This window comes from Agrobacterium sp. 719_389 (assembly GCF_900188475.1).
GTDB lineage: Bacteria > Pseudomonadota > Alphaproteobacteria > Rhizobiales > Rhizobiaceae > Agrobacterium > Agrobacterium radiobacter.
This window is the reverse complement of record NZ_FYEM01000007.1, coordinates 115,344-309,348: the sequence shown is the minus strand read 5'-3', so window position 1 is coordinate 309,348 and position 194,005 is coordinate 115,344. Positions and strand designations below refer to the sequence as shown.

The 194,005-nt window shown below is 59.9% G+C and carries 176 protein-coding genes (1 of these 176 running past the window's edge); 66 read left to right on the top strand and 110 right to left on the bottom strand.

All coding sequences use genetic code 11. The features are described from left to right. Positions 1-57: 57 nt before the first annotated feature. From CFB10_RS15200 to CFB10_RS15175, 6 genes are all read right to left on the bottom strand, one after another. The gene (locus CFB10_RS15200; protein ID WP_026372533.1) at positions 58-882 is read right to left on the bottom strand and encodes a carbohydrate ABC transporter permease; all 825 of its coding nucleotides are present in this window, start codon (positions 880-882) and stop codon (positions 58-60) included. A gap of 12 nt (positions 883-894) precedes the next feature. Next, complete coding sequence (locus tag CFB10_RS15195; protein WP_026372532.1) at positions 895-1,767, bottom strand: carbohydrate ABC transporter permease; 873 nt, start codon at positions 1,765-1,767, stop codon at positions 895-897. Positions 1,768-1,933: 166 nt separating this feature from the next. After that, a complete protein-coding gene (locus CFB10_RS15190) occupies positions 1,934-3,247 on the bottom strand; it encodes a sugar ABC transporter substrate-binding protein (RefSeq protein ID WP_026372531.1) in 1,314 nt (437 codons plus the stop codon). 144 nt (positions 3,248-3,391) lie between these two features. Further along, positions 3,392-4,345, bottom strand: coding sequence for a sugar-binding transcriptional regulator (locus CFB10_RS15185; RefSeq protein ID WP_020010385.1), 954 nt, complete (start codon positions 4,343-4,345; stop codon positions 3,392-3,394). 298 nt (positions 4,346-4,643) lie between these two features. Beyond that, positions 4,644-6,494, bottom strand: a complete 1,851-nt coding sequence (locus tag CFB10_RS15180; protein ID WP_020010384.1) for an ABC transporter ATP-binding protein — start codon at positions 6,492-6,494, stop codon at positions 4,644-4,646. Between the two features lie 48 nt (positions 6,495-6,542). Next, on the bottom strand, positions 6,543-7,706 hold the full coding sequence (locus CFB10_RS15175) for a M20 aminoacylase family protein (RefSeq protein ID WP_026363649.1): 1,164 nt from the start codon (positions 7,704-7,706) through the stop codon (positions 6,543-6,545). A gap of 305 nt (positions 7,707-8,011) precedes the next feature. Here CFB10_RS15175 and CFB10_RS15170 point away from each other — a divergent pair, with 305 nt between their 5' ends. The 3 genes from CFB10_RS15170 to CFB10_RS15160 all read left to right on the top strand — a co-directional run bounded on the left by CFB10_RS15170 (position 8,012) and on the right by CFB10_RS15160 (position 11,721). After that, a complete protein-coding gene (locus CFB10_RS15170) occupies positions 8,012-9,721 on the top strand; it encodes a peptide ABC transporter substrate-binding protein (RefSeq protein WP_020010382.1) in 1,710 nt (569 codons plus the stop codon). 76 nt (positions 9,722-9,797) lie between these two features. After that, the gene (locus CFB10_RS15165; RefSeq protein ID WP_020010381.1) at positions 9,798-10,808 is read left to right on the top strand and encodes an ABC transporter permease; all 1,011 of its coding nucleotides are present in this window, start codon (positions 9,798-9,800) and stop codon (positions 10,806-10,808) included. After that, positions 10,801-11,721, top strand: a complete 921-nt coding sequence (locus CFB10_RS15160; RefSeq protein WP_020010380.1) for an ABC transporter permease — start codon at positions 10,801-10,803, stop codon at positions 11,719-11,721. Before CFB10_RS15165 ends, CFB10_RS15160 begins: the two co-directional genes overlap by 8 nt. Before the next feature lie 145 nt (positions 11,722-11,866). On the opposite strand, the gene CFB10_RS15155 is transcribed toward CFB10_RS15160, so the two are convergent. From CFB10_RS15155 to CFB10_RS15090, 14 genes are all read right to left on the bottom strand, one after another. Next, the gene (locus CFB10_RS15155) at positions 11,867-12,217 is read right to left on the bottom strand and encodes a ribbon-helix-helix domain-containing protein (RefSeq protein WP_020010379.1); all 351 of its coding nucleotides are present in this window, start codon (positions 12,215-12,217) and stop codon (positions 11,867-11,869) included. 71 nt (positions 12,218-12,288) lie between these two features. Continuing rightward, positions 12,289-12,855, bottom strand: a complete 567-nt coding sequence (locus tag CFB10_RS15150) for a DJ-1/PfpI family protein (RefSeq protein ID WP_020010378.1) — start codon at positions 12,853-12,855, stop codon at positions 12,289-12,291. Between the two features lie 97 nt (positions 12,856-12,952). Next, on the bottom strand, positions 12,953-14,350 hold the full coding sequence (locus tag CFB10_RS15145) for an amidase (protein WP_020010377.1): 1,398 nt from the start codon (positions 14,348-14,350) through the stop codon (positions 12,953-12,955). Positions 14,351-14,404: 54 nt separating this feature from the next. Then, positions 14,405-15,226: an ABC transporter permease gene (locus tag CFB10_RS15140; RefSeq protein ID WP_020010376.1), complete on the bottom strand. Its 822-nt coding sequence runs from the start codon at positions 15,224-15,226 to the stop codon at positions 14,405-14,407. Then, on the bottom strand, positions 15,223-16,173 hold the full coding sequence (locus tag CFB10_RS15135) for an ABC transporter permease (protein WP_020010375.1): 951 nt from the start codon (positions 16,171-16,173) through the stop codon (positions 15,223-15,225). Before CFB10_RS15135 ends, CFB10_RS15140 begins: the two co-directional genes overlap by 4 nt. A 228-nt stretch (positions 16,174-16,401) precedes the next feature. Continuing rightward, positions 16,402-17,937: an ABC transporter substrate-binding protein gene (locus CFB10_RS15130; RefSeq protein ID WP_026363648.1), complete on the bottom strand. Its 1,536-nt coding sequence runs from the start codon at positions 17,935-17,937 to the stop codon at positions 16,402-16,404. Positions 17,938-18,118: 181 nt separating this feature from the next. Beyond that, positions 18,119-19,021 (bottom strand): LysR family transcriptional regulator, encoded by a 903-nt coding sequence (locus CFB10_RS15125; protein WP_026363647.1) that lies wholly within the window; start codon positions 19,019-19,021, stop codon positions 18,119-18,121. A gap of 267 nt (positions 19,022-19,288) precedes the next feature. After that, entirely contained in the window at positions 19,289-20,038 is a 750-nt protein-coding gene (locus CFB10_RS15120) for an ABC transporter ATP-binding protein (protein WP_003504761.1), read from the bottom strand. Then, positions 20,035-20,871: an ABC transporter ATP-binding protein gene (locus CFB10_RS15115; protein ID WP_003504759.1), complete on the bottom strand. Its 837-nt coding sequence runs from the start codon at positions 20,869-20,871 to the stop codon at positions 20,035-20,037. Before CFB10_RS15115 ends, CFB10_RS15120 begins: the two co-directional genes overlap by 4 nt. Beyond that, complete coding sequence (locus CFB10_RS15110; protein WP_020010371.1) at positions 20,868-21,800, bottom strand: ABC transporter permease; 933 nt, start codon at positions 21,798-21,800, stop codon at positions 20,868-20,870. The genes CFB10_RS15115 and CFB10_RS15110 overlap by 4 nt, the downstream gene beginning before the upstream one ends. Beyond that, the gene (locus tag CFB10_RS15105; RefSeq protein WP_003499026.1) at positions 21,797-22,864 is read right to left on the bottom strand and encodes an ABC transporter permease; all 1,068 of its coding nucleotides are present in this window, start codon (positions 22,862-22,864) and stop codon (positions 21,797-21,799) included. The genes CFB10_RS15110 and CFB10_RS15105 overlap by 4 nt, the downstream gene beginning before the upstream one ends. 18 nt (positions 22,865-22,882) lie before the next feature. Next, positions 22,883-24,523: an ABC transporter substrate-binding protein gene (locus CFB10_RS15100; protein WP_020010370.1), complete on the bottom strand. Its 1,641-nt coding sequence runs from the start codon at positions 24,521-24,523 to the stop codon at positions 22,883-22,885. A gap of 50 nt (positions 24,524-24,573) precedes the next feature. Continuing rightward, positions 24,574-25,629 (bottom strand): dipeptidase, encoded by a 1,056-nt coding sequence (locus CFB10_RS15095; protein WP_020010369.1) that lies wholly within the window; start codon positions 25,627-25,629, stop codon positions 24,574-24,576. Positions 25,630-25,836: 207 nt separating this feature from the next. Continuing rightward, positions 25,837-26,544 carry a phosphoribosyltransferase gene (locus CFB10_RS15090; RefSeq protein ID WP_020010368.1) on the bottom strand — a complete coding sequence of 236 codons (708 nt, stop codon included), beginning with the start codon at positions 26,542-26,544 and terminating at the stop codon, positions 25,837-25,839. A 210-nt stretch (positions 26,545-26,754) separates the two neighbouring features. Here CFB10_RS15090 and CFB10_RS15085 point away from each other — a divergent pair, with 210 nt between their 5' ends. After that, positions 26,755-27,927 (top strand): M20 aminoacylase family protein, encoded by a 1,173-nt coding sequence (locus tag CFB10_RS15085; RefSeq protein WP_026363646.1) that lies wholly within the window; start codon positions 26,755-26,757, stop codon positions 27,925-27,927. An 18-nt stretch (positions 27,928-27,945) separates the two neighbouring features. Here the strand turns inward: CFB10_RS15085 and CFB10_RS15080 are convergent, their stop codons facing one another. Beyond that, positions 27,946-29,193, bottom strand: coding sequence for an MFS transporter (locus CFB10_RS15080; RefSeq protein ID WP_020010366.1), 1,248 nt, complete (start codon positions 29,191-29,193; stop codon positions 27,946-27,948). 92 nt (positions 29,194-29,285) lie between these two features. Between CFB10_RS15080 and CFB10_RS15075 the strand changes: the two genes are divergently transcribed. After that, a complete protein-coding gene (locus tag CFB10_RS15075) occupies positions 29,286-30,209 on the top strand; it encodes a LysR family transcriptional regulator (protein WP_020010365.1) in 924 nt (307 codons plus the stop codon). A 27-nt stretch (positions 30,210-30,236) separates the two neighbouring features. Here CFB10_RS15075 and CFB10_RS15070 read toward each other — a convergent pair whose 3' ends face one another. From CFB10_RS15070 to CFB10_RS15035, 8 genes are all read right to left on the bottom strand, one after another. Continuing rightward, positions 30,237-32,030: an adenine deaminase gene (locus CFB10_RS15070; RefSeq protein ID WP_020010364.1), complete on the bottom strand. Its 1,794-nt coding sequence runs from the start codon at positions 32,028-32,030 to the stop codon at positions 30,237-30,239. Then, the gene (locus CFB10_RS15065; protein ID WP_020010363.1) at positions 32,027-32,947 is read right to left on the bottom strand and encodes a nucleoside hydrolase; all 921 of its coding nucleotides are present in this window, start codon (positions 32,945-32,947) and stop codon (positions 32,027-32,029) included. The genes CFB10_RS15070 and CFB10_RS15065 overlap by 4 nt, the downstream gene beginning before the upstream one ends. Positions 32,948-32,949: 2 nt before the next feature. Next, positions 32,950-33,975, bottom strand: a complete 1,026-nt coding sequence (locus CFB10_RS15060; protein ID WP_020010362.1) for an ABC transporter ATP-binding protein — start codon at positions 33,973-33,975, stop codon at positions 32,950-32,952. Further along, positions 33,968-34,747 (bottom strand): ABC transporter permease, encoded by a 780-nt coding sequence (locus tag CFB10_RS15055; protein WP_020010361.1) that lies wholly within the window; start codon positions 34,745-34,747, stop codon positions 33,968-33,970. The genes CFB10_RS15060 and CFB10_RS15055 overlap by 8 nt, the downstream gene beginning before the upstream one ends. Beyond that, positions 34,744-35,571, bottom strand: a complete 828-nt coding sequence (locus CFB10_RS15050) for an ABC transporter permease (RefSeq protein WP_020010360.1) — start codon at positions 35,569-35,571, stop codon at positions 34,744-34,746. Before CFB10_RS15050 ends, CFB10_RS15055 begins: the two co-directional genes overlap by 4 nt. A gap of 167 nt (positions 35,572-35,738) precedes the next feature. Next, positions 35,739-36,761 (bottom strand): ABC transporter substrate-binding protein, encoded by a 1,023-nt coding sequence (locus CFB10_RS15045; protein ID WP_020010359.1) that lies wholly within the window; start codon positions 36,759-36,761, stop codon positions 35,739-35,741. Then, positions 36,758-37,819, bottom strand: a complete 1,062-nt coding sequence (locus CFB10_RS15040) for a LacI family DNA-binding transcriptional regulator (protein ID WP_020010358.1) — start codon at positions 37,817-37,819, stop codon at positions 36,758-36,760. Before CFB10_RS15040 ends, CFB10_RS15045 begins: the two co-directional genes overlap by 4 nt. 134 nt (positions 37,820-37,953) lie before the next feature. Beyond that, positions 37,954-38,874 carry a LysR family transcriptional regulator gene (locus CFB10_RS15035; RefSeq protein WP_020010357.1) on the bottom strand — a complete coding sequence of 307 codons (921 nt, stop codon included), beginning with the start codon at positions 38,872-38,874 and terminating at the stop codon, positions 37,954-37,956. 96 nt (positions 38,875-38,970) lie between these two features. Here CFB10_RS15035 and CFB10_RS15030 point away from each other — a divergent pair, with 96 nt between their 5' ends. Continuing rightward, positions 38,971-40,158, top strand: coding sequence for an acyl-CoA dehydrogenase (locus CFB10_RS15030; protein WP_020010356.1), 1,188 nt, complete (start codon positions 38,971-38,973; stop codon positions 40,156-40,158). A gap of 85 nt (positions 40,159-40,243) precedes the next feature. On the opposite strand, the gene CFB10_RS15025 is transcribed toward CFB10_RS15030, so the two are convergent. After that, a complete protein-coding gene (locus CFB10_RS15025; protein WP_020010355.1) occupies positions 40,244-42,310 on the bottom strand; it encodes a TonB-dependent receptor in 2,067 nt (688 codons plus the stop codon). A gap of 295 nt (positions 42,311-42,605) precedes the next feature. Between CFB10_RS15025 and CFB10_RS15020 the strand changes: the two genes are divergently transcribed. Continuing rightward, positions 42,606-43,382 (top strand): IclR family transcriptional regulator, encoded by a 777-nt coding sequence (locus tag CFB10_RS15020; protein ID WP_020010354.1) that lies wholly within the window; start codon positions 42,606-42,608, stop codon positions 43,380-43,382. A gap of 2 nt (positions 43,383-43,384) precedes the next feature. On the opposite strand, the gene CFB10_RS15015 is transcribed toward CFB10_RS15020, so the two are convergent. After that, complete coding sequence (locus CFB10_RS15015) at positions 43,385-44,686, bottom strand: NtaA/DmoA family FMN-dependent monooxygenase (protein WP_020010353.1); 1,302 nt, start codon at positions 44,684-44,686, stop codon at positions 43,385-43,387. Positions 44,687-44,900: 214 nt separating this feature from the next. Between CFB10_RS15015 and CFB10_RS15010 the strand changes: the two genes are divergently transcribed. The 7 genes from CFB10_RS15010 (at position 44,901) to CFB10_RS14980 (ending at position 52,971) form a co-directional block, all read left to right on the top strand. Further along, complete coding sequence (locus tag CFB10_RS15010; RefSeq protein ID WP_020010352.1) at positions 44,901-45,701, top strand: ABC transporter ATP-binding protein; 801 nt, start codon at positions 44,901-44,903, stop codon at positions 45,699-45,701. Then, on the top strand, positions 45,698-46,711 hold the full coding sequence (locus tag CFB10_RS15005) for an iron ABC transporter permease (RefSeq protein ID WP_020010351.1): 1,014 nt from the start codon (positions 45,698-45,700) through the stop codon (positions 46,709-46,711). Before CFB10_RS15010 ends, CFB10_RS15005 begins: the two co-directional genes overlap by 4 nt. Then, complete coding sequence (locus CFB10_RS15000) at positions 46,708-47,772, top strand: iron ABC transporter permease (protein ID WP_020010350.1); 1,065 nt, start codon at positions 46,708-46,710, stop codon at positions 47,770-47,772. Before CFB10_RS15005 ends, CFB10_RS15000 begins: the two co-directional genes overlap by 4 nt. Before the next feature lie 22 nt (positions 47,773-47,794). After that, the gene (locus tag CFB10_RS14995; RefSeq protein WP_020010349.1) at positions 47,795-48,748 is read left to right on the top strand and encodes an ABC transporter substrate-binding protein; all 954 of its coding nucleotides are present in this window, start codon (positions 47,795-47,797) and stop codon (positions 48,746-48,748) included. A 221-nt stretch (positions 48,749-48,969) separates the two neighbouring features. Beyond that, positions 48,970-49,809 carry a siderophore-interacting protein gene (locus tag CFB10_RS14990; protein ID WP_020010348.1) on the top strand — a complete coding sequence of 280 codons (840 nt, stop codon included), beginning with the start codon at positions 48,970-48,972 and terminating at the stop codon, positions 49,807-49,809. After that, on the top strand, positions 49,802-50,080 hold the full coding sequence (locus tag CFB10_RS14985) for a phosphopantetheine-binding protein (RefSeq protein ID WP_020010347.1): 279 nt from the start codon (positions 49,802-49,804) through the stop codon (positions 50,078-50,080). The genes CFB10_RS14990 and CFB10_RS14985 overlap by 8 nt, the downstream gene beginning before the upstream one ends. Before the next feature lie 62 nt (positions 50,081-50,142). Continuing rightward, positions 50,143-52,971, top strand: coding sequence for a condensation domain-containing protein (locus tag CFB10_RS14980; RefSeq protein ID WP_020010346.1), 2,829 nt, complete (start codon positions 50,143-50,145; stop codon positions 52,969-52,971). Positions 52,972-53,052: 81 nt separating this feature from the next. Here CFB10_RS14980 and CFB10_RS14975 read toward each other — a convergent pair whose 3' ends face one another. After that, positions 53,053-54,399, bottom strand: a complete 1,347-nt coding sequence (locus CFB10_RS14975) for a condensation domain-containing protein (protein WP_026363644.1) — start codon at positions 54,397-54,399, stop codon at positions 53,053-53,055. A gap of 61 nt (positions 54,400-54,460) precedes the next feature. Beyond that, positions 54,461-58,909 (bottom strand): amino acid adenylation domain-containing protein, encoded by a 4,449-nt coding sequence (locus tag CFB10_RS14970; protein WP_081629512.1) that lies wholly within the window; start codon positions 58,907-58,909, stop codon positions 54,461-54,463. 81 nt (positions 58,910-58,990) lie between these two features. On the opposite strand from CFB10_RS14970, the gene CFB10_RS14965 reads away from it, so the two are divergent. The 6 genes from CFB10_RS14965 (at position 58,991) to CFB10_RS14940 (ending at position 66,326) form a co-directional block, all read left to right on the top strand. Beyond that, positions 58,991-60,166: an isochorismate synthase MenF gene (locus CFB10_RS14965; protein ID WP_026363643.1), complete on the top strand. Its 1,176-nt coding sequence runs from the start codon at positions 58,991-58,993 to the stop codon at positions 60,164-60,166. An 18-nt stretch (positions 60,167-60,184) separates the two neighbouring features. After that, positions 60,185-61,810 (top strand): (2,3-dihydroxybenzoyl)adenylate synthase, encoded by a 1,626-nt coding sequence (locus tag CFB10_RS14960; RefSeq protein ID WP_020010342.1) that lies wholly within the window; start codon positions 60,185-60,187, stop codon positions 61,808-61,810. Positions 61,811-61,900: 90 nt separating this feature from the next. Continuing rightward, positions 61,901-62,770 carry an isochorismatase gene (locus tag CFB10_RS14955; RefSeq protein ID WP_020010341.1) on the top strand — a complete coding sequence of 290 codons (870 nt, stop codon included), beginning with the start codon at positions 61,901-61,903 and terminating at the stop codon, positions 62,768-62,770. A 13-nt stretch (positions 62,771-62,783) separates the two neighbouring features. Next, entirely contained in the window at positions 62,784-63,539 is a 756-nt protein-coding gene (dhbA, locus tag CFB10_RS14950; protein WP_026363642.1) for a 2,3-dihydro-2,3-dihydroxybenzoate dehydrogenase, read from the top strand. A 30-nt stretch (positions 63,540-63,569) separates the two neighbouring features. Further along, positions 63,570-64,283 carry a 4'-phosphopantetheinyl transferase gene (locus tag CFB10_RS14945; RefSeq protein WP_020010339.1) on the top strand — a complete coding sequence of 238 codons (714 nt, stop codon included), beginning with the start codon at positions 63,570-63,572 and terminating at the stop codon, positions 64,281-64,283. Between the two features lie 129 nt (positions 64,284-64,412). Continuing rightward, positions 64,413-66,326, top strand: coding sequence for a PhoX family phosphatase (locus tag CFB10_RS14940; RefSeq protein WP_020010338.1), 1,914 nt, complete (start codon positions 64,413-64,415; stop codon positions 66,324-66,326). A gap of 388 nt (positions 66,327-66,714) precedes the next feature. Here CFB10_RS14940 and CFB10_RS14935 read toward each other — a convergent pair whose 3' ends face one another. From CFB10_RS14935 to CFB10_RS14925, 3 genes are all read right to left on the bottom strand, one after another. Continuing rightward, complete coding sequence (locus tag CFB10_RS14935; protein WP_020010337.1) at positions 66,715-68,019, bottom strand: HlyD family type I secretion periplasmic adaptor subunit; 1,305 nt, start codon at positions 68,017-68,019, stop codon at positions 66,715-66,717. Positions 68,020-68,021: 2 nt separating this feature from the next. Next, a complete protein-coding gene (locus CFB10_RS14930) occupies positions 68,022-69,773 on the bottom strand; it encodes a type I secretion system permease/ATPase (protein ID WP_020010336.1) in 1,752 nt (583 codons plus the stop codon). Between the two features lie 106 nt (positions 69,774-69,879). After that, positions 69,880-75,813: an Ig-like domain-containing protein gene (locus CFB10_RS14925; protein WP_020010335.1), complete on the bottom strand. Its 5,934-nt coding sequence runs from the start codon at positions 75,811-75,813 to the stop codon at positions 69,880-69,882. Positions 75,814-76,060: 247 nt separating this feature from the next. On the opposite strand from CFB10_RS14925, the gene CFB10_RS14920 reads away from it, so the two are divergent. Then, positions 76,061-76,921, top strand: coding sequence for a LysR substrate-binding domain-containing protein (locus tag CFB10_RS14920; RefSeq protein ID WP_020010334.1), 861 nt, complete (start codon positions 76,061-76,063; stop codon positions 76,919-76,921). Between the two features lie 42 nt (positions 76,922-76,963). Here the strand turns inward: CFB10_RS14920 and CFB10_RS14915 are convergent, their stop codons facing one another. The 14 genes from CFB10_RS14915 to CFB10_RS14850 all read right to left on the bottom strand — a co-directional run bounded on the left by CFB10_RS14915 (position 76,964) and on the right by CFB10_RS14850 (position 88,461). Beyond that, positions 76,964-77,659 carry a cytochrome c3 family protein gene (locus CFB10_RS14915; RefSeq protein ID WP_026363641.1) on the bottom strand — a complete coding sequence of 232 codons (696 nt, stop codon included), beginning with the start codon at positions 77,657-77,659 and terminating at the stop codon, positions 76,964-76,966. Between the two features lie 2 nt (positions 77,660-77,661). Then, positions 77,662-78,153, bottom strand: a complete 492-nt coding sequence (locus CFB10_RS14910) for a nitrate reductase cytochrome c-type subunit (protein WP_080814697.1) — start codon at positions 78,151-78,153, stop codon at positions 77,662-77,664. Continuing rightward, positions 78,123-80,627 (bottom strand): periplasmic nitrate reductase subunit alpha, encoded by a 2,505-nt coding sequence (gene napA, locus CFB10_RS14905; RefSeq protein WP_020010331.1) that lies wholly within the window; start codon positions 80,625-80,627, stop codon positions 78,123-78,125. The genes CFB10_RS14910 and napA overlap by 31 nt, the downstream gene beginning before the upstream one ends. Beyond that, a complete protein-coding gene (locus tag CFB10_RS14900) occupies positions 80,602-80,889 on the bottom strand; it encodes a chaperone NapD (RefSeq protein ID WP_020010330.1) in 288 nt (95 codons plus the stop codon). The genes napA and CFB10_RS14900 overlap by 26 nt, the downstream gene beginning before the upstream one ends. Next, entirely contained in the window at positions 80,882-81,382 is a 501-nt protein-coding gene (locus tag CFB10_RS14895; protein WP_026363640.1) for a ferredoxin-type protein NapF, read from the bottom strand. Before CFB10_RS14895 ends, CFB10_RS14900 begins: the two co-directional genes overlap by 8 nt. Positions 81,383-81,389: 7 nt before the next feature. Beyond that, positions 81,390-81,575 (bottom strand): periplasmic nitrate reductase, NapE protein, encoded by a 186-nt coding sequence (napE, locus tag CFB10_RS14890; RefSeq protein WP_003504689.1) that lies wholly within the window; start codon positions 81,573-81,575, stop codon positions 81,390-81,392. Positions 81,576-81,779: 204 nt separating this feature from the next. Next, positions 81,780-82,967 (bottom strand): NnrS family protein, encoded by a 1,188-nt coding sequence (locus CFB10_RS14885; protein ID WP_020010327.1) that lies wholly within the window; start codon positions 82,965-82,967, stop codon positions 81,780-81,782. After that, positions 82,964-83,716, bottom strand: a complete 753-nt coding sequence (locus CFB10_RS14880; RefSeq protein ID WP_020010326.1) for an ATP-binding cassette domain-containing protein — start codon at positions 83,714-83,716, stop codon at positions 82,964-82,966. The genes CFB10_RS14885 and CFB10_RS14880 overlap by 4 nt, the downstream gene beginning before the upstream one ends. Next, positions 83,713-84,522 carry an ABC transporter permease gene (locus CFB10_RS14875; RefSeq protein WP_020010325.1) on the bottom strand — a complete coding sequence of 270 codons (810 nt, stop codon included), beginning with the start codon at positions 84,520-84,522 and terminating at the stop codon, positions 83,713-83,715. Before CFB10_RS14875 ends, CFB10_RS14880 begins: the two co-directional genes overlap by 4 nt. Positions 84,523-84,527: 5 nt before the next feature. After that, complete coding sequence (locus CFB10_RS14870) at positions 84,528-85,514, bottom strand: ABC transporter substrate-binding protein (RefSeq protein WP_020010324.1); 987 nt, start codon at positions 85,512-85,514, stop codon at positions 84,528-84,530. 139 nt (positions 85,515-85,653) lie between these two features. Then, positions 85,654-86,037 carry a hypothetical protein gene (locus CFB10_RS14865; RefSeq protein WP_020010323.1) on the bottom strand — a complete coding sequence of 128 codons (384 nt, stop codon included), beginning with the start codon at positions 86,035-86,037 and terminating at the stop codon, positions 85,654-85,656. After that, positions 86,034-86,972 (bottom strand): U32 family peptidase, encoded by a 939-nt coding sequence (locus CFB10_RS14860; RefSeq protein ID WP_026363639.1) that lies wholly within the window; start codon positions 86,970-86,972, stop codon positions 86,034-86,036. The genes CFB10_RS14865 and CFB10_RS14860 overlap by 4 nt, the downstream gene beginning before the upstream one ends. A 5-nt stretch (positions 86,973-86,977) precedes the next feature. Next, positions 86,978-87,955, bottom strand: a complete 978-nt coding sequence (locus CFB10_RS14855) for a peptidase U32 family protein (protein ID WP_020010321.1) — start codon at positions 87,953-87,955, stop codon at positions 86,978-86,980. Continuing rightward, positions 87,946-88,461: an SCP2 domain-containing protein gene (locus CFB10_RS14850; RefSeq protein ID WP_020010320.1), complete on the bottom strand. Its 516-nt coding sequence runs from the start codon at positions 88,459-88,461 to the stop codon at positions 87,946-87,948. Before CFB10_RS14850 ends, CFB10_RS14855 begins: the two co-directional genes overlap by 10 nt. Before the next feature lie 149 nt (positions 88,462-88,610). On the opposite strand from CFB10_RS14850, the gene CFB10_RS14845 reads away from it, so the two are divergent. From CFB10_RS14845 to CFB10_RS14835, 3 genes are read left to right on the top strand one after another with little or no spacing between them, the layout of a single operon-like run. Beyond that, a complete protein-coding gene (locus tag CFB10_RS14845) occupies positions 88,611-88,961 on the top strand; it encodes a DUF488 domain-containing protein (protein WP_020010319.1) in 351 nt (116 codons plus the stop codon). Between the two features lie 56 nt (positions 88,962-89,017). Continuing rightward, on the top strand, positions 89,018-90,544 hold the full coding sequence (locus CFB10_RS14840; protein WP_020010318.1) for a UbiD family decarboxylase: 1,527 nt from the start codon (positions 89,018-89,020) through the stop codon (positions 90,542-90,544). Next, entirely contained in the window at positions 90,541-91,131 is a 591-nt protein-coding gene (locus tag CFB10_RS14835) for a UbiX family flavin prenyltransferase (protein WP_020010317.1), read from the top strand. The genes CFB10_RS14840 and CFB10_RS14835 overlap by 4 nt, the downstream gene beginning before the upstream one ends. Before the next feature lie 4 nt (positions 91,132-91,135). Here CFB10_RS14835 and CFB10_RS14830 read toward each other — a convergent pair whose 3' ends face one another. Both CFB10_RS14830 and CFB10_RS14825 read right to left on the bottom strand, forming a co-directional pair. Further along, positions 91,136-91,813 carry an NnrU family protein gene (locus CFB10_RS14830; protein ID WP_020010316.1) on the bottom strand — a complete coding sequence of 226 codons (678 nt, stop codon included), beginning with the start codon at positions 91,811-91,813 and terminating at the stop codon, positions 91,136-91,138. Between the two features lie 12 nt (positions 91,814-91,825). Continuing rightward, entirely contained in the window at positions 91,826-91,981 is a 156-nt protein-coding gene (locus tag CFB10_RS14825) for a hypothetical protein (protein ID WP_003504656.1), read from the bottom strand. A gap of 137 nt (positions 91,982-92,118) precedes the next feature. Between CFB10_RS14825 and CFB10_RS14820 the strand changes: the two genes are divergently transcribed. From CFB10_RS14820 to CFB10_RS14785, 8 genes are all read left to right on the top strand, one after another. After that, positions 92,119-92,652 (top strand): cytochrome c oxidase subunit 3, encoded by a 534-nt coding sequence (locus tag CFB10_RS14820; protein WP_020010314.1) that lies wholly within the window; start codon positions 92,119-92,121, stop codon positions 92,650-92,652. Between the two features lie 4 nt (positions 92,653-92,656). Next, positions 92,657-92,947, top strand: a complete 291-nt coding sequence (locus CFB10_RS14815; protein WP_020010313.1) for a hypothetical protein — start codon at positions 92,657-92,659, stop codon at positions 92,945-92,947. A gap of 178 nt (positions 92,948-93,125) precedes the next feature. Next, positions 93,126-93,578, top strand: a complete 453-nt coding sequence (locus CFB10_RS14810) for a cytochrome c (RefSeq protein WP_003504650.1) — start codon at positions 93,126-93,128, stop codon at positions 93,576-93,578. 24 nt (positions 93,579-93,602) lie between these two features. Further along, on the top strand, positions 93,603-94,949 hold the full coding sequence (locus CFB10_RS14805; RefSeq protein ID WP_020010311.1) for a nitric-oxide reductase large subunit: 1,347 nt from the start codon (positions 93,603-93,605) through the stop codon (positions 94,947-94,949). A 66-nt stretch (positions 94,950-95,015) separates the two neighbouring features. Beyond that, the gene (locus CFB10_RS14800) at positions 95,016-95,828 is read left to right on the top strand and encodes a CbbQ/NirQ/NorQ/GpvN family protein (RefSeq protein ID WP_026363638.1); all 813 of its coding nucleotides are present in this window, start codon (positions 95,016-95,018) and stop codon (positions 95,826-95,828) included. 72 nt (positions 95,829-95,900) lie between these two features. Next, a complete protein-coding gene (locus tag CFB10_RS14795; protein WP_020010309.1) occupies positions 95,901-97,799 on the top strand; it encodes a nitric oxide reductase activation protein NorD in 1,899 nt (632 codons plus the stop codon). 146 nt (positions 97,800-97,945) lie between these two features. Beyond that, positions 97,946-98,251 (top strand): DUF2249 domain-containing protein, encoded by a 306-nt coding sequence (locus tag CFB10_RS14790; RefSeq protein WP_003504642.1) that lies wholly within the window; start codon positions 97,946-97,948, stop codon positions 98,249-98,251. A gap of 78 nt (positions 98,252-98,329) precedes the next feature. After that, positions 98,330-98,863, top strand: a complete 534-nt coding sequence (locus tag CFB10_RS14785) for a DUF2249 domain-containing protein (protein ID WP_020010308.1) — start codon at positions 98,330-98,332, stop codon at positions 98,861-98,863. Between the two features lie 82 nt (positions 98,864-98,945). On the opposite strand, the gene CFB10_RS14780 is transcribed toward CFB10_RS14785, so the two are convergent. Then, on the bottom strand, positions 98,946-100,178 hold the full coding sequence (locus tag CFB10_RS14780; RefSeq protein WP_020010307.1) for an NnrS family protein: 1,233 nt from the start codon (positions 100,176-100,178) through the stop codon (positions 98,946-98,948). A 236-nt stretch (positions 100,179-100,414) separates the two neighbouring features. Between CFB10_RS14780 and nirK the strand changes: the two genes are divergently transcribed. The 3 genes from nirK (at position 100,415) to CFB10_RS14765 (ending at position 103,435) form a co-directional block, all read left to right on the top strand. Beyond that, positions 100,415-101,557, top strand: a complete 1,143-nt coding sequence (nirK, locus tag CFB10_RS14775) for a copper-containing nitrite reductase (RefSeq protein WP_026363637.1) — start codon at positions 100,415-100,417, stop codon at positions 101,555-101,557. A gap of 109 nt (positions 101,558-101,666) precedes the next feature. Further along, the gene (locus CFB10_RS14770; RefSeq protein ID WP_020010305.1) at positions 101,667-102,584 is read left to right on the top strand and encodes an SUMF1/EgtB/PvdO family nonheme iron enzyme; all 918 of its coding nucleotides are present in this window, start codon (positions 101,667-101,669) and stop codon (positions 102,582-102,584) included. Positions 102,585-102,733: 149 nt separating this feature from the next. Further along, entirely contained in the window at positions 102,734-103,435 is a 702-nt protein-coding gene (locus tag CFB10_RS14765) for a Crp/Fnr family transcriptional regulator (protein ID WP_020010304.1), read from the top strand. Positions 103,436-103,493: 58 nt separating this feature from the next. Here CFB10_RS14765 and CFB10_RS14760 read toward each other — a convergent pair whose 3' ends face one another. The 11 genes from CFB10_RS14760 to CFB10_RS14710 form a co-directional block, all read right to left on the bottom strand. After that, positions 103,494-103,889: a cytochrome c family protein gene (locus CFB10_RS14760; protein ID WP_026363635.1), complete on the bottom strand. Its 396-nt coding sequence runs from the start codon at positions 103,887-103,889 to the stop codon at positions 103,494-103,496. A 69-nt stretch (positions 103,890-103,958) separates the two neighbouring features. Further along, on the bottom strand, positions 103,959-104,519 hold the full coding sequence (locus CFB10_RS14755) for a gluconate 2-dehydrogenase subunit 3 family protein (protein WP_020010302.1): 561 nt from the start codon (positions 104,517-104,519) through the stop codon (positions 103,959-103,961). After that, positions 104,519-106,204 carry a GMC oxidoreductase gene (locus CFB10_RS14750; RefSeq protein ID WP_020010301.1) on the bottom strand — a complete coding sequence of 562 codons (1,686 nt, stop codon included), beginning with the start codon at positions 106,202-106,204 and terminating at the stop codon, positions 104,519-104,521. Before CFB10_RS14750 ends, CFB10_RS14755 begins: the two co-directional genes overlap by 1 nt. Before the next feature lie 148 nt (positions 106,205-106,352). Beyond that, entirely contained in the window at positions 106,353-107,207 is an 855-nt protein-coding gene (locus CFB10_RS14745) for a sugar phosphate isomerase/epimerase (protein WP_020010300.1), read from the bottom strand. Positions 107,208-107,320: 113 nt separating this feature from the next. Beyond that, entirely contained in the window at positions 107,321-108,490 is a 1,170-nt protein-coding gene (locus CFB10_RS14740; RefSeq protein WP_020010299.1) for a Gfo/Idh/MocA family protein, read from the bottom strand. Positions 108,491-108,501: 11 nt separating this feature from the next. Further along, on the bottom strand, positions 108,502-109,551 hold the full coding sequence (locus CFB10_RS14735) for a sugar phosphate isomerase/epimerase (RefSeq protein ID WP_020010298.1): 1,050 nt from the start codon (positions 109,549-109,551) through the stop codon (positions 108,502-108,504). A 38-nt stretch (positions 109,552-109,589) separates the two neighbouring features. Beyond that, positions 109,590-110,612, bottom strand: coding sequence for a LacI family DNA-binding transcriptional regulator (locus CFB10_RS14730; protein WP_020010297.1), 1,023 nt, complete (start codon positions 110,610-110,612; stop codon positions 109,590-109,592). Between the two features lie 3 nt (positions 110,613-110,615). After that, positions 110,616-111,584 (bottom strand): ABC transporter permease, encoded by a 969-nt coding sequence (locus tag CFB10_RS14725; RefSeq protein WP_020010296.1) that lies wholly within the window; start codon positions 111,582-111,584, stop codon positions 110,616-110,618. A 1-nt stretch (position 111,585) separates the two neighbouring features. Then, a complete protein-coding gene (locus CFB10_RS14720; RefSeq protein WP_020010295.1) occupies positions 111,586-112,530 on the bottom strand; it encodes an ABC transporter permease in 945 nt (314 codons plus the stop codon). Next, positions 112,527-114,020: a sugar ABC transporter ATP-binding protein gene (locus CFB10_RS14715; RefSeq protein WP_020010294.1), complete on the bottom strand. Its 1,494-nt coding sequence runs from the start codon at positions 114,018-114,020 to the stop codon at positions 112,527-112,529. Before CFB10_RS14715 ends, CFB10_RS14720 begins: the two co-directional genes overlap by 4 nt. Before the next feature lie 103 nt (positions 114,021-114,123). Next, a complete protein-coding gene (locus CFB10_RS14710) occupies positions 114,124-115,146 on the bottom strand; it encodes a substrate-binding domain-containing protein (protein ID WP_026363634.1) in 1,023 nt (340 codons plus the stop codon). A gap of 306 nt (positions 115,147-115,452) precedes the next feature. On the opposite strand from CFB10_RS14710, the gene CFB10_RS14705 reads away from it, so the two are divergent. Next, entirely contained in the window at positions 115,453-115,848 is a 396-nt protein-coding gene (locus CFB10_RS14705; RefSeq protein WP_020010292.1) for a cupin domain-containing protein, read from the top strand. A 202-nt stretch (positions 115,849-116,050) separates the two neighbouring features. On the opposite strand, the gene CFB10_RS14700 is transcribed toward CFB10_RS14705, so the two are convergent. The 12 genes from CFB10_RS14700 to CFB10_RS14645 all read right to left on the bottom strand — a co-directional run bounded on the left by CFB10_RS14700 (position 116,051) and on the right by CFB10_RS14645 (position 129,760). Next, positions 116,051-118,360: a GAF domain-containing protein gene (locus CFB10_RS14700; protein ID WP_026363633.1), complete on the bottom strand. Its 2,310-nt coding sequence runs from the start codon at positions 118,358-118,360 to the stop codon at positions 116,051-116,053. Between the two features lie 32 nt (positions 118,361-118,392). Next, complete coding sequence (locus CFB10_RS14695) at positions 118,393-118,818, bottom strand: response regulator (protein WP_026363632.1); 426 nt, start codon at positions 118,816-118,818, stop codon at positions 118,393-118,395. 11 nt (positions 118,819-118,829) lie between these two features. Continuing rightward, a complete protein-coding gene (locus tag CFB10_RS14690; RefSeq protein ID WP_020010289.1) occupies positions 118,830-119,939 on the bottom strand; it encodes a PAS domain-containing protein in 1,110 nt (369 codons plus the stop codon). Between the two features lie 93 nt (positions 119,940-120,032). Beyond that, entirely contained in the window at positions 120,033-120,794 is a 762-nt protein-coding gene (locus tag CFB10_RS14685; protein WP_020010288.1) for an SDR family NAD(P)-dependent oxidoreductase, read from the bottom strand. 3 nt (positions 120,795-120,797) lie between these two features. Then, positions 120,798-122,552 carry an SMP-30/gluconolactonase/LRE family protein gene (locus CFB10_RS14680; protein ID WP_020010287.1) on the bottom strand — a complete coding sequence of 585 codons (1,755 nt, stop codon included), beginning with the start codon at positions 122,550-122,552 and terminating at the stop codon, positions 120,798-120,800. Beyond that, positions 122,477-123,460 (bottom strand): NAD(P)-dependent oxidoreductase, encoded by a 984-nt coding sequence (locus CFB10_RS14675; RefSeq protein ID WP_020010286.1) that lies wholly within the window; start codon positions 123,458-123,460, stop codon positions 122,477-122,479. Before CFB10_RS14675 ends, CFB10_RS14680 begins: the two co-directional genes overlap by 76 nt. Next, complete coding sequence (locus tag CFB10_RS14670) at positions 123,457-124,539, bottom strand: ABC transporter ATP-binding protein (protein WP_020010285.1); 1,083 nt, start codon at positions 124,537-124,539, stop codon at positions 123,457-123,459. Before CFB10_RS14670 ends, CFB10_RS14675 begins: the two co-directional genes overlap by 4 nt. A 2-nt stretch (positions 124,540-124,541) precedes the next feature. Beyond that, positions 124,542-125,372 carry a carbohydrate ABC transporter permease gene (locus CFB10_RS14665; protein ID WP_020010284.1) on the bottom strand — a complete coding sequence of 277 codons (831 nt, stop codon included), beginning with the start codon at positions 125,370-125,372 and terminating at the stop codon, positions 124,542-124,544. A 10-nt stretch (positions 125,373-125,382) separates the two neighbouring features. Further along, the gene (locus tag CFB10_RS14660) at positions 125,383-126,309 is read right to left on the bottom strand and encodes a carbohydrate ABC transporter permease (RefSeq protein WP_020010283.1); all 927 of its coding nucleotides are present in this window, start codon (positions 126,307-126,309) and stop codon (positions 125,383-125,385) included. Between the two features lie 83 nt (positions 126,310-126,392). Next, complete coding sequence (locus CFB10_RS14655; RefSeq protein ID WP_026363630.1) at positions 126,393-127,664, bottom strand: sugar ABC transporter substrate-binding protein; 1,272 nt, start codon at positions 127,662-127,664, stop codon at positions 126,393-126,395. A gap of 24 nt (positions 127,665-127,688) precedes the next feature. Then, complete coding sequence (locus tag CFB10_RS14650) at positions 127,689-128,855, bottom strand: mandelate racemase/muconate lactonizing enzyme family protein (RefSeq protein WP_020010281.1); 1,167 nt, start codon at positions 128,853-128,855, stop codon at positions 127,689-127,691. Further along, entirely contained in the window at positions 128,852-129,760 is a 909-nt protein-coding gene (locus CFB10_RS14645) for a dihydrodipicolinate synthase family protein (RefSeq protein WP_026363629.1), read from the bottom strand. Before CFB10_RS14645 ends, CFB10_RS14650 begins: the two co-directional genes overlap by 4 nt. 114 nt (positions 129,761-129,874) lie before the next feature. Between CFB10_RS14645 and CFB10_RS14640 the strand changes: the two genes are divergently transcribed. The 3 genes from CFB10_RS14640 to CFB10_RS14630 all read left to right on the top strand — a co-directional run bounded on the left by CFB10_RS14640 (position 129,875) and on the right by CFB10_RS14630 (position 132,992). Further along, positions 129,875-130,786, top strand: coding sequence for a 2-dehydro-3-deoxygalactonokinase (locus tag CFB10_RS14640; protein ID WP_026363628.1), 912 nt, complete (start codon positions 129,875-129,877; stop codon positions 130,784-130,786). Between the two features lie 44 nt (positions 130,787-130,830). Continuing rightward, positions 130,831-131,469, top strand: coding sequence for an SGNH/GDSL hydrolase family protein (locus CFB10_RS14635; protein ID WP_020010278.1), 639 nt, complete (start codon positions 130,831-130,833; stop codon positions 131,467-131,469). 371 nt (positions 131,470-131,840) lie between these two features. Continuing rightward, positions 131,841-132,992: a glucoamylase family protein gene (locus CFB10_RS14630; protein ID WP_034501142.1), complete on the top strand. Its 1,152-nt coding sequence runs from the start codon at positions 131,841-131,843 to the stop codon at positions 132,990-132,992. A gap of 233 nt (positions 132,993-133,225) precedes the next feature. Here CFB10_RS14630 and CFB10_RS14625 read toward each other — a convergent pair whose 3' ends face one another. Beyond that, positions 133,226-133,930 carry an anti-sigma factor domain-containing protein gene (locus CFB10_RS14625; protein ID WP_026363627.1) on the bottom strand — a complete coding sequence of 235 codons (705 nt, stop codon included), beginning with the start codon at positions 133,928-133,930 and terminating at the stop codon, positions 133,226-133,228. Then, on the bottom strand, positions 133,927-134,472 hold the full coding sequence (locus tag CFB10_RS14620; protein WP_020010274.1) for a sigma-70 family RNA polymerase sigma factor: 546 nt from the start codon (positions 134,470-134,472) through the stop codon (positions 133,927-133,929). Before CFB10_RS14620 ends, CFB10_RS14625 begins: the two co-directional genes overlap by 4 nt. Before the next feature lie 184 nt (positions 134,473-134,656). Here CFB10_RS14620 and CFB10_RS14615 point away from each other — a divergent pair, with 184 nt between their 5' ends. From CFB10_RS14615 to CFB10_RS14600, 4 genes are all read left to right on the top strand, one after another. Next, a complete protein-coding gene (locus tag CFB10_RS14615; protein ID WP_026363626.1) occupies positions 134,657-135,445 on the top strand; it encodes a DUF4394 domain-containing protein in 789 nt (262 codons plus the stop codon). A gap of 299 nt (positions 135,446-135,744) precedes the next feature. Continuing rightward, positions 135,745-136,293 carry a TRAP transporter small permease subunit gene (locus CFB10_RS14610; RefSeq protein ID WP_020010272.1) on the top strand — a complete coding sequence of 183 codons (549 nt, stop codon included), beginning with the start codon at positions 135,745-135,747 and terminating at the stop codon, positions 136,291-136,293. A gap of 15 nt (positions 136,294-136,308) precedes the next feature. Further along, positions 136,309-137,817, top strand: coding sequence for a TRAP transporter large permease subunit (locus CFB10_RS14605; protein WP_051091639.1), 1,509 nt, complete (start codon positions 136,309-136,311; stop codon positions 137,815-137,817). A gap of 68 nt (positions 137,818-137,885) precedes the next feature. Next, on the top strand, positions 137,886-138,998 hold the full coding sequence (locus CFB10_RS14600) for a TRAP transporter substrate-binding protein (protein WP_026363625.1): 1,113 nt from the start codon (positions 137,886-137,888) through the stop codon (positions 138,996-138,998). Positions 138,999-139,061: 63 nt separating this feature from the next. On the opposite strand, the gene CFB10_RS14595 is transcribed toward CFB10_RS14600, so the two are convergent. The 6 genes from CFB10_RS14595 to CFB10_RS14570 all read right to left on the bottom strand — a co-directional run bounded on the left by CFB10_RS14595 (position 139,062) and on the right by CFB10_RS14570 (position 144,803). After that, the gene (locus tag CFB10_RS14595) at positions 139,062-139,694 is read right to left on the bottom strand and encodes a response regulator transcription factor (RefSeq protein WP_026363624.1); all 633 of its coding nucleotides are present in this window, start codon (positions 139,692-139,694) and stop codon (positions 139,062-139,064) included. Continuing rightward, positions 139,691-141,088: a cache domain-containing protein gene (locus CFB10_RS14590; protein ID WP_026363623.1), complete on the bottom strand. Its 1,398-nt coding sequence runs from the start codon at positions 141,086-141,088 to the stop codon at positions 139,691-139,693. The genes CFB10_RS14595 and CFB10_RS14590 overlap by 4 nt, the downstream gene beginning before the upstream one ends. A gap of 253 nt (positions 141,089-141,341) precedes the next feature. Continuing rightward, the gene (locus CFB10_RS14585; protein WP_026363622.1) at positions 141,342-142,220 is read right to left on the bottom strand and encodes an HlyD family secretion protein; all 879 of its coding nucleotides are present in this window, start codon (positions 142,218-142,220) and stop codon (positions 141,342-141,344) included. 5 nt (positions 142,221-142,225) lie between these two features. Further along, positions 142,226-142,429, bottom strand: coding sequence for a DUF1656 domain-containing protein (locus tag CFB10_RS14580; RefSeq protein WP_026363621.1), 204 nt, complete (start codon positions 142,427-142,429; stop codon positions 142,226-142,228). Continuing rightward, positions 142,426-144,435: an FUSC family protein gene (locus CFB10_RS14575; RefSeq protein WP_026363620.1), complete on the bottom strand. Its 2,010-nt coding sequence runs from the start codon at positions 144,433-144,435 to the stop codon at positions 142,426-142,428. The genes CFB10_RS14580 and CFB10_RS14575 overlap by 4 nt, the downstream gene beginning before the upstream one ends. Continuing rightward, positions 144,432-144,803 (bottom strand): hypothetical protein, encoded by a 372-nt coding sequence (locus CFB10_RS14570; RefSeq protein ID WP_026363619.1) that lies wholly within the window; start codon positions 144,801-144,803, stop codon positions 144,432-144,434. The genes CFB10_RS14575 and CFB10_RS14570 overlap by 4 nt, the downstream gene beginning before the upstream one ends. A gap of 74 nt (positions 144,804-144,877) precedes the next feature. Between CFB10_RS14570 and CFB10_RS14565 the strand changes: the two genes are divergently transcribed. Together CFB10_RS14565 and CFB10_RS14560 are read left to right on the top strand one after the other, a co-directional pair. Further along, positions 144,878-145,684 (top strand): helix-turn-helix domain-containing protein, encoded by an 807-nt coding sequence (locus CFB10_RS14565; protein ID WP_020010264.1) that lies wholly within the window; start codon positions 144,878-144,880, stop codon positions 145,682-145,684. Positions 145,685-145,724: 40 nt separating this feature from the next. Continuing rightward, a complete protein-coding gene (locus CFB10_RS14560) occupies positions 145,725-146,099 on the top strand; it encodes a VOC family protein (RefSeq protein WP_026363618.1) in 375 nt (124 codons plus the stop codon). Between the two features lie 68 nt (positions 146,100-146,167). Here CFB10_RS14560 and CFB10_RS14555 read toward each other — a convergent pair whose 3' ends face one another. After that, positions 146,168-147,064: a LysR family transcriptional regulator gene (locus CFB10_RS14555; RefSeq protein WP_026363617.1), complete on the bottom strand. Its 897-nt coding sequence runs from the start codon at positions 147,062-147,064 to the stop codon at positions 146,168-146,170. Positions 147,065-147,189: 125 nt separating this feature from the next. On the opposite strand from CFB10_RS14555, the gene CFB10_RS14550 reads away from it, so the two are divergent. The 4 genes from CFB10_RS14550 (at position 147,190) to CFB10_RS14535 (ending at position 151,618) form a co-directional block, all read left to right on the top strand. Continuing rightward, the gene (locus CFB10_RS14550; protein ID WP_020010261.1) at positions 147,190-148,161 is read left to right on the top strand and encodes an MBL fold metallo-hydrolase; all 972 of its coding nucleotides are present in this window, start codon (positions 147,190-147,192) and stop codon (positions 148,159-148,161) included. A 35-nt stretch (positions 148,162-148,196) separates the two neighbouring features. Beyond that, complete coding sequence (locus CFB10_RS14545; protein WP_020010260.1) at positions 148,197-148,766, top strand: pyridoxamine 5'-phosphate oxidase family protein; 570 nt, start codon at positions 148,197-148,199, stop codon at positions 148,764-148,766. Between the two features lie 345 nt (positions 148,767-149,111). After that, entirely contained in the window at positions 149,112-150,356 is a 1,245-nt protein-coding gene (locus CFB10_RS14540) for an MFS transporter (protein WP_020010259.1), read from the top strand. Positions 150,357-150,709: 353 nt separating this feature from the next. Continuing rightward, positions 150,710-151,618 carry a helix-turn-helix domain-containing protein gene (locus tag CFB10_RS14535; protein WP_034501120.1) on the top strand — a complete coding sequence of 303 codons (909 nt, stop codon included), beginning with the start codon at positions 150,710-150,712 and terminating at the stop codon, positions 151,616-151,618. A 180-nt stretch (positions 151,619-151,798) separates the two neighbouring features. Here the strand turns inward: CFB10_RS14535 and pyrF (CFB10_RS14530) are convergent, their stop codons facing one another. From pyrF (CFB10_RS14530) to pyrF (CFB10_RS14505), 7 genes are read right to left on the bottom strand one after another with little or no spacing between them, the layout of a single operon-like run. Continuing rightward, entirely contained in the window at positions 151,799-152,452 is a 654-nt protein-coding gene (gene pyrF / locus CFB10_RS14530; protein WP_020010257.1) for an orotidine-5'-phosphate decarboxylase, read from the bottom strand. Further along, positions 152,452-152,757 carry a hypothetical protein gene (locus CFB10_RS23770; RefSeq protein ID WP_020010256.1) on the bottom strand — a complete coding sequence of 102 codons (306 nt, stop codon included), beginning with the start codon at positions 152,755-152,757 and terminating at the stop codon, positions 152,452-152,454. Before CFB10_RS23770 ends, pyrF (CFB10_RS14530) begins: the two co-directional genes overlap by 1 nt. Further along, complete coding sequence (locus CFB10_RS14525) at positions 152,754-153,878, bottom strand: aminotransferase class V-fold PLP-dependent enzyme (protein WP_020010255.1); 1,125 nt, start codon at positions 153,876-153,878, stop codon at positions 152,754-152,756. The genes CFB10_RS23770 and CFB10_RS14525 overlap by 4 nt, the downstream gene beginning before the upstream one ends. Next, positions 153,862-154,797, bottom strand: coding sequence for a hypothetical protein (locus CFB10_RS14520; RefSeq protein WP_020010254.1), 936 nt, complete (start codon positions 154,795-154,797; stop codon positions 153,862-153,864). The genes CFB10_RS14525 and CFB10_RS14520 overlap by 17 nt, the downstream gene beginning before the upstream one ends. 54 nt (positions 154,798-154,851) lie before the next feature. Further along, the gene (locus CFB10_RS14515; protein ID WP_020010253.1) at positions 154,852-156,078 is read right to left on the bottom strand and encodes an aminotransferase class III-fold pyridoxal phosphate-dependent enzyme; all 1,227 of its coding nucleotides are present in this window, start codon (positions 156,076-156,078) and stop codon (positions 154,852-154,854) included. A 1-nt stretch (position 156,079) separates the two neighbouring features. Further along, the gene (locus CFB10_RS14510) at positions 156,080-156,640 is read right to left on the bottom strand and encodes an NUDIX hydrolase (protein WP_020010252.1); all 561 of its coding nucleotides are present in this window, start codon (positions 156,638-156,640) and stop codon (positions 156,080-156,082) included. Then, a complete protein-coding gene (pyrF, locus tag CFB10_RS14505) occupies positions 156,640-157,497 on the bottom strand; it encodes an orotidine-5'-phosphate decarboxylase (RefSeq protein ID WP_081629509.1) in 858 nt (285 codons plus the stop codon). The genes CFB10_RS14510 and pyrF (CFB10_RS14505) overlap by 1 nt, the downstream gene beginning before the upstream one ends. Positions 157,498-157,891: 394 nt before the next feature. Between pyrF (CFB10_RS14505) and CFB10_RS14500 the strand changes: the two genes are divergently transcribed. Together CFB10_RS14500 and CFB10_RS14495 are read left to right on the top strand one after the other, a co-directional pair. Beyond that, on the top strand, positions 157,892-159,058 hold the full coding sequence (locus CFB10_RS14500) for an acetyl-CoA carboxylase biotin carboxylase subunit family protein (RefSeq protein ID WP_141097730.1): 1,167 nt from the start codon (positions 157,892-157,894) through the stop codon (positions 159,056-159,058). Between the two features lie 14 nt (positions 159,059-159,072). After that, positions 159,073-160,359 carry a PLP-dependent aminotransferase family protein gene (locus CFB10_RS14495; protein WP_020010248.1) on the top strand — a complete coding sequence of 429 codons (1,287 nt, stop codon included), beginning with the start codon at positions 159,073-159,075 and terminating at the stop codon, positions 160,357-160,359. Between the two features lie 299 nt (positions 160,360-160,658). Here the strand turns inward: CFB10_RS14495 and tmk are convergent, their stop codons facing one another. Beyond that, on the bottom strand, positions 160,659-161,345 hold the full coding sequence (gene tmk, locus CFB10_RS14490; protein ID WP_020010247.1) for a dTMP kinase: 687 nt from the start codon (positions 161,343-161,345) through the stop codon (positions 160,659-160,661). After that, the gene (locus tag CFB10_RS14485; protein WP_081629508.1) at positions 161,338-162,561 is read right to left on the bottom strand and encodes an MFS transporter; all 1,224 of its coding nucleotides are present in this window, start codon (positions 162,559-162,561) and stop codon (positions 161,338-161,340) included. The genes tmk and CFB10_RS14485 overlap by 8 nt, the downstream gene beginning before the upstream one ends. 272 nt (positions 162,562-162,833) lie before the next feature. Between CFB10_RS14485 and CFB10_RS14480 the strand changes: the two genes are divergently transcribed. Further along, a complete protein-coding gene (locus CFB10_RS14480) occupies positions 162,834-163,844 on the top strand; it encodes a hypothetical protein (RefSeq protein WP_020010245.1) in 1,011 nt (336 codons plus the stop codon). A gap of 393 nt (positions 163,845-164,237) precedes the next feature. Here the strand turns inward: CFB10_RS14480 and CFB10_RS14475 are convergent, their stop codons facing one another. The 5 genes from CFB10_RS14475 to CFB10_RS14455 are packed head-to-tail and all read right to left on the bottom strand — an operon-like array spanning position 164,238 to position 168,327. After that, on the bottom strand, positions 164,238-164,981 hold the full coding sequence (locus tag CFB10_RS14475) for an ABC transporter permease (RefSeq protein ID WP_020010244.1): 744 nt from the start codon (positions 164,979-164,981) through the stop codon (positions 164,238-164,240). A gap of 2 nt (positions 164,982-164,983) precedes the next feature. Next, on the bottom strand, positions 164,984-165,988 hold the full coding sequence (locus CFB10_RS14470; protein ID WP_020010243.1) for an ABC transporter substrate-binding protein: 1,005 nt from the start codon (positions 165,986-165,988) through the stop codon (positions 164,984-164,986). 19 nt (positions 165,989-166,007) lie between these two features. Then, a complete protein-coding gene (locus CFB10_RS14465; protein WP_020010242.1) occupies positions 166,008-166,775 on the bottom strand; it encodes a nucleoside phosphorylase in 768 nt (255 codons plus the stop codon). Beyond that, a complete protein-coding gene (locus CFB10_RS14460) occupies positions 166,772-167,536 on the bottom strand; it encodes an ABC transporter permease (protein WP_034501118.1) in 765 nt (254 codons plus the stop codon). Before CFB10_RS14460 ends, CFB10_RS14465 begins: the two co-directional genes overlap by 4 nt. Further along, a complete protein-coding gene (locus CFB10_RS14455; protein WP_020010240.1) occupies positions 167,536-168,327 on the bottom strand; it encodes an ABC transporter ATP-binding protein in 792 nt (263 codons plus the stop codon). Before CFB10_RS14455 ends, CFB10_RS14460 begins: the two co-directional genes overlap by 1 nt. Positions 168,328-168,807: 480 nt before the next feature. On the opposite strand from CFB10_RS14455, the gene CFB10_RS14450 reads away from it, so the two are divergent. From CFB10_RS14450 to CFB10_RS24050, 4 genes are read left to right on the top strand one after another with little or no spacing between them, the layout of a single operon-like run. Continuing rightward, complete coding sequence (locus CFB10_RS14450; protein ID WP_077998783.1) at positions 168,808-169,650, top strand: dihydroorotate dehydrogenase electron transfer subunit; 843 nt, start codon at positions 168,808-168,810, stop codon at positions 169,648-169,650. Next, the gene (locus CFB10_RS14445) at positions 169,650-170,585 is read left to right on the top strand and encodes a dihydroorotate dehydrogenase (RefSeq protein ID WP_020010238.1); all 936 of its coding nucleotides are present in this window, start codon (positions 169,650-169,652) and stop codon (positions 170,583-170,585) included. Before CFB10_RS14450 ends, CFB10_RS14445 begins: the two co-directional genes overlap by 1 nt. Then, positions 170,585-172,249, top strand: coding sequence for a Zn-dependent hydrolase (locus CFB10_RS14440; RefSeq protein WP_020010237.1), 1,665 nt, complete (start codon positions 170,585-170,587; stop codon positions 172,247-172,249). The genes CFB10_RS14445 and CFB10_RS14440 overlap by 1 nt, the downstream gene beginning before the upstream one ends. 42 nt (positions 172,250-172,291) lie before the next feature. Continuing rightward, positions 172,292-172,444, top strand: a complete 153-nt coding sequence (locus CFB10_RS24050; RefSeq protein ID WP_020010236.1) for a hypothetical protein — start codon at positions 172,292-172,294, stop codon at positions 172,442-172,444. Between the two features lie 16 nt (positions 172,445-172,460). Here CFB10_RS24050 and CFB10_RS14430 read toward each other — a convergent pair whose 3' ends face one another. Continuing rightward, a complete protein-coding gene (locus CFB10_RS14430) occupies positions 172,461-173,495 on the bottom strand; it encodes a LacI family DNA-binding transcriptional regulator (protein ID WP_020010235.1) in 1,035 nt (344 codons plus the stop codon). A gap of 138 nt (positions 173,496-173,633) precedes the next feature. Here CFB10_RS14430 and CFB10_RS14425 point away from each other — a divergent pair, with 138 nt between their 5' ends. The 6 genes from CFB10_RS14425 to CFB10_RS14400 all read left to right on the top strand — a co-directional run bounded on the left by CFB10_RS14425 (position 173,634) and on the right by CFB10_RS14400 (position 179,801). After that, entirely contained in the window at positions 173,634-174,668 is a 1,035-nt protein-coding gene (locus tag CFB10_RS14425) for a Gfo/Idh/MocA family protein (RefSeq protein WP_026363612.1), read from the top strand. 12 nt (positions 174,669-174,680) lie between these two features. Beyond that, positions 174,681-175,583, top strand: a complete 903-nt coding sequence (locus tag CFB10_RS14420) for a sugar phosphate isomerase/epimerase (protein WP_020010233.1) — start codon at positions 174,681-174,683, stop codon at positions 175,581-175,583. A 62-nt stretch (positions 175,584-175,645) separates the two neighbouring features. After that, on the top strand, positions 175,646-176,878 hold the full coding sequence (locus CFB10_RS14415) for a sugar ABC transporter substrate-binding protein (protein WP_020010232.1): 1,233 nt from the start codon (positions 175,646-175,648) through the stop codon (positions 176,876-176,878). A gap of 114 nt (positions 176,879-176,992) precedes the next feature. Next, on the top strand, positions 176,993-177,895 hold the full coding sequence (locus tag CFB10_RS14410; RefSeq protein ID WP_020010231.1) for a carbohydrate ABC transporter permease: 903 nt from the start codon (positions 176,993-176,995) through the stop codon (positions 177,893-177,895). Further along, complete coding sequence (locus CFB10_RS14405) at positions 177,892-178,719, top strand: carbohydrate ABC transporter permease (RefSeq protein ID WP_020010230.1); 828 nt, start codon at positions 177,892-177,894, stop codon at positions 178,717-178,719. Before CFB10_RS14410 ends, CFB10_RS14405 begins: the two co-directional genes overlap by 4 nt. Then, positions 178,716-179,801, top strand: a complete 1,086-nt coding sequence (locus CFB10_RS14400; RefSeq protein ID WP_020010229.1) for an ABC transporter ATP-binding protein — start codon at positions 178,716-178,718, stop codon at positions 179,799-179,801. The genes CFB10_RS14405 and CFB10_RS14400 overlap by 4 nt, the downstream gene beginning before the upstream one ends. A gap of 107 nt (positions 179,802-179,908) precedes the next feature. On the opposite strand, the gene CFB10_RS14395 is transcribed toward CFB10_RS14400, so the two are convergent. Beyond that, entirely contained in the window at positions 179,909-180,574 is a 666-nt protein-coding gene (locus tag CFB10_RS14395; RefSeq protein ID WP_020010228.1) for a transglutaminase-like cysteine peptidase, read from the bottom strand. A 248-nt stretch (positions 180,575-180,822) separates the two neighbouring features. Between CFB10_RS14395 and CFB10_RS14390 the strand changes: the two genes are divergently transcribed. From CFB10_RS14390 to CFB10_RS14380, 3 genes are all read left to right on the top strand, one after another. Next, the gene (locus CFB10_RS14390) at positions 180,823-181,839 is read left to right on the top strand and encodes a DUF1402 family protein (RefSeq protein WP_020010227.1); all 1,017 of its coding nucleotides are present in this window, start codon (positions 180,823-180,825) and stop codon (positions 181,837-181,839) included. Between the two features lie 377 nt (positions 181,840-182,216). Further along, positions 182,217-183,776 carry a TerC family protein gene (locus CFB10_RS14385; protein WP_020010226.1) on the top strand — a complete coding sequence of 520 codons (1,560 nt, stop codon included), beginning with the start codon at positions 182,217-182,219 and terminating at the stop codon, positions 183,774-183,776. A 113-nt stretch (positions 183,777-183,889) separates the two neighbouring features. Next, the gene (locus CFB10_RS14380) at positions 183,890-184,876 is read left to right on the top strand and encodes a LacI family DNA-binding transcriptional regulator (RefSeq protein WP_020010225.1); all 987 of its coding nucleotides are present in this window, start codon (positions 183,890-183,892) and stop codon (positions 184,874-184,876) included. 32 nt (positions 184,877-184,908) lie between these two features. Here the strand turns inward: CFB10_RS14380 and CFB10_RS14375 are convergent, their stop codons facing one another. The 3 genes from CFB10_RS14375 to CFB10_RS14365 form a co-directional block, all read right to left on the bottom strand. Next, a complete protein-coding gene (locus CFB10_RS14375) occupies positions 184,909-186,594 on the bottom strand; it encodes a metallophosphoesterase (RefSeq protein WP_020010224.1) in 1,686 nt (561 codons plus the stop codon). Beyond that, the gene (locus CFB10_RS14370; RefSeq protein WP_020010223.1) at positions 186,588-187,196 is read right to left on the bottom strand and encodes a dual specificity protein phosphatase; all 609 of its coding nucleotides are present in this window, start codon (positions 187,194-187,196) and stop codon (positions 186,588-186,590) included. Before CFB10_RS14370 ends, CFB10_RS14375 begins: the two co-directional genes overlap by 7 nt. A 62-nt stretch (positions 187,197-187,258) precedes the next feature. Beyond that, positions 187,259-188,065 carry an inositol monophosphatase family protein gene (locus CFB10_RS14365; RefSeq protein ID WP_020010222.1) on the bottom strand — a complete coding sequence of 269 codons (807 nt, stop codon included), beginning with the start codon at positions 188,063-188,065 and terminating at the stop codon, positions 187,259-187,261. Positions 188,066-188,407: 342 nt separating this feature from the next. On the opposite strand from CFB10_RS14365, the gene CFB10_RS14360 reads away from it, so the two are divergent. Beyond that, positions 188,408-190,384 (top strand): bifunctional diguanylate cyclase/phosphodiesterase, encoded by a 1,977-nt coding sequence (locus tag CFB10_RS14360; protein WP_026363611.1) that lies wholly within the window; start codon positions 188,408-188,410, stop codon positions 190,382-190,384. Positions 190,385-190,427: 43 nt separating this feature from the next. On the opposite strand, the gene CFB10_RS14355 is transcribed toward CFB10_RS14360, so the two are convergent. The 6 genes in view from CFB10_RS14355 to CFB10_RS14330 are tightly spaced (at most 23 nt apart) and all read right to left on the bottom strand, a layout consistent with a single transcriptional unit that may run on beyond the window. Next, positions 190,428-190,730, bottom strand: coding sequence for a PAAR domain-containing protein (locus CFB10_RS14355; RefSeq protein ID WP_003504574.1), 303 nt, complete (start codon positions 190,728-190,730; stop codon positions 190,428-190,430). A 23-nt stretch (positions 190,731-190,753) separates the two neighbouring features. Continuing rightward, entirely contained in the window at positions 190,754-191,542 is a 789-nt protein-coding gene (locus tag CFB10_RS14350) for a hypothetical protein (protein WP_020010220.1), read from the bottom strand. Beyond that, positions 191,543-192,073, bottom strand: a complete 531-nt coding sequence (locus tag CFB10_RS14345) for a hypothetical protein (RefSeq protein WP_003504569.1) — start codon at positions 192,071-192,073, stop codon at positions 191,543-191,545. 10 nt (positions 192,074-192,083) lie between these two features. Continuing rightward, complete coding sequence (locus CFB10_RS14340; protein ID WP_003504568.1) at positions 192,084-193,007, bottom strand: HNH endonuclease; 924 nt, start codon at positions 193,005-193,007, stop codon at positions 192,084-192,086. Further along, entirely contained in the window at positions 193,004-193,483 is a 480-nt protein-coding gene (locus CFB10_RS14335) for a hypothetical protein (protein ID WP_020010218.1), read from the bottom strand. Before CFB10_RS14335 ends, CFB10_RS14340 begins: the two co-directional genes overlap by 4 nt. Then, positions 193,480-194,005, bottom strand: the 3' portion of a protein-coding gene (locus CFB10_RS14330; RefSeq protein ID WP_020010217.1) for a DUF4123 domain-containing protein. It continues 71 nt past the right edge of the window; the window shows 526 of its 597 coding nt (coding positions 72-597); its start codon lies off the right edge, out of view; it ends in the stop codon at positions 193,480-193,482. The genes CFB10_RS14335 and CFB10_RS14330 overlap by 4 nt, the downstream gene beginning before the upstream one ends.

Below are 194,005 nucleotides of genomic sequence, written 5' to 3'. Positions count from 1 at the left end.
CTCGCCGAAGAGCTTGGACACGTTCTGAAGGGAAATGCTGCCCATTATTGTCGTTCCTTATTTCACGGCGCCAAAGGTGAGGCCACGCACGAGTTGTTTCTGCGAGAACCAGCCGATGACGAGAATGGGGGCGATCGCCATCATCGAGGCGGCCGAGAGTTTTGCCCAGAACAGCCCCTGCGGTGAGGAGAAGGAGGCGATGAAGGCCGTCAGCGGGGCTGCATTGGTGGTCGTCAGCCTGATAGTCCAGAAGGATTCGTTCCAGGCGAGGATGACGTTCAGAAGCAGTGTCGAGGCAATGCCCGGAACCGCCATTGGGGTCAGTACATGCACGATCTCGTTCCAGAGCGATGCGCCATCCATGCGGGCGGCCTCAAGGATCTCGCCGGGGATTTCCCGGAAGTAGGTGTAGAGCATCCACACCACGATCGGCAGGTTGATGAAGGTGAGCATGACGGTCAGCCCAATGCGGGTATCGAGCAGGCCGGCATTGCGGAAGATCAGATAGATCGGCACCAGCACGGCCACCGCCGGCATCATCTTGGTGGAAAGCATCCACATCAAGATGTCCTTGGTGCGTTTGGTCGGCGAGAATGCCATGGCCCAGGCGGCGGGAATGGCGATCATGAGCGCGATGATCGTCGAGCCGAGCGACAGCACGACCGAGTTCATGAACGGCTTGAAGTAATCGCGCTGGGTCTGCACGGTGATGTAGTTTTCGAGCGTGCCCGAGGGAATGAGGCTGAAGCCAGCGATCGCTTCCGGCTCGGTCTTGATCGAGGTGAGGAAGGCGTAAAGGATCGGGAAGAACAGCAAAAGCGCCACGGCCCATGCCGCGATGGAAAAGCCGATCTTCGCACGTGTGGTTGTCTTGCGGGCCATGATCGCTTCTCCTTAACGGTCGAGGTTCTTGCCGACGGCGCGCATCAGGAAGATGGCGACGATATTGGCGAGCACGACGGCGATGATGCCGCCGGCCGATGCGCCGCCAACGTCGTAACCCAGAAGCGCCGTGCGATAGATGAGGAAGGCAAGGTTGGTCGAGGCATAACCGGGGCCGCCATTGGTGGTGACGAGGATTTCCGCGTAGACGCCGAGCAGGAAGATCGTCTGGATCAAAATGACGACGGTGATGGCGCGCGACAGGTGCGGCAGCGTCAGGTAGATGAAGCGGTTGATGAAGTTGGCGCCATCCATCTCGGCCGCTTCCTTCTGCTCGCCATCGAGCGACTGCAGGGCGGTCAAGAGGATCAACGTCGCAAATGGCAGCCATTGCCAGGCGACGATGATGATGATGGAGAGCAGCGGAAACTGCGCGAACCAGTCGACCGGCTGCAGGCCGAAGAAGCGCGAGAGATCGGCAAGCACGCCGTAACCGGGATGCATGATCATGTTCTTCCACACCAGCGCGGCCACTGGCGGCATGACGAAGAAGGGTGAGATGATCATGATGCGTACGATGCCCTGACCGAAGATGTCCTGGTCAAGCAGAAGCGCAATCGCAATACCGCCGATGACGGTGATCAACAGCACGCCGCCGACGATCAGCAGCGTGTTCCAGATCGACTGGAAGAAGGCCGGGTCGGTGTAGAAATACTGGTAATTGAACAGGCCGGCGAAGCTGACATTGGCGGGGTTGAGGAGATTGTAGTTCTGGAACGAGAACCACAGGGTCATCGCCAGAGGCACGATCATCCACACCAGAAGCAGCAGCACCGATGGCGCAAGCATCACCCGCGCCAAGCCGCTCGTGTTTCGGGTTGCCATTACACTCACCTCCCCTTGGGCCCGGGCATCATGAGATGCGCCCGGCATATCCGGAAGAACCGGCTCATTCTTGTTTTGATTTGAAAGTCATAAAGGCCGCATCGCGGCTTCCGGCCCGGAGAGTTCGCTGCCCGGCATTGGCGCCGGGCAGCGATCTTCGGGAGGATTACTTGATGTAACCGGCGCGGGTCATTTCACGCGTTGCTGTCGACTGGGCGCCCGCAAGCGCATCATCGACGCTGGACTGACCGGCAACGACCGCCGAGAACAGCTGACCAACCGTGGTGCCGAGCGCCTGGAATTCAGGGATCGCCACGAACTGGCCACCGGTGTAAGGCACGGGCTTTACAGTCGGCTTGGTGATATCGGCGGCATCCATCGCGGCAAGCGTCGGCTTGGCGAAGGCGGCTGCCTTTTCATAATCGGCGTTCTTGTAAAGCGAGGTGCGGGTGCCCGGAGGCACGTTTGCCCAGCCTTCCTTGGAAGCGACGAGCGTGGTGTAGTCCTTGCTGGTTGCCCAGGCGATGAACTTCTCGGCGGCTTCCGCCTTCTGCGAGCTCTTCGGGATGGCGAGGTTCCACGACCACAGCCAGTTGCCGTGGTTCTTCAGCTCACCATGCGTCGGGAACAGCGCGTAACCGACCTTGTCGGCAACCGTCGAGTCCTTCGGGTTGGACACGAAGGAAGCGGCCACCGTGGCGTCGATCCACATGCCGCATTTGCCCTGCTGGAACAGCGTCAGGTTTTCGTTGAAGCCGTTGGAGGACGCGCCCGACGGGCCGGCATCCTTCATCAGATCGACGTAGAATTGCAGCGCGCTCTTCCATTCCGGCTGATCGAACTGCGGCTTCCAGTTCTCGTCGAACCAGCGGCCGCCGAAGGAGTTGGTGAGCGCGCTGATGAAGGCCATGTTTTCGCCCCAGCCGGCCTTGCCGCGCAGGCACATGCCGTTGATATCGGCCTTGCGGTCGGTAATCTTGCGGGCGGCGTCACCGATGAATTCCCAGGTCGGGTCTTCGGGCATCTTCAGACCGGCTTTTTCGAACAGGTCCTTGCGATACATGATCATGGCGGATTCGCCGTAGAAGGGCGCTGCATAAAGCTTGCCTTCGGCGGAGAGACCACCACGGATCGCCGGCAGAATGTCATCCACGTCGTATTTGTCGCCGAGCTTTTCGAGCGGCAGCAGCCAGCCCTGCTTGGCCCAGATCGGCACTTCATAGTTGCCGATCGTCATGATGTCGTACTGACCGCCATTGGTGGCGATATCGGTCGTCACGCGCTCGCGCAGGACGTTTTCCTCAAGCGTGACCCATTCGACCTTGATGTCGGGGTTCTTTGCCGTGAAGTCGGAAGTCAGCCCCTGCATGCGGATCATGTCGCCATTGTTGACGGTGGCGATGGTCAGCGTCTCGGCGGAAGCAAGGGTCGTAAAGGCGAGTGCCGAGCATGCGCCCAGCAAAATGGTCTTCAATGTCATATCTTCCTCCCAGAAGAAAAATGATGAGCATTCGCTTTGCTCTGGGGCATTTACTCACCCGCAGAGCAAAAATGTCAAGCAACATCCTGTGCTGCGACGCACATGGAAAAACCAAGCCATTGATTTTATGTGATTAATTTTTGCTCAATGCGTGAGCAAATATTCACTTGTCGCTTCGTCGGTGATGAGACCGTTCAACAGACCGCCTCTCAGCGCTGCCAGAATCGAGGCGTTCTTGCGCGCGCCCTGCGCCATGCCGATGACCGTGCAGGTCTCTCTGGACGGGATGGGAACGGAGGCGACACGCTCGTTGACGGAATGCTCGAGAATGCGGCCATTGGCATCATACATCCAGCCGCAGATCTCACCAACGGCACCGCTTGCCATCAAGGCCTTCATCTCATCGACACCGAGGAAACCATCAACGCAGAGCGGCGCGTTTTCACCGAGTTCACCGACGCCAACGAAGGTGACGTTGGCGGCAGCGCCGAGCGCCAGCGTGGAGCGGACCATGGATTGATCGTGCAGCAGTTCCCGCTCTTCCGCCGAAGAGCAAAGAACCGGCAGAGGCATAGGGAAATGCCGCGCCTTGATGGCGTCGGCCATGCTGAAGATGACGTTGTAATAGGCGGCCGATCCATCCGGGCCGATATTGCCTGTCAGTGACACGATACGGTGCTGCGGGCACTCCATCGGCGGCAACTGGTCCACCGCCGCCTTCAGCGTGCGGCCGGTGCCGATGGCGAGCACGATGGGATCGGCGTTTTTCAGCCAGCGCTCGATCTCGGACGCGCCGGCCTCGGCGATGCCGACCGTGGAGGAAACGCCGGCGGGATCGCTCGGCACCACCTCGATATATTTTAGGTGGAATTTTTCCTTAAGGCGCTCGGCCTTTTCGAGGCAGGCGGCGATGGGATGGTCGAGCCGGACCTTGATCAGTCGCTCGGCGACGGCCAGCGACACCAGCCGCTGCGCCGACTGCCTTGAAATGCCCATGGCGGCGGCGATCTCATCCTGTGTGCGGCCGGCGACATAATAAAGCCAGCCGGCGCGTGCCGCATCGTCCAGCCGTCCATGTGCGTCGTTTCGTCTGGCCATGCCGCCGCCCTTTTCGAATTATGCTCGCGCATTTGCTGGCATTTTTTCTGGCTGCCTGTCAAACGGGAGGATGCGAAAGGAAGCGCTCGACGAGCGTAAAATCATCTGGCGCGGCGGTGCGGCATGTTTCTTCTCCCCGCCGGGGAGAAGGTGGCCCGAAGGGTCGGATGAGGGGGCGACGTCAGCGATAGACCGCAAGCTTGCCCCCTCATCCCGCTGCCGCGACCTTCTCCCCGGCGGGGAGAAGAAACAAGCGGTAACCGCCCGATCTCTTACCAGCGCCCAACCCAGCGCCGGATCACGCCGCTTCCTGCACCAGATGCCCTGCCGAGACCTCGCAGTAATGGCGCTGAGGCGGCACATAATCCACCGGCCGGATCGGGCTCTTGATCTCGTCCGTCGCCATGTTGCGCCTGATCTGCCGCCGCGCCGGATCCGGCACCGGAACGGCCGACATCAGTTTTTTCGTATAGGGGTGCTGCGGATTGTCGAAGACCGCCGCGCGCGGGCCGATTTCGACGATCTCGCCGAGATACATCACCGCCACCCGGTGGCTGACGCGTTCCACCACCGCCATATCGTGAGAGATGAACAGAAAAGCGAGATTGAGGCTCTGCTGAAGGTCGAGCAGCAGGTTGCAGACCTGCGCCTTGATCGAGACATCAAGCGCCGAGACGGCCTCGTCGGCGACGATGACCCTGGGATCGAGCATCAGCGAGCGGGCAATCGCGATGCGCTGGCGCTGGCCGCCGGAAAATTCATGCGGGAAGCGCCGCATCATATCGGGGCTGAGACCCACTTTTTCCAGAAGATCGGCCGCCTTTTCCCGCGCCTGCTGTTTGGCGCCGAGACGATGTTCAACGAAGGGCTCCATGATCGCCGTGCCGATGCTCATGCGCGGATCGAGACTGGCGAAGGGGTCCTGAAAGATCATCTGCACGCTGCGGCGCATGGTGCGCAGCGTTGTCTTGTCGAGTTTCAGCACCTCGTAACCGTCAAGCGTGACATTGCCGGAGGTCGGCTCGATCAGCCGGGTGATCGAGCGCCCGGTGGTGGACTTGCCGCAGCCGCTCTCGCCAACCAGCGACAGCGTTTCGCCTTCAGCGAGATCAAACGAGACCTTCTCCACCGCATGCACGGCGCCGGATTTACGGCCAAGAAGACCGGAGCGGATATCGAAGCGGGTCGTCAGATCCCTGACCGAGAGGATCGGCGTGCGCGAGCCGGAGACCGTATCCTTCACCTCCGCCACCGGCTGGCTCTCTCCGGTCTTGATATCGATGATCGGGAAACGGGCGGGCAGCACCCGCTCTTTCATCGACCCCAGCTTCGGCACCGCCGACAGCAGGGCGCGTGTATAGGGGTGGCGGCCGCGGTGGAAGATATCGTCGGTGGTGCCGGTTTCCACCACATCGCCGCGGAACATGACGATGGTGCGGTCAGCCACTTCCGCCACCACGCCCATATCATGGGTGATGAACAGGACCGACATGCCCTCCTCTTCCTGCAATTGCTTGATGAGGTCGAGAATCTGGCCCTGAATGGTCACATCGAGCGCCGTCGTCGGTTCGTCGGCGATCAGGAGCTTCGGTTTGGAGGCCAGCGCCATGGCGATCATAACGCGCTGGCGCATGCCGCCGGAAAACTGGTGCGGATAATCATCGAAACGGTTCTTCGCATTGGGAATGCGGACCTTTTCCAGAAGGCGTATGACCTCGGCCTTGGCGGCGGAGGAGGAAATGTCCTGATGCACGGTGAGCGCCTCGGCGATCTGCTTGCCGATTGGGAAGATCGGGTTGAGGCTGGTCATCGGCTCCTGGAAAATCATCGAGATATCCTTGCCGCGAACCTTGCGCATCTCCTCTTCCGGAAGGGCCAGCAGGTCGCGCCCGCCAAGCATGACCTTGCCCTCGATGCGGCTCGTTTTTTTATCAAGAAGCCGCATGATGGAGAGCGAGGTCACGCTCTTGCCCGAACCGCTCTCGCCGACGATCGCCACCGTCTCGCGAGGGGCGATTTCGAAACTCATGTTGCGCACCACGGATTTCCAGCCGTCATCGACGCGGAAGGAGGTGGTGAGATTCTGAACCGAGAGAACCGGGCTTACCGAACCGCCGGTCTGTTCCATGGATGTTGCCGCCAAAAGCATGCCGATCTCCTGAAAAGCAGAAGGCGGCCATGAAGGCCGCCGGGTGTCTTATGCAGCAAGTGCGGTTTCGGCCATCGAAACCCAGTAGCTGATGCCGTAAGGCAGGGCTTCGTCGTTGAAATCATAGGCCGCATTGTGCAGCCCGGCCGTGTCGCCGTTGCCGATGAAGATGAAGGCGCCGGGGCGGGCTTCCAGCATGTAGGAGAAATCTTCCGCACCCATATGCGGGTTGGGATTGGTGTTGACGGCGTTCGCGCCGGCAATGCCCATGGCCACACCGGTCGCGAATTCGGTTTCGTCACTGTGGTTGAAGGTGACGGGATATCCGCGATGATATTTCACCTCCACGCTGGCGCCATGCGCCATTGCCGTGGCGGTGGCCACTTCCTTCAGCCGCTTTTCGGCAAAGTCGCGGGTTTCCGGCAGCAGGGTCCTCACCGTGCCGGTCAGCGTCACCGAACCCGGAATGACATTGACCGCCGTGCCGCCATGGGTGGTGGCGACGGTGACGACCAGCGATTTCAACGGGTCCGTCTCGCGCGAGACGATGGATTGCAGCGCGATGATGATATGCGCCGAGGTCAGCACCGGATCGATGGAAAGATGCGGCGCGGCCGCATGGCTGCCCTTGCCGGTGATGACAATCTCGAAACTATCAGCCGCCGCCATGGTGGAACCCTTGCGGATGGCGAATTGGCCGACCGGAATGCCCGGCTCGTTATGCATGCCATAGACCTGCGAAATGCCGAATTTCTCCATCATGCCGTCGTTCAGCATGGCGAGCGCGCCTGCCCCGCCCTCTTCCGCCGGCTGGAAGATGACCGCGACGGAGCCTTTGAAATTGCGGGTCTCGGCCAGATATTGCGCCGCACCCAGAAGCATGGCGGTATGCCCGTCATGGCCGCAGGAATGGGCCTTGCCGGGCGTCTTCGAGGCCCAGGGTTTGCCGCTGGTCTCAAGGATCGGCAGCGCGTCCATGTCGGAGCGGAAACCGATGGTCGGGCCATCCCCATGCCGCCCCTTGATGATGCCGACCACGCCGGTCTTGCCGATGCCGGTCTCGACCACATCGCAGCCGAAGGACTTCAGTTTTTCGGCAACGAATTTCGATGTTTCGAAGACATCATAAAGCAGTTCCGGGTGCTCATGCAGATGGCGTCTCCAGCCGGCAACGTCTTCCTGCATTTCAGCCACACGGTTCAATATCGGCATTCTCTTTATTCCCTTTTTTGTTCCCCGCCGGGTTGTCGGAAAACATATTGCGTTTGGAATTTCTCCTTTTGCAAGTGTGAAATTTGCTGAATGAACGAAAAATAGGCCAGAAGGCGAATGGCTCAAATTTTGTTCATCAATAAGACTTTGGGGCTTGCTTTTCAAAAAAACTGACAATAGCATCATCTGGATCGCATGGATATTACTTAGCAAAGTCAAATACTTACAATAAAATACCTTGCGCATGACGACAGGAAAAGCGTCAAACATTCAAATAGATAAAATCCAAAAAAGGGGAAAACATAATGAAGAAGCGCAGCATTCTCTTTGCCAGCACGGTGGCGGCGATGGCCTTGGCGGGCTCTGCCGCCCATGCCGAACGCGGCAGTGACGGCGAATTGAAAATCCTGTTCTGGCAGGCTGTATCGACACTGAACCCTTATCTTTCCGGCGGCACCAAAGAGATCTACAGCTCGTCCATGGTGATTGAGCCTCTGGCGCGCTACGACGAAAAGGGCGAGCTGGTGCCGATGCTGGTGAGCGAAATTCCGACGGTCGACAATGGCGGCGTCGCGAAGGACCTGCTCAGCATGACGTGGAAGCTGAAAAGCGACATCAAATGGTCCGACGGCACGCCGCTGACCGCTGACGACGTCATCTTCACCTGGAAATATTGCACCGCACCCGACGGCGGCTGCGCGCAGGCGGCGCAATATGAAGGCGTGAAAAACGTCGAGGCCATCGACGCCCATACCGTCAAGATCAGCTTCACTGAACCCAAGCCCTACCCCTACTCGGCATTTGTCGGCGCGCAATCGCCCGTCATCCAGAAGAAGCAGTTCGAAAAATGCGTCGGCGCCGCCGCTCCCGGCTGCACATCCGCCAATTTCGGCCCCATCGGCACCGGCCCCTTTGTGGTCAAGGAGTTCAAGCCGAACGACGTCATCAGCTATGTCGCCAACCCCAATTATCGCGATCCCGCCAAGCCCGCTTTCGCCACGGCGACCCTGAAGGGCGGCGGTGACGCGGCATCCGCTGCGCGTGCCGTTCTTGAAACCGGCGAATTCGACTACGCCTGGAACATGCAGGTGGAGCCGGAAATTCTGGCGACCATGGTGGCCGCCGGCAAGGGCAAGCTGGAAACAGCCTTCGGCACGCAGGTCGAGCGTATCAATCTCAACTGGTACAATGCCGACCCTGCGCTGGGTGACAAGCGCTCCACCAAGGAGGGCGGTCCGCATCCGGCCCTTTCCGACCCGGCCGTGCGCCGTGCGCTCTCGCTCGCCATCGATCGCGACATCATCGATGAGACGGGTTATGGCGAGGCGGGCAAGCCGACCTGCAACATCGTGCCGGCCCCGGCGGCTGTCGCTTCGACCAAAAACGACAGCTGGTGCCTGAAGCAGGATTTGGAAGGTGCAAACAAGCTGCTCGACGATGCAGGCTGGGTGAAGGGCGCCGATGGCATCCGCGCCAAGAACGGCGTGAAGCTGTCCTTCCTCTACCAGACCTCCACCAACTCCGTTCGCCAGGCAGCGCAGGAACTGGTGAAGGACATGTGGTCGCAGATCGGTGTTGCGTCCGAACTGCGCAATGTCAGCGCCTCCGTCTTCTTCGGCGGCGATCCGGCAAGCCCGGATACCTTCCAGAAATTTTATGCCGACGTTGAAATGTACACCAACAATTTCGACGGCACCGACCCGGAAAAATATCTGGCGGAATGGCTCTGCGACAAGATCCCCGCCCCCGCAAACGGCTGGCAGGGTCAGAATATTCCGCGTTATTGCAACCCGGAATTCGACAAGCTGGTGGGCGTACTTTCCAAGACGACGGATTTCGCCAAGCGTGGGGAAATCGCCAAACAGCTGAACGACATGCTGACGGAAGAAGGCGCGCATATTCCGCTGATCCACCGCGGCAACGTCTCCTCGCACTCACTGACACTCGAAGGCGTTCGCATGAATGCCTGGGATTCGGAACTCTGGAACGTCGCGGACTGGTCCCGCAAAAAGTAACACGCAAATGCGCGGTCGCCCCAAAAAGGGCGGCCGCGCTCGTTTTGCGAGACCCTGACGGTCTGGAGACTTTCCGATGTTTACCTTTACGCTCCGGCGGCTTGCCTTTGCCGTACCGACGTTGCTCGTCATCAGCTTCGTCATCTTCGCCCTGCTCGATCTCGCGCCGAATGATCCGACCGGCGACCTGCCGCTGACCATTCCGCCCGAAGTGCGCGAGCAGATCCGCGCCTCGCTCGGCCTCGACCAGCCGTTCTTCATCCGCTACCTGCTCTGGCTGCAGCAATTCTTCATCAATGAGCCGCTGAACCTGTTCGAAAAGCTGACCGGCTGGCAGATCGGCGATGGCAGCCGCATGCGTGTGCTGTCCTGGGCGACGCGCAGCCCGGTTGTCGATCTCGTCATCCAGCGCATGCCGCAGACACTTTGGGTAGTAGGCCTTGCCTATCTTTTCGGCGCGCTGCTGGCGATCCCGATCGGCGTCATTTCCGCCTACAAGCAATATTCGATCTTCGACCAGATCGGCACCTTCGTCTCGATGGTCGGTTATTCGGTGCCGACCTTCTTCACCGGCGTGCTGCTGGTGGTGATCTTCAGCTCTTACCTGCAATGGTTCCCTTCGGTCTATGACACCAATCTGCAGGTGACGGACTGGGGAAGCTTTGTGGCGCAGATCAAACAGATGTTCCTGCCGGTGCTGGTATTGACCCTCTATAATGTCTCGCAGATCAGCCGCTTCGTGCGCGCCTCCATGCTCGACAATCTGCATCAGGACTATGTGCGCACCGCCCGCGCCAAGGGCGTGAAGGAAAAATCCGTTCTGCTCGTCCACGTGCTGCGCAACAGCCTGATCCCGGTCGTGACGGTGATTGCACTCGGCGTGCCGACGATCTTTTCCGGCGCCATCATCACCGAGCAGATATTCCGCGTGAACGGGCTTGGCCAATTGCTGATAACCGCCGTTCAGGGCGCGGATATTCCGCTGGTGCAGACGCTGACCTTCATTTTTGCGGTGCTTATCGTGCTCTTCAACCTGATTGCCGACGTGCTTTACGGCATTCTCGACCCGAGGATCCGCTATGACTGACGCCACCATTACAGCGCCGACGGTTGCGGCCACCCCAACACAATCCGCCCTTGCCGATATCTGGAAACAGTTTCGCGTCCACAAGGGCGGCGTGGCCGGGCTTTTTGTCTTCATCTTCATCCTGCTTGCGGTCTATGTCGGCCCATATATCCACACCGTTGCGCCCAACGTCATCAACGTGAAGGAACGCAACCAGTGGCCGTCGCTGGCGCATCCCTTCGGCACCGACAATCTGGGCAAGGACATGCTGGCGCAGGTTCTGGCCGGCGGGCGCATCTCGCTTGCCGTCGGCATCACCGCCATGTTGCTGGCGCTGTTTCTCGGCACGCTGGTGGGGGTATTGTCAGGCTATTTCCGCAGGCTTGACGGGCCGCTGATGCGGCTCACCGACCTCTTCCTCGCCCTGCCGCTGCTGCCGCTGCTGCTCGTCATCCTCATGCTGTTTCGCGACACGCTGCGTGCCGCCTTCGGGCCGGAAACCGGCATCTTCATCCTCATCGTTTTCGTGATCGGGATAACCAGCTGGATGCATACCGCGCGCATCGTGCGCGGCGATGTGCTGACGATCAAAAGCCAGGAATTCATCATGGCGGCGAAATCGAGCGGCATGCGCGAATACCGCATCATCCTTAGGCATATTCTGCCGAATGTGCTGAGTTCGATCATGGTTTCGGCCACGCTCGGCATCGCCTCGGCCATCATCACGGAATCGGCGCTGTCCTTCCTCGGCCTCGGTTTTCCGTCCGACTTCCCGACCTGGGGACGGCTGCTGTTCGACGGCGCCAACTTCCTGCAGCTGACGCCCTCGCGTGTGCTGTGGCCGGGACTGGCGATTTCGCTGACGGTTCTGAGCGTCAATTACATCGGCGACGCCGTGCGTGATGCGCTCGACCCGAGGGCGCTGAAGAGCTGAGAAGATATGCGAGAGAGGGGAATCGTGGAACCATTCCCACGTCATCCTCGGGCTTGTCCCGAGGATCTGATCACGTCGAAAAAAACGATATGTCGGCAGATCCTCGGGACAAGCCCGAGGATGACGTCGAGTGTACTGTGACCGCCTAGTGGTAATTCACCTGCTCCGCCTCAAGGATGCTGTCCGCATCCAGTGCCGCAATCGGGATATCGCCGCGCGCCGGAATATCGCCGGAAAGCTGAAGCGCAAGATAACGCCCGCAGCAGACCCGCAAAAACGAGGTGAAATTGCCGAGATCATGCCCGGCGTCGATCGATTCATTATAAAGCTTGGCGATGAGCTGCACGCTGTTCATGCCGTCACGCCGCGCGATCTCGTCCAGGGTCGTCCAGAAGAAATTCTCGAGCCGGACGCTGGTGACCATGCCATCGATCCTCAGCGACCGCGTATGGCTTTCCCAAAGCGCCGGGTCTGCCTTGATGAAAAGCTTGCACATGGTTTCCTCCCTCACCACGCTTCAAAAGATAGGCGGAAAACGGGGCCGGAAAAAGCCCCGTTTCGCAGGTCTTATTTGCCGAGCACCGCCATGAATTGCGAAAGCCATGCCGGATGCGCCGGCCATGCAGGGGCGGTCACCAGCTTGCCGTCAGTAACGGCCGCATCGATGGCGATATCGGCATAGGTGCCGCCGGCAAGCTCGACCTCGGGACGGCAGGCGGGATAAGCCGAGCAGGTGCGGCCCTTGAGCACGCCCGCAGCAGCCAGCAATTGCGCGCCGTGACAGACGGCGGCCACCGGCTTGTCAGCCTCGAAGAAATGTTTCACCACCGCAAGCACATCCGCATTGAGCCGCAGATACTCCGGCGCGCGGCCGCCCGGAATGACCAGCGCATCATAATCCGCAACCTTGATATCGGCGAAGGTGGCGTTGAGCGCGAAATTATGGCCGCGTTTTTCCGAATAGGTCTGGTCGCCTTCGAAATCATGGATGGCCGTCGCGATCGTCTGGCCCGCCTTCTTGCCGGGGCAGACGGCATGGACCGTGTGGCCGACCGCAAGCAGCGTCTGGAACGGCACCATGGTCTCATAATCCTCGGCGAAATCGCCGGCGATCATCAAAATCTTCTTCGGCATGTTTGCTCCTCCCGTTTTCGAATGCCTTTGGGCAACGTAACAGGCCGGGCGCGGATGCGGGTATTATGGCAATACTACATGGTCGATAAAGGCGCGGTCAGCCACCCCGCGGCGGCTCCGGCCAGCGACGCACACCGCCGCCCCAGGTCTCAAAGGCTCTGGAAAGCTTCAGCACGAACAGATCTTCGTAACGCGGGCCGACGATCTGCAGGCCGATCGGCATGCCCGATTTCGAGAAACCGCAATTGATCGAGGATGCCGGCTGTTCGGACATGTTCCACGGCACGGTGAAGGCGATATGTTCAAAGGGCCGTGCGGGATCATTGGTGGGCGAGGCCCAGTCGGCCGGATAGGAGACGATGGGATTGACGGGTGAAATCACCGCATCAACCAACTGCATCAACCGCCCGCAGAGCTTACGCATTTCCATGGTCTGGTTGAAACCGAAAACGGCGCGTGCGCCGGAAATATCCGCCCCCTTCTGTGCCCATTCGTGAATATAGGGAAGGATCGCGGCGCGGCGGTCTGCGCTCAGCGCCGCCATATCGCCCCAGAACTTCGCCCGCCAGAAATCATCCAGCCCATCCAGCATCTCCCGCGTCAGCACCGGCTCGACCGGAATGACAGTGGCGCCTGCCTCTTCGAACAGTTTGGCGGCGGAGAGCACGGCGTCGCGCACCTCTTCCTCCAGCGGCAGGCCGCAGCCGGCATCCAGCATCAGGCCGATTTTCAGGCCCTTCACGTCGATATCGAGGTCCATCCAGTTGATATCGTTGGGCGGCAGCGCGGTGCCGTCGCGCCAGTCGGGGCGCGAAAGCGTGGCCATGGCATAGGCGGCATCGATGACGGTCCGGGTCATCGGCCCGGCGCAGCGGCCGGTATAATAGGGATCGACGGGAATGCGGCCCTGGCTTGGCTTGAAACCGAACAATCCCGTCCACCCCGCCGGCAGCCGCACCGAGCCGCCAATATCCGTGCCGATATGCAGCGTGCCGTAACCCGCAGCACCGGCAGAGGCCGCACCGGCGCTGGAGCCGCCGGGGTTCTGTGTCGGGTCCCACGGGTTGCGGCTGAGCTTGTGAAAACTGGAAAGGCCTGATGATAACATGCCGTAATCCGGGCAGGTCGTCTTGGCGTAAAGGATCGCGCCATCCTCGCGGCAGCGGGCGGCCACCGGCGCGTCTTCAACCGCAGGCACCAGTTCCACCGCTTTGGTGCCAAGCGGAACGGGATGGCCTTTCGTGGCGATCAATTCCTTGAGCGATACCGGAATTCCATCAAGGGCCCCACGCGTTTCACCCTTTTGCCAGCGCTCCGTCGCGGCCAGCGCCTGCCTTCGTGCGTCCTCCGGATCATAGGCGTAAAGCGCGTTCACGACCGGTTCGAACGCCTCGATACGAGCCTCCACCGCCTGCCAATATTCGGATGGCGAAAGCCTCTTATCCCGGTAAAGCGCCAGGATTTCGAGCGTGTTGAGGTCTATGAGATCGGTCATCAGCTTCGTCTCGTCAGAAAAACAGGAAATAGGGGCGACAGCTTTCTTGGGCGGTCAGCTAGTATCGCGCGGGTCCAGCAGGTCGCGCAGCCCATCGCCGAGAAGGTTGAGGCCGAAGACGGCAAGCGCAATCGCCAGGCCGGGCATGATGGCGAGCCAGGGCGCCACGCCAAGATAGGTCTGAGCGTCCGCGAGCATCCGCCCCCAGGTGGCGGCGGGCGGCGGCATGCCGAGACCGAGGAAGGAAAGCCCTGCCTCCGTCAATATCGCAAGACCGAGCTGGATCGTCACCTGCACGATGATCTGGTTGGAAATATTCGGCACGATATGGAAAAGCGTGATTCTCGCGCGGTTCTGGCCGATGCTGGTGGCGGCGGTGACATATTCCCGCGACCATATCTGCAGCGCCGCCCCCAGCGTCAGCCGGGCGAAAACCGGCACCATGAAGGTGGCGATGGCGATGATGGCGGTGAAGCGCCCCGTGCCGATGAAGGCGCCGAGCATCATCGCCGACAGGATCGGCGGCACGGCGAAAATGATATCGCAGACGCGCATGACCACGGTTTCGGTGAAACCGCGCAGCGCCGCGACCGCAACGCCGATGGCCGTGCCGATAGATGCGCCGATGGCAACGGCGGCGATGGAGGTGGACAGCGAGTTCCAAGCACCCGCCATCAGCATGGACAACACGTCGCGGCCGAAATGATCCGTGCCGAGGCCGCCATAGACGAACGGTGATTTCAGCTTCTGGACGATCTGCATCTTCGTGGGGGACACCGGCGTCCAGACCAGCGACAGCAGTGCGATGGCGACCAGAAAGATCGTGACGGCGATGCCGACGGCAAAGGCGGGGCGGCGGCGGATCAATCGCATCATCGCGCACCTGCCCGCAGTCTGGGATCGATGAGGAGATAGGCGATATCGACCACGAAATTCATGATGATCACCAGCGCCGAAAAAAACAGCACGACGGATTGCATGACGACGATATCGCGCTGGGTCAGCGCCTGATAAGCAAGCCGCCCGAGGCCCGGCAGGTTGAAGACATTCTCGACAAGCACCGCGCCGGCGATGAGAAAGGTGAATTGCAGGCCGATCATGGTGACAACGGGGATCATGGCGTTCGGCACCGCGTGCCGCCACAGCGCCACCCGCTCGCTCAGGCCCTTGGCGCGGGCAGTGCGCACGAAATCTTCGTTCATCACCTCAAGCACGGCGGAGCGGCAGACGCGGGTGAGAACGCCCGCCTGCGACAGCGCCAGGGCAACCGCCGGAAGAATGAGCGCCGTAAGACCCGCTGAAAAACTCGGTGTCCAGCCGGGAAAGCCGCCTGATGGCATCCAGCCGAGCGTCGTGGAAAAGACGATGATGAGCAGCAGCCCGACCCAGAAACCGGGCACGGCAATGCCGACATGGGAAAACAGCCCGGCTGCGAAATCCACCGGCCCGTTGCGGCTTCTCGCCGCCGCAACGCCGAGCGGAATGGCGATGGCGACCGAAAGGCAGACGGCCAGCAGCGCAAGCGGCAGGGTGACGGCAAGCCGCTCGACAATCAACCCCGCCACCGGCACGCCATAGGTATAGGATTGTCCGAGATCGCCATGAAACACGCCAGCGAGCCAGTGGAGATAACGCAGCGGCAGCGGCTGATCGAGGCCCATCTGCTTTTGCAGCGCGGCGAGCGTATCCGGACTGGCGGACGTGCCGAGCATGATTGCCGCCGGATCGCCCGGCAGCAGACCCATGACGAGATAGATGATGAGGGAAACGGCAAACAGCGTGATAACGAGGCTGACGAGACGCCGGATGAGGACGGCTAACATCTGGCATCTGCTCCTTGCATGGTTTCGTAGCCGAATATCGTGGTAAGATTTGTTGTCATCCCGCGCATTCCTCCCTCATCCCTGTGCCTGTCACAGGGATCCAGTCGACGCGCGTCTGCGCGGCGGAAAGACTCCCCTCAACCCAAGAACTTGGGCTGGCTGGATTCCTGTGACGAGCACAGGAACGAGGTGGAGGAGAGGAGTGCGCCCCGCCATTCACGACAAACGTCACTCTTCCCAATGCACATCCGTCAGCACATTCGAGGGAATGGGTTCGTTTTCCCAGAGCCCCTTCACCTTCTTGTCCCACACGCCGAGCTTCGGCATGACAAAAAGGTAAAGTGCCGGCACATCTTCTGCGAGGATTTTCTGGGCGTCGCCGTAAAGCGCTTCCTGCTGGGCCGCATCCGCCGTCTTTTCGACGTTGCCGACGACCTCGTTGAAGGCCGGGTTCCTGTAATTGAAATAATAGGGATCGCGCGCATAGATATCGATATCCATCGGCTCCGCATGGGCAACGATGGTCATGTCGTAATCCGCACCCTTCAAGACATCCGCCACCCATTTCGCTGGGAATTCGGTCGTCTCGATGGTCATCGTCACGCCGATTTCGGCAAACATCGCCTGCAGGATTTGCGAGGTGCGCTGGGCATAGGCCATCTGCGGCGCCTTGATGGTGAAGCTGAAACCGTCAGGATAACCCGCTTCGGCAAGCAGCGCCCTCGCCTTGTCGACATCGTAGGGGTGCACCCCTGTCGTATCGATGTAGCCGCGATCATTCGGGGTGTAGTGGCTGCCGATGGCCGTGCCGAAACCGGACCATGCGCCTTCGATGACGGTGCCGCGATCCACCGCCATCATCAGCGCCTGGCGCACGCGCTTGTCATCAAAGGGCTTGCGGGCATTGTTCATGCCGGCCACGACCTTCAGTTCGGTATTGCCGACGAAGGTGCCAAGGCGTTTGTCGCCCTCAAAGGAGGTCATCAGCTCCGGCGCGCCGAATTCCGGAAAGGCATCGATATCGCCTGACTTCAGCGCCGCCGCCTGCGCCTGCGGGTCGGAGACAAAACGGAAGGTCGCCTTGTCCAGCTTCACCGCCACGGCCTTGTCCCAATAGCCGTCGTTCTTCTGCAGCTCGACCTTGTCGCCCTTGGCCCAGTTCGCGAATTTGAACGGGCCCGTACCGATGGGCGTGGTCCGGTTATTGTCAGCGCTTTTCGGCGCCACCATCACGGATGCCGGCCAGCCGAGCCAGTAGAGAAGGCTGCCGGCCGGCTGCTTCAGCTTCAGCACCAGCGTTGCGGCATCCGGCGTCTCGATACTGTCGATGGCGGCGAAGAAGCGCTTCTGCGGATTGACCGAGCTTTCGCCACGCGCCCGATCCAGCGAAAATTTGGCGACAGAGGAATCGAAAGCTTCGCCATCATGGAAGGTGACGCCCTTGCGCAGCTTGAAGGTGTAGGTCTTGCCATCAGGGGAAATTTCCCAGCTTTCGGCAAGCTGCGGCTTCACCTTGCCTTCGCGGTCAATCGTCACCAGACCTTCGAAGACATTCTGCCAGGTGACCTGGCCGATGGCGACGGGGGCGGCGATGGTCGGATCGAGACCGGCGGGCTCGACGGCCATACCAAGCGTCAGCGCGGTTTTCGGAGCGGCGTCTGCGGTCGTTACCGAAAGCGGCAGCCAGAGCGCCGTGCCCAGTGCAAGGCCCAGCGCGGCGCGGCGCGAAAGCGTTGCCGCCTGCGAAAGATAAATGCGTGGCATCATTGTCCCCTGTCTGGCGGCCGGGGCATTTTTGCCCTTCCAAAGACCACCCGTTGCAAAAAGAGTGTCATGTTGCAGGCGCACACACAATCTCGATTTTTGTGTGCTCCGTGTAGCTGAAATGGCTACACGGAAATGCGGATGGAAATCAACCTTCCGCGCGGATAGTCATCCGCCTTGCTTACCCCGCCGTCGCTTCACGCATGAAGCGCTCGATGAAATCGGCAAGCTTGGAGGCGGCGAAGGACAATTGCCGGTCGGGAGCAACACAGAGATCGATCTGGGTGTGGATACCCTTCTTGCCGGAGAGCGGAACCGCGACCATCTGGCCGCTGCGGATTTCACGCGCCACCGAAAGCGCCGGTAGGAGCGTGGCGGCGGCGTGGCCCATCACCAGCTCCTTCAGCATTTCCAGCGAACTGGTGATGAAGACGGGATCAAGCTCGATGCCCGCATCGGCAAACAGGGTATCGAATGCCTGGCGTGCGGCAAAACTCTTGTCCGGCAGGGCAAGCGGCAGGCCCGCCAGTTCCTTCAGCGAGACTTCCGCCTGCGCGGCGAGCGCATGGCCGGCGGGGAAGATGGCATCATAACTGATGCGGGTGCGCGAGCGCACTTTCACGCCCGATAGTTTTGGCGCAAACAGGCTGACGACCAGATCGGCTTCCGCCGCACCCAGCGCCTCCATCGCCTGACGAGCGCTGGTAATATGCACCTCGAAGCGCAGCTTCGGATATTTGAGGCTGAACTGCGCCAAGACCGGCGCCAGAAGGTTCGCCACCGTCGCGCCATTGGCATAGACCGTGACCCGGCCGCGCTGCAGGCCTTTGAGATCGTCTATCAGCTGGTGCACATGGTCGAGTTCGCGCAGCGTCTTGCCGGCGCGGGCGGCGAGCAGCTCCCCCGCTGCCGTCAGCTTCACACCCCGGCTGGAGCGCTCCACCAAGGGAGAACCGAAATAATATTCGAGGTTTTCGATCTGCCGGCTCACCGCCGTCGGCGCGACATTCAGGTTTTCCGCCGCGGCGCGCATGGAATTGGTGCGAACGAGTTCATCGAAATACATCAAGGCGCGCAATTGCATGGGGTGGGTACCTTGTTCGGGTGGGCCGGTGTGGCGGGCCAGCATATCATCGAGGCGGGGCGAGAGAATACTTCACGCGGAAAGATCGCTCGTGAAAGCAAAAAACGCGCCGCTTGTTTCTTCTCCCCGCCGGGGAGAAGGTGGCGCGCAGCGCCGGATGAGGGGGCTAGGGTGGAGATATTCGGAGAGCTTGCCCCCTCATATGCCCCGTTCGGGGCATCTTCTCCCCGGCGGGGAGAAGAATGGGAGGCAAACCTCACGCCAAAATCAAACGCGCTTGAAACCCTCACTCGCCACCAGCAGCTGGCGGGTATAATCAGCGCTGAACTCGCGGCTTTCCAGCGCCTCAGCCTCCAGCATTTCCACCACCTTGCCGCTTTTCATCACCGCAAGGCGATCACACATGTGGCTGATGACGCCGAGATCGTGACTGACCATGACGAAGGTGAGGTTGCGATCCTTGCGGGCCTGTTCGAGCAGGTTGAGGATTTCCGCCTGAATGGAGGCGTCAAGCGCCGAAGTCGGCTCATCCAGCAGCAGGATTTTCGGCTCGACGATCAGCGCGCGGGCAATGGCGATACGCTGCCGCTGGCCGCCGGAAAGCTGGTGCGAATAGCGGAAGCGGAAGCCTGAACCGAGGCCGACTTCATCCAGTGCCCGGGCAATGCGCTGCTCGCGATTGTCGAGACCGTGGATGACCAGCGGCTCCAGCAGCAGCGCATCCACCGTCTGGCGCGGGTGCAGCGAACCATAGGGGTCCTGGAACACCATCTGCACATCGCTATAAAAGCTCTTGTCGCGATGCTTGCTGGAATAGGAGCGCCCGGCCACCATCAAGGAGCCTTCGTCGAAATGGTTGAGGCCGGCAATAGCGCGCAGCAGGGTCGACTTGCCGGAACCGGACTCACCGACGATGCCGAAGGATTCACCCTCGGCCACATCGATGCTGACGCTGTCGAGCGCGATGTAACCGTCGAAATCGACCACCATGTCTCTGATAGAAAGAACTGTGCTCATGCGCGCCACTCCGGCTTGCGTTCCAGAACCGGCAGAGGATGCCGGTGGCCGCCAATTTCCGGCAGGCAGTTCAAAAGCCCCTGCGTATAGGGGTGTTTCGCTTCCTTCAGATTGGCGGAAGAAAGCTCTTCCACCACCTTGCCCGCATACATGACGAGAACGCGGTCACAGAAGGAGGAGACGAGCCTCAGATCATGACTGACGAAGATCAGCCCCATGCCGCGGTCGCGCACCAGCTTGTCGAGAATGTCGAGCACTTCGAGCTGCACCGTGACGTCGAGCGCCGAGGTGGGTTCGTCGGCGATCAACAGTTCCGGGCCGCAGACCAGCATCATGGCAATCATGACGCGCTGGCCCATACCGCCGGAGACCTCATGCGGATAGAGATCGAAGACGCGCTCGGGATCGCGGATCTGCACCGCTTCGAGCATGGCAAGCGTGCGCTGACGCGCCTCGCTGCCGCCGATCTTTTCATGGGTACGCAATGTTTCCATGATCTGGCGGCCAATGGTCATGACCGGGTTCAGCGAATATTTCGGGTCCTGCAGGATCATGGCCATGCGCTTGCCGCGCATGATCCGCCGCTCCTTTGCGGACGCCTTGAGCAGGTCGATATCGCCGAAACGCAGGGCATCGGCCTCGATGCGCGCGCTTTTCGGCGTCAGCCCCATGATGGCGCGGCCCGTCTGCGACTTGCCGGAGCCGGATTCGCCGACGATGCCGAGGCGTTCGCGCCCGAGCGTGAAGGACACGCCGCGCACGGCTTCCACCAGCCCGGTGCGGGTGGGGAAGGAAACGCGGAGATTCTGAACGGTCAGAAGCGGCGCACTCATTGGCCCGCCTCCTTGGGATCAAGCGCATCGCGCAACCCGTCGCCCAGCAGGTTAAACCCGAGGCTGACGATGAGGATCGCCACGCCGGGCATGGCCGCGACCCACCATTGGTCGAGAATGAAACGACGCCCCGAAGCGATCATCGCGCCCCATTCCGGTAGCGGCGGCTGCGCGCCAAGTCCTAGGAAGCCGAGACCTGCGGCGGTGAGGATGATGCCCGCCATATCGAGCGTGACACGCACGATGAGCGACGACATGCAAAGCGGCATGACGTGTTTCAGGACGATGCGGAAGGGCGATGCCCCCATGAGCTTCACCGCCGCGATGAAATCGGAATTGCGGAAGGTCATGGTTTCAGCGCGCGCGATACGCGCATAGGGCGGCCACGACGTCACCGCGATGGCGAGCACCGCGTTTTCAATGCCCGGCCCAAGGGCGGCTACCAGCGCCAGCGCCAGAACCAGTTTCGGAAAGGCCAGAAAGATATCGGTGATGCGCATCAGAACGGCATCCACCCAGCCGCCGGCATAACCCGAGACGGTGCCGACGATGAGCCCGATGGGCGCCGCGATGATGGCCACCAGCAGCACGACGAAGAGGGTCAGCCGCGAGCCGTGGATGAGGCGCGAGAGAATATCGCGCCCCTGATCGTCGGTGCCGAGCAGGTAACCGGCAGTACCGGGCGGCAGAAGCCGGGCATTGCGCAGATCGCCCTGCACCGGGTTGTGCGGCGCCAGCACATTGGCAAACAGCGCAACGAAAAGCAGCGCAACGATGATACCGAGGCCGAGCAGCGCCAGCCGGTTTTCCGAAAACCGCCGCCAGATGACATAGGCCCGGCCAAGACGAGCCTGCCTGCGCGAGGCCGGCCGGTCGGAGAGCAGCCATTCGCGGCTATAGGGTTTGAGTGTGTCGGTCGAAATCGTCATCGGCTGCGCGTCCTTGGGTCGAGCGTCCGGTAAAGCAGATCGGAAAAGAGATTGATGCCGACGAAGATGGCGCCGATCACGATCGTGCCGCCGAGAACGGCGTTCATATCCGCATTCTGCAGGGAATTGGTGATGTAGAGGCCGAGCCCCGGCCAGGCAAAGATGGTTTCGGTCAGCACCGAACCTTCGAGCAGACCGGCATAGGACAGCGCAATCACGGTCACCAGCGGCACGGCGGCGTTGCGCAGCGCGTGGAACCAGATGATGCGGGTTTCCGAAAGCCCCTTGGCGCGCGCCGCAACTATATATTCCTGGGCGAGCTCGTTCAGCATGAAGGAACGCGTCATGCGGCTGATATAGGCCAGCGAAAAATAGCCGAGCAGCGAGGCGGGCAGGATGATGTGGCGGAACAGATCCCACAACACGTCCCATTGCCGCTGCCAGATCGCGTCGATCAGGAAAAAGCCCGTGACCGGCGTGAAGGTGAATTCGTAGACGATGTCCATGCGGCCGGGATAAGCGACCCATTGCAGCCGGGCGTAAAAGACGAGGAGCGCCAACAGCCCGAGCCAGAAGATCGGCACGGAATAACCGATGAGGCCGATGACGCGCACCACCTGGTCGGCAAAGCTGCCGCGCTTGACGGCGGCAAGCACACCGAGCGGTATGCCGAAAACGGCGCCGATGATGGTGCCGATCGTGGCAAGCTCTATGGTTGCCGGGAAAACCCGCTTGATATCCTCCATCACCGGATTGGTGGTGAGGACGGAGATGCCGAAATCGCCCGAAAGCGCCTGCTTCAGATAAAGAAAGAACTGCTGCCAGAGCGGCAGGTTGAGGCCCAGCTGCTCACGCACGCGCTCGACCACATGGGCAGGCGCGCGGTCGCCGACGATCGCCAGTGCGGGATCGATCGGCACTACACGGCCAATGAAAAATGTGACCGCCATCAGCCCCAGAAAGGTGGTGATGACGGTGACGGCGAAGCCGAGAACGGCCTTCACACGGGCGTTGGCACGGCGTTTGCCCTGCCTCGCCCGGCTGTTCGTTTCAACGATGCTCAAGAGACCGATCCTTCCGGATCATTCCTTGGAGATCGTATAGACGTAGTTGGTGTCGAAGCTCGGCCCGAGCTTCAGGCCCTTTAGCTTGGCGGAATAACCGGCCACTTCCGTCTGCTGGAAGATGATGACGAAGGGACCCTTCGCCAGAACTTCCTTCTGCAGGTTTTCATAGATGGCGGCGCGCTTGGCGCTGTCCTTCTCCAGCAGAGCCGACTGGGTTTCCTTGGTCAGATCAGGAACGTCCCAGGCATTGCGCCATGCGAGCGTCTTGTTCTTGCCCTCATCGGAATTGTCGTAGTTGATGGTGAAGGTTTCCGCATTCGAGTTCGGATCGAAATAGTCCGAACCCCACTGGCCGATATAGATATCATGGGTGCGGGCGCGGTACTTGGTCAGCGTCTGCTTGCCGTCGCCGGGAATGATTTCGAGCTTGATGCCAGCCTGCGCCAGCGTCTGCTGCACGCTTTCGGCAATGCCGGTCACCGGCTGCGTGTTGCGCACATCCATGGACACGGTAAAGCCGTCCTTCAGGCCGGCCTTGGCCAGAAGTTCCTTCGCCTTGGCGACGTCGAGCTTGTAGGGGTTCTCGTTGAGCGCACCCAGCTGGCCCTTCGGCAGGAAGGTCTGGTGGACTTCGCCGATGCCCTTGATGATCGTCTCACCGATCGCGTCATAATCGACGAGATATTTGAACGCCTCGATGACCTCGGGCTTCTTCAGGTTCTCGTTCTTCTGGTTGAGGCTGAAATAATAGACGGTGCCCTTTGGCGCAGAGGTGACGGCAAGGCCTTCCTTCTTGGAAACGGCTTCCATATCGCCGGGCTCAAGGTTGCGGGCCACATCGATATCGCCGTTTTCAAGCGCCAGGCGCTGGCCGGAGCTTTCCTTCATGTGGCGATAGACCACGCGCTTCAGCTTCGGCTTCTCGCCGTAATAATTCGGGTTGGCCTCCAGAATGACCGCCTCATTGGCCTTCCAGCCGAGGATCTTGTAGGGGCCGGAACCGGCATAACCCGTCTTCAGGAACTCGTTGCCGAAATCGGTGTCGTATTTGTAATCGGCGCTCGGCGTGACCGACTTCGCCTTCTCGGTGATGAGCTTCTTGTCGACCACCGAAGCAACGGTTGCGGTGAGAACGTTCAGCACGAAGCTCGGCGCATAGGGCTTGTCGACCGTCAGAACGAAGGTGTTTGCATCCGCAGCCTTCGCCTTTTCGGTGACATTGTCGCCCTTGAGGCCGAACTGCGTCAGCAGGAATGCGGGCGACTTGTCGAGCTTGACGGCGCGTTCGAAGGAGAAGGCGACGTCGTCAGCGGTGACCGGATTGCCGGAGGCGAATTTCAGGCCGGATTTCAGCTTGAACGTATAGGTCAGGCCATCCTCGGAGGTCGTCCAGCTTCCGGCGAGATCGCCAATAACCTTGGACGTGTCGTTGAGATCGATGGAAACCAGCTTGCTATAGGTGTTGCCGGTGACTTCGGCAGCGGAGAGTTCGAAAGCCTCACCCGGATCGAGCGTGATGATGTCGTCGATGGCGAAACCTTCGACCAGCGTATCGGCCGGCGTGGCGGCAAAAGCATGCGGTGCAGACAGCATCATCAGCGACAAAGCGGCGCTGGTGCTCAGAATACGCATGGAGTTGTTGAGCGATTTGATCATAGGATCTCCCCTTTTGTTATGAGATTGATTTCGTTCGCTTAAAACTTTTCTCAGGCCGCCTCGTGCCAGGCCTGGGATAAAACGCGCAGCCAGTTTTCCCGGCATATTTTAGCAAGTTCTCCATCACCGTAGCCCGCCGATTTCAGCGCCGCAACCAGATTGTGATTGCCGCTCGCATCGGCAACGCCGACGGGTATCGTCGCGCCGTCGAAATCCGATCCCAGCGCCACGCAATCGATGCCCATGCGCTCCACCATGTAGTCGATATGGCGCAACATGTCGGAAAGCGGCGTATCGGCAATGTCGCGCGCATCTGCCCTGAGCATGGTCACGGCATAGTTGAGACCCACCAGACCTCGGCTTTCCTTGATGGCATCCATCTGCCTGTCTGTGAGATTGCGGGCGACCGGGGTGAGCGCATGCGCATTGGAATGGCTGGCAATCAGCGGCTGGTTGGTGGTCTTGGCCACATCCCAGAAGCCTTTTTCGGTAATATGCGCGAGATCGATGAGAATGCCGAGCCGGTTGCACTCCTTCACCAGCGCAAAACCGGCATCGGTGAGGCCGGGCGCCGTATCTGGCGACATGGGGTAAGAGAAAGGAACGCCGTGGCCGAAAATATTGTGCCGGCTCCAGACCGGGCCGAGCGACCGCAGGCCGGCGGCGTAAAACACCTCCAGCGCGTCGAGATCGGCGCCGATCGCCTCACAGCCTTCCATATGCAGCACCGCGGCGAAAATATCCTCGGCAAAGGCCTTGCGAATATCGGCCGTGGAGCGGCACAGCCGCCAGGCGCCGGCGCGATCGAGCCTCAGCGCAATCGCCGCCTTCTCCATGGCGATATCCAGCGAAGGCAGGCGCTCCAGCGGAGCGGCGAGCGGCGTGTTGTAATGGCCGCTTTCATCCGGTTCCTGCAGAATGAGGTCGCCGGAAGGAATATAAATGGCGCAGATGCCGCCGCCGAGACCGCCTGCCCTTGCACGGGGGCCATCGATATGGCCTTCGCGCGTACCATTCTTGAATTCGGCCACCGGATCGGCACCGGCCTTGCTGTTGCGCCACAACCGAAGCAGCACATCATTATGACCGTCGAACACTGCATGCATGGGAAGAAATTCCAGTCATCGGAAAGAACAAAACGGGGGCGGGCAGACGCCGGGATGACACCGCGCGAAAGCAAACCGGCGCATTATTCGCCGACCGCTATTGTCTGTCGGAGCCGATCTTAGGACGATCTCTTCGAGCTTCGCAAGACACAAATTAGGCAGCGGTGAAATTATCACCACTTGCCTTTTGCCGGAATTTGCGCTTCGTCAGGCGCGCCAGCCGTCTTCCGCTTTGGTGAGCAGCGGCGTGGCGAAAACGCCCCTCACCCGCTCCGGCCATTCCGGCCCGAAAGCGGCGATTTTTTCCCGCCAGCGATCCGATTGCAGCATGGCCGCACCGATGACAGCGGGCCGGATGCCGGAGGCGGCGAGAAGCGCAAGACCTGATACGATGGAGCTGCCGCTGGAGATCACATCATCCACCAGCGCCACCCGCCTGTTCTCGATGAGCGGCAGCATGCGGGGATCGATATAGAGCCGTTTTTCCTGCCGGGTGGTGATGGAGGACATCGGCACCGACAGTTCCTCCAGATACCAGAATTTGCGTGAGGTGCCGAGAGGCACGTAACGGGAATGGCCGAGATGCCGGGCAACGGCGGCGGCGAGCGTCAAGCCCAGCGTCGGCAGGCCGATAACGACATCCGGATTGAAGGGCGCGAGCTTGGCGGCGAGATCGGCGGCCAGCGCCTCCAGCACCGCGAACGACACCTGATTGACGATGAGCGATGCCAGCGCGTGCTCCCCATCCGCAAGCGGCCGGACGGGCAGGCAGATCTGCCTTCCATCATCCAGTTCCGCCGGAAAAAAGCTGGAATGCGGACCCGCCGTACCGAAGGTGGCCGGCGGAAGAATATCCTGCCAGAACTCATGCGGCGCGGCGGGAGAATGGGCGGCGGGCGATGAGGATGGCGGCATCGGTTTTCCTTTCAGGATCGGGATCGCGCAAGGCGGACGCGGTTTTCGGCCGCGCCGATCCCGTTCAGCGCATCAGGCATTTCAACAACCGCGAATATGCGGCGGGTTCATTTCATTGGCTTTTTCCGCTAGAACGGAAACAAAGCAACAGGCATTCGGACAAACCCACCTATGACGCGGGTTTTTCCCATATTCAAGGACAAGCTTCCCATGAGACTGCTGGATCGCATCGGCGAGGATCTGCCATTCCTGACGGAGCTTCGTCATGATCTGCACGCGCATCCGGAACTGGGTTTCGAAGAGGAGAGAACCAGCGCCATCGTCGCCGATCTTCTCGAGCGCGCCGGGCTGAAGGTGCATCGCGGTCTTGGCGGCACCGGTGTGGTCGGCACGCTGCAGGTGGGTAATGGCGCCCGCAGCATTGGCCTGCGCGCCGATATGGATGCGCTTGCCATGCCTGAGGTGCCCGACCGGCCCTATAAATCGAAATTTCCCGGCAAGATGCATGCCTGCGGACATGACGGCCACACCGCCATGCTGCTTGGCGCCGCGCGTTACCTCGCAAAGACCCGCGATTTTTCCGGCACCGTGCATTTCATCTTCCAGCCGGCCGAAGAAGGCCGTGGCGGCGCGAAGAAAATGGTGGAGGACGGGCTTTTCACGCTGTTCCCCTGCGATGCGGTCTATGGCCTGCACAATATGCCGGGGCTTGGTATCGACGAGATGGCCGTGGTGGAAGGCCCGCAGCTTGCCTCTTCCGATAGCTGGCGCGTCACCTTCAGGGGCATCGGCACCCATGGCGCCAAGCCGCATCTTGGCCGTGACCCGGTAACGGCGGCCGGCACCTTCCTCGCCTCGCTGCAAACCATCGTCGGCCGCGTGGTCGATCCGCTGCAGCCCGCCGTGGTCAGCGCCTGTTCGGTGCAGGCGGGTGACCCGAAGGCGCTCAACGTCATTCCCGATCTCGTCGCAATCGGCGGCACGGCGCGCGCCTATGCGCCTGAGGTGCGAGACCAGCTGGAAGCGGAAATCGACAGGCTGGCAAAGGGCACGGCGTCGATGTTCGGCATCGAGGCGCATTACGAATTCATCCGCCGCATTCCGCCCGTCATCAACGAGGCGGATGCAACAAAACGGGCGCTGCGAGCCGCCAAAACCGTCTTCGGCAATAAGGCCCGCACCGCCTTCCCGCCCTCGACCGCCGGCGACGATTTCGCCTTCTTCGCGGGCGAAGCCCCCGGCTGCTACGTCTGGCTCGGCAATGGTCCGGCGGTGGATGGCGCGCTGCACCACAACACCTCCTACGACTTCAACGATGCGGTCATCGTGCCGGGCGTCGCTTTCTGGGCGACGCTGGTGGAGCAGGAACTGGCGGCGGAGTAAAACCTCGGCGATGGCCGCTCAGGCGCGCCGCGCGCCCGGACTGGCAAGGCTGGCTAAAATTCCGGCAAGCGCGCAGCCGGCGGTGATGGCCATGATGCCGGGCCAGCCGGCATGGATCCAGAACCAGCCGCCGATCCAGCCGGTGATGCTCGCGCCGCAATAATAAAACAGCAGATAGAGCGCGGAAGCATGGCTTTTGGCGCTTCCCGCATTGGCGCCCACACCACTGCTGGCAGCCGCATGCCCAATGAAAAATCCGACGGTTATCGCCGCAATCCCCGCCACGATGAGGATGATGCTTGAGGCGAAGGTCAGCAGGATACCGGCAAGGATGGTGGAAAAGGCAACCACCAGCATGATCCGCCGGCTGAACCGGTCAACCAGAGCACCGCCATAGGAGGAAGCCACGATACCCAGGGCAAAGGTCAGGAAGATCATGCTGACGGCGGTGCGGCCCAATTCGTAAGGCGGCGCGACGAGGCGAAAGGCGCAATAGTTGAAAACAGTGGTGAACACGCTCGTCAGCATCGCGCCGAGGAAATAGAACCGCCGAAGTTCAGGATTTCCAAGATGTTGCGCCCATATTCTCAGATGATTTTTCAGCGGCATATGCTGCGGCCGGAAATTCCGCGAAGGCGGAAGCAGCAGCAGGAAGCCGATGGCCGCGAGGATGCAGACCGCCCCCAGCGCATACATCGCCACCTGCCATGAGGTATAGGCGGATACCAGCCCCATGCCAACACGTCCCGCCATGGAGCCGAACGCCGTGCCGCCGACATAAAGCCCCATCGCCTTGCCGAGACTGGAAGGTTCAATCTCCTCGGCAAGATAGGCCATGGCGACGGCGGGAACACCGCCGAGCACGAAGCCTTCCAGCGCGCGGGCGGCAAGCAGCCATGCCCAACCTTCCGTGCTTGCTGCAATGATATTGGCGATAGCGGCCAGCATCATCGAAACGAACATCAGATTTCGGCGGGTGAAGAGCTGGGCAAAAGCACCGCTGAGAAGAATGGCGAATGCAAGCGTTCCCGTCGTCAGCGACAAAGCGAGCGATGCGGTTGCGGGGTTGATGCCGAATTCCGCCGGAAATTCCGGCAGCAGCGGCTGCACGCAATAAATCAGCGAAAAGCTGGCAAAGCCGGCCAGAAAGAGCGCCCAACTCGCCCGGCGAAACTGGCGGCTTCCCTGCCGGATCCAGAGCACATCCGGCGGCTCCTCCGTCATGACGATCGGCGGGGTGAAATCCTGTTTTTTGAGCTGGCGCATCGGGTTTGTCCTTTTCGCTCCCAGCTATAGCGCAGCTCTGTCTTTCATTCTAATATATGGAAGGCGTTCATGCCATATCTGGATCTAATATCATGGAACTCAGGCACATCCGCTATTTTCTGGCCATCGCCCATGAAGGCAGTTTTACGCGGGCGGCAGAACATCTGGGAATCGCGCAGCCGCCGCTCAGCCAGCAGATAAAGGTTCTGGAACAGGAAATCGGCGTGCGGCTGTTCCGGCGTCTCGCGCATGGCGCGGAACTAACGCCGGCAGGTCATGCGTTTCGCATCGCGGTGACCCATATTCCGCATCAGGTGAGCGAAGGTATCCGGCTTGCACGCAGGGCGGCGGCCGGTGAAACCGGTATCCTGAGAATAGGCGTTACCGGCACCGCGGCGCTCAACCCTCTGGTTCCGGCCTGCATCCGCACTTACAGACGCAAATACCCTGACGTAGAACTTCAGGTGATGGAGGCAGCTGCTCTCGCACTGACGCCAGCCCTGCTTGAAGATCGGCTGGACGTGGCGTTGCTGCGCCCCTCACAATCCGACCCTGATACGTTGCTAGAGGAAGTGCTCACTGACGAACCGCTTCTGGTCGCCCTGCCGGCATCCCATCCACTCGCGCGGCGCGGAACCGCCATAGACCTGATAGAACTGCGCGAAGACCCTTTCATTCTGACGCCACGCAGCATCGGCACCAGCCTTCACGATGCATCGATAAAAGCCTGCGAGGAGGCTGGATTCACGCCGCGTCTCGGGCCGGCTGCACCACAAATCGTCTCGATATTGTCGCTGGTCGCGGCCGAACTCGGGGTTTCCCTCGTTCCGGAATCCGTCGCGCAGGTCAAAATGCACAACATCGTCCTGCTGCCCTCCAGCGGCCCGCCGCCACAGCTTTCAATATCGCTCGCCTATCGGCGCGGAACGACATCGCCCGTGGTGAAGAATTTCGTGATGGCAGCGCGCATTGCCGCGCGTGAAACACAGACGCCTGACGGGCCCAAGGTGGAATAAATCGCAGCGCGCAGATGCGAACCGCCGCTATTCGAGAACAGCAATCACCGGGCTTTCCATCACCTTGCCCGTAAGCACATCGGCAATGCCCATATCCGTCTGGTGCGGGCCGATATTGCAGGCGAGCGTGGCGCCGAAGCAGGCTTTGAAGACGAGATAGGGCGGCTGCCATTCCACCACCCTACCGACGGCGGCGCGTAATTCCTCGAAAGCCATTGCCACGTCTTCAAGCGGCGCATCGGAAACGAGGCCGGAAAGCGGCAGCGGGAGAAGTGCCGTGACCTTGCCCTTGGAGGCGACAGCCATGCCGCCGCCTGCCGTTATCACCGCATTGGCGGCGAGCGCCATGTCCTCGGCATTGCCGCCGAAGACGGTGAGGTTGTGGCTGTCATGCGAGACGGTGGTGGCGAAAGCGCCGTCCCAGTTTCCCCAGCCGGTGAGGAAGCCGGTTCTGGTGACCGGTTCGGCCTTGCCGTGACGGTGGGTGACGGAAATCATCGTTACGCCTTCGGGCGGAACGATGAAACCGTCCTTCACATCGGCTTCCGCTTCGCCCCATTGTGTGAAGCGCGGGCGGTCGATGGTGGCGAGACGCACCTTTACACCTTCGGAAGCAACCCGAAAATCATTGACTGCGCGCAGCGGCAGCTTCATCGAACCTTCAAGCGCCGTCGCATCACAGGCGGGAACCTCGGCGAGCATATGCCCGCCTTCCGCAACCGCCCTGCCCTCGGCCAGGACGTGGCGGGCGGCAAAGCCGCTCAGATCCTCGAAGACGACGATATCGGCGCGACGGCCGGCGGCGATAAGGCCGAGATCGGAACGGCCGAGCCTTTGGGCGGCATTGAGCGTTGCGGCGCGCAGCGCCCATTCCGGCTTCAGGCCATAACGCACAAGGCGGCGCACCACATCATCCAGCCCACCGCCCTGCAACAGGTCATCGGGGAAGACATCGTCGGTGCACAGCGTCACCGTCTGCGGCAGATGGCCGAGCGTATTCAGCGCCTCGACGAATTCCGGCAGCAGATGATCGTGGGAGCCGCGCAGCTCGATGGTCATCCCGGCCCGCAGTTTCGCCATCAGGTCTTCACCCGAGACCAGTTCATGATCGGAAGAGACGCCCGCCGCCATGAAGGCATTGAGATCGACGCCCTTCAGGCCGCGTGCATGGCCGCAGACCAGCTTTTCCGAGACAAGCCCAGCCTGCACGATGCCGCTCATGCGCGGATCACGCTCGATGACGCCGCGCATATTCATGATTTCCGCAACACCGCCGACCTGCGGCCATGACAGGATATCGGCGAGAATGGCGGCGTCGAAATCCGCACCGCCGCGCTCCAGTCCCGGTGCCGAGGGTACGCAGGAGGGCGCGAGCAGAATAGCGCGCAGCGGCAGGTTTTCTATGGATTTCGCCGCCCATCGAACGCCATCGACACCATGCACATTGCCGAATTCATGCGGGTCCCAGACGATGGTGGTGACGCCGCGTGCGACCACAGCCGCCGCATAGGCGGCCGGCGTGACCATCGAGCTTTCGATATGCATATGCGTGTCGATGAGGCCGGGTGAGATATAGCCTCCCGTCGCATCGATGATCTGCTCAGCATCGGTGCGGCTTGCCGGTTCGTGAACGCTGGCGATCAGCGCGCCGACGACGCCGATATCGGCGGCGCGAAGCTCCCCCGTCACCACATCCACCAATGTTCCGCCGGTGACGAGAACATCAAAAGGCGCATCGCCGCGTGCGGCGGCAACGGCGCGGGCGCGCAGCGCATCCTCGGTAAGATCGGCCGGCTCGCGTATCCGTGAATTGGCGCTCATCGGGCGGCCTCCCGGCGCAGCGCCTCGAGAACCGCAGCCTTTGCGGCTTCGGCATCCACCGTTTCGGCGAAATGCGCATTGAAGTCTTGCGCTTTATGAGCGCGCGTCTCGACCACGGTTCGCCCGCGTGTCAGCGTCGCGTGAAGTTCAACGTCGATCCTCGCATGACGCCAGCCGAGAAGGCCGGAAGAAAAGCCGACAGCGGCGACGGGATCGTAAAGCGCCATGGCGGGTCTGCCACGGCTGGTGGCGATGCCGATGAAGCCTTCCAGCAGATCGGCAATCAGCCCGGCGTTTTTGCCACCGGCATTGCGGATCGGCAGCACATCGGCCGGCGAGGCGGTGACCTTGCGGCAGGCGTCCAGGTCGACCATGCGCAGCGGCAGGCCGTGGGAGAGCACGATGGCCAGCGCTTCCGGATCGGCAAAGGCGTTGAATTCGGCCGAGGCCGTGTGGTTGCCGCTCGTCACGCCGCCTCCCATCCAGGTGAGGTCGGAAATCCTGCCAGCAAGATCGGGCCGGGCAAGGCAGAGCGCGGCAATATTGGTGAGCGGTCCAAGCGCGAGAATGCGCTTCTCGCCTTCCCCCTCCAGCCAGCGGCAGAGGGCGGTAAAGGCATCGCTTTTCGGCAAGGCCGGCGCATCCGGCAGGCTTTGGCCGATGGTCGGGATGCCACAATCACCGAGGATCGACTGGGCGGTTTCAAGCGCGCCGAGAACCGGCATGGCGCGGCCCTGATGGATCGGCATCGACCAGCCGAAGGCGGCAACGGCGCCCGCGGCATTGCCGCAGACCGCTTCCAGCGTTGCATTGCCGAAGACCAGCGAAATGCCGTCGATTGCAAGGCCTGCCGATTGCACCACCATGATGGCGGCAATATCGTCAAAGCCCATATCGGTATCGATCCATACACCCATGATCAGCCAAACACCTTGAGGCTTGCCGCTTTTTCGACCGGCAGGTCAAAGGCGAGCGTATCACCGATCGTATGGGCGATGAGCGCAGCGTCGGTTTCCGCCTTGATGGCGCCAAGCGGCGTATCGAGCAGATATTCGCGGGTATTTCCGGCAAAGGATGTGCCGCGCACGGTTCCCTGGAAAGGACCTGAACCAAGGGTTACCATGCGCGGCCGCCAGGCCAGTCCAGATGCTGAAGGGACTGGTCCGGGAAGCGGTGTTGTGCCGTTCGCGATTTTCAGCGCGCCGCCTTCCAGCGCGAAGATGTTTTCGAAGCCGACGAAGTCTGCCACGAAGGATGAAACCGGTGCGTTATAAATCTCTTCCGGCGTGCCGATCTGCTCAATCTTACCGCCCTTCATGACGACAATGCGGTCGGCCAATGCGAGCGCCTCGATCTGGTCATGGGTGACGAAGATCATCGTCACGCCGGTTTCCTTCTGCACGCGCTGCAATTCGGTGCGCATTTCGAGGCGCAGGCGGGCATCGAGGTTGGAGAGCGGCTCATCGAGCAAAAGCACTTTCGGCTCCATGACCATGGAGCGCGCCAACGCCACGCGCTGCTGCTGGCCGCCTGATAGTTCCGCCGGTTTGCGCGAGGCGAAGTTGGACAGGCCCACAGACTTCAGGCCGGAGGCGACCTTGTCGTCCAGCGCCTTGCCGCTCAAGCCCTTGAGTTTCAGGCCGAAGGCGACGTTTTCGTAGACCGTCAGATGCGGGAAGAGCGCATAGGACTGGAACACCAGACCCACGGCGCGCTTGTTGGCGGCCACCCGGGTAATGTCTGCGCCATCGAGATCGATGCGTCCGCCGGCCACCGGCATCAGCCCGGCAATGGCGCGCATCGTCGTGGTCTTGCCGCAGCCTGATGGTCCGAGAAGCGCGAGCAGCTCGCCCTTGCGGATATCGAGATCAAGGTCCTTGACGGCGACATTGCCGCCGTAGGCGAGCGAGACTTTTTGGAGCGAAAGGTAATTTGCGTCAGACATAACGGGAGAACCCCAGAAAACGTTCGGCCATGAAAACGATGCCGATGGAAAGGAAGGCGAGCAGCGAGGAGAGTGCGGCGACGGACGGATCGAAGACGATTTCCATGTAGCCCAGCATATCGATGGGCAACGTGCGCACGCCCGGACCCGACAGGAACAGCGACACCGGCACCTGGTTGAAACTCGTCACGAAACCGAGAATGAAGGCTGAGAGAATGCCGCCGCGAATATTCGGCAGCACCACGCGAAAAAACGCGCCGAGCCGCGAGGAACCGAGCAGCACCGCCGCCTCCTCGATATCCGAGCGCAGATTATTGAGGCTGGCCGAAACCACCCGCACCGTATAGGGCAGGATGAGCGCCGTGTGGGCGAGAAACAGGGCAAGCGTGATGCCGATGCCGAAGGGCACGACAAAATAACGCAGCAGCGCCAGACCGACGATAATGCCAGGCACGATGATCGGCGCGGAAACGATGGTGCGCACCGTCTCGCTGAACGGCAGCTTGTAGCGCGACATGGCGTAGGCGGCGGGAATACCGAGGATCAGCGCCGTGAATGTGCCGCCGATGGCAAGGAACATCGACATCGCAAAGCTCTCGCGGAAGCTTTCGACCGTAAAGACCTTGGCGATCCATTTCAGCGAAAAACCCTGCGGCGGAAAGGCGAGCGTATCGCCAGCCGAAAACGAGGCCGCGACGATGATGAGGAACGGCCCGATCAGGAAACCGACGACAAGAAGGAGCGTGAGCGGAATGAAGAGCTGCCGGGTCATTTCTTGCTCCTTGCGGTGGCGATGCGCTTCAGCAGGATATTGGCGGCAAAGCTCATGACGATCAGGATGAAGGCGATGACGCTGGCGGCGACGAAATTGTTGGACACCGTCACCTGCTGGTAAAGCAGGGTTTCCAGCATCAGCACCTTGGAGCCGCCGAGAATGGCGGGCGTGATATAGGCCGTCAGCGAACCGGTGAAGACCAGCGTGCCGCCGACAACCAGCCCTTCCTTGGTGAGCGGCAGGATGACCTTCCAGAACACCTGAAACCAGTTTGCGCCGAGAACCCGGGCAGCCGCGATCGTATCCTTCGGCATGTTCTCCAGCGCGCTGATGAGGGAGATGATCATCAACGGCAGGAACAATTGCAGAAGGCCGATGAAGACGGCCGTTTCGGAAAACAGGATGCGGATCGGCGCGTCACTCAGGCCCACCGCCTGCAGCGCCTGGTTGACAATGCCGGTTCTGCCGAGAATGACGATCCAGGCATAGGTGCGGGCAACCGGCGAAATCATCAGCGGCAGCACGACGAGATTAACGACGTGTCCCTTCGATCCCGGCGACAGGTTGACGATGGCGAAGGCCGCCGCATAACCCACCACGGCCGAAACGGCGGTGACAAGTGCGCCAAGCTTCAGTGTGCGCAGGAAAACGGTCTGGTTCAGCGGATCGGAGAAGAAATCGGCATAGGCCGACAACGTCCAGCCGTCGGCGGTGCGGAAGCCCTCCGATAAAAGCATGAAGACCGGCACGAGAAAAACCGCCGCCGCGAAAATTGCGGCGGGCAAGGCAAGCGCCAGCGCTTCGGCCCGGTTCTGAAACATGGGTTTATTCCCTGAACGGCCTGCAGGCCGGTTGTTTTTTTGGCCAGACGCACCAGCCTGCGAGATTGCGGGGTGGAAAAGCGGTCAGGGGACGACCGAACCGCTTTTCCCGGAATGGAGCCATCCTCACGGACGTTTCGATGCCCCATTCCAAACGGTGAAAGGACTTATTGGCCGACCTTGGAATTCCACTCCGACAGCCACTTGTCGCGGTTATCAAGCGTCACGTCGGAGGGGATGAGCTGCAGGCTTTTTGCGGTTTCGTCGCCATAGGTGATGTTATTCGCCACCTCGTCGGAAACCTTGACCTCCCTGTTGGTCGGGCTGTCCACCAGCTTTTCGGCGAGAGCCTTCTGAACATCGGTCGAAAGCCAGAAATCCATGAACTGCAGCGCGAGATCTTCGTTCTTCGTACCCTTGGGCACCACGAGCACGTTCATGCCGCCGGTCTGGCCTTCCTTGGGTGTCGCCCAGGCGAGCGGCAAGTCAAGCTTGGTGAACGGCGCCCAGGAGAAGCGGCCGATCGGGGCTGCCCAGATTTCTTCCTGCTGCATGAGCTGCACCAGCTGCGAGGACTTGACGTAGAAGGTGACGATATCGTCCTTCTTTTCGCCCACAGCCTCGATTGCGCCGGAAAGATCAGGCGTGTCCTTGCCGATGGCCTTGCCGAGCATATAAAGCGCCGGCGGGCCCTGATTGGTGGTGACATTCGGGAAGGCGACGTGATCGACGATACCGTCCTTCAGGAGATCGGCCCAGCTATCGATCTTCATCTTGTCGGTACGGTAAACGATTGATGTGGCGTAGAAATTGACGCCGACGCTCATGCCGTCGCCATTCGGATCCTTGGCGATGTCATAGAGCTTTCCGATATTCGGCACCTTGGCGGCGTCGATCTTCTGGATCAGGTCCTTGCGGGTGGCGGAGAGCGCATCCGCCATGGAAACGATGGCGAGATCGACCACCGGATTGGCCTTGTTGGCCTCCATCTTGGCCAGACGCTCGACGCTGTTGCCGGTCTCGACCACCAGCTTGCAGCCGCATTGCTTTTCGAACGGCGTATAGACCAGTTCCTTGAATTCGTCCTGCGCGAAGGCGTAGACAGAGATCGTCAGCGTCTTGTCCTGCGCCTGCGCTCCGCCCATCGTCAGCATCAGGGCGGCGCCCGATGCAAGAATGATCTTTTTCATGGTGTGAGTTCTCCTGCTGTCGTTTTTTTGGCTTCAATCGCGTCATGCTTTGCCTTGCCGGTGGAACCGCGCATGATCAGCGCCATCGGTACTTTCGAGATGTCCGCCGTCACATCGACAGCGACGCCGTTTTCACCCGCACCGTCGATTGCGCGCAGCAGCGCGCCGACGGCTAAATCGGCTATGCGGCCCATATCCATGCGCATGGTCGTCAAGGGCGGGGTGACCACGGCGGAAAAGATGAGATCGTCGAAACCGGTGACGCTCGCCTCTTCCGGCACCTCGATGCCCTCACGCTGCAATTCGGTGAGCGCGCGCAGCGCATGCAGATCGGATACGGCGGCAAAGGCGGTGAAACCTTCGGCAACCCTGTCGGCAAGACCAAGCCGGCAACCCGCGCCGTCCGCCTGTTCAATGGCGTCCACCCAGAGCGTCTGCGTCACGCATGCCTTGCCAAGACCATCGCGAATACCGCCAAGACGGTCGTTCTGCACATTGGAATCCCGGTTTTTGCCCACCAGCACCACCTTGCGATGGCCAAGCCCCGCCAGATATTCGCCAACCTGCCGGCCGCCATCCCAATGGTCGGCGGCAACCGTGTTTCCGGGTGTCGAGGGACTGTCGATAACCGCAACAGGGCAATCGACATCGGCAATGCGCGTACCGCGGCGGGGGACAACCACCATGCCATCCACACCGCGCTCGATCAGCCGGTTGATGGCATCCGTCTGCATGGCGATCTCGCCACGCGCATCGGCAATCAGCACACCGTAACCGGCGGAGACCGCCGCCTTTTCGATGGCCTGCGCGATCTGCGGGAAAAGCGGATTGGCGATATCGGGCAGAACCAGCCCCAGAACACCTGATCTGCCGGTGCGCAGCGCCCTGCCCGCCGAACTCGGCACATAACCAAGTTCGCTTGCGGTCTTGCGGATGCGCTCCACCAGTTCAGGCGAAACACGACCCTTGCCGGAGAGCGCATTGGACACGGTTGCCACCGACACGCCGAGTGCCGCTGCTATCGCGCTCAGATTGGTGGCAGGCCGTGAAGACGCCATGATGGTCCGAAGGGGCTGATTAAACGTTTAATCACGATAATCCAGCTAAGCTCTCCTGTCGAGTCCGCAATACGGCAAAACACGGCGAAAACCTGGGCATAAAGTCTAAATGCCCGAAAAAAGTGCGATTATTTTTATGAGGCTGTCATGCTCGCCGCACGATAGGCCTCAACCTGCCGCACCAGCCAGTCGCGAAACAGCACGACCGGAACGTGATTGGCGCGCGAGAGCGGCGCTACCGCATAATAGGAGCTTGGACTTTTGGCCTGATGATCGAAGGCTTTCACCAGCTGCCGCGATTTCAGCTCGTTATCGATCAGGAAAAGCGGCATCAGCGCCACGCCGAGGCCGGCTATACAGGCCTGCGCCACGCTGGAAAACTGCTCGAAGCGCATGCCTTGCGGCAAGGCAAGCGACAGGCCGAGGCTTTCGAACCAATGGCCCCACGCTCCCGGCCGCGAGGCCATGTGCAGCAAAGGCAGGGCGGCGATGTCCTCTCCCTTTTCGACGGGATGAGCGCTGAGGAATTGCGGGCTGCACACCGGCGCAACCATTTCATGCATCAGAAAGGTGCTTTCCGCCCCCGGCCAGTCCGCCTGGCCGATATGGATCGCCATATCCAGCTGCTCGCGCTCAAAGTCGAATTGCCCGATGCGGGTGGCGAAATTGATGGTGATTTCGGGGTGGTTTGCGACGAAATCCGGTATACGCGGCAAAAGCCAGCGGGTGCCGAAGGTGGGCAGCATAGCAAGGTTCAGCGTATTGCCATGCGTTTTGGTCATGATCTGCAGCGATGCAGATCGTATCTCGCCGAGGGCGGAGGCAATCGATTTTGCATAAGCGCGCCCCTCCGTCGTCAACGCCACGCCGCGCGCGCCGCGTTCGAACAGGCGCACGCCAAGCTGTTCTTCCAGTGACATAACCTGCCGGCTGATCGCCCCTTGCGTCAGCGCCAACTCTTCCGCAGCAGCGGAAAAGCTGCCGAGCCTTGCAACGGAATCGAAGGCGGCGAGAGCGCTGGTGGAGGGCAGAAGTTTACGGCTGAGAGACGTCATGAGCCATTACTATATGTAATGCAAAAATGAGTAAACATGGCTTGTGCGTGCGCGCTCCAATACGAATAATCCGGCCAGCAAATCCGGAGGCATAAAGTGAGCGAACACGCAGCATTCAATTGGCAGGACCCTTTTCTGCTCGAAGACCAACTGACCGACGACGAGCGGATGATCCGTGACGCCGCCGCCGCCTTCGGCAAATCGGAACTTTTGCCGCGTGTCTCCGAGGCCTATCTTTCCGAGACCACCGAACCGGAACTGTTCCGCCTGATGGGCCGGCAAGGCCTGCTCGGCGTGACCCTGCCGGAAGAATATGGCGCGGCCAATGCGAGCTACGTCGCCTATGGCCTCGTCGCCCGCGAGGTGGAGCGCATCGACAGCGGTTACCGCTCGATGATGAGCGTGCAGTCCTCGCTCGTTATCCACCCGATCTTCGCTTATGGCTCGGACGAGCAGAAGAAGAAATATCTGCCCGGCCTCGTCTCGGGTGAGCTGATCGGCTGTTTCGGCCTGACCGAGCCGGATGCCGGTTCCGATCCCGGCGGCATGAAGACCCGTGCCGAAAAGATCGCCGGCGGCTATCGCCTGCGCGGTTCGAAGATGTGGATTTCCAACGCGCCGATCGCCGATGTCTTCGTCGTCTGGGCGAAATCGGAAGCCCATGACAACCAGATCCGGGGTTTCGTGCTGGAAAAGGGCATGAAGGGCCTCTCCGCGCCCAAGATCGGCGGCAAGCTTTCGCTGCGCGCCTCCATTACGGGCGAAATCGTCATGGATGGCGTGGAAGTCGGCGAAGACGCGCTGCTGCCCAATGTTTCCGGCCTGAAAGGCCCGTTCGGCTGCCTCAACCGCGCCCGTTACGGCATTTCCTGGGGTGTGATGGGTGCTGCCGAAGATTGCTGGTTCCGCGCCCTGCAATATGGTCTCGACCGCAAGCAGTTCGGCAAGCCGCTCGCCGGCATGCAGCTTTACCAGAAGAAGCTCGCCGACATGCAGACCGAGATCGCGCTTGGCCTTCAGGCATCGCTGCGTGTCGGCCGGCTGATGGACGAACATAAAATGGCGCCGGAAATGATCTCCATCATCAAGCGCAACAATTGCGGCAAGGCGCTGGATATCGCCCGCCAGGCCCGTGACATGCATGGCGGCAACGGCATCCAGATCGAATATCACGTCATGCGCCATGCGCAGAACCTCGAGACGGTCAACACCTATGAGGGCACGCATGACGTTCACGCGCTGATCCTCGGCCGGGCACAGACGGGCATTCAGGCGTTTTTCTGAGGCTTTCCCCGCATCGTTTTCATCAAGAAAAAGGCCTTCGAAGATCGCTTCGAAGGCCTTTTGTTTTTCGAGTTCGCTGTTTGGCTCAGAACGTGCCGCGCACGCCGATGCCGAACATACGCGGTTCGGTCATGCTGGCCTCGATGCCGCCGATGCCGCGGTTTTCCTTCATCAGCGTCGGCGCGCGCTCATCGAAGACGTTCTTGACGTAGGCGTAGAATTCAAGCTCGTCCTGGAACTTGTAGCTCGCCCGCACATCCGCGATCGTATAGGGATCGATCGCATAAACGGCCTTGTTATCCGTGTCGGAATAATAACCGTCGAGATGGCGCACCTGCCCCGAAACGGTGAACTTGTCCGTCACGTCCCAGCTTGCGCCAATGGTGAAGCTGTAACCCGGCGACTTGGCGAATTCCTTGCCGACATAGGCGGCGTTGCTGGAAATCTCGTCGATTTTCGTCTTCAGCAGACCTGCGCTCGCCTTCAGCGTCAGATTGTCGAGAACCCGGTAATCCGCACCGATTTCCAGACCGTAGGCATGGGCCTCTTCGGCATTGACGGTGTAGGATTCGCTGATGCCAGTGGAGACGACGACCGGCACGTTAAACTGGGCATTCTTCATGTCCATGTAGAACAGGTTGCCGTTCACCGTCAGCGTGTCGTCGAGCAGGCTGGCGCGGGTGAAGAGCTCGTAGTTCCAGATGGTTTCCTTGTCGAAGCTCCGCCATTTGCTGGTGGTCAGGTCGAATGCGACGCCGCCAGGGTTATAACCACGGCTGACGAGGCCGCCCACCGTCCAGTCGTCATTGATGGCATAGGCCAGCGACGCCTTGGGCAGGATTTCCGAGAAGGTTTCGTCGTAATTGACGGAGCTTCTGCTGGTGGCGCTCAACGTCCGGTAACCGGCGCGCTGGATCTGGTCCTGCTGGTAGCGTAGGCCGCCCGTCAGGGTCCACTGGTCGGTCAGGCGATAGCTCAGCTCGCTGAAGAGGCCGAGATTGTCCTTGGTATCGTTGAAGCGTGACGTTCCGCGCAGATAAAGCACCTCGTCGGCGTTGGTATGCGCGTAATAAATGCCCGCGACACCGCTCAGCACATCTTCCTGATCGCCGAAGGTGACGCGTGTTTCGTGCGAGGTGTTCTTGAGATCGACATCCGCGTCGCCGTTATTCGCAATGCCAACCCGGCGTTTGGCGGTGGAGGCGGAAAACTGCGTCTGGTTGAACAGTTTCACGCCGTTCTCGAAATCGTAATTGATATCGAGAATGCCGGTATTGGTGTACTGCCTGAAATTCGGCATCGTGGTGGTGATGTGGTTGAGATCCTCGAAGGGACGCGACGCCGCCTCCTGGCTCGGCCGGTTCGAAGCATTATAGGAATAGGTCAGCTTCGTCGAAAGGCCGGGGATTTCCGACGGCTCCCACAGCAGCTTGAAGCGGCCGTTGAATTCCTTGAAATCCTGATCGGTGCCGTCATGGGCAAATGCGGAATTGATATAGTCGATGAAGGTATCGCGGCCGGAATAATCGATCGCCATGCGCGCCGCCAGCTCGTCCTCGATCAACGGTCCGGAAAAGGCAAATGACGCCCGCTTCTGGTGATAATTGCCGATTTCGGCCTGATAGGAAGCCTCAGGCGTAAAGGTCGGGTCCTTGGTGTTGACGAGGATCGCGCCGGCGATGGCGTTGGCGCCCTGCGAGGTGGTCTGCGGGCCGCGGAAGACCTCGATGCTGTCGACATCCCAGATGGAGCTCGCGCCATAGATGAACTCGTTATAACCGAGATAATGGCCGTCGACATTGATCGTGGCGCGCGGCACCGTGCCTGTGAAGAAGGCGATGGAGCCGGTATTCGGTCCCTGTGTATCCTGTCCGCGGATGATGGGAGCGCTGACATTATCGGTATAAACGATGTTCGGGATATCCTTGATCGCTTCCGACACGGTCGGGTCGCCGGTCTTTTCCTTCCTGATTTCCTCGGCGGTTTTGACCGAAACGGACGAAGCCGTGTTCTTCATGTCGCGCGCCACTTTTTCACCGGTCACGACGATCGGTTTCAACACGGTCGTGCCCGCCGCCTCAGCCTGCTGATCCTGACCGAGAACCGGCGTCACAAACATCGTCGCCAGCGTCAGAGCGCTGACCCCGCTCATCAAACGACCGCTAGAGCTAAACCCCATCACACACCCCTAAAAAACATGAGTATTAAAGTCATATTCAAGTAACGGAAGCGTTATCCGTTTCGCAATAGAGAATGCGTTCTGTATTGCGAACAAAAAGGCTTCCGTAACGGGATGTGCCATATTTACAACAAAGTTTAATCAGCGCCTCGTCGGCAATCACGGCGTTGCGAATGAAAGCCACTGAAAAGTCCGCAGAAATCGATTCCGATTTTCACCCGGATGCGTTAGGCATTTCTCGATACACGGGGGAACAAGCTTGAACGCCATGGATGACGAAGCGGACGAAGCGCCTGAAAACGAGGGAGAAAAGCGCTCGGCGCTTATTCAATCCGTATCGATCGCGGCGCGTTTTCTCAACCTTCTCGCCAGATCGGATACGGCGCTTGCGCTTGGCGAACTGGCCAAACGCGCCGGCACCGGCCGTTCCACCGCCCATCGTTATATGCAGAGCCTGGTGCGGGAGGGACTGGTGACGCAGGACCCCGCAAGCGGCAGTTACGATCTTGGACCGGCGGCGCTGGGGATCGGCATCAGTGCGCTCCGGCGAATCAATCCGGTCGAAACCGCCGGTCGCCAGATGAAGGCGCTCGCCGCCCAAATCGGCGCCAGTTGCGGCGTGGCGATCTGGACCGAACGCGGCCCGACCGTGGTGCGATGGGCAAGAAGCGCCAGTTTTTCCATCAGCACCGTGGCGCTCGGCGATGTTCTGCCGCTGGATAACAGCGCCTGCGGGCTGGTCTTCCAGTCTTACCTGCCGCCGGAGAGGATAGCCGCGGTGCGCAAGCTGCAACCGGCCGCCTTTCGTGGCTCCCGCCCGGATGCCAGAGTTCTTGAAACCATTCGCGAGGTGGGTGGCGCGGAACTCAATGAACATCTGTTCTCCGCCCTGACGGGCAAGGCCGCGCCGGTCTTTAACGCCCAGGGCGGACTCTGTTGCGTCGTCACCACCGTATCCTTCGTGGCCAACGCCGAGGCCGAACAGCATTTTTCCCGACTGATCGAGGCGGCCAGACAGGCGACGGCCGAATCCGGCGGCGCATAAGCCTATTCGGCCAGATGTTCCGCGAAGGTGCGGCCGGAATAGGCCGTGCGGAACAGCCCGGCATCGGCGAGTTTCGGCAGCAACCGCTCCAGCACCAGCCGCATGGATGCCACCGAACCGCCGGGCACCGCGACAAAACCGTCACAGGCGCCGGCCGCCGCCCATTCACGGATGGTCTCGAAAGCATCGTCAACCGTGCCGATGATCTGCCAATGGCCGGAACCCATCACCTCTGGCCGTCGCAGCAAATCGGCGACGCTCAGCGTCTCCCGTTCGATCAGCCGGCGCAGCAGATTTGCGTGGGTACGGCTTCTCGGTGTCTCCGGTGGCGGCGGCAGGTCAGATGCAGTCACGACCCGCTGCAATGGCCAGTCCGAAAGATCGAGGCCGGTCATATCGCGGATGGAGGCAAAGGCGCGGCCGCGGTTGGCGCGGGCATGGGTTTCCGCAAAGAGCTCCAGCGCCTCCTTGCCGCTATCCGCCAGATAAAGGCTGAGGCCCGGCATCAGCTTCACACCGTCGGGGTTGCGGCCATGGCCCTCAGCACGCCGCCGCAAATCCGCCCGGAGCTCGATGGCAGCCTGCATATCCGGCGTTGAGGCAAAGACGGCGTCCGCCACCGACGAGGCGAAATCACGGCCCTCGGGCGAAGCGCCCGCCTGCACCAGCGGAATACGGCTGGCATGGGCCGGCAGGTTGAGCGGGCCTTTCACACTGAAATGCCTGCCCTCATGCGCGACCGGATGCACCAGCGAGGAATCGGCGAACCGCCCGCTTTCCCTGTCGAGTTTAAGAGCTTCGTTTGGAAAACTCGCCCAGAGCTGCTGTACGACCTGCGTGAACTCGGCGGCGCGCTCATAGCGCTCCTGCGGTGAAGGCATCTCTCTCAGGCCGAAATTTTCGTGCCCGTCCAGCGCCGTAACGATGTTCCACCCCGCCCTGCCGCTGCTCAGCCAGTTCAGCGACTGGATCTGGCGGGCGACCACATAGGGCGGCAGAAACGTGGTCGACACGGTGGATAACAGGCCGACATGGCTGGTTTCCCGGGCGATGGCGGCGAGAAGCATGGTCGGGTCCATGCTGGCAAATCCGCCGCCGGTTTCCAGCCCCTCGGTGCGCAGGAAAAGTGTATCCGGCCTGAACACGAAATCCACATGCGCGGCTTCCGCGCGCTGCGCCAGATCGACAAAATAATCGCTGGAAAACACCCCGTTTATGCCGCTGTCGGCACGCCGCCACGCCTCGCCGCTGAGCCAGGTTGGGGCCAGCGACATGCCGACATGAAGCTTGGTCGCGACTGACATGATGCACCTCGACTGAAATAACCGGTAAGAAATTCACGCCCTGAATCGGCAAGTTTCGATTTGTGGAGAGTTTTACTATAGTTTAGTGTCGCTTCAAGACCACACCGTCACCCTTGCCGGAAAGAAACACGTTTTCTGCAAGTAAGGTGTTTAAATTCAAATAGTTATAACGGCCTTGCGGCGTCTCGACGCATGGTCGCATGAATAACAGGAGTTGTATCCGGTGCTTGACGCCACGGACCTTCACGCCAGTTATGGCCATGTTCCCGTCTTGAGAGGACTGTCCGCCCGCTTCCGAGCCGGCCGCGTTACCGCGCTGGTCGGCCCCAATGGCTGCGGCAAGTCGACGCTGCTGAAGACCATCATGGGTTTCCTGCCTTTGTCATCAGGCAGGATAAGCCTGGGCGAGCGTTTGATCGGCGAGATCGGACGCCGGGACCTCGCCCGCCGCATCGCCTATCTGCCTCAGGAATGCCATTGCCCTGACTATATGACGCTTGGCGAGCTGATCGAGCTTGCCGGTTACGCCCGTTACGGTCTTGCAGGCGGTCCGACCGAACGCGACCGGGCGCTTTTTGCCGAGGCGCTGAAGACCGTCGGGCTGGAAGACAAGGCGAAAGCACAGGTCAACACGCTGTCCGGCGGCCAGCGCCAGCGCGCCTTCATCGCCATGGTTCTGGCGCAGGACACCGACGTGATCCTGATGGACGAGCCGGTCAACCATCTCGATATGAAATATCAATATGCCGTTCTCGGCCTCGTGCGCGAACTGAGCGACAGGCACGGTAAGACCGTTATCGTCGTGCTGCACGATCTCAACCTCGCCTCCACTTTCGCCGATGATGTCATCATGCTGAAGGCCGGGCGGGTTCTGGCGTCCGGGCCGGTGACGAGTACGGTCACATCAGCCAATGTCGCCGAGGTCTTCGATCTCGAAGCCGATATCTTCTCCCGTCAGGGACGGCTCATCTGCGTGCCCCGGCTGGAGCGGCAGGAACAGGCCATTCCGGCATGACCTCTAAAATAACGCTGATTTTCGCCGCCGCGCTGCTGCTGGCCGCCATCCTCATCTTCGATCTGGTGGTGATGGCTGCCGAAATGCCGCTTGCCGAAATCACGGCGACGCTCTGGCGTGGCGAGGCCGACACCTATCAGCAGTCGGTGCTTCTCTATCAGCAAATCCCACGCTCGCTGATTGCCATCTATGTGGGCGCCACCACGGCCGTCAGCGGCTGCGTGCTGCAGGGGCTTGTCCGCAATCCCCTCGCCTCGCCCGCAACGCTGGGGCTGAATGCCGGGGCGACGCTTTTTGTGATCGCGGGCGCGCTGGTGTTCGATTTCTCTCCCGAGGTGCAGGGGCTTGCGGCGCTCGCGGGCGCCGGTTTCGGCTTTGCCGCCTGCTTTTTCGTCGCGCGCCTCGCCGGACGATCAAACGATCCGCGCGGCCTGTCGCTCATCCTTTCCGGCGCGCTGGTTTCCATGCTGCTGATCGGCGTGACCAATGCGCTCATGCTTTCCAACCCCACGCGCCGCGCCGAATTCCTGAGCTGGGTGGGCGGCAATATCAACCATGTCTATGCTGAGCGCCTGTTCGATTTCTGGTGGATCGGCGCGATTGCGCTGGTGATATTGTGGGCGGTCGCCCGGCCGCTGACGCTTGTTCTGCTGGGCGCGGAAAAGGCCGCTTCCGCCGGTGTGAATGTCACGCGTATTTCCCGGGTTGCGCTTTTCGCCACCATGCTGGCCTCGGGTTCGGCCGTGGCGATCTGCGGCCCGATCGGTTTCGTCGGCCTCATCGTGCCGCATATGATCCGGCCGCTGGTGGGTGTGAACTTCACGCTCGCCTTGCCGGCTTCCGCGCTTGTCGGCGCGGGCCTCTGCGTGCTGGCCGATCTTGGCGCGCAAACCCTGTTTGCGCCCTATGTGGTCAATACCGGGCTGTTCATGGACCTGCTTGGCGGCCTCGTTTTCATCGTCATCGTCAAACGCTTCTATCTTTCGCCCTCGGCAAGGGGGCTTTCATGAAGCGGCATTTCGCCACCGATGGCAAAGCAGTGCTGCGGCTGCCAAGCGGCCTGCAGATCGGCATCGGCAATCTGAAAGCCGGCCTTGTCTTGATTGCGCTGGTGCTGGTGCTCGCCGCCCTGTCCGCCAGCCTTGGCAATACCGAAACCGGCCTTATCGAGCTGCTGCGCGGCCTCGCCGGCGGGCATCTCAGCGACGATCAGGCCTATGCGCTGTGGACGGTGCGGCTGCCGCGCATCCTGCTCGGTTTCATGGCCGGCTGGAGCGTGGCGCTGGCAGGCGCGATGCTGCAATCCGTCGCCCGCAATCCGCTGGCAGATCCCGGGCTCTTCGGACTGAGCCAGGGGTCAATGACCACCATCATGCTGCTTCTGGTGCTGGTGCCGGCCGCCCCCAAGACCCTGGTGGCGCTTGCGGCTATCGGCGGCGGTCTTGCCGTGGCCTTTCTTCTCATCGCACTCGTCGGGCGCGAACGCTCGAGCGGTCTAGCCATATTGCTGATGGGGATCGCAATCGAATCAGCGCTTTCCTCCGTCTCATCGGTGCTTCTGCTCTATACGCCGGCCGAAACCTCGCTGGCCCTGGCGGACTGGATGGCGGGTTCGCTGTTTCAGGCAAGCTGGCCGACCATCCTCGTTTTCGCACCCCTCTTCGGTGCAAGTCTTCTGGGTATTTTTCTCATCGGACGGGCGCTCGCCGTTTTCGATCTCGGCAATGAAATGGCCATGGCGCTTGGCGAAACGGTCAGGCATTCGCGCCCGCTCGTCATTGTTTTTGCAGTCATCCTCAGCGCCGCTTCCGTTACCGCCGTCGGCCCGCTGACCTTTCTCGGTGTCATCGCCCCGCATCTCGCCACCTTCGTTTCGCCGGCAGTCGGCCGCGCCAGGCTTTTCCTCTCGGGGCTTACCGGCGGCATATTGGTGGTAACCGCCGATACGCTGTCGCGCGGGCTGGTGGCCGATACGCCGATGCCGATCGGCCTTGCGCTGACTCTGATCGGCGTGCCGCTTTTCATCCTCACGCTGCGCCTGCAGGCGCTTCGCAGAAACAACAGCCACTGAAAAAATCAATAAAGGGAATGCCATGCGAATTGCCATCCTCATCGCCGCCCTTCTGGCCGCCGGAACCAGCCTCGCCGCCGAGCGAACCGTGACCGATGCCGCCGGCCGCACCGTCTCCGTTCCGGAAAAGCCGCAGCGCATCGTCGTCATGCACGAGCCGCTCTTGGGAGTGCCGCTGATGGATCTCGACGCCAATGTGGTTGGAGCCTATGGCCGCAACAGCGACGGCAAATTCGCAACCGCCGTCGATTTCATCGATACGGTTCTCGGCGAGGGCCGCACGAAACCCAAGGGGTTTGGCGCTGTCGGCCAGATCGATCTCGAGAAGCTGCGGGCGCTGCAACCGGACCTGATCGTTGCCACCGAAATGGATAGCGGCAAGGCCGCGCAGCTTTCCACCGTCGCACCCGTCTATCTGCAAAAGGCAAGCGCCGGCAAAGCCTATGGCTTCAGCGTGGAGGAGGACCTTGCCGGTCTGGTCGGGCGAAGCGATGTCTTCGCCGAGCGCCGGAAGACCTATGACACGAAGCTTGCCATGGTCAAAAAGGCGCTGGGCGAAGAGGCAGAAGGCAAGACCTATCTGGCGATCCTGCTGACCGACCAGATCAACGCGGTGGGTGACATGTCCGGCGCGGTGCAGGCGCTGGAGGATCTGGGATATGCCCGCCTGAAGATCGACAATGCCGCCTCTTCCGGCGGAATGGGCTCGACCCTGGTGATACCGCTCAGCGCCGATGCCTTCGGCAAGCTCAATCCCGATCTGCTTGTCGTGATGAACAGCTATACCAGCCCCGCCCGCGGCGAGGCGGGAACGCGCGCCGCACTTGAAAAGATCATTCCCGGCTGGGAACGCTTCGTGAAGCCGGCCCGCGAGGGCAGGATCGTTTTCCTCGATTCCACCAGGGTGACGACGCCTTCCATTCCGAGCGCACTGCACACATTGGATGAGGTGGAAAGCTGGGCCAGCCGCCGCTGATCGGCCAGCGGCAATTCAGCACAAACCGGCGGCGATATAAACTTGAGTTTTTGAAGAAAGTTATATTGCAGCAGCGAAAACTGCCTGTTATGGTTCGCGCATCTTAACGCAACAAGGCCGGATCGCTCGCCGGAAAATTCCGACGCGCGATCGTCCGGCCCGCCGATCCGGGACTGCGACACCGCCGACCCCATCGGCAATATCCCAGGAAAGACAACAGTATGAGCATGCCAGAAACGATAGGTTCCGCAGCACCGGACCGCACGCCCAAACGCCATCGCCACGCCGTCGCGCTGCGCGCACTCAATGTCACGCGTGTCGAAAAGCTCAGCCGGTCCATGGTGCGCATCGTCCTGACGGGGCCGGAACTGGAGGGTTTTGTGAGCCTCGGTTTTGACGACCACGTCAAGATGTTCTTTGCCCAGCCCGGCGAAACCGAACCGAGCCTGCCGGTGATCGGCCCGAACGGCATTGAACTCCCGGAAGGCGCGCCGCGCCCGCTGGCGCGTGACTACACGCCGCGCAGCTTCGATGCCGAAAAAGGCGAACTCGCCATCGATTTCGCCACCCATCACGACGGCCCCGCCAGCAACTGGGCGAAAGCCGCAAAGGTGGGTGACAAGGCGTGGATCGCCGGTCCGCGCGGCTCCTTCACCGTTCCCTTTACCTACGACTGGCACCTGCTGATTGCCGACGATACCGGCCTTCCCGCGCTGGCGCGGCGACTGGAGGAAATGCCCGAGGGCACCCGTGTCGTGGCGCTGATCGAGGTCGAGACGGATGCGGATCGGCTGGAACTTACGACGAAGGCGGACGCCTCGATTGTCTGGGTAACGCAGAAAACAGAAAGCGGAACCGATCCCGACGCATTGGCGGGCGCGCTGCGCAAGCTGGAGCTGCCGAAGGGCGATTTCTCCAGCTGGGTCGCCTGCGAATCGAAGACCGCCAAGGAGGTTCGCGCCCTTCTGGTCGAGGAGCTCGGCGCCAATCCCAAATGGACGCGCGCTTCCGGCTACTGGCGTCGCGGCGCCAGCGGCGTTCACGATCATTTCGATGAATGAACCGGTAATCGCGGCGGGTGCCATGCTGGAAGCGAAAACGATGATGATGGAACTCAAGGCCCTTCTCGCCAGGGTTCTCGATGATGAGGTGCGCGATATCGAACCGGGGGACAACCTGTTCGGTCGCGGCCTTCATTCGCTTGCACTCATGCGCCTCATCCCGCCGCTTTCGCAGCTTGCGGGAGTGCGGCTGGAATACGACAATCTGGCCCGGCAGCCCACGCTTGCCGCCTGGCAGGCGCTCATCGAACGGTCGCGCGCGGGGCATTGATCCCGCCAAACAGATCAGCCGCTTCCCCAGGGCGGCAGCCGAATATTTCCAAGGAGAGGACCATGGCAGCAGACAATATAGGTGTGCTCGCACGTCGCATCGAAGAAACCTTCGACAAGGCGGATGCAGCCCCGCCGAGCCAATACGAAGAAAGGGTCTGGTTCGAGCAGTTTCAGGATCCCGATCAGGTCTTCCGGCAGCTTCTGGCCTATCGCATCGGTGAAGAATGCGATCTGCTGCGCCTGACCTCGGCGCTGAAGACGGTTTGCGAGGGCTGGCCCGAGCTTCGTGCACGCTTCGCCTTCGGCGAGGACGGCACGCTTGCCAAGAGCATCGAAGCCCCGTCCGCATCCATCGTGCAATTGCTGCATGTTCCCTCTGCAGGCGAGGCCCTCACCTTGCTGCACGACCTTCAGGCAAGACCCTTCGATGCCGAAATCGACCCGCCGTTTCAGGCCGTCGTGCTCTTAAGCGAAGGAGAAATCCTGCTGGCGTTTCTGGTCCACGGCCTGCTCGGCGAAGTCCTCTCGCCGCAGATCCTGCTGGAAGGCATCGCGGCGGCCTATGCCGGTGAGACGCCAAAACCGCTTTCGCCGCGTGCGATCGAAAGTGGCAGCATCGACCCGCTTCCGCTCGGCTGGCTGCAACGTCCGGCGTCCGGCTCGACCGTCGTGGTGCTGCGGCAAAACGGGATCGACAGGCCGGCAAGCCACAGCCACGGCGTCGATCTTCCCGCAACCCTGCTCGGCCTCAACAGTTCCACGGCGGCGAATGCGCTTCTGGCCCGCGCCGGATCGCGTTTTGCCCTTTTCCTCGCAAAAAACGGTGGTCGGGAGACAGTAACCCTGCGCCTGCAGCCGAGCGTAGCCATGCCAATTTCAGCCGAGGCGGCAGCACAGGTGGCGATCTCCCGCGACCAATCGCCCGAACAGGCTGAAAATGCAGTGCTGACAGGGCTGGAACAGCGAAATGACAATGAAGGTGGAACCGCCGCCTTCACGCTGCACGCGCTTGCGACACCCGCTCAGGCCGTATCCGAGCATGGCCTCCAGTTTGAGCATCTGCCCCTGCCCTCCCTGCAGTCCGGTCTCGGCCTGACCCTTGCTGCCGGTCCGACATCGACTGGCGATATCCGCCTCGAACTGACGGGCGGCAAGGAGACATCGCCGCACGCGACGGCCTTCCTCTTGGAGCGTTTCGTCAGCCATCTTGAAGGCGGCGCGGATTTTTCCGGCATCGTCCATCAAAACGCCTCGCCAGCTTCGGAGCATGCAGCCCTTTCGCCTGCCGCGTCCGGTCAGAACAACGACACCGCCGCGACGATCCTTGCCGAATTCCGCGAAGCACTTGCTTCGCCGGACATGGGACCGGATGATGATTTCTTCGATTTCGGCGGCCATTCGCTGATCGCCACCCGCATCATCGGGCGTCTTCTCGCCAATCACGGCATCGAGTTGCGCTTCAACGATCTCTTCAGCTACCCGACCGCCGCCTCGCTCGCAAAACAGGCGACCCGGCTTGAAACCGCAGCACCCGCGCAGGCCGAGGCTACGGCGAACGGCTCGCTGACTGCGGCGCTTTCGCTGGCGCAGATGTCGCTCTGGAAGGCCTATGCCGCCTTCGGTTTCGGCGAAATCTTCAACATTCCCTTCGCGCTCGATTTCCTTAATCCCGTGGATGAGAATGCCTTCGAATGCGCCTTCCTCGATATCATCGAGCGCCATCCCGGCCTGCGGACCCATTTCTACGTCGAAAACGATACGGTTCTGCAAAAGATCGTGCCGATGCATGATCTGCCCGGTTACAAATGGTTCTGGACCAGTGAAGAAAGCCAAGGTGTTGATCGGAATGCGGAGGCCGGCTGGCGCTTCGATCTTGCGCGTGAACTGCCGATGCGGCTGCGCTTCCTTAAGGATGCGCAGACCGGCCGCCAGGTGCTTTCCTTCCTCTTCCATCACATCGTGCTGGACGAATGGTCGGTGAACCTGATGATGGACGAGCTGACCGAGGCCTACCGGGCAAGGGCTGCGGGCAAGGCCCCGGTCTTTGCGACCAGGCCGGCGCCCTTCCATGAGTTTGCGAGAAAACAGGTCGCGTCAGGTGTGAATGCCGGCCACCTTGCCTATTGGACCGATATGCTGCGGGATGCGCCGAAAGGCCTTACCCTCCACGGGCGGAATGGCACACGGCACGAGGCATCGCAGGACGAAGCACCGGCAGGCGGCTGGATCGAGTTCAAGCTGGGAAAACATGTCAGCGATGGGCTTTACGCCATTGCCAGGCAGAACAGCGCCTCGCTGTTCAACGTGGTTTACGCCGCCATTGCCGCGTCGCTGCGCCATCTCGGCGGGTTGAGCGACCTTGTGGTCGGCACTTCTGCTTCGGGCCGCACGGACAGCGGTTATTTCGATACGATCGGTTATTTCACCACTGTCGTCGCCCATCGCGTGCGTTTCGGCGAGACCATGACCATTGGCGAACTGATTTCTTCGGTGAAGAACACCATCAACGGCTCGCTGGAACACAGCGAGATTCCGATTGATCTCGTTGAGGAGGCGCTGGGCATGACGCCCGGCCGCGATCATCTGTTCGAGGTCTTCATCCAGATCCACGCCAAGAACAAGCTGAACGGCACCCTTGCCGGGCCGGATGGCAAGCCGGTGGAATTCCGCCAGATCGACCCCGACAAGCATGAATCCATGCTGGGGCTGCAATTCGAGGTGATGGAGGAGACGATCGGCGGCGAGCGTTCCATTCGCGTCTTGATGAGCTACCGTTCGGACCGCTACGGCCCTGACGATGTCGAGCGGCTGCGCCACACCACCAGCCGCATCTTCGCCCGTTTCGCAGAAAACGGCGCTTCGAACCGTGTGCTGACGACACTCGCCTGAGCCGGACACAGGCAAGGAAAACCCGGCTTTGCGTCGCAGAGCCGGGTTTAGTTTGTTGACAAGTCCCTTGTCTGCCTTCGCTTAAACCGCCAGACGGAACGTCGTGGACGCCTGCGCCGCCGCAAGCGTCAGCGCCTCCTCGCGCAGCATGGCGTCGAGGAACAATGGCAGCTCCTCGCGGTAGCGGGCAAAATCCTCCGCTGGCGTCAGCGCCGAATCCGCATCGATATGCAGGTTCAGTTCGCTACCGTCGTCCTCGCCGCGGAAGGTAAGGTTAAACCCGTCACCGGGACCATTGGCAAGAATGTGCCTGATAACGGTAAGCCCCGCAAAAACCGGTGCGCTGAAGGGCAGGACATTAATGAGCGGCGAGAAGAAGAAACGCCGGCCCTTCGGGATTTCCCGATCGGCGGCGATCTGCTCGATGCGGTAGCGGCCATGCAGGCGCTGCTTGCGCAGATTGGCGGCGTTGCGCGCCAGAAATTCACCGAGGCTCTCACCCGGCTCGACGGTGAGATGGAAGGGCAGGATATTGACGAGCATCGCCGGCATATGCGCACCGACGCTGCCCCAGCGGCTCATGAAAGGCAGCCACAAGGTCAGCACATCGCGATCCGGACGCGGCAGAACACGGTGGAGATAAAGGCCTGAGAGCAGTACCAGAAGATCCGGCCAGCCGATCTCCAGCGCACCCGCCACCTGCTGCAACCGCGTGCTGAACCCCTGCGGCAACGCCGCGTCCGTATGCAGGCCGCCGCCGCCATAGTCCTCGCAATCCTTGTCCAGCACCGGCAGATCGGCGGGTGCGGCGAGATAGGCCGCCCAGAAATCACGGTCCTTCTCGAAACGCCGGCTTTGCCTGTAGGCATCTTCTTCGGCAAGGAAATCACCGAAGGGGTGGAAATCCGGACCCGCTTCGCCGTTGCCGCAATAGTGCCCGTAAAGCTGTCCGCAACGCTGCTCGACCAGCGTCAGCCCATAGCCATCCACGACGATGTGGTGGGCGCGGATGTACCAGAGATAACGGTCATCGGCGATGCGGTAGAGCAGCTGGGCCGAAAGCCTGTCGGTTCTGAGATCGAGCCTTGCTTCCACATCTGCGTTCATGCGCCGCAGCGCCTCTTCCAGGGGAGCGGGACTGGTGCGCAGATCGACCAGTTCCACCACCGGGGCATGGCTTGGATCGCAGCATTGCTGCGGTGTCTCGCCATCGCCGCCAATCCGGAAACGGATCGACAGGACTTCGGATTCGCGCACGGTGCGTTTGATCGCCTGAAGGAGCGCGCTTTCATTCACCGCACCGGAAAGATCGATGTAATGGGCGACGGTGGAAACCGGCTCGTCGGGATGGAAGGAAAACTCCTCCCAGAAATCGAGTTGCGGCTGCGTCAGTGGAAGCCAGTCGCCGGCAGGATCGATATGCGCCATCTGTTTTTCCTTGAACAATTCCTGTTATCGGGCGCGAAATCCCGCCCGAAATGATTTGGGTTCACGCCGCCCGGGCGGCCAAAAGTGAGGTCACCTGTCTGGCGCTGCGGCACCGCAGAAGCTGCTGCGGCGTCAGTTCCACGCCGAAGGCAGTGCGGATTTCAGCCGAAACGATCTTCAGATGCGAAGGCAAAAGACCGAGCGCCAGCAGGTCGCTGTTCGCATCCACATTCGCCGGTTTTTTACCCAGCACGCCAAGATAGATATCCAGCACCCGGCGGTCGCCCTGATCGGCGGCGGGGGCCGCAGGGGCGGAGATTCTTGCCGGTTCCGCAGAACTGGTCAGCAATTCACGGGCGCGACGGCGATCCGGCTTGCCATTGGCCGAGAGCGGCAGATCGTCGACCTTGAGAAACCGGCCGGGCACATGCGATTCCGGCAGATGGCCCCGGGCAAAATTGCGCAGATCGGCGGTGGAGAGTTCGAGGTCGGGCGAAACGACGTAGAGCACACCGATGGCCGCCTCGCCCTTTTGCTCGATACCGTAATCCACCACCAGAACGCGCTGGATGGAAGGATGGCGGATAAGCTCGTTTTCCACATCCGGCAGCGAAACGCGCACGCCGCGCACCTTGACGTAGCCATTGACGCGGCTCGCAAACATGATCCTGCCATCCGGCCGGTAGCGGCCACGGTCTCCGGTGCGGAAGGCGCGCACGGGCTTTCCCTCGGGATCGACAACCGTCACGAAATCCGTCTGGGTAATCGCGCCATCCTCGAGATAGCCGATCGCCACATTCACGCCGGCCGTGTGGATGCGGCCAACGACGCCAGCCGGGCAATGGTCGCCCCGATCGTTAAGGACGAAATATCGATTGGCGGGCAGCGGGTGGCCATAGGGCACGGCTGCGACATCTTCCGCAACGATCTCGTGCCAGATACTCCAGATCGTCGTTTCCGTCGGCCCGCCGAGCGATATCAGCCTCAGATCGGCCTTCAGCCCGCGAAGCTCTTCGACAATCATCGGCTTGATGTAGTCGCCACCCTGCGCGACAAGCCGCAGCGACGAGAGCTGGTCACCACGGCGGCAGGAGAGAAGCATTTCGAGGATGGCCGGCACCGAGCACCAGAGCGTGACGCCATGTTCGGCCACCAGCTCGTTCCAGCGCACCGCGTCCTTTTCCTCGCCCGGTTCCGGCAGCACCAGCGTCGCCCCTGCGACAAGCGCGCCGAAGACATCGAAGACGGACATGTCGTGATGCAGCGGCGTGACTGACATGAACACGTCACTGCCTGTCACCGCCCATTCCGCAAGCGTGCTGCCGATGACATTGGCGGTGGCGCGGTTGGAAAGCACGACGCATTTCGGTTTGCCTGTCGTACCCGACGTATAGAGATAATAGGCAGGCTCCTCGTTTAGGGAAAGCGCCGCCATCTCCGCTACGGTAACGGGCGCACCAGCCGGCGCGGGCGCGGACAGAAGCGCCGCCGGATCGACAGCCTCAAAACCCTGCGGGACGCTGCGGGCGACGATGACGGCCGGGCGGCAGTTGGTCAGCAGGTAGCGCAGGCGATCTTCCGGCGAGCCGGCATCGACCGGCACCCAGACCGCTCCCATAAATGCTGCGGCGAGCGTGATGGCCGTATGTTCCGGGCTGCGCGGCAGGCATACGGCCACGGCATCGCCCCGGCCGATGCTGCGCGCCTTGAGGCCCGCCATCGCCCCGGCCACCATCTCTCCGAGCTCCCCATAGCCGATGCGCCGTTTGCCGCTGACGAGCGCCGTGCGTGACGGGTCACCCTCGAAAAGATGGCCGGCGATCCGCTCCAGAAATGGCGGGCAGACGAAGCTGCGCTCGTCACCATTCAGCCTGTAGTGGGACAGGTCGACAATATCGCGTCTATTGAAGGAGAAAGCGCCTCTATCTGCGATCCCGGCAATCGCACGCTCGATGGCTGCGAGAATATCCGCCACCATCGCCGCATCGATCGCCTGCTCCGCATAGTCTATGTCGAGGACAAGATCGCCCTGCGGATTCTGCGAAAAGCGGAAATCCAACGCCACCTGCGGCGTCTGCGTAAGCCCGCCCACCCATCGCATCTCCGATTCGGGTGAGAGCGTCGGCCAGGTCAGACCGTTGGTAATCACGACGGGCAGGGCGAGCCCGCCCGGATTGGCATTGAGAAGCACGCGATTGAGATCGATGCCCGAAAAAGCCAGATGGTTCAGGCCATCAAGCACATCCGTCTGGAGGCCTGCCGCCCGCTCCGCAAAGCTGCCTTTGGCTGCATCCCATTGGACGGCGATGAAGCTCGAGCGGTTGGCGAAGGCCCCTTCCACCTGCGGCGCAACAGGAATGCCGACGACAAGTGCGCCTTCATTGAGCCAGAGTGAGAGCACATCGAGGATCACTGCCGTCAGCGCCGAATTCTTGAACAGCCGCTCTTTTGCACCGATCCGCGAAAAGGCGGTAAAGCGCTGCTTTTCGACGAGCAGGCTCTGGCGGCCGTAGCGCGACGTGGCAATGGTTTCGAGCGGCGCTTTCCAGGGTAGTTGCGAGGGGACCTCGGCATCTTTCAGCTTGTCCGCCCAATAGGCAGCGTCCAAGGCGCGGGCCGCCGCGATATCCTCCTTCGGCGTTCCGGTCACAGCGGCGGTTTGCGGCGGCAGGAGGCCGTCGAAGAGTTCCGCCGCAAGGCTGGCAATGGCCCGCCCATCAAGGATAAGCGCATCGAAACGCAGGAAAACGACGACTTTATGCCCTGCCGTCCCGGTATCCGGCATATGGAAGATCGTGACCTGCCATGGCGATGCCGCGAGATCGAAATGTGCATGGGAAAAATCCCGTCGCGCCGCCGCGATCCTTGCCTCGGCTTCCGGAACAGACAGGGCCGAAAGATCGACACTATCGAGATTGATCTTCGGCTCGTCGGAGACCATCTGCGCCAGACGCCGCTCATCGATGCGGGTACGCAGGCTTTCATGTCTCCCGACCATTGCGGCAAGGCGCGACTGCAACAGCTCAAGGTCAATATTGCCGCGATATTCGCGGAACTCCTGCATCGCCACGCCGCTGAGCGGCAGATGGGTGCCGCGCCCGAGCAGATAGGCCTGTTGCAGCGGTGAGAGTGGACGTTCCATGGGTTTTGCTTTTGCCTCGGCTGCCGCTTCCGGCTGCCGTGCGGCCAATCGCTTCACGCTTGCAGAAATAAGATCGGGGTTTTCCGCGAGCCGGCGGAGAAGAGCGACGTAGGTCTCGAACAAAGCGCGCAGCCAGTTTTCCGGCAGCGCATCAAGCCGCACATCCCAGTTGATCAGCAGGCCGCCATCCAGAGCCGCCACCTGCGCATCCAGCGCGACGCCCGGCCCCTGCGAGACGGTGTGGACCATCGGGCCGAACAACCGCCCGACGCGTTCCGAAAACAGCTCTCCGCCCGGAAGATCGACTCCGGCGGTAAAGACTACCGGCGAGGTCTGCAAATCACCGCGCTGGCGGGAAAGATCGCGCATGACGCTGACGCCCGGATAGGACTGGTGCGCGAGAAGGCCGTTCATTTCATCGAACAGCCGGCCGAGCAGCGCCTCGACGCTTTCTTCAGGCCTGATTTCCACGCCGAGCACGAGCACGTTGGAAAATTCGCCGACGATTTCATCGACCCCTTCCACCAACGGCGCGCGCCAGAAACCCGGCACGGAAAGCCGGAATTTCTCCGCCCCCGCCGCCTGCGACAGAGCCACCGCGAAAACGCCGAGCAGAAGGGTCGATGGCGTCACGGAGCAGCGCCGCGCCGTCCGCTCCAGACTGCCGCGCTCAGCCGCTGAAAGCAGCGTGGCGAGCCGGTCCGTGCGAACGGCGCGCGAGAGGTCATCGGGCAGAAACGGCAGCGGCGGAGCGTCCGGAACATCGGCAAGCCGTTGCCGCCACCATAAGCGATCCCTTTCGCGCCGGCCCCTCAAGTCAGGATCGGACGCAAGACGTTCCGCCCAGTCGAAAAACGACGGGGGCACTGATTCGAACGTCGGGGTTTCGCCTACGCCTGCCGCCGTCTCGTAGAAGCGGGCAAGATCTTCCATCACGATCCGCACGCTGGCCGGATCGACGGCCAGCATATCGGTGTCCACATGCAGACGGCAACGCCCTTCCGGCAACAGGCTGAGCGAAATCGCCGCTGGTGCGGCAACACGAAGATCGGCCCGGCGATGGCTCCACTCCTCGCGTTTCGTCTCAAGACGGCGAGCAAGCGCCTCCGAATCAAGCGCGGTCATGTCTTCCACATCGAGGCGGAGCCGCCGACCGACGGGATCGACGGACTGACGCCCTTCGGCGTCGATCCGGAGGCTCAGCATCGGGTGACGCCGGCAGAGACTTTCGACGGCAACGGCCAGTTTTTCCGCATCCACGGCTTGGCCGTCGAATTCGAGGTAGAGATGCGGCGTAACTTTCCCGAGTATTCCATCCGCCTCACGGCCGACCCAATAGGCCACCTGCATCGGGGTTAAATTTAGCATGTGAATTTGTACCGGTTGACAAAACATGATTAGCATACTCAAGTATAAGCCATCGTCAACCACTCGCACAGGAGGCATCCCATGAAAACGGGAGCACTCAGGACGAATGACGTCGAATCCGACGAAATTACTGAATTTAATAGAGAATTTCTGTTTACTTCCGGCAGCGGGCAATTGCGCGCTAAGGGCATTCGCGAAAGGATCGCGATTCCCGCCCGGGGCGGCGAAGACATATCGAGCCCGCTGCAGCAGGCACTGGCCGGCGCCTTCGAGCGTGCGCAGCGGGAGGGACAGGAGAACCCCATCGCCATCGGCGCTATCCCCTTCGATGTCAGCGAACCTTCATGCCTGTATATCCCATACAACTATGAATGGAATTCCAAAGATGCGGAACCGATCGTCGTCGATTCGGCCATGCCCGCACTTGTCGGCCAGAACAGCCTGCCGGACGAGAGCGGTTTCAAGCACGCCGTCGAACATGCCATCGTCAATTTCCGCCATTCCGAAGTCCGCAAGGCGGTGCTTTCCGTCATGCGTGAACTGACTTTCGCCTCCGAGGTCAATGTCGAAAGATTGCTGGCGAGCCTCGCCAAGCAGAACCGCGAAGGTTACCAGTTCCGCATTCCGCTTCCCGACGGCGGCGACCTGATCGGCGTCAGCCCGGAACTCCTGATCCGCAAGCAGGGCGGGAAAATCATCTCGAACCCGCTGGCGGGATCGGCAAAACGCATGGTCGATCCGGCAGCGGACAAGGCCAATGCGGATCGGCTCTCGGCTTCCGAAAAGGACCATTACGAGCACAGCCTGGTGATCGAGGATATCCGCTCGCTGCTTTCGCCGGTCTGCGCCGAACTCGATGTTCCCGACAAACCCTCCCTCATCAACACCGCCGCACTCTGGCATCTTTCAACGCGTATCGAAGGCCGCCTTGCCGATCCCGAGACCAATGCGCTGCAGCTTGCTTGCCTGCTGCACCCCACACCGGCCGTCTGCGGCTTCCCCACCGAGCGCGCCCATCGCCTCATCCGCTTTGTCGAGCCTTTCGAGCGCGGCCTCTTCACCGGCATGGTCGGCTGGACGGATTCTGAAGGCAATGGCGAATGGGTTGTGACCATCCGTTGCGGCACCGTGCAGCGGGAAACCGTGCGGCTCTTCGCCGGCGCCGGCATCGTGGAGGCCTCGGAGCCCGAATCCGAGTGGGCCGAGGTGCAGACCAAACTCAAGACCATGCTGAACGCCTGCGGTCTTTCTGCCTAATTTTCCCAGGAACGAACCATGACAATCGAATTTGAACGCTGGCCCGACGATCTCGTTCGCCGATACCGCGAACGCGGTTACTGGATCGATCGGCCGCTGAGCGGCATCCTTACTGAGCAGGTGGAGCGTCGGCCGGACGCGACGGCGCTGGTCTGCGGCGACCGCCGCTTCAGCTATGCCGATCTCGACCGGCAATCCTCCAATCTTGCCGGCCATCTCTCCGCCGCCGGCATTGGCAAGGGTGACACCGCGCTGGTGCAATTGCCTAACATCGCCGAGTTTTATCTCGTCTTTTTCGCGCTGATGAAAATCGGCGCAGCCCCCGTCAACGCACTTTTCAGCCATCGCCGGCTGGAAATGACCTCCTATGCGGAGCAGATTGCACCGAAGCTGGTGATTGCCTCGCGCAGCCACGAGCTTTTCGCCGATGACGCATTTGTGGAGACGCTGAAAGCGGTCTCCCCGAAGCTTGCGGTGACCCTGCTGCTTGGCGAAGCGGATCCGCAGCGCAGCCTTGAGCGGATGCTTGCCAATCCCGCCGAAAACCCGCCCGCCTACGCCCCTTCGGCGGCGGACGAGGTGGCATTGTTTCAACTTTCCGGCGGCAGCACCGGAACCCCGAAACTGATCCCGAGGACGCACAACGACTATGATTACAGCGCCCGGGCCAGCGCAGAGATTTGCGAACTCTCGCCAAAGACCCGTTTCCTCTGCGCCATTCCGGTGGCGCATAATTACCCGATGAGTTCGCCCGGCGCGCTCGGCGTTTTCCACGCCGGCGGCGCCGTGGTCATGGCCGCCAATCCGGAGCCGCTTGCCTGCTTCGATCTCATCGAAAAACACGAGATCGACATGGCGCCGCTGGTGCCGCCGGCCGTGGCGCTGTGGCTGCAGGCTGCACCCGCCCATCGCGAACGGTTGAAATCCCTCAAGCTGCTGCAGGTCGGCGGCGCAAGCTTTGCCGAAGCCCTGGCCCGCCAGGTGCCGGAAGTGCTGGGCTGCGACCTGCAGCAGGTGTTCGGCATGGCGGAAGGGCTGGTGAACTACACCCGCTCCGGTGATCCCGACCACATCGTCTTCACCACGCAAGGGAGGCCGATCAGTCCGGACGACGAGATCCGCATCGTCGATGAGGATGGCAACGACGTGCCCGAGGGCGAAGCAGGCATGCTGGCGACCCGTGGCCCCTATACGTTCCGGGGATATTACCGCGCGCCCGAACACAGCGCCCGGGTCTTCGACAGGGATGGGTTTTATTATTCCGGCGATGTCGTGCAGCGCACGCCCGAAGGTTATCTCCGGGTCGTCGGCCGGGTGAAGGACCAGATCAATCGCGGCGGCGAAAAGGTCGCTTCGGAGGAGGTCGAAAACCTTATCCTGCGACATCCGGACGTCACCCATGCCGCGCTGGTGGCGATGCAGGACGAACTACTCGGCGAAAAGAGCTGCGTCTTCGTCGTTTCCCGCAATCCCGCGCTCAAGGCGTCGGCCATCCGCCAGCATCTCGCCGGTCTCGGCGTCGCCGATTACAAGTTGCCGGATCGCGTCCGTTTCATCGAGGCCATGCCGCTCACCGCCGTCGGCAAGATCGACAAGAAACGTCTGCGCGACCTGCTTGTGACACCCGCCGCCATCAGCGCCTGACACGCGGCACAAACAAAGGGGGGCGCTCAAAAAGAGCGTCCCGAAACCCGAGATTAAGCGCCCCTGGCGCAGCAAACCACCGAGGTCATCATGACGATCCCCAGCATTTCCGACTATCCGATGCCGGTCGCCGCAAGCTTTCCGGCCAATAAGACAAAATGGCAGCCCGATGCGAAACGCGCCGTACTCCTCATCCACGACATGCAGCGTTATTTCCTGCGGTTCTATGAGGCCGAAGGCAAGCTGATGACCACCCTCATCGACAATCTCGCAAAGGTGAAGGCATGGGCGGTTGAGAACGGCGTACCTGTTATCTACACCGCCCAGCCGCATGACCAGCCGCCTGGCGACCGCGCGCTCCTCAATGATATGTGGGGACCGGGCCTCACCGTCGTCGATCCCGAACTGCAGAAGGTCGTGGATAAGCTCGCCCCGACGCCTGACGACGTGGTGCTGACCAAATGGCGCTACAGCGCCTTCCAGCGCTCCAACCTTACTGAGCGCATGAAGGGCTGGGGCCGCGACCAGATCATCGTCGGCGGCGTCTACGCCCATATCGGCTGCATGATGACGGCGGTGGAAGCCTTCATGAAGGATATTCAGCCCTTCATGATCGGTGACGGCGTTGCTGATTTTTCCGAGGCCGAACACCGCATGGCCCTGCAATATGTGGCGACGCGCTGCGGCGTGGTGATCGACACTGCAAGCCTCGTCGGCGCGGGAGAAGCCACCGGTATCAGCGAATGGCTGAAAGCCCGCGTCCTGCAGATGGTGGAGGATGAAAGCGACATCGACCCCGACGAGAACCTGATCTTCTACGGCCTTGATTCCCTGCAGGTGATGAAGCTTGCCGGCGAACTGAAGGAGCGTGGTGTCACCGTCGGTTTCGATGAACTTGCGCGTGTGCCCACACTTTCCGCCTGGTGGGCGCTGATCGAAGAAAAGCGGCTCGCAGCCTGAGCGGACGGACAAGATGACGCAACAGAGATTTACCGGACGGCGTGTGCTGGTGACGGGCACAGCCCAGGGCATCGGCCGCCGCATCGCCGAACGTTTCATCGAGGAAGGGGCCGAGGTCATCGGCCTCGACCTTCTGGCCGGGACGGCGCAAGCGCCCTTCCGCCAGATCGCGCTCGACATTACCGATGCGACGGCGGTGGAGACGGCCTGCAAGGCAATCGAAAGCGAATGGGGCGGGCTCGATATTTTGGTCAACGCCGCCGGCGTCCTGCGGCTCGGCGACAGCGAAAGCCTGACGCCGGAAGACTGGAAAGCCTGCATGGATGTCAATGCGGCGGGACCGTTTTATATGCTGCGGCAATGGAGCGGCATCTTCAAACGGCAGCGGCGCGGTGCGATCGTCAATGTCGGCTCCAACGCCGCCGTCGTGCCACGCATCGGCATGATGGCCTATTGCGCCTCCAAGGCGGCGCTGGTCAGCCTCAGCCATTGCGCCGCCCTTGAGCTTGCACCCTATGGGGTGCGCTGCAACGTCGTTTCACCCGGCTCCACCGATACGCCGATGCTTTCAGGCATGTTGAGCGACCCGGCCGGCAAGGAGCGGCTGGTCGCCGGCCTGCCGGAGCAGTTCAAGCTTGGCATTCCGCTCGGCAAGATCGCAAGGCCTGATGATATCGCCGATACGGTGCTGTTTCTCGCCTCCGATCAGGCCGGCCATGTGACGATGCAGCAGATCGTGGTCGATGGCGGCGCCACGCTTGCGGCTTAAATTCGAGCCGTTGGATTGAGGGTGAAGACTATGGCCGTCGCAACGGCGTTTCATCGCAAAGCCGTCTCCGGCGATCCACCGGAGGCCATCTGGCCTTGGCCGGACGACAGCGGCGATTGCCATTGCCTCACCCTTCGTTACAGCGTCGAAGAAGGCGGCGGCGGCGAGGTCCCTCCCTTGCCGCCGCAGCTTTTAAACGCCGTGCAGAAACGCAGGGCGGAATTCATCGCCGGACGAAGATGCGCGGCGGAAGCCACGCGCCGCCTTACAGGCCGCGCCGTCTTTCCCGGCATGGGGGTGGATCGCGCCCCGATCTGGTCCGAAGGCGTCATGGGCGCGATTTCCCACAGCCATGGGCGGGCGATTGCGCTCGCCGGCTCTTCCCTGCGATTTCGCGGCATCGGCATCGATATCGAAAAGCCGCTGACCGAAGAGGAGGCCCGCGATATCGCCCCGCAGGCCTTGACCGCGAGCGAGCGCCGCAACCTCGGCAACGATATTGATCCCTTCATGACCGGGCTGATTTTTTCGGCGAAGGAAAGCCTGTTCAAGGCGCTTTATCCAACGGTGAAACGGCTGTTCTTTTTCGACGCGGCCGAATTATCCGGCTTCGACGCAAACGGCTCCGCATCATTGCGCCTGACGGCCGATCTCGGCGAAGAATGGCGCCGCGGAACGGAGGTTCCCTTCCGCTTCTGCCGTTTCGAAGGCCTGCTGCTCACTCGCATCCTTCTCCCGCATTGAGGGAAAAATGGTAGATTCATAACCGAGAAGATCATATTTTAAACCCGTCTTCCCGTCATCCGAGTGAAACACTCGGGAGGTACGCAGCCTGTTGGAATGATTCCAAACATTGAACGGTGGAGACACGATATGACCGACATCGATACGAGCAAATTGTCCTGGGACGAGTGGGACGAACTGCAGAATCCGCCACCGGCCGAAACCGATTTCGACCGCGTGGTTGAAACCGCGATTTCCCGCCGCGGCTTTCTCGGCGGCGTGCTGGCCTTCGGTTCGGCCGCGGCCGCCATGGGCACGCTCGGCAACCTGTTGAGCAGCACCTCCGCCGAGGCGCAGGAAGCCGCCGCCGGCCGTTTCCCGTTCAAGCCGGTTGCCGCCGCAACCGACCACACCATCCATGTCCCGGAAGGCTATAACTGGAAGCCGCTGGCGAAATGGGGCCAGCCGCTGTTCTCCAACGTTCCCGATCTCGACCCCGCCAAGGGCGTCAGCGTTGAAAACTCCGACAAGGTCTTCGGCGAAAACACCGACGGTATGGAACTCTTCGTGGTCGGCAGCCATCAACTGATCGCCGTCAACCACGAATATGTGAACCCTGAAACCAACCTGCCGCACGCTGAAAAAGGCAACCCGAAGACGGCCAACGATGTGAAGATCCTGCAGAACATGCAGGGCGTCACCGTCATGGAAGTCGCGGAAGACAAGGACGGCTGGAAGATCGTTCTCGACAGCCCCTTTAACCGCCGTATCCACCACAATACGCCGATGAAGCTTTCCGGCCCGGCCGCAGGCTCCGATCTCGTCAAGACCGCCGCCGACCCTCATGGTATCGACTGTCTCGGGACCTTCAACAATTGCGGCGCCGGCCGCACACCGTGGGGCACCTACCTTACCTGCGAAGAAAACTTCAACGGCTATTTCGGCACCACCGACGCCGCCTTCAAGCTGCCTGACGACTACAAGCGCTACGGCATCGTGGCCGAAACCCGCTACGCCTATGAGAAGTTCGACGAGCGTTTCGACGTCGCCAAGAACCCCAACGAACCGCGCCGCGCCGGTTATGTGGTCGAGATCGATCCTTCGGACGCCAAGTCCACCCCGATCAAGCGCACCGCGCTTGGCCGCATCAAGCATGAAAACGCCGCCGTGGTGATTGCCCGTGACGGCCGTGTCGTTGTTTACATGGGTGACGACGAGCGTGGCGAATTCCTCTATAAATTCGTCTCCAACGGCATCTACGTGCCGGGCGGCGACACCTCCAGGCTGCTTGACGAAGGCACGCTTTACGTCGCCAAGTTCTCCGATGACGGCGCCGGCGAGTGGCTGGCCCTGACCCCTGAAACCACGGGCATGAAGATCGACGAAATCTGCGTCTTCACCCGACAGGCCGCTTCCAAGGTCGGTGCAACGACGATGGACCGCCCGGAATGGGTCGCCATCAACCCGGTCGCCATCGAAGCCTATTGCGCGCTGACCAATAACAGCCGCCGCGGCGAAATGAAGGACGGCAAGCTGCGCGCCAATGCCGGCGGCGACGCCATGGCGATCAATGCCGCCAACCCGCGCGAGAAGAACGAATACGGCCAGATCGTGCGCTGGTATCCGGAAAATGACGACCATGCGGACGGCAAGTTCAAGTGGGACCTGTTCTGCATGGCCGGCAATCCCACCGTCCACAAGGACGCCTATGCGGGTTCTTCGAACATCAACGAAGGCAACATGTTCAACTCGCCTGATGGCATGATGTTCGATAGCACCGGTCTGCTCTGGATCCAGACCGACGGCGAAGACACCAATGAAGGCAACTTCGCCGGCCAGGGCAACAACCAGATGCTGGCGGGCGACCCGGCCACGGGCCGCATCGAGCGCTTCCTGACCGCGCCGAAGGGTTCCGAAGTCACCGGCCAGACCTGGTCCGGCGACAAGCGCACCCACTTCGTCGGCATCCAGCACCCCGACGCCCCCTTCCCGGATGGCGAAGGCAAGCTGCCACGCTCGACCGTCATCGCCATCAAGCGCGACGACAACGTGAAGATCGGCTGACGCATCGGCATGAACGGAACCGGATCGCGATGGAGATCACGATCCGGGTTAAGATAAAAACGCCGCGTGCCCGAAAGGACACGCGGCGTTTTGCCAGGCTACGAAAAGCATGACTTTGCGAAGCCGCACAATCACACGTCGTCATCGGGTAGTCCCCATCCATTGATCACACAAGGTTGCTTGATCAAGGCCGGTATGGCCGAGCCACGGATCGCAAGAGACTGTTTTATGACGCAGATGCCCGCCATCGGATGCCGGCATAGCAACTCGGCGGAAGAAAATTTGACGCGTTTTTATAAGCAATGCAACGCCGTGCGCCCTTGGAGGCGCACGGCGTTGCTGAGTTGATCGCGCTATGTCGTCCAGCGACACGCCGGGCCCATCGTCCTCAAGCCTCCCGAAAAGTGCGGTTCGCCTGATCGAGAAGGGGTTTGAGGAAATAGGACAAGACGCTTCGTTCGCCTGTTGTGATGAAGGCTTCCACCGGCATTCCGGGCATCAGGCTGAATTCACCCAGCCGCTTTATCTGCTCCTGCGAGGTGGCGACGCGCACGATATAATAGCTGGCGCCCGTTCGCTGATCCACCGTCACGTCAGCCGAAATGCGCTCCACCGTTCCGGTGATTTCCGGCGTCGTTTTCTGATTGAAGGCGGAAAAGCGCAGATTCGTGGCCTGGCCGTAAAAGATCTGATCGATATCCTGCGGCGCAACCTTGGCTTCCACCACAAGCTTGTCGACTTCAGGCACGATCATCATGATCTGTTCGCCCGGCGCGACGACACCACCGACGGTGTGCACTGAAAGTTGATGCACCACCCCGTCCTGCGGCACGACAATATCAACACGTTTCAGCTGGTCCTCTGCCGCCACCCGGCGCTCGACATATTCGCCGATGCGGGCATCCATTTCGCGCAAATCAGAACCCACCTCTTCCGACCATTGCTCGTCGATCTGGAGGATTTGCAGCGCGGTTTCGCTGATCTTCGCCTCAATCCCGGCAATGCCGGCCATCAGCCGGCCGATATCACCATCGATATCGGTAGCCTGACGCTCCAGCGTGCTAAGCCGGCTTTTTTCCATCAGGCCCCTTTCATGCAGCGAGCGAAAGCGGGTGAGTTCCTCATCGACCATGCCCTGCTCGCGGAAATTCGCTGCGCGCTCGGCCTCCATGCCGCTAATCTCATCGCGAAGCTGCCGCACGCGCTGTTCGAGCTGGCGTTTTTTGCTTTCGCGAACAGCTTTGCGGTTTTCATAAAGACGCTGTTCGGCATCCATCATCGCCAGAACTTCTGCGTCGTCGGCACGGCCCGACAGCACTTGCGGGAAAACCACGCGGGCGGCCCGATCACGCTCGCTCTCCAGCCGAGCCTTGCGGGCAGTGAACTGATCGAGGCTTTTGACGATTATGGCGAGATTGGCTCGCGTCATCGTCGCATCGATACGCATGACCACGTCGCCCGCTTTCACACGGTCTCCGTCCCGCACCATCAATTCGCTGACGACGCCCCCCACCGGATGCTGGACCTTTTTCAGGCTCGTTTCCACCACCAGAGAACCTTGCGCGATCACCGCACCGACGATCTCGGTGCCGACGGCCCAGCCGCCGAAGACGCCAGTCAGAGTTAGGAAGCCCAAACCGCCCACAAAAAGGTGGTTGCGGATCGAGCGTCGCAGTGTCTGCCATTCATCCATTTTCATACCTTTCCTGCTTCCGCGGCCTGCACGACCTTGAGGGCGCCGACCGCCCCACCGACCGGGCGCAGCACCTTGGCGAGCACTTCTTCCTTGGGGCCGAAAGCCTGCTGGCGTCCATTAGCGATCATCAGCACCTTGTCCACGGCCAGAAGCGCGCTTGGGCGATGGGCGATAATGACGGCCACGCCGCCGCGCTCACGAATGCCGAGAATGGCTGCCGTCAGCGCATCCTCACCTTCGGAATCGAGATTGGAATTCGGCTCATCGAGCACGACGAGAAAGGGGTCGCCATAAAGCGCCCGCGCAAGGGCGATCCGCTGTTTCTGCCCCGCCGATAATTGCCGGCCGGTTTCGCCGACTTCGGTGGAATAGCCATCCGGCAGGCTGACAACGAGATCGTGAATGCGCGCCGCACGCGCCGCTGCGATGATCTGTTCAGAACTCGCCCGCCGATCAAAGGAAGCGATATTTTCGGCGATGGTTCCATCCAGCAGCTCGATCATCTGCGGCATGTAACCGATGTGGCGCGCCAATGCTTCCGCCGGCCATTGGTCCAGCGTCGCACCGTCCAGCCGGACGGAGCCCTTGAGCGGCCGCCAGAGACCCACTAGCAGTCGTGCTAGAGAACTCTTGCCCGATCCGCTTGCGCCGATCACGCCGAGACCGCTGCCGGCCTGGAGCGTGAAGGCGATGTCCTGCAGGACCGGCTCCGTCGTTTCCGGCGGAAGGGCGCTGACACGCTCGACGGACAGAAGGGCTTGTGGCGCAGGCAGATCGAGGCGCATGGCGGCATCTGGCAGCAGCGCCAGCGTTTTTTCAAGGCGATGACGGCTTTGCCTGGCGGCGATGAAGCCCTTCCAGTTGGCAATGGCCAGATCAACCGGCGCAAGCGCCCGCGCCGACAGGATGGAACCGGCGATGATGATGCCGGGTGTCGCCTGCTCATTGATGACCAGCCAGGCCCCGACGGCCAGAATGCCGGATTGCAGCAGCATACGCAGCACCTTGCTCGCCACGCCGAAACCGGAGGCGATATCGCTTGCGGAGCGCTGCTCGCGGACATAGGCGCGATTATCCATCTGCCAGCGATCCCTGAGCGGCGTGGCCATGCCCATGACCGAAATGATATCGGCGTTGCGGCGGGTGGCTTCGATCAGCCGGTTGCGTCTGGACGCATGTTGCGCGGCTTCTTCGACCGGCCGCCTGGAGACCAGCTCCGTCATCAGCGTGAACATCGTGAGGATGGCCGCACCGGCAAGCGCTGTCACGCCGAGCCAGAAGTGAAAGGCGAAGCAGATGGCAATGTAAAAAGGCAGCCATGGCAGATCGAACAGCGCGGTCGGTCCGCTTCCGGAAAGGAAGGAGCGGATCGTATCGAGATCGCGAAGCGGCTGCGCCTGCCGGCCGCTGACGGGCAGGCGCAATTGCAGGCCGATGACGGCGTCATACACCCTGGAGGAAAGCACCTGATCGAGACGATCGGAGATGCGCACCAGCAGACGGCCACGTACGGCATCAAACAGCCCCTGAAACGCATATAGAACCGCGGCTATGGCGAAGAGGGCCAGCAGCGTCGGCAGACTGCGGCTCGGCAGCACCCGGTCATAGACCTCCATCATGAATAGCGAGCCGGTGAGATAAAGAATATTGACCAGGGCGCTCATCATGGCAATGCCGACAAAGGCAGTGACGCAGCCTGAGAAGACGCCCTTGATTGGCCGGTTATTGTTGTTGGCAGAATGATGACGCATTTTTACGATCCGTTGAGATCGCGGCGGTAGCAACCGGCAATAACACGCCGATGACAACGGGCCGCGAACGAAAAAAAGCGCATCCCGGAGGATGCGCCTTCATGGTTCAGGCGAAACGGAAGTCGTCGATGACGAACTGCTCGGTCTTCACACCGTCGAAGGTAATGGTCGATCCATCCTTGAAGGCGATCTCGGCACCGTTTGCACCGTCGGTGAAGGCACCGGAGGCGATCAGCGCCTGATAATCCGCAAAGACCTCCTTCGAGAGCTGGACGATATCCTTGGCATCAGCACCAGCCTGGAAGTCCGTCACCACATCCCGGCCGCTGCCGGCGGCGAAGACGAAGGTATCCGCACCGCTGCCGCCGGTCAGCACATCGTTGCCCGCGCCGCCAATCAGCATGTCGTCACCGGAACCGCCGTTCAGCTGGTCGGTGCCAGCACCGCCGTGAAGAACATCATTGCCGGCGCCGCCCATCAGCACGTCGTTACCGGCGCCGCCCTCGACGATGTCATTGCCGTCACCGGCGACCACACGGTCGTTGCCAGCACCCGCATCCACCATATCGTTGCCGGCACCGGCCAGAAGCGTGTCGTTACCGTCGCCGCCTTCAAGCATGTCCTTGCTGTCGCCGGCCACCAACACGTCGTTACCGTCCGTACCGCTGACAACGGTATATTCGGTGTAGCCATCCACCCTCACGGTCGTGGTGCCAAGGGCTTCACCGCCATTGGCGTCGCGAACGGTATAGGTGAGCGTCACGAGCGCCTGCTGATCATCCTCCAGAGCCGCAAAGGCCGAAGAAGGATCGACAACCAGCTTGCCATCCACCACGGAGAAGGCCGCAGCAGCGTGTTCATTGGTCAAGGCGAGGCCGGCCACGGCTGCCACCGCGACGCTGACGAGCGTCAGGCGGTCGCCTTCCACATCGGTGTCATTGGCAACCAGATCGAAACCGGCGTTATCCTTTTCCGACACGGTGATCCTGTCCTCGACAGCAACGGGCGCATCGTTGACGGGATCGATCCTCACGGTAACGACGCTCTCGACGCTGCCGCCCTTGTCATCGGAAACGACGACCGTGAAGCCGTCGGTTCCGTTCACATCCGCGTTCGGCGCATAGACCCATTCGCCGGTCGCCGCGTCGATCTTGACATTGCCTTTCGCCGCACCGGCATCGGCCTTGATGGCGTAGGACAGCGTATCGCCATCGATATCGGACGCGACGACCTTGCCTTTCAGGACAACATCCTCATCGGTCGTTACGGCGATGGAAGCAGCAACCGGTGCGTCATTGACCGGCTTGACGGTGAAGTTTGCCGTCGCCTCGCTGGAGCCGCCGCGGCCGTCGGCGATCTTGTAACTGAAAGATGCCGCGCCGTTGAAATCGGCTGCCGTGGTAAAGCGGATCCCGTTTTCCTCCAGAACCGCCGTTCCGCCGACCGCCAGGGAGACCCCGGTCACCGTCAGCTGATCGAGATCGGCGTCCTTGTCATTCGCCAGCAGCGTGGCGAAGGAGATAAGGAAGGATGCCACATCTTCATCAACTGCGGCCAGCGTATCGGCGGCAGCGGCCGGGCCACGGTTGACAAGACCTTTGACGATCGCATCCCGGTTGAGAAGCGTTCCGTCTGCGAAGGTCACCAGTTCCACGCCGCCGCCAGCAAGCTGGTTGCGCAGCGAGATTTTTTCACCGCTGACGAATTCGATTTCGACGGCCTCGCCGAACTTGTGCAGGACGGCCTCGCTTCTGGCGATATCATGCAGAACGAGAACGTCCTTGTCGCCTGCGGCACCCGCAGTCTCAATGATGTCATCGGAGCCGTCGCCGCGTCCGTAGACATAGGTGTCGGAGCCGTCGCCACCGAGCAGCAGATCGTTGCCGGTGCCGCCTTCGATGATGTCGTCACCGAGGCCGCCGGAGACGACATCGTTGCCTTCATCCCCAAACAGGACGTCGTCACCATTGCCGCCGGACAGCGCATCGCGCCCTGCCCCGCCCATCAGCATATCGTTGCCATCGTCGCCACGCAGACGATCATTGCCGCCATTGCCGATCAACCGGTCATTGCCGCCATAACCGACGATCGTCTCGTCGCCATCGGTGCCGACGAGTGTATCGCGCGCTTCCGTGCCGTTGAGGGTCATGCCAGCATCGAGACCGGATTTGAGATCGACCACCGTCAGATTGTCGAAAGTCAGACCCGCATTGCCCCAGGAGTAAAGACCGAAAGTACCGGCGTCGAGTTCCCGGTCGCCGATCGGATAGGCAAACAGCGCTTCGTCGTTGACAAATGCGGTGATCTTGTCACCGACGACCTCGACACGGAGCTTCGTTTCCTGGCCCGACTCATATTTGCCCGGCACCTGCGTAAGGATTTCCTCGATGCCATTTCTCATCCGGACGAGGTTGAAGATGCTGCCGGCGCCATTGCTCGGGCTACGATCCAGAGTGCCATCGGCGTCGAGTTCAAGCTTGTAGTAGTTCTTACTGTCCTTGTAGCGGAACAGGAAGCCGAGACCGTCCTTGTCCGGTGTCTGGAAAGTCGTCTCGATGGCGTAATCCGTCCATGCGAGCGCCGCCGGGTCGTTGAACAGCGCATAAGTGCCAAGGCGCAGCACGTTGACGCCGTCACCCATCGGGCTCCAGCCGCGCTTCCAGTAGTCGGAGCTGGTTGCGCCGGTCCAGGTCAGTTCACGGCTCGCAAGTTCGGTCGTCTGCAGCAGCTTGCCGTTGGAAATCAACCATTCGGACGCTTTTCCATCCGCTCCGATACCGCCGGATTCACCCTCGTCGACGATATTGAAGCGCGCCATCGCTTCGGCGGAGGAGAAGTCCTCTGCGACGAGGATTTTCGTCTTGTCCACGACCGTGACGTCGACGCGGTCCGTCGAAACGTAACCATTGGCTGAGGTTACCTTCAGGATCAGCCTGTTGATGCCCGTATCAAGGGCGACGTCGACCTTCTTGCCGGTGGCGACGACGTTGCCGTCAAGGTCTGTCCAGACGAAGCCTGTCAGTTGCTCAGGTCCAAACGAAGACGATGCATCAAGTGTAACGGATGCCTTGCCGTCGCCATCCAGGTCATAGACCCGCTGGTCGATGCCGGCCTTCGCTGTCGTGACGGCCCGGGTGACGACGATGTCATCGAAAACCGAGGCGCGCTGGCCGCTGGAATAGACACCCACCGTGCCGCCGGAGAGCGGTGACGTTGCATCCACAACGGGACCGCCAAAGACGTTCTTGTCACCCAGGAAGACGTTGATGACGCCTCCGACGACCGAGACGGTCAGCGGAAGCTCCATATTGTACTGGACGCCCTCATTGATGGAGGCAAGGACGACGGCGTTACCTTCCGAAACCTTGACCAGCTGACGACGGTTCGCTTCGCCATCCATGGTAAAGCGGTAATAGTTGTTTGCATCCTTGTAATAGAAGTAGACACCAATCGCATCATTATCGAGCTGCGTCAGCGTCGCCTCGAAAACGTAGTTGCTCCAGCCGGCCGATTGAGCGCCGATGTAGACGAGCTTGTTGCCGGTCGCATCGCTCTGGTCGAAAAGTGCCGCCTCCGGGGCGTCGAGACCTTCAGTTGTGGTCGAGCGCGAAAATACTGTGCCCTTGAGCAGGAACTTGCCGGTAATGCCGTCAGTTGCGCCAAAATTCGTAGCCCAGCCGTCAGCCTTGCCGTCATTGAAGTTTTCAATGAGCAGGGTGCGGTCACCGCGAACGAGAACGTCAACCGTATCGATGGTCTTGACACCGTTTGCATCGGTTGCACTCAACGTCAGCTTGTGCTTGCCAAGCGAAAGATCGGCGACGGCTTCCTTGCCCTCGGCAACCACATCGCCGTTCTTGTCCGTCCAGACGAACTTCTGGATGTCTCCCGACAACAGCGACCTGGCCGCGGAGAGGTTGACGCTCGCCTTCGACGCACCGGTTGCTGCATCGGCCACGATATCGTCGCCGGCATCGGCCATGGCGCGCGCCTGACCTGCGCCGACATAAACATTTTCGAATACTTCTTGGTGGCCGCGATAATAACCGGTCAGGCCGTTGCGATCGAGTTCCGGCTTGGTGCGGAAGCCATCGAGATAGTCGTCGAAAGCGGTGAAATAGGTTTCGGTGGTGATGCGGTTGTTGTCCGGATCGATGGTGATCAGGCGGATGGCGCCATTGCCGCCGTTGGAGCCGCGCGACTCGACGCCGTTGCCGGTGATTTCGCGGGAAACGCCGTTCTGGTAGTTGACCAGGAACTGGAAGACCGGCTCGCCATACTGGTTATAGGTGATATCGGTTTCCGCACCATCGCCGAAGATGTGACCCGAGAAGGTCATGACGATGTTGGGATAACGCGCAAGCAGGGCCCGGGCGACATATTCGCCGTCATTTGCGCCGCGCTGGTCCGTGCGCATGCCGTAATCGTAGCCAGCGCCTTCATCGTAAAGCGGCGCGGCCAGATTATCCTGACGTCCCGCGTAGCTCGTGAGTGAGTGTGTCGCAAGCATGACGCGGTGGTCGGGGAATTTTTCGATGACGTCGCCCGCCCAGCGGATCACGTCGTCTCGCGGGCCGAATTCAAGCGAGATGGACAACCATTTCGTGCCGTCGGGTGCAGTGAAGTTGCTGTAGGTATTACGGGCGGCCGCCTGTTCCTGATCGTACGCGCCCCCGAAGGTGCCGGCATTGGTTGCGGCCTGTTTTGCAGCCGAGAAACGGCTGTCCAGCTGGTCGGAGGAATGGTTTGCGGCGTTGCCGTATGCGCCCTGGTCGTGATTGCCGGGAAGCAATGCATAGGGAAGCTTACCATCGAGCTTGCGCAGCGCAGCTTCGGCAATATCCCATTCGGAAGGCTGGTTGTTCTGGGTGATGTCGCCCACATGGCTCATGAAGATGATGTTGTGGCTCTGGCGGTTATCGACCAGCCACTGTGTCATTTCGCCGAAGAGGTGCTTGATGCCGTCGTTAGAGGTGTAGTCCTGCGTATCGGGGAAAACGGCGATCGTATAGGCGTTCGGGCCTGCCACGCGCACGCGGAAGTCATCGGTCACGCTTTTGCCTGCGGCATCCGTCGCGGTCACGCGGATATCGGAATGGCCGAGTTCGGAAAAGTCGAGCGTCAACTTGTTATCGGCAAGCACCGCGTTGACGACCTTGTTTTCGCTGTTCTGCACGGTGAAAGTCAGTTTCTCGCCGGAAAAGTACTTCGACAGATCGATCGTCATATTCGCCGCGTCGGGCGTAACCATCATGTCCTTGATCGGGGTGGTTTTCGCCACTGCCGACGGATCGACGGGAGCCGTCTCGCCAATTCCCAGAATACCGGAGTTCGCGGGCGTCGTGAATTCGAGCGTGGTGCCTTTTCCGGAGACCGTTCCCGTGCCGATTGCGGGGGTGGCCGAACCTTCCGAGAAACGGACTTCAAGAGCACCAACCTGCTCTGCCGCCTGCTTCATCGCGTCAGGCAGGATGCCTGAGGTTTTCGGACCGCTGAGGTAAGACATCTCGTCTTTCGTCAGCGCTGTCTGAAGGAAGAGGAAGTTGCTGAGATAACCGGGGGAGGTTTCACCGTCCTCATCGGAGAAAATCAGGAAGCCCTTGGACAGGTCGATGGCGAAACGGCTGGCACCGGAAGAAGCGATCTGCTGGGTCGCGACAAATTCGCCGTTGACGTATTTGTTCATCGAAACCGTGCCGTTCGAATTTTTCTCGATCGTGAGGCCTATACGGTTCCAGGCATCCAGTTTCGCCGTGCCGCGATAACTCCCGCCAATACCGACGCCGTAGCTGCTACCACTCGCCTTGCCGAAAATATCGGCATCGTTGCTGTTGCTGATATCCGTCTGAAGGAAAGGCATCCAGCCGGTGGAACCGTTCGTCGGAAAATAGACGTCATAAACGAGGCTGTAGGATGTCACCGTCCCGGCGCCACCGGGCGAGACAAGAATGCTCTGCTGCTGCGAAAGGCTCGGAATCTTCAGCAACCAGTCGGAAGAAGTTTCGATGGGATTGGCAATCGAGTTTTGTGAGGTCGTCATCTCTTTGGCCTTTCTGCGTGAAACGGATTGGCCCTTTGGCCATGCCGGCACGATTAGAGCCGATGACTAACGCCCGGATGACGAATTCTTAACAATCCGTAAACGCGCCATAGCGATTTCCCATGCCCCCTATCGGTTACGCCACAGGGTAAACGAAGCCTTCCGGCGGGCGTCATGGTGCTGTCAGCCTTTTCGCCGATACTCACACGACATAAGGACGGCCCATACGGCGGCAGAAAAGGATCCCATGTCGACCACGCAGCTGAAGGCCTTTCACATCGTCGCGCAATCGGGCGGCTTTTCGCAGGCCGCGCGGGACATGGCGATCAGCCAGTCCACCCTTTCGGCCCATGTGCGGGAGCTGGAGGCTACCAGCGGCGTCAACCTTCTGGAAAGAAAACCGCGGGGGGTGAGCCTCAGCCCGCAGGGCGAACGTCTGTTCGAGATAACCGCGCGCCTGTTTCAGGCCGAAAACGAGGCGAAGGCTTTCCTGCGCGGCGATACGGGTTCCGCGGGCGGGCATCTGCGTGTTGCAGCGGATGGTCCCGTGCTGCCGCTGCCGATCCTTTCGCGGCTGAAGGCCGAGCGGCCGCAGCTTACCTTTTCCCTTTCAGTCGACAATTCGGCGCGGGTGATGGAACAGATCATCGATTATCGCGCCGATGTCGCCATTACCGCCCGCGCACCGGATGATCCGCGCCTCTATGGCGTCAAATTTCTCAGCATGCGGCTTGGCTTGTGCGTGCCCGTCTCTCACCCGCTGGCTGAGCGGGAGAGCGTCTTCATGGCCGAGTTGGAAGGCCTATCCTTCGTCATGCGCGAGCGGGGATCGCGCACCCGTGAAATCTTCGAAAACAACCTTGCCGATCACGGCATTTCCATCCAGCGGGTGATCGAAATCTCCTCCCGCGAGGGCGTGCGGGAGGCCATCGCCAACGGGGTGGGATGCGGCGTGGTGGCCGATCTGGAATTTGGCCACGATGCACGCCTTTCCTTTGTGCCGCTTTGCGACGCCAACGAACTCATCGACGAATATGCAATCTGCCTTGCCGAGAGACGCCATCTGCCGTTGGTGCGTAGCTTCATCGAAGAAGCCGGCCGGGCCTGATTGCGGCCCGATCACGGCTTCCTCAACCGGCCACCCCAATATTCAAAAAACGTTCCGATGCACATCCGACATCGCACGCCTCAGGTCGTCCACCGCAGAGGCTGTCGGGCCTGGTTGGTCGTTCAGTGCCGGCGGCATTTTCCAGCCGGGGTCGATGCCTTCCATATTGGGCAATTCATGGGCGATGCCCTTGTGGCAATCGATACAGGTGGCCTTGCCCGTCAGCAGATATCTGGAATGGATATCGGCGGCGCGCTGCGTCTGTTTGGTAAAATCCATGGCGGCGGAAGAATGGCAGTTGCGGCATTCCAGGCTGTCATTGGCCTTCAGGCGCGACCATTCGTGCTGGGCAAGCTCCAGCCGCTTGTCGAGGAACTTCTTGCGCGTATCGATGGTGCCGAAAATCTTGCCCCAGACCTCCTTGGAGGCCTGCATCTTGCGGGCGATCTTGTCCGTCCATTCATGCGGCACATGGCAATCCGGACAGGAGGCGCGCACGCCGGAACGGTTGGAGAAATGCACCGTCCGGGTCAGTTCCTCATAAACATTCGCCCGCATCTCGTGGCAGGAAATGCAGAAGGCTTCCTTGTTGGTCATTTCAAGCGCGGTATTGAAGGCGCCCCAGAACATGACCCCGCCGACAAAACCGCCAAGCGTCAGGAAAGCGAGGCTAAGCGTGCCCGCCGGTGTCGTAAGGACCGCCCAGAGCCAGACGAGAAGTTTTTTCACTCGGGCGATCATCATTCGCTACCCGCCGGTTTGACGCCCATTTCACTCATGTCCTGAAACGTGTTGGGCACGAGCGGCCGCGTATCGGCCTGCGGCACATGGCAGGCTGTGCAGAAATAACGGCGCGGCGAAACATCCGCCAGCATCTGGCCTTCGCGCGTCATGTAATGCGTCACGCTGATCATCGGCGCGCCGGAATCCTGCGTGAATTCGCGCTTGTGACAGGAGAGACAGCGGTTGGCATTGACCGAAAGCTGGTAGCCGTCGATCGAATGCGGAATGACCGGCGGCTGTTCCGGATAGGCGCGCATGCGCCTGAAGTCGTCGATCACCCATTTCGGCAGGGGTTTGGCGGGCTCGGTGCGCATGGCGTCGCCGCGCGGGCCGGACAATTCCGGCACCATCTGCGCAACGGCGCCCGTCGCCACCGCGACCACCAGAAGCGTGGCGACCATCCATCCGTGTTTCCTGATCATGCGACTGGCTCTATCTTGACTGCGCATTTCTTGAAATCCGTCTGCTTGGAGATGGGATCGGTTGCGTCGAGCGTCACCTTGTTGATGAGCTGGCTCGCATCGAACCAGGGAACGAAGATGACACCAGGCGGCATGCGGTTGCGGCCGCGCGTTTCCACGCGGGAGCGGATTTCCCCGCGGCGCGAGACGATGCGGATTTCCGCGCCCTGATTGAGCCCGCGCTTGCGCGCATCATCGGCATTCATGAAACAGCGGGCGCCGGGGAAAGCCTTGTAGAGTTCCGGCACGCGCATGGTCATGGAACCGGAATGCCAGTGCTCCAGCACGCGGCCCGTCACCAGCCAGGTATCGAATTCGTCGTCGGGGGATTCGGCCGGCGGCTCATAGGGCACGGCGATGATGACCGCCTTGCCGTCCTTGTTGCCGTAGAATTTCACGCCCTCGCCGGGTTTGACATAGGGGTCGTAGCCCTCGCGGTAACGCCACAGCGTTTCCTTGCCGTCCACCACAGGCCAGCGCATGCCGCGCACCTCGTGATAGGCATCGTAGGGCGCCAGATCATGGCCGTGGCCGCGCCCGAAGGCGGCATATTCCTCGAAGAGGCCCTTCTGCAGATAGAAACCGAAATCCCTGGATTCCTGGTTCTGGTAATCCGCGTTGATCTCGCTCAGCGGGAATTTGCCGACATCGCTGTCCTTGAAGAGAACCTCATAAAGCGTCTTGCCGCGATAGGCGGGATTGGCGTCGAGTATCTCCGCCGGCCACACTTCATCGGTGGTGAAGCGCTTGGAAAATTCCACCAGCTGCCAGAGATCGGAACGCGCCTCACCCGAGGCCTCGACCAGCTGGTGCCAGACATGGGTGCGCCGCTCGGCATTGCCATAGGCGCCTTCCTTCTCCACCCACATGGCGGCGGGCAGAATGAGGTCGGCGCTCATGGCGGTGATGGTCGGATAGGCATCCGAGACCACGATGAAGTTTTCGGGATTGCGATAGCCCTGATACGTCTCGTTCTTGGTATTCGGACCGGCCTGAACGTTGTTATTGACCTGCACCCAGTAGAAATTCAGCTTGCCGTCATGCAGCATGCGGTCCTGCTGCACGGCGTGATAACCCGGCTTTTCCGGGATAATGCCGTGCGGGATGCGCCAGATTTCCTCGGCATGTTTGCGGTGTTCGGGGTTGGTCACCGTCATGTCGGCCGGCAGGCGATGGGCGAAGGTTCCGACCTCACGCGCCGTGCCGCAGGCCGAGGGCTGGCCGGTGAGCGAAAACGGGCTGTTGCCCGGCTCGGAAATCTTTCCCGTCAGCAAATGAATGTTATAGACCATCTGGTTGGCCCAGACACCGCGGACATGCTGGTTGAACCCCATGGTCCAGAGCGACATGACCTTGCGTTTCGGGTCGGCATAAAGCTCGGCCAGTTCTTCCAGAAAACCGGCTTCCACGCCGGTCATGGCCGCGGTTTTTTCCAGCGTGTATTCGGACACGAAAGCCTTGAAGGTCTCGAAATCGATCGCTTCTGTCTTGGTCGGATCAGCGGAATTGGCGGCATTCACCTCAACCGGATTATCGGGGCGCAGGCCGTAACCGATATCGGTGACGCCGCGCACGAATTTCGTGTGGTTCTTCACGAAATCCTCGTTGACGCGCCCGGTCTTGATGATGTGGTTGGCGATGTAATTGAGGATGACGAGATCCGTACCCGGCTTGAAGACCATCGGGATATCGGCCAGATCCATGCTGCGATGGGTGAAGGTCGAAAGCACCGCCACCTTCACATGGTTGAAACCCAGCCGCCGATCGGCGATGCGGGTCCACAGGATGGGATGCATCTCCGCCATGTTCGAGCCCCAGAGCACGAAGGCATCGGCATGTTCGAAATCATCGTAACAGCCCATCGGCTCATCCATGCCGAAGGTGCGCATGAAGGCATAGGCAGCAGACGCCATGCAATGGCGGGCATTGGGATCGAGATTGTTGGAGCGGAAGCCGGCGCGCATCAGCTTGGTCGCGGCATAACCCTCGAAGATCGTCCATTGGCCGGAACCGAACATGCCCACAGCCGTCGGTCCCTTTTCCTTCAGCACCCGCTTGCACTGCGCGGCCATCACGTCGAAGGCCTCGTCCCAGCTTACCGGCTCGAACTCGCCATCCTTGACGTAGACGCCGTTCTTCTTGCGCAGCAACGGGGTCTGCAGGCGGTCCTTGCCATACATGATCTTGGACAGGAAATAGCCCTTGATGCAGTTGAGGCCACGATTGACCTCCGCCTGCATGTCGCCATGGGTGGCGACGACCTTGCCTTCCTTGACGCCGACCATGACGCCACAACCCGTGCCGCAGAAACGACAGGGCGCCTTCGACCATTTGATCTGCAAGGCGGAAACGCCGCCCGGCACCGGCTGCGCGGCCGCCGGAAGCGCAATGCCCGCCGTTGCCGCCGCAATGCCGGCGGCATGCGCCTTCAATAGATCACGCCGCGTCAGTTCGCTGCTCATCGCCGCCTGTCTCCTCTGTATCGACGTGTTCGAAAACCATGTTGGCGGCAATCACACCGTCGAGTGTCGAAATATAAGTGAGCGTATCGCCCAGCATGCTGGTGCTCGTGCCATCGATGACGATGACGATCTTGCCGTTGCCCTCGCCATGAACCTCGACATTGTCGAGCGTTAAAAGCGTTGCGAGCACGGCGTCGCGCATCTGCGGCATCACCGCCACCACGGCGCTTGAAACATGATACCGCCCTGTATTTTCAGGCATATTGCATCTCCGTGGCTGTTTCCTTGATCTCGATCACACCGGCCGGGCAGACGGAAACGCAGGCCCCGCAGCCGGTGCAGGCTTGTTCGATAAGTTCAGGCACGAAGGGACCGCCGCGGCGCGGGCGAAACCGGATGGCCTCGGTCGGGCAGGCATCGCGGCAGGCCTGGCAATCAATATTGCCGAAGGCGAGACAGCCTTTACCGATCGCCATGACATGATAGAAGCGTTGGGCAGCAGGGGCGGAAAACACCGGCTCCGGACAGGCTTCGGCGCATTTGCCGCAAAAGGTGCATTCCCCGACGGAGAAATCCACCGAAGGCAAACCGCCCACCATGGTAATGATGCCGGGAGGACAGGCTTCGACACATTTTGCGCAACCGCTACAAGCGGTGAGGTCGCTCAACGCGACCCCGGGGGGACAGATGCGTGGCCTATGTTTTTGCCCGCCGCGCAGCAAATCGCGCCGGCTGAGGGAGGCTTCCATCATCATGGCGCCCTCAATGACCGGGCGGCCCCGGAGGGCCGTAAATGATCTGGAACATCCAGACGATAAAGCCATAAGCCCCGACAAATCCGACCGCCAGAACGGGCCAAATTCCAAAGGCCAGAACGGCGAAGGTCACAAGTTCCCTCGTCCGGCCAGGCTTTTCATCTGTGTGTTGAGGCGCGACTATTTTAGGCATATTCGCGTTTCCTATTCGTTTCGAGTCATCATCGGCTAAAAGACGGAAATATTCAACTATTTGATTTTATTGATTATCTATTAGAACTAACATTCATCAAGACCGCTCGCCTAAGTCACTGATTTCGCATTGTGCTTTTGCTGAAAAAATAAACAGTCGACGTAAATGGGTTGAACGCCCGACCGTCGGAGCTGCCGGAAGCTCTCATCCGCAGGCTCCCTTATCGTCCATGCCCGGCGCGCGCATGAAAGGGAGAAAACTCTGCAGCCAGGCGCCGAAACTCGCCGCCCAGAGCATTGCACTGAGGCCGTGGTGATAGGGTGACAGGATCGCGGCGAAATCGAACTCAGGCAGGATGCGGATCAGTCCGGCCGCCGCCATCAGGGCAGCCGACGCATGGGCCTGCCATGGCAGAGACGCCAGATTGCGGCCCGTGTGCCGGAGCCCGGCGATGATGAAAACCGCCATGACAGCGCATCCAAGCGCCCCGACCGACAGGAGATGCAGCCCTGCGGCGGGCGTAACGGAAAAACCGAGCCGTGTCGCCCCGAGCGCCAGAAATCCCGCGCCGGCAAAGGCATTGCCAAGCCCGAGCAGCAGCACCTCGGTCCTGAAGACCGCACGCCCGATAAACCATTCGGCCAGCCGGTCGAAAAACGCCGCACCGGCCGCAAGCGCTAGCCAGGCGCAGACATCGCTTTGCGGAAAGGCGAGCCTCGCCGCCATATAAATCGTCACCATGGCGCCCGCCATGTGCTGGCGGCCGGGATGCGGCCGGTAAGGCGTGGTCTCCCCGCTTGGATCGAGCGCCAGATTGATGACGACCACATTGATGCGGGCTGCCGAGAGCGAAAACAGCACGATGAAGATGCACAGTGCCACTTCCAGACAGCGGGATGCGAATGCGAGATCGCTGGCCCACCAGCCATAACGCACACCCGCTTCCGTCGCCGCGAAAAGAAGAAGCCAGATGAGAAATGTCAGGTGCTTCACCGTGCGCCGCGCCAGCATTGCCCTGCCGATGAGGGCGGAGAGCGCCAGCAGAAAAGCCATATCGAAAAAGCCGGCCAGCAGGCTCCACGCATCAGCCCCCAAGACACCGATGATGCGGCCCGGCAGCCAGAGGCAGGCAAGATGGACCAGCGTTCTTCCCTGCGCCGGTTTCGTATCCGTCCATTCCGGCACCGCCGACCCGAGGAAACCCGCAAGCGCCATGCCATAGGTGCCAAAAATCATCTCATGGGCGTGCCATTGCGAGGCAGGCACGGCATCGGCCAAAGACAGGCCATAACCACCGATAACCACCCACGACAACGGCCAGACCGCGCCGTGCAGGGCGGCCAGTGGAAAAAACAGCCGCAGGGCTTCGGAAAGGATCGGCGGCGGCCTCATCTGACCCGCTCCCTCGCCGAAAACAGTTCGGCAAAGGCCGGGCTCTCGGCCAGGCGTTCCGCTTCATCGAACACCGCCCGCGCCATGCGCCCGCCCGGCGAGCCGGAAGGCTTGTGAGCGGCAACCACGCGGCCATCCATGCCTGAAAGCACGATCAGCCTGTCGGCCACCATCAGCGCTTCATGAAGATCATGGGTGACAAGAAGGGTGGAGAAACCGCGCCTGCGGGCGGTACCCACCAGAAGCTCCTGCAAATGGCGTCGCAGGCCGACATCGACGGCGCTGAAAGGTTCGTCCAGAAACAGCATGTCCGGCTCCACCGCCAGCGCCCGCGCCACACCGGCGCGCTGGCGCATGCCGCCGGAAAGCTCGACCGGATATTTGTCGAAATCCGCTTCTTCCAGCCCAACTTCGAGCGCAAAACACCCAGCCCTTTCACGGCGTTCCCGTTTCGGCATGCCGGTGGCCGCAAGGCCGTAGGCGATATTGTCGATCAGCGTCATCCATGGCAGCAGCCGCGGTTCCTGAAAGACCAGACCCTGCCGGCGATATCGACGATGCACGCGGCCGCGAACGGGATCGATGATGCCAGCCGCGATCTGCAGGATCGTCGTCTTGCCGCTGCCGGAAGGGCCAAGCAGCGCCACGGTTTCCCCCGGCGCTATGCTCAGGTCGAAATTCTCGAACAGGCTGCGACCTAAAAAGGCGTGGCCGACATGTTCGAAACGCAGGTTGGAATGATCGCTCATCGTTTGACACCCCATGGCAGCCCGGCGGCGCGCCAGCGTTCCAGCGCTTCGCGCAGCAGATGCAGCAGGCCGTAATCGGTGAGCAGCGCCAGCGCGACGGTGATGGTGAGCCAGGCGCTGACCTGCGCAACGTCGAACAGCGCGCGTGCGGTGGCCAGTTCGCCGCCAATGCCGCCGGAATTCGACAGAAGCTCGGCCATGACAGTGACTTTCCACGCACTGCCGGCCGTCGTGGTCCAGGCGGGAAAGAGATAGGAAAGCAAATGCGGCATGGTGACGGTGCGCAACCGGTAAAACCATGGAGCACCGAAGGCCTGCGCCATCACCTCCAGCTGACGATCCCGCTTGGCGACACCTTCCAATGCACCGGCAAAGGAAACGGGAGCCGATGCGATGACAACGGTCATGACGGCAGTGCCGCCGGAGGAACCGAACCAGATCAGCGCCAGCACGATCCAGCCTATGGGCGGAACGCCGAGCAGGACGGTGACAACAGGCTTCATCAGCCGCATGGCCGCGAAGGAATAGCCTGCCAGCACGCCGGCGACGGTGCCCATTCCCGCCGCAATGGCGAAACCGGTCAGGGCCCTGACGGCGCTCTGCGAGAGAATCGCGAGGAAATCCGGCCTCGCCGCAAGCACTCCGATAGCCGCGAAGGTCTCACCCGGCGAAGGCAGGATGAAGGAGCCATAAATTTCATGCCCGGCCTGCCAGGCGGCGAGAAAGCAGAAAATACCCGAAAGCCCTGCCCAGCCCGCCCAGAGATAGCGGCCCATCCAGCCAAGACTTTCGAGAATGCGGTTCATGCCTGCTACACCAGATAAAACCCGTCATCCGGCCGCCGACCGCCGATGATCGCGGGGTCGGCCTTGGCGAGTTCATCGTAAAACGCCTCAAGATCGGTACGCGCAGCACTCGCCTTCAGCGCACATAGATGGCTAGTCGGGAAGGAGGCAGCGATGATGTCAGGCGGAAAGCCCAGGGCTTCGGCGACGGCATCGGCCGCCGTCTTCGGATCGGCGATGGCGCTGGCGAGCGCCGCCTCCATGCCCGCCTGCAGCGCCTCTATGCCGGACTTGCCGAGCTTTTGCTGAACCTGCGACGTCAAGGCGAGGCCGGCCTGCGGGATTTCAGCCTTGCCGGCCACCTTCGCCCATTCCTGCTGGATATCGATGGTGCGGTGGACGGTCATGAAAAACGACTTCGCCTTGATCAGCACAGCGGTTGCGGCCGGTTCGCTGAGCAGCGCCGCATCCACCCTGCCCGTCAGCAGCAATTGCACGGCTTCCGGCGGCGAGGCGGCATATTCCAGCTTGATGTCGCCGGGCTTCAAGCCGTTTTCGGCAACAAGCCGGCGCAGCACGAAATCGGGCATATCGTTCTTGAACGGCAGGGCAAGCGTCTTGCCGGATAGGCTTTTAAGCGAGGTCAGCGTCTCGTCTTTCGAAACGATATAGAGCAGACCCGTGGTCAGCACGTTGAGCAGCCCGAGGCCGAGGCCGCGATTATGGAGATTGGCGGCGCCATAACTCGGCATCACCACCGCCCCCATGGAGCCGGAGGCAACGGCCGCGCGCATTTCATCCGGCGTTTTCCAGGCCTTGAAGACGGCCTCACGCGCAACGTCCTTCAGGAACCCGCCCTTTATCGCATGGGCCAGCACGGCGGACGGCGCAGCGGGAGGCCCGTAAAAGGTGAGCGGTGTCTCCGCTTTCAGAATATGCGGTGCGGCAAGCGTCGCCACCGTGAAACCGGAAAGGGCCGAAAGAGCCTGACGACGGGTGAGATGATGGGCCATGGTCCTGATCCTTGTTCGCGCCGGAAGCGCCCCGATGCCGCACAACCGGCCTTGCGGCCCGGAGCGTCACCAACCCGGAAATGACATTTTGCAAGCGGGTGCTCTTTGCGCAGGATCAAACAGCACCGGAAGCAAGGGGCTATTTGCATGTTTTAAGAGACCGGGCCTCTCGCAGAATGCGCGATCCCTCCTGCGCGGCGGCGGCGATATCGAGAAACATCAATCTCGCCGTTTCGACGACGCCTTCATCGACCGTGTCGTCCTCGGCAAAATCTGACAGCATATCGGTCAGAAGCCCGATCTTGCGCCGCTCCTCGCGGGCGGCGGCAAGGAGCTTGACGACATTGCGCTGGCGCTCGAAATCCTCAAGCTCGCGCAGCGCGTCGTGCACCCTGTCGCGGCAGCCGCAATCGAGCGCGCTTTGCAAAACCACGTTACGCACGAGATGGATCGCCGCCGCGATATCCGCCCCGCCCGGCGCTGCTGCGGACAACGTTTGTTCACTTTGCCCGTTCGTCGTCATGCATTCACCCCATGCGCCGTGTTGCGGGCGCGGGCGATCCAGGCCGCCCCTTCCTGCCCGTGGTGAAAACCATTGGAAAAAGGCACGTCCGGATAGATTTGGCTGAGACGGGCAAGACCATCTTCCGCACCCCGCCTGCCGGTCAGAACATCGTCATGGATCTGCGCCACCGCCACCATGTCGCAATCCTGCGGCGAGAGGCGGAAGCGGGCGATGCCGGCAGCGGCCAGATCCTGAAGTTCGCCAAGCAGCGACTGGCAGGTGTGCGACACCGTCTGCACCCCGTTCAGCGCCAGAAATGATTGCCGGTCAAGCGTGCGGACCGGCAATCCATCCGGATCGTCGCCACAGACGAACTGGCAATTATCCTTGATATTGCCCTTGGCGCGGGCATGGGCGCAACGCGCCGAAATGGCGAGCGGCAGGCGGCCGAAGGCGAAGATTTCGAAGTCCACATCAGGCGTCTCCGCCACGATGCGCTCCACCGAGATCATCGGCAGTTCCGGCGGCAGGCAGATGGCGCTTGCCCCGCGCGAGGACAGCAGCCGCGCGGTGGCTGCATTATAAACATTCACCATCGGCCCGACGACGTGCGGCGCGCCATGCAGCATGCCAAGGGCGGAAAGGTCATTCGCCTCGACGGAATAGGGACTATCGGCGATCAAGCCGCGCAGCTGGCGGCTTTCCCGTTCCAGCGTCACCAGTGAAAGCGTCGAAAGGATCACCTGTTTTCCGGCGCACTCCAGCCGCTCGATCACCTCTGCCAGATGCGGCTCGGTGAAATGAAACCGTTTGGAACAGACGGTCTCGCCGAGATAGACATGGCTGACGGGCGCTTCATCGGCGATGCGGAAATAGAAATCTCGCCATTTCTCGCCCTGCCAGAGATAAAGGACCGGGCCGAGCGCCAGAGTGGTCGTTACAGGTTTTGCCATCGCCTTCATCTCCAGCGTTTCTCGTAAGCGCCAACGGTGGTGCGCTGGCCTTCGCTTAAGAGCCGCAGGCGTGAGAGCAGCCTGCCGCGTTCTTCGGCACCGGCGGAAAGCGCCCGGTGCAGGGTGGAAACCACTTCCGCCACATAGGCCTTGCCGCGCTGGCGACCCTCGATCTTCAGCGCGCTAACCCCTGCGTCGCGCAGGGAATCGATCTGGTCCATCACGTCAAGCGACACCGGATCCTCGAAGGCATAGGACTTGTCGTCAGCGATCTCGAAACGGCCCTTGCACAGCGTGGGGTAACCCGCCGCCTCCCCCGCCGGAAAGCGGTTGATAGTGTAATCACCGAGTTCTGACACCAGCTCCTGCCCATCCTGCCGGTAATGCACATGGCTTGCCGGCGAGCAGACGCCGTTCATGTTGGGTGATTTGCCTGTGGCGTAGGACGAAAGCGAACACCGTCCCTCCGCCATGACGCAGAGACCACCGAACACGAAGATTTCGATTTCGCAGCGGATTTGCCGCGCCAGCCGGGCGATGTCAGGAATCGTCAGGGTGCGCGGCAGCACCACCCGTTTTGCGCCGAAAGCATCGACGAGAAAATTGACCGCATCGGCATTGGAGGCGGAGGCCTGTACCGAGACGTGGATGCGCTGCTGCGGATGGTTTTCCGCCACATGCGCCATCAGGCCGAAATCGGCGAGGATAAGCGCGTCAGCCCCCGCCTTCACGGCGTCGGTCGCGCCGCGATACCAGATATCCTCATTACCTGCGCGCATGAAGGTGTTGAGCGCCACAAAGGTCTGGACACCGCGTTTCTTCGCGTAAGTGATGGCGTCGGCCAGCTCTTCGCGGGAAAAATTGAGGCCGGGGAAATTGCGAGCATTGGTTTCATCACGAAAGCCGCAATAGACGGCGTCCGCCCCGGCATCCACGGCCTCACGAAAGGCGGCGGGCGTTCCCGCAGGACAGATCAGTTCCATGCCTGCTCTCCCCGCGTTTCGGACAGAACGTGGCCGCGCAGACGGTTCGCGACACGCGTTACCACCGGCGCGAAAGGCCCGGCAAATGCACCGAGGTCGCGCGGCAGATCGATGCCGCTGTCATCAAGCGCATTGCGCAGCGCCAGCATCGCCTCCATGTCGCCGGTGACGCTGAGATCACGCGAAAAGAACAGCGCATCGGCATCCTGCCGCCCCTCCATCAGCGCAAGCAGCATGAAAAGCGGTCCCTCGACCGCCGCGTCCGTCTTGGGCAGGCGGCCCTTTCGGCTGACGGTGATGGCAGGACTTGCGGGTTCGACCATGAAGGCGAAGGGGAGATCGACAGGCAGAAAAGCGTAGCGCTTGTTGCGATGTTCGCCGAGCCGGACGAACATATCCGGGTGCCGCTTCATGATCTGCGCCAGCATCGCCGCCGTCGCTCGCTGCACCACGGCAATCGGCAGAAATTTCAAGGGGGTGGCGATGGCGGCGGGAAAAGGTCTCATGAAGGTTCCTGTCGGCTCTGTTGCGGGCGGCAACCTAACCGCGGCGCACGGATGGCGGTTTGAGCGAACGCAAAGACAGGGTGATTTTCCGGCGTGAAACGATGAAAAGCGCTATAGATCACGGACTTGTCAAGCGAAGGAGGCCGCCCATGTCCGATATAAGGGTCAAACGGATTTACGAACCCGCCAGCGAGGATGACGGCACGCGCGTTCTGGTGGACCGGCTCTGGCCGCGCGGCATGCGCAAGGAAGATGCAAAACTGTCGCTATGGCTGAAGGCGATCGCGCCCAGCAACGAATTGCGAAAGAACTTCTCCCATATGCCATCGCGCTTTGCCGAATTTACCCGGCATTATCATGAGGAACTGGCGGCCAGTCCCGATGCCGTGGCCCAGATGAAGGAGCTGATGGCGAAAGGCCGGGTCACACTGCTTTATGCCGCCCACGATACCGAACACAACCACGCCCTCGTTCTCGCCGACTATCTTCGTTCGCGCTGAACCCGCATTTGCGGCAGCGCAAGGACATGCCCCACTGCCACCGGCAAACAGGCGGCATGAAAGACGAGCGCACAGACAAAGAGACAGAAACGAAACCCTTCCGCGCCGCCGATCTGCGCGGTTTCGTCCGGTTGCTGGAAGAGCGTGGGCAGCTGCGGCGAATCCGCCAACCGGTCTCGCTGGTGCACGAGATCACCGAAATCCACCGCCGCGTACTCGCCGAGGGCGGGCCGGCGCTGCTGTTCGAGCAACCCGTCGACCACGAGGGCAAGGTGCGGGAGATGCCGCTGCTTGCCAATCTGTTCGGCACGCGTCAACGCATCGAATGGGGACTCGGGCTGGAAACGGGCGGCCTGCCCACGCTTGGACAGAAGCTGGCAGAATTACGAGAACCGCGGCCGCCGAAAACCATGGCAGAGGCCTGGAGCAAGCTGCCTTTGCTCCGGGCGGCGCTTTCCATGCGGCCACGCAACGTCTCCCGCGCGCCGGTGCAGGAAAGGGTGCTGACGGGTGATGCAATCGATCTTGCCCGCCTGCCGGTGCAATGGTGCTGGCCGGGCGAACCGGCCCCGCTCATCACCTGGCCGCTGGTCATCACCCGTTCGCCTGATGATCCCGACGATATCAATGTCGGCATCTACCGCATGCAGGTGTTGGGACCCGAAAGGGTGATCATGCGCTGGCTGGCTCATCGTGGCGGGGCACATCACCACCGGCTGTGGCAGGCGCGCGGGCTGGATATGCCCGTTACCGTCGCCATCGGCACTGATCCCGCCACCATTCTCGCCGCCGTCATGCCGCTTCCCGACCATATCAGCGAGCTTGGCTTCTCCGGCCTGCTGCGCGGCTCGAAAAGCCGCATCGCAAAAGCTTTAACCGTGCCGATGCCGGTGCCGGCCAATGCCGAAATCGTGCTGGAGGGCACCGTTTCGGCAAAGGAAACGGCACTCGAAGGCCCCTATGGCGACCATACCGGCTATTATAATTCGGTCGAATCCTTCCCGGTCATGACGCTGTCGGCAATCACCATGCGCCGCGATCCGATCTATCTTTCCACCTATACCGGCCGGCCGCCGGACGAACCCTCGGTTCTCGGTGAAGCCATGCTCGAGATTTTCCTGCCACTCGTGAAAAAGCAGTTTGCGGAAATCGTCGATCTGTGGTTGCCGCCGGAGGCCTGTTCCTACCGCGTCATGGTCGCCTCCATCGACAAGCGTTATCCCGGCCAGGCAAAGCGGGTGATGATGGGCCTCTGGTCGATGCTGCCGCAGTTCAGTTATGTGAAGCTCATCATTCTGGTCGATCCCGATATTGATGTGCGTAACTGGGCGGACGTCGTCTGGGCGCTCTCAACCCGTTTCGACGCCTCGCGCGATACAACGATCATCGATGACACGCCGATTGATTATCTCGACTTCGCCTCGCCGAAAGCCGGGCTCGGCGGCAAGATGGGGCTGGATGCCACCCGCAAGCTACCGCCGGAGACGGAGCGCGAATGGGGCCGCGTGCTATCCATGACGCCTGACGTGATCGCGAAAGTCGATCTGATGTGGCGCGATCTCGGCCTTGGAGAACGGCCATGACCCCGTGCCGCGTCGTGGTCGGCGTCACCGGCGCCTCGGGTGCCGGCATAGCCCTGCGCATCGTTGAACGCCTCGCCGGGATGAAAAGCGTCGAAATCCATCTCGTCCTTTCGCAATCGGCCAGACGCACCCTGCTGCATGAGGAAGGTGCACAAGCCATAGGGCGGATGTCGTCGCTCGCCAGTGTCAATCACACCGTCGATGACATCGGCGCGGCAATTGCCAGCGGCTCTTTCCCGACAGCCGGCATGATCGTTGCGCCCTGCTCCATGCGCACACTTGCGGCCATTGCAACCGGCCTTTCGGACAATCTTCTCACCCGCGCCGCCGATGTGCATCTGAAGGAGCGCCGGAAGCTGATCCTGATGACACGCGAGACGCCGCTGCATCTCATCCATCTGCGCAACATGTGCGCGGTAACGGAAGCGGGCGCCATCGTCATGCCGCCGGTGCCTGCCTTTTACAACAGACCGCAAAGCGTCGCCGATATTGTCGACCAGATGGCCGCTCGCGCCATTGATCAGCTCGGTATCGCTTCCGCGCCGCAGGCTACTATATGGCAGCCACATGTTGTGAAAGCGCCCTGAGCGATCAGAGATAGGCCATAGGGTCCGCGCCGAAGAGCGCAGCATGGCCACCGGCCAGCAGCCACCAGATCGTCAACGCCGTCAGCGCCGCAGCAAGCAGCATCGGCCCGTCCACGGCGAGGCGCGTTTTGCCGGAGAGGATTGCTGCGAAGGGAACCGTTGCGCTGCCGGCAGCCGTCGCGCTCCACGCATCGCCCAGTCTTTTCCGGGCGCGTTTTTCGGTCATGGCCATTCCGCCGAGAGAAAACAGCGCAAAGCCGCCGAAGAGAATAACGGAGCGCAGGTCGCCATTCGGCACGACATGCCCCAGCGACCAGAACAGAAAACCGATAAGCACCGGATGGCGCGTGATGCGCACGATTGCGCCCGGTCTCTGCCCCTGCCGTACGGAAATGGAGAGAGGATTGACGCTGAAGAGGCCTGCCAGTACGAAAAACAGACCAAGCGGTGCTGCCAGAAACGTGACATGCGCCTGCCAGGGCGCGACATCCCAGAGCGGAATGTAATCGACGGACAACGCGGCATAAAAAACCCAGGCCAGCGTCAGAAGCGAGACCACGGAATAGGCGCCGAAATAAGCGGGCCTGCCGATGGCCGCAATCAGCCGGCCGCGCACGGCCGGCACGGCGGGAATGGAATGCAGCGCCACGAAAAGCGAAAGAGCGGCGACAAGTTCAAGCATGCGACTGTCTTCTCATTGGTTCAGGAACAGCACCGACGCAATCGCCACGGAGGCAAGCACGGCGGAAACCGCGCCCATGCGCTGTAATACTCCCATACGGTACAACAGTACCGCAAAGCCAATGATAACAGGGGTTGCGACAATCAGCCCGACCTGCGCGTCGTTCATGGGAAGCTCCATTTTCCAGAGTTGCGCTTTGTCAGGACAATAGGACTTTGCGCGCTCCCTTCTTTGACCGACCGCAAAGAAGCGGGGTTTGAGGACGCCTAAGCGTGGCTTGCTGTTTTACAATTACGGACAAGGCCATGGCGATCAATACGGAAGAGGAAAGCGGAAATCTGCTCCTGTGGATTCTGGTCTGGAGCGAACTTGCTGCCTTCGGCGCGCTGATCGGGGCGTTCATCATCGCCTTCGCACTCAATCCCGAGGGATTTGCCGCCGCACGCCAGCATCTGCAGCCGCAGCTTGCCGGTCTCAATACGCTGATATTGCTGGCAAGCGGCTGGCAGGCGGCCGTTGCGGCCAGCCGCTACACCGCGCTGCCGGGCAAAAGGCGGGCGCTTGTCCTTGCCGGCCTTCTGGGCTTCGCTTTCGTTGGTGTGAAGCTCTATGAATATTCCACCGAAATCGCCTTCGCCTCCGATCCCGCCTATGGCGCATTCTTTGAGCTTTATTTCCTGCTCACCGGCTTCCACCTGCTGCATGTCGTCTTCGTGGCGATCCTGCTGTTCATCGTGGCCTGCTGGCCGAAAAACGAGAACATCACGCTGGTGACGACGCTGTGGCATGTCATCGATCTGGTCTGGATCGTCATCTTTCCCGTCGTTTATCTGGTTTGACATCATGATCCATCGCACCTCCCGCCAGCTTGCAAGAAGCTTCGCAGCACTCGCCATTCTCGTTCTTGCCGGCACGGCCGTCGTCATATCGTGGAAGGCGGCGTTTCTGCCGCCGGTCGCAGCCGCCTGCCTGATGCTGCTTTTCGCGCTCATGAAATCCAGACGCGTCATCGACGACTTTCTGGGCTTTCGGAAAGAGCGCGGCCTGCTGCGCGCCGCCCTTCTGGCATGGCCCGCCATCTTCGCCGCCGCAGCCCTTTTGCGGGCATTCGTCCAGGGCATTTTGTCACTCTGAAAAGGCCGGTGGCACCACCTCTCCCGTTGTTTGCCAAAAGGCAAAGAACACCCGCGGCCAACGGCTAGAAAGGGTTCAGGCCCCACCGCATTCCGCCAGCCAGCTGGCAAATCCCGGCATGAGGGTTCGATCAAGCCAGTCCGCATAAGCGGTCTTCCGGATGGAAAGGACCATTGGCATGGCAGAACGCCTGACCAAAACAGGAGCGCGAAACGTCTTTTATGGCGGCTCCATCTTCTTCTTTGTCATATTCGTCGGGCTGACCGCCCATAGCCATTATTACATGCGCACCACCTCGACGGATGAAAGCACGCTGACGGAAAGCGTCGCGCGCGGCAAGCACGTGTGGGAGAAAAATTCCTGCATCAACTGTCACACGCTGCTCGGTGAAGGCGCCTATTTCGCGCCTGAACTCGGCAATGTCTGGAAGCGCTATGGCGGCGTGGAAGACAAGCAAGCGGCGCGCGATTCCATCAAGGGCTGGATGGCCGCCCAGCCAACCGGCATCGAGGGCCGACGCCAGATGCCGCAGTTCAATCTCACCGAACAGGAACTCGATGATCTCGTCGACTTCCTCGAATGGACGAGCCGGATCAAGACGCAGAACTGGCCGCCGAACGAGGCGGGTTGAGGTGGACGGCAAGGAGATGACGAGATGAAATACCAGACACAAAAAGTCGCCATGCTGTATTTTTACGGCGCAATCGGGCTGTTCGTGGCGCAGATCCTGTTCGGCGTCGTCGCCGCGACGATCTACGTGCTGCCCAACACGCTTTCAGAGCTTCTGCCCTTCAATATCGTGCGCATGATCCACACCAACGCCCTTGTGGTGTGGCTGCTGATGGGCTTCATGGGCTCGACCTTCTACCTGCTGCCGGAAGAGACGGAAACGGAGCTTTACAGCCCGAAACTCGCCGTCGCGCAGTTCTGGATCTTTCTGGTGGCCGCAGCCGTTGCGGTGGTCGGATATATGTTCCGCATCCATGAAGGCCGCGAATTCCTCGAGCAGCCCTTCGCCATCAAGGTCGGCATCGTCCTCGTCGTCCTGATGTTCCTGTTCAACATCACCATGACGGCGCTGAAGGGCCGCAAGACCACTGTTATCAACATCCTGCTCTTCGGTCTCTGGGGTCTGGCTATCTTCTTCCTCTTCGCCTTCTACAATCCCATGAACCTGGCGCTCGACAAGATGTACTGGTGGTACGTCATCCATCTTTGGGTGGAAGGCGTGTGGGAACTGATCATGGCCTCGATCCTCGCCTTCCTGATGATCAAGCTCAACGGCATCGACCGCGAAGTGGTGGAAAAATGGCTCTATGTCATCGTCGGCCTTGCCCTCTTCTCGGGCATTCTCGGCACCGGACACCACTATTACTGGATCGGCGCGCCGGGTTACTGGCAGTGGATCGGCTCGCTCTTCTCGACGCTCGAAGTGGCCCCCTTCTTCACCATGGTCATCTTCACCTTCGTCATGACCTGGAAGGCCGGCCGCAGACATGAAAACCGCGCGGCACTGCTCTGGTCGATCGGCTGCTCGGTCATGGCCTTCTTCGGTGCCGGCGTCTGGGGCTTCCTGCATACGCTGTCGTCGGTGAATTACTATAGCCACGGCACGCAGCTCACCGCAGCCCACGGACACCTCGCCTTCTTCGGCGCCTATGTGATGCTGAACCTCGCCATGATGGCCTATGCCGTGCCGGAAATGCGAAAGCGCGCGCCTTATAATCAGTGGCTTTCAATGACGAGCTTCTGGGTGATGTGCACGGCCATGTCGGTGATGACCTTCGCGCTGACCTTTGCCGGCGTGGTGCAGATCCAGCTACAGCGCGTCATGGGCGAAAGCTTCATGGATGTGCAGGACCATCTGGCGATCTTCTACTGGATCCGCCTCGCCTCGGGTTTCGCGGTTCTCATTTCGGCGGCCATGTTCATCTGGGCAATCCTGGTCCCGGGCAAAGAAAAACAGGGTGACGTTGCCCGCCTCGTGCAGCCCGCCGAATGAGAAAACGGACCGGCTCTCCTTTTCCCCCGGAGAGCCGGTTCCTTACCATCAAACATGGAGATGACCATGAACACCCTCTTCCGCCCGACGCCGCCGCCCTTACCAGATGCCCCCTTCTACACGCCGCTCGGCAATGAATGCGTGCTGTTCGAAAGCGCCTGGGTGCGGCAATTGCCGCTTCTGCTGAAAGGCCCGACAGGCTGCGGCAAGACCCGTTTCGTCAGCCATATGGCGGCGAAACTCGGCCTGCCGCTTTCGACAGTTTCATGCCACGACGACCTTGCCGCCGCCGACCTGACCGGCCGTTACCTGCTGAAAGGCGGTGAAACCGTGTGGATTGACGGCCCGCTGACACGCTCGGTGCGCCAGGGCGGCATATGTTACCTCGACGAGATCGTCGAGGCGCGCAAGGATGTGGCCGTCGTGCTGCATCCGCTTACCGACGACCGCCGCATCCTGCCGCTGGAGCGTACCGGCGAGGTTCTGCAAGCGCCCTCCGGCTTCATGCTCGTCGTGTCCTACAATCCCGGCTACCAGAACCTGCTGAAAAGCCTGAAACCCAGCACCCGCCAGCGTTTCGTCGCCATTGAATTCGACTTTCTGCCCAAGGAACAGGAAATCGCCGTCGTTTCGCATGAAAGCGGGCTCGATGCGCGCGATGTCGAGCCGCTCGTCGATCTCGCCCACCGGCTGCGCGGCTTGAAAGGCCACGATCTGGAAGAGGGCGTCTCCACCCGCCTGCTCGTCTATTGCGCCAGCCTCATCGATACCGGCCTTCCCGCCCGACAGGCCGTGCGCGCGGCGATGATCGAGCCGCTGACCGACGAGCCTGACGTGAAGGCCGCGCTGCATGAAGTCGCGGATGCGATCATCCGATAGGGCGCATTTATACCCATCTCGGAATGCGCGGCGAGGCCCGCGCATTCCGGCTCGATGCCATGAGGATAAACCATGCTGGACTTTCTGGAACTGGAAGAAACCGTCGGCCGCGCCTGGCACAGGCTGATCGGCGAAACCGGCACATGGCTGCGCTTTCCGGATCATGCCGTGAAGCTGGAGGATATGCAGGCCGTGCTGGCCATCTGTTTCCGCGGTTTTGGCGGTGAACATGCGGTGCAGATCGCCCCGGCCCGCGCCCGCACCTCCACGCACCGGCTGAGGCTTCGCCAACGCATGGGCCTTGGCGAAGAAAAGTTGGCCCAGCCCGGCCGTGATCATGCCACGCTGATGCTGCCGCCGGTGCTCGATCTGTTTCCCGACCGCCGCCTCAACCGCGATCTTTATCTCTGGCTCGCTGCCGCCATGGCGCTGATGCCGCTTCAACCGGTCGTGGCCGCCGACCCGCTGCGCAACGATCTTGTCCGGCTCGACCGCGCCGCAGAACTGGCGGAAGCCGTCATCCATGCCTTCCCCGGAATGAAGACCCGTTATCGCCGGCTTTGCGCCGCCCTGTTCGCGGTGCGCCAGAAGCGGCCGCTGCCGCAGGCGGAGCAGCAGGTGGAACAACGGGTGCTCTCCATGCTGGCGGAAGCGGCGGGGATCGAGGGCCACAGACCGCCCGCCGGCTTCCCGGCCAAGGCGCCGCCGCGCTACCTGCCCATGCTACCGGTTCCGCTCTGGCCGGACACGCTGCTGCGCGAAACCTCCGAGGCGCGGCAGGGCGAAGACCAGCCGGCGGCGAGCGCCGCGCCGCAGGGGGCGGAAGCGGCCCGCCATATCGCCGTGCGTGAAAAAGCGGAGAACCGTCAGACCGAACGAAGCCCCTTCATCCTCAACCGTTTCGAAAAAATCCTTTCCATGGCCGAGATGGTCAATGTCGACCGTCCCGGTGACGACAGCGACGATGCCGACGGCAGTGCGGCCGACGAGCTGGACGACATGACGCTGGGAGAAAGAAAGGGACGGCCTTCCGCCCGCTTCCGCTTCGATCTCGACCTGCCGCCCGAAGCGCTGGATCATACGCCGCTGACGGCGGAACTGACCTATCCGGAATGGGATTATCGCAGTGGCACATACCTCGCCGACCATTGCCGGGTCATCGCCTCCCCTGCGAAGGGTGCCGAGACGGCACCGGAACCCGACCCGGACACCAAGAGCCTTATCCGCCGGGTCAGGCGGCAGTTCGAGGTGCTGAGGCCACGTCACGAAATGCTGCGAGCCCAGCTTGACGGCAACGATCTCGATCTTGACGCGGTGGTGCGCGCCAGAAGCGACATCGCCGCCGGCGGACAGGGCAGCGACCGCATTCATATTGCAAGCCGCCCGCAGGCGCATGATCTCGCTGTGACGATCCTCGTCGACGTATCGCTGTCGACCGACGCCTGGTTCGACAATCGCCGAGTGCTTGATGTGGAGAAGGAAGCGCTGCTGGTGCTTGCCCACGGGCTTTCCGCCTGCGGCGACAACCACTCGATCCTGACCTTCACCTCACGCCGCCGCTCCTGGGTGCGAGTGGAGACGGTGAAGGATTTCGATGAACCGATGGGCCACGCTGTCGAGCGTCGCATTGCGGCGCTGAAGCCCGGCTTCTACACCCGCATCGGTCCCGCCATCCGCCATGCCAGCGCCAAGCTGCATGAAAGACCGGAGCGCCGCAAGCTGCTTCTGTTGCTGACGGATGGCAAGCCGAATGATGTCGATCATTATGAAGGTCGCTTCGCCATCGAGGACAGCCGCCGCGCCGTTTCCGAGGCAAGGCGCTCGGGCCTCAGTGTCTTCGGGGTGACTGTCGACAGCAAGGCGCAATCCTATATTCCGGCCATGTTCGGCCAGAACGGCTATGCCATCGTCAGCAGGATAGCGAAGCTGCCATCGGCGCTGCCGGCAATCTATCGCAGCCTTGCGGGCTGAAGCGTGTCGCGCAAACAGACCTGACGAATCTCAGGATTATTTGCGCGGCGACAATGTCTCCCAACGGCACGGCGGATAGGTTTTTCCAGTCCGCCGGCCGGCCGCGCCGCCGGACATAGTTTCATCCGCGGCCGTGGAGCCAACCTATGTCCGAAGCCCAAACTGCAACCAATATCGATGTGCGCATCATTCCGCACCGCGAACGCCATCCGCGCATTTTCGGCGCGCTCGGCGCATTGGCTCAAGGGCAATCGCTGCAAATCACCAGCGATCACGATCCCCGTCCGCTGCTTTACCAGCTGGCCACCAATTTCCCCGGTGAATTCGGCTGGGAATATCTCGAACAGGGTCCGGAAGTCTGGCGTCTCGATATCGGCCGGCTGGAAGAACAGGCCGAAGGCTCCGAGGACGATATGTCCGGTTGCGAATGCTGCTGCGGATCCGAGCATTGACCCCAGCGCCTGCGGCATGGTGAAAAGCCCTCTGGCGGACGGCTCATGTCGCCGCCAGCCGACTAACGAGGTGAAGCAATGACGGAAATGATCAGGGAACTCGATGTCCGGCCGCTTTTGCAGAGCGGCGGCGAGCCCTTTCCGGCAATCATGGAAGCCGTGGCCGGGCTTGCGCCGGGTGAGGCGCTGCGATTACTGGCCACCTTCCGGCCCGTTCCGCTGTTCAAGGTGATGGCCGAGCGCGGTTTCGACCATCAGGTCCGGGAAATCGGCGGCGGCGACTGGGAAGTGCTGTTTACGCCGCAATCCAGTGAAGCCGAGCAGATTTCCGTTTCGCCGGCGCTTGCGGGCAATGCCGAGGAGCCGCAGATATGGCCCGACCCCATCACCTATCTCGATCTCAGCGACGAGGCGACCGGGGGTCAGACGAGCCGTACGCTTGCCGCACTTGACCGTCTTCCCCCGGGCGCCGTGATCTTCGTGCTGATGCCGCAGGAACCGACCTTCCTCTACCCGGAGCTTCTGGCCCGCGGCCATCAATGGGCCGGCAATTTCGACGAGGCGCGCACGGCGTTTCGCATCTTCATCCGCGCCGGGGCCGGTGCACATTAAACCATCGGGTATCCTCGATAACGAAACGCCCCGGAAATTGCTTCCGGGGCGTTTCGTTTTGGCGGTTTAGCAACGAACCCGACTACGCTTTCAGCGGTTTGCGCTCACGCATCAGGATCGGCCCGTATTCGACGCAGAAGAGACCGAAACCGACGATCCAGAGAAGCGCCGAGCAGGCGTAAAGATGCATCATCGCGCTGGGGAAGAACTCGGCCGCAGGTCTCAAGAGCGCGCAGGCGATCAGAGATACATAAGCTGCGATGGTGACCCTGCTGGCCGCAAGCTTGCGTCCGGTGTGGCCAAGGCTTGCTCTCGTCATGACCGCAAGCATCATGCAGCCGATGACGCCGACGGTGAAGACATGCAGGACGGAGCGCGTATCCATGGCATCGAGAGCCGCCAGCGCAATGGCGATGAAACCGGCAGGGATGAAGGCATAGGCCACATGCAGCACCACCAGCACCTGCTCAGGCCAGGTCGTCCAGCCGCGCCAGCGAATGAGACGCACGGCGTGCATGAAAGCTGCCAGAAGTGCCGTGGGCACGGCCACCATGCTCTCGGGCTCTATCGTCCAGACGGCCAGCGCCGCGATGCCGGTGAGGATGGCAGCAGTGTCGAAGCCGTTATAGGGCACGGGGAAATCCGTGCGGCCGAAACGGTTCAGCCAGTTGCGGGTGAAACTCGGCACGATGCGGCCGCCGACGATGATGACGAGGACGGTATAGGCCGAGACCGCAAGGCGGGTCGCTATCTGGCTGTGATCGCCGCCAATCGCCGCCACATGGAAAATGATATTGGCGGCGGAGAGCGCCAGCAGCCCGCCCAGCACTTTGAGGTCTTTCCATTTGCGCCCGGCAATGACTTCGCGCGCGCAGATCGTGAGAAGCGCCGGCAGGAACAGCCCGTCCACGGCTGCAGCGGTGACCACGCCCACCTGATCCGGCACAAGCAGCAAAAGCCGGCCCGCGCACCAGAGCGCAAACAGCCAGACCAGCGGTTTGCCCGATACCGGCAGCCGCCCCGTCCAGTTCGGCACAGCCGTGAGAAGAAAGCCGGCCAGCACCGCCGAAGCGAAACCGAACAGCATCTCATGGGCATGCCAGTTCGGCGCACCGTAATCTCCGCCGATGCCGACAAGGCCGGAAAGAGCTGCGATCCACAACACCATCGCCACGATGGCCCAGAGGGCGCCGCCGAGGAAAAATGGCCGGAAGCCATAAGAAAAGATAACCGGGCCGGTGCGTGCCAGCCCCCTTGGAATGCCGCCCTTTGGCCGGCTGCGCCCTTCGGTGAGAACGGTTTCGCTGCCACTCATTGTAATGCTCCTCGTTTGGTCTTGACATATGTCTAGACGCAAGCCCGTCCGGCTTCTTTGCGAACAGGCAAAGAGGAGGTGCGACGCCTCCGCATGAAGCCGTAACCGCCTGCCAAAATGTCGCAGGTGGCCCGACGCGCAGTTTGCTCCATCTCAAATTGTATTTCCGCCCCTCCGCTACAAATGCTGTGACAGAGCGAAACATGCTCTGCCCCAAGAGGGACAGGAGAAATATGATGACGGAAACCTTCCACATCACACGGCGTAATATTCTCGCAGGCGCAGCATTTGCAGGGGCTATAGCTCCCGTCATCATGCCATCGGCAGCGAGCGCGGCAGAGGAAACGAAGGCCGCAGCCAAGCCATTGACGAGCGCGGAGATTGCAGCGCTACCTCGCGTAAAGGTTGATCTCGTCAAGCCGCCCTTCGTGCACGCCCACACGCAGAAAGCCGAAGGCGGACCGAAGATCGTCGAGTTCACCTTGACGATCAAGGAACAGAAAATGGTCCTCGACGACAAGGGCACCGAGGTCCATGCCATGACCTTCAACGGTTCGGTTCCCGGGCCTCTGATGGTGGTGCATCAGGACGACTATGTCGAACTGACCCTCATCAACCCCGACACCAACGAGCTGCAGCACAATATCGATTTCCACTCGGCCACCGGCGCGCTCGGCGGCGGCGGGCTCACCATCGTCAACCCCGGTGAAAAGGCGATCCTGCGCTTCAAGGCCACCAAGGCCGGCGTCTTCGTCTATCACTGCGCACCTCCCGGCATGGTGCCGTGGCACGTCACCTCGGGCATGAACGGCGCGATCATGGTGCTACCGCGTGAGGGCCTGACGGATGGCCACGGCAAGGAGCTTGTTTATGACAAGGTCTATTATGTCGGCGAGCAGGACTTCTACATTCCCCGCGACGAGGACGGCAATTTCAAGAAATATGAAAGCGCCGGTGACGCCATGGCCGATACGCTGGAGGTGATGCGCAAGCTGACGCCGAGCCACATCGTCTTCAACGGTGCAGTCGGCGCCCTGACGGGGGAACACGCCCTTCAGGCCGCCGTTGGCGAGAAGGTGCTGATCGTCCATTCGCAGGCAAACCGCGACACCCGCCCGCACCTCATCGGCGGCCACGGCGATTATGTCTGGGCGACGGGCAAATTCCGCAACCCACCGGATCTCGACCAGGAAACCTGGTTCATTCCCGGCGGCACGGCGGGCGCGGCCTTTTATACCTTCGAGCAGCCCGGCATCTACGCCTATGTCAACCACAACCTCATTGAAGCCTTCGAACTGGGTGCAGCCGCCCATTTCAAGGTGACTGGTGAGTGGAACAACAGCCTGATGCAGGCCGTGCTCGCTCCGTCGAGCATATAACGCCCGGAAGCGCGCCGCCGCCAACAGAGTGCGGCGCGCTTTCTTTCTGCTCTCTGCGGCCTGAAGGCAGGCCCGAACTTTGGCGTTCCCGCAACGCAGGCAGGTTCCCATGGGCATTCCCGGCAACAGCCATTTCCCAAATGCCGTCTCGCTTCTTTTGCCGCTCTCGCTTGCCACACTGCTGGCGACGGTGATCGGTTTCCAGTCTGGGATCATCCACGGTAGCTCCGATCCGCGCACGGCCATGACCCAGCCGCAGGTCGTTACCGTACCTGCTGGCAGTTTCACCTACCGGGCGGAGGGCGAATATTTCCGCAATGGTTATGCCGTCGATGGACCGATGATCGACGTAACGATGCGGCAAAACCTCACGATCACGAAATATCAGGTGTCGAGCGCGGATTATGCGCGCTGCGTCGCCGAAGGCGGCTGCCAGCAGCCGGAACCCGGCTTTGCCGCTGCGGTCGGCGGCGAGATACCGGCAACCGGCATCAGCCAGGATGACGCCCATGCCTATGCCGCATGGCTGAGCGAGCGGACAGGCACTGTCTGGCGCTTGCCGAGCGATACTGAACTCGCCTTTGCCGCTGGCTCGCTTTTTCCGGACGAGACGCTTGGCGTAGCTGCCGATAGTGAAAACCCCGCTTTGCGCTGGCTGGCGGATTACGAGCGGCAGACCAGCCGCAAGGCCTCGGGCAATCCCGTTCCGCAATCCTATGGCAGCTTCGGCGAAAACGAATATGGCCTTGCCGATTTCGGCGGCAATGTCTGGGAATGGACCTCGAGCTGCAGCCGGCGTGTGACGCTTGGTAATGATGGCGAAATGCTGGATACCGTCGCCTCATGCGGTATTCCCGTCGCTTCGGGAAAACACCGTGCGGCGATGAGCGCCTTCGTCAAAAACCCGAAAAGCGGCGGCTGCGCCGTCGGCGTGCCGCCTGATAATCTCGGTTTCCGGCTCGTGAAGGATACGCGCTGGTATGCGCCGCTTCTCGAAAAGCTTCGCGCAGCCGCTCTGATTTCTTGATAATCATCAATTAAAACAATTAGTTGATTCATATCATTTGATCTTCTTCCACCGGTGATAGTGCTGTATTGTGAAGATACAGAAGAGGCCGACACCCGGGTGCCCATGGCGGGAACCGTGGCGGCGGCCCACCACCGGAGAGGGTTCAAGTGAAGATTGACCGAAGCGTCATCCGGTCGCTGGCCTTGTTTGCCAAGATGGCCGACGATGAGCTGGACGGACTGCTGACCCACGCCACATCCCGGCTCGTGTCGGCGGGCGAAGCCATTTTCGAGCAGGGCCGGCCGGCCACGCATTTCTTCCTGCTCATCCACGGCCGCCTGAAGGTAACGCAAGTGACCCATGACGGTCAGCAGATCATCGTGCGCGTGGTGCACCCCGGCGATCTCTTCGGTTTCGCAAGGGCGCTGCAGCGGGCCGATTATCCCGGTACCGCAACGACGGCTGCCGAAAGCGTGATCCTGTCCTGGCAAACCGATCTCTGGCCGCAATTCGTCGAGCAGAACCCGCATCTTGCCGTCTCAGCCATGCAGACAATCGGCCAGCGTCTCGAGGAAGCCCATACGCGCATCCGCGAAATGTCGACGCAGGAAGTGGAGCGCCGGGTGGCCCATGCCGTGCTGCGCCTTTCGCAGCAGGCGGGACGCAAGGAGCTGGACGGCATCCGCATCGACTTTCCGATTTCGCGTCAGGATATCGCCGAAATGACCGGCACGACGCTGCACACCGTTTCCCGCATCCTCAGCAGTTGGGAGAGCAAGGGGCTGGTGCAGGGCGGGCGGCAGAAGCTTCTGGTCTGCAATCTGCCGGGCCTCGCCCAGCTGGCGGAAGGCGAAGTGAGCCAAGTGTAACGCGCAGGCGCCTGACCTTCGCCAGAAGCTTTACTTCTACCGCGTAGCTGCACTGCTCTCACTCAGCCGGTTTCGAAGCCGCGCTTTCGATATAGGCGATGAGATTGTCCAGATCTTCCGGCTTGCTGATGCCGGCCAGCGCCATCTTGTTGCCGGGTATTTTCTTCTTGGGCGCGCTCAGGAAATCCCGCAATTCCTCCGGTGTCCAGACAAGGCCGTCCTCGCCCGCTTTTTTCATCGCAGCCGAATAAGTATAGTCAGGCACGCCGCCTGCCGCACGGCCGATGATGCCGTTAAGCTGTGGGCCGACCCTGTTTTTCGCGCCCTCGCCTATGGCGTGACAGGCGGAACAGCGCTTGAAAACCGCCTCCCCCTTGGCAACATCGCCCTCCGAAAGAGCGGGAACGGTGCTTGCGGTCAGCATAGCCGCCGCGATGATGAGTGTCTTGCGCATCATGTCATCCTTGTCTTGCCGTATGAATGCGGCCCGCCCGCAAATGCGGACGGGCCAACAGTTCTCTCTTCAGGTCGTGCCCCAGGCAGGCGTTCCCTTCTTGTAGGGAACGCGGTCTTCGAAACCACCGGGGATTTCGTCGTAGACGAGAACTTCCGTGGCGCCGATCTTCGAGGTGAAGAAGCCGAGCAGCGTCAGCTGCTTGACCAGCGTGAAGGCGTGCGGCTTTGCCGGCGTCTGTTCAGCCTTGGCCCGCTTGTCCAGCGCGGAAAGCAGCGCCTGCCGCTCTCCTGCCGTCAGGTCCAGAAAGGCCTTTTTGTGTTCGGCCTGACTGCGCTTCTCAATGTCGGAAATTGCCGAAAGGAACAGCGTCCGCTGCTCCTCGGTGTAGCAATCGGCCGCATAGACGGCCATGAAGGCACCCACTTCAGCATCCTTCGCCCCCGGCGTGGAGGTGCGCGGAATGATGGTTTCCGCCACCTCGTCCAGAAAGCGGATTTCCTCCGGGGTGAAGACATGGGCGCTGCCGGCGGGTTTGGCGGCATTTTCCGCGGCCGTCAGGACATCCGCGCCGATCAGCGGAAGGCCGGTGGCAATGGCTATCAGTTTCAGCAGTTCGCGTCTGTTCATCACAGGTTCCCCTTCTTGCGTTCGGAAACGGCAAATTCGGCGGCACGCGCCGTCAGCGCCATGTAGGTCAAAGACGGATTGACGCAGGAGGCCGAAGTCATGCAGGCGCCGTCAGTGACAAAGACGTTCTGCGCATCCCAGACCTGGTTATTGCCGTTGAGGACGGAGGTTTTCGGGTCGCGCCCCATGCGGGCCGTTCCCATTTCGTGGATGCCCATGCCCGGCGCATAGCTGCCCCTGGAGGGTTTGACGTTCTTGATGCCGACCGCCTCGAACATCTCGACGGCGTCATTGACCATGTCTTCGCGCATGTCGAGTTCGTTCTGCTTCATCTCGACATTCATGGAGAGGACCGGAAGGCCCCATTTGTCCTTCTTGTCATGATCGAGCTTCACGCGGTTCTCGTGATAGGGCAACATCTCGCCGAAGGCGGTCATGCCGATGGTCCAGCCGCCCGGCTCCGTCAGCGCCTCCTTGTAATCGGCGCCGATATTGAGCTCGGCGATTTCCCGTTCCCAGCGCGAACGGCTGGCCGAGCCCTGATAGCCGAAACCGCGCAGATATTTACGCTTGTCGTCGCCGGTATTGCGGAAACGCGGAATGTAGAAACCTGCCGGACGGCGGCCCTTGAAGTAGAAGTCCTCGAAGCCTTCCACCTGGCCGGTCGCGCCCATGCGGAAATGGTGGTCCATCACGTTGTGGCCGAGTTCGCCGGAGCTGCTGCCGAGGCCGCCTTCCCAGACATCGGTGGCCGAATTCATCAACACCCATGTCGAGTTCAGCGTCGAGGCGTTGAGGAAGATGATGTCGGCGGTGTATTCATAGGTCAGGTTGGTTTCTGCATCGATGATCTCGACGCCGCGAGCCTTCTTCTTGTCCTTGTCGTAGAGGATTTCCTTGACGATGGAAAAAGGCCGCAAAGTGAGATTGCCGGTGGCGACCGCCGCAGGCAGGGTCGATGCCTGCGTGCTGAAATAGCCGCCGAAGGGACAGCCCAGCCGACACTTGTTGCGGAACTGGCAGCGTGTGCGCTCCTGATCGGGAAGTTCCTGGGTGATGTTGGCGCAGCGCGAATTGATGAGGTGGCGCGTGCCCTTGAACTCTTTCTTCAGCCGGCTGGCCACATCCTGCTCGACGAAATTGAGCGGAATAGGTGGCAGGAATTCGCCATCAGGGAGAATATCCAGCCCTTCGCGACTGCCGGAAATACCGGCGAAGCGCTCGACATAGTCATACCAGGGGGAAACATCCTCATAACGGATCGGCCAGTCGACGGCGATGCCTTCTTTCGCATTGGCCTCGAAATCGGTCTGCGACCAGCGATAGGTCTGGCGTCCCCAGAGCAGCGAGCGGCCGCCGACGTGATAACCGCGGAACCAGTCGAAGCGCTTTTCCTCGACATAGGGCGTTTCCTGCTCGTCGGCCCACATGCCGAGCGTCGCCTCTTCCAGCAGGTAATCGCGGCTGAGAACGGGATATTTCGCCTTCATTTCCTGCGTGGCGCGGTTGCGATGGGGGTAATCCCAGGCTTCCTTGTCGGCATTCTGATAGTCGGTGATGTGCTCGATGTTGCGGCCGCGCTCCAGCATCAGGACCTTCAGGCCCTTTTGCGTGAGTTCCTTTGCGGCCCAGCCTCCACTGATGCCTGAACCGACAACAATCGCATCATAATGATTGTTTGCCATGATAACTCCTCCGATGTGAGCTTGGAAAAAACGACAGGGCAAAGCGCTTCCCGTCGCAACGCGGCGGAAACTGGTCATGCGTCTGTCGAACCTCATGCGCCCCGGCGAACCGGCCGCCGGGGAGCGGTTCTGGTTTTACTGGCAGTGTTTACTGAATGGTCGGAAGGCGTTCATTGAGGAACGCGTTGCCCTTGGTCACGACCGCTTCGGCATCGAGCGGAAGGTCGTGCTCAAGGATGAACCACTTTGCGCCGGCATGTTTGGCCGCCGGCAGGATCGTTTTCCAGTCGAGAGTGCCGGTGCCGAGCGTCGCAAAGCCGCGCTCATTTTCCGCCGTGCCCGCAGGCGCGTTGTCCTTGGCGTGGATGGCAAAAACCTTGCCCTTCAAGGTGCCGAGGAACTCTGCCGGATCATTGCCGCTGCGCGCCACCCAGGCGACATCAACTTCGGCCTGCAGTTTCGGGCCTGCCGCATCGAGCAGCAGTTCAAGCGCCGTCTTGCCGTCGAACTTGACCATTTCAAAATCGTGGTTGTGATAGGCCATGGAGAGGCCTGCCGCAGACAGTTTGTCCGCATATCCGCCGAGCTCCTTGCCGAAGGCGGTCCAGCCTGCAGCATCCTTCGGGCGGTCTTCCGGCTTCAGGAACGGCACGGTCACGACAGGATTGCCGACGGCCTTCTGCTCCGTGATGACCTCATCGAGATTACCGCGCAGCTTGTCGATCGGCACATGCGAGGAAATGACCTTGATCTTGTGCTTTTCGAGAAGCGTGTTCAGCTCGCCGGGGCTGACCTTCTGCATATCCACCGTTTCCACGGCGGAAACGCCAGCGCGGTTGAGGATGGCAAGCTGTTCTTCCAGCGTTCCGGAATTGCGCAGGGTGTACATCTGCGCCGCAATCGGCAGCGTCTTGCTGTCATCGGCAAAAACCGGATTTGTGATGCCGGCCGCCAATGCGACAACGACTGCCATGCCTGCGAATTTTGACTTGAACGTTTTCAAACGCGTAACTCCCTTTCCGTTTGATCAATGTGACGACACGCCCACCCTTGACCGGGAAGGTGCCGGGCACAGCCTCCGTTGCCCCCGCGTCGTCTCCTCCGATAGGCTGCGACCTAGATGTCGATTTTGACCCAGGTCGAGGTCTGGCTGGAGCGAACGGCGGCATCGATGAATGCGAGACCCGCAAGGCCGTCCTCCATGCCGGGGTAAATCACCTCCCCGGCGGCTGTTTTTCCCTCCCTCTTGGCGATGATTGCGTCTGCGGCTTCGCGGTAGATCGTCGCAAAACCCTCGAGATATCCTTCCGGGTGCCCTGACGGCACGCGGCTGACGCGGTTGGCGGCGGCTCCAGCGCCCGCACCGTTGCGGGTGATCAGCCGCTTGGGCTCCCCGTAAGGTGTGAACCACAGCTCATCCGGCACCCGGTGGTGCCATTCCAGCCCGCCCTTGTCGCCATAGACCCGCAGCGACAGCGCGTTTTCATTACCGACCGCGATCTGGCTTGCCCAGAGCATGCCCTTGGCGCCGCTTTCGTAACGCAAGAGAATATTGGCGCTGTCATCCAGCTGCCGGCCCGGCACGAAGGAGGTCAGATCCGCGTAAAGGCTGCTGGGGATTTCGCCCGTGACGAAGGCGGCGGCGTTAAAGGCGTGCGTGCCGATATCGCCGATTGCCCCGCCCGCGCCGGAGCGGCTGGGGTCCGTGCGCCATTCCGCGCCCTTCGCCCCGGTCTTTTCAACCGCTTGCGTCAGCCAGTCCTGCGCATATTCGGCCTGGACGTGACGCAGCTTGCCGATGTCGCCACTGGCAATCATCTCCCGCATCTGCCGCAGCATGGCATAGCCGGTGTAATTATGCGTCAGAATGAACAGCCTGTCGGATGCCCCGACGATTTTGGCCAGTTCCTTCGCCTCCTCCAGTGTCGCGGTCACCGGCTTGTCGCAGATGACGTGAATCCCGGCCTCGAGAAAGGCCTTGGACGGGGCGAAATGAAGGTGGTTGGGGGTCACGATGGCGACCGCCTCGATTCCGTCTTCACGACCGGCCTCAACCGCCGCCATCTCCTCGAACGAGGCATAGGAGCGCTCCGGCGCGATGCCGAGCAGCGTTGCCGACGCGCTAGCACGCGCCGCATCGGAAGAAAGCGCGCCTGCCACCAGTTCGTAACGGTCATCGAGCCGGGCGGCGATGCGGTGCACTGCGCCGATAAAGGCGCCCTGACCACCGCCGACCATGCCGAGACGGATACGGCGGCTATCGAATTTTTTTGTAGCGGAGGACATGGCTATCCCTTTCAAAGTCCGAGAAGGCGACGGTTGGCGGCATCATCGACGCCGCTTTTGGCGAAATCGTCGAAAGCCCGCTCGGTCACGCGGATGATATGGTTTTCAATGAAGGCTACGCCCTCACGCGCGCCATCTTCCGGGTGTTTCAGCGCGCATTCCCATTCCAGCACCGCCCAGCCGTCGAAGTCATATTGGGTGAGCTTGGAAAACACCGCGCCGAAATCGACATGCCCGTCACCCAGCGAGCGGAAACGCCCCGGCCGGTCGACCCAGCTCTGATAACCGCCATAGACGCCCGAGCGGCCCGTCGGATTGAACTCGGCATCCTTGACGTGAAAGGCGCGGATACGCTCGTGGTAAATGTCGATGAAATCGAGATAATCCATCGCCTGCAGCACGAAATGCGAGGGATCGTAGAGGATGTTGGCGCGCGCATGATTGCCGGTGGCGTCAAGAAAACGCTCGAAGGTGACGCCGTCATGCAGATCCTCACCCGGATGCAGTTCATAGCAGAGATCGACGCCATTCTCCTCGAATGTATCGAGAATGGGTGTCCAGCGCTTGCCGAGTTCGGCAAAGGCCATTTCGACAAGACCAGCCGGACGCTGCGGCCACGGATAAACGAACGGCCATGCGAGCGCACCGGAGAAAGTCGCATGGCTTTTGAGGCCAAGATGCTGCGACGCCTTCGCCGCACACTTCAGCTGGTTGACCGCCCATTCCTGCCGCGCCACAGGGTTGCCGCGCAGTTCGGACGGTGCAAAACCGTCGAACATTTCATCATAGGCGGGGTGAACGGCCACAAGCTGGCCCTGAATATGGGTCGAAAGCTCGGTGATCTCGACACCGATCTCGGCCAGACGGCCCTTGATATCGTCGCAATAACCCTTGGAGGCGGCGGCTTTCTCGAGATCGAAGAGCTTGGGATCGGTCGGCACCTGAATACCCTTGTACCCCAGCGAAGCCGCCCATTGGCCGAGATTGTCGAGCGTGTCGAAGGGGGCTTTGTCCCCGACAAATTGCGCGAGGAAAATCGCCGGGCCTTTGATCGTCTTCATGTCCTTACACTCCTTGCATTCACAATTCCGGCTGGCCGCTACCGGTGCGGCGGGCGGCAGGGCGCGACCGAGCCGCGCACCACCAGTTCCGTATCCAGCACGATGGTTTCGGCCGTGCGTTTGCCGTTCAGCCGGTCCACCATCAGCGCCATGGCCCTGCGGCCCATTTCCTGCCGGGGCTGGCGCACCGTCGTCAGCGGCGGTTCGAAGGCATTGGCGAAGATGATGTCGTCGAAGCCGATGACCGAGACATCGGACGGAACCGACAGGCCCCTGCCCCGCAGCTCGCTGATCGCACCGATCGCCATCTGGTCGCTCGATGCGAAGATCGCGGTGAAGGCAATGCCATTTTCAAGAAGACCTGCAATCGCCTGACGGCCGGCCTCGATGCTGTAATCGCCCGTCACAACAAGTTCGTCGGCATAAGCGACGCCGGCCTCGGCAAGTGCATCGCGGTAACCGTCGAAACGCTCCTGCGCGAGACTTTCCGGGACCGGACCGGCCAGATGCACGATCCGTTCATGACCCGCCTCTATGAGATGGCGCATGGCGTTGATGGAGGCGGCGCGGTTATCGACCTTGACGGTCGGCAGCGCGAGGCCGGGCACCGTTTCCGACGCGATGACGATGGGCGGCAGCGCATCGCCCTGATCGAGAAGCTCGGACGGGAACTGGCCGGTCATCAGGATCAGGCCGTCGGCATGTTTCTGCCGCACCATGTCGATATGGGTCGCGACGCGGTGTTCATCGTTGCGGGCGTCACCCATCAGCACCTTGAAACCCGCTTCGCCTGCCGCTTCTTCCACGCCCTTGTAGATTTCAAGATAGAACGGGTTGCCTATATCGCGAACGAGAAGGATGACGGTGTTGTTGGATTGACGCCGGAAGCTCGCCGCCTGCGCATTGGGAACAAAGTTGGCCTGCCGGACGGCGTCGAAAACCTTCTTTCGGGTTTCCGGGCGAACCTTGTCGGGTTGCTGCAGCGCGCGCGATACTGTCGCGATCGAAACGCCCGCGAGAGCTGCAACTTCCCTGATATTCGAACCTTGGTCTTTGCTCATCTGTCACACACGCAACTGCTTTTGGCGGCCATAAAGCAGCATCAGCGCTAGCAACGTGACACCGAATATGATCTGCCGTGCCCATACATCGAGGTTGAGCGTTATCAGTACGCTTTGCAGAATGGTGAGCGCAACCGCCCCGGCCATGGTTCCGACATATCCGCCCGCGCCGCCGGCAAGCGAGGTGCCGCCGATGACGACGGCGATGATCGACGGAAGCACATATTGATCGCCGACGGAGATGAAGGAGGTGCCGGTATAACCGATCACGCACACGCCGGTCAGCCCGGCAAACAGGCCGGAAAGGCCATAAAGCAGCGTGCGGATCAGGGACACGGGCAATCCGGTGAGCGTCGCCGCTCTCTCATTCGAACCGATGGCATAGATGGCGAAACCGAAGGCCGTGCGGCGGAGTACGAACAGCATGATCGCGGCGATGCCCAGCCAGACGAAGAGCACGCCGGGAATGCCGAAGATGAGCGGACGGTTGATGAAGCCCGCCAGCAGCGGCGCCGCCGCGCCTGATGGAACGCCCTGCGAATAGACCACCAGACCGCCCTGAATGACCGCCGTCATGCCGAGCGTCATGACCAGCGGCGGAATGCGCACGAAGGTGATGCCGAGGCCGTTGATGAGGCCGATCAGGAAGGGAATGCCGCCCGCAACGAGAATGGCAAGCGGAATGCCGGCATTCTGGCCGTTCATCATGTTGCCGGCAAGCACCGCGCCAAGCGAGATCATCGCGCCGACGGAAAGATCGATGCCTTCACGACCGCCGAGGATGACGAGGTTCTGCCCCGCCGCGACGATGCCGAGAATGGCGGCGATCGTCAGCAGCCGCACGATCTGCGAGCCCTGTGCGAAGCCGGGTGAGAGCAATTCCCCGACCAGCAGCAGGAAGGCCGATGCGCCAATGGCAATGGTCAGGGGATCGGTGAGGAGGGTTTTGAGTTGCAAGCCGGGATTGGTCATATCAACGCCTCGTCACCAGAACGCCGCCGGCCAGCGCCGTCAGCACGATCAAACCCTGCACCAGTGTCTGGTACTCGAAAGGTAGCCCCGCAAAGAAAATCACATTACCGATCATGCCGAGCACGAGTGCGCCCGCTATCGACCCGGTCGAGCTGCCGAAGCCGCCGGAAAGCGCCGTGCCGCCCAGCACCACCGCCGAGATGGAGGAAAGCGCCAGACTTGCGCCGAGAAGCGGATCGCCCGAGGCCGTCTCGCCGGTAAGGCAGAGCGCCGCCAGCGCCGAAAACAGGCCGGAGATCATGTAGGCGCCAATGCGGATGCCGGAGAGGCGCAGGCCCGTCTGGAAGGCGCCGGTGCGATTGCCGCCGACAGCCAGAAGATGGGCGTGAAACGGAATGCGCGATACGATCAGCGTGAAGGCGATGCCGGCGAGCAGCACCCACAGTACGAAGGGCAAGCCGATAAAGCTGCCGGAATAGGTCTGCCAATAGGCTTCGGGCACCGGAAGACCCGCCTGCGGCAGCACCCAGATCGCCAGCCCGGCGAAGATGATGCCCGTTGCGAAGGTGGTAACAATCGGCTGGAAACGCAGGCCGGAGATAAAGAGGCCATTGACCAGTCCACAGAGCAGCCCGACAGCCGCACCCGCCGCCATGCCGGCAAAGACCGCGCCCGTCGTACCACCCAGCGCCGCGATGACACTGACGGTGACGACATTGGCGAGCGCCACGATGCTGCCGACCGACAGATCGATATCTCCCGCCAGAATGACATAGGTCTGGCCGATGGCGACCAGGATCAGCGGCAGAAACGTCGTCAGGTTCGATTGCAGCACGGAGGGCTGAACGAAGGAGGGCTGCAGAAACGTGTTGACGGCAACGAGAACGGCCAGAACAACGAGGGTGATGATCCAGGGTTGCCTGCGCAGAAAACCGGAAGAGCTCATGCGGCGTCTCCATAGGCGGCGCGGGTCATGTTTAGGGATGTCATGTCGGCTCCGGTCAGCTCTGCAGAAATGCGTCCGCCGTTGAACACGAGAATACGGTCGGCATATTCGAGGATTTCCGCATCTTCCGAGGAATAGAGAAGAATGGTCGCGCCGGCATCGGCCTGCTGCCGCATCAGCGCGAAGAGGTCGGCCTTTGCACCAAGATCAATGCCCTTGGTCGGATCATCGAGCAGCAGCAGTTTTGGTGCGGTGGCGAGCCAGCGGGAAATGAAGATCTTCTGCTGGTTACCACCGGAAAGCGTGCCGATCGGCATATCCAGGCCGGCAAATTTCGTTTTCATGTCATCCGCGACCTTCTGCACGCGCGGCTTCAGCGTCGCGGGCCGGATCAGCCGCATCTTTTCGCGCACCATGAGGGCTGCGACGAGATTTTCGAAGATCGACCGGCCCTGAAGCGACGCGTCACGTCCGCGGTCACCCGAGACATAGGCAAAACCATTATGAACAGCCTGCGAAGGCTTGCCGATGGTGATGTCACGACCTTCGAACCGGATTTGCCCCGTTGCAAACGGACTGGCGCCGAAGAGGCCCTTCAGCAAGGCTGACTGGCCCTGCCCCTGCAAACCGGCAAGACCGACGATTTCGCCCGGATAGGCTTCCAGACTGACGCCGCGAACGCCCTCGCCCGCAACATCCGTTACCTTGAGGCTGGGGACTGCGGCGGCACGCCCCTGCTGGCGAGCCGGTGCTGCGCGGACATCGCCGACCATATCGTGCACGACAGCCTCGCGGCTGGTGGCTGCCGTATCCAGTTCGGAAATCGTCGCGCCATTGCGCATCACGGTGATGCGGTCGCAGACGGCAAAGACCTCATCGAGACGGTGGGAAATCATGATGGTGGAGACGCCGTCGGCCTTCTTAGCCCTGAGTATCTCGAAAAAGCGCTGCGACTGGCGGCCGTCGAGCGCCGCTGTCGCCTCGTCCATGATCATCAGGCTGGCATTCTGGGCGAATACCTTGAGGATTTCGACAAGCTGGCGCTGATCCGGCGGCAGCGTGCCGACGATCGCATCCGGCGTCAGCCCTTCACCGGCGACACCGTCGAACAGTGCAATCAGCCTCGCTGCCTCGGCCTTCAGCTCCTTGCTGTCAACAAAGACGCCGCGTTTCGGCTCGCGCCCGAGGAAAATATTATCGGCAACGGAAAGCTGCGGAATGAGGCTCAGTTCCTGGTAAAACAGGGCGACACCGGCATTTTCGGCGTCCCGCGGGCTTTTGAAGCGCGCGTCCTCACCGTTGAACCTGATTGTGCCGCTGGTCGGAGCCACCGCGCCCGCAACGATCTTGCAGAGCGTGCTCTTGCCGCAGCCATTGGCGCCCAGGAGCGCGTGAATTTCACCGCGGCCCACGGTCAGCCTGCCGTCCGAAAGCGCACGCACAGCGCCAAAATTCTTCGTTATGCCGGCCGCTTCCAAAGCGTTCGCCATCGCATGTCCCCGAATTATGCTTGTCACAGGCGGATGGCCAAGGCCCGGTCCGCACTCGAATTTCTGGTTCGGGCCGGCGTTCGCCGCCGGCCCGAGACGGATATTACTTGAAGAACTCGCCGGCCTGTTCCGGCGTCACGGTTGCCGTGACGGACCAGTATCCGGGCTTTCCTTCTGCAGCCTTGATGTTGTCGGCAAGGTTGTCGTTGCTGACAAAGGGGATCGGAATGTAGATGGCGTTGCCATAGGTGCCACCAAAAATGCCGTCCTTGAATTCCTTACCCTGCAGCTTCAACACCGCGACGTTGAGCGCGCTGGCCATGACGCCGGGAGGATTGACCGAAGCGCCGGAATTGAACTTTTCCTTTTCCCATCGGGTCATGAAGTCCTTGCGGATTTCACCTGTTGCAGCGATGTCCTTGGTCTTGCCGGCGGCTTCGATGGCGCGCCATGCGCCGTCTGCCATGCCGTCCTGCACCCAGACGCCGCTGATATCGGGATAGGTTGCAAGCAGGTTCTGCATGGCCTGCTGGCCCTGCGCCTGATCCCAGCTCGCATTGGCTTCGTTCAGCACCTTGATGTCAGGATATTTCTTGAACACTTCGCGGTAACCGGCGACGCGGGCTTCGTTGGCCGGGTTGCCGGCGATGCCATTGATGGCGACGACGCTTCCCTTCCCCTTCAGCGCATCCGCAAGCCATTGCGCGGACTGGGCCGCCCATGCCTTCTGGTCGATGCCGACATAGATCGCATCCTTCGAAGACACTTCCGCGTCGGTTGCGATGACGAGAATGTTGCGCGCCTTGGCCTGCGCGAAGATCGGGTCGAAGGCCGTCGGGCTGCCGGGATTGATGAGGATTGCATCAACGCCCTGGTTCATGAAGTTGCGGATATGACCGATCTGCCCCTGCACATCGACATTGCCGCTCTGGACGACGACTTCGACCTTGACGCCCTTTTCGCCCCACGCTTTTGCGGCGGCCTGAGCCTCTTCGATCATCTGCGTGCGCCATTCGCTGCCGACGAAGGAATTGGAAAGGCCGATCTTGAAGCTCTGCTCCTGGGCGTGCCCGGACGTGCCGGCCGCCAGCACCATAGCGGCGGCAGCCATCAAATGTCTAAACATGAAATTTGCTCCTCCAAGCACGGTTTTCAACTGATGAAACCGTTTACATCGGCGAATGTAACCGGTTTCATAATTGAGTCAATCCCGAGAATGATTTTTATTGCGGCGTGTGGAAAGGAGTTGAAAGACGGCTGGCGGCGTTCGAAAACCCATTGGGAAGAGCGGCATAACCACACGAAAAGATCGTGTCATCGGGTTTTCGAGAAGCATATGAGCGTCTCCGGGCGGGCAGATTTTCACTCGACTGTGGACAAGCGGAGAATTCCCACATCAAATCACCGCCCAAGACCAGTCAGGAGAACAATCATGGAAATATTGCGCGCGGGAACACGGGCATCGGGCAAAGGCCCGGATGCCTGGTTCACCGGTTCGGTCCGTATCGATCCGCTCTTCAACCCCTTCGATGCCGAACGGGTGCAGGGTGCCCAGGTGACTTTCGAACCCGGCGCCCGCACCGCCTGGCACACCCATCCTCTCGGCCAGACCCTGATCGTGGTATCCGGCCTAGGCCGCGCACAGCGTGAGGGTGGCCCGGTGGAGGAAATCCGCCCCGGCGATATCGTCTGGTTTGCACCGGGTGAACGACACTGGCACGGCGCCGCGCCAGATGTGGCGATGACCCATATTGCGCTTCAGGAGGTCAAGGACGGCAAGGTGGTGGACTGGCTGGAACATGTGACGGATGAGCAATACGGCGCATGACGCTGCTCCGCCGATCTGGCGGATGAACGGCCCGTAGCAGCGTGCGGGAGCCCGGCATCCGCAACCGATCCGGTGCGCCTGCGAGCCGCAGCGCTACAGAAGCTGTCTGCAGCCTGGACAACGCTCAGGCGCTGGTCACGGATCCCCCACGTCGATGGATGCGCTCGGGCCATACCGTGGGCCGGATCACTTGGACCGGCTGTCACTGCCCAAGCTGTGAAACTAGCGCATGCATGGCGACGCGCAGTCCATCCGGGTCGTAGTTGACCTCCACCCCCCCATTTCCCATCAGGCCCAGGCGGATGAGCTTAGAACCAAATCCTTTGCCGGACGGTAGCGCCACGGGGGGACCGTCCTGTTCATTCCATTCCAGCACGAGTGTGCTTTCACCACCGACAGCTTGGATTTTCCAAGTCACGGCGACGCTTCCTGCATCGTTGGACCAAGCCCCGTATTTCAGCGCATTCGTGCCGAGTTCATGCATCAGGAGCGCAAGGCTCAAGGCAGTCCTTGGACCAACTTCGAGGTCCACACCTGATAGATGATAGCGACCTGGAAGGGAAAGTTGCCGGAGCACGGGATCAATCACATTCACCATGCGCGCATAGGACCAATTCTGATTGAGCAGAACGTCATGCGCCTTGGACAGCGCATGCAACCTGCTGGTAAAGGCTTCGACAGGCGCTCTATCTCTGACGGGCCGCAAGGTCTGGGTCGCTATCGCCTGAACCATCGCCAGCGTGTTTTTGAGACGGTGGCTTATCTCGTGATTGAGAACCTGCTGCTCCTGCTGCGCGCGGATTCTGGCAATCGCCTCGCGTGTCCGGTCGGCAATCGTACGCACGAAATCGCGTTCTTCAGGCGTGAATTCATGTGGTTTTTCGTAATGTACGAACATGACGCCGGCGAAGGCGCCACGTTCGAGAATGGGGACATTGACGAGCACGGAAATGCCCAGCGATTGAAGAAGATCGGCGGAATCCAAGGTTCTCGGATCGGCTGCGACATCCGATATGATGACCAGTTCACCGCGCTTGAGATCCTCAATATAAGATCCGTAGTCCCGGAATTGATGAAGGCCGGCAACACTGAACATTCCATCCGCACACCAGTCCGGCTGCATCTGCACAGTCTCGGTAACAGGGTCAACGACGCCGTAACCGGCTCTTGTTGCCCCTTGCAGATTACGTGCCATGATTTCCGCTGCCGCGAATGCGACGTCGGCAACCGTGTCAAGCTCGCGGATCTTCTCCCCGAGTTCCAGGAACGCAAGTTGCCTGTCCTCCGAGAGTTTTTGCGCCGTAGCGTTTCTTGCGACCTTGATGAAGCCCGACAGATGGGATGATGAATGATTGGGCATCGGCCGTATCGTGCCATCCAGAAAAACACGCGTGCCATCGGCAGCGAGGTGCCACCGGCGATCAAGAGCAACGCCTTCGCGGGCCGCAGTTTTGACCTCGATCGCAGGAATACCGGCTGCGCGATCTTCTGCCGTAAACATCTTCTCGAAGGGCCGGTCGAGCATGTCCGCCTCCGACCAGCCGAAAGTTTCCTCGGCGCCGCCGAACCAGCTCGTGATCCGCTGGTCTTCGTCAATAGTAAGGATGATGTAGTCCTTGGCTCCTTCAACGATCAGTCGCAGTTTCGTTTCGCTGTTCCGCAAGGCTTCTATCGCCTGCATGCGATCGGTCACATCAACGAAGATGATGACGAATTTATCTTCTCCGGTGGCCTGGACATAGCCATCGAACCAGCGATCCAGCGAGCCGACCCTGCGCGTGAAGCGCTTGCTTTGCCGGGTCTCCATCGCTTCGGCGACGTCGGAAATCCATTCTTCCTCGAAATCGGGAAAGACGCCTCGCATCGTTTGGCCTGGAACGTTGTCAGCCGCCAGGCCGAGCAAAGCACTCCATGCCGAATTGACCGTTTCATACCGCCAGTCGATGATTGTGCCGTCGAGATCACGGATGACCGAGCCGACGACGATCCCTTCTTCGAGTTGCTCGAAAAGTGCTCCCCAACGCTGCTCGGAAAGGAAGGTGGCGATCTGGTTGGACGCGACCCGGCCGATCCGGCTGAGCAGTTCCAACTCGCTTTCGGTCCAGGTTCTCGGCTCTCCGTCGATTGCGGCAAGCGCTCCAATCACCATCCCGTCAGGCATCGTCACGGGCACGCCCATGTAGGAAATCACACCCAAATCGGTGATAGCCAGATTATCTCTGACGAGATCGTGAAGCGTTGCGTCTCCGATGATGAGGGGTGCTTTGTCGCGAACCACATGCTGGCAAAAGGAATGTGTAAGCGGCGTCTCAGCCGCTTCGGCCCATTTCTCCGGAAGGCCGAGATGGGCGATGAAGACCTGGCGATGCTCATCGAGAATCGAAATCAGAGCGACCGGACATTTCAGCCCAGCCTTCACGACTTCGATAATATCCTGGAATTCGGATTGGCCCTGAACATCAAGCAAACCAGAATTGCGAACTGCATCAATGCGTTCAGATGGTGAGTTCAAGGTCAATTCCTAGTCACGGAGCAGTGGCGTCATCACGCCGACAATGCGGCCAGCAGGTTGGGAGATAAAACGAGACTTGGCGGCACGGTAGCGGACCGGACGTCTCCACTGACAATAGTTTCAATGAATTGCAGTGCGTTCTGCAAGCCGTTCATCGTGTAAGGTTTCTCAATCGCGCCAAGCGCACCCGCGAAGTCCTCTGGGATCCTCTTCAGATTACCTGAAACGAAGACATAGGGAACTGCGCGGGAAGCAAGATGTTGGCCGACGTCTATTCCAGTCGGGCCGTCCAGTAACTGGATGTCTACGAAGGCAAATTGGGGCGACACCTTTTCTATCAACGAGAGAGCCTGCTTGCTGTCGGCGGCAATGCCGACAATCTCGTGTCCGGCGTCTTCCACTTCGCTCTCCAGCTCCATGGCCAGCAAAGCTTCGTCTTCGACGATCAAGATTTTCACAAAATATCCTTTCAATCTTTTACGGAAAGCGTGACCCGGACGTCGGTGCGGCGCTCATCGACTGTCCTGACGATCGTTGCACGCAGCTGCTTCAGGGAGGCTTCCAGCATTTTCTTGCTGAAGGCGGCCTGTTCCCCATCCACCTCCACCGGAACGACGGTATCGACAACCCTGATAAGGAAGTGCCCGTTGAGCCGCTTCACCTCCAGGTGCAGTTCGCCACCGCCCTCCCTCAGCCCCCTGCCAATGGCGTCGTCAATGAGCTCATTTATGATCAAAGCCAGAGGGGATGCCTTGGTGGCGGGAACCACGACCTCATGAAGGTCCGTCGTGAGATGTATATCGGCCCGTTTCAAGGCGCCGATCTTGTCCAACATCAGGGTATTGGCGAAATCCGCGACATCAAAATGGCCTACGTCCTCGTCGTTCAGAAGCTTTCGCTGGACGGTACTGAGCGCTTCGACCCGATTCAGCACCGACATCAACGTCCGCTCGACGACCTCATTGTCGGTCATGCGCGCCTGGAGTTTGACGATGGAGGCGATCGTCAGAAGGTTGTTTTTCACACGATGGTCGACCTCATGGACCAACGCGGTTTTGGCGCGCAGGGCTTCGGTCAGATCCGCCGTTCTCTTCGCCACTTCTTCCTCGGCGAGATGTCGCGCGCGGGCGAGTTCGGCCTCCTTGCTCTTTATATTGGTGAAGTCGAGCTGCGAGGCGAAAAAGTAAATCACCACTCCGGATACATCGCGCACCGGGCTTACAAACAACGCGTTCCAGAACTTCGTGCCGTCTTTCCGATAGTTAAGGATATCGATGGATATGTCTCTTTCCGACGCAACGGCGTCACGCAGTCTGTCGACCGCGGCCGAATCGGTCTGTGGCCCCTGAAGGAGACGGCAGTTTCGTCCAACCAATTCCTCCACCGCATAGCCGGTGAGGATGCAGAAGGCTGTATTGCAGAAAATGATAGGATTGTCGGGTTGCCGGGGATCTGTAATGAGCATCGGCATGCGGGTGGCCTTGAATGCCGCCGCAAACGGATCTTCGGAAGCATGTCCTGAAACGAGACGCTGTCCGGCGTCTTTGGCATTCTGCCGGGAATGGGGGTCGTCTTTCATTCAGCGTCCTGAAAATTGCACGCCCATGAAATGGGTTATCTCGACTTTTGTTCCAATCCCTGGAAAAAATCAGGGACGCAGCGTCAGTCGCCTTTAAAAGCCCCCGGTCATGAATATGGTTTCGCCTGTCATGAAGCTGCAAGCTTCGGAGGCGAGGAAGACCGCTGCTCCGACCATCTCCTCCGGTTTTCCGGCGCGCCCCATCCAGTTCAGCGTCCTTACATAGTCATCCCAGCCCTCCGGATCCTCAAGGCGGCGATGGGCGTTGCGGTCCGTATCAATGAGGCCGGGCGCGAGAGTATTAAGCAACACATTATCGCGCGCGTAATCTCTTGCCTGGCTTTGGATCAGATTGTGCTGCGCAGCCTTTGTTGCCGCATAAGCGGTAACGACGCTTTTGGGCCTCAGCTGATTGACTGATCCTATGGAGACGATCCTGCCCCATTTCCGAGCCGCCATTCGCGGCAGCGCCGTCTGCAGCATGTCGACCGTCGAGCCCAGATTGACCGCCAGTTGAAACGCCAGATCACCTGGCGTCAACGCCGAGAGCGTAGCATTGATCTGAGCACTGGCGTTGATAACGAGGATGTCGAGTGGCGCGATCACCTCTGCCTGTTCGATAAGATGCCGGCCAGCATCGGCTTTTGAGAGATCGCCCGCCAGCTCATACGCCGTCCCGCCGCCTGCAATGATCCGTTCCCGGACAGCTGCCGTGGCGCCCGCCTTCACGCCATGCAGGACGACCGATGCACCCGCCCCGGCCAACCCTTCGGCGATCGCCGCCCCTATGCCCCGGCTTGAACCGGTGACGAGCGCCGTGCGGCCTTTCAGGCCAAAGATGTTTTCGAGGGACATTCTTTATCCTTCAAATAACGAGACGCGCGCGCCGGAAACTCCCGGGCGACAGGAAAACAGACCGCCTGACAGAGGCGCGTCGGCGAGTGTGGATGCAGGCAGGCGCGTCCGGGCGCTGGTGATGAACAGCGTCGACAGGTCCGGCCCGCCAAAGGCGATGCTGGAAGGACGCGGCACCGGCATATCGATTACCTGATCCAGCTTGCCGTTCGGAAGATAGCGACGCACGGACCAGCCATCCCAGATTGCGCACCAGACCCCTCCCTCCACATCCACGGCAAGACCATCCGGCCGGCCATCGGCGACGGGGATACGCGCGAATTCGCGCCGGTCCGACAGCGTTCCGGTCATGGGATCGCAATCATAGGCGTGGATCAGGCCGGGCACCGTATCAACGAAGTAGAACGTTCTGCCGTCCGGGCTCCAGCCGAGACCATTGGAGACGATGATGCCGCCCTCCTTGCGTTCGAATGCCCCATCGGCGTTGATACGATAAAGTGCGCCGGTGGGTTTTGAGGCGTCAATCCTCATGGACCCCACCCATATTGCACCGTCCGGTCCGCATTTGGCATCATTCAAGCGGTTGTCAGCGATGCCTGCCTCAGGGCTGACGAAGGCTGTGAGGCGACCGGATGCAAAATCAAGCCATTCAATCCCATCCTGAGACGCGACCAGCAGGCGGCCATCGCCAACCGGAATGACCGCGCTCACCAACTTGCCGGTCTCGCAGGTCTCGTTGCGGCCTGTCGCCGGATCGAAACGATGGACAGCAGGGTGGAGAATATCCACCCAGTAGAGAGCGTTCTCGCCATCGTGCCACACGGGGCTCTCGCCCAGTTGCGCACCCCATGGCAGGATACAACTCAAATCAGCACTCGGGCGGCCCGTTGCCGATCGCGGCCTCGGTCTGGAACTGATGGCGACGGCCCCAGCGGCGCCCGTGATGCGCCGCGCGGCGGCAATCAGCTCACGGCCGGCAGGGTGGATGTTGGAAGAATCAAGCCGCGAGGACGGGCCAAGCGCAACGAGCACACCCATCGGCGTATTGTCGCGACCCATGACGGGGGCGGCCACCGAATTCACTCCTGGCAGGTGCTCCTCATAGGAAATCGAATAACCGCGCGCCCGGGTCAGCGTTAGGTCGGCTTGGAGCGCATCGAGCGTGGTGATGGTTTTCGGCGTCTGCACATCGAGCGTCAGACGGTCCAACAGGGCGCGGCCGACTGCGGGATCCTGGAAGGCGAGCAGCGCCTTGCCCGGTGCCGTGCAATGCAGGGGAACGCGACGCCCCACTTCGACACGAACCGAAAGCCCGTTAGGAGAACGTTCGGCGAGATATTGGGTCATCGTGCCGTCCAGGCGGCAGAGCGCCACCGTCTCCCCGAGTTCCGCCGCAAGCCTCTCGAGCTCCGGTGTTGCGGCGGAAACGAGATCGAAGCTCTCCCAAACCCTGTGCGACATTTCCAGAAAGCGCTGGCCGAGCACATAGGTGCCCCGCGCCTCATCCTGCCGGACGAGTCCATAGGCGATAAGCGTCCGCAAGATGCGTGCAAAGGTCGGCTTTGGCAGACCGGAGGCGCGCAACAGCTCCGCAAAACGCGGCGGCTCCGGCGCATCGGCGACCATGTCGAGCAGCGTCAATCCCTTGGCCAGCGCGGCCGTCCCTCCCGGTGTCTCCGGCTTCATTGCGTCCGCTCCTTCGCGAGGCGCTGCCGTCTTGCGGCGGCCGCCTCTTCCAGCATCCGGTCCATCGTCCATTGTGCTTCAAATCCCAGAGTATTTTTGATGCGCTTGTTGGACGTATGGTAATAAACGCCGCCGCCGGGAAAATCGACTGTCACGATGGGGAGGCCAGTCAGCGCCGCCATCTTCGGCAGAAGTTCGCTGAAGTCGGCCGGTTCATCCCCGCCGAGATTGAAGGTGCCACCCGCCGACCCGGGGTGATCGAGAGCCAGCAGAATACCGGCAACCATATCGCGCGTATCCGTGATGTGCATGCGGAATGGACGGCCGTTTTCGTTGCGCGCCAGTATATGCGACGGCGCGACTATATCGCTCGACTGCAGCAGCTCGGCTATGGCGGTGTTTCCAAAATTTTCCTGCTGGCGAATGCGCGGTCGCAGGAAAAACCGCGGACCAGAAAAGAAACTGTCTTCATCGAGCAGCTCTTCCGCATCCTGCGTATGAGAGAAACGCAGGATCACCGTTTCCATGCCGCCCGTCCGCTGGTGAAAGCGCACCAGCTCTTCTCCCAGAAGTTTGGTGAGACCATAGGGCGAATTGGGGCGAAGCGGATGGTCTTCGGTGACCGGCAGAAACTGAGGACGGTTTTCCGGATACACCTCCCCGGAGGAGGCAAAAACGAACCGCCGAACGCCAGCCGCCGAGGCTGCGTCCAGAAGCCGATGCGTACCCTCGACATTGACAGCGAACATGCGGTCGCGATCGGCCGGGGCCCAAGACATGAAAGCTCCAAGGTGCAAGACCGCGCTCACGCCATCCACGGCTTTGGAAACGGCCTGCACATCCTCCAGCGAGCCGACAATTTCCTCGCCACCGGCTCCCGCCGGCTTCAGATCAAGACCCCGAACGTTTCGGCCCTGCGCGCGAAGTGCTGTTACAACGGCCCTGCCGACACGGCCGGCTGACCCGGTGACAAGGATCATAGCCGTGCTCCGGTTTTTGCGTCGAAGAGATAAAGCTGGGCCGGATCGAAGCCGAGCCGGAGCGCCTCGTTGCCGGGAAGATTGCCGGTGTGTGAGACGCGGGCAATCAGTCCCTTGGACTTGCCCTCTTCGCTATCGGCCACCCTTGCGCCTTCATCACCGAAGTAGACGTATTTTTCCGAACCCAGGCTTTCCACCAGTGTCGGGCGCACGTTGAACATCACGGGCGCTTCGCCCAGCGTCAGATGCTCCGGCCGCAGGCCGACGACGACATCGCCTTCACGGGCTGTTGCCGCGGGCATGGCGACCGTCTGGCCAAACAGCGTCAGTCCACCATTGCGAAGTTCCGCATTGAGGAAATTCATGCCGGGCGAGCCGATGAAACCGGCAACGAAAAGATTGGCCGGGTTGTTGAAAAGCTCGTCCGGCGCTGCGATCTGCTGGATGATGCCGCCCTGCATGATAACCACCCGGTCCGCCATGGTCATGGCTTCCACCTGGTCATGGGTCACATAAACGGTGGTGACCCCTATGCGTTTGTGCAAAGCGCCGATTTCGGCACGCATATGGACGCGCAGCTTGGCATCGAGGTTGGACAGGGGTTCGTCCATCAGGAAGGCCTGAGGCTGGCGCACGATGGCGCGGCCAAGCGCGACGCGCTGCCGCTGGCCGCCCGACAGATCCTTGGGCTTGCGTTCGAGATAGGGCGTCACCTCCAGAATGCGCGCGGCATCGTCGACCCTGCGATCGATTTCCGCCTTGTCCGTACCACGCATCTTAAGGCCGAAGCCGATATTCTGGCGTACAGTCAGGTGCGGATAAAGCGCATAATTCTGGAACACCATGGCGATGTCGCGGTCGCCCGGCGCCAGATCCGTGACTTCGTTATCGCCGATGAAGATCTGCCCTTCGCTTGCGGGTTCGAGACCGGCGAGGATTTTCAGCATCGTCGACTTGCCGCAGCCGGAAGGCCCGACCAGCACCACGAACTCGCCGTTCTCGATCTCAAGCGAAAAGGGCCTGAGCACGTTGAGCGCGCCATAGGACTTGCTGACGTTGCGAATGGAAATATTGGCCATGCTTATTTCTCCGCGCCAGCGGTGAGGCCGCCGACCAAATAACGTTCCAGGAACAGGTAGATTGCGATGATCGGCAGCGCGATGAACACGGATGCGGCGGAAATGTCGTTCCAGTAGGTGACGTATTCGCCCTGCATCGTGGTGATGCCGAGATTGGCCGTCCAGTTGTCCGGCGAGTTGACGAGGAAGGTGCGCGCATAGGCATAGTCCGCCCAGCTAAGCACAAAGGCATAAAGGGCCGTGGCGGCAAGGCCCGGCGTGGCGATGGGAAGAACGACACGCACCATCGCTCCGATCGGCGAGCAGCCGTCGACCATGGCGGCCTGTTCCAGCTCTTTGGGAATGGTGTCGAAATAGCCTTTCAGCATCCATGTGGCGAAAGGAATGATCATGGTCGAATGCGCCAGCACCAGCGTCCACAGGCTGCCGATCAGGCCAAAGCTGGAAAAGATCGAAAACAGCGGGATGACGAGCAGTGTCGCAGGCAACATCTTGGCGGTCAGCACGAAGAGACCCATGGTCGCGCCGCCCCTCATCGAATACCGCGACAGCGCATAACCGGCGCTGACCGAGACCAGCATTGACAGCGCCACAGAGCCGATCGCCGCCAGCATCGAATTCCAAAGCCACAGCAGGATCGGTTTTGCCGCCCAGACACGGGCGAAAATGTCCCATTGCGCATCGTTGGGCCAGAAGGTCGGTGGCAGACGATACAACTCATCGGTGGTGGAAAGCGCAGTGACTAGCAGCCAGTACACCGGGAACAGGATCATAACCAGCGTGAAGATGACAGTCGCATAAAGCGCAAGGCTCTGTAAAAATGTCCGTTTCATCAAAGCCCCCTCAATAGATCGATTTCGAACGCCGGCCGAGCATCAGGAGGCTCGCGACGATGCAGATCACCAGTGTGAGCACGCCGACGGCGGCGGCGCGGCCAAAATTGTGATACTGAAAGGCTTGATCATAGGTCATGATCGACAGCGTCTGGGTCGAACGCAGCGGCCCGCCGCCTGTCAGAACCTTGATGATGGAAAAGTCCCGGAAGACCCACAGCAGCGTCAGCACCAGCGTCACGCCCAGCACCGGCATCAAAAGCGGGATGGTGATCCAGCGGAAACGCTGCCAGACGCTTGCACCATCCACCTTGGCGGCCGCGTAATAGTCGGCGGGAATGGACTGTAGGCCGGCCAGACACATGATCGACACGAAAGGGAAGCCTTTCCACACCATGGTAATGGCAACCGCCCAGAAGGCGGCCGTAGAACTGCTGACCCAGGGGATCATCTGCTCGGCAAAACCAAGCTTTATCGCCAGCCAGCCGAAAAGGCCGAAAGAGGTATCGAACATCCATGCAAAGATAACGACCGCGATGATTTCCGGCACCGCCCAGGGCAGCGCCATGCCCAGCCGAGCGACGGTGCGGCCTTTGAAACGGTTATTGGCGAGTAGCGCCGTGCTGAGGCCGACCGCGACACTACCGGCTGTGACGACGATGACCAGTTTCAACGTCACCCAGCAGGCCAGCCAGAATTCCGGCGAGGAGAACAACCATGTGTAATTGCTCAGCGAAAACGGCCGGCTGGCGCCGCCGAGTCTCGGTATCTTGACCTGCTGGAACGACAGGTCGATGGCCAGAACGAGCGGCCAGACGATGATGGCGGCAACCATCAGGACCGCGGGCGCGATCAGAATATAGCCGAGGAGATGTTGCCGGCTGGGGCGCGCAAGATCGAAAAACTTGCGACGCCCAGCCCGAACGGGTTCGGTCATGGATGGTCCTCCTGCCGGATGCGGATGATGGCCATGGCCCTTTACGGGCCATGGCAGGACAACAAGATCAGGACAATGGGGGATCAACCCTTGATGGCTTCGGCCTTTGCCTGCATGGTTTTCGCCACCTCCGCCGGATCGAGATCCTGAATGATCATCCGCTGGCTTTCTTCCATCACCATCTTGCTGAACTCGTTGTAGAAGAGCTCAAGTCCGGTCGGAATGCGGTCGATACCCGCCTCGGATGCGGCCTTCATCGTCTCGATCAGCACCGGAAAATGCGGGATGGTCTTTTCGACGCCCGAGACGTCGGCCTTCGGGCTTGGCGGGGTGTTGCCACCAAGGGTGGCATAGCTGCGCTGGAATTCCGGCGTCATCGTCAGCTTGATGAAATCCCAGACCAATGCCTTCTGGTCGTCGGGAATATCGGCCGGCATGGCCAGCACGTTGGACGACCCGCCGAGCGGCGGATGAAGCGGCGGCGCGACATAAACGATGTCGCTCTTGGCCGAACCCTTTTCGGTCGTGCCGTAAAGCCAGGGCCCATCGAGCCGCATGGCCATCTTGCCGTCGGCAAACAGCTTACGCACGTCGCTGGCGCTCATGTCCACCGGGCTGATGCCGCTCTTCATCACGGTTTTCCATCGGGTCAAACCTTCAACCATCTGCGGCGTATCGATGGTGATGTTGCCGTCCTTGTCAGTCCAGTAGGCGCCGGCGTCGAGAATGTAGTTCAGCATCTCCGTCAGATATTGACCCGGCCCGCCCTTGGTTTCATGGCCGGTGCCGAACTGGTCGATAATGCCGTCGCCGTTCAGATCCTTGGTCGTGGCTTTTGCGGCCGCCAGAAACTCGTCATAGGTCTTCGGAACCGCGACGCCCGCATCTTCCAAAATCTTCTTGTTGTAGGCCATCACGAAACCGAAATAGTTGGTCATGATGCAGACGGTCTCGCCGTTCCATTCGCATTTCTGCTGGCCGGCCCAGCCGGTCATGTCGATGCCGTCCTTCTTCAGCCACGGGTCAAGCGGTTCGAGCCAGCCGCTATCGGCAAACATCTGGAATTCGAAGGAGGCGAGATGCACGATCTGCGGCGGCTGATTGGCGGCAAAAAGCGTCGTCATCGTGTCGGCGTAGGAACTACGCTCGGCCTTGGTGAACTCGATCCTGACGCCCGGATGCTGTTTCTCGAAGGCCGCGATGGCGGAACGCCACCATTCACCAGTGCCGGCATCGTCCGTTTGCCAGGATATGAATTTCAAAACGGTATCGGCCATCGCTGGTGCAAGTCCGGTCAAGGTCATTAGCATCGCGGTCGCTGTGCCAAGCGCCAGCTTTTTTATTCTTTTAGTCATGGGTTCCTCCTCCAGAAAACCAAATCAGATACGTTCAATAAGAGCGAGCGCCGCCTCCGACGGCTTGACGCCAAGTCCGGGGCCCGAGGGCAGGTGATATCTGCCTTCGCGGCAATCCATGTCGCCGGCAAGCAGCCGGCGGTTGGGCTCGAAAATCGAGTGCTGGAACTCGTGGCCCTTCAAAGTCGGCAATGTCGATGACGCCTGCAGGCTGGCGGCAAGGAAGATGCCCGCGCCGACTGTCGCGTGCGGAATTACGTCAATGCCCTGCTCGGCGGCAAGAGCACCGATGCGGATGAAATTGGTGATGCCCTTGTGGCCCATTTCCGGCTGCACGATTGCGATGCGGCAGCGTTCAATGCGGGCGCGCATGTCCCAATGGGTGCGCCATTCCTCACCAACGGCGATCGGAACGTCTGTTCCCTTCGATACTTTTTCCAGCCCGGCGATATCTTCCGTCCAGACCGGCGCTTCGGCGAACCACGGGTCGAACGGCGTCATCTGCGCAATGAGTTCCAGCGCCCTTTCCGGCGTCTGGTTCCAGTGCATGTCGGCGGCAATCTTTGCCTGCGGGCCAAGAACCTGCCGGAGATTGGCGATCTCCGCCGCCGGGCCATCGTCGGCCACCGGCGTTGCGAATTTGAAGGCATCAAAACCACGATCCTGCCAGTATTTCGCCAGTTCCCCTCGCGCCTTCAGTGTCTTTTCGGGCAGCCCCGAAACATAGGCCGGAAAACTGTCCACGCCGCCGCCGAGAAGGTCGCGCACCGATTTTCCGGCTTCCTGCCCGGCAATGTCCCAGAGCGCGATATCGAGCGCGGCGAGCGCATCCACGTAAAAGCCGCCGGTATAACCGCGCACCCGCATCATGTCGTAAAGATCGTCATAGATCGCCGAAGGATCGGACGCATCCCGGCCGACCACGAAACCGGCAAGAAGATCGTTGATCAGCGCGGCGACCGCGCCGGGGGCGACGATGCCATAGGTCTCTCCCCAGCCGATGGTGCCCGCCTTGGTCGTCATGCGCACCAGAACGCTGCGGTCGAAGGTGGGGTAAACCGTGCGATTGCCCTTGCGAACGATATAGCCGTTCGGGTTGACCACTTCACCTTCCCTGAGAGCGCCAAGATAGGGGACCTTGCGCGGCTGGGTCAAGGTGAAGACTTCGACGGTTGCGACGGGGCTGCTCATGCTGCCTCCGGCGTAATGAGGCCGAGCTCGACAAGATTGGCGTCGATATCGGCAATGGCGGCCGAGTCGAGTTCGGGGGTCGGCGCACGCACGCCGATGCCGTCGATGACGCCGCGACGAGCCAGAACATATTTGGTCAGCCGCATGCGGTAGACCGCCTGAAGAACGAGGAGAGGCAGGGTGCGGACGTAGATCCTGCGGGCGTCTTCCGACCTTCCGGCATTGAGTGCGCGATCGATGGCCACATGTTCCTCGGCGATCTCCAGCGCCGGCATGGCCGCGGTTGCCCCACGGGCATATTCATCGAGAATATAGCGCGCGCCGCCGCCGCCGATGACGCCCTTCAGCGTCGAAGGCGCCTGCGCGATGATGTGACTGATGGCGGGACCGGCGGGAAGCGTCTCTTCCTTGACATAGGTAACCTGTGGCAAGGCCTGCACGATTTCCACGATCGCCTGCGGCGAGAGGTCCGACCCTCGCGGGGCAGGCGCATTCTGCAGGATGATCTCAATGCCGGGAAGCGCCTCGATGACCTTGCCGAGGAAGTCGATCAGCGCCGGCCCATCGGTTCCGACCGCCTTCGGCGGCTGCACCATCAGATGCCGGATGCCGAGCGCGGACGCCACTTTCCCGTGTTCGACCACCTCGCGCCAATCAGCAGCACTTGCTCCGGCGACGACGGGCGCACGGCCGCCGACCGTATCGACGACGATCTTCAACAGAACAGCCCGTTCTTCAGCAGTCAGGCTTTCCACTTCGCTGGCGAAGCCAGGAAACACGACCCCGTCCACGCCTTTTTCCAGGGCGAAGGCCACCAGCCGCTTCATGCCTGCTTCATCAATACCGCCGTTCGCCAGAAACGGCGTCGGCAGAACGGGCAAAATCCCTTTAAGGCCGGCCACCATCATTCTCCTCCTATTTAGTATCACATATTGATACCTTGAATTCACTAATTGACACTAACGCGCATTGCGCCTTATGACAAGCCCCTAATATGAGCGCAGCAGGAGGATAGCCGCATGACAGGACAGCCGACGTCGATCGTAGTTGATTGGGGGACAACGTCGTTAAGGGCGGTGCTTGCCGATAACCATGGACAACCCATCGCTTCCCTGGAAACCTCGGACGGAATAACGACCGTCGCAAAAGGCGGCCACGAGGCGGTTCTCATGGCTGCCTTGACGCCCTGGTTCTCAGCACATGGGACGCTGCCGGTCGCGGCCTTGGGAATGATCACCAGTCGTAACGGATGGGTAGAGGTTGATTATGTCGCCTGCCCCGCTGGTCCGGAACAGCTGGCCAGCGGCACGGTCAGGCGAAAGCTGCCGAACGGATCTGATCTGGTCTTCCTGCCGGGTCTCAAGGAGCCCCGGCGGACGCCGTTTCCGGACGTTATGCGCGGTGAAGAAACCCAGATTGTCGGCCATGGCCTCAATGATGAAATCATCGTCATCATTCCTGGAACGCACAGCAAATGGGCGCGGGTGAAAGCCGGGAAAATCGACGGCTTTCAGACATTTGTCACCGGCGAAATATTCAATCTACTGATCAACCACTCTTTCATCGCTAAAGGCTCGACGCAGCCGCCGGTGGATGATGACGATGCCTATGTGTGGGGCCTGAACGAGGCAAAACAGTCAATCGCCATGTCGTCTCTCCTGTTTGCAGCGCGCACGGGGGTGCTGGCCGGCAAGCTGTCTGCCGACCAATTGCGATCATTCGTCCGCGGGCTGGTGATCGGCCAGGAGTTTCGTCAGGCACGGGATGCCGGTTGGTTTGTCGAAAACGGTGAAGCAACCATCGTCGGTAATGACGGCTTGAACGGCCTCTATGCCAAGGCGGCGAAAATCTTCGATCTGCAAATTTCGATGGGCGCCGAGGATAATTTGACGAGAGGGGCGCTGCAGGTCCTGCATCGGGCGCTTCCGTGAATATCGCGTCCTGACATCACCCGTTTTGCCTCAAAGGAGGTGATATGTACCAGTTTCCAGCCAGCATCGGCACCAGCCGCTACGACAGCGATATCATGACCACCCTCATGCGCCTGCAGCGGCTGGGGCTACCGGACGATCCCATAGCGTTTTACGGCTCCTCTTCCTTCCGGATGTGGAGTTCTCTTGCAGAGGACCTCAATTCCCTCAACGCCGTCAACCTCGGTTTTGGTGGCGGCACCTTTCTGTCTGCCCTGCATTACATGGACCAGCTTCTTGTGCCTCTGAAGCCTCGAAGGGCTTTTTTGTATTTCGGCGAAAACGATATTGCCAGCGATGGCCAAACGGCTGAAACGACGTATCGACATTTCCAGACATTAATCGATCGGATTTCCGCAGCCTTGCCACACGCGCAGCTGTTCGCTCTGGCGGTTAAACCCAGCCCGGCACGCTGGATTTATCGCGATGAGTTCGAGCGCTTCAACCACTTGACGCGCGATTGGTGTGACAAGGCGGCGACCGTGACCTTTCTAGACTCTAACGGGCGCCTTCTGGGTGAAAACGGACTGCCCATGTTCCGCTATTATCAACCGGACCTCGTTCACCTGAACGCCGCGGGCTACGCCGTCTGGGCCGAGACCCTCAGGCCTGCCCTCGGGAAGGTCGCGCGGCCCGAGCGCTAGGAAGACGTAACGTCGGGCTGCGGACAGCCGATTAATAACCGCTCATTTCCAGGTAGCCCCGTCCCGAGGCGTTGCCCGTAAATTCGACCGGCCTGCCCCAAGAAGGGGTCGAAGTCGCCATCCATGCCTGTGAGGTTGAGGCAAAAACCGTCGGTGAGCCGCGCAACATCAGGCCACCTCTCCGTGTGCATTTGGAATCAATGGCCGAGTCGGATAAGCCTGTCTGCGGGTCTGCTTCTGGTTTTGCTGGGGATCATCCGAGGTTGGAAGTGACGGACGAATTTTCTGCTGAACTTGATGGCCTGCATCACAGTACCTTCGATTATTTCTGGTCCGGCAGCCATCCTGAGAGCGGCCTTCCGAGGGACCGCATGGGATCGCAGGGTCTGCCTATCCACGAAATCACGTCCATATCGGGTGTTGGCTTCGGATTTCTTGCACTGATCGTCGGCGTTTACCGTTCCTGGATCACAAGGCAGGCGGCGGTCGACCGGGCAAACCGCATGCTGCGATCTCTCGGCGCGGTGAAACTATTTCACGGCGCCTTTCCGCATTTTGTCCATACGTCTGGCGGCAAGACAATCCCATTTGCAAAGTTCGACGACGGCGGCGACCTCGTCGAGACTGCGCTTCTGGTTCAGGCGCTGATCTGCGCCCGCGAGTTCTTTGGCGGGCAATCATCAGGCGAAATCGATCTGCGCCGGTCCGTTAACGACATCGTCGAGGCGGTGGAGTGGGACTGGTTTACACAGGGAAAGCCCGGCCCCCTTTTCTGGCATTGGAGCCCCCGGTTCGGCTGGGCGAAGAACCTGCCGATTGTGGGATGGAACGAGGCTCTGGTGTGTTATGTGCTTGCGGCGGGATCGGCCGCACACGCGATAGACACGGCGTCTTACCACTCCGGTTGGGCGCGCAAGGGCGAAATCAGGAACGGCGAGACTTATCTCGGTGTCAGGTTGCCGCTTGGCGAGCCTTTTGGAGGTCCGCTCTTCCTGTCGCAATATTCGTTCTGCACTCTCGATCCGCGCGGTATGGGTGATGCCTATTGCAGCGATTATCTTGAACAGGTTCATGCGCACAGCCTGATCAACTATCGTTATTGCAGCACTCGCTATGGGCCAGACGACGGATGGGGTCTCTCCGCCTGTGATGGGCCCAAGAAGTATATCGTCAATTCTCCCACGGATGATCATGGGATCATTGCAACGACGGCTGCGCTCTCCAGCATGCCGTTCCTCCCGGCTCGATCAAAACAGGCGGCCATGCGCTTCCTGCAGTGGCGTGGCGGCGCGCTGATGGGCCGTTTTGGTCTGATGGATTCCTTCGAGCCGTCCACCGGCTGGGTTTCAAAAACGCATCTCGCCATCAATCAGGGCCCGGTGGTTGCGATGATGGAAAACCATCGCAGCGGCCTTATCTGGGATTTGTTCATGAACGCGGCGGAGGTGAGCAGCGGGCTGGTCAAGCTGGGCTTTCGGACGGACAGATACCGGGAAGCAGGCGATCTCTTGGAGGTCCGGTAATCGTCATCCGCCATTTGCGATGACGCCTGCTAAACTCTTTCCAACCCCGACAGATTGATTTTAATCACCTGGTGAAGGTCGTTTCACGCCTCGCTTGACCGCTTCCAGATCAAGGGCTGCCGAGATGTTGTTGCGAACGTTCTGTCTGCCTCACCCCCCAGGGAAGAAGCAGATTGCGCAACGCGGTTCGGTGCTCTCATTGTGCAACGACTACCTGCCAGCATCCAAAACGTCTATCGCGGCATTCGAGCAAATCCCTTTGCGAGAATCGGCCCGGTCGGCCTGCCGCTTGGTGAACCACCCGCCTGCTCAAGGGTGATTTCATAAAGCTGATCGCTTCGGGGTGCTGGCAGCGCCGGCCCTTCCAGCTGCGCTGAACGCGTGCCTTCGATCAATCCGAGCGAAACGGGACCGACCTCCTTCGAGGGCAAAGTCCATAGCTGTATCGTCTTGTCTTGCGGAACTGCAAAATCAGCCAGAATCCGAACGGTTGCCTTGTCGTTTCCGAAGTCCTCGACAACCGCCTGGACCTGGCCGCTCTCATCGAGGAGAACAGCGATTACGAGCGGATCGCTCGTGCGCGTAAGACTGAAGGCTAGGCCGGTGGCCAGGAGGAGGCTTGCGGCAATTGCAGAGAGAGCGATGCCACGCCAGCTGTTGGACCTGTTGTCATTTGCCGTCCCGAGCGACGCATCGTGTGCGTCTCTGGTCTGCGGCATCAGGCGAGCTTCAATTTTTCCCCACAGATCGTCTCTGATGACGGCAGGTTCAACGGCGGTATCAAGGGGAAGAAAACGCTCGCGGCTTCTGGAGACTGCCGCCCGCAGAGCAGCATCATGCAACATTGCAGCGTCAATGGCCTCGGCCTCGTGGGCGTCCAGCAACCCCAGAACGTAATCGTCGGCAAGAACGGGTATGTCTTTGCGGTCAAAGTTCATGCCATGCACTCCCGCAGAGCCATGAGCCCTCGCCTTATCCAGGATTTCGTCGTTCCCAGAGGAATGTGAAGTCTGCCGGCGATTTCACCATGGGAGTATCCCGCCACATAGGCCATCAATATTCCCTGCCGTTTCGTCTCGTCGAGGTTGCCGAGACATTCATAGAGCCGCGAGTTCCTGTCGAGCTTTTGCCATGCGGCAATCACCTCGGTTGCCTCTTCACCATCTCGAAGCCTCTCGACATCCTCAACGGTGATTTCACGTCTCGTATCACGCACAAGATTGAGTGCCCGGTTGCGAACGATCGCGTAAATCCATCCTCGCGCCGATCCCTGGTCGGCCCGGTACTGATGAGCATACGTCCAGATTCGCACAAAGCTCTCCTGAACAACCTCCTCTGCCAACTCGCGCCGTTTGACGATGCGTTGGGCGACGGCAACCAGACGCCCGGCCTCGCGATCGAAAATCAGGCGCAAAGCGTTTTTGTCACCTTTTGCGCAAGCAGCGAGCGCTCTGTCGAGATCGTTCGGCACGGAGCCCATCTGAATCCTTTCCACTCGCGATCGAAAACGCGGCCAGCACCGCATAATACCCAATAGGCAAGTTTATGGATGCAACCTAAAAATTATTTTTCTTTCTGCATCCAAATGCGCTGCCCGCCGTGTCTTGTAGACGGAAGCGTTCAAGCGACGCCATTCCGAATGGTTCAACTCACGGGAGAAACACATGCGCACTATCCGCCTTACTCTGCTCGCCTCCATGGCCCTGACGGCATCTGCAGGCATCGCCGTTTCGGCGCCGGCCCTTGGCCTGACGGGAGACAAGACCCTCGTCATGTTCGATACGCAAAAGCCTGCGGTTACAAAGACAATGGATGTGACCGGCGTAGACAAGCTTGTCGGCATCGACTTCCGTCCGGGTAACAAGACCATCGTCGGCGTAACGCCGGATCATCGCATTGTCACCATCAACCTTGAGACGGGTGCTGCAACCGAGGTGGCCAAGATGGACAAGATGCTGCCCCTTGCCGACGCGCCTGTCGTCGTTGATTTCAACCCCGCCGCCGACCGCCTGCGTTTCATGACGGGCACGACCAATCACCGCGTGCATCCCGACACCGGGGCCGCCACGGTGGATGGCGTACTCGCCTACGAGGATGGCGACATGCACAAGGGTGAAACGCCAAACATCGTCGCCGCGGCCTACAGCAACTCGATCGGCAAGCCCGAGAAAACCGCGATGTACAATATCGATGCCACCATCGGCGCGCTGATCCAGCAGACAAAGCCGAATGACGGAACCCTGAAGGCGATTGGCAAGCTGGGGCTGAAGGAAGCACCGGCAACCTATGCGTTTGATATCCACGGGGAAGAAGGTGGAAAGAACACTGCCTATCTCGCCGCCGGAAAACAGCTTTACACCGTCAATCTGGAAACAGGCGCTGCGACCGAAATCGGCCCCATCACCGGCGTCGAAAGTGATCTACGCGATATTACCATCCTGCCCGCAATGTAATCCTCTGTCGGCAAAGGCACTAAAAGAAAGGGCTGGCTCCGAAATGGAGTCAGCCCTTTTAATTTAGTTGGTCGTAGGGTCACGTTTTCGGAAACAGAACCTTTTCGATGACGTGAATGACGCCGTTTGACGGCTGACGAGCTAAAGACGCCATCGGACGCCCATACCCAGTTCTCGGTACGTCTCAGAAAATTCGCCCGTGCACGCCCTTGAGCGTCAGGCCACCGTGGTTATCTTGCTCCAATTATAGCGGTCACACACGTATTGAGGAGTACGCGGCTGCTTTCGGGGAGGATCTCATGAAGTTTCTGTTGGCCGTTTCGCGCGCCATTGATGCCGCCAATTCAGCCATTGGCAAAGGTATTTCCTGGCTGCTTCTGGCGGCCATCTTAATCAGCGCCATCAATGCCGTCATGCGCAAGGCGTTTTCGATGAGCTCCAACGCCTGGCTTGAATCGCAGTGGTATTTGTTTTCTGCGGTGTTTCTTATCGCTGCCGCCTACACGCTGCTTAACAACGAGCACGTGAAGGTCGATCTGGTCTACGGAAATCTTCCGCGCAAAGGGCAGCTGTGGGTCGACATTCTCGGGACCATCTTCTTTCTCATGCCCTTCTGCCTCATCACAGTCTATCTCTCCTGGCCGGTTTTTCTGCAGAAACTTGCTTCCGGTGAGGTTTCAAACAACACGGGCGGCCTCATTCAATGGCCCGTCTGGGCGCTGATACCGATTGGCTTCAGCCTCCTCGCCGTTCAGGGCGTTTCGGAACTCATCAAGCGTGTCGCGATCCTGCGCGGCGATATTCCCGATCCGGTTGCAGCGGCCGACGCCGCAGCGGCACTGCTCTGATCGAAGGAAAGAACAATAATGGCATTCATTGCGGAAAATCTCGCGCCCATCATGTTTGCGGCGCTCATCATCGTGCTGTTGCTCGGCTATCCCGTGGCTTTTGCTCTGGCCTTTGTCGGCTTTTTCTTCGGCTTTATCGGGATAGAACTCGGCCTGCTGCCAGCAACGCTGTTCCAGGCCATCCCCGATCGCATATTTGGCCAGATGTCGAACGAAACGCTGCTGGCGATACCGTTCTTCACCTTCATGGGGCTCATTCTTGAAAAGAGCGGTATGGCGGAGGACTTGCTGGATACGATCGGCCAGCTGTTTGGCCCGGTCCGCGGCGGCATTGCGTTTGCCGTCATCTTCGTCGGGGCAATTCTGGCCGCCACCACCGGCGTCGTCGCCGCCTCGGTTATCTCGATGGGCCTCATCTCGCTTCCCATCATGTTGCGCTATGGCTATGACCGCAAGGTTGCCGCCGGCACGATCGCGGCTTCCGGCACATTGGCGCAGATCATCCCGCCCAGCCTCGTGTTAATCGTGCTGGCCGACCAGCTCGGTCGTTCGGTGGGCGACATGTACAAGGGCGCGCTGGTCCCGGGTCTCATGCTCGTGGCAGCCTATACGCTCTATATCATCGTGACCTCGATCATCAGCCCCGCGAAAGTCCCGGCCCTGCCGCTGGAGGCGCGGACCCTGCGCGGCACCAAGCTGCTGTTCAAGGTCATCACCTCGCTGGTGCCGCCGCTCGTACTGATATTCCTCGTGCTCGGCACAATCTTCCTCGGTATCGCCACCCCCACGGAAGGCGGCGCCATGGGTGCTGTCGGCGCGCTCGCCCTTGCGCTTGCCAACCGCAAGCTCAATTTCGGTCTGATCCAGCAATCGCTCCACGCCACGGCAAAGCTGTCGTCCTTCGTGCTACTCATCCTGCTCGGCGCGCGCGTCTTTTCCCTGACCTTCTATGGCGTGAACGGCCACGTCTGGGTCGAGCATCTGATGACTTCCATTCCGGGCGGTGAGATCGGCTTCCTGATCGTCGCCAACCTGCTGGTGTTTTTCCTGGCCTTCTTTCTCGACTATTTCGAGCTGGCCTTCATCATCATCCCGCTGCTGGCGCCGGTCGCCGATGCGCTTGGCATCGACCTGATCTGGTTTGGCGTGATGCTGGCGGTCAACATGCAGACGTCGTTCATGCACCCGCCCTTCGGTTTTTCGCTATTCTTCCTGCGATCCGTCGCACCGACGCGGGCCTATAAGGACCGGATCACGGGACAGACGATACAGCCGGTCACCTCGTCCCAGATCTACCTGGGCGCCATTCCCTATCTGTTCATCCAGCTGACCATGGTCGTCATCATCATCACGTTCCCCGGCATCGTGATGCACTACAAGTCAGGCGCCAAGCAGGTCGACCCTTCCGCCGTCCATATCAATGTACCGATGCCCAGCATCGGCACGGACGCCGATCCCTTCGCCAATCCTTTCTCGGCACCCGGCAACAGCGCACCGAGCTTCGGAAAGCCGTCTACCCCATGACAATCGGTCGGGCGCAAAAGCGCCCGCCGCAACAAAAATCGCTGACGTTCAATAGGAGGAGGTAATCTATGAAGGTCAACCCAGGTCGCAGACAACTCTTGTCGGGCGGCGTACTTGCAGGGGCTGCTGCGGCTGCTTCGGCACTTGCGACACCCGCCATAGCCCAGTCTTTGCCAACCGTTCGCTGGCGTCTCACGTCCGGCTTCCCGAACAATCTGGACACGATCTATGGCGGCGCCGTCGTCATGGCCAATGCATTGAAGGCCATTACAGGCGGCAAGTTCGAAATCCAGGTCTTCCAGGCCGGTGAAATCGTTCCCGGCGCCCAGGCCATCGACGCCGTAAAAGCCAATACCGTCGAGATTTCCCATACCTGCGGCTACTATTTCACCGGGAAAGATCCGACATTCGCCATCGGTTCGACCATCCCCTTCGGCCTGAACGCCCGCCAGCAGAACGCATGGCTTTACCACGGCGGCGGCAACGAGGCTTACAATGAATTCCTTTCCGACTACGGCGTCATCGGCATTCCCGGTGGAGCAACGGGCGCCCAGATGGGCGGCTGGTATCGCAAGGAGATCAAGAGCGTCGAGGATATCAAGGGCCTCAAGATGCGTATTGCCGGCGTCGCGGGGCAGGTGCTCGCCAAACTTGGCGCGGTGCCGCAGCAGCTTCCGGGCGGCGACATTTATCCGGCGCTGGAACGGGGCACCATAGATGCCGCAGAGTGGGTCGGTCCCTATGACGACGAAAAGCTCGGCTTCTACCAGATCGCGCCATACTATTATTACCCCGCGTTCTGGGAGGGTGGGTTGACGATCCACTTCTTCGTCAACAAGGACCAATATGCAGCACTGCCTGATGAATACAAGGCAGCGCTCGACACCGCCTGCAAAGCCGCCAACATCAACATGCAGGCGCTTTACGACGTCAAGAACAAGGATGCGATCCGCTCGCTGGTTTCCAAGGGCACGCAGCTTCGTCCGCTGCCCCGCGATGTGCTCGACGCCGCCTATAAGGCGACCTTCGAGCTTTATGACGAGTACACGCAGAAGCATCCCACATGGGCCAAGATCTATCCGGGCTGGAAGAAGTTCCGCGACGAGAGCTTCGAATGGTTCCGCGTTGCCGAGTATACCTATGACAGCTACGGCTATGCCATGCAGACGGCCGGCAAATAAGCCGACATAGAACTTTACCAAGGCCCTTGGATGGCGACATTCAGGGGCCTTTGGCCTTTGCGGCTATTCTTTGATAAGCCCGTTATCGATCGCATAGCGGATGAGACCGGCAGTCGTCGCTATATCCAGCTTCCTCTTGATGTTCTTGCGGTGGGTTTCCATCGTGCGCTCGGCGATGTCGAGCGCAAGCGCAGCGTCACGATTGCTCTTTCCGCGCGCAATCAGCAGCAGAACTTCCTGCTCGCGCGTCGTCAGCGCCTTCAGCCTGCCGGAAGACCCCTCCATCAGCACATCGCGAACACCCGAGGAAAAATAGGTGCCGCCGGCAGCCACCGTTTCGATTGCCGCGACTATTTCTTCGGTCGCCACGTCCTTCAGAATGTAACCGGCCGCACCATACATGACCGAGGTCGATATATATTCCCGGCTGTCATGCATCGACAGCATCAGCACCCGGGCGGAAAGCTGCTTTTCCTTGAAGAGTTCCAGGGCGTCGATGCCATTGATCTGCGGCATGTTGATATCCATCAGCACCACATCGGGCCGCGTGGCGACAGTCGCGTCGATACCGGCCATGGCGGACGCCGCGGTTCCAACGACTGCGAGATGCTCGTACGTCTCGAGCACGGCCCTCAACCCATCCAGAACCAGAGGATGGTTATCGATCAGCAGCACACGAATCGGATGAACGGTCACTCGGCGGCCTCCTGTAAGCCGCTATTGCTGTCCTTCATGGCGGTGATGGGCAGCACCGCCCGCAGAATGGTTCCCCTGGCGGAGCTTTCGACATCCAGCCTGCCCCCGAAATGCGTCAAACGTTCCTGCATGTTTCTCAAACCGAGCCCCTTGCTTGCCGGCATCCCGTTCTCGGTCCTAACCGCCGGAAAGCCGCGGCCATTGTCGCTGACATCCATCTGGACCCGTTCATCGCGACTGGAAAACCTGATGGCGACCTGCGTCGCATCCGCATGGCGCTCGATATTGGTCAACGCCTCCTGTGCGACACGGTAGAGCGCAACCCGTGCCTCCGGGACAAGCATATGCTTGAAGGCCACGGATTCAAGCGTTGCCGCAATTCCCGTGCGTTCGGAAAAACTCGAGATCAGCGATTCCAGAGCTGCTGTCAGCCCCAGATCGTCAAGGACACGCGGGCGAAGATCGTGCGAGATGCGGCGGACTTCCTTGATTGCTTCATTCAGCGCAATGGCGCCTTTGCCGATTGCCTCGACAGCACCGGCATTATCCGGCGTGACCTTGCGCCGCGCCAGATCGATCGCAAAACGCACGCCGACGAGATTTTGGGAAATGCCGTCATGCAGTTCCCGCGCAATGCGCAGGCGCTCCTCCTCCTGGGTATCGATGATCCTTTGCATCAATTCCTTGAGCCGGCCATCCGCCAGCCGCTGCTGACGCAGATTGAGCAGCATACAGGTGGCAAACACCAACAATACGGCGGGAACCGCAAACAGGGCGACGATCAGGAAGTTCCAGGTGATTGAATGCCGCAACTCCTCCTTCGCCGCCGCCGTCGTCGCAAACACGTCGTCGAGGTAAACGCCTGTACCAATCATCCAGCGCCATTTGTCGAGGCCGGCCGCAAAGGAAAGTTTGTCGGCCATTTTTTTGGTGGAAGGCTTTTCCCACTTGTACTGGACCAGCCCTCCCCCCTTTTTCGCCTCGACGATGAGATCATAGATTACCCGGTTACCATCGGGATCATGGAGATCCAGCCAATTGTTCCCCGGACGGAAATTCTGTCGCGGATGGACCACGTTCAGCCCGTCATAGTCATAGACGAAGAAATAGCCGTCAGTACCGTAGTCGAGACCGGTCAGGATGCGCTTGACTTCTTCCTTCGCAGCCTCGTCATCAGGCCCTGCCCGGTCATAGACTGAGCGGATCGCCGAAAGGGCAAGATTGGTGAGGTTGAGGAGTTCAGCCTCCTTTGCAGCAAGCATGTTCCGCTCGAACGCATCGATGCTCGTGCGCGCAAGCGTCATTGACTGCCACGTGATCAACGCGGTGATAATGATAATCACAAGAACAAGAGGCCCGATGGCCAACGCAAGAATCTGGCTCCTGAGTCTCATGCGGCCCCTCCGACACATTCGCTCTCGTGTAGGCTCACCTAACAATACTTCGTGCGGTAAGTCGAGCCTATCGGAACTGGATGGGGTGGGACGTCACCACAGTGGCTGACCCGGCTTCGACGCTGGATTTGGGCAGTACCGAGCAACATGTGGGCATCGCCGTCTCAGTCTCGCGCTCCGTCTATGAATATCGCAACCTGAACACATCCCTTCGGGAACATCGGCCGGGACCAAGGCGAGCGAAGGTGCCGCCCTAGTTCTTCGTCTCCCCAATCGAGACCGTCGCAGTCCGTCCCGCAACCAGCCGAACCGTTGTCGGGGCGTCGTCGATCTCGATCCGCACCGGAATTCTCTGGGCCAGTCGGACCCATGAGAATGTCGGCGCCACGCTTGCCAGCGAGCCGGCAGTATCGCTTCTTTCCCTATCCTCGATCCCCGCAGCAATTCCGGCGACGTGTCCGGTGACCGATTGAGCTTCGCCCATGATATTGATCGTAACTGGATCACCGATGTGGATTCTCGGCAGTTTTGTCTCTTCAAAATACCCTGCAAGGTAGATGGATTCTTTTTCCATAAGGACGCCCACGGCAGTTCCAGCCACGACATAGTTACCCCTGCGCAGGGAAAAATTCGTAATCGCCCCGGATGCCGGCGCCCTCACCGTTGTTCGTTCAAGGTTCAGCTTTGCCAGATCCCGCGCGACCAGTGCAGATCGATAGGCGGCCTCTGCCTGATACATCCGGCTTTCTGCTTGCTGCCGCTCCTTGAGGCTGGCTGCTTCCTTTGAGGCAAGCAGTTGATATCGTTCGAAATCGGTTTTCGCCAGCTCCGCCGCCGCCCTCGTCCCTGTTACCTGCGCTTCTGCCTCGCGCAGCGCAAGTTCGAAGCGATCCGTTTCGATGCGAAACAATGGCGTTCCTTTCTCAACCTGTGCATTGTCGGACACCAGAACCTCGGTGACAGGCCCGGAAACATCCGGTGCAAGCCGAACGATATCCGCCCGGAGATGGGCGTCACGCGTCCATGGCGCTTCCATGTAGAAGGACCACAGGTGCCAGCCCAACACCACAGCGCAACCCGTCATGGACAGGGTCAGAAGGACTTGACCCGCGGTGAACGTCAGATTTTTCATCATCATCAAAACCAGTCGATAGCGGCAGAAAATCCGCCGAAAAGAGTAATGTACAGGGCGAGGTTGAACAGAGAGCGGTGCCAAACCGCCCGGTAAAAACCGATCTTGCCGAGAAGGGAAGCGAGAACGCGTAACCCGACATAAGCAAACAGGGCGAGCGCTGCGGACGACGGCAAAAAGACGCCATAAAGATCGAGTTCTCCCATCATGCAGCGTTCCTTTCCGAAACCGGAATTCCGGGAACAGGCCTGTCAGCCTCCGGAGCTATGCAAAGGCGAAGAGCGACGGCTTGCAGCAGAAGCTCGATATCCATGTCGGTGGTGGCCGTAGTCGAAAGGATCAGATCATCGAGCGCCCGCAGGGCGTTTTCCAGCGAAGCCCCTCGTTCAGCCGGAAGGCCGTCATATAAGGGCGCGACTGCGCGGAAGACCGGTTCAACGGTGAGGCGGAGACCCTCCGAAACTTCTGCAATGAGCTCCTGCATAGCGACCAGATGCAGCCCCACCCGGATATCCCTTAAAAGGTCGCGATCATAGACCTCCGAGGTCGGCGGGAGTCTTGCCGCTCGTGAGGCGAACAGGCCGGCAACGTCAATCATGCGATGTCGCGTGACAAGACCATCGGCGTGTTTGCCAAAGGCGATGTTTGCGACATGTCTCCGGGTAACGGAAAAAAGCCGTCTGGCATTTGTTTCGGTTTGCACGGATCGAAAGATGCCGCAGACCGCTATCGTCCAGACCATTGCGAGTATGGTCGCGGCCGCCGCATTCGTGAATGTGGCAAAATCGGATCCTGGATGTGCCTGGAGCGTGAGAAGAAGAGGGAAATTGATGCAGAGCCCCATACCAACCAGCGCAAGCGAGGGCACTGCGAGACATATGCCCGCGGGTATCAAAAACAATCCAAGAGCAGCGACAAGTGGCGCAAAACCGTCGATGAGCGGAAGGATCGCAAAGCCGTAGATGAATGTGGCAATGGCGGCGCCGATCGTCACATTGGCAAATTTGCGCATGGCAGGGACCGGGTCGTCCATCGTGGCAAGGAGGCAGCAAAGGACGCCCGATATCTGGGCGAGGGTCATTCCGTCGGACCAGCCGGTTGCGATCCAGAAGAAGAGTGACGTCGCAACGCAGATCGCGACTGTCAGCGATGACAGCAACGCCATTCCGATATCACGATGCGGTGCGGGCGTTCTCTCAGGAGCGCGGGCCGCTCTTGCTCCACTTTCATCTTCAATGGATTTTCGAAGAGTGAGGCACTCCGCAGAAAGTCGAGAAACAGTCCGCAGCTCGCGGGCATAATTGGCGAGAAGAAGTTTTTCCCATGTCGGAGGCGCGGCGAAAGAGGCGATTGCATCGATCGCGATCGTCCGGGAGGAGCTTTTCGGATCAGAACCCGCCTCCCTGATCATCGCCAATGCCTTTTCGTGGCCGCAGGGGTCTAGCCTGCCCAGTGATCGTCGCAAATCCTCCAGCTCGCTCAGCAACGGGAGGAAGGACACCATCCGATGATGCAGCGACTTCACCAGTGCCACTCTATTTCGGTATCTGGATCCGTCATATTGAAGATGAACCGCAAACGAACGCAGATCGGCCGCCTCCGCAGCCAGTGCGCTGCGCTCCATCCTGCTTTGGCTTCCTTCCAACTCGCCGGCAGTTATCGCTTCGAGGAGCTTCCGCACCCTCGCCATCCAGCCGTCGATCCGGTTGAGAAGAGTTGTTCCTACGTGAACCGGAAAAACAATGTGGCTGACGATCGAGGCGCATATGATCGCGAGCCCGATCTCCTCTGTGCGGGAAACGACAATATCGAAAGCGTTTGCCGGAGTGTTGACCAGCGGCAATCCCGCAAGAAGCACGGTATAGCCCGCCAACAGCGAAACATAACTGCGAGGCGTGCGATCAAGCAGACTGAAGAAGGTGCATGCAGAAACCCATACGACGATCGCGCCGGAGAGCAATATCGGCTCGTTCACAAGGTTCGGGACCATGAGAATTGTCGCGCCACCCCCAATCAGTGTTCCGAGAAGCCGATAGACCGACTTTGACGAGATCGCGCCGGAGAGCGGGTGGGCGACAATATAAACGGTTGCAACTGCCCAGTACGGCCGGTTCAGATCAAAACTGAGGGCTACGAGATATGCCAGCATGGCTGCGCCGAACGTCTTCAGCGAAAAGATCACGTTCCCCCTGGTAACGACTGGTCGGACACTCAAATGTCATCTCCCGGCCTGGAGATGTTCTGCTCCGCGCCTTGTTCATCACAGGTGACGCTGTTCGGCAGGCCATAGATCGCTGGCGAGACATAACAAAAGAACGGTGCGGCGAGGCAGGCGTGCAGGTAGGCTTCGGCCTGGTCCGTGCACGCACCGGTAGACACGGCCCCCGGTTGACGGCCGAGAAGCGCGCGGGCTTTCGAAAGGAGACCGGTCGTGATTCTTTTAAAGCGGCCGGCGCGCGGCGACTTTGTCCGCGTTCGGGGTGGAGTCAAAATGCAAAGACTGCGAGGCTCTTTGAGGGGCAGACGAATTTCAGTCCTGACAATGTCAGACCACCAACGGTCGTCGAATTTTTGAAGTGCCATGATCGTTCTCCAGCCTGTTCGCCGGGTGTGACCCTATCGACAAAGCACGCGGAAGAATTTAGATATACCATCAGATGATCACTAAATTCCACCAGTCGCAAATATCCCTCTCCGGCGCCTTGGCCGACCACGAGCTCGAAAGCTCCCCTGCGCCCGCGCGCGCAGTCAGGATCGACGTGTCGCAAAACGAACGCGAGGCGCCCGAACATCAACACCGCAAGGGCCAGCTCGTCATGCCCCTGCGCGGTGGTGTGACATGCAGGGTTCCGAGCGGCATGTGGATGGTTCCGCCTCACTGCGGCGTCTGGGTGCCAGGAGGCATGCCTCACAGCAATGTCGCCACTGCCAACGCGCGCTTGTTCTTCCTGTTCGTTGAACCGGGGGCTGCCGATCTGCCGAACCGGTGTTGCACGCTTTCCCTCTCGCCACTCGTCAGGGAACTCATCATCGAGATGGCCGATCAGTCCGAGGTTGCGACGGCTCACTCGGAACTCGTGACGACGCTGCTTCTGTCGGCCTTGTCACGGATGCCGGTAGAGTATCTTCATCTGCCGCTGACGGATGAATCGCGGCTTGTGCAGATTGCGTCGGAACTGGCGAATAACCCGTCCGATCGCAGTACGATGGCGCAGTGGGCAACGCGAGTGGCGATGAGCGAGAATTCGCTCGCACGTCTCGTTCAGCAGGAGACCGGCCTTACCTTTGGCCGCTGGCGCCAACAGTTGCAATTGATCGTCGCAATCCGAAGCCTTTCAGCAGGGGCGACAGTACAGCAGGTTTCGGGCGACCTCGGATATGAATCGGTGTCGGCGTTCATTACCATGTTCAAGAAGGCTCTCGGAACGTCACCATCAAGATATCTAAGAAACTTCGACCGCTAAAAGTCACGAAAACGGACGGGCAGTCCAGAGGAGATAAAACATGTTCACCCACGTCATGATCGGCAGCAACGATCTGGAGCGCGCGAGAGATTTCTATGATGCCACCTTCGTCGCTCTGGGCGGCAAGCCCGGCGAGATGGACGCCAGAGGCCGACTGATCTACGCCCATGAAGGAGGGCGGCTGATGATCACGACACCCATTGACGGCAAACCGGCGACCGCTGCCAACGGTGGAACAATCGGTATCGCGGCGACGACCCCCGACCACGTCCTGGCGTGGCACGCCGCCGGTGTCGCACACGGCGGAACGGCAATCGAGAGCCCGCCCACGGCACGTCCGAACGGGGCGTTCGTTGCATATCTTCGTGACCCCGACGGAAATAAACTGACTGCAAGGACGCCTCAGACGCAATGAGGCAGACAGCCCCATACACGGTTGGTTTCATGAAATAGAGTTAATCGGTGGTAGGTCCTGATCGGAATTTAATGGGCCAGTTGATCGCGCAAGCGGGGCGTAATCCAATCCAGGAAGCATCGAACCTTCGTTGGCAATGGATCGGCTGGTCCGTAGACGACATTCACGGGTAGCGGGGCCGGCGCAAACTCCACAAGTACTTCCTGCAGGGCGCCAGAACGTAACTGGTCTGCAATCTGGTACGAGAGTACGCGGATGATGCCGATACCCGATACGGCCGCCTGAATTGCGGCCTCTGTCGTGTTGACCGCAAGCCTCGGGCGGGGTTCGACATTGAAGGTCGCCCCGTCGCGGCGATAACGCACTTCAGGCGCGGTCGCGAAGCCCTGAAAGCTTATACCGTCGTGCCGGACGAGGTCCTCGGGGTCAAGCGGAACGCCCCGCCGGGTGAGATAGTCAGGGCTGGCGCACACGACCCGGCGGACTGCACCAACACGTGTTGCGATCAGCGCGCTATCGGTCAGATGTCCGATGCGAAGGGCGACATCAACATGGTCGTCCGACAGACTTATCTGGCGGTCCGTCAGCGTCAGCCGCATATCGATTTCGGGTTGCTCCTTGAGGAATTCCAATGCAATTGGCAAAACGTGACGCTCGCCGAAAATAATTGGCGCGGTTACATGCAGCCCTCCGCGCAGCGCGCCGTAGTCGCCGCTGGCCTGCCGCTCTACCGCCTCCAGTTCCTCCAAAATACGCCGTGACGCGGCGACGTAATTTCGTCCTTCATCCGTCAAGGTCAGGCCGCGGCGCGTACGCAGCACCAGACGGGCGCCAAGGTGCTTTTCGAGGTCGGCGACCTTGCGGCTGACCGTGGCGAGCGGTGCCTGCAAACGCCGTGCCCCCGCCGAGAGGCTGCCGGCGTCGACCACCGCGAGCAGGACTGACATCGCTTCGAACCGATCCATTCTATCCTTCCATAAAATGAGAGGGAATCTCCCGGAATCGCAGGATACCGTATCGGTTTTGGATATCCTAGCTTTCATGATGTCGAGGGACATTCCCTCATCGCCAGAACAAGGAGAAAGACGTCATGCCCAATCTTTCGCGCCGTGCCTTTGCCAGCGCTCTTCCTTTTGGCCTCCTCGGGGGAGGACTGATCCATGGCGCGCAGGCCCTTGCCGCAACACCGGAACCGGTCACGACGCTGGCCAGCGTAACGCCGCTGGCGCAGATCCGCATCGGCCGCTTCACGGTGACCGCGCTGACGGACGGCTATGCAGATATGCCCTACACCTTTTTCCCCGGGCGTGACCCGGCCGAGGTGGAACGGCAGGCAGTCGCCCAGTTCACCGCCAGGCCAAGCGGCGTGCGGTTTCTGTTCAACCAGTATCTTGTCGACGATGGCCAACGTCGCATCCTGATTGATGCAGGCGCAGCGGGCTCCATCGGGCAAACCGGCAACCTGCCGCAAGCCCTCGCCAGGCTTGGTCTGCAGCTTGATCAGATCGATGCGGTCATCGTGACGCACATGCATCAGGACCACATGGGCGGCCTGATCGCCGGCGGCAAGAACAATTACCCGAATGCGGAGGTCTATATTGATCGGCGCGACGTCAGGCATTGGACTGACCCCGCCAAGCGCAGCGGCGCACCCGAATTCCTCCAGACGAGCTTTCAGATGGCGGAAGAGGTCGTGCGACTCTACCCCAGACTTCAAGCGATCGATGGAGAGCGTGAAATTATGCCCGGCGTAACGATTGTCGACCTGACCGGCCACACGCCCGGCCATATCGGCGTTCGGGTGGAAGATGAGGGAAAGAGCCTTATCATGGTCTCAGACATGATCTTCCCTGTCGTACATCCAGCAGCGACCGACGTGTTCTTTCTGTTCGAGCAGGACCAGGCAGCCGCCAAGGCAATGCGTGACCGCTTTTTCCCTCGCGCCGCGTCGGAAGGCGCACTGATTGCCGCCACGCACATGCCGTTTCCGGGGTTGGGCCATGTCGTTGCCGACCGTGGACAAATCCGTTGGCAGGTTGCGGATTGGGCTTTGCAAGACTGAGGCCGGTTTCGGCCGCCTGGAGAGGCAGATGGAAAATGAGCAAATATCTTGATATTGCAACAACGTCCTCCGTGGCGGCCGCACAGGATCACTACGGAAGCGCCGAACAATGGGCGCGCATTGCCGCGCGCGGTGGCGCCGATGAGACGCCCGCAAGCCAGCGCCTCGGCCCCGCAGAAGCAGCCTTCATTCGGGAACGCGACGGTTTTTATCTCGCCAGTGTTTCAGAAACGGGCTGGCCTTACGTCCAGTACCGGGGCGGGCCGGCCGGTTTCCTCACCACACTCGACCCGACACTGCTGGGTTTTGCCGACTTTCGCGGTAACCGGCAATATATCACGACGGGCAATGTGCAGGTGAACGATCGCGTCTCGCTGTTTCTGATGGATTACGCGCATCAGCGCCGCCTGAAGTTTTTCGCCCGTATGCGGATCATCGACGCAGCAGATGATCCATTGCTGGCAAAGAGGTTGACCATGCCAGACTACCCTGCCCGGGTGGAACGTCTTGTCCTCATCGCCGTGGAGGCATTCGACTGGAACTGCCCCCAGCATATAACGCCGCGCTTCACACTTGCCGAGCTGGAACGTTGGCGCATGGACTGACCAGCGCCGCGTTTTCAGGGCTTCGGGAATTTTGTCGAGCCGACGGGGACGGGACATAACCCGCTTCGTCCATCCCCGCGTGTATGTAGGACGATCCGGTCAGGATTGGACTCACTGGTTTTCCGGAGTTCATGCTGCAGCCTTTGATACGAACGGGAATTCTCTACCGTTCCCCGGACATCCGAGGGGCGCATTTGTTGCCTCGTGCGACATTGAATATCGGTCATGCGCGTCTCGCCCAAGACGCTTTCATGCGATCGTCTAAATACTGAGATAAATATTGACGATTGAGACATTGATGTGGTCTATTCTTCTTTTCGTCGTTAGGTCAAAAAGGGGAACAAAATGACCATTGACACTGCGTATCGTGAGGAAGTGACTTCATCGAGTCCGAGTGAAGTGGATGGAAAGGCCAAGAAGGCGATGCTGGGCGCCGCTATCGGTTATGCGATGGACGGGTTCGATCTGCTGATCCTCGGGTTTATGTTGAAAGCGATTTCGAGCGACCTCTCCCTGAGCCCGGGTCAGGCGGCATCGCTCGTTACCGCGACGCTCATTGGCGCCGTCATCGGGGGCGTTCTGTTTGGCATGCTGTCCGACAGACTGGGCCGTGTTAAAGTTCTGACCTGGACCATCGTGCTTTTTGCCGTCTTCACTGGACTTTGCGCCCTTGCACAGGGCTATTGGGACCTTCTTTTCTACCGGACGATGGCCGGCCTCGGCCTTGGCGGTGAGTTCGGCATCGGGATGGCCTTGGTGGCCGAGGCCTGGCCGGCAAACAAACGCGCCAGAGCGTCATCCTATGTCGGTCTGGGGTGGCAACTTGGTGTCCTGGCAGCAGCGATTGTGACGCCGATGCTCTTGCCTGTGATCGGGTGGCGGGGGATGTTCGCGATCGGGATTTTCCCGGCTGTCGTTGCCTATTTCATTCGAAACTCCTTGCACGAGCCCGAGGTTTTTGTCGCAAACAAAGCCGGAAAATCTACCAAATCCTCGCTTCGACTTCTGGTGAAGGACTGGGACACCACAAAACTCAGTATCGGGATGGCTATTCTCTGCTCGGTTCAGAATTTCGGCTATTACGGCGTCATGATCTGGCTCCCGAATTATCTTGCTACCCGGTTTGGCTTTGCACTGACACAATCGGCGATCTGGACGACCGTGACGATTGCGGGGATGGCGCTGGGCATTTTTATGTTTGGTCACATTGCAGACCGGATCGGTCGTCGTCCTGCCTTCTTCGGGTACATGTTCATGGCCGCTGTTATGGTCGTGATCTACTCGCAACTGACCGACCCATATGAATTGCTGGTGGCAGGTGCAGTCATGGGATTCTTCGTCAACGGAATGCTTGGCGGTTACGGCGCCCTTATCAGCGAGCTTTTTCCGACCGCGGCCCGCGCTACCGCACAAAATGTCCTCTTTAATGTCGGACGCGGTGTCGGTGGATTTGGTCCCGTCGTGGTTGGCACTATTGCTTCGTTCTACGGATTTGAACTGGCGATCGCGCTGTTGGCGACGTTGTATATTCTCGACATGGTCGCCATGTGGCTCCTGATCCCGGAACGGCGCGGACGTGAGCTTTCCTGACGATTGAGCGAGCATCAACGGCTGCAAATTCGACACCCTGCCGCAGAACGCGGTAGGGTGAACCCGACTGGCAAGCGGAGCGAAATGCTGAAATGATGCCGCCCATGCGGCGTTTTCGGCGCAACAGGAAGATGCATTGATTTTTTTCGCAGCATAATTCCCGCCTGCCCGTCACTGCAAGGTTCAACGGTCGTCCCATCGAGCGATTGCTTGGCGGTATTTTATCGGGGGGGTCTAGAAGTTTAGATTTGTATAAATACCATGCAGGCATTGTGGCATGTTGCCCCGATCCTTCCGGTATGCGAACGGTATCGCTCATGTATTAGTCTTTGAAAGTTGGCGGCGGCATCAGGATGACTGACCAAACTGCATATGATGATGTAATTCGGATCGACGAGATTGGTGCGCGATTGCAGGCCTATCGTATCGGTCACGGTCTTTCGCCGGAGGAAATGGCGAAACGTCTCGGCATTTCCCGTGCCGCCCTTTATCGCGCGGAGAAAGGGGAGATTCTCAAGATAGAGCTGCTCGTCAGCATCACCAAGGTGTTGGGCGTTTCTATCCAGAGCCTCCTTGGCGTTGACATCGAATATATTGACACCGCCGGCTCCTTCTTTGAGCGCATGCGTCAGCTCGAGGAGAAGAGCGAGCAGATCATCGGTTTTTTTGGCCCGATCTCTTATCTGCTGACCTCCGAAGTCTACGATGAGATGCTTCAGGAGGTCTTCCTCGATACAGCTCCCATGGATGACGCGACCAAAGACGCAATCCGCCGGTTGATCGATACGTTGAAGGGACGAAAGAAAAACTACCGATTGCGCCGGCCTTTGCTCGTTAGCCTGATCGCCTCCTCAGATCTTGAGCGTTTCCTTCTCCATGGCCTGATTGGTCGCCAGGATTTGCCGGAAGAAGTTCAGAGGCGCCGCCGTGTCATGGCATGCCGGGAAGTGCGCCACATCAGCAGCCTGTTTCGAAAGCAGCCCCTGGGGGTGCAACTGGGGATTCTTCCGCAATCGGTCCCCTCGACCAGCTTCCAGATTTTTCGTCAGGCCGATCACTCGGTGTTGGCGATCAGTCCGTTCCGTTTGGGGGAGCAGCCAAATATTCGCGTCGGGGTCGGTCTGATAACCACCTCCCAGGACGGCGTGCGACTGCATGAAGACATTTCACGTCAAATGTGGGAGCAGGCGCTGAAGGCGACCGAAGCGGCGGACTTCATCGATAATCTGATAGCCAAATACGGTTTGGACGACGACCGGTAGGGTCGAGTGGAACCTCCGGTCTTTCGACGACGCCGCGTCCCGCGCGGGTTCCTGTCGCGGAGTGGTTTGCATCAGCCACTGTAGTTCTCCGGCGGCTGATGGTCTGTGGACCGATCCGGCAACTGCCGGAGCGCGCAGTTAACGGGAGAAGCCGTCCACAAATGGAGACGGCCTCCAGGGTCAGTTCAGCACAGCCGTGACCGCCTGGACGGGATCCTCGGCGTTATAGATCGCGCGCCCGACGATGGAATAGGTGCCCCCGGCTTGCATAACCTCGTTGTGCTTGCCGCCCTGGGCTCCGACGCCGCAGCAAACGATGACCGGGTCGGGACCAATAATGTCTCTGATTTCTGCGATCCTGTTGGGTCTGTTGCCAGGTGCCTGGGTGCCGTAGACCCCCATGTCAGCTGCAAGCCGGGCCATGTCGTTGGCAATTGGAGCGGTAAATAATTTCCCACCCGGATTCGTCAGTTCCAACTGGACAATGATGCCTACGTTATCGCCGGCGGCCTCCATGCATTCCGAAATCCCGTCGGGACCGACAAAGCCGTGCACCATTACGGCTGAACCGCCGTTGTCCGCCACGATTTTCACGATCTGGGCACTCGTATGCGGAACGTCGGCGACCTTGAGGTCAGCAAACACAGGCTTCCCGTAACGGTCTGCCAGTTTGCGGATCGTTGCAGCGCCCTCCCGCATTACCAGAGGGTTACAGACCTTGATAACATCGACATATTCACTGATGACATCGAGTACCCGGGCATTCTCATCGAAAGAGGGCAAATCCGCCGCGAATATAAGGCCCGTGCGTTTTTCTCCCAGAAACTTGCTCATTATTGCAACTCCATTCTCGTGATCAGATCGTGAAAAAATGCAAGGCCGGATTGCGCGTCGATCAGCCGCGAGAGCGAGAATTCGCATTCCGCGTTCAGCGTGAGCAATTCTCCGTCCGGGCCGTGCGCCACCAGTGCGGCGGGCTGCTTCAGTCGCAAGGTTCGCCAGCGGTCCTCGAGCAGAAGCGTGGCGATCTCGTCGAGTGTCGTCGACCTTAGATGGCCTACCAGGTGGACACGGTCGGGCTCCTCTGCGCAGGGGCGTGGTTCTTCGATTACAAGGCGATCGGATCGATATAGCGTCATGGCCGACCCGTCTCCTCTGCGACAAAGTCCGCAAATATCTGCACAGCCTCTACAGCGCTACGGATCTCGTCTTCACGAGTGAACCGGCTGATGCTGAAGCGGAGGGTGCCGACGTTTCCCAGACCCAGTTCTTCGTGAATTGTCGGGGCACAGTGAAGCCCTCCCCTGGCGATTATGTCCTGGCTGCGCAGAAAGGGAATCCAGTCAGCTTCCGGTGAGCCCGGCAGCTTGCAGGCGACAACGCCTGAACGCCTCTGATAGGGTCGCCGCCCGAGAGGCTGGATGCCGGGAACCGACTGAAGTCCGCTCCACAGCATCTCGGTGAGGTTTTCGATCCGACGGCGAATGTCGTGAGCACCGTCATTCTGCTCTTCAAGTGCTGCGCCCAGTGCAAGTATCGCCGGTAAATTCGGTGTGCCAACCTCAACGAAATTCCCGCCAGTATCGCCGAGCGCGAGTTCAGCTGAATTGCTGCCGGTACCGCCAAGAATAAACGGAACAAGCCTGCGGCGTGCTACAAGCACGGCCGCACCAGGCATTGAATGCAGATGCTTGTGAGCCGGAAATACGATGAAGTCAGCGTCATCCAGATCATCAATGGGGCAAAAGCCGACCGATTGTGACGCATCCACGAGCACAGCCGCTTTCGGAAATCGCGAGCGGATGCGCCTGATGAGCGTCGTCACATCGTAAACAGAACCAGTGACGTTACTGGTGTGGGTCAGGCAAACCAGTTTTGGCTCGTCAATGACGTCGAGGAAGGAAAAGTCAGGTTCCTCGTGAAGATCATGAACCCGAGCAACCTGCCAACTGACGCCCGGTATTCCGTTGAGTGTTCTCAGAACCGCGTTGTGCGACCGGTTGTCGGTAACGCAATGGTCTCCCGCGCCGACATATCCCCGGATTACGGCATTAAGCGCCAGCGTCGCATCCGAAAGGAAGAAGAGATGCGTGTGGTCCACGCCCAGCAGCGAGGCTATGCGCCCCCGCACCAGTTCGATTTGTGGCTCAGCGCTGTGACGCACATCCGATGGTATCGATTGCAGCGCCGCGGAATAGGCCTCTACCGCAGAGATGGCCTTTGGATATCCTGTGGTGGCGTTGTTAAGGTAGACTGACATGATACACCGGCTGCGGAGAGGTGAAGGAGGGAATAGCTGATTGTGAAAAACGGTCCTGTAGATCACGCTCACAGTTGCGGCAGTTGACGCACAGCGCCGGATATTCCTTCCATATGTGCGGCATAGGGATGCGATCCAGCGCCCAGGCGGTGACGCACACGGATGAATGGAAAAGCGGCACGAGGCCCTGTGCCTTTACGGCGGCGACGAAGGTATTGAAATCGTCATCCAGCGGGCGCGCAGTGAGACTGGCGTGCACAGGATGAGTATAGGCCGAGTCCTGCTGCTGCGTGGTTGTGTAGAGCATCCCGACACAGATCGCATCGGGTCGTTCCGCCTCCAGAACCTGGAGGACATGATCCAGGTCCTTCAACGTGGCAGGCAGGAATGGCTTCAGATACATGCAGACGAATACACCGTGCTTGCGCGCCAGGGCGAAATTACGAATTCGATCGGCGACAGGGGCAGCCCGTGGCTCGATTTTGCCAGCCTTGGCGAGTGACGAGAAAGAGGTGAAGAGCACGACCTGATTAGGGTAGGCATGGGTGCTGATCACCTCCAGCGCAGCCTCCGGAACCTTTTCCTTCGTCGGGATCTGCACCGGATTGCCAAGCGAGAGCACTGCGCGCAGCACACAGAGAACCTTCTCTGTCGATCTTTCGTCCTTGAAGGGTTCGGAATCCGGGCAGAGCGAGACGATCGTGCCGTTGCGACCCGGCCGGAAATAGGGGGACTGAAGCAAGGCTTCGGCGCTGTTGGAAAGTGCGGTATCATCGACGAACACCTGGGGTCCCGCCGGGGAGATGATATAGCAATAGGAACAACCGCTACCGCAGCCCCGTGTCGTGATATTGATGAACACCCGGTCGCCCGGCTCATCGCCCTGATTGAGAAAATGGATGTGGTCTGGAAAAGGCATTCGCAACTCCTACGAGGCAGATGACCGACTGGCGGTCTGCAAGCGGTTCTTGGATCAGGCGAATAATGGCAAAGATGCCCTCAGAGCCCGCTCGATGCGTGCGGACAGGTCGGACCAGTCAATCTCCGCGTGGGAAAGACAGAAGAAGGATGGGTGCCCCTGAAGGAGCAATATGCCGTGATCGGCAAAGATGCGGGGTATCTTCGCCCGCAGACCGAGATTGTTTTCTATGTCTTCGCTGAAGCGTAATTCAAACAGCGATCCCCCGAGTATCAGCTCGACATAGATCTGGTCTCCAAGGCCGACGTTTGCTGCGGCGTTGGTGAATACATTGACGAAGCGCTCGGAAATTTCTCCAAACATCGAATATCCATGCAGCTCTTCCATGAGCTGATGCGTCGCCGAGGCGGCGAAAACGCCCAAAAGCTCCTTGCAATAGGTTCCGCTTATCTTCGCCTCGAGGTAATCACTGGACATGGATGGCGGGCCGACAAGCAAAGAGACCGGGGCGCCGTTTCCGATTGCCTTGCCAAGCACGACGTAGTCCGCATCAAGACCGACTGCGGCGAGCGCTCCCATAGGTGAGACCCGTCCTGCGGTTTTTGTTTCATCCGCCACGACCTGAACACCACGATCGCGGCAGAGTGCAATCGCGTCGGAGAGATCCGCCGGCGACATCAATGACAACTGATAGGCGTCAAATAACAACGCGGCATAGGTATCGGGCGCATCGTCAAGAATCTGTCTCAGGCTGTCAATCCGCAGATCAATCCAGTTGACCACGGGTTCGCTCTCGCTCATCCCGCGAGTGAAAGAATTGGGGCGGATTTCACTGCGGTGCGGCGATGAAAGCCGCTCGTGCCATCGTGGACTGTTGCCGATCTGTGCGTCGTGCCAGCCTATATAGCCGCATCGGATCAGACCTTTACGGCCGGTTTTCTTGCACGTCAGCCGCGCGGCTGCAGTCATGGCGTCAGAGGAGTGCTTGAAGTAGCCGACGCTGTGATTTTGATAGGCCTCAGGCAGAAAGGCTTCGAGAAAATCGACGTGTTGTCCGGCATAACCCGGGAAGTGTATTGCGCCAGCCGCTTTCTGCTGGAAAATACTTGTGAAATCAGGCCGCGCATGACCCAGCACAACCGGCCCAAAACCCAGGATGAAGTCGTAATAATTGCGGCCCTTGGTGTCTGTAACGAGCGCACCGCTGCCCTCCCTGAAGAGGATCTCCTCCCCGTTTGACAGAAAAAATTGACAAACACCCGATGTTGCAAGCCTTACCATGTCACTCCCTCAATGTGAGTAAATCTCTTGTCGCGTCATCAGGCGAAACTTGCCTGGCGGACGCGCGGTAAATGTTCAGCGAGAATCTTGCGGAAGGTGCGAGATCCGCGGCGCCGAATGCGTGCGGATCAACCAGATGGAAGCCACTATTTTTTGCCGGTTCGGTAACGGTCAGGGGACCGGAGCGCCAGCGGCAGATATAAGACACGACAATCCACTTCGCGGATGCTCCCGACGCTCCTTCCCGTTCACGCTGGAGGCGCATGTGAGAAAACCGCTCGATTTCAATTATGGCCGCTGTTCCGACTTCTTCTGCAATTTCCCGGTGCAATGCGTCCCGAAATCGCTCTGCGTCGTGGCATTGCCCCCCAATCCCCTCAAGGAGGCCAATATTGTCGCGGCACATCGGTCCCCTCTTGATGAGCACCACTTGCCCTTCATCGTTCAGAACAAGTCCTTCAACGGCAAAATTGGTTGTACTGATATCGATGCCCAGCCGTGAGCGGACCACAAAGAGTTCCGCAATATCCGTGGGTTCCGGGAAGGATAAAAGTGTAGGCATCAGCGCCCCTGCTCTTGCAGCAAGCGAGCTGAACGGGCAAAGCCTGCGATTGTCTCGCGAAGCCGCTCTCTGTCAGGTCCTGCCGAAAGGATTGACCGAGAGACTGTTGGGATTACACGCGATGCACTTGACCCGAACATTTTATGCGCGTCCTGCATCGTTGCCCCCTGTGCGCCAATACCCGGAGACAGGAAGAGGGATCGGGGCATTGCATCCAGAAGTGTTGCGCTTTCGGCTCCGCCCGTAGCGCCGACGACTGCGCCAACCGGCCCGATAGCGCCCTCATTTTCCAGGGCGTCGTTCCAGGCTGTGATGGATGTTGCGACATCAAGAGCGACGCTGCGCCCCTGCGTCATGGCGGATTGAACGGATGCGCCCTCTGGATTGGACGAGCGGACCACCACAAATACCGCCGTCTCCGTCGAAGCCGCTCGCCGAAACAGGGGCGATAGCGCCGAGGGTCCCAGATAAGGACTGGCGGTGACTGCGTCGGCGCCGAAGGCGCTTTCGGGCCCAAGCCACGCGCTCGCATAGGCTTCCATGCTCGAACCAATATCGCCGCGCTTCGCATCAGCGATAACCAGCAGGTCCCGCGACTTCGCCTCGCTTATGAAACGGGCAAGCACTTGCATGCCTTCGGGCCCAAAGGATTCAAAGAAAGCTACTTGCGGCTTAACGATGCCGGCCAGCCCGTCAAGGGCGTCAAGAAGCACGCGACAGAGCTGTGCCGCTCCCTGTGCATCGGGCGCAAGCCCCCACGATTGAAGAACCGTGGTTGACGGGTCGAACCCGACGCAGAGTGGTGACACCTTTTGAGCGGTTCGCATAAAGCGCGAGGAAAAGTTGGCGGATGACATGAATACCCTTTGTCGTCATTTCGTCTTAATAATGAGATTATGTTCATAAAAAATTCAAGCTAAAATTGTCGATTTTAAATCCGGACGCCGGATGGTGCTCGCGGATTGGATATCTAAGTAAATGTTAAATATAGATATTATTGAAAGTTTTATTTTTCGTCTGACAGAATTTTGAGCGTCGTCAGCGCTAGATTTAGCATCTTGCTTGTCTCAATAAATGTACTAATGTCAGAAAATATCACGATCAAGTTCGCCATCGAGCGACGGCTGCGGAGGAAGTGCGGCTCTTTCGCCATTTCCGCCCCGTGGATCAGGGAGATCGAAGAGCAGCCCTTTGGAAGCAGGCGTCCAAAAACATTCGGATCAGTGTTTGAGCAGAGAACAGGAGCGGGCATTGGCAAGAATTGTAATACTCAACCGGGTTGATCCGGAGCGCATCCGGTACGATCAGGTAATCGACCACGATATGCATGAGGTGACCTATATCGGTCAGTTCCTCGACGGGGTGTCGCCTGCGCGAGCACGGATCATCACCGCCAAACTGTCCGACCTTGATCCGGATGCGCTACCGGCGCTGATAGAAGAGGCATGCGCGAATTGCGACTGCCTGGTTGCACGCGGTGAGCGTGACCTCATTCTCGCCGCCCAAATCCGTGAACGGTTCAATATTCCCGGCGACACGGTCGCAAAGGTGCTTCCGATCCGCGACAAACTGACAATGCGAATGTCAGTCCGTGGATCAACCGTCAGCCAGCCCGCATTCTGGTCGCTTGCAAAATACAAGCGCGCGAGTGGCCGGATACCGCTCCATCAGACACTGGTGCTCAAGCCGCGACTGGATGCAGCCAGCAACGGTATCTGGATCGGTTCACGAAATGAACTTGATGCCCGCGTCGAAACCCTTCGTGAGACAGACTGGCTCGTCGAAGAATATATCCCCGGCGACATCCTTCATCTTGACGGGCTTTTGCAGAGGGGAAAGCTGGATATCCTGCAAGCATCGAAATACGTCAATACGTGTTTTTCCTATGCGGCTGGCTCAGCCCTCGGCTCAACGCAAATCGAAAATCCCGAATGGGCGAGCACGGCTGTAACGGAGCTTTCCCGCCTGCTCAACTATTCCGACGGTGGGTTTCACCTCGAAATGATTGTTGACGGCAATGGTCAACCACATTTTCTGGAATTCGCAGGGCGCATCGGCGGCGCCTATATCGCCGAAGCCTTCGAGTTAAAGACCGGTGTCAATCTCCACCACGCGGATTTGCGTTGCGCGGTTGGCGAAACTGCAAACGTTGTCCTCGGCCGGGGCGCCCAAGACATGTTTGGGTGGTTCCTCTTTCCTTATGGCGCGAACCTCGATTGCGGCTCGGTCAGGCAGACCTTTGACGACCAGTTCGTCCGGTGCCTGATCAACGCGCAACCCACCAGACCGGACGTTCCTTCCTATAGCGAAATCCATTCGCCGTTTTGCGGGATCGTGCGGAAACCGTCGTCTTGCGAGGACGTCATTCATGAAATTGTCCGTCACGTGACCGCAGTACCCGTGGCCAGCGCATCCTGAACCGGGAGAAATTTATGACGAACGAAAAATCGATATCCCCTCAAACACAAACCTGGGAAAAGCGGTTCGCGGACAGAGCCAGGAACATGCATGCATCGGAAATTCGGGATCTGTTCGCTTTGCTGGGAAATCCCGATATCATTTCCTTCGCGGGTGGATTTCCTGACGCTGATCTTTTTGCCTCCCCACAGTTTCTTGACGGCTATCAGAAATACCTTCGGGATTGCCCGCAGGTCTCCCTGCAATATTGCGCCAGTGAAGGCTATCTGCCGCTACGACGCTGGATCGCCGGTTTCATGCACCGACAGGGCGTCATCTGCAGTTCAGACAACATCCTGATTACGTCGGGAGCGCAGCAGGCCATCGAATTTCTTTCTCGTCTCTTTCTCGAAAAAGGCAGTTCTGTTGCGATCTCAAAGCCGAGCTACCTCGGTGCACTGCAAATCTTCGACGCTTATGAACCCGACTACCGCTTTTTCGACGCGAAAGGGAAAGCTGCAGGGCGCCCGAGCCCAGACGCCGACGACGCCAGTCCCTTGAAGCTCATCTATGCCAATCCGGACTTCTCGAACCCGACGGGTGAAACGATGGGAACATGCGCGCGGCGTCGGCTGCTTGCCCTTGCACGCGATAATGACATTCCCCTGGTCGAGGACGCGGCCTACAGCGCGTTACGATACGAAGGAAGCACGCTTCCTTCAATCATGCAGCTCGATATCGAGGAATGTGGCTCGATCGAAAACTCTCTTGTTGTCTATTGCGGCAGTTTCTCCAAGACAATGACTCCCGGCATGCGAATCGGCTGGATATGTGCTGCAACCCCCCTCATCCAGAAGCTGGTGTTGCTGAAGCAGTCCAGCGACCTCAACAGTTCAACGATCAACCAGATGGTAATGCACCGCGTTGCAGCTGAAATGTTTGACGAGCGTGTGCTTGCCTCGCGGCAGGCCTATCGGCAAAGACGCGACAATCTGATCAGTGCGCTCAAGCAATACATGCCCGACAAGGTCTGCTGGCAGAAACCGGAGGGCGGGATGTTCGTCTGGCTGACGCTGCCGGACGGTCTCGACGCCAATGCTCTGCTTGCCAAGGCTATTGCTCTCGAAGGCGTCGCTTTTGTTCCTGGTCGCCCCTTCCACCCCGATGGTTCGGGCCGGAATACGCTTCGCCTCTGCTTCACCTCCTGCCCACCGGAGCGCGCGCAGGAAGGCATCAAGCGACTGAGCCGCCTGATCACCGATGAAATGGCGGATCTCGGTTCAGTCGCGCCGCCGGAAATAGTACCGGTCCCCGGTCTCTGAGAGAGATTTTTCAAGCCTTGTGTGCTGTATGCGGGGCGTTGCAGTGCAGTCTGTCGCTTGCCGTGATTTCTGACGGTTGGGAAGCGTACTGTCCCGCACTAGGCCGGCGGGAGAACCGGGCCGCCAGGGTGGGAGACCAGGGGCGCGAAGGCATGTATATCATGCCTCTCGACTTTCAGGCCGTTCCTCCAGACGGGGTCGCTGCGTCTCAGGTACGTTTGTCTACAGAAAATGCGGGCAGGACGCCTCGGTTGTGTAAGACGAACATCGGGAGCGAGAGGCGTTTTCCGGGAAGTGCTTCAAATGCGCAAACCGGTGGCGCCGGCAGGCGCGGGGCGTCTTGTCGTCACGTCTGAAGCGGGCGCAACCAGCTGCCATATCTCACGGAACACCTCTTCCCTTTCCGCTTGGGCCGCCACTATGTTCAGCTCGGGTGCCAGGCTCCTGAAGTTATCCATAACGCGGTTGATGGTCTCGATTGAATTTTCTTCGTGCTTCAGCTTGTCGCCATCGCGCGCCAGCAGCCGTTCCCTGACAATCTCTGCTTTGACGTCGAGATAGATCGCACAGTCTGGCCGGGGAATCCCCTGATTGATCGTCCGGATGAACTCCGGGTCGATCCCCCTGCTCCAAAAAAAGGCGACAGAAGAGAATACATAGCGGTCGCTGATGACTGTCTGGCCACGGGCAAGTGCAGGTATTATGACGTTGCTGCAGTGCCGCACCCTGTCTGCTGCCGCAAACAAAGCGAGTGCGCGGACGGTTTCCGGCGTGCCGCCATTGTTCAGGAACTGCTGGACAAGTTCGCTCTGGCGATACCAGTCCGATGGCTGTCGGGTCAGGACGACATTATGGCCGAGTTCAGCGAGCCGTCTGTGCAGAAGTTCGATCTGTGTCGTTTTGCCTGCGCCGTCGAAGCCCTCGACTGCGATTAACCTTCCAGGCCAGCGTGTTTGCGCCCAGTTGAAGGAATGAGTTTTAGTCATGCGCGTCTCTTTCCGTGGTTGCTTGCCCGACGGCTGCGCCGGCAAAATTGGTGGTGAGATAAATTGCTGCTGCAATTACGACGACACCCAGGCCCCAGAAGACATAATGGGCTCGTACACTTTCCACCCCCGTCAGCGCCGGCATTGAAAATACTATCAGTCCAAAGGCGCTGGTGACCGCCTGGGTATATGTGCGAACCCTGCCGATCGATTCCATGTCAGCCAGCTCGATCATTCGCCCGTCGCACAGGATCTTCGAGAACGAGAATGCAAAGCCCATCAGAAGATACAGACCCGCGACCGACATGGAATTCAGTGAAAACGATACGTTGGCGGTGAAAAGCCCCAGGGCGACGATGGAAAGATACTCGAAGCCACCCAGGCCGGACCGTCTCAACAAACGCGCGACGCAGGCCGCGGCGGCGATGCCGCCGACTGACCAAAGTGCATCAATCAGCCCATATAGCTCGCTGCCGCCGTCAAGTTCGTTTTGCACCAGAAGCGGGAGCATAACATTCGACAACTGACCAACAGAAGTGCTTAAGCCAATCAGAAGAGCCAGCCGGCCAAGTTCCGGCTTGCGCAGGAAGAACCGATAGCCTTCCCCCATCTGCGCTAAATAGCTTTTCCGCGCACTGACCGGTGGATTTGCGTCCGGCAGGCCGAGCAGGCAGACTACGACGAGAGCGCATAGAGCGGAACCGACGATGAAACCCGCATGGATCGGCAGCCACATCAGAACGACCCCTCCAAGGCCCGCCCCTGCAATCATCGATCCCTGCCGCAGACCGTTGGCAATTGCATTTGTACGCTTAATGTCGCCCTTATCGACGATGGACTTCTGAATAGCGTCGAGGGCTCCGCCCTGGACAAGCGCCGCTGCGGCAATGCAGGCGGCGATGAGAAGAAGCATCGCATAGGACGGCGCGTAACCGAGCAAATGTGCAAACCAGGGCGTTGCCATCGCGCATCCGAACAACGTCTGTCCGAATATCGCCAATCGTTTTCTGCTGCGCCGGTCGATCAAGGCTCCGACACTTGGCGCCAGGATTACGTTCATGAGATGACCGACCAGAAAAGCTATGCCCACGAGAGCTACCGATCCCCCGATCAGTGCCGATGACCATCCGAGGGTAATCACCCAGAGGCCTCGGGTGACGCCAGCAAGCGTTATCGCCGTAAAATATCGGGAAATCAAAGGCGCGCGCCTCCTCATATTGTGGAAAAGTCTCAAAACTGATATATTACGGAGATTGATCACGCAATATATATTTTGAAGCGTCGGCAGCGCGGCGCCGCGGCTTACCTCGACACGTCAGAGATACGGCGTTTTGACGGAAAATTACAGCAATATTGCATTTTATGGCGTGTTCCGACGTCGCCTTGAACCTATTGCGCGCCCACCCCACGGTTGTGGCGGACGGTTGACAATGAGAAAAGTATAAATAATGATACTTTATTCGCAATCGTAGCCCTAGCAGGTGTCAAATGAATCTTATGCCGGCCACACCATCGACATTCTCGTTTTTAAACGGCCACCTGCGGATCGATCGCGATGAAATACTGGCCCGCTGCCGGCCAGCTGAGGGCGATATCGTCGTTTTGTCGGGGACGCTGGTGGAGGGTATCGGGAACAAGCACTCTGACATCGACGTCTACGTCATATGCGACGAGCTTCCGCCGGTCCGGCACACTGGCGATCACAGTTTCTTCATTGAGCAGAACGGCGGATTACGCACTTTCGTCGACTACATTCGTGAAGATGGCGTGGCTTTTGACGTCGAATATTATACCCGAGCCGAGGTCGAGGCGATGAAGGATGATGTTCTGGCACTTTACCAGCTGGCGCGTCGGGGAACAAAGACCTTGCGCAAAAAGCTTCCCCTTTCGTCCGAAGATGCGCTGCACAAGATGCAGGTCGGCATCACGGTCACGGGCAGCAGCGAATTTGTGCAACTGTTTCCGACGGACTTCTGGGAAAAACTCTCCTTCGTCCAATACCGTAATCGGACCGGTGGCTATCCCGAATTCAAGGATTTGATGGGGACATGGGGCTCCGGCGACTTCGATACCAGCCTTCTCGTCTGTACCATGTTTTTGATGGATCAGGCGGCCGGACTTTGCCATCTCGCCGGGAGCACCAACGCCAAGCCCAAATGGGTCATGCAAAACCTCAAGCGCCTGCCGGAACCGTTGCGTCCCCTTGGTCAGGAAGTTATCGCCTGGTACGGCTCCGCAGGCAGTGCAATATCCGACAGGAAGGCAGCAGTGCTTGCAGCCTGTGAATTGATGACCAAAATCTACGAGGCGAATACTGCACTCCTAAACGCCAGCGGCGATATTTTCTACTCGGCTGAAGAAGCTCTGCGCCTGACGCAGGAGGAATTCATGCGAGAACCTTTCCACGACCCGCAAACGGTCCTGGAGTTCGAATTCCGGCGGCTGCTTTTCAACACCGGCACGCGTTCGGTGCGGGAATTCCTCGTCCAGAACGTATGACTGGCAACAGGATTGCACGAAACGCCACGATCGGGGAAAGGGCGTTATAGCCACAAGCCGGCACGCCGGATGCTGCATCGGTCTGCGATCAGCACCAACGGTCCATAAAAATGTCATCGCCATCGGACGCCAGCGTCGCAGTCGACTGGACCACGGCGCGAGACTGCTGTTTCAGGCGGCTTCTGACCGAACTTGCAAATGGCGGGACAAACGCGGATGTGAGAGTCCGCAGCAACGGACCGTGTCTGGTGATGGGATCCGGACGGGTCTTGTCCGCTATCAGTTCACCCGCCCACGCATGGGTACACGTCATCGGTGGTTATCGTTTCGCCGACCCTTCGTACATCCCGGCAGTCAGAATCCGCGAAGGAAGACGGCAGAACACCGTGTGCCTCAGGATGACTGGAACCTGCCAACCAGGCGGCGTCTCATCAATTCGACAGCCTCATAAAAGGCCCAGCCGATCAGTGACAGAAGCATGACCATGCCGATGACAACGGATGTGTCGCTGTTTTCCTGACCCGATGACAGAAGATAGCCGATCCCTTCATTTGCGCCCATCAGTTCGCCGATGACAGCTGCCGTTATGGCAAGCGTTGTGGCGACTGCCATGCCTGCGAGGACCGACGGCAACGCAGTTGGCAATTCAATGTGGCGGAACCGCTGCCATGGGCTTAACCTGAGCACCGTTGCGAGATCACGGAAGCTGCTTTCCCCATAGCGCAGGCCGGTCATCATGCCGGACATGACCGGAAAGAACGTGACGATCGCGATCAGAACGATCTTCGGAGCCGGCCCGATACCCAGCCACAAAAGCAAAAGCGGGGCGATTGCAATTTTTGGAGCTGTCTGCAGCAGCAGAACGAGCGGCGTGGCAAAACGTTCGACCCGGGGCAGCCGGACAAAGACTGCGCCGGCGAAGACGCCGGCAAGCGTGCCGAGCATGAACCCCGCGACAATTTCAGACAGTGTCACCCATATATGCCGGCCGAGGCTGGCGTTTTTGTACAGGAAACCGAACCTGTGGAATACTTCGACGGGCTCCGGCAAAAGAAACGCCGGCACGTCGAAGAGATAGATGATTGCCGTCCACAGAAAGAAGGTTGCGGTCAGACCCGCCACGCCACGCAGAAGCATCCTTATTGGCCGATCGAATAGGGGTCGATAACGAAATCCGCGGCCTTGGGAGGAGTGTCGATCACCTTGTATTGCGCCAGGATGTCGGCATTCTTCTGCCAGCCCGCCATGTCGGCCGCGCCAAGGCCCTTTTCCCTGGTAAGGGTGCTCTGCCAGACGGAGGGCACGAATGTCTGTTCAAAAGCCGTGGTCAACATGGGCTTTTGATCCCTGGGCCAGGTTGGCGCGTATTTTTCAAGCGCGATATCAAGCGCCTCAGACACGTGGCCGTCTATTACCCATTGGTACGACTGGGTGATTGCAGTGGTGAAGCGCCTGGCAAGATCGGCGTTTTCCGAAAGTTTGCTGTCGCTGGTAACAACCACATTGCCAAAGGAGGGCAGGAAGTCGTTGGACAGAATCATGGTGACCTTGGCGCCGTCGGCTTCCAGATTGTATTTTCGCAGTTCGGAAAAGACTATGGCATCGACCTGATCAGCCTGCAGCGACTGGACGATCGCTCCTGTCGCCACCACTTCGACCGAAACGTCGTCAAGTGTCAGGCCGGCGCGTTGCAAACCAACCTGAAGCTGGAGGTAGTTGGGGCTGGCAAGGCTGGTGACGGCGACCCTCTTGCCTTTCAGGTCCGCGTAAGATCTGATTCCGCTCTCTTCCTTCGCCAACAGCGCGCCTATGCCGCGCTGATATGTGGTGTGGATCACCTTGACGGGCAGACCGTTAGCCACAGCGGCAACGACCGCATCACCATTCGGAAAGCCAAAATCGACATTCCCGGCAGCAATGTTGGTGAGAATGTCAGCCGCAGCGGCGTAAATGAATTCAACCTTGATTCCGTTTTTTTCGAAAATCCCTTTCTCCACACCTGCGTAAAGGGGGGCGTAAAACGGTGCGGCAGCACCGTCGATCTGAAGTATCACCTTGTCTGCAGCGCTCGCCGTCATGGCAACAAGTGGCGAAAATGAAACAGCAATAAGACCGGCCGCGGCCGCGCTGGAAATTTTGAACATCGTTTGACCCCTCGGTTGTTTACGGTCTGGAGAAAGCGCGTCCCGCAATGCGCAGAAGATTTCGCTGGGTGGGCTCGTAATCGTCGAGCCATTCATCTGTGGCGCGATTTCCGTGAATTCCGAGGAGGCAACCGGTTTCGAGTCCGATTGCACTTCCGACTGTCAAAAGGATCTCGCTTTCCATTTCGACGCCAATCGCACCCAGAGCCTGGAAGTGGCCGACGAAATTTCCACACACGTCCCGACCGTCGTCGACAGGCCGGTAGCGGCGGTCCTGGCCCAGATAATAGCTGTCGGTCGACGCGACCATGCCGGTGCGACAGGTGATGCCAAGTTCGGAGGCCGCATCGACCAGGCCGGTAACAATACGCGAGGACGCCTTGGCCTTGCCGCCAGCCATGCGGTAGGTGCGCGCAGAGCCGGTATCGCCTACAGCCTGGTTTACTGCGACGAAAGAGCCGGGCGCATATTGCGCCGCCAGCGCCGACATGCCTCCGATGCGCAATACCTTCCTGGCGCCGAGCATGGCAAGTTCCACCAGGGCGATTTCAGTCGAGGGGCCGCCAATGCCGGTGGAGCATATGGTCAGTCTCCGGCCCTCGTAGGTGCCGGTTATGACTGCAAACTCCCGCTTGCGGCCGAAATCGGTCACGTCCTCCATCATGTCGGCGAGCAAACGGACACGGTCCGGATCGCCAGGCGTTAGAACATTTTCTGCAATGTCGCCGGGCCCGCAGGGCAGATGCGGCGGCCTGCCGTTGTTCCAGGGAAAGGCGGCGCTTGTCATTTCCTCGTCCCCTTCCACGAGAGAAGCCGGTTTTCCAGCGAGGACAAGACGACATGCATCACAAGACCGAGTGCGACGGTCAGCAGAACGGCAGCAAAGAGCAGCGGCGTCTTGTAGGTAGCGGCGGCATAGGTCATCAGGTATCCAAGTCCGAGCTTTCCCGACATCCACTCGGCCAGCACCGCACCAACCAGCGCCTGGACCGCGCCGATCTTCAGGCCGACGAAGATCTCCGGCAGGGCCGACGGAAATTCGATCTGCACAAATCGCTGGATTTTGCCGAGACCCAGAAGTGTCGCTAGGTCCCTCATTTTTGGATCGAGCGTTCGGAACCCTGACAGGGCACCAATAGAGACCGGGAAGAACACAAGCGAGAAGACAAGGATGATTTTGGACAGAACCCCAAAGCCGAACCACACGATGAAGAGGGGCGCGAGCGCAATTTTAGGTGCTGTCTGAAGAATAACGAGCGGGCCGTCCAGCCAGACCGAAAGTTTCGGAAAACGCGTCATCGCGTAGGCCAGAGCGATGCCGGCGATCAGGCCCAGGTAGAGCCCGAGCACGATGTTCTGGATGGTGAAGCCGAGATGCAGCCAGAGATCACCGTTGCTCGCAATGGCGACCAGTGCACCCCAGGTGCGCGCCGGAGAGGGCAGAAGATAGGCAGGCATTGCCATCGGACCAGTAGCAAGCCACCAGAGTGCAAGCAGCGCTGCCAGTGACAGGATATAGTCGATACAGGCGGTGAAGTGCCTTACCATTATTGCGGCTTCCCGTCAGGGGTTTCGCCAGGCGTACGTAAATCGCGGCGAAGCCGGGCGACGAGTGAGTGGTAGGCGGGGTCGAGTTTGGTTTCTTCGCCGCGTGGTCGCGCGAGATTGACCTCATGGATAGATTTCAGTTTGCCCGGACGCGCGGTCATCACCATGACCCGGTCAGCGAGATAGACGGCTTCTTCGACGCTGTGGGTAACCAGCAGGATCGTTTTTCCGGTGGCCTGCCAGATCCGCAGCAGTTCGTCGTTCAGCGTGTCTCGTGTCAGTAGATCGACCGCGGAGAACGGCTCGTCCATCAACAGGATCGGTGGATCATCCGATAACGAACGGGCGATTGCCGCGCGCTGACGCATTCCACCCGACAGCTCGCGCGGCAAAGCGCCCTCGAAGCCGAAAAGGCCCACCATTTTGATCAGATCGAGTGCAATCCTGTCCGCCGCAGCGCGAGAAACCCCGGCGGTGTCGAGGGGAAACCGGACGTTTTCGAGGGTCGTTTTCCAGGGAAGAAGAACCGGCTCCTGAAAAACGAAGCCTACCGGACGCTTATGGCCGGCAGTGTCGAGCCTTATGGTGCCGCCGCTTGGGTGGTCAAGACCGGAAATCAGGCGGAGGAGCGTCGATTTCCCGCAGCCTGAAGGCCCAACGATCGAGATGAATTCGCCTGGCCTGACGTCAATGGTTAACGGCTCCAGCGCAGTCACTGTCCCGTGGTCAGCGACAAATGTCTTGTGAATACCTGCGATATCGATCATCGGCACGGATTGCGTCACCCTCATTCTCCGTATCCCGAACAAGAAACCGGCGTCGCCCGACTGCCTTCCCTGTCTGTCAGTTTTAGTCGCGTGAATAGAAAGGTTCCACAAAAAGTTTCACAAAGCAAGCGATGTTCTCAAAGATGAGACTTATATCAATAACGTGTTTTTGACCGAAGTAATTCCGGCGTCGGGCGGCTCACAGCACGTCCCCGCTCGACAGATTTGTACCGAAGTCGCCGGTAAACCCGCCGCAGCCTGATTATTAATGCGATTAATCTCAATTTTGAGAATCTTGTTGACTTTTTATGCGTTGAGGGATATGTTTTGTTTTTGAACGCAGGAGTGCACATGACACTTTGTTGCCTTATCGCCCGACGCTGATCTGGGTTTTGGTCGCGCGATGACGGTGTTTTCCGTCTGCGTACTTTCCTCTCCGTCTATGCTTGCCTCAACAGCGGACTTGGCCCCTGGAGGATAGCCCTTTTTTCCCGGATTCACGACATGTCAGCCAGTCTTTGTGCTTTTCCAGCTTCTGCTCCTCTTCCACCCCGTCGATCCATTCACGAGGTCGAGACGATCATAAAACGACACGAGCCGGTAAACGGCCAGTACCGCCTGGTGGTGCTCTCGGCCCCCGATTCAGTCCTCGATTGCCGGCCGGGCCAGTTCTTTCACATTCTTTGCCCTCAGACGGATCGATTCCAGCCATTTTTCCGTCGACCGATGAGCATCTACTCGTATGACCTGGAAGAAGGAGAGCTTGCCTTCCTCTATAAGGTGGCTGGTGCCGGCACCCGTGCGCTGTCTGAACTGAAGGCAGGCGACACGCTGGATATCGTCGGCCCAATTGGCCAGGGTTTCGAATTAAAGGCTGAATGGCAACGGCCTCTTCTTCTAGCGCGGGGTGTAGGGCTGGCGACCCTTGCGCCGCTTGCCAGGGAATGTGCGTACACGGGGCGGCGACTGACCGCGATTTGCAGCGCACGCTCTCCCGAGCTTCTTATGTCTACAGATCTTTTTCGCGCTTATGGCGCGGAAGTCATCACCGTTACCGATCTGGAAAGCAATTCAGGCGTGGAGAGCCTGACACCGCTAATCGATAAGCTGGTTGAAAGCCACCAGGTCGATTCTCTCTTCACCTGCGGGTCGGCCCGCCTGATGCGCATGGTGCAGGACATCGCTACCAGGCATGCTATTGGGGGTCAGGTTGCACTGGAGCAGCACATGGCGTGCGGCATTGGCATGTGCCAGGCCTGTGTACGACCCTTCAAGCGCTCGGCAGAGGCAGTCAATCTCAGGGTCTGCCGTGAAGGTCCTGTCTTTGACCTCGATGAGGTGCTGTGATGACGGATCTTTCCACGCGGATCGGAACTCTGTCGCTAAAGAACCCGATCATGCCGGCGTCCGGTACATTCTCCGAAGAATTGGCGGATGTTTTCGACCTTGACTGCATTGGTGCGCATGTGACCAAGACCATCACCCGAGAAAGGCGTTCAGGCAACCCTGTGCCGCGTGTCTGTGAGATCCGTGGTGCAATGCTGAACTCGATCGGGATACCAAGCAAGGGCGCGGAGTGGTTTGTCAGGAACACAATTCTTTTCTACACGCAGTATGAGGCGCCTCTTGTCGTCAGCATATCTGCGGGAACGGCCGACGATTTTGCCCGGTTCTCCGAGGAGATCAGCATTCCAGGTGTTGACGCGATCGAGGTCAATATTTCCTGTCCCAATATTGAAGATCACGGCAAGGCCTTCGCCATGCGTCCCGGTTCGACCGAAAACGTGATTCGGAAAATCCGTGACGCAACGGATCTGCCTCTCTGGGCAAAGCTGTCGCCCAATACAGGTGAAGTGGTGGAGGTGGCGCAGGCGGCCGAAGCGGCAGGTGCCAACGCACTCGTCGCGGCCAATACCATGCTAGCCATGGCCATTGACAGCCGCACCGGCGAGATCCGGCTTGGGAATGTCATGGGCGGCCTGTCCGGCCCGGCCATAAAACCAATCACGCTGCGCATGACGTATCAATGCGCTAACGCGGTTTCCATCCCTGTAATCGGTTGCGGGGGCATCTCTACGGTTGATGACGTCATCGAATATCTGATGGCCGGCGCACGTGCCGTACAGGTGGGCACAGCCACTTTCATCAGCCCCAATACCATGCCGCGTCTTGTCCGTGAGCTCGAGGCTGCGCTCATTGCCCGCGGCCTCGCCAGTGTGGATGCATTAATCGGCACTGCAAAACTTGCCAGAGAAACAATCGCTCTTGCGGAGTATACCTGATGTCTGCAAGCCTTGCGAACACGGACGAAATCAACGACCTGTCCGGCACAGCCGCCCATCTGTTCAGGCAGGTCGCCAAACAATCCGCTGATCTCGAAGGCGTCAGTCGACCCGCGTTCTCCGATGTCGAAACTGATACGCTGCAGTTCCTGATGGATTTTGCCCGTGCTGAAGGGCTGGCCGCTGTGTGGGATCAAGGTCGCAACGTCGTATTCTCGCTACCCGAACATCAGACGGCCGATCGCTTTGTATTATGTGGTTCACATGTCGACAGCGTTCCTCGCGGAGGGAATTTCGACGGACTGGCAGGGGTTCTGTCAGGTATCATGTGCCTGGTTCGTGCCCGGCGAGAGGGCAACAGCTTCTCCCAGCCGGTAAAGGTCATTGCCATGCGCGGCGAGGAAAGCGCGTGGTTTGGTCCTTGCTACGTGGGGTCCAAAGCTCTTCTTGGCGTACTTTCACCGGAGGAACTTGCCGCAAGACATCGAGGTGACGGACGGACGCTTTCCAACCATATGGAAGCCGCAGGCATCGACATGGAGCCGATCCGCGCCGGCAGACCGATTATCGACGCGAAGCGTGTGAGCGCCTATCTCGAGGTCCACATCGAGCAGGGCCCTGTTTTGGTAGAGCGCAATCTGCCGACCGGGATCGTGTCGGGTATACGTGGTAATTTTCGTTACAGAAAAATCGCCTGTTATGGCGAGGCGGGTCATTCCGGGGCGGTTCCCCTCGCCTATAGACATGACGCGGTGCTCGCCATGGCGGAACTCCTCAACGTTCTTGACGCCGCCTGGCATGAATTTGTCGCCGCCGGCCGTGATCTCGTCATAACCAGTGGTATGGTTTCGACAGATCAACAGAAACATGCATTGACCCGGATCCCCGATTTTATAGAGTTCAGTCTGGATATTCGCAGCCAGGATAGCGGGATGCTTAACAGCATGCATTCGTTTGTTCTTGCCCAGATCGCTCGTATCGAGCGCGAGCGCGCGGTTCGTTTCGACACCGGTGAAGCTTTATGGACGAGCCCGGCGATCTGCGATGAGAAACTCATCGCTCATCTGGAGGAGGCCACGAGGGCGACAGGTTCACCCGTTTGCCTGCTTGCATCAGGCGGCGGCCATGATGCGGCGGTGTTCTCGGAAGCGGGAATTCCATCCGGTATGATCTTTATCCGCAATCGCAACGGATCTCATAATCCGCAAGAAGCGATGACAATGGAGGATTTCGACGTCGCGACGGACATCCTCTATCAGTTTCTGGTCAAACCGGTTGCATTACCTTCGAGGGAGCCCTCCCCTCGGGAAAAAGAAAAGGCGAAGAAACCCATGTTTAAAATGATTACAGATATCATCCGGGAAAAAGGTAACGGCTCTCGGGCTTATCACAGCGCCGCAACCGTGGCCCGGAAGGCCGCGCTGGCGGATCCCGAGCGGGCTGCTGGCTATTTCATTCTTGCGGTGGCAGCCCAGGAGTTTGCCGATCTGCATTATGGCGAGGCCACGCAGGCGGATGTTTTTGACCGCGAACTGGACCGCTTCCAGAATGCCGTAGACACGCTTGACCTGGCATTTGGGGGCTCGGACGCAGACCAGAAGCTGAAGGCCATATCAATGATGGCAATACATTTTATTGCTGGGGAGCAAGGCCAGCAGCTTTAAAAATGCCACCTCGCCTATTGCGCCTTAAAGATCGCCGCGTTGATGGATGATTTCGCCGAGCAAATGGCGCGTGAAGGCGTTGAAGCAGCCGTGAAGGGCCATAGCGCCACCCTCGCCGACGATGAAAGCTATGAGGAAGACCAGTATAAATTCAATCCTTTCGGCGTCGTCAGCATTGGCGGCGACAAGCTTTAAAGACCCGCGCAGCGGCCTATGCGGCGGGGGCGGGATCGCTCTCGCCGGCCACCAGAAGCATGGGCCATACGCAATGGCGGGCCTGACCGGGATAAAAGGGCGCGTAGGCCGGCATGGTCGATAATAGCGTCTGGGCGACCGTCACGCCGAGATCATGCAGGGACATGCGGAAACTGGTGAGGCGAGGCTCCAGAAACTGGCCGCGCGGGCCATCGCGAAAGCCGATGACGGCGAGATCGCGCCCCGGTTTCAGGCCCGCTTCCGCCAGCCGGCGATAAAGACCGACCGCCATCAGCTCGTAAATCAGCACGATCGCCGTTGGCCGGGGCCGCATCTGCAGCCATTCGCTGGCGGCGTGATATCCCCCCTGCTCGCTCGATTTCGCCCGGATGACCAGAGAGGAATCATAGGCGATGCCATTGCCTTCCAACGCGCGCCTGTATCCTTCCAGAAAAATGTAACCGAGATTGATGTCGCTGTCGGGTACGGCAACCGCGATCGAGCGATGCCCGGCAGCGGCGAGACGGTCCACGGCGCTTTTTGCGACCCCTTCGAAATCGAGGTCGATCCAGGCGTGACTGTCGCTGGAAGCGGTCCGTCCGAGCGACACGAAAGGCAGGCGGGTCTGCTTCAGGAAATCCACACGCTTGTCGGTCCGCCGGGTCGCGGAAATGATCATCGCATCCACCATGCGGCGCGCCACCATGCGCTTCAAATATTCATCCGGATCCTCGTCCCCCGGGCAAGGGAGAACGATGAGATCGAGATTATGCTCGGAAAACACGCTTTGCAGACCATCCGTCACACCCAGAAAGAAGTTGTCGGAGTTTTCAACAGTCTGCGCGTCGCTGCCGGTCATCAGGCCGATGACATTGGTGGTTCCCTGGCGCAGGCTCCGGCCGGACTGATTGGCGACATAACCAAGCTTTTCCGCCGCTTCGAGAACACGCCGACGCGTCTCTTCGTTCACATCCGGCTTGCCGTTCAGGGCACGGGAAACAGTGCCTATCGATATCTCCAGATAATCGGCAAGCTGACGAATTCCTTTCATGCACTCCCCTCCCAGGCCCGGCGCGCAATCGGTGCGCCCCTTAACGGTCTTGACATATCTAACATCATTGGCATAGTCTCGTAAACGTTTACGACGCTCTGCGCAAAGAGGAGTTTGCTAAGAGCCCGGGGAGATGAGATGACTTTTAATGCCGTTTTATGCGGGTGCGGAGCTATGGCCAAAGGCTGGTTGCGCGCCATTCAATCCACGCCGGAAATCGCCGGCGCGATCAAGATCGCCGGCCTGGTGGATCTGAACGAGAACACGGCCCGCGCGCTGGCCGACGAATTCGCCCTCACCGACGCGGTCATTGGCACGGATCTCCGCAAGGTTCTCGCTGAAACGAAAGCCGACATCCTTTTTGATATCGTCATCCCGCAGGCGCGCTTTGCCGTGGTTGAGGCCGGTCTCGAGGCCGGGTGCCATGTGCTCAGCGAAAAGCCGCTTGCCGCCTCGATGGAAGAAGCCGCGACGCTGGTGGAACTGGCGAAGAAATCAGGCAAAATTCATGCTGTGGTGCAAAACCGGCGGTTTGTGGCCGGTATCCGGCGGCTGCGCCGCGCGCTGCAAGACGGCGTTATCGGCGATCTGACGGCAATTCATTGCGATTTCTTCCTTGGTCCGCATTTCGGCGGCTTCCGTGAAGAGATGAGAAACGTTCTGCTTCTCGACATGGCGATCCATACATTCGATGCAGCCCGTTTCGTCGCCAATGAAAAACCCCTCTCCGTCTTCTGCGTCGAGAAGAACCCGGCCGGTTCCTGGTATGCCCATGGGGCGAGCGCCAACGCGATTTTCGAATTCTCCAACGATGTCGTCTTCACCTATCGCGGTTCGTGGTGCGCCGAAGGCGAGCGGACCAGTTGGGAAGCGCGCTGGCGGCTGATCGGCTCCAAGGGCATGATCCTCTGGGACGGGGAAGACAATTTCTCCGCCTCCGTGGCCGGCGACGAACAGGGGCTTCTGCGTGGCTTTAAGACCGTAAACGTTTCCGATACTGTCTCCGCGAAGGATACGCGCGGCCACGCGAGCGTCATTCTCTCGTTCCTCGAATCCATCCGCACCGGCCAGATGCCGGAAACGGCCTCCTTCGACAACATCAACAGCCTTGCCATGGTGATCGGCGCGATTGAAAGCGCCCGCCTCGGCCAGCGTGTTTCAATTGCAGCATAAGGACTGAAAGACGTGAGCAATCCGGCAACATCCATCCGCATCGGCACCATGGTCAGCGCCACCAAGGGACAGGCCGCCGAACGTATCGGCCAGATCGCCGATCTCGGCTTTGAAAGCTTTGAGCCGTTCTTCTGGCAGACCACCAACGGTCAGGACCTCGCCGAACTCGGCAAGCGCTGCCTTGACGCGATCGGCGAGCGCGACATCACCATCAGCACGCTCGGCATGTTCGGCAATCCTCTTGAAGAAACCGCGATCGACCTTGAGACATTGCAGGGCTGGAAAGACTGCATCGACAATGCCCACCATTTCGGCGCGACCTGCGTTGCGGGTTTCACCGGCCGGCTTCGCGGCAGGCCGCTGCCGGAAAGCCTTCCCCGATATAAGGAAATCTGGAGCGAACTTGCAAAACGCGCCGCCGACAAGGGCGTGAAGATCGCCTTTGAAAACTGCGCCATGGACGGCAACTGGCAGACCGGCGACTGGAACATCGCGCACAATCCTGATGCCTGGGAACTGATGTTCAACGAGACCCCGGACGACCATATCGGCATCGAATGGGAACCCTGCCATCAGATGGTCTATCTGATCGACCCGCTGCCGCAGATCCGAAAATGGGCGGACAAGATTTTCCACGTACACGGCAAGGACGCGACAATCCGCTGGGACGTCATTCGCGAGCACGGCATTTTCGGCAAGGAAAAATTCGTCTTCATGCGCACGCCGGGCTTCGGCGACAGCAACTGGACGGACATTATTTCCGAACTGCGCCTCGCCGGCTGGTCCGGCTCCATCGACATCGAAGGCTGGCATGACCCGGTCTATCGCGATGCACTTGAAATGACGGGCCAGGTGCATGGCCTGAACTATCTGAAAAAATGCCGCGGCGGCGATTTCGTCGTCGACCCGACATAACGGAAACCTTTTGGGAGAAGGTTTCCGAGAATTGCAGAGACGATAACCAAGAGGAGGAGATTATGGGTATCGCGAAATGCATGATGGCCGGCGCAATTTTGCTGGCGGGCGTATCCGCCGGCGCCATTGCCGCGCAGGCAGAGGATGTGACGTTGACCCTCTGGTCGCTGGATCGTGATATCCAGCCGGCGCCGAACCTCATCAAAGAGTTCAACGCGCTCAATAACGGCATCAAGATCGAATACCGGCAATTGCAGTTCGATGATGTGGTGAGCGAATCCATGCGCGCCTATTCGACCGGCAATGCGCCCGACATCATCGCCATCGACAACCCCAACCACGCCATGTTCGCCGCACGCGGGGCCTTTCTTGATGTGACCGACATGATCGCCAAGTCTGATGTCATCAAGACGGAGAATTATTTTCCGGGGCCGCTGAAATCGGTAATGTGGGACGGCAAATATTTCGGTGTGCCGAAGGCCACGAATACGATTGCGCTTTATTACAACAAGGACCTGTTCAAGGCCGCCGGGCTCGATGCGGCAAAACCGCCGCAGACCTGGGATGAGCTGGTGGATGCAGCCCGCAAGCTGACCAATCCCTCGAAGAACGTCTATGGCATCAGTTTCAGCGCCAAGGCGAATGAGGAAGGCACCTTCCAGTTCCTGCCCTGGGCGCAGATGGCAGGCGCGACCTACAAGCACATCAACACCGAGGGTGCGGTAAAAGCGCTCGAAACCTGGAAGCTGATGCTGGATGAAAAGCTGGCGTCGCCGGATACGCTGACGCGCAGCCAGTGGGACTCCACCGCCACCTTCAACGCCGGCAATGCCGCCATGGTCATTTCCGGCCCATGGGAAATCGACCGCATGCTGAAGGACGCCAAGTTCGACTGGGGCGTGGCCCTGCTGCCGGTGCCCACACCCGACGCCCCACGGTCTTCGGCCATGGGCGACTATAACTGGGCAATCTTCTCCAAGACGAAGCACCCGGAAGAGGCCTTCAAGGCAATCGAATTCTTCGCCTCGAAGGACAAGGACATGTTCAAGAACTTCGGCCAGTTGCCGGCGCGTTCGGATATTCCGGTTCCGCCCACCGGCAATGCGCTGAAGGATGAGGCGCTGAAGACCTTCGTGGAGCAGCTGAAATATGCGCAGCCGCGTGGTCCCTCACCCGAATGGCCGAAGATTTCCAAGGCCATTCAGGACGCCATTCAGGGCGCCCTGTCGGGTCAGATGACGCCGAAGGCTGCGCTTGATCAGGCCGCTGAAAAGATAAAGCTGGTCGAAGGCTGATCTATCTGGGCGGGCGGGCCGGTTTCCCCGGCCTCCACCCAAGGGTTCCTCCCGGTGGGGCTGCCTGTCGCGACAAGCGGCGGCGGCCCCGACTGGAGCTTTTGAGGATGTTTCATGAAAAAACTGTTTTCCAGCGTCAGTGACGGTCGCGGTTTCGACATCGTCCTTGTCGCCTTTCCTTTGGGCTTCCTGTTCGTCATGGCCGGGCTGCCGCTCATCTACAATATCGTCATGAGCTTTCAGGAAGTCGACATGTTCAGTCTGGGCACCTTCGTGCGCCCCTTCGTCGGCTTCAAGAATTATATCGACCTGTTCCGGCAGCCGGAAACATTGCCGATCCTTTTCAACACGGTCACCTTCGTCGTGGCCTCGATTGCCGGGCAGTTCGCGATCGGCTTTGGCCTGGCGCTGTTCTTCTGGGTCAATTTTCCCGGCGCCACCTGGCTGCGCGGCCTGTTCCTCGTCTCCTGGGTCATGCCCGGCCTCGTCGTCGGCGCCATCTGGAACTGGATTCTCTCGGGCGATTTCGGCGTCTTGAATTTCTTCCTGCGGGAAAGCGGCCTGGTATCGGGCAATATCTTCTGGCGCTCGGATGCGAATTTTTCGCTCTGGGCGGTTGTCATCGCCAATATCTGGCTCGGCACCTCCTTCAACATGATCCTGCTTTCGGTGGGCCTCGCCTCCATTCCCGGCGACCTCTACGAAGCCGCGGAACTGGATGGAGCCAATGCCTGGCAGCGCTTCTACACCATCACCCTGCCGATGATGCGCTCCACCATCGGCGCGATCGTCTCGCTCGGCCTGATCTTCACGCTGCAGCAATTCGATCTTTTCGCCGCCATTACCGATGGCGGACCGAACAACAGTTCCAACGTGGCGCAATATTGGGCCTGGGACCTGTCCTTCCGGCAATATGATTTCGGCAAGGGTGCGACGATATCCGTCATCATGATCGTTTTCGTCATGCTGGCCTCCATCGTTTATGTGCGCTCCACACGGCATGAGGTGCGCGGATGAGTATCACGACCCGCAACCGTCTGATGCTGGCCATCGCCATCCTGCTCGCCATCATCTACCTTTTCCCGCTTTACTGGATGTATCTGACCTCGCTCAAAAGCGGCTCGGAAATGTTCGCTAATCCGCCCGCCTTCTGGCCCAGCGATCCGCAATGGCAAACCTATGCCTATGTCTGGAACAGCCGCAACATGGGGCGCTACCTTTGGAATTCGGTGCTGATCGCTTCCAGCGCAGTGCTGCTGATCACCGTTCTCGGCGTCGGCTGCGCCTATGTTCTGGCGCGGTATCGCAATGTCTGGGTGGATATCGGCCTGTTCCTCATCCTCATGCTGCAGGTTCTGCCGGCATCGCTGATGATCACGCCGATTTTCGTCGGTTTTTCGCAATTCGGATTGCTGGATTATCCGCGGCTATCGGTCATCCTCGCCATTGCGGCAAAAAGCATGCCCTTCTTTGTCGTGCTGGTGCGCGCCACCTTTATGGCCGTGCCGCAGGAGCTGGAAGAGGCGGCGCTGGTGGATGGCAATTCCCGGGTCGGGGCCTTCTTCAACATCGTGCTGCCGCTTGCCAGGAACGGTATCCTCGTCAGCGCCATCCTCATCTTCATGCAGGCCTTCGGCGAATTCGTCTATTCGAAATCCATCATCCAGGCGGCCGAATTGCAGCCTGCCAGCGTCGGCCTCAACTCCTTCATGGGCCCCAACACCAGCGAATGGAACAACATCATGGCCTATGCGACCATGTATGTGACGCCCATTCTCGCCCTCTTCATTCTCTTGCAGCGCCGCATCGTATCCGGCCTGACCTCGGGAGCGCTCAAATGACCCTTCAGATCGAACTATCAGGCGTCAACAAATATTACGGCGCCTTCCATGCGCTGAAGAACATCAACCTTTCCATCAAGAAGGGCACCTTCGTGGCACTTGTCGGCCCATCCGGCTGCGGCAAGTCTACCCTTCTGCGCTCACTCGCGGGCCTGGAGACCATATCGGCCGGCGACATGCGCATTGCCGGCACCCTCATGAACGGCGTGCCGCCACGCAAGCGCGATGTGGCCATGGTGTTCCAGTCCTATGCGCTCTACCCGCATATGACTGTCGAAGAAAACCTCACCTATTCGCTGCGCATGCGCGGCGTGGCCAAGGCCGAGGCCCGCAAGGCGGCGGAAGAGGTTGCCGCCACGACGGGACTTTCCAAGCTGATGAAGCGTTATCCCCGCGAACTCTCCGGCGGCCAGCGCCAGCGCGTGGCCATGAGCCGGGCGATCATCCGCAATCCGCAGGCCTTCCTGTTCGATGAGCCGCTCTCCAACCTCGATGCGGCCCTGCGCGTCCATATGCGCAAGGAAATCCGCGCCCTTCACGACCGCCTGCATGCAACTTCAGTCTACGTCACCCACGACCAGATCGAGGCGATGACCATGGCTGACCACGTCGTCGTCATGCGTGACGGCGTCATCGAACAGCAGGGCACACCGCTGGAACTTTACGACCGCCCGGTCAATCGTTTCGTTGCGGGTTTCATCGGCTCACCGGCCATGAATTTCATTCCGGCGACAGTCAGTCCGGACGGTGCTTCGCTTCTGCTGCGGTTCGGCGAAGGTGATCCACAGCAGCCTATCAGGGCGCCAGCCGCCCTGCCGCCGGGAAAACATGTCATTGTCGGCATCAGGCCTGAACATATCCGCCCGGTGGCGGCAGAGGGGGCGGCATTGACGCTGCCTGTTTCCGCCGTGGAAACAACCGGTTCGGCCACCTTCCTCACGCTTGGCGGCTCCACCGAACTGGTCATCGCGGTACAGGGACGCAGCGCAGTCAAGGCTGGCGAGATCATCGGCCTCGATATCAACCCGGCCGATATGCACCTCTTCGACGAGGCAACGGGCATTGGCCTTGCGAGACAATAATCCATATCCGAAGAAGGGCTATGCTCGCGGGCCGCATGACGGCCCGCTGTCCTTATCGGGGGCGCCAAACCTGTTCTTACCCGGTCCTGCTCTTGCTGTGAGTGGTTTCAGCGCGATTTGAAGATATCGAACAAGCTATGGCGCGCTGTCGCGGAGGTGGCGGTAGCTCGACCAGCCTCGCGGGAGGCGATTGCCGGCGCAGCGAGCCCTTCTATATCCACCCAGCGACCGGCATGATCGGTGGATTGGCGTTTCAGATAGGTATAGGCCGTTTCGTCCCAGCGCAAAACCTTCGCCTTCATATTGTCGAGAATGAAATCTCCCCGATCGGTTCTGACTGTCAGGATGGCGTGGCCCTCTCCCCGTTCGTCCCGCACCACTGTTATCAGGAGATTTGAAACCGCAAAACCGGACTGCATCAGGCGCCTGCGCTTCTCCAGCGCAAGGTCTTCGCAGTCGCCCGCACCCTTGTAGGGATATTCCCAATAATCCTCATAACCCCAAACCTCCATGTCGGTGCGCTGGTCGATCTCGACGTTAACGGCATTGTTCACCGAAACAATCGTTGCCCAGGCATCGGGGGTGAGGGTGAGGGGCGGCGTGGCCGTCACCGGCTGACATTCAAGAGAATGCCGCTGGCAAAAGTCATAGTGGCCGACAGGCTGCGACGTGATCCTGCCAGTCTGCATGAAAGGAGACGCCTGAACCGGCGCAGCCAGGCAGGTCGCAATCAGAATGAAACAGGCTTGCAGCAATTTGATGGGAAGGGTCATGGTCGTCTCCTGACGACAGACCTATCGGCGGCGATTTGCGTTCACATGAAACAAAAAGCTCGATTTTTAACGAACCGGGAATTTCGGTCTCGATCGTGCTGGAGACGAGCGCGCAAATGACATCGATCAGAACGCGCATCAAACGGCCCCCAACGGTAAAGTGAGCGATGCGAACTTGTCAGCTATGGCCAGCCTGCCTATGAAGGAGCCCTCGCCGCGATAACAATCCACGTTACAGAGAACGCTGCATGAGCCTGTTTGCGAAGACCTCCCGCGCAGCCGCCGTCATCCTGGCGCTGGCCTCCCTTCCTTCCTATGCGCTGGCGCAGCAGGTGACCGTCGTCCCCCCTGGAAACCGCTCCGCCGAGCAGCCGGAAATCCCCAGAGCCTCGGCGATCCGCACCAGGGCCTCGTACACGACCTACGACGAAAAGTTTCAGAAGACGGTCGATCTTTTAAACAGCGAGCCCGCCCTTCTCGGCAAGATCAAGAAGGCCGCAGCGGCCTATGGGATTGACCCCATCCATATCGTCGGCGCCATCGTCGGGGAACATACGTTCAACGTCTCGGCCGTGGATCGCCTGCAGACCTACTACATCAAGGCCATTTCCTACGCCGAACTCGATATAAAGTTCAGCTATGACGGTGTTTCCCTGAAGACATTTCTCCAGCGGCCCGAATTCCGGTCCTGCGAAACGCTTGCCACCACGTCGGAACAATGGAGCTGCCGCGATACCGTCTGGGACGAAAGTTTCCGCGGCAAGGTGGTGGATGGTGTGAGCTATGAGGGCATCTCCTTCCAGCGCGCTTTCTTCCAGCCCTTTTATGCCGGGCAGACCTTCGGCCTTGGCCAGATCAGCCCGTTGACGGCCCTGCAGGTGACCGATCTCGTCAACAGGACGAGCGGCCTGCCAAAACTGTCGGCGGACAGGCCGAAAGATATCTACCGTGACGTTATGGATCCCGACCGCAGCATCATCTACATCGCCGCCATCCTCAGGGATTCCATCGATGCCTACAGGGAAAAAGGCTTCGACATTTCCGGCAATCCCGGCATCACTGCCACGCTTTACAATGTCGGCCAGCCAAGGCGTCGCGCCGAACGTCTGCGGACTGCCGTGAATGCAGGGGCAAAAAAACTGCTGCCGGTCGAAAACTATTATGGATGGCTGATCAACGAGCGCCTCGACGTCCTGAAAAGCATTCTCGACGGCAAGGCCATCGACCAGCGGACGACCTCTGATATCGGCGGGAAAAAGCAATAACGGCTTTTTATCGTCAAACAATCAGGCAATCGCCCAGATTGCGCATCGCGTGTATTTCTCGGGAAATAACCGCTTATTTGCGCGCAAGGATTGCTCAAACGCATCGTCATGGCATCAAAAAACCGAAAATCGCTTTTCCAGCGGCCGAAAATTTGTTAGGTCGACCGGCACAAGAATTTACTGATAGTGGGATAAATCAACCCGATGCCTGACGAAGGCGACAGTACAGACGGCAGTCGACACCGAACGAGGCTGGCTCGCGTAACGCGAAGCCAGCCTCGGATTTTCTTGTTTTCATCAACGCGACGACTTCCAGCCTCGGATGTGCAATCCGGGGCTTTGCGCGTTTGCACCCATTCCCATAAAGGCTCCTGAACATGGAATTCCTCGCAGATCCGAACATCTGGATCGGCCTCGTCACCCTTATCGTTCTCGAAGTCGTCCTCGGCATCGACAATCTCGTTTTCATCGCGATCCTTGCCGACAAGCTGCCGCCGCACCAGCGCCACAGGGCCCGGATCGTCGGCCTGTCGCTGGCGCTCATCATGCGCCTCCTGCTGCTGTTTTCCATCTCCTGGATCGTCACGCTGACACGGCCGCTTTTCACCGTCGCCGATTTTTCCTTCTCGGGGCGCGATCTCATCCTCATTCTCGGCGGTGCCTTCCTGCTCGCCAAGGGAACCATGGAGCTGCACGAACGGCTGGAAGGTGATCAGAAGCCGAAACAGGGCAAGGTAGTGCATGCGGTCTTCTGGCAGGTCATCGTGCAGATCGTGGTGCTCGATGCCGTGTTCTCGCTCGACAGCGTCATCACCGCTGTCGGCATGGTCAATAATCTCTGGGTGATGATTACCGCTGTCTGCGTGGCCATGGCCGTGATGATGGCAGCATCCAGGCCGCTGATGGCTTTCGTATCGAAACATCCGACCGTGGTCATTCTCTGCCTCGGTTTTCTCCTGATGATCGGCTTCAGCCTGATTGTCGAGGGTTTCGGCTTCCATCTGCCCAAGGGTTATCTTTACGCCGCCATCGGCTTTTCCGTACTTATCGAGGCGGCGAACCAGCTTGGCAGGCGCAACCGTGAAAAGCGCATCACCGCCGGCGATATGCGTGAGCGCACCTCCGACGCCATTCTGCGGCTTCTGGGCGGCCGGGTCGGCGAACAACCATCCCTCGGTGAGACTGCCGACGTCATCGCCGCACAGGCGGCACAAAGCGATCTGTTCAAATCCGAGGAGAAGGACATGATCCGCGGCGTGCTCACGCTTGCCGAACGTCCCGTCGTCTCGATCATGACGCCACGAACGGAGATCGACTGGCTCGATGTCGACGCCGACCACGACACGCTGAGACACCGCCTGCTGGAACTCGACCATTCCCGATTGATGCTGGCGCAGGGCAAGCTGGATTCATTCCTCGGCGTCGCCGCGACAAGGGATCTGCTGCGTGATCTTCTGCACGACGGAAAACTGAACCTTGAGCGCTCGCTGCGTGAGCCCCTCGTGGTGCATGAAAGCGCGACAGCGCTGCAGGTCATGGAACAGCTGCGAAAATCACCCCTGCAGATGGCCGTCATCATTGATGAATATGGCACGTTGCAGGGCATAGCAACGCCGACGGATATTCTCGAGGCGATTGCGGGCGAGTTTCCGGATGAGGGCGAGGAAGCGCAGATTTCCGAACGGACGGAGGATGGTTCCTGGCTGCTGGATGGCGCTGTGGACGTCAGAAGGGTATCCTATCTCCTGGATATCGATCTGGTGGACGAGGCCGACCGCTACTCCACAATCGCGGGCTACATCCTCTGGCGTCTCAATCGCCTTCCCGAAGTCGGCGAACATATTGCGGGCGACGGGTTCGAGTTCGAGATCGTCTCGGGCTCCGACAGAAACATCGAAAAGATCCGGGCGTGGAACACCACCCTCTCCGATGGATGATCCCGGCGCGGGAGGCGGCCGGCAAGAGCGCCTCCCGTCCAAATGTTTCGATTGGAATAGGCGACGCCATATGGCCTGTGATATCAGACCATGGTTCGCAACGGGGGAGTTGAATGGCGAGAGGGTTCGTGACAGCCGAAGAGGTGGCGAAAAAGGCCGGGGTCTCGCGTTCCGCCGTCTCGCGCACTTTCACACCCGGCGGCAGCGTATCGAAGGCCGTGCGGCGCAAGGTGCTCAAAGCCGCACAGGAACTCGGCTACCGCGTCAACCGTCTGGCGCAGGGTCTCAACAATGACCGCTCCAATCTCATCGGTGTCGTCGGCGCCAATCTCAGTTCTCCCTTCATTTCAAAGCAGCTCGATTTGCTCAGCATCGGGCTGCTGCGCCGTGGCCTGCAATGCCTGTTGCTGAATGCGGCGGATGCCCGCAAGGATATTGCGCCGCTGATCGAGCGTCTCTTCGAGTTTCGCGCACAGGCCATCGTCGTTCTCTCCGGCGAACCGCCAGCCTCGATTGTCGATGAATGCATCGCCAATGGCGTGCGCCTCATCCTCATCAATCAGCGTCTTGATCGCACCGACACGAACATGGTGCTGAGCGACGATTCCCGCGGCGCCGATCTTGCCGCCATGCGGCTTGTCGAAGCGAAATGCAAAAAGGTCGCGGTCATTTCCAGCGGCAGCCAGACGCCGGCACAGTTGCGCCGCGCCGGCGCCTTCACCCAGCGCATGGGCATCGAAGGCGTCGAGGTCGTGCCATGGTCCGGCGGGCCGACGAGCTATGACAGCGGTTATCAGGCCGGCCGCGAGTTGCTCACGGACAAGACAATAGACGGCGCCTTCTGCGTGACCGATCTGCTGGCGCTTGGTTTCATGGATGCCGCCCGGCTGGAAATGGGCCGCCGGGTGCCGGAAGATATCTCGATTGTCGGTTTCGACGATATTCCGCAGGCCGGCTGGAAAAGCTACCAGCTGACGACCATCGCCCAGTCCTTCGACGCGCTGACCGAGAAGGTCTTGAACGCGCTCGATAGCGATGAGCCGGAAACCCGGCTTCAGGTCGTGCCGGTTTCCATGGTCGAGCGTATCACCGCGCGCTAGACCAAATCTCCTTCCGGGCAAAATTCTTCAGTTCAAACCGCAACGCGTTCATGGTGCGGCGCAAGCCGAAGCTCCAGATCGAGCGGGCTGCCTTCGGCACGCTCAAGAAACAGGCCGAGTGCTCCGAAGAAGATTTCGAGAAAGCTCTCCACCGAGCCATCGTGATGATCCGGATCACGACCAAAGCGTTCCGCCAGCGTTCGATAAAGGGAAAGCCGTTGCGGCGCGATATGCGGCAGCGAAAGACCAGCACCCTGGCGCAGGCAATACCAATCGGCAATCAGCTCGAACATCGGCAGGTCTGAGGACAGGATAGCATCATCAGGCGAGGATCGATCTTCGTCTCCAAGCAGGTCGAGAACGTCCCGAACGCTTTTGTCGACGATTGCCCTGACGACCGCGGCCGGCCATTCCTTGGCGAAATAGCGATGCCTGATCAGCGCCCTGTTGTGACCCAGCAAAAAATCACCGTAATTGCCCGCCGCGAAAGCCCGGTCGTCTTCCTCACCCGCCAGTGCTGTTTCCTGGGCGTAACCGCTGCAAATGCGGCCATTGACCGGCAGGGCGGCGATCTCCACCGTCTCGACGCGGATTTCCTGAAGCGACGGGTGCACCAGCTTGAAGGCGGGCGGAAAGGCGACGAGCGACGGCACGGCGATATTGGTGAGCGAATTTTCGCCCTCCCCGCGCTTGGTTACGCCTTCCACATGCAGGTGCCCGCTGAAATGGACGGCAAGCCCGGCCTGCAGCAGCGCATCCTCCACCGCCCTGCGCGGCGTGCGGCGCACGACATTGGTTTTTCCGAACAGGACGCTTTCCGCACCGCTTGCGCCGTCGAAAGGATCGAGCGCCGGATAATGGGAAAAGCCGAGCAATGCCTTGCCGAGCGCCTGCGCCCTGCGACGGACATCGGCGATCCAGTCGATGATGAAAGGCTTGCAGCGCAAAAGCGCGTTCCAGCCGCCGGAGGTGCTGTCGGTAAAAGCCGCGTCCTCACCCCTTTCAAACTCACCATCGAGTGGTTCGAAAATATTGGCGTCGATCATCAGGAGCCACAGGCCCGGCTCGGGCTCGACCAGATAGGAAGCATCCATCAGGCGATAGACATTGCGACCATCGGGTGAGCGCACCTCGTACATCCGGTTTTCCGCCGCATCGGAAAGACCGAAGGGGGTTTCCCAATGCAGATAATTGGGCTGACGGAAATAACCGAAGGCCGCCATCGGGCCAAGACCCGCCGGATAACCCTCGCAATACATGCGATCGCTGATAATGACGCGCTCGCCGGCCCGCCGTACATCGCTTGAAACGGAAAGGCACCTGCCATTCTCCGTCAGAAATTCCTTGGTGTGGTGCCGGCCAAGCGGGCCGAAAATATCGTGATTTCCGGGCAGTGCGTAAAAGGCAGTGCCGTGGGCATGGCTGTGGCGCTGCAGAATGCCCTTCAGCGTCTCCGTCGTTTCCCGCTGGCCGTCATCGGTATAATCGCCAAGCAGCACCACATGGCGAATGCCGCGCTGGCGCACATCTTCGAGCGCCGCATGCAGCGCATCGGTGCTTTCGTTGAAAACCCGGGTGGATTCGCGTGTATCGGACCAGCTGCGCATGGTGATGCGCTGGCCATCAATCTCGATGCCGGGAAACCCGAAATCGGCTGCCGTGTCATGAAAATGCGCGTCGGCGATGACGGCAACGGAGGGAAGCGTGCGTGTCAGCATGAGTGAGCGGTCTTTCTGCCCTCGACCATGTCGATCCAGTCGGAAGCACGGCGAGCGGCGGCATGAAGCATCGGTTTCGGTGTCTCGAACCACTCATCCGGCCGCAATTCCCGTTTCGTGCGGATTACGGCCAGTGCATCGTCGAGGGTGGGATAGAGATCCGGCTGCTGCTTGTGCAGGAAAAGCGCCACCAGTGAAACGGAGCGGCTGCGGCCGCTGCGGCAATTGACGAGCACATTGCCGCCATCGGCAAAGGGATAGGTTTCCCGCTTCGGCATGGTCTGGCGAAGCGCGCCATCGAGAATGTAATAGGCGCCGAGCATCATGGTGTCGGGGCTACCCTCGCCATCGATAAGACCGAGCTTGTAATAACGGATATCGCCATAACCTACCGCGCGCCTGTCGCCCTCTTCCGCTACGGCCTGCACGAGATTGATATCCAGATTGACGGCGCAATTGACCACAATGGTGATGCCATGCCGGCGCAGGAGCCCGAGGTCACCCGCACCATCGCTGCCGCCGATGTAGAGCGCAGCATTGTGCGGGCCCAGCCCTTCCGCAATCAGGCTGATTGCAGGCCGGGCATAAACGGGTCCATCCATTTCATTCCTCCACATGCGCGGAGCCCCCTTTGGGGTCTCCGTCATAAATCATCCCGCCGCAGCTACCGCGCGGCAAGGACTATGTTCGATGCCTGGCTGACGCCTTTGGCAACACCGGCGGCTGCGGCCAGCACCGGCCCGCCATCCCTCAGACTGCCAATCTCCAGAAATGGGCACACGTCGCCGCCAGCTTCGCTGACGAGTAGCAGGCCCGCAAGACAATCCCATGAATTCATATGCAATTCGAGATAGCCGTCGGAACGGCCATCGGCCACATAGGCGAGCGCCAGAGCACCGGAGCCGGCGCGGCGGACATTCGCGCCCATATCGAGCAGCTTCGTGACCACATCGAGATAGGTGGCATTCGCGACCCGGGTGGACCACCCCATCTCGATCGAAGCCGCATCGAAACGCTCCGTTTCCGCCGTCCGGATCGGCTCCCCGTTACGTGTCGCACCTTCGCCGCGGCGGGCGAGATAAAGCTCGCCGAGGGCGGGGTTATAGATCGCTCCGATTTCTGTCCGTCCGTTTTCGACATAGGCGATGGAGATGCAGAAATGCGGAATGCCACGGGCAAAATTGGCGGTGCCGTCAATAGGATCCACCACCCAGACGCACTCTCCGATCTCGCCGCCGCCTTCTTCGCCGAAAAAACTGTCATCCGGGAAAGCAGCCGAGATCGCGCCGCGAATATGCGCTTCGGAAGCCGCATCCGTCACCGTCAGAAAATCCTGCGGCCCCTTCATCGAAAAACTGCGCGTGGCCTCGCCCTCAAAGCCTTTCAGCACCAGCTCCCCGGCGGAAAGGATAACGCTGCGGCAGAGTTCGGCTCGCGCCGCCAATGTGTCGGGATAGTGGATTAAATCCATGTGCAAGAACCATTCCTCGAATTTTGAACACGCGTTCATAATGCACGCGCGTTCAAACTTTTCAAGGGAATCTAAAAGGGAACTCATGAATATCGAGGGAGAGAAGCCTCTTTCTACCTGGTCAATAGATTTTCCACGGCGCATGGCAAGAAGCGAAGGGTTTTCTCGCCCATCGGACATAACAATCCAGGAAACGCTTAATAACGAAAATAATGAAATGTTGCGAAATGCAGCGTCTGCATCTTGCGGTTGATACAGTTTTATGTCGGTTAACCCTGTGCGTTTCCAATGATGTAACGGGAATTAAGTTACAAATGCCGCTCTGTACTTGAAGAGCCATAAATGAAATTACTGACCGCCACACAAAAATTGCAGGACTTCGTGTCCGTTCGGTCCGACAATCCTGATCTGCTGAAAGCGCAGTACCGTGCTTTCACCCGACAGATGCCGATGATGTATTTCATTCTGCTCTCCAGTACATGGGCGCTTGCCGTAACGCATATGCAGGTGGCGCCGCTCTGGCTCACCATTGGAATTCCCGGACTCTTCACCCTCGGCTGCACGCTGAGAGTCACCTTCTGGTGGAGGACGCGTGGTATAGATCCCTCACCCAAGGTGGCGCATGCAGCCCTTCAGCGTACCAATCGTCTGGCTGCCGGCATCGCCATGGCATTCACGCTCTGGTCTTTTTTGCTGGTGCCCTATGGGGATGCCTATACGCGATCCCACGTCGCCTTCTATATGGCGATTACCGTCATTTCCTGCATTTTCTGTCTGATGTATGTTCGCTCGGCCGCTTTCATGGTGACGGTCATCGTCAATGGCGCCTTCATCGCCTTCTTTCTGGCGTCGCGGCAACCGACATTTGTCGCCATCGCCATCAACGTGCTGCTGGTCTGCATCGGCATGATGTCCATCCTGCTGACCAACTACCGCAATTTTGAGCGCATGGTCATTTCACAGCAGCGCACGGAAGCGCTCAGCAATGAAAACCTGCTGCTTGCCAATATTGACAGCCTGACGGAACTGCCCAACCGCCGCGCCTTCTTCGCCCACCTTGAAGCCGAGCTCGAAAAGGCGAGGACCAACGGAACCCGGCTGGCGCTGGGGGTCATCGATCTGGACGGATTCAAGCCGGTCAACGACCTTTATGGACATTCCGTGGGAGACAGGCTGCTGATCAATGTCAGCAAGCGCCTCACCGCCAATCTGAAGGCCAGCAAGGCGTTTCGACTGGGTGGCGACGAATTTGCCATTGTCGCGCCTATCATACCTGACGATGCGCAGCTCGTGGCAAATGCCAATGCGATCTCCGAGCAGCTGAGGGCGCCTTACCATATGCCTGAGGGAACGGTGCATGTTTCCGCATCCATGGGAATAGCGGTCTTTCCACACCTCGCCTCCACGCTCGAGCAGCTTTTCGACAGGGCTGACTATGCCCTCTACCATGCCAAGAAAACCCGCCGTGGCGATGCCGTTCTGTTCGATGCGGAACACGAAAAGCAGATCAATATCGAAGCACGCATCGAACATCTGCTCAAACAGAGGGATATGGAAAACGAGCTTTCAGTCGTGTTCCAGCCGATTGTCGATATACGCGACGGCAGAACGGCGGGTTTTGAAGCGCTGGCGCGCTGGCGCAGCCCGGTTCTCGGGCATGTGCCGCCTTGCCAGTTCTTCTCCATCGCGGAACGGGCCGGCATCGTCAGCTCGCTGACACGGCCGCTTCTCAAGATGGCGCTCTCCTCCGCCTCGAAATGGGAACCTTCCCTGCGCCTGTCGTTCAACCTTTCGGCCCAGGACCTCAATTCCCATGAGGGCGTGTTGTCCCTGCTCGGCATCATCGAAAACAGCAGCTTCGATGCACGCCGGCTGGACCTTGAAATTACCGAGACGGCTTTTGCCCATGATTTCGAACAGGTCAGGCAATCGGTCGAAATGCTGCGGCGTCTCGGCTGCGGCATTTCGCTCGACGATTTCGGCACCGGTTATTCGAGCCTGACGCGACTGCATGCTCTGCCGCTGACCAAGATCAAGATCGACCGCAGCTTCGTTACGGATCTGCACGAAAAACCGGCTAGCTATAAAATCGTAAAGTCGCTTCTCACCCTCAGCCGCGACATGGGACTGGAATGCGTGGTCGAAGGGGTGGAAACATCAGCCGAGCTTACCGCACTCGAAGGCCTCGGCGCCACGCTGGTGCAGGGCTATATTTATGCGCCGCCGCTTAAGGAAGAGGATGTCGATGCGTTTCTTGCGGGACAGGCGACTGGACCCAGAATTTCCGCCGGCAAACACAGAAACAGGCGCCTCCGGTAAATCCGTTGCATAGGGCAGTTTCTAACGGCACCCGTATTCCAGATTACTCGAACGTAATCCAGGAAGTTCCCTGTACCAGTCGGCCACCATGCGCACATGCATCACCCAGCCGCACTATCTTCTTCCCATCAATAGCGGCAAAGGCCGAGCCGGCGGTAATTGTATCGGTCGTCGGAACGCCCGTGCACAAACAGGTGTCACCGACAGTCGCAACCGGCGTTCCTTCAACCGTAACGAAGCTCTGTTGAGTAGAAATTACGGGGCCACCGACATGCGGTCTTGGACCGGGATCGACCTTGGGGCAGACGTGCATGTGGCCCTTAAGGGAGACTGGGCTGGCGGTCATTCGCTTTTCCTTCTCAAGTAAAATCAAGCCGCATATGCAAAAGGCAAGGGTGTTATGGCGAGCACTCGATTGTCACGCCCCCGGAAGCGTAAACCCCTGTCGAAATCCCCTCCATTCTTCCATTGAAAAAGGCACGGATCTGACCGCAGGATGAGCGGGTTAAGGTCCAAAAGAACACCTTCAAAGCCGCCGGCATCGTCAGGTCTCAGGTATATGTCGACAATAGCGTCATCGATATGAGCTACCTGCCTGAAACGGTCGGCAAACTCCACCAGGGCTACAGCGATGGATCTGGCCTTCGCCTCTATCTCAGGAAAGAAGGCCGTATGAAAATACTGCGATGCGCCGATAAATTCCCGGTTCTTCATGAAGAGCCTGAACTCCGACCATTTCGGTATGTTTTCCCAGGGCCGTATGAACATGCAGACGTCGAATTTGTCTTGAAGAGAGCTGGCAAGAAGTCCCGCCACGCGGGGGTTGTCCCGCAGGACATGCGGCATGAGTTGAGCGCTGTTGAAGATCGGGCCATCCTGATACCGTCCGGGCTGCTTGAAACTGCATCCTCCGAGACGAAAATGAGCTCCATCTTTGAAAAGCGCCGTTTTGGCATCTATGCCTATGCGAAATTCGTCTGATAGCTGGGTGAGTTCATCTATGTCGAACAGCTCCCGGAAAGCTGCGGTTCTACTTCCTATGGCGGCGCGGTCCTGCTCCGAAATAAGCAACTGTTCGAAGGGTAACCCCAACTCGCATACTTCGTCCGGCCAGGATTCGATGAAGGTTGCTCGCCATTTTTCGTGTAGACCAAGCATTTATATCTCATCGACCTTTTTAAGATTGTAGAAAAACTCATAAAGAGACGGCGCTGCGAGACCCAGGCCGCGCGCGTTATTTCCCGTGCCGAAAGGATCGGAAGCCTGCTCCCACAGCCATACACGATTGTCGGTTCTGTCCCGCCCATTCATCAGCAGATATGAGTTTCCGCCGTCGGCTGTACCAAAGAATATCATTGGCAAGGTGAACTGCTCAGGCCAGGCGGGGCTGGTTATGAACATATCGTGTCTATCATAGAACCGCTTCTTGCCGGAAACCAGAACCTGCACTTCATGCGCAGAGCGCGTCCCATCCTCATATGTCACAACAAAATTCGCGTAGACATCGGGTTGTTCGAAGCCGTTCCAGCCATAGTTCACCAGAACCTCGGCAAGCTGCTCCGGCACTGACAGCGAGGTGTAATCCTCAAATTCAAGAATGTCTTGAGCAGACCAGAGAGAGTCTTCCTCAAAGGACCAATCGCCAGTTTCCTGCATTCTGGCGATTGCTTCACCCAAAGTAACGCTCATAACATTCTCCTCAATATGCAGGGTCTTTTACCGCTGAAGCGCCGCCGGTATGCGCACCTCCGCCCGACTTTACGGCATGGATTCGTTCATCAACAAGCTGCATCGTTGATGTATCCTCATTATGGTGCCATGTGTAACCGTCCTCCATCTTGGAAGCGTTCCAGCTACCGTACCTTTCTTTCATCGCCGTTCTCGCTTGTCCGAAATCGCCATTTCGCGCAGCGTGATTGCCCTGCATATCGGGTATTCGTGCTTCAATGGGCTTGCCGTCTGGACCTTTCTGGCTGAAGGGTGAGAAATCGGGTTTACCATTTCGGTATTGAACACCATCCTGCCCATACTCTTTCAGTGCCTTATCGGCAGGAGTTCCCGGTTCCGGAGACCACTTGCTGTTGCCCGGCTCTCCAGACCACTTCCCCTCTCGCGGAATGTTCTTGTATTTGCCGCCATTTTTATACTCGTCTATCTTTTTCTGGCGGCATGCCTTCGTGTTGCATTTCCTCAGGTCTTCCTGAAGCTTCCGGTAGGCTTCGCCCCGTTTGGAAGCCCAGTATTTCGATGCCGCCGCCGACTTTCGTACGTGGTCTTCGAGCGCCTTGACCTTGCGTTGGGCAGCAGCAACCTGACTCATCAGTTTTTCGGCATACCGCGCGATCTTGGTGCCCTTGGCAGCAGCCTTGGCCCCATCACCCCAGACGGGAACGAGACCGACGAGATCCAGACCGGCATCTGCCCAGTTCCCGGTCCAGGCGTTTCCAATGGCGCTCGCGACATCCACGACGCCACCCACCACGGGAATGGACGAAGCAGCCAGCCAACCCGCTTCTTTCGCGATTTCGGTGTAGCGCTGGTTCAGCATATCCAGATCGCGACGGGCCAGTTCAAGCTCGCGCGTGTCAGGAACATTGACGAGGTCATCGAGGTGCTGGCTCATTGAACGTCTCTCGCCTTGGCAGCACGCTCACGCTCGAACTCCTCCTCGATATCGTCGTAGGGGACGCCGAGAATGTTGTTCTTCATATATTGCGGGAACCAGAAGGCATTGTCGCTGCGCGCGATCGCGTTCCCTTCCTGGCTCATGGTCGGTTCAAGGTTACAACGCTCGATGCGTTGTTCCTCAGTCTGGCTTTGATCGGCTAGGATGGATTTATAAGGTTCGAACAGAAAGAAATCCGGTCCGATCCGCCACATCAGCACAACGAAGTGAATCTGATAAATCGGGTCGGAAAACCCGAAATGCTCGGCATAACGCCTGCCCCAGCGCGTCATCTCGGTAGCCTGGGGCGACCCAGCCATATCCGCGAAACTGGGCAAATGCTTCGGAATCACCTCTCTGGTGAAATAATTCGTAAAATCGTCGTCGTCGTGCAACATCGCATTCATCTGACGCGGATCGAACTCAATGATCATGACGATATCCTCTCAACTGCCTTTGCCTGGCCTGCGCCCTGAGCAGGCACCACGATCGCACGATGTACAATGCCACCTTCAAAGCGGAACTTGAGTAATTCTCCCGCCTTCAGATCGTTTTCACAATAAAAACACTCAATTCCCTTGAAAAAAACGGCGGCCTGCTCTGACGTCAGGACTGGCAGATACTGGCGCAAAGTCCGCGGGTCGTAATAACGAAAGAAGTGAATGGTTCCCTCACTATCTTTGACGACCGTAAATTTCCTCAAATGCCGGACAACATCCTCCAGCGCATGCGACGTTCGCAGAAAAACCGACCATCGCTTGCCAAAGCCTTTGTCGATAAGCCATTGCAATACGCTTTCGTCAGATGTCATCTCCGCGACCCAAGCGGTATCGTCTCCGAATTCCTCAAGCGCATTGCCTCTGTAAAGACATGCAACCTTGTGTGTCATGGCTTGAAGCGCTGGTGGAATAATCATCGGCGCCCGGGACGCATCGACCACGGCATAAAGGCGAGTG

Excerpts from the sequence above, each read along its gene's own strand:
- CFB10_RS15185 (WP_020010385.1), bottom strand. The coding sequence starts at position 4,345 with ATGGCCAGACGAAACGACGCACATGGACGGCTGGACGATGCGGCACGC.
- CFB10_RS14380 (WP_020010225.1), top strand. The coding sequence starts at position 183,890 with ATGGCGAGAGGGTTCGTGACAGCCGAAGAGGTGGCGAAAAAGGCCGGG.
- CFB10_RS15195 (WP_026372532.1), bottom strand. The coding sequence starts at position 1,767 with ATGGCAACCCGAAACACGAGCGGCTTGGCGCGGGTGATGCTTGCGCCA.
- CFB10_RS14600 (WP_026363625.1), top strand. The coding sequence starts at position 137,886 with ATGAAGGTCAACCCAGGTCGCAGACAACTCTTGTCGGGCGGCGTACTT.
- CFB10_RS14760 (WP_026363635.1), bottom strand. The coding sequence starts at position 103,889 with ATGCGCAAGACACTCATCATCGCGGCGGCTATGCTGACCGCAAGCACC.
- CFB10_RS15080 (WP_020010366.1), bottom strand. The coding sequence starts at position 29,193 with ATGCGCCAGCTCAAAAAACAGGATTTCACCCCGCCGATCGTCATGACG.
- CFB10_RS14930 (WP_020010336.1), bottom strand. The coding sequence starts at position 69,773 with ATGCGTCATCATTCTGCCAACAACAATAACCGGCCAATCAAGGGCGTC.
- CFB10_RS15065 (WP_020010363.1), bottom strand. The coding sequence starts at position 32,947 with ATGGGTGTATGGATCGATACCGATATGGGCTTTGACGATATTGCCGCC.
- CFB10_RS24050 (WP_020010236.1), top strand. The coding sequence starts at position 172,292 with ATGGATGATTTCGCCGAGCAAATGGCGCGTGAAGGCGTTGAAGCAGCC.
- CFB10_RS14870 (WP_020010324.1), bottom strand. The coding sequence starts at position 85,514 with ATGGCCCATCATCTCACCCGTCGTCAGGCTCTTTCGGCCCTTTCCGGT.
- CFB10_RS14735 (WP_020010298.1), bottom strand. The coding sequence starts at position 109,551 with ATGAAGACGATCAAAGGCCCGGCGATTTTCCTCGCGCAATTTGTCGGG.
- CFB10_RS14850 (WP_020010320.1), bottom strand. The coding sequence starts at position 88,461 with ATGAGACCTTTTCCCGCCGCCATCGCCACCCCCTTGAAATTTCTGCCG.
- CFB10_RS15040 (WP_020010358.1), bottom strand. The coding sequence starts at position 37,819 with ATGGCGTCTTCACGGCCTGCCACCAATCTGAGCGCGATAGCAGCGGCA.
- CFB10_RS14395 (WP_020010228.1), bottom strand. The coding sequence starts at position 180,574 with ATGACCCTTCCCATCAAATTGCTGCAAGCCTGTTTCATTCTGATTGCG.
- CFB10_RS14405 (WP_020010230.1), top strand. The coding sequence starts at position 177,892 with ATGAGTATCACGACCCGCAACCGTCTGATGCTGGCCATCGCCATCCTG.
- CFB10_RS14800 (WP_026363638.1), top strand. The coding sequence starts at position 95,016 with ATGAACACCCTCTTCCGCCCGACGCCGCCGCCCTTACCAGATGCCCCC.
- CFB10_RS23770 (WP_020010256.1), bottom strand. The coding sequence starts at position 152,757 with ATGACGCTATATCGATCCGATCGCCTTGTAATCGAAGAACCACGCCCC.
- CFB10_RS14340 (WP_003504568.1), bottom strand. The coding sequence starts at position 193,007 with ATGAGCCAGCACCTCGATGACCTCGTCAATGTTCCTGACACGCGCGAG.
- CFB10_RS14720 (WP_020010295.1), bottom strand. The coding sequence starts at position 112,530 with ATGAGCTCTTCCGGTTTTCTGCGCAGGCAACCCTGGATCATCACCCTC.
- CFB10_RS14580 (WP_026363621.1), bottom strand. The coding sequence starts at position 142,429 with ATGATGGGAGAACTCGATCTTTATGGCGTCTTTTTGCCGTCGTCCGCA.
- CFB10_RS14840 (WP_020010318.1), top strand. The coding sequence starts at position 89,018 with ATGAAAGACGAGCGCACAGACAAAGAGACAGAAACGAAACCCTTCCGC.
- dhbA (WP_026363642.1), top strand. The coding sequence starts at position 62,784 with ATGACGCAACAGAGATTTACCGGACGGCGTGTGCTGGTGACGGGCACA.
- CFB10_RS14675 (WP_020010286.1), bottom strand. The coding sequence starts at position 123,460 with ATGATCCTTGTCACCGGGTCAGCCGGCCGTGTCGGCAGGGCCGTTGTA.
- CFB10_RS14555 (WP_026363617.1), bottom strand. The coding sequence starts at position 147,064 with ATGGATCGGTTCGAAGCGATGTCAGTCCTGCTCGCGGTGGTCGACGCC.
- CFB10_RS14805 (WP_020010311.1), top strand. The coding sequence starts at position 93,603 with ATGAAATACCAGACACAAAAAGTCGCCATGCTGTATTTTTACGGCGCA.
- CFB10_RS14430 (WP_020010235.1), bottom strand. The coding sequence starts at position 173,495 with ATGAAAGGAATTCGTCAGCTTGCCGATTATCTGGAGATATCGATAGGC.
- CFB10_RS14865 (WP_020010323.1), bottom strand. The coding sequence starts at position 86,037 with ATGACGACGAACGGGCAAAGTGAACAAACGTTGTCCGCAGCAGCGCCG.
- CFB10_RS15135 (WP_020010375.1), bottom strand. The coding sequence starts at position 16,173 with ATGTTAGCCGTCCTCATCCGGCGTCTCGTCAGCCTCGTTATCACGCTG.
- CFB10_RS14945 (WP_020010339.1), top strand. The coding sequence starts at position 63,570 with ATGGCCGTCGCAACGGCGTTTCATCGCAAAGCCGTCTCCGGCGATCCA.
- CFB10_RS14790 (WP_003504642.1), top strand. The coding sequence starts at position 97,946 with ATGTCCGAAGCCCAAACTGCAACCAATATCGATGTGCGCATCATTCCG.
- CFB10_RS15125 (WP_026363647.1), bottom strand. The coding sequence starts at position 19,021 with ATGCAATTGCGCGCCTTGATGTATTTCGATGAACTCGTTCGCACCAAT.
- CFB10_RS14540 (WP_020010259.1), top strand. The coding sequence starts at position 149,112 with ATGACCATTGACACTGCGTATCGTGAGGAAGTGACTTCATCGAGTCCG.
- CFB10_RS14995 (WP_020010349.1), top strand. The coding sequence starts at position 47,795 with ATGCGAATTGCCATCCTCATCGCCGCCCTTCTGGCCGCCGGAACCAGC.
- CFB10_RS14440 (WP_020010237.1), top strand. The coding sequence starts at position 170,585 with ATGTCTGCAAGCCTTGCGAACACGGACGAAATCAACGACCTGTCCGGC.
- nirK (WP_026363637.1), top strand. The coding sequence starts at position 100,415 with ATGACGGAAACCTTCCACATCACACGGCGTAATATTCTCGCAGGCGCA.
- CFB10_RS14920 (WP_020010334.1), top strand. The coding sequence starts at position 76,061 with ATGTCGACCACGCAGCTGAAGGCCTTTCACATCGTCGCGCAATCGGGC.
- CFB10_RS14715 (WP_020010294.1), bottom strand. The coding sequence starts at position 114,020 with ATGGCGAACGCTTTGGAAGCGGCCGGCATAACGAAGAATTTTGGCGCT.
- CFB10_RS15090 (WP_020010368.1), bottom strand. The coding sequence starts at position 26,544 with ATGCCGCCATCCTCATCGCCCGCCGCCCATTCTCCCGCCGCGCCGCAT.
- CFB10_RS14900 (WP_020010330.1), bottom strand. The coding sequence starts at position 80,889 with ATGCCTGAAAATACAGGGCGGTATCATGTTTCAAGCGCCGTGGTGGCG.
- CFB10_RS14820 (WP_020010314.1), top strand. The coding sequence starts at position 92,119 with ATGGCGATCAATACGGAAGAGGAAAGCGGAAATCTGCTCCTGTGGATT.
- CFB10_RS14620 (WP_020010274.1), bottom strand. The coding sequence starts at position 134,472 with ATGGGCTCCGTGCCGAACGATCTCGACAGAGCGCTCGCTGCTTGCGCA.
- CFB10_RS15140 (WP_020010376.1), bottom strand. The coding sequence starts at position 15,226 with ATGATGCGATTGATCCGCCGCCGCCCCGCCTTTGCCGTCGGCATCGCC.
- napE (WP_003504689.1), bottom strand. The coding sequence starts at position 81,575 with ATGCCTAAAATAGTCGCGCCTCAACACACAGATGAAAAGCCTGGCCGG.
- CFB10_RS14680 (WP_020010287.1), bottom strand. The coding sequence starts at position 122,552 with ATGGACGATGGACCGGATGCTGGAAGAGGCGGCCGCCGCAAGACGGCA.
- CFB10_RS14375 (WP_020010224.1), bottom strand. The coding sequence starts at position 186,594 with ATGCTGACACGCACGCTTCCCTCCGTTGCCGTCATCGCCGACGCGCAT.
- CFB10_RS14755 (WP_020010302.1), bottom strand. The coding sequence starts at position 104,519 with ATGAACAGACGCGAACTGCTGAAACTGATAGCCATTGCCACCGGCCTT.
- CFB10_RS15145 (WP_020010377.1), bottom strand. The coding sequence starts at position 14,350 with ATGACCGATCTCATAGACCTCAACACGCTCGAAATCCTGGCGCTTTAC.
- CFB10_RS15035 (WP_020010357.1), bottom strand. The coding sequence starts at position 38,874 with ATGACGTCTCTCAGCCGTAAACTTCTGCCCTCCACCAGCGCTCTCGCC.
- CFB10_RS14780 (WP_020010307.1), bottom strand. The coding sequence starts at position 100,178 with ATGAGTGGCAGCGAAACCGTTCTCACCGAAGGGCGCAGCCGGCCAAAG.
- CFB10_RS14740 (WP_020010299.1), bottom strand. The coding sequence starts at position 108,490 with ATGTCCTCCGCTACAAAAAAATTCGATAGCCGCCGTATCCGTCTCGGC.
- CFB10_RS15165 (WP_020010381.1), top strand. The coding sequence starts at position 9,798 with ATGTTTACCTTTACGCTCCGGCGGCTTGCCTTTGCCGTACCGACGTTG.
- napA (WP_020010331.1), bottom strand. The coding sequence starts at position 80,627 with ATGAGCAGCGAACTGACGCGGCGTGATCTATTGAAGGCGCATGCCGCC.
- CFB10_RS15175 (WP_026363649.1), bottom strand. The coding sequence starts at position 7,706 with ATGCCGATATTGAACCGTGTGGCTGAAATGCAGGAAGACGTTGCCGGC.
- CFB10_RS14450 (WP_077998783.1), top strand. The coding sequence starts at position 168,808 with ATGTCAGCCAGTCTTTGTGCTTTTCCAGCTTCTGCTCCTCTTCCACCC.
- CFB10_RS14365 (WP_020010222.1), bottom strand. The coding sequence starts at position 188,065 with ATGGATTTAATCCACTATCCCGACACATTGGCGGCGCGAGCCGAACTC.
- CFB10_RS14750 (WP_020010301.1), bottom strand. The coding sequence starts at position 106,204 with ATGGCAAACAATCATTATGATGCGATTGTTGTCGGTTCAGGCATCAGT.
- CFB10_RS14545 (WP_020010260.1), top strand. The coding sequence starts at position 148,197 with ATGAGCAAATATCTTGATATTGCAACAACGTCCTCCGTGGCGGCCGCA.
- CFB10_RS14655 (WP_026363630.1), bottom strand. The coding sequence starts at position 127,664 with ATGACTAAAAGAATAAAAAAGCTGGCGCTTGGCACAGCGACCGCGATG.
- CFB10_RS15150 (WP_020010378.1), bottom strand. The coding sequence starts at position 12,855 with ATGCCGAAGAAGATTTTGATGATCGCCGGCGATTTCGCCGAGGATTAT.
- CFB10_RS14400 (WP_020010229.1), top strand. The coding sequence starts at position 178,716 with ATGACCCTTCAGATCGAACTATCAGGCGTCAACAAATATTACGGCGCC.
- CFB10_RS15180 (WP_020010384.1), bottom strand. The coding sequence starts at position 6,494 with ATGCTTTTGGCGGCAACATCCATGGAACAGACCGGCGGTTCGGTAAGC.
- CFB10_RS14710 (WP_026363634.1), bottom strand. The coding sequence starts at position 115,146 with ATGTTTAGACATTTGATGGCTGCCGCCGCTATGGTGCTGGCGGCCGGC.
- CFB10_RS15170 (WP_020010382.1), top strand. The coding sequence starts at position 8,012 with ATGAAGAAGCGCAGCATTCTCTTTGCCAGCACGGTGGCGGCGATGGCC.
- CFB10_RS14460 (WP_034501118.1), bottom strand. The coding sequence starts at position 167,536 with ATGGTAAGGCACTTCACCGCCTGTATCGACTATATCCTGTCACTGGCA.
- tmk (WP_020010247.1), bottom strand. The coding sequence starts at position 161,345 with ATGACTAAAACTCATTCCTTCAACTGGGCGCAAACACGCTGGCCTGGA.
- CFB10_RS14345 (WP_003504569.1), bottom strand. The coding sequence starts at position 192,073 with ATGAGCGTTACTTTGGGTGAAGCAATCGCCAGAATGCAGGAAACTGGC.
- CFB10_RS15110 (WP_020010371.1), bottom strand. The coding sequence starts at position 21,800 with ATGACGATTTCGACCGACACACTCAAACCCTATAGCCGCGAATGGCTG.
- CFB10_RS14590 (WP_026363623.1), bottom strand. The coding sequence starts at position 141,088 with ATGAGACTCAGGAGCCAGATTCTTGCGTTGGCCATCGGGCCTCTTGTT.
- CFB10_RS14940 (WP_020010338.1), top strand. The coding sequence starts at position 64,413 with ATGACCGACATCGATACGAGCAAATTGTCCTGGGACGAGTGGGACGAA.
- CFB10_RS15070 (WP_020010364.1), bottom strand. The coding sequence starts at position 32,030 with ATGAGCGCCAATTCACGGATACGCGAGCCGGCCGATCTTACCGAGGAT.
- CFB10_RS14965 (WP_026363643.1), top strand. The coding sequence starts at position 58,991 with ATGAAAACGGGAGCACTCAGGACGAATGACGTCGAATCCGACGAAATT.
- CFB10_RS14980 (WP_020010346.1), top strand. The coding sequence starts at position 50,143 with ATGGCAGCAGACAATATAGGTGTGCTCGCACGTCGCATCGAAGAAACC.
- CFB10_RS15155 (WP_020010379.1), bottom strand. The coding sequence starts at position 12,217 with ATGTGCAAGCTTTTCATCAAGGCAGACCCGGCGCTTTGGGAAAGCCAT.
- CFB10_RS14585 (WP_026363622.1), bottom strand. The coding sequence starts at position 142,220 with ATGAAAAATCTGACGTTCACCGCGGGTCAAGTCCTTCTGACCCTGTCC.
- CFB10_RS14455 (WP_020010240.1), bottom strand. The coding sequence starts at position 168,327 with ATGAGGGTGACGCAATCCGTGCCGATGATCGATATCGCAGGTATTCAC.
- CFB10_RS14485 (WP_081629508.1), bottom strand. The coding sequence starts at position 162,561 with ATGAGGAGGCGCGCGCCTTTGATTTCCCGATATTTTACGGCGATAACG.
- CFB10_RS15020 (WP_020010354.1), top strand. The coding sequence starts at position 42,606 with ATGGATGACGAAGCGGACGAAGCGCCTGAAAACGAGGGAGAAAAGCGC.
- CFB10_RS14785 (WP_020010308.1), top strand. The coding sequence starts at position 98,330 with ATGACGGAAATGATCAGGGAACTCGATGTCCGGCCGCTTTTGCAGAGC.
- CFB10_RS14810 (WP_003504650.1), top strand. The coding sequence starts at position 93,126 with ATGGCAGAACGCCTGACCAAAACAGGAGCGCGAAACGTCTTTTATGGC.
- CFB10_RS15075 (WP_020010365.1), top strand. The coding sequence starts at position 29,286 with ATGGAACTCAGGCACATCCGCTATTTTCTGGCCATCGCCCATGAAGGC.
- CFB10_RS15100 (WP_020010370.1), bottom strand. The coding sequence starts at position 24,523 with ATGATCAAATCGCTCAACAACTCCATGCGTATTCTGAGCACCAGCGCC.
- CFB10_RS14975 (WP_026363644.1), bottom strand. The coding sequence starts at position 54,399 with ATGGCGCATATCGATCCTGCCGGCGACTGGCTTCCACTGACGCAGCCG.
- CFB10_RS14855 (WP_020010321.1), bottom strand. The coding sequence starts at position 87,955 with ATGGAACTGATCTGTCCTGCGGGAACGCCCGCCGCCTTTCGTGAGGCC.
- CFB10_RS14645 (WP_026363629.1), bottom strand. The coding sequence starts at position 129,760 with ATGGTGGCCGGCCTTAAAGGGATTTTGCCCGTTCTGCCGACGCCGTTT.
- CFB10_RS14475 (WP_020010244.1), bottom strand. The coding sequence starts at position 164,981 with ATGCTTCTGCGTGGCGTGGCGGGTCTGACCGCAACCTTCTTTCTGTGG.
- CFB10_RS14685 (WP_020010288.1), bottom strand. The coding sequence starts at position 120,794 with ATGTCCCTCGAAAACATCTTTGGCCTGAAAGGCCGCACGGCGCTCGTC.
- CFB10_RS14385 (WP_020010226.1), top strand. The coding sequence starts at position 182,217 with ATGGAATTCCTCGCAGATCCGAACATCTGGATCGGCCTCGTCACCCTT.
- CFB10_RS14565 (WP_020010264.1), top strand. The coding sequence starts at position 144,878 with ATGATCACTAAATTCCACCAGTCGCAAATATCCCTCTCCGGCGCCTTG.
- CFB10_RS14615 (WP_026363626.1), top strand. The coding sequence starts at position 134,657 with ATGCGCACTATCCGCCTTACTCTGCTCGCCTCCATGGCCCTGACGGCA.
- CFB10_RS14970 (WP_081629512.1), bottom strand. The coding sequence starts at position 58,909 with ATGCTAAATTTAACCCCGATGCAGGTGGCCTATTGGGTCGGCCGTGAG.
- CFB10_RS14935 (WP_020010337.1), bottom strand. The coding sequence starts at position 68,019 with ATGGATGAATGGCAGACACTGCGACGCTCGATCCGCAACCACCTTTTT.
- CFB10_RS14445 (WP_020010238.1), top strand. The coding sequence starts at position 169,650 with ATGACGGATCTTTCCACGCGGATCGGAACTCTGTCGCTAAAGAACCCG.
- CFB10_RS14630 (WP_034501142.1), top strand. The coding sequence starts at position 131,841 with ATGGGATCGCAGGGTCTGCCTATCCACGAAATCACGTCCATATCGGGT.
- CFB10_RS15015 (WP_020010353.1), bottom strand. The coding sequence starts at position 44,686 with ATGTCAGTCGCGACCAAGCTTCATGTCGGCATGTCGCTGGCCCCAACC.
- CFB10_RS14670 (WP_020010285.1), bottom strand. The coding sequence starts at position 124,539 with ATGGCCAATATTTCCATTCGCAACGTCAGCAAGTCCTATGGCGCGCTC.
- CFB10_RS15095 (WP_020010369.1), bottom strand. The coding sequence starts at position 25,629 with ATGCATGCAGTGTTCGACGGTCATAATGATGTGCTGCTTCGGTTGTGG.
- CFB10_RS14875 (WP_020010325.1), bottom strand. The coding sequence starts at position 84,522 with ATGAACCGCATTCTCGAAAGTCTTGGCTGGATGGGCCGCTATCTCTGG.
- CFB10_RS14650 (WP_020010281.1), bottom strand. The coding sequence starts at position 128,855 with ATGAGCAGCCCCGTCGCAACCGTCGAAGTCTTCACCTTGACCCAGCCG.
- CFB10_RS14390 (WP_020010227.1), top strand. The coding sequence starts at position 180,823 with ATGAGCCTGTTTGCGAAGACCTCCCGCGCAGCCGCCGTCATCCTGGCG.
- CFB10_RS14985 (WP_020010347.1), top strand. The coding sequence starts at position 49,802 with ATGAATGAACCGGTAATCGCGGCGGGTGCCATGCTGGAAGCGAAAACG.
- CFB10_RS15130 (WP_026363648.1), bottom strand. The coding sequence starts at position 17,937 with ATGCCACGCATTTATCTTTCGCAGGCGGCAACGCTTTCGCGCCGCGCC.
- CFB10_RS14480 (WP_020010245.1), top strand. The coding sequence starts at position 162,834 with ATGAATCTTATGCCGGCCACACCATCGACATTCTCGTTTTTAAACGGC.
- CFB10_RS15005 (WP_020010351.1), top strand. The coding sequence starts at position 45,698 with ATGACCTCTAAAATAACGCTGATTTTCGCCGCCGCGCTGCTGCTGGCC.
- CFB10_RS15050 (WP_020010360.1), bottom strand. The coding sequence starts at position 35,571 with ATGTTTCAGAACCGGGCCGAAGCGCTGGCGCTTGCCTTGCCCGCCGCA.
- CFB10_RS15060 (WP_020010362.1), bottom strand. The coding sequence starts at position 33,975 with ATGTCTGACGCAAATTACCTTTCGCTCCAAAAAGTCTCGCTCGCCTAC.
- CFB10_RS14770 (WP_020010305.1), top strand. The coding sequence starts at position 101,667 with ATGGGCATTCCCGGCAACAGCCATTTCCCAAATGCCGTCTCGCTTCTT.
- CFB10_RS15190 (WP_026372531.1), bottom strand. The coding sequence starts at position 3,247 with ATGACATTGAAGACCATTTTGCTGGGCGCATGCTCGGCACTCGCCTTT.
- CFB10_RS14640 (WP_026363628.1), top strand. The coding sequence starts at position 129,875 with ATGACAGGACAGCCGACGTCGATCGTAGTTGATTGGGGGACAACGTCG.
- pyrF (WP_081629509.1), bottom strand. The coding sequence starts at position 157,497 with ATGTCATCCGCCAACTTTTCCTCGCGCTTTATGCGAACCGCTCAAAAG.
- CFB10_RS14510 (WP_020010252.1), bottom strand. The coding sequence starts at position 156,640 with ATGCCTACACTTTTATCCTTCCCGGAACCCACGGATATTGCGGAACTC.
- CFB10_RS14660 (WP_020010283.1), bottom strand. The coding sequence starts at position 126,309 with ATGACCGAACCCGTTCGGGCTGGGCGTCGCAAGTTTTTCGATCTTGCG.
- CFB10_RS15000 (WP_020010350.1), top strand. The coding sequence starts at position 46,708 with ATGAAGCGGCATTTCGCCACCGATGGCAAAGCAGTGCTGCGGCTGCCA.
- CFB10_RS15045 (WP_020010359.1), bottom strand. The coding sequence starts at position 36,761 with ATGAAAAAGATCATTCTTGCATCGGGCGCCGCCCTGATGCTGACGATG.
- CFB10_RS15160 (WP_020010380.1), top strand. The coding sequence starts at position 10,801 with ATGACTGACGCCACCATTACAGCGCCGACGGTTGCGGCCACCCCAACA.
- CFB10_RS15085 (WP_026363646.1), top strand. The coding sequence starts at position 26,755 with ATGAGACTGCTGGATCGCATCGGCGAGGATCTGCCATTCCTGACGGAG.
- CFB10_RS14925 (WP_020010335.1), bottom strand. The coding sequence starts at position 75,813 with ATGACGACCTCACAAAACTCGATTGCCAATCCCATCGAAACTTCTTCC.
- CFB10_RS14470 (WP_020010243.1), bottom strand. The coding sequence starts at position 165,988 with ATGTTCAAAATTTCCAGCGCGGCCGCGGCCGGTCTTATTGCTGTTTCA.
- CFB10_RS14880 (WP_020010326.1), bottom strand. The coding sequence starts at position 83,716 with ATGAGCGATCATTCCAACCTGCGTTTCGAACATGTCGGCCACGCCTTT.
- CFB10_RS14730 (WP_020010297.1), bottom strand. The coding sequence starts at position 110,612 with ATGAGCAAAGACCAAGGTTCGAATATCAGGGAAGTTGCAGCTCTCGCG.
- CFB10_RS15055 (WP_020010361.1), bottom strand. The coding sequence starts at position 34,747 with ATGACCCGGCAGCTCTTCATTCCGCTCACGCTCCTTCTTGTCGTCGGT.
- CFB10_RS14370 (WP_020010223.1), bottom strand. The coding sequence starts at position 187,196 with ATGGATGGACCCGTTTATGCCCGGCCTGCAATCAGCCTGATTGCGGAA.
- CFB10_RS14830 (WP_020010316.1), bottom strand. The coding sequence starts at position 91,813 with ATGCTTGAACTTGTCGCCGCTCTTTCGCTTTTCGTGGCGCTGCATTCC.
- CFB10_RS14860 (WP_026363639.1), bottom strand. The coding sequence starts at position 86,972 with ATGGCAAAACCTGTAACGACCACTCTGGCGCTCGGCCCGGTCCTTTAT.
- CFB10_RS14955 (WP_020010341.1), top strand. The coding sequence starts at position 61,901 with ATGACGATCCCCAGCATTTCCGACTATCCGATGCCGGTCGCCGCAAGC.
- CFB10_RS15200 (WP_026372533.1), bottom strand. The coding sequence starts at position 882 with ATGGCCCGCAAGACAACCACACGTGCGAAGATCGGCTTTTCCATCGCG.
- CFB10_RS14910 (WP_080814697.1), bottom strand. The coding sequence starts at position 78,153 with ATGCGCAGTCAAGATAGAGCCAGTCGCATGATCAGGAAACACGGATGG.
- CFB10_RS14525 (WP_020010255.1), bottom strand. The coding sequence starts at position 153,878 with ATGTCAGTCTACCTTAACAACGCCACCACAGGATATCCAAAGGCCATC.
- pyrF (WP_020010257.1), bottom strand. The coding sequence starts at position 152,452 with ATGAGCAAGTTTCTGGGAGAAAAACGCACGGGCCTTATATTCGCGGCG.
- CFB10_RS14895 (WP_026363640.1), bottom strand. The coding sequence starts at position 81,382 with ATGATGATGGAAGCCTCCCTCAGCCGGCGCGATTTGCTGCGCGGCGGG.
- CFB10_RS14350 (WP_020010220.1), bottom strand. The coding sequence starts at position 191,542 with ATGCTTGGTCTACACGAAAAATGGCGAGCAACCTTCATCGAATCCTGG.
- CFB10_RS14835 (WP_020010317.1), top strand. The coding sequence starts at position 90,541 with ATGACCCCGTGCCGCGTCGTGGTCGGCGTCACCGGCGCCTCGGGTGCC.
- CFB10_RS14665 (WP_020010284.1), bottom strand. The coding sequence starts at position 125,372 with ATGAAACGGACATTTTTACAGAGCCTTGCGCTTTATGCGACTGTCATC.
- CFB10_RS14520 (WP_020010254.1), bottom strand. The coding sequence starts at position 154,797 with ATGCCTTTTCCAGACCACATCCATTTTCTCAATCAGGGCGATGAGCCG.
- CFB10_RS14515 (WP_020010253.1), bottom strand. The coding sequence starts at position 156,078 with ATGGTAAGGCTTGCAACATCGGGTGTTTGTCAATTTTTTCTGTCAAAC.
- CFB10_RS15025 (WP_020010355.1), bottom strand. The coding sequence starts at position 42,310 with ATGAGCGGGGTCAGCGCTCTGACGCTGGCGACGATGTTTGTGACGCCG.
- CFB10_RS14705 (WP_020010292.1), top strand. The coding sequence starts at position 115,453 with ATGGAAATATTGCGCGCGGGAACACGGGCATCGGGCAAAGGCCCGGAT.
- CFB10_RS14560 (WP_026363618.1), top strand. The coding sequence starts at position 145,725 with ATGTTCACCCACGTCATGATCGGCAGCAACGATCTGGAGCGCGCGAGA.
- CFB10_RS14990 (WP_020010348.1), top strand. The coding sequence starts at position 48,970 with ATGAGCATGCCAGAAACGATAGGTTCCGCAGCACCGGACCGCACGCCC.
- CFB10_RS14960 (WP_020010342.1), top strand. The coding sequence starts at position 60,185 with ATGACAATCGAATTTGAACGCTGGCCCGACGATCTCGTTCGCCGATAC.
- CFB10_RS15115 (WP_003504759.1), bottom strand. The coding sequence starts at position 20,871 with ATGAGTGCGCCGCTTCTGACCGTTCAGAATCTCCGCGTTTCCTTCCCC.
- CFB10_RS15120 (WP_003504761.1), bottom strand. The coding sequence starts at position 20,038 with ATGAGCACAGTTCTTTCTATCAGAGACATGGTGGTCGATTTCGACGGT.
- CFB10_RS14825 (WP_003504656.1), bottom strand. The coding sequence starts at position 91,981 with ATGAACGACGCGCAGGTCGGGCTGATTGTCGCAACCCCTGTTATCATT.
- CFB10_RS14690 (WP_020010289.1), bottom strand. The coding sequence starts at position 119,939 with ATGAAAGACGACCCCCATTCCCGGCAGAATGCCAAAGACGCCGGACAG.
- CFB10_RS14355 (WP_003504574.1), bottom strand. The coding sequence starts at position 190,730 with ATGACCGCCAGCCCAGTCTCCCTTAAGGGCCACATGCACGTCTGCCCC.
- CFB10_RS14550 (WP_020010261.1), top strand. The coding sequence starts at position 147,190 with ATGCCCAATCTTTCGCGCCGTGCCTTTGCCAGCGCTCTTCCTTTTGGC.
- CFB10_RS14425 (WP_026363612.1), top strand. The coding sequence starts at position 173,634 with ATGACTTTTAATGCCGTTTTATGCGGGTGCGGAGCTATGGCCAAAGGC.
- CFB10_RS14610 (WP_020010272.1), top strand. The coding sequence starts at position 135,745 with ATGAAGTTTCTGTTGGCCGTTTCGCGCGCCATTGATGCCGCCAATTCA.
- CFB10_RS14845 (WP_020010319.1), top strand. The coding sequence starts at position 88,611 with ATGTCCGATATAAGGGTCAAACGGATTTACGAACCCGCCAGCGAGGAT.
- CFB10_RS14625 (WP_026363627.1), bottom strand. The coding sequence starts at position 133,930 with ATGAACTTTGACCGCAAAGACATACCCGTTCTTGCCGACGATTACGTT.
- CFB10_RS14410 (WP_020010231.1), top strand. The coding sequence starts at position 176,993 with ATGAAAAAACTGTTTTCCAGCGTCAGTGACGGTCGCGGTTTCGACATC.
- CFB10_RS14415 (WP_020010232.1), top strand. The coding sequence starts at position 175,646 with ATGGGTATCGCGAAATGCATGATGGCCGGCGCAATTTTGCTGGCGGGC.
- CFB10_RS14725 (WP_020010296.1), bottom strand. The coding sequence starts at position 111,584 with ATGACCAATCCCGGCTTGCAACTCAAAACCCTCCTCACCGATCCCCTG.
- CFB10_RS14635 (WP_020010278.1), top strand. The coding sequence starts at position 130,831 with ATGTACCAGTTTCCAGCCAGCATCGGCACCAGCCGCTACGACAGCGAT.
- CFB10_RS14465 (WP_020010242.1), bottom strand. The coding sequence starts at position 166,775 with ATGACAAGCGCCGCCTTTCCCTGGAACAACGGCAGGCCGCCGCATCTG.
- CFB10_RS14535 (WP_034501120.1), top strand. The coding sequence starts at position 150,710 with ATGACTGACCAAACTGCATATGATGATGTAATTCGGATCGACGAGATT.
- CFB10_RS14795 (WP_020010309.1), top strand. The coding sequence starts at position 95,901 with ATGCTGGACTTTCTGGAACTGGAAGAAACCGTCGGCCGCGCCTGGCAC.
- CFB10_RS14495 (WP_020010248.1), top strand. The coding sequence starts at position 159,073 with ATGACGAACGAAAAATCGATATCCCCTCAAACACAAACCTGGGAAAAG.
- CFB10_RS14885 (WP_020010327.1), bottom strand. The coding sequence starts at position 82,967 with ATGAGGCCGCCGCCGATCCTTTCCGAAGCCCTGCGGCTGTTTTTTCCA.
- CFB10_RS14360 (WP_026363611.1), top strand. The coding sequence starts at position 188,408 with ATGAAATTACTGACCGCCACACAAAAATTGCAGGACTTCGTGTCCGTT.
- CFB10_RS14570 (WP_026363619.1), bottom strand. The coding sequence starts at position 144,803 with ATGGCACTTCAAAAATTCGACGACCGTTGGTGGTCTGACATTGTCAGG.
- CFB10_RS14335 (WP_020010218.1), bottom strand. The coding sequence starts at position 193,483 with ATGATCATTGAGTTCGATCCGCGTCAGATGAATGCGATGTTGCACGAC.
- CFB10_RS14815 (WP_020010313.1), top strand. The coding sequence starts at position 92,657 with ATGATCCATCGCACCTCCCGCCAGCTTGCAAGAAGCTTCGCAGCACTC.